This window comes from Micromonospora sp. WMMD967 (assembly GCF_029626165.1).
GTDB lineage: Bacteria > Actinomycetota > Actinomycetes > Mycobacteriales > Micromonosporaceae > Micromonospora > Micromonospora taraxaci.
This window is the reverse complement of record NZ_JARUBK010000001.1, coordinates 2,694,689-2,925,374: the sequence shown is the minus strand read 5'-3', so window position 1 is coordinate 2,925,374 and position 230,686 is coordinate 2,694,689. Positions and strand designations below refer to the sequence as shown.

The window sequence follows — 230,686 nt, the reverse complement described above, 5'->3', positions numbered from 1 at the left end:
GCCCCACGCACACGGGTCACCGGCGTCACCATCCCGACCGGCGCTCCGCTCGTCCTGAGCGGAACCACCACCGGCGGCGCCCCGCTCGCCGTGACGCCCCGGCTGCTGCTGCAGGACGCCACCGGCCTCCGCACCTCCTGCACCGGTCCCGCCGTACCGCTCGACGGCCGGGAGGTCCGGCTGCCCGCGTGCGCGACGGCTGACGGGCTGCGCCTCGTCGCGGTCGCCCTGCCGGTCACCGCCGAACCGGTCGGCGGACGCGTCGCCGTAGCCGTCACGCTCACCGTGCCGCCCGCCGGAGCGGCGGCGGAGGAGTCCACCGACGGATCGGACTGGACCGCCACGTCCGCGCCGCCGGTCCCGGGCAAGGTGACCGACCCGACCGCCCTGGTATCCGCCACGCCGACGGGAACGACGCTGCGGATGGCCGCGACAGTCGACCTCGGCGGTGCCGACGACGCCGCCCGGACCCTCGTCGCCAGTGCCTTCCCGGACCCCGGCCGGGTGCCCGTCGCCGTCTCCGAGCGCTTTGCCAGCGACGTCGGTGCCGACCGGGGCAGCCAACTCAGCCTCACGATCGGCATCACGCCCGTCCCGGTCGTCGTCGCCGAGGTCGTGCCGACCGTACCGTCCGCCCCCGGCGCCGTCGCCGTCCTGGCCGACCTGGACACGCTGTCCCGCGCACGCGTCGTCACCGGCGACCTGACGTTCCCGGTCGATGCCTGGTGGGTCGGTCACCCGGCCGGGTCCGGTGCCGCCGAGCGGGCCGCCGCCCTGCACCTGGGGACCGTCGCGACCCGCGAAGCGGAGACCGCCCGCCTCGTCGGCGGCCCGCTCCAGGCCGGGTTGCCGGCAGCGCTGCGGCTCATCGTCCCGGCCGCGGCCCTGCTGCTGCTCGCCGGCGTCGTCCTGCACGTCACCTGTGACCTACAGGTCCGCGCCGTCGAGGTGGCGCGGCTGCGCGGCCTGGGAATGTCCCGGCGCGGCATCCGGGCCGTCCTGCTCGGCCAGCACGCCGGCGTCCTGCTGCCCCTGCTCGCGGCGGGCGCGGCCGTCGGCGCGCTCGCCACCGGCGTCGTCGCCCCCCTGCTCGTTCGCTCCGACACCGGCGCCGCGCCCGTCCCGGCCGCCCAACCGCAGTGGCCGTGGCCGGCCGAGGCCGCGCTGCTCGCCGTGCTGCTGGCCGGATGCATGCTGGCGGTCGCCGTCGTGGTCACCGTCCAGGTCCGCCGGGCCGACGCCGCACACCTGCGGGTGGCGCCGTGAACCGGTGGCTGACCCGCCGGCGGCTGATCCGCCGATTGCCGGCGCTGCACTGGCCCAGCATCCGTGGCCGTGCCCGCACCGACGCCGGACCGCTGCTGCTCACCGCCGCCGTCATCGCGACCGTCGCGCTGCTCGCCGGGGCGGCACCGGCGTTGCTCCGCGCCGCCGCCGACGACGCCGTGCGGGACACGGTCCGCCGCGCCGGCCCCGCCGCGAACGTCCTCGCGCACGCCGAGTGGGAACGCGACGACGGGCCGACCGGCGGACGGGTCCGGATGCCCCGCCTCGCCGACGACGTCGACGACTTCCGCGCCCGGGTGACGTCCGCGCTCGGGCCCGACCTGGACGCCGCGCTGCTCCCACCGGTCATCGTCGTCAACGGCCCGATCCTCACCGTCACCGAGGGCAGCGCCCCGCGGACCTTCCAGTTCACCTACCTGGCCGGTGACCGCGACGGCCCGGACGTGACCTGGATCGCCGGCAGCGCGCCCGGCCCCGCCGTCGTCGACGAGTACGTGGAGACCCCCTACGACGGGCCGCCCTGGCCGGTGCAGGTGGGTCTCTCCGAGGCGGACGCCACCGCACTCGACCTCGGTCCCGGCGATCGAATCCCGGTCAAGGACAGCCAGGGCCGTGAGAAGGACGTCCGGATCAGCGGGATCTACCGACCCGCGGACAGCGACGACCCGGCCTGGCGACTTGCCCCGGCGCTCCTGCGCCCGGCGCCCGGCGTCGACGGCGTGGGGATCACCCGCTTCGGCGGCCTGCTGTCCCGCGAGTCGCTACCCGACGCCCGGCTCGCCGTGAACGAGGACCAACTGCGGCGCACCATCCACTTCGCACCCGTTCCCGACGCGCTGACCTGGGACACCACCGCCGCGCTCGCCAGTCAGGTGGTCACGCTGAAGGCCACCTCCGGCGCATCGAGCGACCGCGACCAGTCCCTGAGGTGGGAGTCGCAGCTGGAGACGGCCCTGCGCGACGCCCGTACGCAGATCAGCGCCGCCTTCGCACAGGCCGCCGTCCTGCTCGCCGGGGTGCTGTCCGCCACGGTACTGGTCCTGCTGCTCGCCGCCGATCTGCTGGTCCGCCGCCGTACCCCGGCACTGAGCGTCGCCCGGCAGCGTGGGGCGGCACTACCCGACCTCGGCGCGGAACTGGTCGTCGAGTCCACAGTGGTGTCCCTGTCGGCCACCGCCGTCGGGCTCGCGCTCGCCCGCGCGGTCGTACCGGGCGTCTCCTGGGCCTGGGCCGTGCCCGTGCTCCTGGCGGGTACCGTCGCCGGGCCGGCGTTCGGCACCCTCGCCGCCGCCCGCGCCAGCCGCGACCGACGTCAGCCCGCCAACCCGGCCGCTCGGCGCTGGATCCGGGTCACCGGCCAACTGCGCCGCGCCGCCGTGGAAGCCGCTGTCCTGATCGTCGCGGTCGCCGCCTTCGTCACACTGCACCAACGCGGGCTTCTGCCCGTCGCCTCCGACGACGACACCGGTGAGCTGACCGGCGACCTGATCCTGCCGATCAGCGCCCTCGCCCTGGGCGCGCTCGTCGGCGCGCTCGTCCTGCTCCGGCTGCTGCCCCTCGCGGCGCGGTTCACGCTCCGCCAGGCCCTGCGCTCGCGTCGCCCGCTGGCCGTGTTCGGCGCCGCCCAGGCGGCCACGACGGCCGGACGCGCGCTGCCGCTGCTCGTGCTGGTCAGCACCACGGCGCTCGCGTCGTTCGCGCTCATCCTCGGCACCACCGTCACCCGGGGTCTGGGCGACGGCGCGTGGAGCACCGTCGGTGCCGACGCCCGCCTCGACGTCGGTGCCGACGCCGCGGCCGCCACGCCCGCGCTGGCCGAGGGCGTCGCCGCCGCACCCGGGGTGGAGCAGGTCGTCGTCGCGCAGGTGACCGATTCCGCGCGCCTCTTCAGCGAATCGACACTGCTCACCCCACGACTGGTCATCGTGGACACCGCCGCGTTCCAGCGCCTGCTGGCCACCACTCCGCTGCCGGACGCGCCGGCGCTGGCCCGGCTCACCGCACCCGGTCCCGGGCCCGGGGACGTCCCGGCGCTGGTCCGATCGGGCGACGGCGCTCTGCGGACCGGCACGCGGCTGCAGCTACCCCGCGACCGCGCACCGGCGATCCGTCTCACCGCGGTCGGCACCGCTCCCTCCGTCGGCGGCGTCGCCGACGTCGTCATCGTGGACGCCGCGGCCCTCGCCGACGCCGGGCTGCCCGCCGTCCCGAACACCGTCTGGGTGACCGGTCCCGGCGCGGCGCAGGCCGTGTCGAACAGCGGCGTCGCCGCCGATGTCGTGCTGCGCGCGGACGTCCTGCGGGCGCAGCGAGTGGCTCCGCTGACCGCAGGGCTCCTCCGGCTGGCGTGGACGGCCGCCGTGGTGCTGCTGGCTCTGGGGCTGCTCGGCCTCACGCTCGCCGCCGCCGCCGGCGCGGCGCAACGGTGGCAGACACTGACCCGCCTGCGGACCCTCGGCCTGCGACCACGCGACGCCCGTTGGGTCGCCGCCGGAGAGGTGCTGCCACCGGTCGTGGTCGCCGCGGTCTGCGGTCCGCTGCTCGCGGCCCTGCTCGCCCACCTGACGCTCGGCCCGCTCGACCTGCGGCTGCTCACCGGCGAGGGCACCGACCCGGCGGCGGTCCTGCCGTGGTGGCTGCTCGCCCTGGTGAGCGCGGTGCTGCTGGTAGCGGCCACCACCGTCGTGCCTGTCGAGTCGGCGCTGCGGCGACGCGACCGGCTGAGCGAGGTGCTCCGCGCCGGTGAGTGACAGGCCGCCGCAACGGCGAGGCCCGTTACCGGATGTCCGGTAACGGGCCAGCTGATCCGCGTATGGATGGTGGGCGATACTGGGTTTGAACCAGTGACCTCTTCCGTGTCAAGGAAGCGCGCTCCCACTGCGCCAATCGCCCGTGGCGACCGCCGAACCCGGCAGTCAGGCCCCGGTGGGGCAGATCGCGAGCGGACGACGGGATTCGAACCCGCGACCCTCACCTTGGCAAGGTGATGCGCTACCAGCTGCGCTACGTCCGCACGTCCCCGACTCGCGTCGGCGACAGGTGAACTCTACCCGATGCCAAGATCGCTTGGCGCGGCACCCTGGACGGTCAGCGATTGCGCTGGTCGCCACCGGGGTACTGAGGGACTCGACAGCGCACCACACCCCCTTAAGGAGGCTGTCGTGGGTATCGGCACCAGCATCTTCCTGATCGCGCTCGGCGCGATCCTCACTTTCGCGCTGGACGCGAGCGTCGGCGGCATCAACCTCGACGTGGTCGGTTGGATCCTGATGGGCGCCGGCGTGCTCGGCCTGATCATGACCACGATGATCTGGGGTCGGCGTCGCCAGGTGGTCACGACCACCGAGCAGCCGGTGGAGTACCGCCACGTCGAGGAGCGGCGGGACATCGCCCCGCCGATGTGACAGGACGACTTCTCGTCGCCGGCGCAGCCGGCAGGTCAGGCGATCACGGACCGGCCACCTCGACGAGGGCGGCCGGTCCGTCACGCTCGGGCGGGGGAAATGCGCGCTCGCTCAGCGCATCAGAGCGTTGAGCGTGCCGTAGTCGAGGGCATCCGCCAACGCGCCGTAGGTGCCCGCGCCCAGCGCCTCGTCCGCCGCCCGGCGGGCAACCGTGTACGCGGCCTCCGCGACCGCCGAGCCGAGGCTCACCCGGGCCACCCCCAGGCCGGCCAACTCCCCGACCGACGGCGCGCCCGGTCCGGCGAGCACGTTCAGCGGCGCCGGCACCGCCTCCACCAGCGCGCGGACGGTCACCGGGTCGACCATGCCCGGTACGAAGATGCCGTCCGCGCCGGCCGCGAGGTAGGCCACGGCCCGGGCGACCGTCTCGTCGAGGCCTCCCGCCCCGGTGAGGAACGTGTCGATCCGGGCGTTGACGTAGAGCGGCAGGCCCGCCGCGTCGGCCGCCGCCCGCACCGCGCCGATCCGCGCGCACTGGTCGGACACGTCCCGCAACGGCCCGCCGTCGTCGTGACGGGCGTCCTCGACGTTCACCCCGACGGCGCCGGCGTCCAGCACCGCGCGGGTGGTCGCGCCGACCTCAGCCGGCGTCGTCCCGTACCCGGACTCGATGTCCGCGGTGACCGGCAGCGACACGGCGGCGGCGATCCGGCCGACCAGGCCGACTGCCGCGTCGCGGCCGAGGACGTCGCCGTCCGACGCGCCGAGGCTCCAGGCGACGCCGGCGCTGGTGGTGGCCACCGCGCGGGCGCCGGCAGCCGCCACGATGCGGGCGCTCGCGGCGTCCCAGGCGTTGACCAGGACCAGCGGCGACCCGGGGGTGTGCAGGGATCGGAACAGTTCAGCTCGGGTGTGGTGTTCGCTCACCCGGCAAGTGTCGGGCGCGCGCGGGCGCGGCGATATTGTTTCAGTCCCAGCTGAATCCACCGGGGGTGCCGTGGTCGCCATCAGCCTGTCGGCGGGCGCGGTCGCCCGCATCCGGTTCGCCGTCTCCTGCCTGTGGGAGGTCGTCGCGAGCGTCCGGGTGCTGCGCGACCCCGGGGACCACGCCGTGCACCTGCCCTGGGTGCGCCGGGTCCGTCAGCCACTTGTCGACGCCGGGTTGGCCGGCCCGGACGGCGGGTTGCTGTGGCAGCTCGTGCCGGCCCCGCCCGGCTACCTGGCCGACTTCCTCACCCCGCCGCCCACCGGCCTCACCCCCGACCTGGCCGCCGAACTGGCCGCGCTGCGCGCCACACCGGCCGCCACGGTCCGCGCGCACCTGGACCTGTACCCGGGAGAACGCACACCGGCGCTCGCCGCCCTGCACGCCGACCCGCCGAGCGGGCTACGCCGACTGACCGACGAGATCGAGGCATACTGGCGGCTCGCGCTGGCCCCGCACTGGTCCCGGCTGCGGCTGCTGCTCGACGCGGACGTCACCGCCCGCGCCCGCATCCTCGCCGAGGACGGCGCGGCGGTACTCCTCAACGACCTGCACCGGCAGGTCCGGTGGGAGGACGACACCCTGCTCGTCGCGCAGCGGCACTGCCTGGCGCCGGACGTCACGGACGGCCCGGGCCTCGTGCTGATCCCGTCCGTCTTCGTGTGGCCGTCGGTGCTGAGCGTGTCCGCCGGGGACGCGCCACAGCTCGCCTATCCCGCCCGTGGGCTCGGCACCCTCTGGGAACGCCCGAGCGGCGTACCGGAGGCGTTGGCCGCCGTGCTCGGTCGCGGGCGGGCCCGGCTGCTCACCGAGCTGACCTCGCCGGTCAGCACCACCGAGCTGGCCCGGCGCAGCGAGATGTCGCCCGCCGGGGTCTCCCAACACCTCACCGCACTACGCGCGGCCGGCCTGGTGGTGACCCACCGGCAGGGCCGCACGTTGCTCAGCGCCCGCACCGACCTCGCCGAGGCGCTGCTCTCCGCGACCGGATGACGCTCACCGCCGTTTTGGCTGGTCGGGCGGTGTCCGGCACCGCGTTACGATCCAGATCATGGAGTCCCTGGACACGGTGCTGGCCGCGCACCGGGCGTACCTGCTCGGTTGGAACATCGGCCCGGTCGGAGGTCCGGACCTGACGACCTACCGCAGCGACGTACCGCACCCGACCCTCAACGGCGTGCTGCGCGTGACCGGGCGCACACCGCAGGACGCGCTCCTGGAGGCCCGGCAGCGCCTGCACGGCGTACCCCGGGTGTGGTGGGTCGGCCCGGACAGCGACCCCGGCACGGCCGACGGCCTGGTCTCCCTCGGGGCTGTCGAGTTCGCCCGCCTGCCGATCATGACCGCGGTGATCGACGAGGCGGCGGAGGGTCCGGCTCCCGCCGGCCTGCACATCACCGAGACCACCGACCTGGCCTCGTTCGTCGGGGCCTACGCCCGGGTGTCGGGAATCCCGGCGGACGGCGTGGCGGCGACGATCGAGCGGGAGAAGGCGTTCTCCGGTGACGGCACGGTGATCAGACTGGCCGGCCGGCTGGACGACGGCCGGGTCGTCGGCACGGCCGTCGCCTGGCTCAGCCACGGCCTGGTCACGCTCTACTTCGTGGGTACGCAGCCCGAGCAACGGCGCCGGGGTATCGGCGCGGCGATGACCAGGGCGGCGCTGCGCCTGGCCGGCGAGCGGGGTGCCCGCACCGCCGCGCTCACCTCCTCGCCGATCGGCGAGTCGGTCTACCGCCGCCTCGGTTTCCGGCCGGTGGGCGAGTTCCGCGTGTTGACGTTCTGAGCCGTACGCGCCGACCGCGCCGGGAAGGCCCGACGTCGACGGATCCAAGTCGATCACGATGACTACCTGCCGGAAACCATTGACTATGGGGTTCAGACAGCGTTGTCTTTCACTGGCACCTGGGGAGGTACAACAGTGATCGATGGCGTGTCCCTCGTGTTCTGCGTGACGGCCGACGTGTCGGTACGCGAACGGATGGTGCGACGGCTGGACGGGCTCGGCACCCTGGTGATCTGCACCGACCTCGCCGCGTTGCAGGCGATGATCGGTCCGCCCGCGATCGGCGGACCGGCCCCGGTCGTCGGCCCGGCGACCGCACCCACCGTCGCCGCCACCCCTCCGGCCGACGTCTCCGCTCCCGCAACGGCCCCGACCCCCACCTCCGGCCGGATCACCCTCGGCGACCTGGAGATCGACCCCCTCGACCACCTGGTTACGTGGCAGGGGCAGCCGCTGGCCCTGACCCGGCTCGAACACCGCCTGCTCACCCAACTCGCCACCGCGCCGGTCGGAGTCTGGACGTACGAGAGGCTCTTCGAGTCGGTCTGGGGGTGCGCCTATCTCGGCGACTCGTCGGTCCTGCACTCGGCCGTCAAGCGGTTGCGACGCAAGCTGCGCACCGCCGGCGCCACAGTGGGCGTGCAGACCGTACGCGGAATCGGCTACCGGCTCAGCGTGGACTGATCTGCCGACGCCACATGCGAAACGGCTCGTCACCGGGTGTTCCAGTGACGAGCCGTTTTCTGTGGTGGGCGATACTGGGTTTGAACCAGTGACCTCTTCCGTGTCAAGGAAGCGCGCTCCCACTGCGCCAATCGCCCGTGCTTGTTGCCGAGGTGGGGACGGGATTTGAACCCGCGTACACGGCTTTGCAGGCCGTTGCCTCGCCTCTCGGCCACCCCACCGAGGTTGCCCCCGTCATGCGTGGCGGCAGCTCCGAGCGGACGACGGGATTCGAACCCGCGACCCTCACCTTGGCAAGGTGATGCGCTACCAGCTGCGCTACGTCCGCACGCCCCCGGACGTTCCCGGGTGACGGATGAGAACTTTAGCCGAGCCGGCGAACGACTGCCAACTCGGGGTCGTCTCGGCGCGTCTGGCCCTTCGTGGACGAGATCACCACCATCCCCCGCAGGCTTCCTAGGAGGATGGTCTGGCGCCTCGACGCGCTGGTGGCAGTCACGCTCCGACACCACCAGGCAACGATCGTCATCACCGTGTCGCAGCTCGACCGGCGGACGCCCACACGCCGCTTTCTGGCGGCAGACCTCGGTGAATGCTCCCCCCACAGAACGATCGACGGCACCCCGGGGAAGTGTCCGGCTTCCGACTGACCGAGCGCCGCTCAGCAGGCGGCCGTAACTGTTCGTGTTCACTCGGATGGGCTACGGTAACGGTCGTGACGAGACGTGCGGCCGAAATCCGCCTGGATGCCCTGCTGCGCACCGCCTGCGACGTGATCGTGGAGCGCGGTCTGGCCAACACCCGAACGGCGGACGTGGCGAACGCGGCAGGCGTGAGCCAGGCCCTGGTCTTCTACCACTTCGCCACCAAGGAACGCTTGCTCGCGCAGGCCTTCGCGTACGCGGTCGAGCAGGATCTGGCCCGACTGGACGCGGTGACCCGCTCCTCGGCCCCGCCGCTGACCAAGCTCCGCCGGATCCTCAAGCTCTACACCCCGGCCGGGCGGGCAACCTCCTGGTCGATGTGGATAGACGGCTGGTCCGAGTCCCTGCGCACACCGGAGCTGGAGAAGGTCTCCCGCCGACTCGATCTGCGCTGGCGGCAGGACCTCGCCGAGGTGATCTCCACCGGGGTGGCCGACGGCACCTTCCAGTGCGCCGACCCGGACGGGGCCGCCTGGCGGATCAGCGCCGTCATGGACGGTCTCGCCGTCCAACTGGCCGTGCACGACCGGGTGATCTCCCGCCGGCAGTTCGGCGAATGGGTCCGGCTGGTCACCGCCCGGGAACTCGGTCTGGACCCCGCCGACCTGGACTGAGCCGGGCAGACAGCACCAATCCCTAACCAGGCCGGGCAAAACGGCTCGCCCCACCTCTCCGACCCGGAACAATCGGCAGCATGGATCTGCTGGACGCGTACCGCCGGAGCCTGGCCGAGTTCGTCGACCGGGTGGACCAGGTCGAGCCCGGCCAGTGGTCCGACCCGACACCCTGCTCGGACTGGAACGTCCGCACGCTCGTCAACCACGTGGTCACCGAGGCCCGGTGGAGCGTCCCGCTGCTCGCCGGCCGGACCATCGCGGAGGTCGGCGACCGACTCGACGGCGACCAGCTCGGCAGCGACCCGATCTCGACCGCACGGGAGGCCGCCGCACAGGCCGAGATCGCCGCCACCCACCCCGGCACGATCGACCGCACCGTACACCTCTCCGGTGGCGAGACACCGGCCGCGGAATACCTCCGGCAACTCCTCGCCGAGCACCTGATCCACGGGTGGGACGTGGCCGTGGCGATCGGAGCCCAGCCTCGGCTCGACCCGGACGCGGTGCACGTGGCCGCCCAGTGGTTCGCCGGGGAGATCGACGACTACCGGCGCAACAACCTGGTCCGCACCGGGGTACGGGTGCCCGACGACGCCGACGAACAGGACCACCTCCTGGCCGCCTTCGGCCGCGACCCCGACTGGGCGCCGACCGACTGAGCACGCCGCACCCGTAGCCGGCCGACCACCGGCCCACCTCCCCACACCGATCGTCGCGACCGCCCCGGGGCACTCCGAGGGCGGCTTCGCCTTTCCGTGATCCCGCGACCTGCCGACCTACCCGGGCCTTGCCGCCACCACGATCGACTGATATCCACGTATGCGCATGCGTTACCGCGCATCGACGGTCGGCGACCGCCGGCCATCCCGCTCCCACGAGGAGGTCCCGTGCCACAACCGGAGTGGTCACCCCCGATGAGCCGGCGCCGACGCCGGCTCATCGCCGTCCTGGCGACGACGGCGACGGTCGCCGCGCTGCTCCCCACCGGCGTGAGCACCGCGGCCCCCACCGGCAACGCCGCGTCCGCCGAGCGCACGTCCGGACCATTCGCCGAGGGCCACGAGCCCGCCGACGCCGACAACCGCACCGGTACGGCGGCACCCAACTCCCGCCAGCGCGGCCTGGCCCGCACCGCAGACCCCGACGTCCGGTGGAACCGGCTCGGCACCCCGCAGGCGCTCGGCCCCGGTCGCACCCCTCTCGCCACCGGGCTGCCCGCCGACCCCGAGGCCGCCGCCCGCGCCTACCTGACCGCCAACCGCGACCTGTTCGGGCTGGACGCCGCCTCGGTGGCCGCCATGGACCGCGTGCTGGTCCGGCCCATCGGCAGCGGCGCCGTGGTCACCCTCCGGCAACGCTTCGGCGACCTGCCGGCCGGGCCGGACGGCCTCGTCACGCTCGCGGTCGCGGGCGGCACGGTGCTCTCGGTCAGCTCCTCGCTGGCCCGCGACGGCGGCACCCCCGCCCCGGCCACCCGCACCCCCGAGCAGGCGTACGCGGCCGCGCTCGTCGACGCCGGGCTGACCGCCGACGCGGTGGCCAGCCACACCATCCGGGCGGTGGCCGTACCCACCCCGGTGGACGGGCCACGGGCCGCGTACGAGGTCACCATGATCGGTGCGGACACCAAGCACCCCGCCGCGTTCACCACCTACGTGGACGGCACCACCGGGCAGGTGCTGGTCCGCGAAGATCTCGTCGACTACGACTCCGACAACCCCAGCTGGGCGGTCTTCCCGGCCACCCCGCCCCGCGACCTCGGCCCGGGGCAGGACCCCCGGGTGCGGTGGTGCGCCGACCCGGTGCCCGGCTGTGTGGCAGCCTCCCGCGACCCGGCCACCGGCCAGCCGTGGGACGTCGACGCGGCAACCGGCACGCCGACGTACACCTCGCGCGGCAACTCGGCCAACACGGTGCTCTCCTGGGGCGCGAACACCCCTGTCGTCCCGGCCCCCACCAGCCCGGAACGCCGCTACGAATACCCGTTCACCGACCAGTGGCACCAGGCGAAGTGCAACCCGGAGGTGTTCACCTCCGCCCAGCGCAACGACGCGGACGCCTCGATCGCCAACCTGTTCGCCATGCACAACCGGATGCACGACTGGTCGTACCAGTTGGGCTTCACCGAGTCGGCGTGGAACCTCCAGGCGGTCAACCTCACCCCGTCCGGCCTGGGCGGTGACGCCGAGCAAGGCCGCGCCCAGCAGGGCGCGTTGACCGGCAACCGCAACAACGCCAACCAGGGCACCCCGCGCGACGGGCTGCCGCCGACCACCAACATGTACCTGTGGCAGCCGCAGGCCGGCGGGCCGTACCCGCCGTGCGTGGACGGCGACTACGACATGACGGTGATCGGCCACGAGTACACCCACGCGATCACCAACCGGATGATCGCCGGCCCGGACAGCGGCATCAGCGGCCACCAGGGCGGGGCGATGGGTGAGTCGTGGGGCGACCTGCTCGCCGCCGAGTACCTGTTCCAGCACGGGCTGCGCGCACCCGGCGAGACGCCCTTCATCACCGGCGGCTACGTCACCGGCAACCTGGTCAGCGGCATCCGCAACTACGACCTCAGCCGCAGCCCGCTGAACTACTCCGACATCGGCTACAACACCGGCGGACCGGCCGTGCACGCCGACGGGGAGATCTGGGGCGCCACGAACTTCCGGGTCCGCTCCGCGCTGGTGAAGCGGTACGGCCTCGGCACCCCGCAGCGGCAGCTCGACTGCGCACAGGGGAAGGTCGCCGCCGACCAGTGCCCGGGCAACCGGCGCTGGTCGCAGCTGGTCTTCGACTCGTTCCTGCTCCAGGCCGCCAGCCAGGTCAGCATGCTCGACATGCGGGACAACATGCTCACCGCCGACCTGCTCCGCTTCGGCGGCGCCAACCAGGACCTGATCTGGGCCGAGTTCGCCCGCTCCGGAATGGGCCAGGACGCCGCCACCAACGGCGCCGGCGACACCGACCCGACGCCGAGCTTCGCCTCACCGCGCGGCGGCAACGCCACGCTCACCCTGCGCCCGCGCGGGGACAGCGCCGACGCGCCGATCCGGGTGTACGTCGGGGCGTACGAGGCTCGGGCCACACCGATCGCGGACACCGACCCGGCCACGCCGATCCCGGACACCGTGGACCTGGTGGCCGGCACGTACGACCTGCTGGCGGTCGCGCCCGGCTTCGGCCACCAGCGGCTCAGCGTGGTCGCCACGGCCGGCAAACAGGGCTACGTCGACCTGCGGATGAGCCGCAACCTGGCGTCCACCGCGTCCGGGGCGACGATCACCGGTGACGGGGTCAACCTGGACCGGATCGGCGACGACACCGAGGCGACGAACTGGGCCTCGCTGGACGGGGTGGCCGGCCGGCAGCTCACCGTGGCGTTGCCGGGCGACGGCCCGCACACTGTCAAGCGGGTGAACGTCAGCGCGATGCTGCGCCCGGCGATCACCGGTGACGCCGACACCGGCAGCCAGAACGCGCTCAGCGCGCTGCGCTCGTTCGCGGTGTCCGCCTGCGACGCGACGACCACCGACTGCGCGGACCCGGCGCGGTGGAAGCGCATCTACACCAGCGCGGACGACGCGTTCCCCGGCGGGGCGTACCGGGCGTACAGCAGGGACATCAACCTGCGGACGTTCGCGGTGCCCACCACCGTCGCCACCCACCTGCGGCTGGAGGTGCTGGCCAGCCAGTGCACCGGCGGCCCGCAGTACGCGGGCGAGCAGGACGCCGACCCGGCGACGACGACGGACTGCGCGACGGCCAGCCCGGCCCGTGCCCAGGTCCGGATCGCCGAGTTCCAGGCGTTCTCGAAGTGACACAGTGGGGGCCGGCGGCAGGTCGCCGGCCCCCACGTCCTCGATCAGCGGCGGGCCGGCCGCCACCTGTCGACGGTCGGGCGTTCCCACCGCCGGTCCACCGGCGGGCCGTCGGCCTCGTCCGCCTCGTCGCCCGGAGCCCGGGTCAGGTGCCGCAGCCGCAGCAGCAACCCCATGCCGAGGAAGAGCAGCAGCGCGCCGAGCAGGAAGGCGGCCTGCACCGCACCGAACCCACCGGACTGCGACACCGGGCGGCCGGCGGCCGGCGGCGCGGCGTCGACCGGGTAGTCCGCGGCCGGTTCCTCCCCGGCCGTGCTCTCCTCCTCGGCCGGCTCGCTCGGCGGGTCGGTGGGCTCCGTCGGGGTGACGCTCGGCTTCGGCTTGCTGGTCGGGGCGCCACCCGCGGCCACCACCGAACGGGTGGCGGTCTGCCGCGCCAACAGGCGCGAGTTGGCGTCGTACGCCTCGGCGGCGAGGGTGACCCGTCCCGGGGTGACGTCCTCGGCGAAGGCCACCCGGTAGCGGGCGGTGACCGTGCGGCCCGGGCAGAGGGTGCCCGGGTCGAGCTGTCGGTCGGTCAACCGGGCGACGTCGCCCTCGGTGCGGATGTCCAGGGGGAAGTCCCCGGCCTCCTCCACCCGGTCCATCTTGACCTGGTCGAGTCGAAGGCCCTGCACGCTCAGCACCATCGACCAGCGCACCTTCACGCAGCCTCCGCGCCGATCGGTGCGGGAGACGACGGCGGACACCGTGCGTACCTGCTCACCGGCGGTGAACCGGGCCGGCAGCCCACTCAGTTCGGTGGTGAACGCCGCCTGCGCCGGAGCGGCAACTGCCAGCTCCACCCCGCTCAGACAGGCCAGCACCACCCCGACCCGCACCGCGTACCGCCACACCGTCACCACCGCCGCCCTCCGTTCGGTCGCCTCCACTGGGCAACGCTAGGAGCCGCGCGAGGGGCCGACCAGACGGGTGTGTTCGCACCGGGCGGTAAGGACGGGAGGGGTTTTCACCGACCGTGGTGAACCGGTCACGACTCCCCCGCGACACGCCCGGAGCCGGGCCGCTGGGACAATCGGTGACGTGTCCGAGCTCTCCAGCACGTTCGTCCGGCTGCATGCCCGGCTCACCCCCGTCGCGTTCGTCCCCGAGGTTCGCCTGCACCAGGCGGACGAGCCGATCGGGCTGTGGGAGTTGACCGAGGGCCAGTTCTCCACCGACCGGCCGCCACCGTTCTGGGCGTTCGCCTGGGCCGGCGGGCAGGCCCTCGCCCGCTACGTGACCGACCACCCGGAGTTGGTCGCCGGCCGCCGGGTGCTCGACCTCGCCTCCGGCTCCGGTCTGGTGGCCATCGCCGCCGCCCGCGCCGGAGCGGCGTCCGTGCGGGCCGTCGAGGTCGACGAGCTGGCGGTCGCGGCCGTCGCGCTCAACGCCGAGGCCAACGGGGTACGCGTCGACGCCGAGTTCGGCGACATCCTCGACGGCGACGCGGGGGACGCCGAGGTGGTGCTGGCCGGCGACGTCTTCTACAGCGACGCGATGGCTCGCCGGTTCCTGCGGTTCCTGCTGCGCGCCACCCGGGCCGGCGCACCGGTGCTCGTCGGTGACCCCGACCGGGCGTTCCTGCCCCGGGACCGCTTCGACGAGCTGGCCGTGTACGACGTGCCGGTGCCGGAGGTGCTGGAGAGCGTCCGGGTGAAGCGCACCACCGTCTGGCGACTGCGGGCCGGGCTGCCGGGGGCCTCCGGCTAGCGTGTCCGGGTGCTGTTCCGCAGCTGGGCGCAGGTGGCCGACCCCGCGTGGCCGGACGTGGCCCGGGTGCCGGACCACGTCGGCGGCACCCACCTGGTCGTCACCCGACACGCGTTGGTCCGTCAGGTCCTCGGCGACCCGGTCACCTACCGGCCGGACAACGCGCTGGACGCGGTGACGCCGATGCCGGTGACCGCCCTGCGGGTGCTCGCCGGGCACCGGTTCCGGCTACCGCCGACCCTCGCCAACAACTCGGGCGTCAGCCATCCACGGATCCGGACGATCGTCGCGGACGCGTTGCACCCCTCCCGGGTCGCCGCGCAACGGCAGTGGCTCACCGCGCTGGTGCGGGACCGGGTCGCCCGGCTCTCCGCCGCGCTCGACGCCGACGAGTCGGTCGACCTGTACGCGGACCTCGCCGCCGACCTGCCACTGCTGGTGCTGGCCCGGCTGGTGGAGCTGCCGGACGCCCCGGTCGGCGCGGTCAAGGAGTTCGCCCGCGCCGCGCTGGAGTTGTTCTGGGCACCGCTGGACGCCGACCGGCAGGTGGCGCTCGCCGCCGAGGTGGGCCGGTTCCACCACGTACTGCGGGACTTCGCCGCCACCGGCGGCGGCCTGGCGGCCGAGTTGCGCGCGGCCGGGCACCCGCCGGACGTGGTGGTCGGCGCGCTGTTCTTCCTGCTGGTCGCCGGGCAGGAGACCACCTCCCAGTTCCTTACCCTGCTGCTGCACCGGCTGGCCGGCGAGCCGGCGGTACGGGCCGGTCTGCGCAGCGGCGAGGTCTCCGTCGCCGACGTCGTGGAGGAAGGGCTGCGGCTGGAGCCGCCGATCGTCACCTGGCGGCGGGTGGCGGCGACGGACAGCACCCTGGGTGGGACGGCAGTGCCGGCCGGCAGCAGCCTCGTGCTGTGGTTGGGTCGCGCCGGCCGGGACCCCGCGGTCGTGGAGTCGCCCGACGAGTTCCGCCCGGGCCAGCGCGGGTCACGTCGGCACCTGGCGTTCGGGGCGGGCGCGCACCGCTGTGTCGGCGACGTGCTGGCCCGGATGGAGGCGGCCGTGGTGGTGGCCGAGGCCACGCCGCTGCTGGACGGGGTGCGGGTGGTCCGTCCGCCCTGGTGCCCGGACAACCTCACCTTCCGGATGCCCGACGCCTTCGTCGTCCGGCGTTCACCGGTCACACCGGCCTGACGTCACTTCGGTAGGTTTCCGGGCGTGTCAGCGACCCCGGCTCGTCGAAGCCTCGCCGCCGTAACGCTTCTGGCCCTGCTGGTGCTGAGTGGCTGCACAACCGGCCCGGCGCACGCCCGGCGGATCTCCGCGCACCAGCCGACCCCGTCCGCCTCGCCGTTCGTGCCGTCCACCTCTCCGTCCGCCTCGCCGTCCCCGACGGCGAAGCCCGCTCCCGGCAGCCTGGACTGGTACCTGTCCCAGGTGCCAACGTTCCCCGAGGCACCGCCGCCGCAACCGGTGCCGCTGCCGCTGCCCACGACCGGCGCGGCCCCGTTCTGGCACCGCCTGCCGACCGACCAGAAGGTCGCGTTCATCACCATCGACGACGGCGGCCTGGCCCGCCCGAGCGAGGTGGCCGACTTCGTCTGGCGGGCGCACATCCCGGTCACCATGTTCCTGAACTCACCGGCGGCGGAGGAGTACCCCGAGTACTTCCGGCAGATCCAGGTCGCGGGCGGGGTCGTCGAGAACCACACCATCAACCACAACTCGCTGGCCGGCCGGTCGTACGACTACCAGAAGCGGGAGATCTGCGGAGCGGCGGACCGGCTGGAGGCGCTGTTCGGCAGACGGGCGACGCTGTTCCGCCCACCGTTCGGTGAACACGACAGCACCACGTTGAGGGCCGCCCACGACTGCGGCGCGAAGGCGGTGGTGCACTGGACCGAGACCGTCCACGAGGGGAAGGTGCGCTACCAGACCCCGGAGAAGGTGGTGCGACCCGGTGACGTGCTGCTCATGCACTTCCGGCCGGCGCTGATGGACGACCTCCTCGCGGCGCTGAAGGCGATCCACCGTGCCGGGCTCACCCCGGCGCTGCTGGAGGACTACGTGCTCTGAGCCCGCCGGGCTCGACGAAAGTCAGGGTCGGGAGGTGCCGTTCGGGCGCGGTGCGACAGCCCACCGCTCGCCTAGCGTCAACGCATGATCACATTACGTGGGTTGACGAAACGCTTCGGCGCGACGGTCGCTGTCGACGCGTTGACAGTCGACATCGCGCCCGGTCGGGTCACCGGGTTCCTCGGCCCCAACGGCGCCGGCAAGTCCACCACCATGCGGATGATCCTCGGGCTGGACCGCCCCACCGCCGGGCAGGCCCTGGTGGACGGGCACGCGTACCGGGAGTTGCGCCGCCCGCTGCACGAGGTGGGGGCACTGCTCGACGCGCGGGCCATCCACCCGACCCGATCCGGCCGGGCGCACCTGCTGGCCATGGCCCGCAGCAACGGCATCCCCACCCGCCGGGTGGACGAGGTGCTGGACACCGTCGGCCTGGACGGGCGGGCCGCCCGGAAACCCGGGCGGACCCTCTCCCTCGGCATGGGCCAGCGGCTCGGGATCGCCGGCGCGCTGCTCGGCGACCCACCGGTGCTGATGTTCGACGAGCCGGTGAACGGCCTGGACCCGGACGGGGTGCGCTGGGTACGTCACCTGATGCGTTCGCTGGCGGACGAGGGACGGACGGTCTTCGTCTCCAGCCACCTGATGAGCGAGATGCAGCTCACCGCCGACCAGCTCGTGGTGATCGGTCGGGGCCGGCTGCTCGCCGACGCGCCGACCGACGAGGTGATCGCCGGCAGCGCCGTCGCGGTCCGGGTCCGCAGCCCGCACCCGGACGGCCTGGCCGCCCTCGCCGCGCGCCTCACCGCGGCCGGCGCGACAGTCACGGCCGCCGACCGCAACGAGCTGACCGTCACCGGCGCGACAGTGGACCAGGTCGGCGACCTGGCCCACGACCTGGGAGTACGACTGCACGAGCTGAGCCCACACGGCGCGTCGCTGGAAGAGGCGTTCATGGAACTCACCGCCGACAGCGTCGAGTACGCGGGCGGACCGACCGGAGGTGGCGCGCGATGAGCACCAGTACCCGCGGTGGCATCGTGGCCGCCGAGTGGACCAAGCTCTCCTCGGTGCGGAGCACCTGGTGGACGGCTCTGGCCGGGCTGCTGGTGACGGCCGCCGGCGCCGGCCAACTGGCCATCTACGTCGCCAACGGCAACACCAACGACGATCCGGCCGACGACGCCGGTGTCGTCACCGTCGGCAGTGTGCTGATCGACTCGGTCGAGATGACCCAGTACGTGGTGCTGGCGCTCGGCCTGCTGGCGATCACCTCCGAGTTCACCAGCGGCACCATCCGGAGCACGTTGCAGTGCACCCCGTCGCGTGGTCACGTACTGCTGGGCAAGGCAGTGGTCGCCGCAGCTGTCACCTTCGCCCTCGGTCTGCTGCTCGGCGTCGTCGGCGCCCTGGTCGCCCGGCCGGTGCTCGGCGAGTGGGGCAGCGCCCCGGCCGCCGACACGATCGGCGACATCGTGGCGGTGGCGGTCTACCTGGCGTTGATCGGCGTGCTCGCGCTGGGTCTCGGCGCCGCGCTGCGAAGCGCGGTCCTGACGATCACCGTGCTCCTGGCGACACTGATGATCGTGCCGCTGTCCCTCCAGGAGCCGGACATCGACGTGCTGACCCGCATCGCCGACGTGTTCCCCGGCGTGGCCGGCGGTCACTTCATGTCCGGCGACGCCGCTCCGTATCCACGGCTGGTCGGGTTGCTCCTGCTCGCCGGGTGGGCGGGTGCCGCGCTCCTGCTGGGCCGGGCCGTCCTGCGCCGCCGCGACGCCTGACGACAGCGGCTGAGCGAGGGCTGCCCGGCCCTCGCTCAGCCGTCGACCAGCCCCGCCTCGTACGCGAGGATCGCCGCCTGCACCCGGTTGCGCACGTCCAAGCGGGTGAAGATGCTGGTCAGGTAGCTCTTCACGGTGCCCTCCACCAGGTGCAGCCGGCGGGCGATCTCGGCGTTGGACAACCCCGCCCCCACCAGGGCCAGCACCTCCCGTTCCCGCTCGGTCAATCCGGCGGTACGGTCCCGCGCCACGGGTCGGCGGGCCAACCGCCCGGCGCCCAGCTCGATCACCCGGCGGGCCACGGTCGGCGACAGGTACGCGCCACCGTCGGCGACCGCGCGCACCCCGGCGATCAACTCACGCGGGTCGCCGGCCTTGAGCAGGAAGCCGCTCGCGCCGTGCCCGAGCGCCCGCGCCACGTGGTCGTCCTCGCCGAACGTGGTCAGCATGACCGTCGCGGTCTCCGGCACGACCCGACGAATCTCGGCGGCCGCCGCGAGACCGTCCAACCGGGGCATCCGGATGTCCAACAACGCGACCCGAGGTCGGTGCGCGCGGACCAGCTCCACCGCCTCGTGCCCGTCGCCGGCCTCGGCGACCACCTCGATACCGGGATCGGCGGCGAGGATGGCCCGGACACCGGCGCGGATCATCGCCTCGTCGTCGGCCAGGACCACCCGGACCCGCTGCGCGCCGGCCGTGTCGCTGTTCACTGCGCGATCCACTCCTTGCTGGCCAACCGGCCGTCGGTGAAACAGAGCCGCCAGGTCGGCTGCGCCAGGGGGAAGTTGCCGTCGGTGTAGTACTCGCAGCCGTCCCGGTCGGCGGTCGTCGGGCGTTCCAACTGCCGGCGGGGCAGGCCGGCCAGCTCCGAGCGGGCCGTACCGAGACGCATCTGCTCGAAGGTGGCCCGGTCCAGCACCGTGCCCGCCGTCGCCACCGGGTAGTAGACGAGCGAGAGCACCAGGGCGAACCCGACCGGTGCCAGCAGAGCCACCAGCAGACTGCGCCGCACCCGTCGGCGGGCGTCGTGCAGACGCCGCTCCGCGTCCACCGGCCGCTCCGACGGGCCGGGCTCTCCCATCGAGTCGGGCAGCGCCGCGTCGAGCAGCGCCGCGTCGGGCAGCGCCGGGTCGGGCAGCGCCGGGTCGGACGGGCCCACCGGGCCCGTGCCAGTCGCGCTCTCCACCGGCCCGGTGACCGGCAACGCCGCCCGCACCGCGAAACCACCGTCGCTACGGGGGCCCGCGTGCAACGTTCCACCGGCGAGACGGACCCGCTCGGCGAGGGCGAGCAACCCGCTGCCCTGCGACGGCGGAGCCGGCAACGGCCCCGCCGGCGGCGCGTCGTTGACGACGGCCACCTCCACCCGGTCACCCGCGCGGGTCACCGACACCTCGACCGGAGCGCCGGGCGCGTACCGGGCGGCGTTGGTCAACCCCTCCCGCACGATCCGGTGGGCGGCGTGACCGGTCATCGCCGGTAGCTCCGCGACCGCCGGGATCGCCTCCATCCGTACCGCCATGCCGGCCTCCCGGGCACCCTCGACCAGCTCGGCGACGGTCTCCCCGCTCGGCCGCACCGACGCGCCCCCCTCCTCACGGAGCACCCCGATGATCTCGTGCAGACGCTCGGTGGCGGCGGAGACACTGGCCCGCAACTCCCCCGCCGCCGCCCGGTGCCGGTCGTCGAGGTCGGCGGCGACCTCCAGGGCGGCGGCCCGCAACGCGATCAGGCTGAGGTCGTGACCGAGCGAATCGTGCATCTCCCCGGCGATCCGGGCCCGCTCGCGGAGCCGGATCCGTTCGGCGGCACCGCGTTGCTCGCGGGTCGACGCCTCCACGTGCCGCCGACCGGCGTCCGCCAACTCCTGCTGCTGACGCCGGTACCGGCCGACCAACCAGGGGAACACCGCCGCGAAGAGCAGCACCGAGGCGAGCAGGAACCAGGTGGCCGCGCCGGTGCCGAGCAGCCCCAGGTTGAGCGCCGTGCCGCCGCCCACGATCAGGACGAAGACACCGGCCGCCGGCCCCACCGACGCGGCACGCCGCCCGGCGAGGTAACTGAAGACCGGAATCGCGAACACGAAGTTGCCGTCGACCACCGACCCCAGCACCACCAGCACGGGGGCGAGCAACGGCTGACGTCGACTCGCCACCACCGCCGCGCCGAGCAGCGACACCTTGGCCAGCGTCAGCGGCACCGCGTGCGGCGCGTAAGGCGGGCTGAACCCGGCGTAACCGACCGGGGCGGCCACCACCGCCCAGAGCAGCAGGTCCGACAGCAGGCGACGCCGCCGGTCCAGCCAGCCCGGCCACGAGGAGTCGAGGATCCGCACGGCGGTCAGGCTACCCACGCCCGACCTGCGCGGACACCGACGAAAGTCAGGTGTTCAGCCGCTCTCCTCGGCCCAGACCCGCCAGTCGTCGAGCACACCGTGCAGCGCCGGGGTGAGCCAACCCGGGGCGGACCGCCGGAACACCCCCGGGTCCATCGCACCGGCGCCGTCGGGCACCGCGCCGAGCAGGTTCGGCACCAGATCCGTCAGATTCGTCCAGTGCACCAGCTCCGGCCGCGCCGGCCAGGCGCCGATCACCACACCGGCCGGCACGGCACGCCGGTCCAGCGCCTCCAGGGTCAGCGCCGTGTGATTGAGCGTCCCCAACCCGGCACGGGCCACCACCACCGCCGGCGCGCCCAACGACACCGCCAGGTCGGCCATCGTCCACGGCTCCCCCGACGGACGCAGCCCCATCGGCACCAGCAGCCCACCCGCGCCCTCGACCAGCACCAGGTCGTGCTTGTCGACCTCGTCACGCACCGCGTCCACCGCCGTGTACAGCTCCAACGGCGGCAGATCGGCGACCCGGGCGGCAGCCAACGGAGCCAGCGGATCGGGATAACTGGCCAGGGTCCGCCCGGTCAGTGGGGCCGCCAGCCGGTTGACCGCGTCCACGTCGCCCGGCTCACCGCCCGCCGTACCGGTCTGACCGGGCTTGACCACCGCCACCCGCAACCCGGCGGCCTGCGCGGCGGCAGCGATCGTCGCCGTCACCACCGTCTTGCCGACCTCGGTGTCGGTCCCGGTGACCAGGACCGCCCCTTCCCACCCGGTCACTGCGCGACCTTTGTTCGCGACTGCGGGGCTCGCAAACCCGGCTCACCCCTCGCGCTCACGGGTGCAGAGTCCACGATGACCTCCAGGGCCCGCTCGAACGCCTCCCGCGGCACCCCGGCGCTGACCGTGAGTCGCAGGCGGGACCGGCTGTCCGGGGTGGACGGCGGCCGGAAGCATCCCACCGCGACACCCTGGTCCCGGCAGTCGGCGGCCCAGGCCGTCGCCGCCTCCGGGCCGGGAGCCGTCACCGAGATCACCGCCGCGTCCGGCGCGGAGACCGTCAGCCCCGCCGACCGCAGTCGGCCGACCGCCAACGCCACCCGGTCGGCCAGCTCCACGCGCAGGTCGTCGCCGGCCCGGGTCAGCCGCAGCGCCGCGTGCACACCGGCGGCGACCGCCGGGGGCAGGGCCGTGTCGAAGATGAACGTACGCCCCGTCTCGATCAGGTGCCGGACGAACTCCGCCGGGCCGGCCACCACGCCACCCGCGCCGCCGAGCGCCTTGGACAGGGTGGCGGTGACCACCACGTCCGGCTCGCCGGCCAGCTTCGCCGCCGCCACTCCACCGGCGCCGGCCGGACCTGTCACACCCAGCGCGTGCGCGTCGTCGACCAGCAGCAGCGCGCCGTGACGGCGGGCCACGGCGTGCAGCCGGGTCAGCGGGGCGAGGTCACCGTCGACGGAGAACACCGACTCGGTCACCACCACCGCCGGGCGCCCCGGGGCGGCGGCGAGCGCGGCGGCCACCGCGTCCACGTCGGCGTGCGGGGTGACCACCGTCTCCGCACCGGAGATCCGGCAGCCGTCGATCAGGGAGGCGTGGTTGTGCGCGTCCGAGACGAGCAGCGTCCGAGGTTGGACGAGGGCCCGCAGCGCACCCAGGTTCGCCAGGTAACCGGAGGAGAACACGAGAGCGCGGTCGGTGCCCAGCCACTGCGCCAGCTCGGTCTCCAACGCCTCGTGCGCGTCGGTGGAACCCCGCACCAGGCGCGACCCGGTCGCCCCCAGCCCGTACGCCGACAACGCCGCCGCGGCCGCGGCGGTGACCTCCGGGTGGGTGGCCAGGCCGAGGTAGTCGTTGCCGGCCAGATCGGTCATCCCGTCGGCGGCGGGACGCGGAAGCAGTCGCCGGGTCAGCCCAGCCTTCGCCCGCAGATCCGCGCGGCGGTCGAGCGCCGCCAGCCAGTCCGCCACGTCACCCCTTCACCGCCGTCCGTGCCGGTCAGCCCGACACCCGCCGGGCGAAATTACCACCCGCCGCCGACGTCCGACCGATCCCACTCGCCGGCAGGTATAGGGGCTGCCAGGTCATTCCGGCCGGTCGGGCCGCCTTGTAGGGTACGAGCCATGCCAGAGATCCTCGACCAGGCCCGGACCCAGGTGCTCGGTGACGGTGTCGGCCTCGACCAGGCCGGCATCCTCGCCGTGTTGAATCTGCCCGACGAGCACCTTCCCGCCGCCCTGCAACTCGCTCACGACGTGCGGATGCGCTGGTGCGGCCCGGAGGTCGAGGTCGAGGGAATCGTCTCGCTGAAGACCGGCGGCTGCCCGGAGGACTGCCACTTCTGTTCGCAGTCCGGCCTGTTCACCTCCCCGGTGCGCTCGGTGTGGCTGGACATCCCGTCGCTGGTCGAGGCGGCGAAGCAGACCGCCGCGACCGGGGCGACCGAGTTCTGCATCGTCGCGGCGGTCCGCGGTCCGGACGCCCGGCTCATGAAGCAGATGCGCGAGGGCGTCGCCGCCATCAAGGCGGCTGTCGACATCCAGGTCGCCGCGTCGCTGGGCATGCTCACCAAGGAGCAGGTCGACGACCTGGTCGACATGGGTGTGCACCGCTACAACCACAACCTGGAGACCTGCCGCTCCTACTTCCCGAACGTCGTCACCACGCACTCCTGGGAGGAGCGCTGGGAGACGCTGCGGATGGTCCGCGACTCCGGCATGGAGGTGTGCTGCGGCGGGATCCTCGGCCTCGGCGAGACCGTCGAGCAGCGGGCCGAGTTCGCCGCGCAGCTCGCCGAACTCAACCCGCACGAGGTGCCGCTCAACTTCCTCAACCCGCGCCCGGGCACCCCGCTCGGTGACCGGCCGGTGGTGGAGGGCAAGGACGCGCTGCGGGCCATCGCCGCGTTCCGGCTGGCCATGCCGCGCACCATCCTGCGGTACGCGGGCGGCCGGGAGATCACCCTCGGTGACCTGGGCACCCGCGACGGTCTGCTCGGTGGCATCAACGCGGTGATCGTCGGCAACTACCTGACCACGTTGGGTCGACCGGCGACCGCCGACCTGGAGTTGCTGGACGAGCTGAAGATGCCGGTCAAGGCCCTCTCCGCCACCCTGTGACCACGATGACGACGACCGGGCTGTGGTGTGACAGGTGCGGTGAGCCGGCGACGGCCGCCGCCCACCCGGCCTGCGCCACGGCCCGTCAGCTGGAGCCGCCCCGGTTCTGCCCCCGGTGCCGACGACGGATGAAGGTCCAGGTGCTGCCGGTGGGCTGGTCGGCGATCTGCGTCGAGCACGGCGAAGTGCGGGGCTGACGCCGATGCTGCGTGGGCGGGCGGTGACCCTGCGACCGGCGACGGCAGCGGACGTGCAGGCCCTCGCGGCGATCCGCGCCGACCCGGAGGTGCGCCGGTGGTGGCGCGGCAGCGACGACCTGACCGGGGCCGTACGCGCCGACCTCGGCGACGACGACCTGCACGTGTACGCGATCGAGCACGACGGTCGGGTGGTCGGCGCGATCCAGTGGTACGCCGAGGCCGACCCGGACTACCGCCACGCCAGCCTGGACGTCTTCCTCGACCCTGCGGTGCGCGGCGCCGGTCTGGGCGTGGACGCGATCCGCACCCTGGCCCGGCACCTCATCGACGAGTACGGCCATCACCGTTTCACCATCGACCCGGCGGCGGCGAACAGCGCCGCGATCCGCGCGTACGCCAAGGTGGGTTTCCGTCCGGTGGGGGTGCTGCGCCGCTACGAGCGGGGCGAGGACGGGCGGTGGCACGACGGTCTGCTGATGGATCTGCTCGCCGACGACCTGGTGGAGTGAGCGGGCGGGTCAACCGTCCCAGCAGAGGCGCCCGTCGGGCAGTCGGCGGGCGCCCTCGGCGGGCTGGTGGGGGCTGAGCCGCCCGTCCGGCATGAGGTGCGCCACAGGTGTTCCGCGACCGAGCGCCGCGACGTCGGCGATGAGCCGACGGTGGCAGCGCCACCACAGGCTCTCGCTGCACAGGACCGCCGTGGTCGGCCCTGCCGCGTCGGCCAGCACCTCGGTCAGCGCCGTGTCGAATTCCGACGTGCGGGTGTACGCGGCGTACGCCCGGAACGCCTCGACCTTCCACCAGGTGTCCGGCTCGGGTTCTCCGGCCGGGACGTGCCGGCGTCCGCCGAGGCGTGGCTCCCAGCGGTAGTCGATCCCGTACTCGGGTAGCCACCGTTGGAGTTCCTCGCGGCGGACGTCGGGGTTGGTACGACTGGCCGGGTACCGCCGGACGTCGACCAGCAGAGCCACCCCGCCGGCGGTCAGCAGCTCACCCAGCCGCACCCGGTCGGCTGTGCCGTGCCCGACGGTCAGCAACTCCCCCACGGGTTTGCCTTTGCCCGCAATGCCGGGAGGTTATCCCCGGGCGCCGGCGAGATCTTGGACAGTTACCGTCCAACGCGAACGGCAACTGTCCAAGATCTCGTGGAACCGGTGTCTCAGACGATGGCGCAGGTGGTGTTGTTCACTGTGAAGGCCGCCGGTTTCGGGTTGGTGCCGCTGTGCGCGCCGTTGAAGCCGAAGCTCACCGACGCTCCGGGCGCGAGCGTGCCGTTGTAGGACAGGTTCGTGGCCGTGACCGCCGCGCCGCTCTGACTGACCGCCGCCGACCAGCCCTGACTGACGGTCTGCCCGCCGGTGAAGTTGAACCGCAGGGTCCAGCCGTTGATCGCCGTGGTGCCGGTGTTGGTGATCGTCACGGTGGCGGTGAAGCCGGTGTTCCAGTCGGTCGTGGCGTACCCCACCGAGCAGGTGCCACCGACCGGCGGGGCCGCGGTGGTCACCGCGACCGGCGCGGACGCCGCGGAGGTGTTGCCGGCCGCGTCCACGGCCACCACGTAGAACTGGTACGCCGTGGAGGCGGTCAGCCCGGTCACCGCGACCGTGGTGCCGGTCGGCGAGCCGACCAGCGCGTCGGTCGCGCCGGCCTCGCGGTAGACCCGGTACCCGGTGACGCCCACGTTGTCGGTCGACGGGGTCCAGGCCAGGGTGAGCCCGGTGGCGGTGACCGCCGACGCGACAGGCGTGCCGGGCGTGGTCGGCGCCGTGGTGTCGGCGGTGCCGGCCGGCGGCGTGGTCACGGTGAGCTTCGGCGAGGCGGCCGACGTGTTGCCGGCGCCGTCGCGGGCCACGACGGTGAACTCGTACGACGTCGCTGGCAGCAGCGTCGTGATGGTCAACGTCGTGCCGGTGACCGGCCGGACCACTACCGTGTCGCTGTTGACCTGGACTTCGCGGACGTCGTAGCCGGCCAGGCCGCTGCCGCCGCTGTCGGTCGACGGCGCCCAGGTCAGGGTGACGGTGCGGGGCCCGAGGGCGGACGCCACCGGGGTGCCCGGGACGGTCGGCGCGGTGGTGTCCGGCACTACCGGCCCCGGCTCCTCGCCCCAGACGCGGGTGGTGCCGGAGTACAGCGGCACCTTGCGGTTGGGGCCGGCGGTGGCCTGGTACGACGGGTCGTTCGTCGGGTCCCAGGTGCCGCCCTCCGGCACGCCGACCTTGAACTGCACCTCCATCCGGTGCTGCGACTGACCGGCCGGGGCGATGGTGTAGCCGGTGCAGTCGACCTCGACGTACCAGATGTCACCGCTGTACTGCTTCGCGGTGGTTGGGGACGGGCAGCCCTGGGTGTAGCCGGCGGTGACCTGCACCGGGCCGGTGCCGTCGGGCCGGAAGTAGTACCGGAACTTCCCGTCGGTGAGCGCCCGGGCCGGGAACGCGGACTTGTTGTAGACCATCACCTTCAGTCCGGTGGCCCGCGGCTCGGCCTGCGCCACTGTGGTTTCCACGGTCAGCTCGTCGATGTCCGGCGTCTCGGCGACCGGGAAGTTCGCCAGCGGCGTGCCCCCGTACTCGGAGGTCAGCCGGACCAGCGCGGAGGTGAAGCCGGCGTTGTAGTCGGTGGCGACCTCGTTCATCACGTAGTCCGACCGGCTGTCGCTGTACGCGTCGTTGGCCGACGACGGGCCGCCGACCAGCGCGCCGTACAGGGTGTGCCGGGTCTCCACGGGCACGGTCTGGCTGTCCCACCAGGAGCCGTGCGCGGTGCGGTGGTGCGGGTTCTTCGGTGGGTTGGCCCCGAACCCGATCACGTAGCTGGAGTTGCGCGGGTTGTCGCCGAGTGCGTAGTTGATCTGCCGGACGGCGAAGTCGTGGTAGCGCGCCTTGCGGGTCGCGTCGGTGGTCTTGTCGCTGTAGACCAGCGCGGCGAACGAGGTGTTGGCGGCGTAGCGCAGCGCGCCCCAGGAGTCGAGTACCGCCATCCCGCCCGGCGAGTAGGGCACCCGCTGCCCGTTGACGCCGACCGTCCAGTAGTCCAGCCAGCGGTTGGCGTCGTCGACGTACTTCTGCTTGCCGGTCAGGTTGGCCAGCAGCACGTACGCGCCGAACTGCTTGTTGTCCCAGGCGATCGTCCACTTGTAGGAGCGGGTGGTGGTCTGGTTCTCGGTGCCGAGCTTGTCGTACTCGCTCTCGGCCTTGGCCAGGTAGCTGGCCTCGCCGGTGGCCCGGTGCAGCCAGATCGCGGCCCACACCAGCTCGTCCTGCCAGCCGCTCCACGACCGGTAGAAGCTCGTCGCGTCGGTGATGCACTCGTGGTACGACTTCCGTACCGTGTCGGCGAACGTGTAGAGCTGCTTGGCGTGGGTGAGCAGCTTGTCCGCGTAGGTCGCGTCGGTGGGTCGGAACACCATGGACGAGGCGGCCATCGCCGCCGCCGTCTCCCCCGCCAGGTCCGCGCCGCCACAGCTCGCATCGATCTTGTACGCGGGCCGCGCCATCGGCATCACCTCGGCCGGACCCCACCACTTATGGTCGTCGTCGCCCTTGCCGACCTGCCCGTAGAGGACGTTTGCCGACGGGTGCGCCTTGATGAAGTAGTCGTTGACGAAGCGCAGGTTGTTCAGCAGGTGCGGCAGTTGTCCGGAGGAGGCGTAGCCGCTGCGGTACTCCACCGCGCCCCAGGCGAGCATTGTCGCGCTGAACGCCATCGGGAACCCGAACTTGACGTGGTCACCGGCGTCGTACCAGCCGCCGGTGAGGTCCAGGCCCGCGCCGGCGCCGTCGGTGAGCGCGCTGTCGCCGCGCCAGGAGACCCGGTTCCAGTCCGGCAACCGGCCGGACTGCTGCGCCTCGTAGAAGAGCAGCGACTTCTGCAACGCCTCGGCGTAGTTGTAGGTCGCCGGCGCGGCCGAGGCCGGCGACGACATCGGCCCGGTGACCACGAGGGACAGACCGGTGAGCAGGGCCACCCCGGCGGCCAGTAGCCGCCGCGGCCAGGGCTGGTCTCGCACCGGCTGCACAGCAGACCGCCGGCGGATCCGTTCCGGGTAGGACATCGCGGACTCCTGTCGGTGGCGCCGCCGGGCAGCCCGACCGAGGCGGGACGGCTTCGGGTTGCTTCGGGTGCCCGGCGGCGGTGGTGGTGGAGCCGGGACGCGCTCCGGGAGCGCTCCCACAGATGAGCGTCAATCTAGCTGCCGGCCGCGACGTTGGGAAGAGCCGGCACGTGGACCGGCCCACCCCCACGGTCCGCGAGGCGGTCTCGGACTCCCCCAGGCACCCGGGGCGGCGACCCCAGAAATGGGGACACACCGTTGCCGACCTGCTACTTCGCGCGAGACAGTACGACCATCAGCGGTGCCATCGACGCCGCCGTTCCCGGTCGACCCTGAGGAGAAGCGATGGCATTACGACTCGCCGACGGCACCGCCTGGTCCGAGGTTCTGGCCCGCGCGGTGGCCGCCACACCGGAGGCGTTCGGCGCCGAGGTGGACGGTGTCACCACTCTGCACAACCTGATCGAGGGCGAATGGCGGGCGGACGGCCAGCCCGCCCCGGTCCGCACCCCAGTGGACAACACCGTCGTCGTCAACCTGTCCCGACTCGACGCCGACACCGCCCGCGCCGCGGTCTCCCACGCCGCCGCCGCACATCGGGAGTGGGCACTGACCCCGCTCGCCGACCGTAAGGCCCGCGTCGGCGAGGCGCTGGAATCACTCACCGCCCACCGCGACCTGCTCGCCATGCTGCTGGTCTGGGAGATCGGCAAGCCCTGGCGGCTGGCCTGCGCCGACGTGGACCGGGCGCTCGACGGCGTCCGCTGGTACGCGGGCGAGATCGACAGGATGCTCGCCGACGGCCGCGAGCCACTGCCCGGCCCGGTCAGCAACATCGCGTCGTGGAACTACCCGATGAGCGTCCTGGTGCACGCCGAGCTGGTGCAGCTGCTGGCCGGCAACGCCGTCATCGCCAAGACCCCGTCCCAGGGCGGCGCGGTCTGTCTGACCGTCGCGCACGCGTTGCTGCGCCGCGCCGGTCTGCCCGCCACCCTCGTCAGCGGCGGTGGCGAGGAACTGTCCGAGGTGCTGGTCCGGGCGCCCGAGATCGGTGCCGTCGCCTTCGTCGGCGGCCGCTCCAACGGTGGCAAGGTCGCCGCCGCGCTGCTCGACAGCGACAAGCGGCACTTCATCGAGCAGGAGGGCCTCAACGCCTGGGGCATCTGGAACTTCTCCCAGTGGGACGTCCTCGCCGCCCACCTCAGGAAGGGCTTCGAGTACGGCAAGCAGCGTTGCACCGCGTACCCCCGCTTCGTCGTGCAGCGCGACCTCGTCGACGAGTTCCTCGACATGTACCTGCCGGTCGTCCGCTCGGTCCGATTCGGCCACCCGCTCGCCGTCGGCGACGACTGGGCATCCGGCGACCCGCTGCCCGAGCTGGACTTCGGCCCACTGATCAGCGCGGCCAAGGCCGACGAGCTGCACCGCAAGGTCGACGAGGCGGTACGCGGCGGCGCGGTGCCCCTGCACCGGGGCAAGCTCACCGGCGCCCCGTTCCTGCCCGGGCAGGACACCTCTGCGTACGTGGCACCGTCGGTGCTGCTCGCCCCGCCCGGCCGGTCCCGGTTGATGCACGCCGAGCCCTTCGGGCCGGTCGACACGATCGTCGTGGTGGACACCACCGATGAACTGCTGGCCGCGATGAACGCGTCCAACGGCGCGCTGGTCGCGTCGCTGGCCTGCGACGACACCGAGGAGGCCGGCAAGCTCGCCGTGGACCTGCAGGCCTTCAAGGTGGGCATCAACAAGCCGCGCTCACGCGGTGACCGGGACGAACCGTTCGGCGGCCGGGGCGCCTCCTGGAAGGGCGCGTTCGTCGGCGGCGACCTCCTCGTCCAGGCCGTCACCGTCGGCGGCAGCGGTCGGCTCTACGGCAACTTCCCCGACTACAGCAGCTACCCCGCCACCTGACGCGAGGCGCGGAAGGGCCCCTGCTACCCCCTCGGGGTCAGCAGGGAGCCCTCCCTCTGCGGGATGAGCGGGACGGTCACCGTGAGCAACGGGCCGTCGCGGTCGGTCGAGTCCGGCCGGCCCAATCGGCGCAGGGTACGCAGCATCGGGGTGTTCTCGGCCTGGACGTGCAGCACCAGCGCCGCGTACCCGGCGTCGTCGGCGTGCTTGACCAACCGGCGCAGCAACGCCGACCCGAGCCCCCGCCGCTGCCAGTCGTCGCGCACCAGCAGCGCCACCTCGGCCTCGTCGCCCTCACCGAGCAGGTTCGCCAGCGCGACAACCGACTCCGCACCGCCGTCGTCGGTGGCAGTGGCGATCAGGGTCAGCCCTCGGCTCGGCTCCAGCAACCGACGCAGCCGGTCCGGCCGCGGCAGCGCCGCCCCACCCAGGTATCGCCGGTGCCGGCTGCGCGGTGAACACAGCTCGTGCAGCTCCCGTACGCCGGGCAGGTCGTCGGCGCAGGCCGGTCGCACCGCCACCTCGGCACCGTCGGGCAGCACCAGAGTGACCTGCTCGGCGGCCCGACGGACCACGGTGGCGGCCAGCTCGACCAGGGCCTGCGCCCGGGCGTACTCCGCCGGGGTGAACGCGGGCGCGGCCCGGCGCAGCGCGAACGAGCCGCCCGCCGGGTCCGCCAACGTCATGCTCGCGCCGGCGATCCCCCGGTCGACGCCGACCGACGCCGGTCGCCAGCTGACCGAGTCGGCGCCGAGCAGCGCCCGCAGCGCCTCACCGGTCGCGTCCGGGTCCCGCACCAGCCGGTTGGCCAGCCCGAGGACCCGGGTGGGCTGGTCGGCCAGGCCGCGCGCCTCGCTGCGCGCCACCCAGCAGTCCCGGCCCCGGCCTCGCTCGACGGCGGCGACCAGCTCGGCCTCGTCGAGTGCGTCCGGCGCGTCGACCAGGAAGTCGTCCACCGCGCCCTGTTCGGTGGGCTGCACCTGAACGGTGAGGATGTTGACCCCGCGCAGCGCGAGGCTGGCCGTGAGCACCGACAGGTAACCCGGCCGGTCGTCCACTGTCGCTCGGATCCGCCACAACGTCATGGTTGGCTCCCTTCCCCGGTAAGAGCCTCACCCCCGCCTGTTGCCGCCCGGTTGCTCGGCGGTGTCGAGCCGGGAACTCCTCGGCCCGTTCAGGGGCCGGCGACCACCGGGGGCGCGCCGACCAGGTCGAGCCGGTCACCGAGGATCACCGTGCTGGCCCGGACGAGCTGGGTGAGCCGGTCCACCTCGGTGCTGTGGAACGCGGCGGCGGACAGGGTCTCGGTGCGTTCGCGGGCCACGACCAGCACCAGGCCCGCCCGGCCGAACGGCGCGACCGCGTGGTGGGTGCCGTCGGGCGTGGTCATCGACCGACCGCGCAGCGGAGTCACCTCCGGCAACCGCAACGGCACCGGGGTACGCCAGCTCGCGTGCCCCACTGTCGCCCCGCCGCCCCCGGTCCGCGAGGCCCAGTCGACGGGCACCACGGCGGCGACGGCCCAGTCGGCTGCCAGCAGCCCCGGCACCGCGTCGACGAGGGTGGCGAGCCCGTCCGCCGGGTTGGCCGCGACCTGCGCCAGCAGCTCCGCGTCCTGACCGGTGGTGGTGGGCGCGCCGATCGCCCGCCACACACCGTCCACCCGCACCCCCGGAATCGCCGCCAGGCCGGCGAGCAGTCGCTCCACCCGGGCCGCGCCCGGCCAGACCACAGTGAAGTCGTCCACCGCGCGCCCGCCGAGACGTTCGAGGACCACCACCTGGACGATGTCCGCGCCGGAGACGCCCAGCGTGCGGGCGACCTGGCCGAGCGTGCCCGGACGGTCCGGCAGGGTGACCCGAACTCGCAGCAACATGTCTGTCCCTCCGCTCGGCGGGCCGGCCCAGACGCGGCCGGCAGGCTGGTCCCAGCCTGGTAGATGACCATTTCGTCCCTGTTGCAGGGCCATGTCCCGAGGGGAAAATCTGACCTTGACAACGTGAGCGGGCTGCCATCAACTAGTCGGATGAGCGATCCGGCCGTCGATGCGTCGCGGCCGGAGGCCGTTTCCACCTCCCCCGCCGGGCTGGCCCTGGACCGCCTCCGCGACTACCTCGCGGAGCACCGCCCCGAGCTGCTCGTCGGGCCGTTGCGCGCCCAGCTGATCGCCGGCGGCAAGTCCAACCTCACCTACCTGCTGCGCCTCGGTGACCGCGAGGTCGTGCTCCGCCGTCCCCCGCTGGGGCACGTGCTGGCGACCGCGCACGACATGGCCCGCGAGTTCCGGGTCATCTCGGCGCTGGCCCCCACCGACGTGCCGGTCCCGGGCGCGCTGCTGCTCTGCACCGACCCGGAGGTGATCGGGGCGCCGTTCTACCTGATGGAACGGATGCCCGGCGAGGTGTTCCGCACCCGCGCGCAGACCGACCCGCTGGGCGACGAGCGCCGTCGAGCCCTCGCCATGGCGATGATGGACACCCTCGCCGCGCTGCACAGCGTCGAACCGTCACGTGTCGGGCTGGGCGACTTCGGCCGCCCGGAGGGCTACCTGGCCCGGCAGGTCCGCCGCTGGGCCGGGCAGCTCGACCGTTCGCGCAGCCGCCCACTGCCCGGCATCGACGAGCTGCGTGACCTGCTCGCGGCGACCGCCCCGGAGGGGGCGAACGCCGGCCGGATCGTGCACGGCGACTACCGGCTGGACAATCTCCTCGCCTCGGCCGACCCGGTGGCCGTGCACGCGGTGCTCGACTGGGAGATGGCGACCCTCGGCGACCCCCTCGCCGACCTCGGGCTGCTGTTGACGTACTGGGACGTGCTGGGCGACAGCGACACCGCGGCGGGCAACCCGGTCGCCGACGGGCTCGGCCCGCGCGCCGGCTTCCCCACCGGCGCCGAGCTGATCGACAGGTACGCCGGGCGCAGCGACGTGGACGTCGGGCCACTGCACTGGCACGTGGCGCTGGGCTGTTTCAAGCTCGCGGTCATCTGTGAGGGCATCCACTACCGGCACACGCTCGGGCAGACGCTCGGCGAGGGCTTCGACCGGATCGGCGAGATGGTGGCACCGCTGGTCGCGCACGGGCTGACCGCCGCCAGGGAGCGGTGATGGACTTCTCATACGACAGCCGGACCGAAGAGCTGCGCGACGAGCTGACCCGGTTCCTGACCGAGCACGTCTACCCGGCCGAGGCCGTGCACGCCGAGCAGGTGGCCGCGGGTGACCCGTGGTCGCGTACCCCGGTGTTGGCGGAGCTGAAGGCGGAGGCCCGCAAGCGCGGTCTGTGGAACCTGTTCCTGCCCGATCCGCGCTACGGGGCCGGCCTGACCAACCTGCAGTACGCTCCGCTCGCCGAGCTGACCGGGCGCAGCCCGCACCTGGCGCCGGAGGCGGTCAACTGCGCGGCACCGGACACCGGCAACATGGAACTGCTGGCCGAGTTCGGCTCGGAGGCGCAGCGACAGCGTTGGCTCATGCCCCTGCTGGAGGGCGAGATCCGCTCCGCGTTCTGCATGACGGAGCCGGATGTCGCGTCCTCCGACGCCACCAACATCGCCACCCGGATCACCCGCGACGGCGACGAGTACGTGATCAACGGGCGCAAGTGGTGGTCGTCCGGCGCGATGGACCCGCGCTGCGAGATCTTCATCGTGATGGGCAAGACCGACCCGTCGGCCGAACGGCACCGTCAGCAGAGCATGGTGCTGGTCCCCCGGGACACGCCCGGCGTGGTCGTCCGCCGCGGTATGACCGTCTTCGGTTACACCGACGGATCCCACGGCGGCCACGCCGAGATCGACTTCACCGACGTCCGGGTGCCGGCGGAGAACCTGATCGGCGCCGAGGGCACCGGCTTCGCCATCGCCCAGGCCCGACTCGGTCCGGGCCGGATCCACCACTGCATGCGGTTGATCGGGATGGCTGAGCGGGCCTTGGAGTTGCTCTGCAAGCGGGCCAACGAGCGGGTCGCGTTCGGCCGTCCGCTCGCCGAGCAGGGCGTCGTCCGGGAGTGGATCGCCGAGTCGCGGGTGCGCATCGAGCAGTCCCGGTTGCTGGTGCTCAAGACGGCCTGGCTGATGGACACCGTCGGCAACAAGGGCGCACACACCGAGATCCAGGCCATCAAGATCGGCACCCCGGCGATGGCGGAGTGGGTGATCGACAAAGCCATCCAGGGGTACGGTGGCGCCGGCGTCAGCCAGGACACCCCACTGGCCGCCCTCTGGGCGCAGACCCGGACCCTGCGCCTGGCCGACGGCCCCGACGAGGTCCACCGCAACTCCCTGGCCAAGCGCGAACTCCGCCGCTGGGCCTCCTGACCCCCCACCCGGGCCGGGCCCGGGGCGGGCGGTCAGGCGGAGGCTCGGTGGACCAGTTGGGTGTCCAGGAGGATGTGCGAGGTGGGTAGCTCCTCGCCACGGATCCGGGCGACCAGCAGACGTGCCATCTGCCGGCCCATCTCCTCCACCGGCTGGAAGACGGTGGTCAGTGGCGGGTCCGCCTGGAGGGCGATCGTCGCGTCGTCGAAGCCGATCACCGCGACGTCCTCGGGCACGCGCCGGCCGGCCTCGCGCAGGGTACGCAACGCGCCGAACGCCATCAGGTCGGACGCGACGAAGACCGCGTCCAAATCCGGGCAGGCGTCCAGCAGTCGGCGCATGCAGGCCGTGCCGCTGCCCTCGCTGAAGTCCCCGTACGCGATCAGGTCCGGGTTGACCCCGACCCCGGTGGCCTTGACCGCCTCGGTGTAGCCGGCCAGACGGGCCAGGCCGGCACCCATGTCCTGCGGTCCGGCGATGGTGGCGATGCGCCGGCGCCCCAGCCCGGTCAGGTACTCGACCGCCTGCCGGGCCCCGCCAACGTTGTCCACGTCGACGAACCACGCCGGTTGCGCGCCCGGCTGCAACATCCGGGCGGGCCGACCACCGAGCACGGCGGGCAGCCCCCGCTCCTCCAGCAACGTCGGCAGCGGGTCGGAGTCGTGCAACGAGAGCAGCAGTACGCCGTCGACGTGCTGGTTGGTCAGGTGGTGCTCGACCCGCTCCCGCTCCACCGGCGACTGCGCCATGGCCAGCCAGAGCTGCATCGGCGTCTCCAGCAGCCCGGAGCTGATCCCCCGCACGATCGAGGCGAAGAAAGGTTCGGTGAAGACCCGCTCGCCGGACTCGGACACCACCAGCGCGACGGAGTCGGTGCGCTGGGTGACGAGCGCACGGGCGGCCCGGTTCGGCACGTACCCCAGCTCGGCGATGGCCTGTTGGACAGCGGCCCGGGCCTCCGGGCTGACCTGGGGCGAGCCGTTGACGACGCGGGAGACCGTGCCCCGGCCGACGCCGGCACGCGCCGCGACCGCGTCGAGGGTCGGGCGCCCGAGCGACCGGGTGCGCTGCGTTGTCATGGTGTGCTCCTCCGACGGCGGGCGGACCCGGCGCCACCTGCGTGAGGTGGACGCCGGGACCCGTCCTGATGGCTGGCCCGAGCCTATTGTGCGGCCAGACCGTTGCGCCGGATCACCGAGGCGTACCACTTGGCGCTGGACTTGGGGATGCGAACCTGGCTGTCGTAGTCGACGTGGATCATGCCGAACCGCTTGGTGTAACCCCAGGCCCACTCGAAATTATCCATCAACGACCAGGCGAAGTATCCCCGCAGGGGCACCCCGTCGTCGATCGCTTCGTGCGCGGCGCGCAGGTGCGCGTCGAAGTAGGCCAGCCGGTCGACGTCGTCGACCTCCCCGTCGACCACCGAGTCGACGAACGCGGAGCCGTTCTCCGTGACGTACAACGGCAGGTCGGTGTAGCCGTGCACCCGGTTCAGGGTCTCGCGCAGGCCCGGGGCGTCGATCTCCCAGCCCATGTCGGTGACCGGGACGCCCCGGGTGACGAACCGGACGTCCTCGCTGCCCGGCCAGCACGACGGGGACGGGTCAACCGGGTCGCCCTCGACCGCCGCGGCCACGACGTGCCGGCTGTAGTAGTTGACCCCGACCAGGTCCAGCGGCGCGGAGATGGTCGCCAGGTCGCCGTCCTGCACGTGGTCGAAGTCGGTCACCGTGGCGAGGTCGGCCACCAGGTCCTCCGGGTACGACCCGCGCAGCAGCGGGTCCAGGAAGAACCGGTTGGCCAGCCCGTCGATGCGCCGCGCCGCGTCCACGTCGGCGGGGGCGTCGGTGGCCGGGTCGACCGGGTAGAGGTTGACCGTCACGCCCACCTCGGCAGCCGGCCGGGCCGCCCGCAACGCCTGCACGGCCAGGCCGTGACCGAGCATCAGGTGGTGCCCGGCGCGAACCGCGTCCGCCCCGTCGGTGCGGCCCGGCGCGTGCACGCCGGAGCCGTAGCCGAGGAACGCCGAGCACCACGGCTCGTTCAGCGTGGTCCAGTAGCGCACCCGGTCGCCGAGCGCGTCGGCCATCAGGGTGGTGTAGTCGGCGAAGCGGGCCGCGGTGTCCCGGGCCGGCCAGCCGCCGGCGTCCTCCAGCGGCTGCGGCAGGTCCCAGTGGTAGAGGGTCAGCCACGGCTCGATGCCGTTGGCCAGCAACTCGTCGACGAGTCGCCGGTAGAAGTCCAACCCCTTCGGGTTGGCCGCGCCGACGCCGCCGGGCTGCACCCGGGACCACGAGACCGAGAAACGGTACGACTTGAGGCCCAGCTCGGCCATCAGCGCGACGTCGCCGCCGAGCCGGTGGTAGTGGTCGCACGCGACGTCGCCGGTGTGCCCGGCGACGACGCGACCGTCGGTGTGGCTGAAGGTGTCCCAGATCGACGGGGTGCGGCCGTCCTCGGCCGCAGCCCCCTCGATCTGGTATGCCGCGGTCGCGGCTCCCCACAGGAATCCGGGTGGGAAGGTCAGCCCGGGGCGCTCGTCGAGGACGTCGACGGCGGGCGGGCTGGCGGGGTTGCTCACGACTTGACGGCACCTTCCATGATCCCGCCGATGATCTGGCGGCCGAACACGAGAAACACGATGACCAGGGGGATGGTGCCGATCGCCGTGGCGGCGAACACCTGGGAGTAGTCGGTGTAGTAGGCGTACGAGAGGAAGGAGAGCGAGACCTGGAGGGTCGGGTTCTCCGGGGTGAGGATGGCGTACGGCCAGAGGAACGAGTTCCAGGTCTCCATGAAGGTCAGCAGACCGAGGACACCGGCGGCGGGACGCAGCGCGGGCAACACGATGTTCCAGTAGATCCGGAACGTGCTGGCCCCGTCGACCCGACCGGCCTCGATCAGCTCGTCGGAGATCGCCTGGCTGGCGTACTGCCGCATCATGAACACGCCGAAGGCGCTGACCAGGAACGGCACGGTGACCGCGTAGAGGGTGTCGTACCACCCCAGGTCCTGCATCATGCTCCAGAGCGGGATGAGCCCCATCTGGGTCGGGATCATCATGGTGACGATGATCGCCAGCAGGAGGGCGTTGCTGCCCCGGAACCGCAGCTTGGCGAAGGCGAACCCGGCCAGCGAACCGGTGAGCACCACCGAGACGGTGACCACCGAGGAGACGATGATCGAGTTCATCATGCCGGTGAAGAAGTTGGCGGCGTCGTTGTCGAGCACCCGCTGGAAGTTGTCACCGAACGCACCACCGGGCGTGGACGGCGGCGGCACGTCGTTGATCGAGTCCAGGCTGCGGGTGCCGATCACGATCATGTAGTAGAACGGGTAGATCGAGAGCAGCGCCGCCAGGACGAGCGCAACGTAGGTGAGCGGGCTGGTGCGCCACAGGCGCCGGGAAGCCGAAGTCATCGCTCGCTCCTCACTTCGCCGAACGGCGGACGAGTAGGAAGTTGAACAGCGACACCACGACAATGATCATGAAGATCGCCCAGGCGACCGCGGCCCCGTAGCCGGCGGTGCTCAGGTTCTCGATGCCCATCTCGTACATGTACATGGCCAGCGTCTGGAACTCCCGCTGGTTGCCGCCGAGGATGTTGCCGTTGGCGAAGAGCAGGGGCTCGGTGAAGAGCTGCATGCCGCCGATCGTGGACAGGATGACCACGAAGATGAAGGTGGGCTTGAGCATGGGCAGGGTGATCTGCCAGAACTGCCGCCACGGGCTCGCGCCGTCGATCTCCGCGGCCTCGTAGAGGTCCTTCGGGATCGCCTGCATGCCGGCCAGCAGGATCAGGGTGTTGTACCCGGTCCACCGCCAGTTGACCATCGAGGAGATGGCGAACCAGGAGCTCCACCGCTGTCCGTCCCAGTCGACGGCGTCGACGCCGACGAGGCTGAGCAGCCAGTTGAAGAGGCCGAACTCCCGCTGGAACAGCATTCCGAAGACGATCGCGACCGCGGCCACCGACACCACGTTCGGCACGAAGATGGCCATCCGGAAGAAGGTCTTGGCACGCAGGAAGGTCCGGTTGAGCAGGTTCGCCAGGAAGAGGGCGAGCAACAGCTGCGGGATGGTCGACAGGGCGAAGATGCCGAACGTGTTGACCAGCGCGTTCCAGAAGTACTCGTCGTTGACCAGCCGGGTGTAGTTGTCGAAGCCGATGAACGAGTGGTCGCCGATCAGGTCCCAGTCGTGCAGGGACATCCAGGCGGTACGCACCATCGGGTACAACCCGAACACGCCGAAGATCACGAAGAACGGGGCGATGTAGAGGTACGGCGAGTACTTGACGTCGAGACGGTTGAATAACCTTCCCCGATTACGTCGGGAAGAGACGTCGCGAGAAGGCGGTGCTGCTGGCGACGGCGGTGCCGTCGTGGCCGACAGGCTCATACGAATTTCCTTTTCCGGCGAGGCCCGGGGGCCCTCGCGCAGGGCGCTACGCGGAGGGGACCGGCCGGTGGCGTCCGGGAAACCCCGAACGCCACCGGCAGGGAATCACTCAGAAGGCACCCTGAGTCTTTGCGTCCTTCGTGAACTGCTCCCAGGCCTTCGCCTTGTCGAGCTGGCCGTTCTCGAAGGCCCGCATCGCCGGCTCGAACGCGTTCTCCTTCACCGCCTGGTGCTTCGGGCCCAGGTGGGTCGGCTGGATCTTGGCGACGCTCTCACCGAAGATCTTGCCGGTCGGCGCGTTGCTGAAGTACTCGTTGGTGTAGCTGAGGAACGCCTCGTTCTTCAGCGCCTCCAGGTTGGTCGGCAGCGGGCCCTTGAGCTTGAAGGCCTCCACCTGGCTCTTGGCGTTGGTGAGGTACTCGGCGAGCTTCGCCGCCTCCTTCGGGTACTTGCTCTGCTCCGGAACCGCGAGCCAGGAGCCGCCCCAGTTACCGCCGCCACCCGGCACGGACGCGACGTCCCACTTGCCCTTGTTCGCCGGGCCGGAGTTGTCCGAGACGATGCCGAGCATCCAGGACGGGCAGAAGGTGACCGCGAAGGTGCCCTGCTTGAAGCCACCCGACCACTCCGGCGACCAGGTCTGCGCCTTGGCGGAGATGTCCGCCATCGAGGTGGCGGTGTCCCAGGCGTTCTTCACCGCGGGGCTGGTGTCCGCGATGATGTTGTTCTCCTTGTCGTAGAACAGATCACCGTTGCCCTGGAACATCACACCGTTGGAGACGGCGGTGATCGAGTCGACGAACGCCTTGCCGGTGGCCTGCTTGTACTTCAGACCGGCTTCGTGGAAGCCCTTCCAGTCCGACCAGAGCGCCGACACCTGGTCGCGCTCGGTGGGCAGGCCGGCCGCCTGGAACAGGTCCTTGCGGTAGCAGACGCCGAGGCTGCCGACGTCCGTCGGCAGACCGATCAGCCGGCCGTCGGGCGCCTTGCCCAGCTCCCACTTCCAGGGCAGGTATTCCTTCGAGTGGTCGGCGATCAGCGGGTTGAGGTCGGCCCAGTTGCGCGGGTTGGCCTTGAACTCGTTGAGGATGCCCTCTTCCAGGGCGGTGACGTCCGCCGCGCCCTTGCCGGTGGCCAGGTAGCGGACCAGCTTCGGCCGGTACTCGCTGAGCTGGGCGGTCTTGCGCAGCTCGACCTTGATGCCGGTGTCCTTCTCGTACTGCTTGACGAGCTCGTCGTAGCCGAACTCGCTGAAGGTGTCGACGACCAATTTGGTCGGCTTCTCGCCGGCAGCCGGCTTGTCGTCGTCCTTGCCGCAGGCCGCGAGACCGCCGATTGCGGTGATCGCGGCCAGGGCAGCGGCCGCCAGGCGGGTACGCCGCGTGGTGACACTCATTCGCTGACCCCTCTTTCCGGTGGTGAGGCTGATGGGTGTGGTGGGGGTGTGCTCATCGCGCCAGGCCGGGGAGCGTGAGTGACCCATGCCACCTCCGGGAGCGCTCCCATGAGATTGCCGTCGGGTAACGGGAGTGTCAATAGGACGTTGGGAGCGTTCCCAGATCGTTACCGCGCGCCCCGGCAGCCCCTTCCGCCCCAGGCCACACCCACTCTGACCACCCCATAACCCAAAGTGATCAACAGATTTCGGTCGGAAATCGCCGTCTCGCTGACGCAAATCTCTTGATCGACAGGGCAGACGACGCCAGACGGTGCCCGGGGGTCGGCTCAGCAGAAGCGGCGCAGGAGCGTGGTCGCCCGGTCGGCGTCGAAGCGGGACGGGTCGAAGGTGGCACCGGCCCAGTCACGCAGCAACGCCAGGCGCGGGTCGGCGAGATCGGCCGGTGCCGCCTGGTCGTCCATGGCCACCAGGAGCGCGCGGTAACCCAGCGGCCCGCCGATGCCCTCCGGCGGGCAGGCCCGCTCCCCGGCCAGACAGACCGGGTACCGCTCGTCGGGGTCGACGGTCAGCGCGTCCTCCACGACCAGGTCGTGCTCCCACCAGTCGCCGAAGTCGTAGGTGTAGGAGAACCTGCTGCCCTTGCCGAGCACCGCGTCCAACCGCGCGTCCAACTCGTCGTGCAGCCCCAACTCGCCGTCCGGGTCGGGCTCGCCGTACTGCACGGCGTCGATCTCGAACGAGTGCAGGTGGCAGTCCCGCCACCCCATCGCGTGCTGCACCACCCGGTGCAGCCGGTCCAGCGTGTAGCCGGCCGGCACGAGGACCCGCCGCCACACCGGTGGGCGGACGCTGGCCAGGGACATCTTCAGCTGGAAGATCTGACGCGGCATGCTGTCCTGTCCTCCCGCGGCTTAGGCTGCGAGCATGATCTGCGGAGCGTGCCGGGCCCGGCGACACGACGACTGCCCGGGCCGGAACTGGTGCGACTGTCAGCACCGTACCGCCGAACCGACCCCTCCGGTCACTGGTCCGGCCGGCGAATGACCGTCGGAATTCCGATCCGACGGCTCTGGCCCGAGCCGTCGGCGCAGCCGCTCGACGATGCCGCGTTGACCGCCCTCTACGGCCGCTCCGACCAGCCCCGACTGCGGGTCAACTTCGTCTCCAGCCTGGACGGCGCGGTCACCGTGGACGGCTACTCCGCCGGGCTCTCCGGGGAGCCGGACAAACGAGTGTTCGGCCTGCTGCGGATGGTCTGCGACGCGCTGGTGGTGGCCGCCGGGACGCTTCGCCACGAGGCGTACCGGGCGGTCCGCCTGAACGAGACCCGCCGCGCCTGGCGTCGGGCCAACGGGCTCGCGGAGTATCCGACACTCGTGGTCGTCTCCGGCTCCCTCGACCTGGACCCGGGGCAGGCCGCCTTCGCCGACGCGCCGACCCGCCCGATCGTCCTCACCCACGCCGACGCCGACCCGCCGCCCGGCCTCACCGACGTCGCCGACCTGCTGCGCTGCGGCACCGACCGGGTCGACCTGGCCGCCGGCCTGGCCGCGCTGCACGGGCGCGGGCTCACCCAACTGCTCTGCGAGGGCGGCCCGCACCTGTTCGGCGCGCTCACCGCCGCCGACCTGGTGGACGAGTTGTGCCTGACCGTCTCGCCCCTGCTCGCCGGCCCCGGACCGGGCCGGATCACCGCCGGCGACACCGCCCCGCCCCGGCGCCTGCCGCTGCGCCACGTGCTCGCCGCCGACGACGGCGTCCTCATGCTCCGCCACGCCCGGCGGTAGGACCCGCTCGTCGAAGGGCGACCGACATCGACACCACCCGCCCAGCATGCCCGCACAGGCTGCGGCGCTCGGGTCGGCGAGGGCTGCGGCAGGCGTCCCGGTGTGCCGGGGCTCAGTCGTTCAGGACCGCGCCGGGAGCCCACGGGATCCGGTAGCGCTGGCCGTCCGCGGTGCTCGCCCAGACCTGCACCTCGTCGTACGGCTCGATGGCGACCACCTCCGTCACCGCGCCGCGCGGGGCCGGGCCGAGCGAGTGCGGCACGCCGTCGGCCACGACCTCGACGGTACGCCCCTGCGGGGCCTGGACCAGCACGTAGAGCCGGCCACCTGAGCGCCGGGCCACGGCCACGCCCAGCCCGCTGCCCGTGGACCGGACGGCTGCACAAACCGCGTCACCGTCGACGCACGCGAGATCGTACGAGAGGTAGTCGTGCAACCGTCGCGCACCGCCCCCGTACGGGGCGACCCACACCTCGGCCGCTTTCCCCCCGACGGACCGCTCCTCGGCACGTGGCTCCCGGTTGACCAGTACAAGCGTCTCCGACCCGGCCCGACCGACGGCGACAATCTGGGCCTCTGTCACCGCTCGACCGTCGGCACCGAGGATCCCGGTCGGGACGTCGGCAGGCGCGCCGGGCTCGGCGCCCCCGACGTCGCTGCCGCCATCGCGGCCGAGCGGGTCCACCTGCGGAAGCAGCAGTGCCCCCGCAGCGGCCATAACCGCCACCGCACCGACCGCCAGCAGGCGCCGGCGCCGACGCGCCCGGCTTCCGGCAACGACCCGTCCGGCGAGACCGGACGGCAGTTCGACAGACGCGACAGCGCTGTCGAGCAGGTCAGCCACCTCGTGTTCACGCATGGTTGTCCTCCGCAAGGTCGAGGTCGAGTGGGGTCACACCGGCAGCTTCCAGCCGAGCTCGCAAGCGGTGCAGCCCACGGGAAGCCTGGCTCTTCACCGAGCCCGTGGAACAGTCCAGTTCGGCGGCTACCTCCGCCTCGGAGAGACCCAGCCAGTACCGCAACACCACAACGGCCCGCATCCGCGGCGGAAGTTCCCGCATCGCCGCCAGAAGCACCTCCCGGTCATCGACCCGAGCCATCTCGTCCGGCTGCGCCGCCGCATCCGGCAGGTGCGCCACCCGACGTCGGTTCCACGGTGAGCGCCATCGGCTGGCCAGCCGGTTGGTCATGGCACGGCGCAGATAGGCTTCCGGCTGCCGCTGCCGGACCGCCCGCCAGCGGGGGTATGCCTGCTCCAACACCTCCTGCAGCAGATCCTCGGCATCGGCCCGCTGCCCGGTGATCAGAACGGCGAAGCGGAGCAGTCGAGGGCCGCTCGTCGCGACGAAAGTGCCGAAGTCGTCATTCATGGGTGCTCCATACCTAAGTAACGCGACCGCCGCCCGGGAAGTTGAGTCCCGGCGGTCAGCGATTGCCCTCGAACTCTCGGGCCGTGGGCCAGTTGCTCGGAGCGGCAACTGGCCCACGACGGCGGCTACCGGAACGGCAGCGAAGCGACGAGCGTCGAATCGGGGAGCACGGCGACGATGACGGTCAGAGCCCCCAGAGCAGCGATCCAACACAGCGCGACGATCGTCCTGCGATGGCTGGCGAATCGGGCATCCCACTGCGAGGCATCACCCGAACTGACGGCCGATCGGACCATGAGGGTCCGGCCGAATCCGAAGCAGGTACCCATCATCGGCGCCGCCCACCACGGCGCTATCAGGAGGGACAGAGCGACCAGCAGGTACGGCAACTGGGTCGGGACGAACGTACGGAGTCCAGTACCCATCTCGAAGCCGAACTGCAGGGCACCGCTGCCGTCCGCCCGCACCATGATCGAGCTCGGCACCTGGCGTGCATTCTGCGGAAGCCGGAAGGGCACGATCCGAACCTCACAAAGAACCGCCAGCACGACCACGATCACCAGGGAGACCTCCCGGACGACCAGCGGAAGCAGCTGCACAGCCGCGGCTGGCAGCAGCAACAACAGGCCGGACGCGGTGCCTCCCAGAAGGAGACCGTGGTTGAAGTAGTTCACATTCTTCGTTCCCCGCCAGACCGACGAGGTCAGCAACGCGGCTGAGTTGTGGCTTCAAACAGATCCGGACGTCGAGTATCCGGCCGCCACCCCAACCGCGCAGGCAGATATCAGAACAGTTCCGACGGCGAACGGCGACAGCAGCGAGGCGACCGCCAGCGCGATCGTTCCTGCCACGACGACGTACGCCATCTGCAGAGGTGATGCCAACTTGCCGAGTCCACCGAGTACCGGGGCGGTCATCGTCGCTTACACCGTCTTCTTGCAGCAGGTGGTGTAGGGGCCGCTCTTGAGGCCGGTCGCATGCACGATGGTGTAGTAGCGCCCGTCCCAACAGCGAGTCTGGACGTCGCGGTCATTGACCCAGTACCAGCCCGCATAGCCGCCGCAGGCGGCCTCCCAACTGTAGAGCCGGTCATAGGTGCCCATGTTGACGGTGTCGGTGCGGTGCCGGCCGTCCGAGCCGCAGTAGGTCCCACCAATGTACTGCCGCCCCCAACAGGGCACATCGCCACTGGTATTCGTGCCCATGCAGTGGGTCGGATGCAGCGTGACCCGGTCACCTTTCGCTGCGAAGGCGGGGATGCGCTCGCCAACCCAACCGAACATCGTCACAGCCAGCGCACCTCCCCCGACCACCACCGCGCGAAGAAAAGAGCGTCGTTCGATCGTCGAGCGGGCCGGGACGGGCTGCGACGGTGTAGCCGGTGGGCGACTGGACATCGGCGTGGCACCCGAACCCACGCCTCCTGCTTCGGCCTGAAATTCGATTGTCGGGATCCGGTCCAACAAAGAGGACATGTCGAGAGCCTTTCTTCAGGACAGCCGCGGTCAGGAGGAGACGAGCCCGAGTAGCGGTGCGCAATACTCTTGCAGCCCGAGTGCGGAACCGACGGGTTCGGCAGACACAATCGCTCCGGACTCGTCAAACAGCAGGAGAGCTGGCTGATACGCCAGCAGTAATGGCGCGGACAACTCCGAGCCCAGCATGAAGGTTTCAGCGCCGTGCTCGGCCCAACCCGTGGAGTTGTCGATGCTCAGCAGTACCGGCCGATGACCGGCGTCGGCGAGCTGGGGCACCAGCGTCAGCCATGCCGGCAACACCTCTGCACACGTTGCGCATCCAGAACCGACGACCAAGGCGACTGTCCGGCCGACGGCCGACGGCGCCGCGAGCTCCGGGTGCGAGACGCCGCCTCCGGTTGGCTGCCCGCTCTTGAGTTCCCTGATTTGCCCCAGTAGGGCGCTGTATCCGAGGAACAGCAACACAATCGCCGCCCACGCGGCCACGAGAGCCGCCGCCAGGATCGAGGTCACGACCTACGACCACTTCACGGAGAGGGAGGAGAGCAGGGCTTCCTGAGCAGCCTGCGTGATGGTCGCGGCACGACCGAAGTCGTCGTCGAGCACCGCCACGGAGCTATCGTTCGCGAGGATGTACTTGCTCTGACCCGCACTGCCGTCAGGGGAGCCCATCGTCTTACGCCAGAGGTCGCCGGCCGGCACGGAGAGCCCCGGTTGATCCGGCACCAGTCCCGTCGCTTCCTGCCGCGGATAGAAGGAAACCATCCCAGCATCGGTGAACTTAACGCCGAAAAGACCCCACATGACGGTCTCGCTCCCCGGCGCTGGGCGAAGCCGCAGGCCATCGACGCCGTCCTGCGGCCTGAGCTCGTCGAGAAGGGTGATGATGTCCTGCAGCCGGGGAGCCTGACCCGGCCCTCCGAACACCAGGCTGTGATGAGTCGACTCCCAGGTGACCAGATACCCCTCACCCTCGGGAGAGACGGAAACCGTAAGCGGATGGGCCCCGTAGCTCACCCTCTCCCTGAGCTGATAGCCACCGGCAGCGACGCTGTCAGCCGCGTACTGCGGCCGTCCGACTGCCACCGAAATCGCAAAGGTCTTACTTGTCAACCGCGCATGCCAGAACCACTCTTCCTGAAGGCGCTCTGCGCGGCAGGAGACAGTGACTCTCCGACCATCAGGTGCCACAGCGATCTGCGTTTTTACCGAAGGAGCCATCGGCCCACCCTTCGCCAGGACGAGTTATCGGAATACCGGATCGACAAGACCCCCAGCCCAAAACACTGTGATCACGGCGACCCGAGAATACGGGAGACAGACGGCCCGCCATGCCCCCAATCCCATGTCGCACTTGCCTATACGAATGCCCCGAAACGGGCTAAGATCTCGGCAGGGCGGCGCAATTGGCGACATCCGCAACGACGTGAACGAATGCAATGGATTCGCGAAGGGCGGCGGCTTCAGCCCGCGATACCCTCCGCGCGCCGATCCGATCCAACACGAGCCCACCGCCCGGATCGATTCACCGTCCGGGCATCTGCTCTCGATCGGACAAGACGCGCCGACTCAACCGGTGTGCAGCCCGGGCGTCCGGGCGCTGCTCGCCGCGCGTGGCTCGCCGACCTGACTCCCTCCACCACGCGCGTCCGATCGAACACCCAGCGTCATGAGTGTGACGGCGCATGGTGTCGTCCGCCGCGTCGCGTGGCGACCTGTCGTACTCCTCGGGCAGGATGCACAGCATGCTTCCCGACCGAGCGACCCGAGTCGCCCGATGACCGACGCCGACCTCGACAGCCCCGGCGAGGCGGTCGGGCGCGTGCTGGGCACCGCCGACGCCACCCCGCTGCAGTTCTGGACGGCCGTGGCGCCCGGCAGCTACCTCCAACTCGACGACGTGGTGGTGACCCGCCGGGAGCTACCGGACCGGGAGCCCGTCACCATCGCCGGGGTGGTCACCCAGGTCCGCGCCCGGCACGAGGGCGCCCAGTTCGACTCGGACGTCTTCGCCATCGCCGACGGCACGCTGCCCGCGCAGGTGCAGGAGGCGGCCGAGATCACCACCACGCGCGTCGACCCGGAGCTGTACGTTCCGCCGACGCCGGGCATGGTGGTGCACCGGGCCGAGGGTGACGCCCGGGCGCGCGCGTTGCACTTCGACCGGATGGAGCGGCGCATCCCGATGGGAATGGGCCGCGATGGCGTCCCGGTCTACCTCAACGCCGACTTCCTCGACGGCAGCCGCGGCGCGCACGTCTCCATCTCCGGCATCTCCGGTGTGGCGACCAAGACCAGCTTCGCCACCTTCCTGCTCTACTCGGTGTTCCGCTCCGGGGTGCTGGGGGGCGACGCGGTCAACGCCAAGGCGCTGATCTTCAACGTCAAGGGCGAGGACCTGCTCTTCCTCGACCACCCCAACACCCGCCTGGACGAGCCCACCCGCGCCGCGTACGCCAAGCTGGGGCTGAGCGCCGGCGCGTTCCCCGACGTGCGGGTGTACGCCCCGCCGCGGCCCGGCGACTCGTCGGGCACTCCCGACGTGAGCAGCCGGCTCACCGGGGTGGACAGCTTCTACTGGACGCTCGCCGAGTTCTGCACCGACCGTCTGCTGCCGTACGTCTTCGCCGACGCCGACGACGAACGCCAGCAGTACACGATGGTGGTGCACTCGGTGGCGGCGCACCTGGCCCGTTACGCCCAGCCGGCCGACGGCGGGGTGAGCATCGACGGGGTCCGACTCGGCTCCTACGGCGATCTGGTGGACCACATCGTCGACCAGCTCAACGATGACGAGACCCGCTCCGACTGGGCGGGCAGCGCGGTCGGCCTGGGCACCGTCAACGCGTTCGCCCGGCGGCTGATCGGCAGCAAGAAGGACCTCGCCCGGCTGATCCGTGGCGACCTGGCGACCCGCCGCCCGCACTCGATCAACACCAGTGAGTCCGCGCAGGTCACAGTGGTCGACCTGCACAACCTTCCGGACCGGGCGCAGCGGTTCGTGGTCGGTGTGACGTTGAAGAGCGAGTTCGAACGCAAGGAGAAGGCCGGCACCGCGAAGCCGCTGCTCTTCGTCGTCCTGGACGAGCTCAACAAGTACGCCCCCCGGGAGGGCTCCTCCCCCATCAAGGAGGTGCTGCTCGACATCGCCGAGCGGGGCCGCTCGCTCGGCGTGATCCTGATCGGCGCGCAGCAGACGGCGAGCGAGGTGGAACGGCGGATCGTCACGAACTCGGCGATCCGGGTGGTCGGCCGGCTCGACCCGGCCGAGGCGTCCCGCCCGGAGTACGGCTTCCTCCCGCCCGCCCAGCGCCAGCGGGCGCTGCTGGCCAAGCCGGGCACCATGTTCGTCAACCAGCCGGACATCCCGGTGCCGCTGTGCCTGGAGTTTCCGTTCCCGGCCTGGGCCACCCGGGTCTCCGAGGCCGGTCGGGCGCCGTCGGAGACGCTGCGCTCGATCACCCAGTCCGCCGACCCGTTCGCCGTGGTGGGCTCCGGCGGCGGCAGCTCCGACGACGACATCCCGTTCTAGCTGAGGGCCGGCACACCCATGAAGATCCTGCACACCTCCGACTGGCACGTGGGAAAGGTGCTCAAGGGGCAGTCCCGGGCCGAGGAGCACAAGGCCGTGCTGGCCGGGGTGATCGACATCGCCCGTGCCGAGCAGCCGGATCTGGTGATCGTCGCCGGTGACCTCTACGACACCGCCGCGCCCACCTCGGAGGCGACCCGGCTGGTCACCCGGGCGTTGACGGCGCTACGCCGCACCGGCGCGGACGTGGTGGCGATCGGTGGCAACCACGACAACGGGCCCGCGTTGGACGCACTGCGCCCGTGGGCCGAGGCCGCCGGCATCACGCTGCGCGGCGGGGTGCGGGAAAACCCGGACGAGCACGTCATCGACGGCACCACCGCCGGCGGCGAGCGGTGGCGGCTGGCCGCGCTGCCGTTCCTGTCCCAGCGGTACGCGGTGCGCGCGCTGGAGATGTACGAGCTGACCGCTGCGGAGACCAACCAGACGTACGCCGACCACCTGGGCCGGGTGCTGGGGCGACTGACCGAGGGTTTCACCGAACCGGACCGGGTGCACCTGGTCACCGCGCACCTGACGGTGACGGGCGCGTCCACCGGTGGCGGCGAACGCGACGCGCACACGGTGCTGGGCTACGCCGTGCCGGCCACCGTCTTCCCGGCGACCGCGCACTACGTGGCATTGGGCCACCTGCACCGGGCGCAGCGGGTGATCGGCCCCTGCCCGGTGCGCTACAGCGGCAGCCCGCTCGCTGTCGACTTCGGCGAGCAGGAGAACGTCCCGTCGGTGACGATCGTCGAGGTGACGGCCAGCACCGCCGCCCGGGTGCGGGAGGTGCCGGTGACCGCGGCGAGCGCGCTGCGGACGGTGCGGGGCACCCTGGCCCAACTCGCCGAGATCGAGGCGCCGGACGCCTGGCTGCGGGTGTACGTGCGGGAGCAACCCCGCGCCGGCCTGCGCGAGGAGGTGCAGGAGTTGCTGCCCCGGGCGCTGGAGATCCGGATCGACCCGGAGCTGTTGGCCGCGCCGGGCAGCGGCGCCCGCATCGCCCAGCGGTCGGGGCGTTCGCCCCGGGAGTTGTTCGCCGACTATCTGGACAGCCGTGGTCACGCCGACGAGGGCGTCCAGGAACTCTTCGACGAACTCTTCGAGGAGGTCGAGCACTGATGCGTCCGATGCGCTTGGACATGGCCGGCTTCACGGTCTTCCGGGACGAGACGACAGTCGACTTCACGGACGCCGACTTCTTCGCCCTGATCGGCCCGACCGGTTCGGGCAAGTCCACGGTGCTGGACGCGATCTGCTTCGCGCTCTACGGCATGGTGCCCCGCTGGGGTGGCGCACGGGGGTTGGCCAACGCCCTCGCGCCGTCGGCGACCGAGGCGCGGGTGCGGTTGGTCTTCGAGTCCGGTGGGGCCCGTTACGTCGCGACCCGGGTGGTCCGCCGGGACGGCAGGGGCAACGTCAAGACCGCGAACGCCGGGTTGCAGTTGATGCCGGCCGGCTTCGACGTCACCAAACTGGACACCGGTCTGAGCCCGGACGACCTCGGTGAGGTGGTGGCGGGCACCCCCGCCGAGATGGAGCAGGCGGTACTGGACGCGGTGGGGCTGCCGTACGAGCAGTTCACCAGCTGCGTGGTGCTGCCGCAGGGGCAGTTCGCCGATTTCCTGCACGCGAAGCCGGCGACGCGGCAGCAGATCCTGGTCAACCTGCTGGGCCTGGGCGTCTACGAGGACGTGCAGAAGCGGGCCACGGCGCGGGCCACGCAGGCGGACGCCAAACTCGACGCGGTCGACCAGGTGCTCGCCGGGCTCACCGGCGTGGACGACGAGGCGTTGGCCGCGGCCGAGGCCCGGGTCGAGCGGATGGCGGAGCTGGCGGCGGCGGTGACGGCGGCGGTGCCGGAGCTGACGGCCGCTCGGGCCGCGGCGCGGGAGGCGGCGGCGGCGCTGACCGCCCTCGACGACGAGCTGCGGGTGCTGACCGGGGTACGCGCGCCGGGCGGGGTGGCCGAGGTGGCGCGCGCGGTCACCGCGGCGCGGGCGGAGGCCGAGGCGGCGGCGACCGCCGTGTCGTTGGCGGAGGAGCGGGAGGAGAAGCTGCGAGGGGAGCTGGCCGGCGTCGGCGACGAGAGCGCGGCGCGGCTGCTCCTGCGGGCGTACGACGATCGGGACCGGTTGTCCGGCGAGGCGGACACGGTCCGCGCGGCGGTGGGCGCGGCGAACGACGAGCACGTTGCGGCGGTGGCCGCGCTGGCCGAGGCCCGGGTGGCGGCCGAGCGGGCGGACGCCGAGTTGGAGGCGGCGTTCCGGGCGCACGAGGAGGCCAAGGCCACCGATCTGGCGGTCAGCTTGCGGGTGCACCTGCACGCCGACGCGCCCTGCCCGGTCTGCGAGCAGCCGGTGACGCGGGTGCCGGACGTGCCGGCCGATTCGGCGGTGGCGGCCGCGACGGCGGCGGGCAAGGCGGCGCGGGCCGCGACCAAGGCGGCGCAGGCGACGGTGCAGCAGCGCGACGCGGCAGCGCGTGACCTGGAGCGGCTGCTGGTGCAGGCGCGGGCCCGGCAGGAGCAGGTGGATGCCCGGTTGGCCGAGTTGGACGGTCAGCTCGACGGCGCGGCGGAGCCGGCCGTGTTGCGCCGGGAGTTGGCCGAGCACGCCCGGTTGCGGGGAGCGTTGGAGGAGGCGGCGACGGCGGTTCGGGCCGGCCGTGAGGCCGCGCGCCAGGCGCGGGCGGGGGTGGACACCGCCGAGGAGCGGTTGCGGGCGGCGTGGCGGGCCTTCGACACCTCCCGCGACGGGTTGGCCCGGTTCGGCCCGCCGGCAACCGATCGGGAGGACGTTGCCGCCGCGTGGGCCGCGTTGACGGGATGGGCGACCTCGGAGGCGGACCGCCGCCGTGCCGACCGGGCCGGTCGGGCGTCGGCGGTGACGGAGGCCGAGGCGGTGGCCGGCGCCGTGCAGCGCGACATCGCCGACCGGTTCGCGGCCGTCGACGTGCCGGTCGGTGACGATCCGGTGCACGCCGCGACGGTCGCCGTGGAGCGGGCCGACGCCGACCTGCGACGGCTGCGCGAGCGGCGGGAGCAGGCCGGGGCGCTGCGCGAGCAGCGGTCCGTGCACGAGCGCGAGGCGCAGGTGGCCCGTGCGCTGGCCGGGCACCTGCGGGCCAACAACTTCGAGCGCTGGTTGCTGGCGGAGGCGTTGGACCTGCTCGTCGACGGCGCGTCGGGGATCCTGCGGGAGCTGTCGTCCGGCCAGTACGAGCTGGTGCACGACAAGGGCGAGTTCCTCGTGGTCGACCACCACGACGCGGGGTTGCGCCGGGGCGTCCGCACCCTGTCCGGCGGTGAGACGTTCCAGGCGTCGTTGGCGTTGGCGTTGGCGCTCTCCGAGCAGCTCGCCGGGATGTCGACGACGGCGGCGAGTCTGGAGTCGATCGTCCTGGACGAGGGCTTCGGCACGCTCGACGCGGCCACCCTGGACACGGTGGCCGCCACCCTGGAGAACCTGGCCGCGCGGGGCGACCGGATGGTCGGTGTGGTCACCCACGTGCCGGCGCTGGCCGAGCGGATTCCGGTCCGCTTCGAGGTGCGTAAGGATGCGCGCTCGTCGCGAATAGAGCGGACGGGCCGGTGAACGTGCGGGGCGACGCCGCGTTCTTCGTCGACTCGTGGGATCCGGCGTACGGGGCGTCGTTCGAGGCGTCCGCCGCCGGGCCTGCCGCGCCGAGCAGCGCGCAGGTCGACGCGGACGTGGAGCTGCCCGCAGTGGACTGGCGGGCGATCGGGGTCCGCCAGGGGGTCCGCGCGCCCGACGTGGTGCTGCTGGTCGACGGGGTTCGCCGGATCGACGCGAGCATCTGGACGGCGGAGGAGGACGGCGGGTCGTTTCCCGGGCTGGCCGCCTCTTACGCGGCCGGGGTGGTGCGGTGCGACCTGGGTCGGGGGGCGGCGCAGTTGGCCGGTACCCGGGTCGGCCGGGGTCTGTTCACCGCGAGCCCGTCGGCGCAGGACGTGGTGGCGGGTGCGATCCGCTATCCGGTGCACCGGGTGGGGGGCACCGGTGAGCTGGGCAAGTTACCGGCGGCGGTGCAGGGTCCGCTGACGGCGTTGGAGGTGGCGGTGTCCGACGCCGCACGGGTCGACGGTGACCTGCTGGTGGTGGACGGCCCGTTGCGGAGTCGTCGGCAGTTGCCGCGCACGTTGGGTTACATCAAGACCCAGCACAGCCAGTACCTCGACGCTCGGCTGACGGCGGTGGTGGTCGGGCTGGCGTCGGGTGAGCGTTCGCCGGTGTTCCGGCTCGGCACCGCCTGGGGTGGCTGGTCGTGGTATTTGCGGCTGCCGGTGGCGATCGGCGCGCCGTGGGCGGGCATCGTGCGGGTGGAGTGTTCGGCCGACCTGCCGGTCGAGGCGGCTATCGAGTTGGCCGACCTGTCGCTGGTCACCCTGCCGCGTTTCGCCTCCACGCCGTACAAGGATCCGCGGGCTCCGCAGAACCTGATCCCGATCGCCGGTCTGGAACGGCGGTTGCGCGCCCTGCTCGGTGACTCCCGGCTGTTGCAGCGCGCGTTGACCGCCGCGGCCCGCGCGGCGCGGTAGACGGGCACCTGTCGCGATGGGACGTAAACGGGCCGCTGACCGCGTGGTCGAGCAGGTGGACACCGGGCAGGCGGAACTCGTTCCGGACCCGGACCGGGCGGGTTCGTGGACGCTGTTACTGGACGGCGCACCGCAGTCGCATGTGGACCTGACCGATCCCACCCATCTGGAGTTCGAGTACGTCCGGCGGCTCGCCGCCGCGGTGGATCTGATCGCGCCGGCCGGTGAGCCGTTGCGGGTGCTGCACCTGGGTGGCGGGGCCCTGACCCTGCCCCGGTACGTGTCCGCCACCCGGCCGGGGTCGACCCAACGGGTGTCCGAGGTGGACGGTGCGCTGGTGGAGTTGGTGCGCCGGGCGTTGCCGTGGCCGTCCGACGGGCGGCTGCGGGTCCGGGTGCAGGACGCCCGGGACGTGCTGGCCTCCACCCGGGATGCCAGCTTCGACGTAGTGGTCGCCGACGTGTTCGCCGGTGCGCGTACCCCTGCTCATCTCACGTCGGTGGAGTACGCGGCGGAGGTGGCCCGGGTGCTCCGCCCCACGGGTTGGTATCTGGCGAACCTTGCCGACGGTCCTCCGCTGCGGCACGCGCGGGGGCAGGTCGCCACGGTCCGTTCGGTGCTGCCGCAGGCCTGTCTGGTGGGGGACGCGGCGGTGCTGCGTGGCCGGCGGTACGGCAATCTGGTGCTGGTCGCCGGGCGGACCACACCGCCGGTGCCGGAGCTGACCCGGCGCGCTGCAGGAGACTGGTTCCCGGGTCGGGTGGTGGCCGGCGACGAGTTGGACCGCTTCGCCGGCGGCGCTCAGGTTGTCCGGGACGCCGACGCGACAGGTTCCGATCCACCTCCGCCGGGGCTGTTCTCGGTACGCCGCTGACCGCCTGCCGCGCGCTGACCGCGCGCTCCGACAGCGGCGCAGAATTTTTTCCGCGGTTCGTTGATCCGTTCGGGGCGGCGGTGCGTACCACCGGGCGGCCCGCCTCGTGGGCCGACGTTGGTGACGGAAACCCCCGGAGGTCTGCATGCATGCGGTGGCGGCCGGCTGGCATGGCGACGCGGTACGCGCTGACTGGTTGTCGGCGCGGTCCTCGTCGCGGCCGACCTCGTCTGCCCGGGGGGTCGACGCGCGCGCGACGTCTCGCCAGAATGGTCCGGTGACGCCGCGACCGGCGCCCGGACGCCATCAGGCGACGACAACCGAGGCCAGCCATTCCGACCAACTGATCAAGCTGCTCTACGCGGAGCATGCTGGTCCACTACTGATGTTCGTCATGCGTCTCACCGGGGGGGACCGGCAGCGCGCGGAGGACATCGTCCAGGAGACGCTGCTGCGGGCGTGGCGCAACGCGCACCGCCTGGGCACCCAGGGGCAGGGCTCGTTGCGACCGTGGCTCGTCACGGTGGCCCGACGGATCGCCATCGACGAGCACCGCAGCCAGGAGGCCCGGCCGCCGGAGACGTACGACCGGGACCTCACCGCGTTCGCCGAGGCGGACAGCACCGACCGGGTACTACGCACCATGACGGTGGCGGACGCCCTGCGTACGCTCAGTCAGTCGCACCGGGAGATCCTGATCTCGACGTACTTCCGGGGGCGGACGGTGCCGGAGGCCGCCGAGGAGTTGGGGCTGCCGCTCGGCACGGCCAAGTCGAGGGTCTACTACGCGCTGCGCGCGCTGCGTACGGCTCTGCAGGAGCGGGGGGTGACAGAATGAGCCGGCCGGACCACATGGACGTCGCGGCGTACGCGCTCGGTGTGCTCGACGAGCAGGATACCGAGCGGTTCGAGGAGCATCTCGCTACCTGCTGGGCGTGCGCGGCGGAGTTGGAGACGATGGTTCCGGTGGTGGGGCTGCTCTCCGACATCGACGGCGAGACGATGATGGCGATGGAGCAGACCGCCACCGACCCGGCGCTGTTGAACCGTACGTTGGGCGCGGTGCGGGCCGACCGTCGGCGTACCCGGTTCCGTCAGATGTTGGCGACCGCCGCGGCGGTGGTGGTCTTCGGCGGTCTGACCGGGTACGGGTTCGTCAGCGTGACGGACAACGATCCGGCGCCGGGGGTGCTCGCCGATTCGACGCCGAGTGCGCCGAGCGACCCGCAGACGGGTGGGCCGACGGCTCCGCCGAGTGGGCCGGGTGTGGGTGGCACCGAGGAGGAGGGTGACCAGGTCGACGCGACCGACCCGACGACGGGTGTCCAGACGACCGTGTTCCTGGTGAAGCGGGAGTACGGCACCCGCATCAATTTCAGCCTGCGGAAGTTGCCCGGCCCGCGTGTCTGCCGGCTGGTGGTGGTGCGCAAGAACGCCGACCCCGAGGTGGTTTCGACCTGGTCGGTTCCGGAGGGTGGCTACGGCACCAACGCGCGCCCGCAGGGTCTTGAGTTGAGCGCCTCGACGTCTGCTGTGGTGGCTGACATCAAGCAGCTCCAGGTGCAGTCGGTCGACGCCAACGGTGTGGCGAGTCCGCTGGTCACCGTGCCCATGTAGTTTCGCGTACCGTATCGGCACCGGTCATTTCCACAATGACCGGTGCCGATCTGTCGTTGTGGGACCACCTGCGTGCAGGTGCGTACGGATTTCCCTCCGATCCGGTTCAATCAAAGAACGTGAAATTGACCACTGTTACTTCTTCAACCTTGACAGCCCAGATCCCGTACCTATGGGTGAACTGCCAAGAATGAGGAGGGCACGTGGCACAGATGAAGCGGTCCGTCATCGTCGCGAGCGCGATGGTCGCACTTACGGCCTGCGCTCCCGCAGGTTACGACCCCGCGAACTCGAGCGCGGTCGAGCCGGTCGCCGTCGCCGCGGCCGAGCCCACCGCGTCGGTCGTACCGGAGGCCTCGGCGTCCGTGGAGGCGCCGGCCGCCGACGCGCCGCCCGCGAACGTCGAACTGACCGAGAAGTTGACCGGCAAGAGCGTCGCCCGGATGGGCAAGGTGGTCACCGACGAGGACGGCTGGATCCTCTACCGCTTCGACAAGGACACCGCCGACCCGCCGTCGTCGAACTGCGTCGACAAGTGCGCCGAGGTGTGGCCCCCGGCGCTGACCGACGGCAACCCGCAGCTCACCGGCGTCTCCGACGACAAGGTCAGCAGCGTGACCCGCCAGGACGGCACCCGGCAGCTGACCATCGGCGGCTGGCCCGTCTACCGCTACATCGGCGACAAGAAGCCCGGCCAGTGGAAGGGCCAGGCCGTCGGTGGCACCTGGTTCGTGGTCCAGCCGGACGGCAAGAAGAACCTGAGCTGCCTGCCCACCTCCACGCCGAAGCCGGTCGCCCCGCCGTCGGACAGCGGTGCGAGCGACTCCGGGGGTTCGGGCTACTCGTACTAGAACCCACACCACGAGTCACGGTGGTCGGTCGTCGCCGGGGAGGGCGCGGCCGGCCACCGGTCGTACGCGGGACGTCGGCATACCGGTGGTGCCGACGTCCCGTCCGGCACATGGCAGAGTGGGCGGGTGACCGCTACCGAACCCGCCGCGACCAGGGTGTTTCACCCCCCGGTCGGATACCGGCTGGCAGCCTCGGTCCGTGCGCTCACGTTCAGCCCGTACGACCCGTGCGCCCGGGTCGCCGCCGGCACCTTCTGGTGGGCCACCCGCACTCCCGACGGCCCGGCGACCCTCGCCCTGCGGTCCGCCGGTGGCGAGTTGCTGGCGGAGGCCTACGGGCCGGGCGCCGAGCACGTGCTGGACCGCGCCGACGCGATCGCCGGGCTTCGTGACGACCTGACCGGCTTCGCCGAACTGGCCGCAGCGCATCCCCTGGTCGCCCGTCTGGCCCGCGAGCACCGGGGGCTACGGATGCCGACGACCGGGCAGGTCTTTCCCCGGCTGCTGCGCGCGATCTTCGAGCAGAAGGTCACCGGCAAGGAGGCGTACCGGGCGTACTCGGCGACCGTGCGGCACTTCCGGGAACCGGCACCGGGCCCGTTGCAGCCGCTGCTCCTGCCACCCGAGGCCGGCGCGGTGGCCGCCACCCCGTACTGGGTGTTCCACCCGTTCGGGGTCGAGCAGCGCCGGGCGGACACGCTGCGGCGCGCCGCAGCGCTCGCCGACCGGTTGGAGCGCAGCGCCGACGCCGCCGACGCCACCCGTCGGCTGACCGCCATCCCGGGCATCGGGCCGTGGACGGCCGCCGAGGTGGTCCGGATCGCGTACGGGGATCCGGACGCGGTGAGCGTCGGCGACTTCCACATCCCGAACACTGTCGCCTGGGCGCTCGCCGGGGAACCGAGGGGCGACGACGCCCGGATGGTGGCCCTGCTGGAGCCGTTCCGGGGCCACCGGGGTCGGGTGTGTCTGCTGCTGGAGGCCGCCGGCATCCAGGCCCCGAAGTACGGCCCCCGCGCGCCGATCCGCTCGTTCGCCCGCTACTGAGGCGGACACCGGGCGTCCCGGCGTGGTGCGTCAGCGGCCCGCGCAGAGGCGGCGCAGGGTGCGGCCGAGCCACCACGCGTACGTGTGCTGCACGAACCGGACGGCCGGACCCCCGGCACGGGTGAACCACCGGTCCGGCACGCTGAACGCGCGTACCTCGAACCAGACCGTGCCGTCGTCCTCGCGGCCGACCACGAACGCCTCCTCACCCCGCTCCGGGTGGCCGGGCAGCGTGCCGTAGCCGAAGCCGGCGAGCGTGGCCGAGTCCTCGCTCCAGACCACCCGGCACGGCCCCCAGAGGCGGGCCGGGCCGACGCCCAGACCGGCGGTCACCAGCACTCCCTCGGTGGCTCGCGGTGCGTCGGTACGCATCCGGACGCCGGCGGCGCGGTGCAGCCGCCAGCTCAGCACCGCGTGCGCCGCGGTCTCGAAGCAGCCGGCCGGCAACGGGCACCGGAAGCGCAGGTGGTGGTAGCCGCCAGGCAGTGGCCCGTGCCGGGTCGCTCCCACCTGCGGGTACGTCAGCTCGGCCACCACTCCCCCTCGACCTCGACCGGACACCGCCAGCGTACGGTCGGCGTGGCCGGGCCGCCGGTCGGCGGCGGTCAGCCCCGCTCGCTCCGACGCCTGAGCCCGTCGGCCTCCATCCGCACGTAGCGGCGGAGCATCCCGCCGTACAGCCAGCCGATCAGGCCGGCCAGCGGCCCGGACTGGTCGAAGGCGAGTTCGACGCGGGTGCGCCCGTCGGGCAGCGGCACCAGCCGGTGCTCCGCCGTGGTCCGCACGCCCGCCGTGTCGGAGACCCAGACGAACCCCTGCCGCTCGGTCAGCTCGGTGACCCGCCACACCGCCGGCCGCAGCTTCGGCTGCGTCAGTCGTGCGGTCGCGCCGACGGCGAGCGGTCCCGGCTCACCACGCTCGGCGCGGGACACCGAGGCCGTCCACTCCGGCCAGCGTGGCACGTCGACGAGCACCGCCCAGACCTGTTCGACGTCGGCGTCGATCTCCGTATCGGCCTCGAACCGCATCGCGTCCCCTCCCCGGCGGCGCCGCCCGGCGCCCGCCCCGCATGCAGACGAGGCTGCCGGGTGGATCGTGACGCCGGAATCCGTCGGGTGGTCGGTCATCCGCCAGGCCGTCGGACCACCGGCGGGTGGGGTCAGGCGGCTTCGCGCAGGTCGGCCAGGCTCAACGGGGTACGCCGACGCAGCAGTTCCTCCAGCTCCGGCACCGAACCGACCTCGCCGAGCACGTTGCGTCCGCCGCCGAACCGCTCCGGGTAACGGCGGGTCAGTCGGTAGCGGTAGCGGCCCCGGATCAGCTCGACGCTCACCCGCCACCGCCCGCAGCAGTCACAGACCCACTCGGACACCACGCGAAAGTAGCTCTGACCTGCGGTTATTCGATTCGGTCGGGCAGGACGAGGAGGCGCAACGGCGGACACGCCACCCCGCGACCCACGGTGATCTGCCTCACGGCTGTCGGTACCGTCTGATTGACTGGTCGCCGTGGACCTGCCGATCAACCCTCCGGTCGAGCCGATGCTGGCCAAGAGCGTTCCCAAGCTGCCCACCACGCCCGGGGTGACCTATGAGCCCAAGTGGGACGGTTTCCGGTGCATCGTGTTCCGCGACGGCGACGAGGTCGAGCTGGCCAGCCGGGGCGGCAAGTCGATGACCCGTTACTTCCCCGAGGTGGTCGAGCAGGCCCGACGGCAGCTGCCCGAGCGGTGCGCTGTCGACGGTGAGCTGATCGTGATCCGGCGCGACGGGCCGAGCGGTCAGCCCCGGCTGGATTTCGAACTGCTGGCGCAGCGCGTGCACCCGGCCGCGTCCCGGGTCAAGATGCTGGCCGAGACCACTCCGGCCGACTTCGTGGCGTTCGACCTGTTGGCGATCGGTGACGAGGCGCTGCTCGACCAGCCCTACCCGCGCCGCCGGGAGCGCTTGGTCGAGGCGCTGGCCGGGGTGCGGCCGCCGGTGCACGTCACCCAGGTCACCACCGATCCGGACACTGCCCGTCGGTGGTTCGACGTCTTCGAGGGCGCCGGGCTGGACGGGTTGATCGTCAAGCCGGCCGACCTGCCGTACGAGCCGGGCAAACGGCTCATGTTCAAGGTCAAGCACGCCCGCACCGCCGACGCCGTGGTGGCCGGTTTCCGCTGGCACAAGTCCGGCCCGGTGGTGGGCTCGCTGCTGCTCGGCCTCTACGACGACTCCGGGGTCCTGCATCACGTGGGGGTCAGCGCGTCGTTCAGCATGGCCCGCCGGGCCGAGTTGCTCGACGAGTTGGCGCCCTACCGGGACATCGACGGCGAGCACCCGTGGGTGCACGGCGATCACGAACGCGGCCAACGCATCCCGGGTGGCGTGAGCCGGTGGACCGGCACGAAGAACCTGGAGTGGGAGCCGGTGCGCCCGGAGCTGGTGGTCGAGGTGGGCTACGACGCGATGGAGGGCGAGCGGTTCCGGCACACCGCCCAGTTCGTCCGCTGGCGCCCGGACCGCGATCCCCGATCCTGCCGCTACGACCAGCTCGACCGCCCGGTCCGCTTCGATGTGGACCAGGTGCTACGCGGCGATCCGACGGCCACCGTGGACCGGGCCGCCACCGGCTCGGCGTAGCCTGGCCGTCGACCCGACCTCGGAGGATCACGTGACCCGCACCGCCGACCGCTCTCGGATGGCGTCTCGTCGCCCGGCCCGGCGCACCCTTGCCGCCTTCGTCGTCGCCGCGCTCCTCACCGCCGGCTGCACTCTGCCGGCGTTCGCGCCGCGCACCGAGGTGCAGGGCGAAGCCGCGCCGACCGGCAGCGCGCCCACCTGGCGGCCCTGCCCTGAGGTGCCCGACGAGCTGGTCGGGCGCGGCGCTCCGGACATGCGCTACGAGTGCGCCCGCATCGCGGTGCCACGCGACTGGGGCACCGGCGCCGGGGCGACCGCCGGCCCGGGTGCCGGGCAGACCTTCGAGATCGCCCTGCTGCGCGCCCGGTCCACCAAGCAGCGCGACCGGGTCGGCTCGTTGGTGGTCAACCCGGGCGGCCCGGGCGGGTCCGGCGTCGACACCGCCGTCTACCTGTCCTTCGGCACCCAGTTCGGCGGGCTGCCCACCTCGATCACCGACCGCTTCGACATCGTCGGCTTCGACCCGCGCGGGGTCTCCCGGTCCAGCCCGGTGAAGTGCATCTCCGACGCCGACCTGGACGCCAGCTTCGGCTTCGACCCGGACCCGTCCAGCCAGGCGGCGTTCGACGACTTCGTCGGTCTGAGTCAGCGGATCGGGCGCGGCTGCGGCGACCGGTACGGCGACCAGTTGCCGCTGTACGGCACCGAGCAGGCCGCCCGCGACATGGACGCGGTGCGCGCCGCGGTGGGCGACGACAAGCTCACCTACCTCGGTTACTCGTACGGCACCCTGCTCGGCGCCACGTACGCCCAGCTCTATCCGCAGCGGGTGCGGGCGTTGGTGCTCGACGGCGCGGTCGACCCGCAGCAGCGGCTGGTGGAGGGTTCGGAGAGCCAGGCCCGCGGCTTCGAACGGGCCTTCACCAACTTCAGCCGCTGGTGCACGGCGAACGCCGGCCGCTGCCCGGTCGCGCCGGACGCGCGGGCCGCGGTGACCTCGGCCATCGACAAGGCCAAGGTCTCTCCGGTACGCGGGAGCGACGGCCGGGAGGCCACCGCCGGTTGGGTGTTCTACGCGGTCATCTCGTCGCTCTACACCGAGTCCGGCTGGCAGGAGCTGGCCCAGGCGATCGACCGGCTGGGCGAGGGCGACCCGAAGGACGTGTTCCGGCTCGCCGACTCGTACGCCGGCCGGGAGGACGACGGCCACTACTCGAACCTGTTCGACGCCAACCTGGCCATCAACTGCGCCGACGAGACGGAGAAGCCGAGCCGGGAGCAGATCCGGCAGTTGCAGTCGGAGTGGCGTGGGAAATATCCGCTGTTCGGGCCGGCTCTGGCGGTAGGCATGCTGAGTTGCGTCGAGTGGCCGGGCGGGCGTGACCCGTACCCGACCGGCACGGCGAACGGCGCACCCCCGATCGTGGTGGTCGGCACCACCGGCGACCCGGCGACGCCGTACGAGCAGACCCCGCGCCTGGCCTCGATGCTGGGCGTCGGCCGCGTGCTCACCTGGGAGGGTGAGGGGCACACCGCCTACCCGCAGACCTCCTGCATCACCAACGCCGTCGACGCGTACCTGCTCGACCTGACCGTCCCCCGGGAGGGGCTGCGCTGCCCGGCGAAGTGACCGGTATGCCAAGCTCACCGGCATGACCGAGATGATCTTCCGGGAGGCGGGCCGGGCTGATCTGCCCGCCGTCATCGCCTTGCTCGCCGACGACGTCCTGGGCAAGGCCCGCGACTTCACCGCTGTCGACGAGGCCTACGAGAAGGCGTTCGCCGACATCACCGCGGACCCGCGCAACCAGCTCATCGTGGCCGAACAGCACGGTGAACTGGTCGGCTGCCTGCAGATCACCTACATCCCCGGGCTCGGCCGGCACGGCAGCGAGCGGTCGCTGATCGAGTCGGTCCGGATCCGCTCCGACCGTCGCGGCCAGGGGCTGGGTCGCGGCCTGATGGCGTGGGCGATCGACCAGGCCCGGCAGCGGGGCTGCGCCCTGGTGCAGCTCACCACCGACAAGACCCGCGCGGACGCGCACCGCTTCTACCTGGGCCTGGGCTTCGTGGCCAGCCACGAGGGCATGAAGCTCGCGCTCTGACCACCGTCACGCCCGCCCGGCGGGGGCAGCGGGCGTCGCCCCGACCGGGTTACGGTCGTTGCCATGAGCAGGCCGACGATGCCTGGCGCCGCACCGTCGCGCCCGCCACGGCGACTGACTGGCTCAGCGCTCTTGGCGGTCGGCGTCCTGTTGGTCGTCGTGTCGTTCTGGTTGCCCGCTTGGCGCAGCGTCTACCCGGGACGGACCGATGTCACCCCGGGCACCGAGGTGATCGGCTGGGCGCTGCCGTTCGCGGTGATCGCCACCGTTTTCGCGGTGCTGTCGCTGGCCAACGTCGGTCCGGCCCGCTGGGTGTGGCGGCAGGCCAGCCTGGGCATGCTCGTCTCCAACGTGCTCGCCTGCGGCAGCCTCACGGGGGTGTTCTGGTATTTCGAAGCCAACGACCCCTACGTCGAGGATGAACTCCTCGGCACCGGGCCGGGCGTCGGCACTCTGCTGGCCCTGCTGGGCTGTCTGCTGATTCCGCTCGCCGGCGCCCTCCCCGACGACAAGAAGCTGAGCACCGCCGCCGAACCCGACCATTAACCCGCACAACCAACCCGCACAACCACATATAGCGCGGCATCCGCGCCGATACCCTGCAGCTCAGGCATGGGCCGATTGAGGACGGCCTCGTCCAACCGCTGTGCCGACGCCGCTCACCGGCCCGCCGCCCATCAGCCACCGCCGGCCATCCGTGATCGCAACGACCGTCGAAACGCCCAATCGCACGACGCGCCACACGGTCGCACCTCGGGCGCCGGGCGTCGCACCTCGGGCGCCGGGCGTCGCACCTCGGGCGCCGGGCGTCGCACCTCGGGCGCCGGGCGTCGCACCTCGAGTACCTGTAGAGCTGCCCCGGATGTGGGGCAGCGAATCGCGCCTACGGCAGCGCCCACCGGCGATTCGCCACCCGCCCACCGAGCGGCCCATATCTGGGGCAGCTCTACAGGAAGCGAACACCCCTACAGCCGCCCCTGACCAAGCCCGCAGCCGACGGCCCACGGCCCACGGCCCGGGAGCGACGGCGGACTGAGGGCGCAGCGGTCAGCCGTCGACCAAACCGCCGTCGCGCAGGACGAGCACCCGGTCGGCCAGGTCGATCAGGGCCGGGTCGTGCGTGGCGACCAGCGCCGTCATGCCACGGGCGTGCACTACCGCGCGCAAGAGGTCCATGATGGACCGGCCCGTCTCCGAGTCGAGCTGACCGGTGGGTTCGTCGGCGATGAGCAGGTCCGGCTCGTTGGCCAACGCGCGGGCCACCGCGACCCGCTGCTGCTGCCCGCCGGACAGTTCGTACGGGCGTTGCGCCGCGTGTCCGCCCAGACCGACCAGCTCCAGCAGCACCGCGACGCGCTCCTCCCGCTCGGCGGCCGGCACCTGCGCGAGTCGCAACGGCACGCCCACGTTCTCGGCGGCGGAGAGGATCGGCACCAGCCCGAAGGTCTGGAAGACGAACCCGACGGTGCCTCGACGCAGTCGCAGCAGCTCCGCCTCACCGGCCGCCGTGACGTCGTGCCCGGCCACCACCACCTGACCACTGTCCGGCCGGTCCAGCCCGCCGACCATGTTCAGCAGGGTGGTCTTGCCGGCGCCGGACCGGCCCCGGACGGCGACCAGCTCGCCGCGGTTGGCCGTGAACGAGACGTCCCGCACCGCGTGCACGGCGCGTTCGCCCCGGCCGAAGGTCCGGCTCACCCCACTGACCCGGACCACCTCGCCGGGGTGCTCCGAGGGCACACCACCGAAGCCGCCCGCGCCGGTCATCACCACGTCCCGACCGCTCATGCCCGTGCCCCCCGCTCCTCCGAAGCCCGGTCACCGGGCCGTACCTGCACATGGTCCGGCTCCAGGTCGAGCCGAACCCGTTCCTTCAGCGAGAGCGCGTCGACGAACGCAGCCGGTAGCTGCATCCGGCCGTTGCGGTCCAGCACCGCGTACTCCTCGCTGACCAGCTCGGTGTTGCCGTCCGCGCCGATCCGGGCGGTCCGGCGTACCTCGGAGGCCGTCCGACCGTCGCGGATCGCGACAGTCCGGCGGACCTGCGTGGCCACGGCGTGGTCGTGGGTGACGACCACGATGGTCACGCCCAGCTCGGCGTTGATGGTGCGCAGCGCCCCGAAGACGTCCGCGCCGGTCGCCTCGTCCAACTCGCCGGTCGGCTCGTCGGCGAAGAGCACCTCCGGGTCGTTGGCCACTGCCACCGCCACCGCGACCCGCTGCTGTTCGCCGCCGCTGAGCTGCCCCGGCCGCCGGTCGGCGCAGTAGCCCACGCCGACCATGTCGAGCAGTTCGGCAGCCCGCTGCCGGCGGGCCTTCCGGCCCAGCTTGCCGGCCAACTCCATCGGCAGCTCGACGTTCTCCCGCGCGTTGAGGTACGGCAACAGGTTCCGACCGGTCTGCTGCCAGACGAACCCGACCAGCTCCCGCCGGTAGCTCAGCCGACGCTTGGCGGACAGCGAGAGCAGGTCGTAGTCGGCCACCCGGGCGATGCCGGCGGTCGGTGTGTCCAGACCGGAGAGGATGTTCAGCAGGGTCGACTTGCCCGAGCCGGACGCACCGACGATCGCCACCAGCTCACCCCGGTCGATGACCAGGTCGAGCCCCTGTAGGGCGACCACCTCCACCCCCTCGGTCTTGAAGATGCGCACCAGGCCGTCGCAGACGATGTGGCCACGCAGTCGGTCCTGCCCGCCGGCCCGCTCGGCGGCGCGAAGCGCTGCCCGTTGTTGCAGGGCGGCCAGGTCCGGCACCAGTGGAGTCTGGGCGGTAGCTGTCATCTCAGCTCTCCTCTCCGAGCCGAAGCACCTCTCCGAGGCGCAACCGGCGGTTGTTCAGGGCCTCGACGGCGACCGCGAAGCCGAGGGCGACCGCCCCGAGCGCGAGCACCGCGGCGACCAGGCTGGGCTCGAAGGCCACCTGCACCGGCACACCACTGGTGAACGCGGACAGGCCGAGCACCGGGTTGAGCAACAGGGGCAGCACCGCGCCGACCAGCGCACCGGTCAGCACCGACACCGCTACCAGCGGGGCCAACTCGACCAGCAGCAGCCCTCGCCACTGTCGGCGGGACAGGCCGAGGGTCCGCAGCCGGGACAGCACCTGGCCCCGGGCGCGCGCTCCGGCGAGCACCGTGAACGCGATGGCGAGCAGCCCGAGCACACTGCCGCCGACGGCACCGGCCACGAAGCCGAACGCCAGCACGCCGTTCGCCCCGCCGTCACCGAGATCCCGGCGGACGTCCGCCCTGGTGTTCACGGTGACCCCGATCAGCCGGTCCCGACCGCTGAAGGCACCGTTGCGCTGATAGCGCTCCTGCCCCTGGTCGCCAGCCCGGCGCAGCGCCTCCGCGTCGAGCGAGTCGCCGGCGATCAGCAGGCTGGACGGCGCGGGTGTGGTGATCCGCTCCGGAAGTGCCTGCCAGGGCAGGATCACGAAACGGTCGGCGTTGTCCGAGACCAGCGGAAAATCGTCCTCGGTGCCGGCCACCCGGAACTCGTACCGTTGCCCCTGCACCGAGATGAAGGCGGAATCGCCCAGCCCGGCCTTGGCCAGGTCGGCGGCGACCGCCGGTGAGACGATCGCGGGCAGTGGCCCCGGGCCGGGTCGGGCGGTGCGCACCGCGTCCGGCACCGGCAGGTCCACCTGGGATTCGCGGGCCACAGTGTCCAGTCCCGAACCGTCGACCAGCAGCACGTCCGTCTGGGCGAGCCGCGCGTCGGTGCCGACCTCGTCGGACGCCAGCCGCTCGTCCTCCTGGTAGACGACCCGGGTGACGGCCCGCACCCCGGGCAGGCGACCCAGCTCGTCGATCGTGTCGGGGGCGAAGCGCTCGCCGCGGATCACCGCGTCGGCCGGCACGATCCGCTCGGCGGCCCGGTCCCGACTCGCGTCGACTCCGGCGGCGACGACCGCGCAGAACGCGGCCGTGCCGATCGCCAGCACCACGACGACCAGCGGAGCGGCGACCGCCGCGCGACCGGCCCGCGCCGTGCCGAGGAAGGCGACGCTGCCCCTGGTCCGCGCGGCAAGCCGGCTGACCAGCAACAACGGCCAGGGGTACGCCCGCAGCGCGAGCACCGCGGCGGCGATCGCGAGCAGCACCGGCACCGACACCAGCAGCGGGTCCACCTCACCCAGGGTGAGGCCACGCCGGCGCAGCAGCACCGCGCCGAGTCCGGCGAGCAGCAGCAGGGAAACCTCGACGGTGAGCCGACGGGCCGACGGGCGTACCCGGATCAGGTCCCGTCGGGACGCCCCGCCGGCCGGTACGGCCAACGTCGCCAGCGGCAGTGCGAGCGTGACGAGCACTGTCGCCCCGATGATGTACGGCGCGGTCGGGTCCGGGGCACCGGGGACCAGGCTGCCCAGCCACCAGCCGAGCGCGGCGGCGATGGGCACCACCAGCACCGATTCGGCGAGGCTGCGGCGGGCGCCGGCGGTGGCCGCGCCACCACGGGCACGCAGCAGCACGAACTCGGAGCGGCGCCGGCGGATGGCGAGGCTGGCGGCGAGCACGATGAGTCCCGCCAGGGTGGCCAGTACGCCGGCCGCGATCACCGCGAGCAGGGTCCGGGCGGCGTCGATCTGGGCGGCGAACGCGCGCAACGGAACGTCGATGCCCTGGGTCAACGTGAGGTCCGCCGGCTTCTCGCGCTGCATCTGCTGCAAACCGTCGATCATCTGGTCCAGGTTCTGTGCGTCGATCTGGTCGACGCCCGGTCGGTACCGCCAGTTCGACTGGACCGGCCAGCCCTCGGCGGCGCGTTTGTTGAGGGTCGACTGCGCGACCACGCCGACGATGGTGAACGGCTGGCCGTCCCCGACCGGTTCGATGATCTGGAGCAGCTGCGGCAGACCGTCCCAGATGCCGTTCGCGCGATCGACCGGGCGGAACAGCCCGGACACCGCCAGCGGGGTGCCGTTGAGGAATCTGCCCTTGTCGTCGGTGTTGCCGATGCTCAGTTGGCTGCCGGACCGCAGGTTGAGCTTGCGGGCCACGTCGACGTCGAGCGCCACCTCGATGGGCCGGTCCGGCACGTACGTCTCGCTCGGCCACGCCCCGTCGACGAGTGTGCTGGCGTTCTGGATGTCGGGCAGGGTCCGTAGGCCCAGGTCGACCATCAGGTTGCGGGCCTTGAGGTCCGGTCCGACGATCCGGGCCGGCGTGATGTCCGCGCTGTACCACCGCTCGGACACCGTCGAACGCACCTGCGACGGCATCGTCGCGGCCAGGGCGTCGAACCGTTCCCGGGCCTTGCCCATGACCGTCGCCGTGGGGGGAGCGTCGACCACCCCGGTGCTGTACGACAGGTCCCGGCGGGCAGCCGGTTCGCTGACCAGCTGCGCCCGCAGCCCCTGTTCGGCAAGACGGTTGACCAGTCGGGGCACCCCGCTGATCAGCAGCGTGACCACCAGGGTCAGCACCGCCAGGAGCAGGAACTGCCCGCCGTACGTCCGGACCCGCCGGACGGCCGCGCCGACGCTCATCGTTCTCCCCCGATTCGCAGCTGCACCGCCGCCACCCGCTGACGGATGCCGGTGGCGATGAACGCGCTGAAGGCGAGCGCCGCCAGCAGCAGACCGACCGCGGTCAGACCGATCGGAACCCAGGGCAACACGAACGTCGCCGGGGGAATCGGTCGGCCGGCGGCCGGGGTGAGGATGACCAGTGGGGCCATGGTCGCGCCGACCCCGGCACCGAGGAGCAACCCGACTCCCACGCCGATTCCGGCGAGGAAGGTCTGTTCGGCCAGCAGCGCCCGGGCCATCAGCCGGGGCGTCGCGCCGAGGGTGTGCAGCACCGCGAACTCGCCGAGCCGCCGACGGGCGGTGGCCCACACGTCCACCATCAGGCCGACGAGGGCGAGCAGCACCGCGCCGAGCGCGGCGGCGAGCATGCCGGTACGCGAGCCCTGCCAGTACGGGTCGTCGGCGGCCGCCTCCATGACCGCCTCCCGGTTGAGCACCGTGACGCCCGGCAGTTCGCTGGCCGCCCGGGCGGCGGCCGTCGGGTCGGTGGCCCCGATCCACCACTCCGGCACCTGTCGCACCGTCCCGTCGGTACGGATCAGCGTGTCGACCGCCGCGGGCAGGTCCAGCAGAACACCGGCCGCGGTGGTGGTCGGCACGGCGCTCAGCTCACCGATCAGGCGCACCGGCAACGTCGCCCCGGAGAGCGTGAGGTCGACGGTGTCGCCGACGCGCAGGCTCAGCGCCTCGCGTACCTGGGGGGTCATCAGCACCGGTACGGCCGCCTTCGGGGCCGGCACGACCACGAACCGGGTCGATTCCTGGTCCATGCGCCCCCACTCCGGCTGCCGTTCCACCGGACGGGCGGCCACGAATCCGCTGCCGCTCACCGTCACCGGAAGGCGCGGTCCACGGGCCCAGGTCGCCGCCCACTCACCGGTGAGCTCGGCAGGACGAGCCGTACCGGCCGCGTCGACCACCTTCAGGTCGGTCAGCTGCAACCCGTACGAGTCGCCGGCCACCCGCCCGCCGTCGGCTTCGAACCCGGCGACCCGGAGCCGTGCTCCCCCGACGTCGGGTAGCTGGACCGTGAAGCGGGTGGCCCGCCCGTCGCTGGGGGCGGCGACCGCCGGCAGCCGGAAGGCGAGGCCCTCCGTGCTGGTGACCAGCAGCGCCACCGCGATCTGGTGCGGTTCGTACGCGTTACCCACCGGCGTACGGACGGTGCCGGTGATCGTGCGGGTGCCTTCGGGTAGCTCGACGCCCCCGGCTGCTGCCCGCGCGTCGACCATCCGCTGGTACTGCTCCGAGACCGGCCCGTCGGCGAGGCGGTCGGCGAGGCGGACTGTCCCGGGCGCGCTCGCCGGGTCGACACCGATCACTGTCGCCGGCAGGTTCTGCCGGCCGACCCGCACCTCGTCCCGCCAGGCCGGCAGCACCCGGTCCACGCTCGGCAGCGCGGCGAGCTGCGCGGCCCTGTTCGGCGGGGCGACACCGGCCCGTTCGGTGATCCGGACGTCGGCGCCGACCGTGTATCCGGCCTGCTCGACCTGGGACCGCTCGCCGGTGCTGATCAGTGACCAGGCCAGGGTGCTGCCACCCACGGCGAGGGCGAGCAGCAGGACCGGGCCGGCGTGCGGACGCCGACCGGCCTGCCACATGCCGAACATGGTGGCCGTCCAGGGACGTCGGTCGACGAAACGCTCCGCGAACCGGGTGAGTGGCGGGAGCACCCGCAGCGCCAGCACGGCACCGGCCAGTACGCCGAGCGTCGGGGCGGCGACCAGCAGCGGGTCGAGCCCGAGCTGGCCGCCAGATCCGGCCAGCGGCGAGGCGTACCGGCGGAGCTGCACCCAGGCGAGGACGGCGAGCGCCACGAGCACCAGGTCGACGCTGGCGCGTTGGACGCTCGCCGACCGGTTCGGTCGGGACCGGGACGCCATGTCGGCCACGTACGTGCCGGCGCCCCGCAGCGTCGGGAGGACCATGACGACGAGGCAGCCGGCCGCGGTGGCCGCCGCTGCCGCCCAGAGGAGTGTGGTGTTGCCGCCGGCGGTGTAGAGGGACGCTGACCCGCCGGGTCGGATGTACCGCAGCGCCTCACCGGCGATCAGCGGACCGAGGACGGCGGCCGGGGCGACCACCAGGGTCGCCTCCCGGGCCGCCAGGCCGGCCAGCTGCCGGCGGGCGGCGCCACGGGCGCGCAGGAGCGCGGTCTGCGGGCGGCGGTCCTCGTTCAGCAGCGCGGCTACCAGCACCAGCGCGTACCCACCGAGCACCAGGATCAGCAGCAACGGGGTGGCCAGCGAGGAACGACCCACCAGGTCGGCGCGGCCGATCCGGTCCAGCAGCGTCTCCATCTTCGTCGCCACCTGCGCGGAGCTGCCGAGCTGAGCTGCCTCGGGCACCGCGGTCGTCGCCTCGGTGAGGGCCTTCCGCACGGCAGGGAGGTCGGCGGTGTCGACGGCACCGAGGTCCGGTTGGGCCAGCCAGGACGCCGACACCGAGCCCGGGAACGTGGTGACGAAGTCAGCCGGGTCGAGCGTGAACGGCCCGTACGAGGTGCCGGAACCGGCGCTGCCCGCTCCGACTCCGGGGGCCAGCAGCCAGTACGTGTCGGTCGGGTCGCGGGGCCGCCAGGTGCCGGCGAGCACCATTTCACCGCGTCGTTCGGTGGCCCGGTCGCGCACCGGGATGCGTTCGCCGACGGTGAGGCCGAGCGTCCCGGCGACCCGCTCCGGCAGGCTCACCTCGACGGGGTTCGCGCCGGGGCGGGGCCAGGCGCCGGCGGTCAACTCCGCGTGGGCGGCGAGGTCCTCGAGCGTGGCCAGGTTCGCGAAGACCGGCTCGTCGTCCGGGCGGGGAACCTGCCCGAGGTCGCCGGTCAGCTCCCGGCCGGTGCCGTACCTGCCGGCGGCGACGGTGACCGGGGCACCGGCGAGCCCGTCGGCGAACTCCGCGCGGACCGCCCTGTCCCGGTTGGCGAACTCCGCCGCGTCACGTCCACCGGACCCACTGACCAGCAGCCCGCGCTCCTCGGCCGGCGAGGCGGCGACGAGGGCCCGCTGCCCGGCGTCCACCGCCCGCCGGTTGTAGTCAGACAGCCCGGTGACCAACGCGACGGCGACGAGGGCGGCGATCACCGCGGCAACCAGCAGCCCTCGCGCCTCGCGGGCCCGCCTCCACACCAGCTTCATCCGACGCCTCCCCTGGCCCTGGCGGGCCGACGACCATCAAGACAGGCCACCCACCGGGAAAGGTTCGCGCCCGTTACTTGATCGTTATTACGGGAGGGTCGGGCGGCTACCTGCCGCTTCGAACGGTGCGGATGCCGAACACCACAGAGCCGATCACCAGCACGACGCCGATGCCCTGCAGGCCTGGGGAGTCGTCGGCCCCCCCGAGCACGACGGCGGCGATGCCGAGCGCCACCCCGACAAGCGCGACGGCGGTCATTGCGTACCTCATGGGGTTTCCTCCTCCACCCATTCGAGCAGGTCTCCGGGCTGGCATTCGAGCACCCGACACATCGCCTCCAGGGTGCTGAAGCGGACCGCCTTGGCGCGGCCGTTCTTGAGCACCGCCACGTTGGCCGGCGTGAGCCCGACGCGCTCGGCGAACTCTCCGACGCTCATCTTGCGCTTGGCCAACTCGACGTCGATGCGGACGACGATGGGCATCAGATCACCGCTTCCATGTCGGTCCGCAGGGTGGTGGCCTGCCGCAGCAGCGCACGCATCACCACCATGAGGAGCCCCAGCACGGTGACGCCCACCGTCAGGAGGAACAGGAGGAGGGGCAATCCCGGGTCGTCCGCGTTGAAGCCGACCCAGAGGAAGACCCCCACGAGCACCACCCAGGCGGCGGCGATCGCCCAGACGATGGCGTCCACCCACTTGAGGGACGCCTCGGTGAAGATGCGGTCGTTCTTGACCAGGCTGAGCAACTGCCACGTCGCGACGATGACCACCTGGACGCACAACACCCAGAACACCGTCACGGCGGTCGCCGGCCAGCGCAGGTGTGCGTCCTCCGGCGACTGTTCGGCCATGTACGCGAACTGACCGGGCAGCGAGAGGGTCTGGAACACGACCAGGACCCCGAACAGCACCACGAGAAAGACTCTGAGAGCGGCTACCGCTCGATGCTCTGTAACCATGCATCGAGTTTCGCTCGTTACCTATCGAAAGTCAATCGGTTCGTTCGCCGACGCTCCCTGACGCGACGACGTCATCCGCCGGCGACGGTTTCGCTTTCTGCGGGTAGAACGTCTCGTGCCGGGCCAGCATGGCAACGAACTCCACGATCTTCCGCTCGCGGGTCTCCACCCGCTTCACCGCGTTGAGGCGGTGGATGAGGGCGAACCGGTTGGCCTTGGTGAGCACGTCGAGCATCGCCTGCGCGGCGGGCTCGGCGGCGATGGCGGCGAGGAGGTCGGCCGGCACCTCCGCCTCCGACGGCGGGGCGTAGGCCGCCTCCCACCGACCGTCCGCCTTCGCCGCCTCCACGGCGGCACGCCCCGCCGGTGTCATCCGCCCCTGCTCCTCCAGCCGGGCCACGTTCGCCACGTTGCGTTGCGACCAGGAGCTGCGCGGCCGGCGCGGGGTGAACCGGATCCACGAGGACCCCTCGTCCCGCTTGCGGGCCTGCCCGTCGATCCAGCCGAAGCACAGGCCCTCGTCGACCGCCTGCTGCCAGGTCAACGACGTGACCGTGCCGCCCTTCTTGGTCAGGGCCAACCAGACCCCGGGCGACGAGGTGTGGTTGGCCGACAACCAGGTGCGCAACCCGTCGGCATCCGCCACGACCAACTCAGCCAGCTCGGCGCTCGTCATGCCGGCAGGCTATCCCCCGGGTCCGACAGCCGGCGGCCACCGTGCGACGCGACCAACGCGTCCGCCACCGCGTCGGCGTCGGCGTCGGCCACGTCCGACGGGTACTCCGGCAGCAGGTCGTCCCAGGCGACCAGCCACGACCCGAACAACTGGGCCTGCCCCTCCGGCCGGGCGAAGAACCAGATGTGCAGGTGCGCGCCGCCGTCACCGAAGCGGTAGACGTGGGCCCGCGAGATGTGCGGCAGCGCCTGCACGTGCCGAGCGATGCGGGTGCTCAACAACCCCAGCTCGGCGGCCAGTTCGTCGGGCAGATCCTCCATGTCGTGGTGCTCGAGCGGCATCAGCATGAGCACCAGCGGGACGCCGACGCCCTTGATCCGGATCAGCCGCCAGCGCTCGTTGAACCAGATCCCCTCGTTCCGGTTGCGGCAGGCATCGCAGTCCGACGGGTCTTCGCCGTGCCGGGCCGGTTCCGGCAGCACCGGCGGCCGCAACGGCGACACCCGAAGCCCGTCCGCCTCGAACGGGCTGATGTCCCAACCCGTCATCCGTGCCAACGGAAGCCGCTGCTCGCCGTCGGCGGCAGCGAGCGCGTGGTCGTAGAACTCGTCCGGTCGCAAGGCCATGCGGCAGACAGTAGTACGGGATGATCCACATTGGCGGGCCCGAAGGACACATCCAGGCCGGCCACCACGGCGACGGGAGGAGGCTGCGCGTGACCGTCGACCCGATCGGGCGCAAATGCAGGGACCTGGTCTTCTCCGACAGCACCGATCGTTGGATCGGACGGCTGCTCCTGCTGTTCCTGGTGGTGGCCCTGCCGAGGGAGATGTCCGGGCCGAGCCTGGCCGGGTTGCCGTTCGACGTCGGAGCGGCGGCCTTCTTCGCGATCCTGGGCTGGCTCTGTTTCCGGATGGGTTTCCGCGTGCGGCTGATGGCCCGGCGCGATCACTTCGAGGTGGTCAACCCGCTGAGCGACGAGCGCATCGCCTACCGCGACGTGGCGTCGATCGACCGCGATCTGCTCTCGGTCCGCATCACAGTGGCCTCCGGGGAGCGCGTCCGTGTGTGGGGTCTGTCCGACTCGCTGCTGGGCACCCGAGGATCGAGAGGTCAGCACCTGGTCGACCGCCTCGGCGCGATCGCCGACGAGCGGCAGACCGCCGACGGCCCGCCTCGCTCGCGCAGCCGTCTCCCCGACTGGTGGGTGGCGCTCGCCCTGTTCGCGCTCTTCTCGGGGGCGATCGTCTACCGCCTGATGACGCAGTGACCCGGCGTACCGCACCCTGTTCGTGGCGGCGGCCGGTCACGGGCGGGCCGACGCCCTCGGGTTTCGACCCGGGTCGTTGATCTGCCGCCGGAAGGCGAGGTACCCGCTCAGGTTCACCAGCAGCATCACCACCCCGATCACCGAGGCCAGGAGCCCCACATCGAGGCTCGGTAGTGCCACGAACGTCAGTGCGGCGAGCACGATGGAGAAGATGTTGAGGAAGGTGAAACCCAGCACCAGCTCGTTGAGCAGGCGGGAACGACGGTCCTGGAGTCGACCGACCAACTGCTGGTGCAGCGTTCGCACGAAGTCGAGCCGCTCGTCCAACGTGGTGAGGACGAGCCGGAACTTCCACTGCTGCTCCAGCGCGTTCCAGACGGTGCCGCCGGCCGCGTCGAGATGCGCCTCCACCGACGAATAGCCGAGCCGGAACAGACGGATGCGGTGGTAGCCGCGCAGGATGCGCTTGGCCTGGTCTTCGAGAGCACTCATCGACAGGTCCGCCCGCCCCGGGTCGATCTGGGACAGCTCGGCCGAGAGCACCGCGTCGTAGCGCAGGGCCGCAGCCCAGCAGACGTGGTGCACACCGGTCAACCGCGCCAACAGCAGGGCCGGGCGCGACCCGAAGTCGTTGACCACGGCGGTGGTGTGCGAGCCGACCCGCAGCACGCCACCCCGGGCTCCGTCGGGCGTGCAGTCCACACCGTCCGGGGTGAACTCCTCGGCGATGGCGCGCCGCCGCGCCGGATCGCAGTCCGGGTCCACCCGGACGGCGAAGGTGGTGTTGGCCCAGAGCACGAACACCTCGTCCGCACCGGCCGGCGCGGGCAGGATGGCGCGCAGGAGCCGGGTCACCGCGGGCACCATCCGCTGCACCGGCGGGGCGACCTCGTCGACCACGTCCCCGGTGCCACTGACGATGCCGTCCGGCAGCTGGTACGTGACGCACAGGAGACCGCAGTCGACGTTCCAGAGGCTCACCCGCGCGGCGAGCACCTGCCACGCACCAGAGGCCGTCGTGGGCAGCAGAGACGCGTCGATCTCCTCCTCGGCGACCCGCAGGATCTCGTGGCCGCCGCTGATCTCCATGGTTGGCCGTGGCATGCTGCCGAGCAGTTCGTCGAGGAGCCGTTGACCGTAGGGCTGCAACGCCAGGTCGTCGAGGCCGTCAGTGACGTTCCACCCGACCGGCACGTCACGTTCGGATCCGGTCTCCGTGGACAGCTGACACGGGAAGTAGGCGACCACACGTACCGACGTGACGTCCTTGAGCATCAGCGACCTCTCCCCGACCGACCCCCGCAGGGTATCGAGGAAGTCAACAACGTCGATCACCGCGAGCGCCACATCGACACGGCCCCGGGCCAACCAGCGCAACCAGCGCGGTCCGCCCCACCAGCGCTGCGCGGCGGCGGCGCGACGACTCGGCATGCACCGTGGCGGCGTCTCACGGGCGGGCCTTCCAGCCCTGCAGCGCGCGACGCGACGGCGCGCGGCTCGGCAGCGCGCGACCCAGCAGCGCGCGACCCGACGTCCAGGTCTGGTAGCGGCTGGCCTCCGAGTGGCGGGAAACCGAGGCGCACGCGAAGGCCACGGCCACGACGTGATTGGCGGCCAGCCCGTGCCGAGCAACCCTCACCAGTTGGCTACGTTCGCCGGTGGTAGTGGTTGCGGCGCGGGAGCTGGTTCGGATCGAGCCAGGCCGGTGGCACGAACTCGGGTCGCCCGTCGTCGCCGAGCCGGATCACCCAATCGCTGTGGTGAACGTGTCGGTGGTGGTGGCCGCAGAGCAGGACGGCGTTGTCGAGGCTGGTGAGGCCGCCGTCGGCCCAGTGGCGGATGTGGTGAGCGGCGCACCAGCGTGGCGGCCGGTCGCAGCCCGGGAACGCGCAGCCGCCGTCACGCAGCACCAGCGCCCGCCGCAGGGTGCCGGTGAAGAGCCGGCGTTGTCGACCCACGTCGAGGACCTGGCCGGCGCCGCCGAGGACGGCGGGCAGGATGGCCGCGTCGCAGGCGAGCCGGCGCACCGTGTCAGGGGTGAGGTGGAGGCCGATGTCGAGCGCCCCGGCACAGAGTTGCTGGGTGAGGGTGTCGTAGTCGGTGGTGACGACGATCTGGGCGGCCTCGCCGCCGCTGTCGGGCAGCTCGCCGGTGCGGAGGGCGAGTCGGCAGACGTCGGTGAGGGCGTCGTGGCGGCGTTGCCCCGGGCTGCGGGTGTCGTCCGGGCCGGTGGGTGCGCTGAGTGGGTCGATGGCGGCGCGCAGCAGACCGGCGGCCTCCGCGTCGAGGATGCCGGTGAGCCGCAGGCGGCCGTCGGTTTGCGTGGAGAGGGTGAGGTGTCGGTCGCGGGTGGCGCGGGCGTCGTCGGCGGCCAGGGCTGCTGCTGCGGCGGCGTCGGCGAGGTCGGGGGCGACGTGGTCGAGGATCCGGGTGCCCATGCGACGTAGCAGGGTCGGGTCGAACTGCCCGGCCCACTCGACCAGCACGCCAACCGCTTTGTCGGCCACCTCGACGCCCGCCGACGCCGTCACCGTGGCTGCCGTGTCGGCGATGACCCGCGCCTGCTCCGCACTGACCATCCCGCCCGCCAACGCCTCCCGCACCGCAGGTGGGGCGACGTCGACCGAGGCCGCGAGCCCGACCAGCCGACGCGCGGCGGCGACGTCGAGCCGCAGGCGATGACGCAGCCACACCGTCGTCGAGGACGCGCCCTGCGCGACTGCGGTGCCCCGCCCGTCCAACTCCCGGACGACCGCCAACTGCACCGCCGCCAGCCGCTGCTGCAAGCGATGGGTGGCGTCGAGCGCCGCGATCAGCTCACGCTCGGAGAGGGCCCAGGCAGCGGCGTCGGCGCAGCTCGCCACCGCACTGTCCGCCCGCGTCAACTCATCGATCACAAGCAAATCTTAGAACAGGTGTACGACAAAAATCGGCCGCGCGAAAAGCAGAAACCGAAGCGACGGCCCACCGAAAGCAACCACCGCCAAGATCTGCACAACATCAGCGATGTTGCTGCCTCCCAGGCGTCGGAGGCAGCAACATGCGGGAAGTTGCACGAATCTTGGGCGCGGCATCGGGTCGAGGCGGACGCACAGCAGGGCCGGCGGGCGAGCTGTGCACGCGTCGCCTAACGAGTGATCAGCCAGCACCGCCGCAGCAGGACGAGCCACCCCTGGAAGACCTTGTCAATCTTCCGCCAGCTCCGGGCGGTACTCCCGGATCCAGGCCACCACGTCCGACTTCCGCCAGACCTTGCCCTGCACCAGATCGGCCACCGGGTCCGGGAAGTTCCGGTGGCTGGTGATCACGTAGACCCGCTGCTTGCTGATGCCACCGAGCATCACGCGAATCTCCGCAGCACCTACCAGCTCCATATGGCGGACCGTAGACAGTTGACCTGACTCCTTGACCCGGGGCAACTTACCGGTCACCGTAAAGGGCATGTCGAAGTCGAACGGAAACAGCGCCGATCGCGCGCCCTTGAGCGACCTGCACCCCGTGCATCAGCATCTGCCGCGTCGGCCGTCATGGCTGTGCCGCGTATGCGCGGCGACCTGGCCGTGCGCGTGCGCGCGGATGTTGCTGCGGGTGGAGTACGGGACCGACCGGGTGGCGTTGTCGATCTACACGGCCAGCCAACTGTTCGATGCGACGGCCGACCTGCTCGCGCTCAACCCCGAGCCCGCGCCCGACCCACGGGAGCTGTTCGACAGGTTTCTGGCGTGGACCGCCCAGCCGCGCCCGTGACGGCGTGCACGGCCCAGCAGCGCCCGTGACAGCGTGCACGGCCCAGCCGCGCTCGTGAACGCGGAAGGTCGGTCAGGGACCGTCAGGCGTGCGCTTGGCGCGACTGGGCTGCACCCGCTTGGGTTCGCCGGGCATCTTCGGGTGGTCCGGGGGGTACGGCAGGTCGCCCTGGCCGGCGGCGGCGTCGCGTTCGGCCCATTCGAGCAGCGGGGTGATGTCCCACGGGGAGTCGTCGATGCCCGCGTGCGGGTCGCCGCGCTCGGCGAGCCGGGCCGGGACGCTGCGCAGGTCGAAGTCGTCCGGGTCGACGGTGGGCAGTTCGTCCCAGGTGACCGGGGTGGAGACGGTGGCCCGCGCGTTGGCCCGCAACGAGTATGTGCAGGCGATCGTGCGGTCCCGGGCCATCTGGTTGAAGTCGACGAAGACCCGGCGGCCGCGTTCCTCCTTCCACCAGGCGGTGGTGACCAGGTCGGGGTGGCGGCGTTCCAGCTCCCGGGCGAGCGCGATGGTGGCCCGACGCACCTCGGTGAACGTCCAGCGGGGTTGGATGCGCAGGTAGACGTGCACCCCCCGACCGCCGGAGGTCTTCGGCCAACCGGGGACGCCCAGCTCGTCGAGGAGCGCCCGGAGCTCACCGGCGGCCCGGGCCGCGTCGGCGAAGTCGGTGCCGGGCTGCGGGTCGAGGTCGATGCGCAGCTCGTCGGGTCGGTCGGCGTCGGTGGCGCGCACCGGCCAGGGGTGGAAGACGATGGTGCCCATCTGCGCCGCCCAGGCCACGTGCGCCAGGTCGGCCGGGCACAGCTCGGCCGCGTTCCGACCGCTCGGGAAGGTGATCTCGGCGGTGGTGACCCAGGGCGGCACCCCCCGGGTGGGCACCCGCTTCTGGAAGAACGCCTCACCACCGATGCCCTCGGGGAAGCGTTGCAGCGTGGTGGGCCGGTCCCGCAGGGCGCGCATGATGCCGTCGCCGACCGCGAGGTAGTAGTGGAAGACGTCCGCCTTGGTGAACCCCCGCTCGGGGAAGATCACCCGGTCCGGACTGCTCAGCCGTACGCTGTGCCCGGCCACCTCGACCTCGGTGACCGCCGCCTTGGTGCCCGCCATCTCGCGACCATATGCCACGCCCCCGACGTTCGACGTACCGTTGACAGGTGAGTCTTGACGACAACGACCTGCCGAAGACCGAGGACGAGTGGCGCGTCCGCCTGACCCCCGAGGAGTTCCACGTCCTGCGGGAGGCCGGCACCGAACGACCCTGGACGGGCGAGTACGTGGACACGAAGACCCAGGGGGTCTACCACTGTCGCGCCTGCGGTCTGGAGCTGTTCTCCAGCGACACCAAGTTCGACTCGCACTGCGGGTGGCCGAGCTTCGACGACGCCATCCCGGGCCGGGTCAAGGAAATCGAGGACCGCAGCCTCGGCATGGCGCGTACGGAGATCCGGTGCGCCCGCTGCGACAGTCACCTCGGGCACGTCTTCCACGGTGAGGGCTTCACCCCGAAGGACACCCGGCACTGCGTCAACTCCATCTCGGTCCGCCTCGAACCCCGCTGAGCACGAGCGAGCACCACGGAGCCGAGCGAGCACCACGGAGCCGAGCGAGCACCACGGAGCCGGAGAGCCACTCAGGGCGTACCCCCGAGTAGGTCGACCTCGGCGGTCCGGGACTGCTCGATCCGCCGGGCCAGGTCGCGGACCCGCTCGTTGCGGCCGACGCCGATCTGCGCCCGGGCCAGGTCGGCGGCCGACCGCTGGTGGTCGCCGAGTACCTCGCGCAGCACCCGGTCGACGTCCGGGGCTGGCGCGTTTCGCAGCCGGTCGAGCGCCGCGTCGTCGCCGTGCCCCTCGTGATGGTGCGCGGCGGCGCTGGCGCCCGGCCCGGTGGTGGGCAACCAGCCCCGCATGGCGACCAGTTCGTCGGCCTCGGTGGCCTCGATGGCGGCGGCCAGGGTGCGCAGCGCGTCGTCGCGCACCCGGTCCCGGGACATCCGCACGATCTGCAGGGTGCGTTCGCTGTGCCCGACCATCGTGCTGAGGAACACCACGTCGATGCCGCTCAGCTCACCCAGGGAGGCCGAACCCACGGAGCCCGAACCCACGGCGGCCGAACCCACGGCGGCCGAACCGGCGACCGTGGAGCCGGCCGGGGGCGCCGGCGCCGGTTGCGGCCCGCCCGGGTCGGGTGACCCGGCGCAGGCGCTGGTGAGCAGCAGGGCCGCGAGCACTGACACCAGAGGGGTACGGGGCATGCCGGTGCTCCGTTCACGCGGGGGGCGGCGACGGGTGCGACCCGAGGGCCGCACCCGCACGGTCAGACCTGTTGCCAGAGCGCCGGTACGTTCGGCGGCTCCCAGCCGGGAATGGCGGTGTGCGCCTGCCGGCAGCGGTAGGTGGCTCCGCCGTAGGTGACCTGGTCGCCGACCTGGTACGCCCGGCCACTCGCCCAGGTGCCGCCCTGCGCGGGCGGAGTCGTCGGCGTGGGGGTCGGGGTGGGTCGTGGGGTGGCCGTCGGGGTCGGCGTGGGGGTCGGGTTCGAGCCGCCACCGCCGATCTGCACGTCGATGCAGGAGTAGAAGGCGTTCGCCGTGTCGGAGATGTTCCACACCGCGAGGATCTTCTGCCGACCGGAGAAGCCACCGAGGTTGACGGTGTGCGAGACGGTGGCGCCCGGCTGCTGGCCGTTGCCGTTCACCACGCCGACGCGGGTGTTGCCGATCCAGTACTCCCAGTTGGCGGTGGCGTGCCGGGCGGTGTTCACCCAGGTGAAGGTCAGCGAGCTGCCGACCGAGGTGGCCGGCCAGCCCCGACTGTCGTCGTTGAGGACGGCGAAGCCGGAGATTCCGGCGTTGCAGCTGCGCAGGCCCTTGGGGCCTTCGACGCTCTGCGGCTCGTACTTGATCTGCCCGCAGTCGGGGACCCGACCCTGCGCGCAGAGCGCCTGCCGGCTCGGCGGGGCGGAGACGTAGCCGTGGGCCTGCGCGGGGGCGGCGACGGTGAGGGTGGCGGCGACGGCACCTGCCGCCACCAGCGGGACGGTGATTCTTCGACGCATGGGGCAGCTCCTTCTCCGGGGTCCGGTGGGTGCCCTCAAGGTAATTTAAACATTGTTAACAGTAAAGACTCCCATCGATAAATGCATCGATGGCGGCAGTTTTCTCTGTCAGAGGCGGAGCAGGCTGCCCCGATCGTCGACCTGGTCGGCAGTCTCGTCGTCCAGCCAGACGCCACCGGTGGCGAGATAGCGGAACCGGTACTCCCCCGGCGGCAACTTCACGGTCACCGTCCGGGTGCCGTCGCGGCGGGCCACCAGCTCGTGCCGGCCGGGCTCCCAGCCGTTGAAGCAGCCGACGACGCTCACCGGCCCGGGCGGGGCATTCCGAGGCAGGCAGAAGGTCACCCGGGTCTGGTTGCCGAAGAGTTTGTTGCGCTTGATCACGTGATCCTCCGGGGGTCGCGGCGGTTCACCCGGCACAACGGACAACACGCCGAGACCGACACGCCGCCCATCGACCTGAACATCGACAATTCGCCACCCATCGCACCGACTGAGGAGCAACCTGTAGGCACGTGTCCTGATATGGGGGTTTTCTCGTGGCAACCTGCGAGGTCTGCGGCAACGACTACTGGATGGCGTTCGAGGTGCGCACCGTCAGCGGCGACGTGCACACCTTCGACTCGTTCGAATGCGCGATCCACCGGATGGCACCGATCTGCGAGCACTGCCAGATCAAGATCGTCGGACACGGCGTCGAGGTCAACGGCCGCTTCTTCTGCTGCGGCCACTGCGCCCGCGCCGTCGAGGGCGAGGTCGGCGCCGAGATCCGCGACGCCGTCGGGGCACGCCCGGCCTGACCGCGCCAACCAGTCCCGGCCGCCCTCCTGCGGTACGGTCGTCGCCATGCGGCCACTGCTGGGCGTCCTCCCCCCGCCGCGCTCCTGAACGGAGCGCCGCGCTCTCGCCGACCGGGTGACTGACCCCGTCGGCCGTCCCGCCGTACGCGCTCCGTCGACGTCGTCCCCGTCAACGGCTCACCCTCGGAGCGCCCTCGTGTCCCTTTCCCGAACCGCGCGCCCGGCCGCCCCGGCGCCGGTCGTCCACCAGGCCCGCACCGGCCTGATCCAGATCACCGTCACCGGCGTGCTGTGGGGCACCACCGGCGTGGCGGTGCAACTCCTGCGCGACAGCACCGGACTCAGCCCGGTGAGCATCGGCTTCCACCGCCTCGCCATCGCCGCGCTCGTCCTCCTGGCGTGCACCGCCGGTCGACTCCGCACGACCCTGGCCGCCCTGCGCGCGGCACCCGTACCGCTGCTGCTCACCGGCGTCGGCCTCGGCCTGTACCAGGCGCTCTACTTCGCCTCCGTGGCGTGGGCCGGCGTCAGCGTGGCCACCGTCGTCAGCCTGGGCGTGGCCCCGGTGCTCGCCGCCGCCTGGGAGTCGGCACGCGCGCGCCAGATGCCCGGCCCGGTGCGACTCGGCACGCTGGTCGCGGCCGTCACCGGTCTCGTCCTGATCACCACCGCCACGGCGGACCCCGGCGCGGCGACACCCGCACCGCTGCTCGGCCTGCTCGCGGCGGCGGGCTCCGGCCTCGGGTACGCGGTGACCACCCTGATCAGCCGGCACGCGTCGCAGCACACCACGCCGATGACGTTGACCACCATCTCCACGGTGGTCGGGGCGCTCACCCTGGCACCGTTCGCCCTGGTGTCCGGAATCGGCGTGCCGGTACGCCCCGACACCGTGGCGCTGCTGCTGCACCTCGGCGTGATCACCACAGCGGTGGCGTACGCGTTGTTCTACGCCGGGCTGCGCACCACAGCGGGGAGCGTGGCCGCCGTCCTGACCCTGCTCGAACCGCTCACCGCCGCGGTGCTGGCGGTGACACTGCTGCACGAGCCGCTGCCGCTTCCGGTGGTCGTCGGCGGCGTCCTGCTGCTCAGCGCCGTGGCCGCCACCTACCTGGCACCTCGGACGGGCACCGGATGACGCGGCCTAGGATCGTCGGGTGCCCTCGCAGACCACCGACATCCGGACGGCCACCTTCGCCGACCTGGACACCCGCACCTTCCACGACCTGCTCAAGCTGCGCATCGACGTGTTTGTGGTGGAGCAGAACTGCCCGTATCCGGAACTCGACGGTCGCGACGTCGAGCCGGGCACCCGGCATCTCTGGCTGACCGACGGCGGCGCGCCTCTGGCGTACCTGCGGATCCTGGCCGACCCGGACGGCACCGCCCGGATCGGTCGGGTGGTGGTGGCACCGGAGGCGCGCGGCGGCGGATACGCCGGCCGGCTGATGACCGCTGCCCTGGAGGCGGTGGGCGACCGGCCCAGCGTGCTGGAAGCCCAGTCGCACCTGGTCGGGTTCTACGGCCGGCACGGCTTCACGGTCAGCGGCCCGGAGTACGTCGAGGACGGCATCCCGCACACGCCGATGCGGCGTGGCGCGGGCACCGCGCCGACGACCTCAACCATTGACGCCTGACGATCGAGCTGGCATGGTGCCGGGTAGAGCCATCGCAGGAGCCAGCGAGTAGGCACGGGAGTGGGCAACTCCCGTCGGTCCGGGTGTCGTCGTCCGACCTCATCCCCCCGGGGGCTCCATGTCCACTTTCATCCGATCACGGCGCGTGTTCTTGTTGTTCGCCGTCGTGACGGCCGCCGTGCTCCTGTTGACCACAGCGCTGACCACGATCGTGGCTCAGCCCGCCTCCGCGCACGGCTCGGTCGTCGACCCGGCCTCGCGCAACTACAGCTGCTGGCAGCGCTGGGGTGGCGACTTCCAGAACCCTCGGATGGCCACCGAGGACCCGATGTGCTGGCAGGCCTGGCAGGCCGACCCGGCCGCCATGTGGAACTGGAACGGCCTGTTCCGGGAGGGCGTGGGCGGCAACCACCAAGCCGCCGTCCCCGACGGCCAACTGTGCAGCGGCGGTCGCACCCAGAGCCCCCGCTACAACTCGCTGGACACGGTCGGCGCCTGGAAGACCACAGCGGTGTCGAACAACTTCCGGCTCCGCTTCTTCGACCAGGCCAGTCACGGCGCCGACTACATCCGGGTGTACGTGACCAAGCAGGGCTTCAACGCGGCCACCCAACCGCTCGGCTGGGGCAACCTGGAGCTGGCCGGCCAGATCGGCAACACCCCGGCCTCGCAGTGGGACAAGGACACCGGCGGCGTCTCGATCCAGATCCCGGTCAGCGCGCCCGGACGCACCGGACGACACATCGTCTACACCGTCTGGCAGGCCAGCCACTTCGACCAGTCGTACTACCTGTGCAGCGACGTCGACTTCGGCGGGGGAACGAGCACTCCGCCGCCGACCACGCCGCCGCCGACCACCCCACCGCCCACGACTCCCCCGCCCACCACCCCGCCCCCGACGACGCCGCCGCCGGCCGGGGCGTGCACGGCTACCTACCAGGTCACCGGCCAGTGGTCCGGCGGCTTCCAGGGTGAGGTGAAGGTGACCGCTGGTGGTTCACCGATCCAGGGCTGGTCGGTGGGCTGGAACTACGGCAACGGCCAACAGGTCACGTCTTCCTGGAACGCCACCGTCAGCACCAGCGGCACGCAGGTCACGGCACGTAACGTCAACCACAACGGCAGTCTTGCCGCCGGAGCGAGCGCCACCTTCGGGTTCCTCGGCTCGTGGAACGGCAGCAACCCGGTTCCACTGGTCACCTGCACGACGACCAGTTGATCCCCGGCCGGCGCCGCACCCGGGCGGGGGTGCGGCGCCGGACGGCGGGACTCGGACGAGACGGTCGACTCAGACCAGGCAGTTGACGATCTCCGCCACCGAGCGGCGGCGGCCCGTGTAGAACGGGACCTCTTCACGGACGTGCCGGCGGGCGCCGGAGGCGCGCAGGTCCCGCATCAGGTCCACGATCCGGTGCAGCTCGTCGGCCTCGAAGGCGAGCATCCACTCGTAGTCGCCCAACGCGAACGAGGCCACCGTGTTGGCCCGTACGTCGGGGTAGCCCCGGGCCATCTTCCCATGCTCGGCGAGCATCTCGCGCCGCTCGGCGTCGGGCAGCAGGTACCACTCGTACGAGCGGACGAACGGGTACACGCAGATGTAGGGGCGGGCCTCCTCGCCGGCCAGGAACGCCGGGATGTGGCTCTTGTTGAACTCCGCCGGCCGGTGCAACGCCATCTGCGACCAGACCGGGGTCATCGCCCGACCCAGCGTGGTGCGACGGAACCGCAGGTACGCGTCCTGCAACGCGTCGCTGGACGCCGAGTGCCACCAGATCATCAGGTCCGCGTCGGCGCGCAGACCGGAGAGGTCGTACACGCCCCGGACCACCACGTCCTTGCCGGCCAGCTCGTCGAAGAGGGAGACGACCTCACCGGTGACGTTGTCCCGCAGCGACGGCAGCGGGGAGCTGGCCCGGAACACCGACCACATGGTGTAGCGGATGCTGTCGTTCAGCTCCCGCAACCGGGCCGCGTTGGTCTGCTCGGTCATCTCGCCGATCCTCCCAGTGCTGTGATGATCTCCTCGGCCGCGGTCTCGCCGGAGCGGACGCAGACCGGGATGCCGACGCCGTCGTAACCGGCGCCCGCGAGGGTCACTGTGGGGTGCGCGGCCCGCAACGCCGCGCGTGCGGCGCCGACCCGGCCGGCGTGCCCCGGGGCGTACTGGGGCAGCGCCCCGCCCCACCGCTGCACGTGCCCGTCGACCGGGGCGGGCAGCGGGGTGCCGAGCACCGCCGACAACTCCCGGTGCACGGTGGCCGCGAGGTCCGCGTCGGGGCGTTGCAGGTGCGCCTCCTCGCCGTACCGGCCGACCGACGCGCGCAGCAACGCCACACCGTCCGGCCGGCGCAGGTGCCCCCACTTAGTGGTGAAGAACGTGGCGGCCTTGGTCAGCAGACCCTCGGTGCTGGGCACCAGGAAGCCGGACAGCTCGGGCAGTCGGGGTTGCGGCACCGCCAGGGTCACCAACGCGACGCTCGCGTAGTCGAGTTTCCCGACGGCCGCGGCGGCCTCCGGGGCGGGGCCGGCGAGCAACCGCGCCGCCGGCCGGGCCGGCACCGCCAACACGACGGCGTCCACGTCCACGAACTCGGGGTCTCGCGTCGGGCCGACGGTGAGCCGCCAGCCGGAGCCGGTCGCTGTCACCTCGCGCACCGCCGCGTCGCGCCGGATCGTCGCGCTGCTGGCCGTCACCGCCGCCTCGACGAGGGTGCTCAGCCCACCGACCAGGGTGCCGAAGACGGGAGCGCCGGGTGCCCGTGGCGCAGCGGCCTGGGCGGCCCGGACCGCGCCGGTCAGGGTGTGCTCCACCCGGGCCGTGCGCGCCAGCGCCGGCATGGTGGTGACCAGGGACAGGTCGTCGGCGCGGCCCGCGTACACACCGCCGAGCATCGGGTCGACCAGCCGCTCGACCACCTCGTCGCCGAAGCGGGACCGGACCAGCGCACCCACCGACACGTCCGCGTCGGGCCCGATCAGCGGCCGGCCACCGTCGGTGTCGGCGTCCGCGAGCGGGCGGGCGACAGTCGTCACCCGATCCAGATCCCCGGGTACGCCCACCAGCGTGCCGCCCGGGATGGGGCGCAGCCCCCCGTCGACCACGAGCGCCGCCTGCCCCACGGTGGGGTGCACGATCTTCTCGGCCAGCCCGAGCCGGCGGATCAGGGCCACCGCCGCGCTCTCGGCGCCCGTAGGGTCGCGCATCAGGAACGACTCGGCGCCGAACTCCACCGGCTGGCCGGCCAACGCACCGGTGCGCAGCTTGCCGCCCAACGCGCCGGACTGCTCGTACACAGTGATCTCGGTGTCGGCCGGCGCGCCGTCGCGCAGGCGGACCGCGGCGGCCAGCCCGGCGATCCCGCCGCCGACCACCGCCACCCGCCAGGGCCGCCGCATCGCCTTCTCAGCCCTGGTCGGCCCGGCGGCTGGACACCTCGTGCACCAGCGCGACCACCCGGGTCAGCACCTCCGGGTCGGTCTCCGGCAGCACCCCGTGGCCGAGGTTGAACACGTGCCCGGGGGCCGCCTTGCCCTGCTCCAGGATCCGGCGCACCTCGGCCTCGACCACCGGCCACGGCGCGAGCAGCACGGTCGGGTCCAGGTTGCCCTGCACCGCCTTGTCCGGGCCGATCCGACCGGTGGCCACGTCCAGCGGGGTACGCCAGTCGACGCCGACCACGTCCGCGCCGGCCTCGCCCATCGCGCCGAGCAGCTCGGCGGTGCCCACCCCGAAGTGGATGCGCGGCACACCGGCGCTGGCCAGCCCGCTCAGCACGGCGGTCGAGTGCGGCAGCACGAAACGGCGGTAGTCGGCCTCGGAGAGGGCACCCGCCCACGAGTCGAAGAGCTGCACGGCCGACACGCCCGCGTCGATCTGCACCCGCAGGAAGGCCAGTGTCACCTCGGCCAGCCGGCCGCAGAGCGCGTGCCACAGGTCCGGGTCGCCGTACATCAGGGCCTTGGTCTTCGCGTGGGTGCGCGACGGACCACCCTCGACCAGGTAGCTGGCCAGGGTGAACGGCGCGCCGGCGAAACCGATCAGCGGGGTGTCGCCCAACTCGACCACCAACTGCCGGACGGCCTCGTCGACGTACGACACGTCCTCGCGGGTGATCAGGCGGATCCGCTGCACGTCGGCGGCGCTGCGGATCGGCTCGGCGACGACCGGGCCGGTGCCCGGCACGATGTCCAGGTCGACCCCGGCGGCGGCCACCGGCACCACGATGTCGCTGAACAGGATCGCCGCGTCCACGCCGTGCCGACGCACCGGCTGGAGGGTGATCTCGGTGACCAGGTCCGGACGGCGGCACGACTCCAGCATCGGCACTGTCGCCCGGATCTCCCGGTACTCCGGAAGGGAGCGGCCGGCCTGGCGCATGAACCAGACCGGGGTGTGCGGCCCCGGTTGGCGTCGGCAGGCCCTGATGAAGGGCGAGTCGGCCGGTCCGCCGGGGCGGGATTCTCCGTCTCGGGCGACAGTGCCCGTGGTGTCCGTGGTCATCGCCGCAATCGTGCCACGCCCACCACCGGAAACCGGGTGGGGGTGAGAGGAAGGGCACCGTTCCTTACCCCCGGTGCCCTTCATGAGCGTCGGCGCGCCGTCGAAGCGGGCGACGGACGGCGGCATAGGCTGCCGACATGGCCCCCCCGATCGCGCTCCCGGAAGCGTTCGCCCGCGCGGTCGCCGGGCTGCGATCGGCGACGCCCCGCCCGGAGATCACTCTTGAGGAGGTCGGGGCGCCCCAACGACTCGCCCCGTACGCGTTCGCGCTCGCCGCGACGGTGCTGCGCGACGGCGACGAGGTGGCGACCGGGCGGCTGATCCTGCTGCACGACCCGGCCGGGCACGAGGCGTGGCAGGGCACCCTGCGGTTGGTCACCTACGTGACCGCCGAGTTGGAGGTCGACCTGGCCGCCGACCCGTTGCTGCCCGGGGTCGGCTGGACGTGGCTGACCGACGCGTTGGACGCCCAGGACGCCGGCCACCGGGCTATCGGTGGCACCGTCACGCAGACCATGTCGACCCGGTTCGGCGACCTCGCCGGCCCGCCGACCGTCGGTGACATCGAGATCCGCGCCTCCTGGACGCCGGTCGACGACGACCTCACCGCGCACCTGCTCGGCTGGTGCGCCCTCCTGGCCGACACCGCCGGCCTCCCCCCACCCGGTGTGACTGCCCTGTCCGACCGCCGCCCCGCCGGCGCCGCCTAGCTCCTCCCGCCCCCTCCTTGGGGGTCGATCATGGAGTTGTGGTGGGTGGATTACCCCTCGGCGCGGCTTTTGTGAGGCACCACAACACCATGATCGACCGCGCCGGGGCGGGTGCGCTCGTACATCCTTTGGACACGTGATCGACACACGCCGGACCGGCTGCACCCGCTCGATCTCCACGCGCACTAGGGTTGGCAGGTGACCGACGAACCACCCCTGCGCCGTCGGCCCGCCGAAGACCTTCCGGGAAACGCACCCGAGCACCCGCCGTCGGCCCCGCCGCAGCTGGTGGGCGAGGGCGCCGACCCGGCCGACGGTGGGCCCGTTCCGCTGACCGCCCCGCGTGACGGCACTCCCGAACCGGTGGCCACCCCGGCCGAGCTCGCCGAGGTGGTGGCCCGCTTCGCGGCCGGCACCGGCCCGGTCGCCCTGGACGCCGAGCGGGCCTCCGGTTACCGCTACAGCCAACGCGCGTACCTGGTGCAGCTCCGCCGCGCCGGTGCGGGCACCGCGCTGATCGACCCGCTGCCGTTGCCGGACCTCAGCACGCTGGACGCCGCGATCGGCGAGGCCGAGTGGGTGCTCCACGCGGCCAGCCAGGACCTGCCCTGCCTGGCCGAGGTGGGGCTGCGCCCACGCCGGCTGTTCGACACCGAGCTGGCCGCCCGGCTGGCCGGGTTCGAGCGGGTCGGGCTGGCCGCGCTCACCGAGCAGTTGCTCGGGTTCACGCTGGAGAAGCACCATTCGGCCGCCGATTGGTCGAGCCGGCCGCTGCCCGAGTCGTGGTTGACGTACGCCGCTCTCGACGTGGAGCTGCTCACCGATCTACGCGACGCTCTCGACGCCGAGTTGACCCGGCAGGGCAAGTCGGCCTGGGCCGCGGAGGAGTTCGCCGCGCTGGTCCGCACCGGGGCGCGCCCGCCGCGGGTGCGCGCGGAGCCGTGGCGGCGTACGTCCGGCATCCACCGACTGCGCGGGGCGCGGGCCCAGGCCCGGGTGCGTTCGATGTGGTACGCCCGGGACCAGATCGCGGCCCGGCGGGATGCCGCCCCCGGTCGGGTGTTGCCCGACTCGGCGATCATCGCCGCCGCCGAATTGGATCCGAAGGACGAGAAGACCCTGCTGACCCTGCCCGGTTTCGGCGGGCGGTCGGTGCGGCGGCTGGCCCGCACCTGGCTCGCCGCTCTCGACGACGCCCGGCAGCTCGCGGAGGATTTACTGCCGGTCTCCCCCACCGTCGAGGGCCCGCCCCCACCGCACCGGTGGGCCGAGCGGGACCCGGTGGCCGCCGGGCGACTGGCCCGGTGCCGGGAGGTGGTCATTCGCATCGCCGGCGAGCACAACCTGCCGCCGGAAAACCTGATCACGCCGGATTCGGTTCGCCGGTTGGCCTGGACCCCGCCGGAGGAGATGACCGAGGCGTCGGTGGCGGAGACCCTGCGCGGTCTCAACGCCCGGGAGTGGCAGATCGGTCTGCTCGTCCGTGACCTGACCGAGGCCCTGGACCCCACCCCGTAGGGGGCGCGGGCTCCAGCGGGTCGCGGTGTGGGGTGGGCCACAGCGGGGGGCCGGGACGGGTTGGTTACTGGCGAGTAGCATTCGGGGGAACGTGCCCGTGTTGGCCGACCCTCGTTCAGTCCGGAGCGCCGCCCCAGCGGCGCGGGGGCCGATTGGTGGTCGAGAAGGAGGCTCAAGTGCCCCGTGAAGTTCGGGATGTCGTTTTCGTCGACGGCGTCCGTACCCCGTTCGGCAAGGCGGGTGGCATGTACGCCAACACCCGCGCCGACGACCTGGTGATCCGCTGCATCCGTGAGCTGCTGCGGCGCAACCCGCAGCTGCCCCCGGAGCGCGTCGAGGAGGTCGCCGTCGCGGCCACCACCCAGATCGGCGACCAGGGCCTCACCATCGGCCGCACCGCAGCGCTACTGGCCGGCCTGCCCAAGACCGTTCCCGGCTTCGCCATCGACCGCATGTGCGCCGGAGCGATGACGGCGGTGACCACTGTGGCCAGCGGCATCGCGATGGGCGCGTACGACGTCGCCATCGCCGGGGGCGTCGAGCACATGGGCCGTCACCCGATGGGTGAGGGTGTCGACCCCAACCCGCGCATCATCGCGGAGAAGCTGGTCGACCCGTCCGCGCTGGTCATGGGCGCCACCGCGGAGAACCTGCACGACCTGGTCCCGCACATCACCAAGGCACGCACCGACGCGTTCGCGCTCGCCTCGCAGCAGAAGACCGCCAAGGCGTACGCCAACGGCAAGCTCCAGGACGACCTGGTGCCGATGTCGATCCGCGACGCGGAGGGCGGCTGGGGCCTGGCCACCGTGGACGAGGCCCCGCGGGACACCTCGCTTGCGAAGCTCGGCACCCTCAAGACCCCGTTCCGCCCGCACGGCAAGGTGACCGCTGGCAACGCCGCCGGCCTGAACGACGGCGCCACCGCGAGCCTGCTCGCCGACGAGGCCACCGCCCGCGAACTGGGGCTGCCGATCGCCATGCGGCTGGTGTCGTTCGGGTTCGTCGGGGTGGAGCCGGAAGTGATGGGTGTCGGCCCGATCCCGTCCACCGAGAAGGCGCTCCGTCTCGCCGGGCTCACCATCGACGACATCGGCCTGTTCGAGTTGAACGAGGCGTTCGCCGTGCAGGTGCTCGCGTTCCTCGACCACTTCGGCATCGCCGACGACGACGCGCGGGTCAACCGGTGGGGCGGCGCGATCGCCATCGGTCACCCCCTCGCCTCCTCCGGCGTGCGGCTGATGACGCAGTTGGCCCGCCAGTTCGCCGAGCACCCCGAGGTCCGCTACGGCCTCACCGCGATGTGCATCGGCATCGGCATGGGCGGCACTGTCATCTGGGAGAACCCGAACTGGGAAGGTGGCGACAAGTGAGCGCGAGGAGTGAGCCGGGCCTGCGAGCCCCGCAGTCGCGAACCGAAGATGGCACTGTGAAGGCACCGAACGAGGTCGTCACCCGGGCGCTGCTGCGTCAGGTGAACGTGCCCGGCCTGGACCGGCCCGCTGCCCTGATCACCCTGGACAACGGCTTCGACCACACCAAGCCGAACACCTTCGGCCCCGGCGGGTTGGCCAGCCTCGACGAGGCGATCACCGCCGCGCTCGCCGCCGACCCGGCGTTCATCGCGGTGACCGGCAAGCCGTACATCTTCTGTGTGGGCGCGGACATCGTCGGCCTGCCGCAGCTGGCCGACCGGGAGCAGGCGCTGGAGATCGGTCGGCTCGGCCACCGGGTCTTCGCCCGGCTCAAGGACAGCACCGTGCCCACGTTCGCGTTCGTCAACGGCGCGGCGATGGGCGGCGGCCTGGAGTTGGCCCTGCACTGCCACTACCGGACGCTGTCCGGTGGGGCTGCGGCGCTGGCCCTGCCCGAGGTCTCCCTCGGCCTGGTGCCGGGCTGGGGCGGCACGCAGCTGCTGCCGAACCTGATCGGCATCCCCGCCGCCACTCAGGTGATCATCCAGAACCCGCTGATGCAGAACAAGATGCTCAAGCCGAAGCAGGCCGCCGAGCTGGGCATCGCGGACATCCTGTTGGAGCCGGCCGACTTCCTGGAGCGGTCTCTCGAATGGGCCGCCGCGGTGGTCCGGGGTCAGGTCACGGTGACCCGGCCGGAGGTCGACAAGGACATGTGGGCGGGCGTGCTCTACTTCGCCCGGGAGACCCTCAACCAGCGGTTGCACGGCGCGGTTCCGGCCGCGTACAAGGCTCTGGACCTGCTGGAGACGGCCAAGGACGGCGACTTCGCCGCCGGCACCGCCGCCGAGGACGAGGCCCTCGCGGACCTGGTCTTCTCCGAGGAGCTGCGCAGCGGCCTGTACGCGTTCGACCTGGTGCAGCGGCGGGCCAAGCGGCCGGCCGGCGCGCCGGACAAGGGCCTCGCCCGCACGATCACCAAGGTCGGCATCGTCGGCGCGGGCCTGATGGCCAGCCAGTTGGCGCTGCTGTTCGCCCGCCGCCTCCAGGTGCCGGTGGTGATGACCGACCTCGACCAGTCCCGGGTGGACAAGGGCGTCGGCTACGTGCACACCCAGATCGAGAAGGCCGTCACCAAGGGCCGGATGGACAAGAACACCGCCGCCAAGCTGTACGGGCTGGTCAGCGGCTCGGTCGACAAGGCCGCCTTCGCGGACGCCGACTTCGTCATCGAGGCGGTTTTCGAGGACCTGGGCGTCAAGAAGCAGGTCTGGGCCGAGTTGGAGAAGATCGTCTCCCCGGAGGCGGTGCTGGCCACCAACACCAGCTCGCTGTCGATCACGGAGATGGCCGCCGAGCTGGAGCACCCGGAGCGGGTGGTCGGCTTCCACTTCTTCAACCCGGTGGCGGTGCTGCCGCTGTTGGAGATCGTCCGGGGTGAGCGCACCGACGACGTCACCCTCGCGACCGCGTTCGCGGTGGGCAAGCAGCTCAAGAAGTCGAGCGTGCTGGTGAAGGACGCTCCGGCGTTCGTGGTGAACCGCCTGCTCACCCGGTTCCTGGGCACCGTCTTCGCCGCCGTCGACCAGGGCACCCCGCTGGACGTGGCGAACAGCGCCCTGGACCCGCTGGGTCTGCCGATGCGCCCGCTCGCTCTGCTCCAGCTGGTCGGGCCGGCCGTCGCGTACCACGTGGGCGGCACCCTGCACGCCGCGTACCCGGACCGGTTCGGGGTCAGCGAGAACCTCAAGCGGATCGCCGACTCGGGGCAGCCGATCGTGGTCGACGACCAGGTCAACGACGAGGTGGCCAAGCTGCTCGTCGTCGGTGACCAGCCGTTGACCGCCGAGCAGGTACGACAGAACGCGCTGGACGCGCTCGCCCAGGAGATCCGGCTGATGCTGGACGAGGGTGTGGTCGCCGAGGCGCAGGACATCGACCTGTGCATGATTCTGGGCGCCGGTTGGCCGTTCCATCTGGGTGGTGTGACGCCGTACCTGGACCGCACCGGCACGTCCGAGCGGGTCACCGGTCAGCGGTTCCTGCCGCGCGGGGCGGCGAGCCTGCCGGCCTGACGATCGCCGTACCACCGGTCGCGGTGGTCGGACCGTCCAATCCGGGCGGGCCGGCCACCGCGACCGTTTGTGATCAATCACGGCTGCGGGTGCCTCCAGCAGGGACAACACCGTGTTCCTCAGCGGGTTAGGATCACGCGCTTTTGCACCCCCATCTTGGAGCTGACTGAATGTCCCAGCCGCCGGCCAGTCCCTACGGCCCGCCGCACGATTCCTCCAATCCGCCGCAGCAGCCGGGCCAGCAGCCCGGTGGTTGGCCGCCCCCGCAGCAGCAGGGTTTCCCGCCCGCGCAGCCGGGTCAGCAGCCGTACGGCGACCCCCACCAGTTCGCGGGCCCGCCGCCGGCTAAGAAGAAGTCGAACGTCGGCAAGATCGTCCTGATCGTGCTGGCCGTGCTGCTGGTGTGCTGCCTCGGCGGAGCGGTGGCCATCTGGTTCACGGTCAAGGACGACGTGGGCGAGGTCGTCGACGCCACCAAGACCCGGCTCGTCGCGCCGGCCACCCTCGCCGGCCGGCCGAAGATCACGGAGCCGGAGTTGCAGGCGGCCGCCGACCAGATGATCACCGAGATGAAGGCGGAGGTGCAGAACGAGACCAGCACCGTCGGCGCCTTCTACGGCGACCCCGACAAGCAGGACCTCGTGATGATCGTTGGGGCTTCCGGCCTGTTGACGGACCCGAAGAAGGAGTTGGACGACGCAATCAACGGGCTCTCCACCGAGCTGACGCTGACCAACCTGGCGACCGTCGATCCTGGTCCGCTCGGCGGTGACGCGAAGTGCGGCGACGGCAAGGCCGAGAGCGTGCCGCTGGGGGTCTGCGTGTGGGCCGACCGGGGCAGCCTGGGCATGGTGGTCATCTACTACAAGACCGCCGAGCAGACGAAGGCCGAGTTCGTCACGATCCGGGGCCAGGTCGAGCAGCGTTCCTGACCGTCCACGACCGAGGCCCCGACCACCCGAGGGTGGCCGGGGCCTCGTGCTCTACACCGACGATCAGGCCGAGTCGTGGCCCTGCGCCGCGGCCCGTGCCGCCGCGGCCGCCGCCCGCTCGGCCTTGTTACCGAGTACGCAGAACTCGTTGCCCTCCGGGTCGGCGAGCACCACCCACCCGCCACCGGTCGGGCTGACCCGGTCGTCCACGAGGGTCGCGCCGATGCCGAGCAGCCGGTCGACCTCCTCGGCCCGGGTACGGTCGGCGGGTTGCAGGTCGAGGTGCAGGCGGTTCTTCACCGTCTTGCCCTCGGGCACCGCGATGAACAGCACCTCCGGGCCGCCCGGCGGCAGGAGCATCGCCTCCGGGTCGCCGGGGAAGTCGTCGGGCTGCCGGGGGCAGTCGAAGACCTGCGCCCAGAAGCCGGCGAGGGCGTACGTGTCGTGGCAGTCGATGCTGATGTTGTGAATGATCGAACTCACTGGTGGTCCTCCACAGTGGTGGTGGCGACACGTTCCCCGGCGCTGCGGAGCACGCAGCGCCCGACGAGCACCGCCGACCGGAAGCCGGCCAGGGTGTACGTGTCGTGGCAGTCGAAACTGATGGTGCGGATCCGTGGATACACGGGTGGTCCATCCATCGTCGGATGGGGACGCTCCGCCGCCCGGGGTCAGCCTGCGAAGACCCGGGGTGCGGAGCCCTGACTGGTGGACATCGACGCACCCCCCTTCACTCTCCGAGCTGACCCGGTGATCTTGCCATCGGCTGGACGCCGCCCGCAACCCCGATCAGCCTGCTGTCGACACCGACCCGGACACCGCCGGGGCGTCCGCCGACGGCAGGGTGACGGTCACCTCCAGACCACCCCCGGGCTGCGCGATCACCCGTACCGTCCCGCCGTGCGCCGTGCAGACCGCCCGGACGATGGACAGACCCAGCCCGGAGCCGCGGGCACCGGTGCGTTCCCGGCCACCGCGCCGGAACGGCTCGAACAGCCCCGGCACGTCGGCCTGGTCCACCTCGAAGCCCGTGTTGCCCACCACCAACCAGGACCGGACGCCGTCGGTGCCGGTCCGCACCCAGAGCCGGCCGTGCAGGTGGTTGTAGCGGACCGCGTTCTCGATGAGGTTCCCGGCCAGCCGGTCGAGCAACCCCGGATCACCGACGACCGGCGCGGACTCCAGTGACGTCTGCACCCGCAGGCCGATCCGTTCCACCTCGCGGCGCATCGCCGACAACGCGTTGACGGTGCCGGCGGCGAGGTCACACTCGGTCCGCCGACCCAGTTGCCGCCCGGCCTGCGCCTCGCTGCGGGCCAGCACCAGCAGCGCGTCCACCAGGCCGTTGGCTCGTTCCGAGGCGTCCCGGACCACTGTCGCCATCCGACGGTACTCGGCGGCGTCCGCGTCGTCGTCGCTGAGCGTCACGTCGATCTCGGTCCGCATCACGGCGAGCGGGGTACGCAGCTCGTGCGAGGCGTTCGCCACGAAACGTTTCTGCGCCTCGAAGGCGGACGCGATCCGGTCCAACATGGCGTCGAACGTCTTGGCCAGCTCGGCCACCTCGTCGTCGGCGCCGGAGTAGCCGATCCGCTGGTCCAGTGTCGCCTCACCGAGCCGCTGCGCGGTCGCGGTGACCTGGTGCAACGGGCGCAGCGCCCGACCGGCCACGGCGTACGCGCCGGCCACCCCGACGACGCTCACCGCCAACAGCGCGACCAGGCCCTTCGCCAGCAGCTCCCCGGAGGCGGCGTCGACCAGTTGCCGCTGCCACTGGGCGGCGTCCATCGACGTCCCGTCGGCGAGCACCACCGTCGTGCCGGGCAGCAACTCGTCGGTGGGGCGCAGCGCGTCCCGGACCAGCAGCCACGCCAGCAGCACCAGGATCGCCCCCGCGCCGACCAGCAGCACCCCGTTGAGCAGTGTCAGCCGCAGTCGCAGCGTGGGCCGCAACCGGCGGCTCACAGTGCGCCCTCGATTCTCGACTGCGGGGCTCGCAGACCCGGCTCACTCCTCGCGCTCATGCGCTCACCTCGGCGGTGCGGTAACCCGCGCCGACCACCGTCTCGATCAGCGGTGGGTCCCCGAGTTTCTTGCGCAGCGTCATCACCGTGACCCGGACGATCGTAGTGAACGGGTCGGTGTTGGCGTCCCACACCCGTTCCAGCAGCTCCTCGCTGGAGACCACCGCGCCGCGGGCCTTGAGCAGCTCGCTGAGCACCCCGAACTCCTTGTTGGTGAGGTCGACGGGCACGCCGGCGCGGGTGGCCACCCGCCGGGCCGGGTCGAGCACCAGGTCGGCCAGTTCGAGCACCGGCGGCGCGGCCGGGGTGGCCCGCCGGCCCAACGCCTGCACCCGGGCGACCAACTCGTCGAAGGCGAACGGTTTGGGCAGGTAGTCGTCCGCACCGAGCTGCAACCCCTCCACCCGGTCCGCCACCGTGCCACTCGCGGTGAGCATCAGCACCCGGGTCAGCGCGCCGGAGGCGGCCAGGTCGGCGCAGATCTGGTCACCGTGCACGCCCGGCAGGTCGCGGTCGAGCACCACCACGTCGTACCGCGTGACGAACGCCGCCTCGTGGCCGGCGTCGCCGTCGTACGCCACGTCGACGGCCATCCCCCGCTTGCGCAACCCGCGCGCGATCGCGTCGGCGAGGTTGCGCTCGTCCTCGACCACCAGTACCCGCATCCCGGCCTCCTCGCTGCTGACCACCGACAACCTAGTGCCGGCCGGCAACCATCGTCCCTCGCCGCACGCGCCGGTCGGCGTTGCGGGCCCGGCCGGCGTACGCGATGCTGTCCGCCGGCACCGAGCGACGGACGGACCTGCAATGACCATCGCGGCACCACCCACCCGCCGGGACATCGCCTACCGGGGTTTCCACCGGTCGACCGACGGCGCGCTCGACAGCGACGAGGGCGGTGTCGACGGGCGGAGCACCTGGACGTCACCTCCGGTGCCGGTGGGCTTCACCGTCGCCGAGGTGGTGCCGTCCTGGACCGCCGACACTCCCGACGGCACGTGGATCGAGGTCGAGCTGCGCGGCTGGCACGACGACGCCCCCGCCACCGAGTGGTACCGGCTGGCCCGCTGGGCGGCCGACGACCGGGCGGTACGACGCACCTCGTTACCTGGGCAGCGCGACGGCTACGCGGCCGTCGACACCGACACCCTGATCGTGAACGGGGCGACCGTCACCGGCTGGCAGGCGCGGGTGATCCTGTGCCGACCGGCCGGCAGCCCGAGCGGCCCGATGCTGCGCAGCTTCGGCGCTGTCGCCACCGGCCCCGCGCTGACCGGCCCGACCGACGCGCCGGCGCCCGCCTCGTCCACTGCCCGTGGGCGGGTGCTGGACGTCCCCCGCTATTCGCAGCGGCTGCACGCCGGCCAGTACCCGCAGTGGGGCGGGGGCGGCGACTCCTGGTGCAGCCCCACCTGCACCTCGATGGTGCTCGCCTACTGGGGCCTCGGGCCGACGGAGGAGCATTACGCCTGGGTGGAGCCGCCCGGCCCGCGCCCGGTGGTGGTGCACGCCGCCCGGCACTGCTACGACCACGCGTACGCCGGGGCCGGCAACTGGCCGTTCAACACCGCGTACGCCGGTCGGTTCGGGGTGGACGCGTTCGTCACCCGGCTCCGGTCGCTGGCCGAGGCGGAGGCGTTCGTCGCGGCCGGCATCCCGCTGATCGTGTCCGCCGCGTTCCGCGCCGACGAGGTGCCGGGGCTCCCCTACGACACCAAGGGGCACCTGATGGTGCTGGTCGGCTTCACCGCCGACGGCGACCCGGTGCTCAACGATCCGTACGCCCCGGACGACGACGCGGTCCGCCGTACCGTGCCCCGGCAGCCGTTCGAGGCGGTCTGGCAGCGCGGCAGTGGCGGCGTGGCGTACGTGCTGCGACCCCCGTCGGTGCCGCTGCCCCCGCCGCCGCCTCAGGCGAACTGGTAGTCAGCGGCGCAACTGCCACAGCCGGTAGGTGTCGGGGGTCACGCACAGCAGGTGGAAGTCGACCACCTGACACTCCCCGGTGGCATCGCGCACCGCGTCGAGGACGCGTACCGTCCCGGCTCGCATGTCCACCTCACCGACGACCACCCCGCCGTCGGGGTGCTTGCGGATGGCCGTCAGCGGATCGCCCTGATCCCGCCGGTACAGCTCCCACTGACCCAGGACGGCCACCTCCTGCCCGGTGAGCGCGTCCAGCACGACGAAGCGCTCCGGCGAGGCCCCGCCGCTCAACACGTTGGCCAGCAGCCGGTCCTCGACCCCCCACGCCCACCCCCAACGATTGCTGCTCCAGCGCACCTCGCCGGTGGCCCGGTCGAGAGCCTGCAGTTGGTTGGCACCGGTGCGCAGACACAGGACGGGGCCGCAGTTCATCGCGAAGTCGACTGTCACGTTGGGGCGGATCCAGCGCCGGTCGAGCTGGTCCAGGCCGTACGCGGTGACGGTGCCCGAGCCTCGGTCGATGACCAGCAGGAGGTCGTCCAGCACCTCCAGTCCGAATCGCCCGCCGTCGTCCGGTAGCAGGTCGGCGCGCGCCAGCACCGCACCGGTGGTCGCGTCGCGTACCTCGACCGGCCCGTCCGGCGGGTTGAGGATCAGCCGATCCAGCCCGCGCTCAGTCTCGCGCGGGATGATTCCGGCGGTGGTGGCGGGCAACTGCCAGCGGACGGTGCCGCAGCAGGGGTCGACCACCCGCAGCACGCTCGGCTCGCTCTCGCCGCCGGAGCGCAGCAGCAGGTTGCCGTCGACCAGCCTGTCGGCGCTCCCCGGTTGCTGCCACCGGTACGCGCCGGTGGCCCGGTCCACCGCGATGGTCGTCATGTCCCGGCCCTGCGGGCCGATCTCGTAGCCGGTGAGGATCAGCAGCTCGCCCAGCGGGAAGACCCCCCAGTACCGGGCCTCCGCCGACAGCGGCGCCTGCCAGGCCGGCTCGCCGCCGGGCAGTCGATACGCCGCCAGGCGTCGCTGTTGCGGATTGGACGTGCTGGTCGGTTCGATGACCACGGCGAGGTCACCGTCGACGAGCACGTCGGCGCCGGACCGCACCGGCAGCGTCACCACGGTCCGCCGGGGCGGCGGCGCGCCGGCGGCGGCGAGGGTGAGCAGCGCGAGCAGCGCGACCAGCGCGGCGCGCAGTTGCCGACCATTCGCGCGGGGTGGGCGGGGCAACGGGTCCGGGTCCGGGCCGTGCCGCAGCACACCGAGGTCGATCACCGAGTCGCTCACCGGGTCAACCGCCACAGCGCGGTGGTGCCGTCGAGGCGCTGACAGAGCAGCATCGGCAACGCCGCCTGACAGCTGCCGGCGATGCCCGGCAACACGTCGACGATCCGCGTCCGACGGGCGACGAGATCCAACTCGGCGACGACCCTCCGGCCGTCGTCACCCGACCGCGTCCCGACCAGGGGGCCGCCCGGGCCGACCACCTGCATCAGAGCCCACCCACCCAACTCGGTACGCACCTGACCGGTCGCCGCATCCCACACCTCGTACCCTCGGCCGGGTTTGGCCATCAGCAACTGACCGTGCCGGACGTCCGCCACATTGTCCGGACCGGAGTCCGACCACCGTACGACGCCGGTGGCCGGATCGAGCACCTGGAGGCCACCGGTCTGCGGCACCGCGCAGAGCAGGCCGGCGCAGCTGACCACGTAGGAGATCAACGGCACCTCCGCCGTCCACAGTGGCTTCAACTCGGTCAGCCCGTAGCCCACCAGCCGGGTGCTGCCGGGTGGGACGACCAGCAGCAGGTCGTCGACGACCTGCACCCGCTGGTACGCCTCCCGGTCACCGGGCAGCGTGTCGACGCTGCGCAGCAGGCGGCCCGTGCCGACGTCGTACACCTGCACCTCGCCGGTCGGCAGGAGCAGCACGAACCCGTCGACCCGGCCTTCCCGAAGGTGGTAGGAGGGATTGGCGGCCGGGGGAATCGGCACCGACCAGAGCACCCGGCCGGTGTCGGGCTCGATCCGGTTCAGCGTGCCCGACCCGTCGTCCCGGACGTCGGTCAGCAGCAGACCGTCGTCGGCGGTCGGTTGGGGCGCGCCGGGAAGCTGCCACCGTCGCTCGCCCGAATCGATGTCGAAAGCGATGGTCTGGAACACCCGGCCCGGAGCGTCGACAGTCATCGCCAGCACCAGCCCCCGCTCGACCCGGACGTCGAGGAAGTCACCGAGGCGGGCCAGCGGGGCCTGCCACCGTCGGCGCACACCGGCGCCGCTCGGGGACGGCTGGGCGTACGCGGTGAGGAACCGGTCCCCCTCGGGTGCCGGCGGGTCGACCACGAAGACGCTGTCCCCGCCGAGGTAGGCGGTTGCGGTCCGCAACGCCGGCACCACGCTCACCGCCCGCTGCGGCTGCGGTGCCGCGGCGCTCAGCACCACCAGGGCGAGGACGAGCACCACCGCGCTGCGCAGGGGTCGGCCGGCGGCGCTCGGTCGGCGAGCCGCAGGCGTCGACGCGGGCTCGTCCCGAACCTCGCCCAGCTCGATGATCGACAACGATCGTCCTTCCGTCACCGCTGGTCACCGTCCGGCAAACCGGCCGTGTGTGCACCGGGCCGGCAAAAGCGACGGAACCGCGCCTGTACGATGGCCCGTCGTGGCCGTGCCGGTGGTAGACCCCTCGCTGAATTCCCTGACCGACGCCGACCCGGCCGAGGCCGAGTCGACTCGACGGCCTCGACGCCGTCCGGCCCGAGCCGACCTGTTGGCCCTCGGAGCCTATGTGCTGCTGGGCGTATTCGTCTGCCTCAACTACTGGGGTGACATCAACGGCCGGGTCTCCTCGCACCTGCCCACCGACCACAGCTGGTTCGAATGGCTGTTCGCGCACGGCGCGTACTCGGTGCGGCACCTGGAGAACCCGCTGTTCACGGCCCGGCAGAACGCCCCGGACGGGGTGAACATGATCGCCAACACCTCGCTGCTCGGGGTGACCCTGCCGCTCGCCCCGCTGACCATGGTGCTCGGCCCCCAGGTGATGTACGCGCTCTACCTGGGTGGAGCGTTGGCCGCGACCGCCGGCACCGGCTACTGGATGCTCTCCCGCCACCTGGTGCGTTCCCGCGCGGCGGCCTTCGTCGGCGGCGCGTTCCTCGGCTTCGCGCCGGGAATCATCCACCACGCCAACGGTCAACCGAACTTCGTGTCCAACTTCCTGCTGCCGCTGATCGTGGTGCGGGTGCTGCGCCTCGGTGAGCCGGGCCGGTGGCTGCGCAACGGGCTGGTGCTCGGCGCGCTGGTGACGTACCAGATCTTCATCAACGAGGAGATGCTGCTCCTCACCGCCCTGGCCTGCCTGGTCGTCGTGCTGGCGTACGCCGTGCAGCGCCCGGCCGCCACCCGGGCCGCCGCCGGCACGTTCCTGGCCGGGCTCGGCGTCGCCGGCGGGCTGGCCCTGGCGCTCGCGGCGTACCCGATCTGGTTCCAGTTCAACGGTCCGCAGTCCTACCGGGGCCTACAGGGTGGCGTCTTCCACAACTGGGGCGAGGACCTGGTCGCCTTCGTCACCTTCGCCCGCGACACCTGGGCCGGTGACCCGGCGGTGGAGAAGACGATCGGGCTGACCGAGCAGAACACCTGGTTCGGCTGGCCACTGGTGCTGCTCTCGGTGGTCGCCCTGGTGCTGCTCGTCCGGCGCTCGCTTCCCGCCCGGATCGCCGCGGTGCTGATCGTCGTCTTCACCGTGGCGTCGATCGGGCCACTGGTCCGCTTCAACGGCGTGGAGACGGGCGTGCGCGGCCCGTGGTCGTACGTGCCGGACGACCTGCCGCTGGTCGAGATGATGATGCCGACCCGGTTGACGCTGGTGGTGGGCGCCGCGGTGGGCGTACTCCTCGCGCTCGCCTGGGACGCCGCGCACCGTCAGGGACGGCCGGTGGTCGACCAGCCGCGGGTGCCGGCGCAACGCACCGGCGACGCGGCCCCGGCGGTCGCCGACGAGCCTGCGGCGTCGGACCAGCCCGCGCCCGTCGCGGCGCGTCGCCGGTGGCTGCGCCCGGTGGGGTACGCGGCGGTCGCCCTCGCCGTGCTGCCGCTCTTCCCCCGGCCGCTGCCCGCCCAGCAGATCGACCCGCCACCGCACTTCATCACCGCGGGTGGCTGGCGGCCGTACGTGCCGGCGGGCCGGACCCTGGTGCCGGTGCCGATCCCGAGCAACGTGCACGGTCTTCCGACGTTGCGCTGGAGCGCGCTGACCGGGCAGGAGTTCCCCATCCCGGGCGGCTACTTCATCGGCCCGAACGAGGTCGGCGAGGGCGTCTTCGGCGCGCCGAACCGGCCCACCAGCACCCTCATCTACTCCACGATGGACAAGGACGCCGTCCCGGCGCTCACCGACGAGAACCGCCGGCAAGCCGTCGAGGACCTGCGGTTCTGGCGGGCGTCGGTGGTGGTGCTCGGTGCGAACCCCGACGAGGCGGTGCTGCGCGAGCTGGTCACCGGCCTGATCGGGCCGCCGCAGCGGGTCGACGACGTCTGGGTCTGGGACGTCCGCGCCCTGGTGGGCTGATCAGCCGACCTGGTCCCGGACGTCCCACACCCAACCGCCGTCCACCGGGCGGCCCGGACCGAGCAGGTCGTCGACAGTGCGACGGACCGGGTCGCCGTTCGTCAGCGGGCCGAGCACCACCACGGCGGCCCGCCAGTGCCGCAGGTCCTCGACGGCGCTACGGCGGTCGGCGTCGGTGAGCACCGGCACCGCACCGGTCTCCGCCACCCGCCGCAGCAGGACGGACGTGGGGCGGTCCGGCGCGCCCCAGCGGGCGGCCGGGTCGTCCGGGCCGCTCGGACCGATGAAGTAGCCGCCCGGCGCGGTGAACGCCATTCCCGTGCGGGCGGACCAGAGCATCACCGGGCTCCGCGCCGCGCCGGTGACCGGGGGTACGGCGACCACCGTCCGGCCCGGCGGCACCAGTGACCGCCACCCGCCGTCCGCGACGAACCCCGGCACCGGCATGACCGGCACCACCCGGATCGGCGTCGGCACCAGCGGCAGCAACGCGGCGGCCACCGCTCCGGCCCACAGCAACCGCACCGGCACCCCGGCGACGGCCGACAGCGTGCGCGCCGCCCACACCCGGTCCACGGAGAGCGCCACCAGCACCCCCAGCACCGGTACGCAGACCAGCGCGAACCGGGCCGGCACCGCGAGGTCGAGCAGGGGCAGCCCGGCGACCAGCCGGTACGGCCCGGGGATACCGGTGGCGGTGCCGTCGACCCGCAGCTCGGTGCCGAGGGACAGCAGCGCGAACACCAGCCCACAGCCGGCCAGCGCGCGGACCAACGGTCGCCGCCACAGCCAGACCACGATCACCACGGCGAGCACCAGCAACCCCGGGCCGAAGAACGAGTTCTCCTCGGTCGGGTTCGGCGAGAGCAGTCCCGGGAGCCAGTCGTCACCGAGGACGGTCTGCCTCGCCGACGCGGTGAACGACGCGGCGTCCAACTGGAACGCGTGCGCGGCGAACGCCATCCCGGAGTAGCGCTGCGGGCCGAAGAACTGGAACCACAGGGGGTACGCCAGCAGCACGCCCGCCACTCCGGCGGCCACCGCCAGCCGGCCGAACAGGGCCGGCGCGAGCCGCCGGGCGGCCCCCCGGTCGGCGAGCGCGTAGCCGAGCGCGAACACGCCGGCCGCGAGCGCCAGGAAGACCAACACCTCCTCGCCGATGAAGACCTGCCAGACGAGCAGCAGCCCGAGGACGACGCCGGGTCGCCACACTCCGGCGAGTCGGTGCGCCGCCTCCGGGGCTGGCCGGAACACCAGGGCGAGGATCGCGGGCACCAGGAACTGCGCGGCGATGTGCAGGTGCGCGCCCGCCTGGGCGATCATGCCCGGGGCGAAACCGCAGATCAGGCCACCGACAGCGGCTGCCGACCGGGTGGCGACCAGGCGGCGGCGCAGCAACGCGTACCAGGCCGTGGCCGTGCCGGCGAGGCAGCACACGACCGCCACGCAGAACGCGACCTGCGAGCCGAAGAGCAGAGTCACCGGGGTCAACGGGACGCCCAGGCCGAGCACCGAGGTGTTCGCCATCAGGTTCACCCCGTCGGGGGCGTTCAACCCGGCGCTGAAGAGCGGGTTCTCCCCGTCGGCGACGGCGTGCGCCGCATGCGCCAGCATCCACTCGAAGAGGATCTGGTCGCCCGCCTGGTGGAACAGCCGCCACGGGTGCCCCCACTGGGCACTGGTCAGCACGGCCGCCAGGGCCAGGTAACCGGCCACCACCAGCAGGTCCCGGAGCCGGCCCGAACGGGATGGGCGGACCGTCGCCGGAGGCGACGTGGTCGGGGACGTCGTCCCGACGGTCATCAGACCGAACGGTCGGTCAGCGCCCGCACGTCCCACACCCAGACGTCCAACTCCTGGCGGCCGGGGCCGACCAGGTCCTCGACGGCACGTCGCAGCGGTTCGGAGTTCTGCTGACGGACCGGGAGCACCAGGATCGCGGCCCGCCAGTGGCGCAGTTCGTCGCTGAAGCGGCGGCGCTGCCGGTCGTCGAGCTTCGGCGTACGCCCGGTGGTCGCCACCTCCTCCAGCATCTGACCCACACCGCTGGGTCGGCCGCCGAACCGGCCCGCGTCACCGGTGTTGCCGTTGCGGGGCGCGAGGAAGTAACCGCCGGGGATCTTGAAGTCGAGGTTCGTGGCCGCCGCCCAGCGCATGCCGTGCGTGTTGCCCATACTGGGCACCGGGATCGGCACCAGCGTCTGGTCCGGCCCGACGTACGCCCGCCAGCGGGCGGCCGTGATGAAGTCCGGCACCGGCGGTCGGGAGACCATCCGCAGCGGCATCGGAGCGACCGGCAGCAGCGCGAACGCCAGCCCCGCGGCGGTGAGCGTCCGTACGGTGCGCCGGTCGGCCGGGCGCAGCGCCCAGGCACGCTCGACGGCGAGCGCGAGCAGCAGCCCGATCACCACGCTGGTGATGAGACCGAACCGGGTGGGCACCACCGCGTCCAGCAGGGGCAGGTGGACCAGCCACTGCCACGGCCCGGTGAACAACTCCCGGTCCCACCAGGAGACCCGCTCGCCGAGGGAGAGCACGGCGAAGAACACGCCGGTGGCCGCGAGCGCCCGCACGATCAACTCCCGGCGCAGCCAGACCACGATGCCGATGGCGATCAGCGACAGGCTCCAGCCGAAGAAGGCGTTCTCCTCGGAGTAGTTCGGCGCCAGGTTGATGTTGGCCCGCTGGTTGCCGCCGAGCGTGGGCGAGCCCTGGGCGAAGAAGGCCGCGATGTCGTTGCCGTAGTCCCGCACCGCGTCGCTGAGGCCGTGGTACGCCATCGGCCCGGCGAACTGCACATACAGGGGGTACGCCAGCAGCGCCCCGGCCAGCAGCGCGCAGGTCAGCACGCCGGCGCCGAGCGGTCGCCACGCCGCCCGCCAGCGGGCCGGCTCCTGAGCGAGCACCGCCAGCAGGAACACCCCGCAGGCCAGGGCCGTGAAGAGCAGGATCTCCTCGTTGATGAACGCCTGCGCGGTGACCAGCAGGGCGAGCAACGCCCCGTCCCGGACCGGGCGACGGGACCGGGTGAGGACCAGGACGCGCCATACGATGAACGGCAGCAGGAACTGGCTGATGATGTTCGGGTGCCAACTCGCGTGCGACAGCATCGCGGGCGAGAAACCGCAGAACCAGCCGCCCACGGCCGCCGCGAGCGGGGTACGCACCAGATGGCGGGAGAGCATGAGGTACCAGGCCATCGCGGTGCCGGCGAGGCCGAGCGTCACCAGCACCACGAAGGAGACCGCCGGCCCGAAGAGCAGCGTCACCGGGACCATCGGAATGCCCAGCGCCAGCACGGCCGTGTTGGCCATCAGGTTGACGCCGTCCGGGTAGTTGAACTGCTCGGTGTAGAACGGGTACTCCCCGTGCAGCACCACGCGTACCGAGTGGGCGAGGAAGAACTGCACCTGGGCCGGGTCACCGGTGTAGAGGGAGGCCACCCGGCCGGACGGGTCCAGCCAGATACGGCTGGTGACCCAGAGCGCGGCGAGCAGGAACAATCCGCCCACCGCGAGGTGCTGCCTCCGCCGGGGCAGACGATGCCACCACCGCTTGGTCGGTGCCGCCTCCGCGTCGTCGGCAGCCGTCTCGGGCTCGACCGGCGCCGCGTCCTGAGCCGGCGCGTCCGGCGCGTCCGGCCCAGCGGGTTCGACCGGCACGTCCGGCTCGGTTGGCGCATCCGGCTCGGTTGGCGTCTTGGTGGGGGCCGGTGCGGTGGCGTCGGCTGGGGCGGCGGGTGCGCCGCCGGCGGTGTTCTGGGAGTCGGCCGGGGCGGTCGACCTTCCGGTCAGGGCGGCGGGGCCGGCGAGGATGCCGACCGGTGTGCGGTAGCTCACCAGTTCGTCGGGGCCGGCTGCGGCCTCCGGGCGCGGCGCGGGCAGGGCGCGGGACTCGGCAGGCGTCACAGTCGGCGGAGTCTACCGGAGCAACGAAAACGCACTAAAGCCCCGGTGTGGTCCAATGTGGTGAGAACAGCGGCGGGCAACTGGGGCCTCGCGTCGGACATCTCGTACTATGGCGCTTTCCGACAGCGACGGCGAGGCGATCGGGGGCGGGCCAGGTGACTCCAGGCCGTCGGTACGGCAGGGCGCTCCCCGTCCTGCTCAGCGCACTGCTGGCCAGCACGGCCTGCGGTCCGGTGGCCGAGAGGAAGTCGCAGGACCTGCGGGTCGGGTACGACAGTCTGGACGGGTCGTTGGCCGTGTGGCCGCCCCGGGGTGACCTGTCGACCGACGCCACGGCGACGGCAGCTGTCACCCGGGCCGTCCGCGACTGGCGCTCACCGGACGACGACCGGGCGCACCTGCCCTCGTCCGGCATCCTCTTCTCCGGTCGGGTCGACGGCGCCCCGGTTGCTCTCGTCGCCGCCGACGTGCCCGGCGAGAGTGCCTCCTGGCTGCTGCAACTCACCCGCGACGGCGACCGCTACGCGGTGACCCGCGCCGCCGAGTACACCGACCCGGGTTACCTCGTCTACTCCGACGTGCTGCCCGTGCAGACCGCCGCCGGCCGGCGCTACCTGGTCTCCGCCCGGGTGCAGACGCTGGTCGGGCCCAAGGATCGGACGTTGACCGTCGCGGACGGCCTCAGCGCGCCGGTGGACGTGCCGTCGTGCACGGCGGTCGGGGTGACGGCGACCCTGCGCACCACCGAGTCACTCCCCCGGGGGCGGGCCGCGGACCGACTGCTCGACCTGGGCACCGGCACCGTCGATCCGCGCTACCCGCTGGTCCGCGACGAGTCGGGCACGGGGCGGCGGGCACTCACCGGCCTGGACACCTGCGTCCTGGCCGGCGACAGAGGTCCGTTCGGCAGCATCCCCCGCCGGATCGGCGACCGGGACGCCCCGCGTTCGGTGCCGACGTCCTGGCCGATGGCGAAACTCACCGTCCGCTCGCTCGGCGAGGTCGCCCTCGGAGGCGGCGAGGCGGCCGAGTTGCAGCAGCTCAGCTGGGACACCGACGCCGGCGCGATGACCGCCGTGGTCTACCGGCCCGCCGACGGGAGCGCGCCCGTCGTCTCGCCCGCCGACCGGGCCACCCCGTTGCAGGCGTACCAACTGCCGGTGCCCGGCCAACCGCTTGTGGTGCTCAGTTGGCGGCCCACCCGGGACAGCTCCCTGTCCGTGCCACCGGGCACTCCCCTGCTGGTCGAACGACCCGGTCTGGCGGTCGTCCCCAGCCCGTCCCGTTCCCAGACCTACAGCCTCGCCAACACCGACAAGACCCACTACCGCTCGGTGCAACCAGCCGACTGACCCCACCTCGACCCGCACAACGCGACGGCGGGCGTCCCCGGGAGGGGGCGCCCGCCGTTCGTTGTCGGGTCAGTTCTGGGCGGCCGCGTCGCTCGGCGTGAGGCGGTCCGGCGTGGCGTCCAGGCCGGAGATCCAACCGGTGACGTCGCGGGCCACGTCCTGCGCGGTCAGGCCCAGGTCGGCGAGGATCTGCGCCCGCGTGCCGTGCGGGTGCCAGTCGGCCGGTACGCCCAGGTCCTTGAGCGGCACCCGGACGTCGGCGTCGCGCATCGCCTGTGCGAGCGCGTCGCCCACCCCGCCGACCCGTACGCCGTCCTCCACGCTGACCACGAGCCGGTGCCGGGCGGCCAGGTCGACCAGCTCCGCCGGGACCGGACGCACCCAGCGCGGGTCGACGACCGTGACTCCGTAGCCCTGCTCGGCGACCCGGGCGGCCACCTCCATGCCGAGTTGGCCGAACGAGCCGACGGCGACCAGCAGCACGTCGGTACGCGCCGACTCGGCCAGCACGTCGACGGTGCCGACCCGGCGCAGCGCCGGCAGGTCCGCGGCGACGGTGCCGGTCGGGAAGCGCACGACGGTCGGGCCGTCGTCGACGGCGAGCGCCTCGCGCAGCTCCTCGCGCAGCGTGGCGGCGTCCCGGGGGGCGGCGATCCGCAGCCCGGGCACCACCCCGAAGACCGACATGTCCCAGATGCCGTAGTGGCTGGGGCCGTCCGGGCCGGTGATGCCGGCCCGGTCCAGCACGAAGGTCACCGGCAGCTTGTGCATCGCCACGTCCAGCAGGACCTGGTCGAAGGCGCGATTGAGGAAGGTGGCGTAGACAGCGACCACCGGGTGCAGGCCGCCGAGCGCCAGCCCGGCCGCCGAGGTGGCGGCGTGCTGCTCGGCGATGCCCACGTCGTACACCCGCTCGGGGTACTTGCGGGCCAGCTTCGCGATGCCGGTCGGCTCGGCCATGGCGGCGGTGATGCCCACCACGTCCGGGCGCTCGTCGGCGACGGCCAGCAGCTCGTCGGCGAAGACGTGCGTCCACTTCACGGCCGGGGCGGCCAACAGCGCGCCGGTTTCCACGTCGAAGGCGCCGCCGGGGCCGTGCAGGCAGTCGGCCTCGTCCTCCTCGGCGGGACGGTAGCCGTAGCCCTTGCGGGTGACCGCGTGCACGATCACCGGGCCGCCGAAGTTCTTCGCCGCGCGCAGCGCCGCCTCGACGGCCGCCACGTCGTGCCCGTCCACCGGGCCGACGTACTTGATGCCGAGGTCCTCGAACATCGCCTGCGGGGCGACGGCGTCCTTGATGCCCTTCTTGACCGCGTGCAGCACCTCGTACATCGGCTTGCCGACCAGCGGGGTGGAGCCGAGCGCGTCCTTGACCGTGTCGAGGACCTTCTCGTAGCCCGGGTTGAGCCGCAGCGAGGAGAGGTGGTCGGCCAGCCCGCCGATGGTGGGCGAGTAGGAACGGCCGTTGTCGTTGACCACGATCACCAGCGAGTTGCCGGCGGTGGCGATGTTGTTCAGCGCCTCCCAGCACATACCGCCGGTGAGCGCGCCGTCGCCGACCACGGCCACGACGCTGCGCTGCTCACCGCGCAGGGCGTACGCCTTGGCCAGGCCGTCTGCGTAGGAGAGCGCGGTGGAGGCGTGCGAGTTCTCGATGAGGTCGTGCTCACTCTCGGCCTGGCTGGGGTAGCCGGAGAGGCCACCGCGCTGGCGGAGCTTGTCGAAGCCGGCCTGACGCCCAGTGAGGATCTTGTGCACGTACGCCTGGTGGCCGGTGTCGAACAGGAGCCGGTCCCGGGGCGAGTCGAAGACGCGGTGCATGGCCAGCGTCAGCTCGACCACACCGAGGTTGGGCCCGACGTGCCCACCGGTGCGGGAGACCTTGGCGATCAGGAAGTCCCGGATCTCGGCGGCGAGGACGTCCAGCTCCTCGCCGGACATCCGCTTGACGTCCTGCGGACCGCGTACCGTCCCCAGCAGCCGGCCGTGGTTGGCCGTGTCCTCTTCAACACTCATGACCGGAGAGTCTATCGGCCCTGTGGTACTCCGCAGCCCGGGCCGAGCCCGTCACACCAACCCCCGCGAGTTGAGTGCCTGATCAGGGGCGGATCCGCAGCCGGCGGGGCGGCTCGGTCGGGCGGCCCGAATACGCGGGTCCGGCGGGTGTCCACGACCCGAGCACCGCGCCGCGGGTGGCGCCGGTCACCGACGGAATCGATCCGGGCACCCCGTGCCAGGACAGCCACCCCAGCAGCGCGACGGCGTACGCCTCCTTGGCCTGCGCCGGCACGCCCAACTCGTCGGTGCCGCGCAGCCGCCACCGGCCCTCGCCCAGGGCGGCGAGCCGCCGCAGCAGGGTGGGGTTGCGCACACCACCGCCGGCGGCGATCACCTCGGCCACGCCGTGCCTGTCGCACTCGGCGGCCACCACCCGTGCGGTCAGCTCGGTCAGCGTGGCCAGCAGGTCGTCCACCGGCACCGGCGTACCCAGCGCGGTCAGGTGCCGGTCCAGGTAACCGGCGTGGAACAGCTCCTTGCCGGTGGACTTGGGCGGGGCCGCCGCGTAGTACGGCTCGGCCAGCAGCGCGGCGAGCAGCCCGGTGTGCACCCGACCGGCCGCCGCCCGCGCGCCGTCGACGTCGCACGGCTGGTCCAGGAAGCGGCGGGCGGCAGCGTCCAGCAGGGCGTTGGCGGGGCCCACGTCGTACCCGAGGACCGGCGCCCCCGGGGCGACCACGGTGAGGTTGGCGATGCCGCCGAGGTTCAGCGCCGCGCGCGGCCCGGCGGCGGCGTCGAGCAGCAACGCGTCGAAGGCCGGCACCAGCGGCGCGCCCTGCCCGCCGACGGCGATGTCCGCCGAACGCAGGTCACTGAGCACGGGTACGCCGACCCGGGCGGCCACCCGGGCCACCGCGCCCAGTTGCAGGGTGCCCAGGGCCACCCCGTCGGCGACCCAGTGGAACACCGTCTGACCGGGCGAGACCACCGCGTCGGCCCGCCCACCGGCCAGCTCCAGGCCGACCGCCGCCGCGTCGGCGAACACCTCGCCGAGGCGGTTGTCGAGCCGGCAGACGGCCTCGACGGTCGTGGCCGCCGGGGGCAGCAGCGCCGCGATCTCGGCGCGCAGCTCCTCGTCGTAGTCCAGGCCACGGTGCCCCAACGGCCGCAGCCAGAGGGTGTCCCCCTCGACCTCGAACTCCGCCGCGACGACGTCCACCCCGTCGTACGACGTCCCGGACATCAACCCGACGATCTTCATCGGGCCAGGTTAGTCAGGAGGTCGGCGGGAGCAGCAACCCCACCTGTTCGACGTGCTGCGTCATCGGGAACAGGTCGAAGCCCCGCAACGCGGCCAACCGCCACCCCAGGTCGGTGAAGGTGCGGACGTCCCGGGCGAAGGCCGCCGGGTCGCACGCCACGTACGCGACCGCCCGCGGGCCGGCAGCGGCCAGCGCGCGCACCACCGGGGCGCCGGCGCCGGAGCGCGGCGGGTCGAGCACCACCACGTCGACCGGGCCGGTGATCCGTCGACGGGCCAGCGCGGTCTCCACCCGGGCCGACACGACCTCGACGCTGGGCAGGTCGGCGAGGTTCTCCCGGGCCGCGGCGACGCCCTGCCCCGCCGCCTCGACCAGTGTCACCCGGCCGGTCGCACCGACCCGCTCGGCCAACCCGGCGGCGAACAGCCCCGCGCCGCCGTACAGGTCCCACGCGATCTCGCCGGGCTGCGGGTCCAGCAGCTCCAGCACCGCGGTGGAGAGGGTGCTCGCCGCGGCCGGGTGCACCTGCCAGAACGCGGACGCGGGCAGCGTCCAGTCCCGTCCGGCGGCCACCTCGCGGACTTCGGCCGGCCCGCTCACCGGGGCGGGTACGCCCGCGCGGATCTCCGTGACGGTCACGTCGCCGCCGGTGCTGGCGACGGTCTCCACCGCCTCGGCGGCCGACCAGCGCGCGCCGGTAGGTGTGAGCACCGGCAGCTCCTGGATGGCCGGGTGGGCGATGCGGCAGCGGTCGATGGGCACCACCTCGTGCGAACGGTGCTTGAGCAGACCGGCGCGGTCCGCGGCGTCCACCGCGTAGCGGACCCGGGAGCGCCAGCCGAGCAGCCCGCCGGGCAACGCCCGGACCCGGACGTCGAGCCGGTCCAGCTCGACGTCGGTCAGCCCGCCGAGGCGGACCAGCTGTTCGCGCACCACTGCGGTCTTCCAGGCCAGTTGTGCGTCCGGGGCGACGTGTTGCAGGTCGCAGCCACCACAGGCACCCGGTTTCGCGTACGGGCAGGGTGGCTCGACCCGATCCGGTGAGGGGTCCAACACCGTCACCGCGTCGGCCCGGACGAACCCGCGGTGCACCTCGGTCACCTCGGCGATCACCCGTTCACCGGGCAGCGCGTGCCGGACGAAGACCACCTGCCCGTCCACCCGGGCCACGCAGTGCCCGCCGGGGGCGACCGCGTCGACGGTCAGCTCGACCCGCTCCGCCTCGGCCAGTCCACGCTCGCTGGGCTCAGTCACGGCCGCCGTCTCCCGTCCCGCCGCCCGCCGGGCCGCCCGCCGGGCCGCCCGCGCCGGGCGGGGCGGAGACCGGTGCCGCCGAGACCGGCGGCGGGTCGGAGACCGGCGGCACCGTGCCGCGTGGCCCGCGTGCCGGGGTCCGCGACAGCGTGGCGTCGAGCCGGTCCAGGTTCTTGCTCGCCGTCGACGCGAGCTGCCACGGCACGCTGACCACCATCACCCCCGGCTCGAAGAGCAGCCGGCCCTTGAGGCGCAGGGCGCTCTGGTTGTGCAGCAGGTTCTCCCACCAGCGGCCGACCACGTACTCGGGGATGAAGACGGTGACCACGTCCCGGGGTGACTTGCGGCGGGTGGACGCCACGAAGTCCAGGATCGGCCGGGTGATCTCCCGGTACGGCGAGTCGATCACGGTGAGCGGGATGGCCATCTCCCGCCGCTCCCAGTCGGCCTGCAGGTCCCGGGTGTCGTTCTCGTCCACGTTCACGGTGACGGCGGTCAGCGTGTCCGGCCGGGTGGCCCGGGCGTAGGCGATCGCCCGCAGCGTCGGCTGGTGCAGCTTGCTGACCAGCACGATCGCGTGGTTGCGGGCGGGCAGCACGGCCCGGCCCTCGTCCGGCGGGGTCAACTCGACGGCGATCCGGTCGTAGTGCCGGCGGATGGCGAGCATCAGCACGTAGATCACCGCCATCGCGGCGATCGCGATCCACGCGCCGAGCAGGAACTTCGTGATCAGGACGATCACCAGCACCGTACCGGTCAGACCCGCGCCGAAGGTGTTGATCGCCCGGGAGCGGAACATCCGGCGGCGCGCCTCCGGGTCCCGCTCGGTACGCAGGCGCCGGTTCCAGTGCCGGATCATGCCGGCCTGGGAAACGGTGAACGAGACGAAGACCCCGACGATGTAGAGCTGGATCAGCTTCGTCACCTCGGCCTGGAAGCCGACGATCAGCACGATCGCGAAGAGGGCGAGGAAGCTGATGCCGTTGGAGAACGCCAGCCGGTCACCCCGGGTGTGGAACTGGCGGGGCAGGTAACGGTCCTGGGCGAGGATCGAGCCGAGCACCGGGAAACCGTTGAACGCGGTGTTCGCGGCCAGGAAGAGGATCAGGGCGGTCATTCCGGCCACCACGTAGAGCAGGATCGAGCCGGAGCCGAAGACCGTCTCGCCGAGCTGGGTGGTGACCGTCTTCTGCACGTACCCGTCGGGGCCGGAGATGATCTGAAGACCCGGGTCCTCGACGAACTGCAGGTGGGTCAGCCGGGCCAGCCAGATGATCCCGACCAGCATGCTCACCGAGATGGTGCCGAGCAGCAGCAGGGTGGTGGCGGCGTTGCGGCTCTTCGGCGCCTTGAACGCCGGCACTCCGTTGGAGATCGCCTCCACACCGGTGAGCGCGGCGGCACCCGAGCTGAACGTTCGCAGCAGCAGGAAGACGAGCGCGAAACCGGTCACGCTGTGCTCGGCCTGGATCACCAGGTCGGCGCTCGGCGCGCGGAGCTCGTCGCCCAGCACGAACACCCGGAACAGCCCGGTGAACAGCATCCCACCCATCACGATCACGAAGCCGTAGGTGGGGATGGCGAACGCGGTACCCGACTCGCGCAGACCGCGCAGGTTGACGGCGGTCAACAGCACCACAGCGCTCACCGCGATCAGGACCTTGTGGGTGGCCACGAACGGCACCACCGAGCCGAGGTTGGCCACCCCGGAGGAGACCGACACCGCCACCGTGAGCACGTAGTCGACAAGCAGCGCGCTGGCCACCCCGACGCCGAACTTCGGACCCAGGTTGACGGTGGCCACCTCGTAGTCGCCGCCACCGGAGGGGTAGGCGTAGACGTTCTGCCGGTAGCTCGCCACCACGGTGAGCATCACCACGACCACCGCGAGGGCGATCCACGGGGAGAACACGTAGGCGGAGGCCCCGGCGATGGAGAGGGTCAGCAGGATCTCGTCGGGCGCGTACGCGACGCTGGACAGCGCGTCGGAGGCGAACACGGGCAGCGCGATGCGCTTCGGCAGGAGGGTGTGCTGCAGCCGGTCGGACCGGAACGGTCGACCGAGGAGAAGTCGCTTCACCAGCGAGGTGGGACTGGCCACGAACGCCAAGGGTACGACCACCACGGCGGGAACGCGGGGGTGGGCGATCACCGCTGCCCGCGACGACGGGGTACGGTCGGTCCCCGCTCCCCACCGGAACGTGGCAGGCTCGCACTCGGAAGGCCACCGGCAGCGGGGGCGGTACGCACCTTGGGAGGGACAGCGTGCACGTCGTGATCATGGGATGTGGCCGGGTCGGGTCGACCCTCGCCCACAGCCTGGAGTCCCGAGGGCACTCGGTGGCGGTGATCGACCAGGACGCCGACGCCTTCCGTCGGCTCGGCCCCGACTTCGCCGGGATCACGGTGACCGGGGCGGGCTTCGACGGCGAGGTGCTCCGACAGGCCGGCATCGAGCGCGCGGACGCCTTCGCGGCCGTGTCCAGCGGCGACAACTCCAACATCATCTCGGCCCGGTTGGCGCGCGAGACGTTCGGCGTGTCCCGGGTCGCCGCCCGCATCTACGACCAGCGCCGGGCGCAGGTCTACGAGCGGCTGGGCATCCCCACCGTCGCGACGGTGCGCTGGACGGCCGACCGGATGCTCCGGCACCTCGTGCCGGAGGGCAACGTGGAGATCTTCCGCGACCCCACCAGCACCGTGTCGATCGTCGAGGTGCCGGTGCACAAGGACTGGATCGGCCGGTCGGTGCGCAACCTGGAGGACGCGGCCGGCGCCCGGGTGGCCTACCTGATCCGCTTCGGTATCGGCACGCTGCCCACCGGCTCCACCGTCGTGCAGGAGGGCGACCAGGTGTTCATGCTGGTCAGCGATGACATCGTGGCGACTGTCACGTCGGTGGCGGCGGCGCCGCCGGAAGGGGGGCACTGAGCCATGCGGGTCGCCATCGCGGGCGCGGGCAACGTGGGCCGCTCGATCGCCCAGGAGCTGATCGACAACGGCCACCAGGTGATGCTGATCGAACGCCAACCCAAGATGCTGCGCCCGGACCGGGTGCCGGCCGCCGAGTGGGTCCTCGCCGACGCGTGCGAGGTGGCGAGCCTGGAAGAGGCCAACGTCGCCGGCTGCGACGTGGTGGTCGCGGCGACCGGCGACGACAAGACCAACCTGGTGCTGTCGTTGTTGGCCAAGACCGAGTTCGCGGTGCCCCGCGTGGTCGCCCGGGTCAACCGGGCGGAGAACGAGTGGCTTTTCACCGAGCAGTGGGGCGTCGACGTCGCGGTGAGCAAGCCACGGGTGATGGCCGCGCTGGTCGAGGAGGCGGTGACCGTCGGCGACCTGGTCCGGCTGATGACCTTCCGTCAGGGTGAGGCCAACCTGGTCGAGATCACCCTGCCGCCGACCGCGCCGTACGTCGGTCAGCCCATCCACGCCGTGCCACTGCCCCGCGACGCCGCCCTGGTGGCGATCCTGCGCGGCAAGCGGGTCCTGGTGCCCAGCCCGGACGACCCGATCGAGGCCGGCGACGAACTGATCTTCGTCTGCACCGCCGAGGTGGAGGACCAGGTCCGCGTGGTGATCCTCGGGCCGGACAGCGTCGAACGGACCCGCAGCTCCCGCTGACCCGACAGGCAGCCGCCGCGCTCAGGCGCCGGGCACCGGGGTCGGCGGAGCCTCCCGGGTGACCCGGCGCACCGTCCAGACCGTGATCAGCAGCAGCAGCGCGTACGGCGGGTAGCCCAGCACCAGCCGGGCCACGCCCAGCGCGGTGTCCTGGTGGGCCAGGTAGAGCCCGGCCTGCACGCCAACCTTGGCCAGCCAGACCACGCCCCACAGCACGGTGAGCTGGGTGAAGGTGCGCACCAGCTTCGGGTCGTCGCGCCACTCCGAGCGGCCCTTCGCGACCAGCACCGACCAGATCCAGCCGACCAGGGGCTGCCGGATCGCCGCCGAGATCAACAGGGCGACGCCGTACCCGATGCCGTACAGGATGCCGGGAAGGTAGAAGTCACGCTCGTCCCCGGTGCGCCACGCGATGGCCGCGCCCACACCGACGCCGAACAGGCCGTTGACGGCGTGCCGGATCGGCCGACGCTGGGCCAGCCGCACCCCCGCGATCAGCAGCGCGACCGAAACCGAGGCGATCACCGCCGGCCGCAACTCGCCGATGATGTTGGCGAGGACGAAGACCACGACCGGGATGCTCGACTCGACCAGGCCCCGCCAGCCGCCGAGCTGGTCGGCCATCTGCTCGGCGATCGTCGGCAGCGACTCGTCGTCCTGCGGATCGATCTCCGGCTGCGCCGCCCGGTCCTGTCCCGTCGTCATCGCCGGCCTTCCGTCCGCAGCGCCGTCACTTCGGCGAGTCCAGCTCGTAGTAGGGGTTGTAGATGACCTTGCGGTCGTCGCGGACGGCCACCCGACCACGGGCGGTCAGGTGCCGACCCGGCTCGATCCCGGCGATGTGCCGTCGACCCAACCAGACCAGGGTCACCACGTCGCTGCCGTCGTACAGGTCGGCTTCGAGGGTGGGCAGATTGGTGCGCGGCGTGTAGACCACGGTGCGCAGCCGGCCGGCGACCGACACCAACTGGCCCCGGGAGCACATCTGGGCCGGGATGCCGCCGCACTCGGCGCTCTCCCGACGCAGCTCCTGCGCGTCGATCTCGGCCTCGCTGGCGGTGAACCGTTGCAGAAGTCGCCGCAGCGACACCCTGCCCTCGTCGGTCATCATGACCTCCGCGCCACCCTCTCCACGCTCGCCGTCCCCGGCTGCGCCGGAACCGTGCCGCCAGCGTACGCCGACGGGGCCGGTTCCGGCGGGCCGGTGGGCGCGGGTCAGACCTGGCGCGGCTCGGCGGCAGCGTCGCCCGCCTGGTCGGCGACCTCCTTGGGCAGGCGCAGCGGCAGCGGCTCGCGGACCGGCTTCGCCTCCTGGCCACGGTCGACCACCAGGCCGTCGAGGCACTCCACGAGCGGCCCGGCCAGGGCCGGGTCGGTGGCCACCGGACCCTGGAACACGCCGCGGACCATCCAGCGCGGTCCGTCGACGCCGACGAACCGCAGGTTCGTCGGGCCATCCGGGGTACGCACCTGGGCGTGCAGCTCCGGGCCGTACTCGCCGTCGACCTCCTGCGCGCTCGCGCCGTCGCGCAGCAGCGACTGGCGGATCTCCTCGCGCACCTCGTCCCAGATCCCCTCGGACCGGGGGGCGGCGAACACGCCCAACTGGAGGGCGTTGTCGCCGTGCACCAGCACGACCTGCTGGATCACACCCTGCGGGTCGGCCTGCACCCGCACCTCGACGTCGGCGATCGCCGGGATGTGCAGGCTGCCCAGGTCGAGCCGCTGCACGTCGTCGTAGCTCTCGGAGATGTCGTACGGGCCGCGCTCCAACGACGGCGCCGCGTCGCCCTGGTCCGGGACCTGGGTGGCCCGCTCGTCACGGGTCTGCCGCTCGGCATCGGCCCGCTTTCGGGAGAAGATCACTGCGCCCACCCTCCGCTGTTCACACTCACCCTGCCATCTCTTCCGTCTGCCCGCGGCCCGGCTCGTCCGGCCGTCGATCGGCCCGGTCCTGGCCCGTCGGCGACGGCACCAGCCCGGCGTGCCCGCCGGTGGAACCGTGCCCGCCGGTGCCACGCCGGGACGCGGACAACTCGACCACCGGCTCGAACCGCGCCCGCGCGACCTGTTGGACCACGAGCTGTGCGATCCGGTCGCCGCGGGAGATCTTCGCCGGCACATCCCGATCATGGTTGATCAGGTTGACCATGATCTCACCCCGGTAGCCGGCGTCGACCGTACCGGGCGCGTTGAGCACCGTCACGCCGAGCCTGGCCGCCAAACCGGAACGGGGGTGGACGAGGCCCACGTACCCCTCCGGCAACGCGATGGCCACTCCGGTGGGCACCAGGGCGCGTCCGCCGGGTGGCAGCTCCACGTCCGCGGCCGCCACCAGGTCGGCCCCGGCGTCGCCGGGATGGGCGTACGTGGGCAGCGGCAGCTCGGAGTCGAGCAGCTGCACGGGCACGGGTACGACGTCGGTCACTGGTCCCCTCTTCCGTCCGGTTCGCGGGGTGACCCTGCCATCCTGCCGGTTCGACCGGCCGCCGTGCGCCGTACCCTCGCAGGAGTGAGCATGTCGCCCTCTCCGTCCGCCGATCAGCCGCCGGTCGACGCCCGCACGGCGTACACCGAACGGCTGGACCTGCCCTGGTGGTTGTGGCTGGCCGGGCTGGTGGCCGCCGCGCTGCTGGCCGTCGAGATCTGGATGGGCGCGCCCGGTGTCCGCTCCTGGCTGCCGTTCGCCGTGCTACTGCCGCTCACCGCCGTCGGGTTGTGGTGGCTGGGCCGGATCCGGGTCGGTGTGGTCGGCTCCGAGCTGCGGGTGGACGACGCACGCCTGCCGGTCCGCTTCGTGGCCGACGTGGTGCCGTTGGACGTGGCCGGCCGCCGTGAGGTGCTCGGGGTCGGCGCGGACCCGCTCGCGTTCGTGGTGCAACGCCCGTGGGTCGGCGGCGCCGTGCAGGTGGTGCTCGACGATCCGGCCGACCCGACCCCGTTCTGGGTGGTGAGCACGCGGCACCCCGTCGAGTTGGCCGAGGCCGTGCTGGCCGCGCGGGACGCGCTGACGCTCTCCGGCCCCGTCAACGAGCAGGGCTGACCCGACCCCGCTCAGGTGCCCGTCGGTGGGCCCGGCAGGGCGGTCGGTGGCGCGGGCCGGGCGATGCCCCGCCGCCGCAGGTCCACCTGAAGCTGCTCGGCCATCTGCTGGGTCGCCCGCCGGTTGAGGAAGCTGGCCACCGCCGCGCCGGTCAGGAACGGACCGAGTGTGGTGAGGTTGCGCCCGAACCGCCGCAGCAGCATCTCGCGCAGTTCCTTGCGCGCCGCGGTGCCGAGCACCGCGCCCACTCCGACGCCGGGCACCATCGGGTTGACCCCCCGCTGGGTGGCCCAGGAGTGCACCAGGGCGACCGCCCGCTGGCTGCCGGCGGCCGGCAGCGCGACCCCGTGGATCTCGTGCAGCTCGCCGACCAGTTTCAGCTCCACCGCCACCACCGCGACGGTCTCGGCGGCGAGCAGCACCGGCGCGGAGAGCAGGGTCGGTGCGACAGTCCACTCGACGGCGGCGACTCCCCCTCCGGCCGCGCCGATCGCGGCGGTGGTCCGGGACGCGTTACGGACGAGCCGGTCGGCCAGGGCCGCGTCGTCCAGACCGGGAAAGTGCCGACGCAGGGTGTCCAGGTCGCGTACCGGGACGTGTGGGGCGATCTCGGCGACGGTGTCGACCATCCAGCGCACGGCGGCACGCGGCTTGAACAGGTCGGAGATGCCCCGCGCGCGGGCCTGCCCGACCATCCGGGTCAGCAGTTGACGGCGTCGGGCCGGCGCGATGTCGTCGGCGGTCAACGCCGCGACGGTGGCACCGAGGTCGTCCGCGCTGGCGGCAGCGGGGTTGCCCGCGCCGTCGGGCTCGCCCACGCCACTCGCCGCGCCGAGGTCACCCGCGCCGCCGTCGGTGGTGCCGCCTCGATCGCTCATCGGACCTCCCGGTGCTGTGGCTACCCGCTACGAGTCAAGCAGGTACCCACCCGTGGCGCATGCCTACACCGGCAGCGGCGGCCCCGTTCAGGAGGCCGCCGCCGATGTCGTGATTGTCAGACGCACTCGCGGCAGATCAACTCGCCGTTTCGCTCGACTGCCAGCTGGCTACGGTGGTGGACCAGGAAGCAGCGGGCGCACCGGAACTCGTCCTGCTGCATCGGAAGCACCTTGACCGTGAGCTCCTCGTCGGCCAGATCGGCACCGGGCAGCTCGAAGCTCTCGGCGACCTCGGCCTCGTCGACGTCCACCGCGCCCGACTGTGAGTCGACGCGCCGTGCCTTGAGCTCTTCCAGGCTGTCCTCGCCGAGGTCGACCTCGTCGCGACGCGGGGCGTCGTAGTCGGTGGCCATCGGTTTCACTCTCCCATATCGATGTTGTCGCTTCCGGTTGTAACGCCGGACGACGCTGTTTCGGTTCCGCTGGCCGGCCACCACTTGTGTCGGGCACCCGACCCGAGGACCGAACGGGTCGAGCTCGCTGGGGCGACTCCCCTGCGAGCGCGGAACCTTACCCCCCCTTGGGCGAGGCATGTATACCGCCCTTGCGGCTGAGTTGTACGCCCCCGCACGCGAAGTTGTTCCCAATGTGATTCAGGCGACACGAAGATAGGGGTAGTAGTACCCGGTTCGCCGTCGGCGCGCCGGCATGTCGGGCTGTTTCCACGCGACGGCCGGACAACCGTTAACCTCAGCGGCGTATTCGACGGCCGGCGGCCAGTCCGATCGCTGCCGGCCGCCGTCATCCACCTGAGGTCCCGGGAGTGCTCAGATGAGTTTTGCGCGGGTGCGAGCACTCGTCGTCGTCGGCCTGCTGGGGGTGCTGGCCCTGGCATTCGTGGTGACCGCGATCATCCGGGACACCCAGGGCAAGGCCGGCACTGCCGAGGGCTGCCCGGAGGGTTGGCCGCTGGCCGACGTGACTCTGCACGAGCCCAAGGACGTCAAGATCAACGTGTTCAACGCGACCGACGAGCCCGGCCGGGCCGGCAGCGTCGCCGACGACTTCCGCAACCGCAAGTTCCAGGTGCAGAAGGTCGGCAACGAGCGCAAGGGGATCGACGACGTCGCGGTGCTGCGGTATGGCCCGAAGGGGGTCGGCTCCGCGCATCTGCTCCAGGCGTACTTCCTGAACAACGCCGAACCGGGTTACGACCCGAAGCGCACCGACGACACCGTGGACGTGGTGCTGGGCAGCGGCTTCCAGCAGCTCGCCACCACCACCGAGGTCAACCAGTCCCTGGGCGACATCGGCGCACCCCAGGCTCCCAAGGGCTCCTGCCCCTCCCCGGTCGCCAAGTGACGGCCGGGTCGGTCTGACCGGCCGGTCAGGGGCCACCCGCGGCGTCCAGCTTCGCGAGCCGGTCGTGCAGCGGCCCGAAGAGCGCCGGCGGGGCCGCGACCACCAGGTCCGGCCCCGGCGGCGCACCGGCCAGGCCGCCGACCCGCACCCCCGCCTCCGCGGCCACCAGCCCACCCGCCGCCAGGTCCCAGGCCGCGAGACCCTTCTCGAAGTACGCGTCGAGCCGGCCCTCCGCGACCAGACACAGGTCCAGGGCGGCGGCACCCAGGCGGCGGATGTCCCGTACGTGAGCGATCAGCCCGGCGACCACCTGGCCCTGGTGCGCGCGACGACCCGCGTCGTAACCGAAACCGGTGCCGACCAGCGCCTGCCCCAGGTCGACCTCGCCGGAGCACCGCAACCGGACGCCGTCGCGCCAGGCCCCACCCCCGACCGTGGCTGTCCACTCCTCGCCGGTGTGCACGTTGCGCACCACCCCGGCGACCACCACCCCGTCCACCTCCGCCGCCAACGAGACCGCGCTGTGCGCCAGCCCGTAGAGGTAGTTGACGGTCCCGTCGATCGGGTCGACGATCCACCGCACACCGCCCGGGGCGACCGGCCCGGTGTCGCGGGTACCGTATTCCTCGCCGAGCACCGCGTCGTCGGGTCGCAACTCCCGCAGCGCGTCCAGCACCTGACGCTCGACCGCCCGGTCGGCCGCAGTGACCACGTCGGTGACGGTGCTCTTGGTCGCCGCCACGGAAACACCCTCGACCCGCATCCGGTACGCGGTGGCCGCCGCGTCCCGGGCGACGCCGAGCGCGACCGCCAGAAGTTCCCGAGGTGACGGCGCCGAACGGTGCATCCCCACGTCCCCTTCCCGCACGACCGGGGCGTTCGGGGCCCCGCGCGAGTATCATCCTTACAAAGTCCACATCAGCGCCGAATCGGCGGTCCCACGCCGTTACGCAGTGCGGCGCAGGATGATCGCCGCAGACGGCGTTACAATTCACCCTGCCCACGCGCCACGGACCGCCGACCACCGGCCGATCCGAGACACGAGGGTCCCTCAACCACATCGCCCGGCCCGGTTGCCCCTCGCTGTGCCGGACGACCCGGCCGTGCCCGCTCTTCGCCTCCGGAAGGTCATTCGTGACAGAACCCCGCCAGACCGGCGCCGACGTTCGCTCGCTCACCGACACCCTGATCGCCCACGCGCAGAGCGCCGGCGGTCAGCTCACGTCGGCCCAGCTCGCGCGCACCGTCGAGTCCGCCGAGGTGACTCCGGCCCAGGCCAAGAAGATTCTGCGGGCACTCTCCGAGGCGGGAGTGACGGTGGTGGTGGACGGCTCGGCGAGCACCCGCCGCCGCGTCGCCGCGGCCCGCTCGACCACGCCGGCGTCCCGGGCCACCACCGCCAAGACCACCAAGAAGGCCGCCGCGCCCGCCCCGAAGCAGGCGCCCGCCTCCGACGACACGCCGTCCGCGCCGGCCCCCCGCAAGGTCGCCGCACGCAAGGCCACCGGCACCCCCGCCGATGGCGCTGCCGCACCGGCGAAGGCCACCAAGTCGACCCGCGCCACCAAGGCGACGGTCGCCGCCGCCGGCGCCAAGGCCGGCACCAAGGCCAAGGGTGAGGGCGCCGAGGGCGAGATCGACCCGGAGGAGCTGGCCGCGGCCATCGAGGACGTGGTGGTCGAGGAGCCGGCCGAGCTGACCCAGGCTGCCGAGACCGACGCGGCCGCCTCGGCGACCGACAACGACTTCGAGTGGGACGACGAGGAGTCCGAGGCCCTCAAGCAGGCCCGGCGCGACGCCGAGCTCACCGCCTCCGCCGACTCGGTCCGTGCGTACCTGAAGCAGATCGGTAAGGTTCCGCTGCTCAACGCCGAGCAGGAGGTGGAGCTGGCCAAGCGCATCGAGGCCGGGCTCTACGCCGCCGAGCGACTGCGGGCCGCCGACGAGGGCGAGGAGAAGCTCGTCCGGGAGATGGTCCGTGACCTGGGCTGGATCTCCCGCGACGGCGAGCGGGCCAAGAACCACCTCCTGGAGGCGAACCTCCGACTGGTGGTGTCCCTCGCGAAGAGGTACACGGGTCGCGGCATGGCGTTCCTGGACCTCATCCAGGAGGGCAACCTCGGTCTGATCCGCGCGGTGGAGAAGTTCGACTACACCAAGGGCTACAAGTTCTCCACGTACGCGACCTGGTGGATCCGGCAGGCGATCACCCGCGCGATGGCCGACCAGGCCCGCACCATCCGCATCCCGGTGCACATGGTCGAGGTCATCAACAAGCTCGGCCGCATACAGCGCGAGCTGCTTCAGGACCTGGGCCGTGAGCCCACCCCGGAGGAGCTGGCGAAGGAGATGGACATCACACCCGAGAAGGTGCTGGAGATCCAGCAGTACGCTCGGGAGCCCATCTCGCTGGACCAGACCATCGGCGACGAGGGCGACAGCCAGCTCGGTGACTTCATCGAGGACTCCGAGGCCGTGGTCGCGGTGGACGCGGTCTCGTTCTCGCTCCTGCAGGACCAGCTCCAGCAGGTGCTGCAGACGCTCTCCGAGCGTGAGGCGGGTGTGGTACGGCTGCGCTTCGGCCTGACCGACGGCCAGCCACGGACGTTGGACGAGATCGGCCAGGTCTACGGGGTGACCCGGGAACGGATCCGGCAGATCGAGTCCAAGACGATGTCCAAGCTGCGCCACCCGTCACGCTCGCAGGTCCTCAGGGATTACCTGGACTGACCGGGTTTCGTCAACCGAACGTGTCGTTTTGACCACCTGGTGTGCAACACCAGATGGTGATCGTCCGGATGCACGAATGTGATCGTTGACGTGGCACCCTGGGTGCACGGCACACTGTCCCTGCCAGGTGTGACCTCGGTCCCCCGCGGGCACACAGGGAAGGCAGTGCCTAGTAAGGGTGTTGCACCATAGGTGAGCAACGACCGAAGAGATTGTTCATCGGTGACGACCAGAGGAGGAAGGCGATGACCCCGACCCTCACGCCGCCGCCCGAGACGGTGGCGCCCCCAGCCGCCGATGAACGGTGCGACCGCTGCAATGCTGCCGGGAAGCTCCGGATCACTCTGGCGGGTGGGAGCGAGCTGGTGTTCTGCGGGCACCATGCGAACAAGTACGCGGAGGATCTCGTGAAGATCACCGAGCGGTTCGCGACGGAGCCCGATTTCAGCTGGCGTGGCGCCGATCTGATGGCGAACTAGATCCGCAAACCGACATAGCCGGCCGGAGGCACCCCGAGGGTGTCTCCGGCCGGCTTCTTCGTACCCAGACCCGCACGGTCCCGGGCGACCGAACGCCTGGCCGTTTCACGCTCCGCGCCCACACGCCTCGCCCTGCCCCGGCATGCCACGCGCCCTCAGGCCCACGCTCTCAAGTCCTTCGCTCTCAGGCTCTTCGCTCTCAAGCCGCCGCCGTGCGCCCCCGCGCGCTCTCGCCCTCCGGCGCCGCGCTCCCTACCCGGGGCGCGGCGCGGCGCTGCGCGGCGCCGGAACGGCGCATCCCGGGCCAAGGCCGGAACGTCCGTCAAGATCCGCGCATTTCCCGGATGTTGCTGCCTCCCGGGCCTCCGAGGCAGCAACATCCCCGACGTTGTGCGGATCTTGGGCGCGAGGCCCCAAGATCGCGCTCGAACCAGGAAGTAGTGGCCTCGCAGGCGTGCCGACACCACTACAACCACGTTCGAGCACGATCTTGGGCCGGGGCCGGGGCCGGGGCCGGGGCCGGGCCGGGGCCGGGCCAGACCAAGCCCGGGCCAGGCCAGACCAATCCCGGGCCAGACCAAGCCCGGGCCGGGCCAGACCGAGCCGGGGCCGAGCGCGTGTCGGGCCGGGGCGGACGGTGTCGGTGCGGTTGGTGGGTCTAGAGGGTCTGGACGGTGGCGATGCGTTCCTCGAGCTGCTCGATGGTGGCCTGGGCGCTGGGTGGGCCGCCGCAGAGACGGCGCAACTCGGCATGGATCTTGCCGTGCGGTTGGCCGGTGCGGTGGTGTCGTGCCGCCACAAGAGCGTTCAGTTGCCGCCGTAGCGCCACGCGCCGCTGGGCGGCGCTCATGGGTGCCGGCGGCGCTGCGGTGGGCGCAGCGGCCGTCTGAGCGGGCCCGTCGGCGGTACGGCGGCGTTGGGCGGCGAGTTGCGCGGCTTGCCTCTTGGTCAGCAGCAGCGACACCTGATCGGCGGTGAGCAGACCGGGCAGGCCGAGATATTCCTCTTCCTCGGGTGTGCCGGCCTGCGCCGCAGTGCCGAACGACGCGCCGTCGAAGATCACCTGGTCCAGTTCGGCGGTGGCCGAGAGCGCGGCGAAGCGCTTCTCCAACTCGCCGCTTGCCTGGTCGTCGCGCTGCGCTCGTTCCAGCAGGTCGTCGTCGAAGCCGTCGGATTCCTTGGGTTTGCCGAGTACGTGGTCCCGCTCGGTCTCCATCTCGCTGGCCAGCCCGAGCAGGTGCGGCACGCTGGGCAGGAACACCGACGCGGTCTCTCCGGGCCGGCGGGCCCGGACGAACCGGCCGATCGCCTGGGCGAAGTAGAGCGGCGTGCTGGCACTTGTGGCGTAGACACCAACCGCGAGTCGCGGAATGTCGACCCCTTCGGACACCATCCGCACCGCGACCAGCCACCGCTGGTCGGACGCCGCGAACGTCGCGATCCGCGCGGATGCGCCCTGATCGTCGGAGAGCACCACGGCGGCCTTCTCGCCCGTTACCTGCTCGATCAGCTTGGCGTACGAGCGGGCGGTCTGTTGGTCGGTGGCGATGATCAGCCCGCCGGCGTCGGCCATGCCGGCGTTGCGCAGCACTGTGAGTCGGGCGTCGGCGGCCCGCAGGACCTGCGGCATCCAGTCGCCGGCGGGGTCCAGGGCGGTACGCCAGGCCTGCGCCACCAGATCCTGCGTCATGGGTTCACCGAGGCGGGCGGCCAGCTCCTCCCCCGCGTTGGTCCGCCAGCGGGTCTCCCCGGAGTACGCCAGGAAGAGCACCGGCCGGACCACGCCGTCGCGGAGGGCGTCGGAGTAGCCGTACACCGAGTCGGCGCGGGAGCGCAGCAGCCCGTCCCCGCCCCGCTCGTAGCTGACGAACGGGATCGGGTTGTCGTCGGAGCGGAACGGGGTCCCGGTGAGCATCAGCCGGCGTACGGCGGGTTCGAAGGCCGCCTTCACCCCGTCTCCCCAGGACCGGGAGTCGCCCGCGTGGTGGATCTCGTCGAGGATGACGAGGGTGCGTCGGGTCATGGTGCGCCGTCGGTGCACCTGCGGGGCCATTCCCACCTGGGCGTAGGTGATCACCGCGCCGTGGAAGTCGGCCGCGGAGTGCACGTCGGCGTTGCGGAACGCCGCGTCGAGTTGGATGCCCACCCGGGCCGCCGCGTCGGCCCACTGGCTCTTCAGGTGTTCGGTCGGCGCGACGACGGTGACCGCCTCGACGGTGCCGTCGGCGAGCAGCTCGGCGGCGATCCGAAGGGCGAAGGTGGTCTTACCGGCGCCGGGGGTGGCGACCGCGGTGAAGTCCTCGGTACGCCGGCGCAGGTATTCGACCAGGGCTTTACGCTGCCAGGCGCGTAGCGCCGGGAACGTCTCGAGCACCGGCGTCCGGGCTGCCACGCGAAGCTCCTCTCCGACCGCACGACGGCGGATCCGGGGCGAGGGCCACGGTGACCGCCGCCCATGAAAACGCCTCCGCGCAGAAGCTGCCGCGAAGGCCGACTCAGCATAACCAGCGTCGGCCCGACGTCCCAGGCGACGCCACGCTGGTCACATCTGTCACCCCGGCGGAGGGGGCCTCACCACTCGGGGTCACCGGTGCGTGGGGGACGCAGTGTCGCCACCGGGGCGGACCACCGTCGTCGCAGTGCGATCAGGCGTAGACCGAACACCAGGACGGCGGCGGCGGTGAGCGGCACCGGCCCGGTCTGGTCGCTGGCGTACAGGACCACCACCAGGATCGAGCCGGCCAGTGCGGCCACCGCGTAGATCTCCCGGCGCAGCACCACCGGGATCTCGGCGGTGAGCAGGTCGCGGCCGAGCCCGCCGCCGATCGCGGTGAGCATGCCGATCAGGCAGGCGCCGACTGCCGGCACCTGGGCGTCGAGCGCCTTGAGCGTGCCGGTGACGGTGAACAGCGCCAGGCCGGCCGCGTCCAACACCAGGACGGTGGTGCGCAGTCGGGCCAGTTGGGGGTGCAGCCAGAAGACGGCGAGCGCGGTGATCGCGGCGGTGGCCGCGTAGCGCCAGTCGGCGAAGGCCAGCGGCGGAACCTCGTCGATGACCAGGTCCCGGAGGATCCCGCCACCGAGGGCGGCGACGAAACCGACGAAGGCGACGCCGAACAGGTCCAGTCGCTTCGCCACCGCCGCCGAGGCCCCGGATGCGGCGAAGACCGCCACCCCGGCCAGGTCGGCGAGGAGCAGAGGGGTGGAGGTGGTCACCGCCGCAGGCTACGTCGCCGGCCGGGATGCCGGCCCGCGTTCACTCGCGGTACGAGTCGTAGATCTCCTTGCACTTCGGGCAGACCGGCGAACCGGGCTTGGCCGCCTTGGTGACCGGGAACGTCTCGCCGCAGAGCGCGACGACGAAGGTGCCCATGACGGCACTCTCGGCGATCTTCTCCTTGCGGACGTAGTGGAACATCTCGGGACCGGTGTCGGCGTCCTTCAGCTCCGGACGCTCGAGAACCTCTGTGCTCACGTCTGCACCTCCGACCGTCAAGTTTGGCAGGTCATCACGGCCGGGTCCACTTGAGCCCGGCGGACACCCGACCCCGTACGGTGCCAATGTGACTGACTTTCGCATCAGCTACGGGACCGAGGTCGCCGAAGCCCTGCGCGACGGCCGACCCGTCGTCGCCCTGGAGAGCACCATCGTCTCGCACGGCCTCCCCCGGCCGGAGAACCTCCGGGTGGCCAGGGAGATCGAGCAGGCGGTTCGGCACGCCGGGGCCGTTCCGGCCACGATCGGGATGATCCGTGGCGGGGTGGTGGTCGGCCTCGACGACGCGCAGCTGACCCGCCTCGCCACCGTCGACGGAGTGACGAAGCTCTCCGTCCGCGACCTGGCGGTGGCGGCGGCGACGGGCGCGGACGGCGCGACGACAGTGGCCGCGACCAGCGCGGTGGCCGCCGCGGCCGGGATCGGGGTGTTCGCCACCGGCGGGCTGGGTGGGGTGCACCGGGAGGCGGCGCACACCTTCGACGAGTCGGCGGACCTGACCACCCTGGCCCAGACCCCGATCGCTGTGGTCTGCGCCGGGGTCAAGTCGATCCTCGACGTGGGCGCGACGCTGGAGCGCCTGGAGACCCTCGGCGTCGCCGTGGTCGGTTACCGCACGCGCCGGTTCCCCGGTTTCTACCTCACCGACGCCGGTTTCGACCTGGACTGGTCGGTGGACTCGCCGGAGCAGGTCGCCGCCGTGCTCGCCGCGCGGGACGAGCACGCCGTACACACCGGCGGGCTGCTCGTCGCCAACCCGCTGCCGGTCGACGAGCAGCTCGACCCGGAACTGCACGACCGGACCCTCGCCGAGGGCCTGGCCCTGCTGGATCGGGACGGCATCACCGGAAAGGCCGTCACGCCGTACCTGCTGGCGCACTTCCACTCGGCCACCGAGGGCGCGAGCCTGGCGGTGAACGTCCGGATCATCCTGCGCAACGCCGACCTGGCCGCGCGGATCGCGGTCGCCGCGGCGGCCCGCAGCACCACCGCCCCGGCGTGACGCGACCGGCCCGGGTGGTCGTCGTCGGCGACGTGATCACCGACGTGGTCGCCGTGCTGTCCGGGCCCCTCGCGGCCGGCTCGGACACCGGGGCGGAGATCAGTCTCGGCGGTGGCGGTCAGGCGGCCAACACCGCTGCCTGGGTCGCCGCGCAACGGGTGGACGTCACGCTCGTCGGCGCGGTCGGTGACGACGACGAGGGGCGGGACCGGGTTGCCGAACTGACCCGGGCGGGCGTCGACTGCGCCGTCGAGCGGATCGAGGGCGTACCCACCGGCACGGTGATCGTGTTGGCGGCCGACGACGAGCGGACCATGGTCAGCCAGCGGGGCGCGAACCTGCGGCTGAGCGGCGCGCACGTCGAGCGGGCCGTCGCGGCGGCGCCCGACGCCGGGCATCTGCATCTGTCCGCGTACACCCTGCTGGACGCCGGGTCGCGCGGTGCGGGGCTGCGGGCGTTGGCCGCGGCGCGCGAGCGTGGGCTCACCATCAGCGTCGACGCGGCGTCCGCGGCGCCGCTGCGGCGGGTCGGCCCGGCGGTGTTCCTGAGTTGGGTACGCGACATCGACCTGCTGCTGGTCAACGCGGACGAGGCGACGGCGCTGGCCGGCGGGCTGGACCCGGCGGCGCAGGGGCGGGTGTTGTCGGCGACGGCGCGGCGGGTGGTGGTCAAGCGCGGGGCGGCCGGCGCGGTCTGGGTGGACCGCACCGGGGCGGTCCATGTGGCCTCAGCCCGCCGGACGGCGGTGGTGGATGTCACGGGAGCCGGCGACGCCTTCGCGGCCGGCCTGCTCACCGCGTGGCTCGCGGGCGCCACCCCGGCCGCGGCGCTGGCCCGCGCCACCGACCTGGGGGCGATGGCCGTCTCCACCGCGGGCGCGCGTCCGCAGTCGTGACGGTACGAACCCTGGCCCGTTCGCGGGTCAGGGTTCGGCGTCGATGACCTTGTGCGGGCGCTCCTCGGCGGTGAGGCTCATCGGCGGCGTGTCGTCCTGCCGGCGGGGGTGGAACCGGTTGGCGAGCCGGTGCTCTTCCTTGGGCGGCCGGTCATTGGCCAGCAGCACGGCCAGCCAGGGGATGAGCACCATGCCGAGGCCGCACAGCGGCAACCAGAGCCAGAGCAGTGGGGCGTTCGCACCGACCAGGATCGCGCCGACGACGATGCACAGCACCCGGATGCCCATCATCAGGACATAGCGGCGCTGGCGACTGTTGAGCTGATCGTCCTGGCTGCGCGAGGCGTCGGTGATGAGAATCGGCTGGTACGCCTGACGCTTCACCATGGACCTCCTACGAGGGGATTACCCCTCATCCTGTCACCGTGAGGCCGTGATCAGCGAACTTCGAGTCATCCCGGCACGTGTTACGTGCGTGGTACGCTCCGGGCGTGGGCAGCAGGTTCAGCTTCACCGACGAGGCGTTGGCCAACCTGAGGGTCTACGACGTCACGCCCGGGGAAGTCTGGGAGGCGCTGCACAGCGCCCGACGGGTCATCCGCCATCTGGGCGACGACGTGATGGTGGTCTACGCCGCCGCCCGTCGGGGCCGCCGACTGGCGGTGCTGCTCGCCGAGGCCGATGGCACCGACAACGACTGGGACATCCTCTCCGCTCGTGAGCTGAGCGACGCCGAGTCCAAGCGCTACGACGAGGCCGTGCGGAGATCTCGCCGATGAGGAGGCCGTGACGATGCACCGGAACGACGCGACCAAGCAGTTCCACAGCGGCGACGACCGGATCGCCGAGCTGATCGACGAGAGCCCGGCGGTGGACCTCCCCACCCCCGACACCGACGTGCCGATGGTCAGCAGGTCGGTCCGGCTGCCGCTGGAGACCTACGAGCGGGTGCGCTCCGCCGCCGACGCCCGGGGCATCGGGGTCACCACCCTGATGCGCCAGTGGATCGAGGCCGGCCTGGCCGACCTGGACGACTCGGCGACCGTCTCGCTCGCCGACGTCCGGCGCGCGCTGGCCTCCCTGGCGCACCCCACCGCCGCCTGAGCGTCAGCCCTCCGCGGCCTTGGCCGCGGCCTTCATCTGCTGCTTGTACTCCCGCACCTGACGCAGCGAATCCACGTCGGTGACGTCGGCCACGGACCGGTACGCGCCCGGGTCGCCGTAGCCGCCGGCAGCCTGCCGCCAGTCCTGCGGGGTCACCCCGAACCGCTTGCCGAGCAGGGCCACGAAGATCTGCGCCTTCTGCTTGCCGAAGCCGGGCAGCCCGGACACCCGGCTCAGCAGCTCCGGCCCGTCAGCGACGTCGGACCAGAGCAACGCCGCGTCACCGTCGTAGCGCTCCACCAGCACCCGACAGACCTCCTGCACCCGGGCCGCCATCGCCTTCGGGAACCGGTGCAACGCGGGCGGCTGGGCGAAGAGCGCGACGAGCGCCTCCGGGTCGTACCCGGCCAGCTCCGCCGCGTCCAGGTCGTGACCGAGCCGCTGGGTCAGCACGTACGGCGAGGAGAACGCCTTCTCCATCGGCACCTGCTGGTCGAGGACCATGCCGAGGAGCAGGGCCAGCGGGCTGCGCTCCAGCAGCCGGTTGGCCTCGGGGTCGATGGGGAGTACGAGCGTCATGGCACCATCCTGCCCGGCCGCCGGTTGCGGACGACCACCGACGCTCCGGGTTCGATCCGGCGGGTGGCCGCGCCCGGCGGCGCGGCGGAAGGCAGGATGGCTGCGTGGACGAACACGACATGCTGCTCTCCCCCGCCGGTGTCGACGCGCTGCGGACCGCACTGACCCGGACCGGGTTCACCAGCCACGGCATCGCCGAGAGGCTGGGCGCGCAGGCAACAGCCGCGGTCGCCCGCAACGACTATCGCGCCGCGTTGCGCGCCACCGAGGACGGCGACCCGCTCGGCACCCTGATCCGGGTGTTCATCTGCGACCAGACCGAGTCGGAGGCAGCGGTTGCCGCCGCGCTGACGCCGCTGAGCCTGGAGGATGCGCTGGCCGGCGGGCTGGTCGAGCGGTACGGCGGCGGCCTGCGTGCCGGCGTGGACCTGGAACCGTACGGTGACGACTGGTGGGTGCTCGCCGACGTGCCGTCCAGCGCCCGCCCGGGTCGCCCGTTGCACGCCGAGCACGTGCTCGGCATCGGCGGGGCGACCCACACCCTGATCGGCGCCACCATGCGCCGGCCGGTCGGCACCGCACTGGACCTGGGTACCGGCTCCGGCGTCCAGGCCCTGCACCTGGCCACCCACGCCGACTCGGTCACCGCCACCGACCTCTCCGAGCGGGCCCTGCGCTTCGCCGCGACGACCGCCGCCCTCAACGGTCAGGACTGGGAACTGCTGCGCGGCGACCTGGTCGCCCCGGTGGCGGGCCGGCGCTTCGACCTGGTGGTGAGCAACCCGCCGTTCGTGGTCGGCCCGGGTACCACCACGCACGTCTACCGCGACTCCGGCCGGGTCGGTGACGCGATCGGTGCCGAGCTGGCCGCCGCCGCCCCGGGTCTGCTCACCGAGGGCGGCACCATGCAGTACCTGGCGAACTGGGTGCACGTCGCCGGTGAGGAGTGGGACGAGCGGGTGGCCGGCTGGTTCGCCGGTACCGGCCTGGACGCCTGGGTCATCCAGCGGGAGGTGGCCGACCCCATGGCGTACGTCGACCTGTGGCTCACCGACGTGGGCGAGACCGCCGACCCGCAGCGGATGGCCGCCTGGCTGGACTGGTTCGACGCGCACAAGGTGGAGGGGGTCGGCTTCGGCATCGTGTCGCTGCGCCGGGGCGGTCACGCCGACCCGGTGGTCCGGGTGGAGGACCTGCGCCAGCGGGTGCAGCCACCGCTGGGCGACCAGATCGCGGCGTGGTTCGACCGCCAGGACTTTCTCCGGGTACGCGACACGGAGGCGCTGCTCGCCGAGCGCTACCGGGCCGCCGAGGGCCTCCAGCTGCGGCAGGAGGCCACCATGGGCGATGAGGGTTGGGGGGTGGACCGGCAGGTCCTCGCGATGCCGAACGGCCTGCGCTGGACCGAGGAGATCGACCCGCTGGTGCTGGCGCTGGTCGGTGGCGCCGACGGCCGTTTACCCCTGCGTGACCAGCTCGCCCTGCTCGCAGCCGCGCACGACGTCGAGCCCGACGAGATGGCCGAGGCCGCCGGCCCGATCGTGGCGCACCTGGTGGAGCGTGGCTTCATCGAGCGGGTGCCCGCCTGATGCGGGCCGTGGTGCAGACCGTCGGGCGGGCCAGCGTGACAGTTAACGACGAGGTCGTCGGCGCGATCGAGAACGGCCTGCTCGTGCTGCTCGGGGTAACCCACACCGACACCGCCCAGACCGCTCAGACGATGGCCCGCAAGGTGCACGAGCTGCGCATCCTCGACGGCGAGCGGTCCGCCGCCGACACCGGAGCGCCGATCCTGGTGGTCAGTCAGTTCACCCTCTACGGCGACGCCCGCAAGGGTCGCCGTCCGAGCTGGACGGCGGCCGCCCCCGCCGAGGTGGCCGAACCCCTGGTGACAGCCGTGGTCGACGCCCTGCGCGAACGAGGAGCGAAGGTGGAGACCGGCCGCTTCCGCGCCCACATGCTCGTGGAAAGCGTCAACATAGGCCCCCAAACCCTCATCCTGGACCTCTAACTCCACCCCTCTGCCCCCAACCCCACCGCACCCGCCCACCCCGGTGCGGTGATCAAGAGGTTTGCGTCAGATTTCACCCGGCGGGTTCGACCGGTCCGTGCAAGTGATCGTTGATCACGGTACGGACCGGTCGAAGGAGTTTGGGTGGCGCGAGCGCATGTGTTGACTGCGGGTCATCGGCAGGTGATCGAGCATCTGTGGGGTCAGGGGTCGACGTTGACGCAGATCGCAGCGGCGATCGGGGTGGGACTGTCGTCGGTGTGGCGGGAGGTGCAGCGGGGGAACTCGTCGCGGCATGGGGTGAAGAACCCGCTCGGTGCGGTGCGTGGTGGCTTGTATCGGTGGGGGTATCAGGCTGACTGGGCGCAGCGTAAGGCCGATGCGCGGCGGCGCCGGCCGAAGCCGCGGGTGTTGAGTCAGCCTGGGCCGTTGCGCTCGACGGTGGTGCAATGGCTGGGTGAGCGCTGGTCGCCGCGGCAGATTGTCGCGCGGTTGCGGCGTGAGTTCCCGGACCAGCCGGAGATGAGGGTGTCCCACGAGACGATCTATCAGTCGATCTACCTGCGGGCGCGGGGCAGCCTGCGGGAACTGGTCGATGACGCGTTGCGCAGCCGACGGCAGCAACGTCGTTCACAGTCGCGCGCGGCGCAGGCCGCCCGCCGGGCGATCCGGGGGCGGCCGTGGGTCACCGAGGACGTTCACATCAGTGCCCGGCCTGCCGAGGTGCAGGACCGGGCGGTGCCGGGCCATTGGGAGGGCGACCTGCTGATCGGCCGTAACGGCACCTCAGCGATCGTCACTCTGGTCGAACGCACGACCCGTTACGCGCTGCTCGGTGCCCTGCCCGTGGACCGGACCAGCCCTGAAGTACTGGCCGTGGTCCGCGCCCAGCTCGCCCAGCTGCCCCGACACCTGGCCCGCTCGCTGACCTGGGACCAGGGCGCCGAACTGGCCGAGCACACCACCTTCACGCTGGCCACCGGCTGCGCCGTCTACCTGTGCGATCCGCACAGCCCGTGGCAACGGGGCAGCAACGAGAACACCAACGGCCTGCTCCGTCAATACTTCCCCAAAGGCAAGACCGATTTCCGCACCATCAGCCAGAGCGACCTCGACACCGTCGCAATCCAACTCAACCGCCGCCCCCGCCAGACCCTGGGATGGGACACTCCCGCAGAAGCCCTTGATCGGCTACTGCTTGCACCGACCCCCTGAACCCGCCCCCGATGTTTGACGCAAACCTCTTGATCACCGGGGCGAAGAGGGGCGTGGGTGGGGCGGGGGTTGGGTGGGTTAGGAGAAGAGGCCTCGGCGGGACAGGGACTGGCGCAGCCAGTTGTCGAGTTCAGCGGTCCAGTCGGTGCGGTCAGCGGTGGCGTGGTCCACCGTGAAGCGACCGAAGGCGTCCCGGCCCTCACTGAAGACGCCGCCGCGCTTGTCGACTTCCAGGATCACCTGCATCTGCTGCGCGTCGGCCACGAAGGTGACCTCCAGCTGGTTGATCGAGCGGGCGTACTGCGGCGCCGGGTTGAACTCGATCTCCTGGTAGAACGGCAACGTCTGCCGTACGCCGTAGATGTGCCCACGTTCCACATCGGCGCGGGCGAACCGGAAGCCCAGTCGCAGCAACGCGTCGAGCAGTCGCTCCTGCGCCGGCAGTGGGTGCACCGACACGGCGTCGAGGTCACCCTTGTCGACCGCGCGGGCGACCTCCAACTCGGTACGCAGACCCATCGTCATGCCGTGCAGGTGCTGCCCGTACAGCTCGGTGACCGGTGTCTCCCACGGCACGGCGAAGCGGAACGGGATCTCGTGGCGTTGCCCCGGCTCCAGCCGGAACGCGCCGGTGATCTGCTGGCGGTGGAACTCCTGGGTGGTGTCGTAGTCGGCGTCGCCGCTCTCCACCTCGACCCGGGTGACCAGGCCGAGGCTCACCTGGTCGATGTCGACCTGGTGGTCGCCGCCGACCACCTGGATGCGCCCCTCCAACTGGCCGCCCGGGCGGCAGTTCGGGTCCGCCAACACCGTCTCCACCGACGGACCGCCGACGCCCATCGCCTGCATGAGCCGCTTGAAGACCACGCCGTCCTCCATCTGTCGTCCGCGCCGACCCGAGCCGGCCGGCCGTCCAACCGTCCGTCCGTCCGTCCGCAACGTAACCGTGGCGGGCAACCGCACACCCGGACGACACACCGCACCAGCGACCCGACCTGATTCCTGTCGGGTGCCCGATCGCCTCACTCCCGTTTTACGCCCCGCCCGCCAAGCTGTGTCTCACACCGGCACCGCTGGGCCGGAGACACGGCACAGACGTGGAAACGGGGAGAGACAGAGATGGTCCTGCAGATGACGGAACACCGGACGCGTCCGGCCACCACGACCGACACCGACGGGACCTCCGAGGTCCTCACCGACCTGGACGCCACCGACGAGCGTGGCATCTCCACCGACCTGGTCCGGGCGTACCTCAACGGGATCGGTCGGACGAAGCTGCTGACCGCCGCTCAGGAGGTCGACCTGGCCCGGCGTATCGAGGCCGGGTTGTTCGCCGACGAGAAGCTCGCGACCTGCACCCCGGTCTCCGCCGAGCTGCGGGCCGACCTGGAGCTGATCGTCGCGGAGGGCCGGGCCGCGAAGGACCACCTGCTTGAGGCGAACCTGCGGCTGGTGGTCAGCATCGCGAAGCGCTACACCGGTCGCGGTATGGCGTTCCTGGACCTCATCCAGGAGGGCAACCTCGGTCTGATCCGCGCGGTGGAGAAGTTCGACTACGCCAAGGGCTACAAGTTCTCCACGTACGCGACATGGTGGATCCGGCAGGCGATCACCCGCGCGATGGCCGACCAGGCCCGCACCATCCGCATCCCGGTGCACATGGTCGAGCAGGTCAACCGGATGGTCCGTGCCCGCCGCGAGCTGGCGGTGACGCTGGGTCGCGAGCCCACTGTCGCCGAGGTCGCCCGCGCCCTGGAGATCCCCGAGATCCAGGTCATCGAGCTGATCTCCTACGACCGGGAGCCGGTCAGCCTGGACCAGGCCGTCGGCGACGACGGCGAGAGCGCCCTCGGTGACTTCGTGGCCTCGGTGGACCCGCGTACCGAGCCGGGTGACGCCGCCGCCCAGGGCGAACTGCGCAACGAGGTCAGCATCGTGCTGGCCACCCTGTCCCAGCGGGAGCAGGCGGTCATCCGGCTCCGGTTCGGTCTGGACGACGGCCGGCAGCGCACCCTGGACGAGGTCGGCCGGGAGTTCGGCCTGTCCCGGGAGCGGATCCGGCAGATCGAGAAGGTGACGCTGCTGAAGCTGCGCGCACCGGAGCGGGCCCAGCGCCTGGAGGCGTACGCCTGCTGACGCACCCGCATCGACAGGAAGGCCTCGGCGGTTCGCCGGGGCCTTCCCCGCTGCGCGGGTGTTGACTGGGGAACCGTTGGGCGACGCGAGGAGAACGACGATGAACTGGACGCTGGAAGTGGTGATCGTGCCGGTCACCGACCTGGACCGGGCCAAGGCGTTCTACGCCGACCAGCTCGGCTTCACCGTCGATCACGACACCGTGATCAGCGACGAGGCGCGCATCGTCCAGTTGACTCCGCCCGGCTCGGGCTGCTCGATCGTGATCGGCAAGGGTGCCGTCCCGGAGATGCCGCCGGGGTCGCTCAAGGGCCTGCAACTGGTGGTGCCCGACATCGAGCAGGCCCACGCGGAGTTGGTCGACCGTGGCGTGCAGGTCAGCGACGTCCAGGTGTTGGGCGTCAACCCGCGACCCGTACCGCACCCGCTGGACAACGTCGGCTTCGTCTTCTTCAGTGACCCGGACGGCAACTCGTGGGCCGTCCAACAGATCTCCAGCCGGGCCTGACCGGCCGCGTTCAGAGGCGGCGGGGGCCGGTGTCCGGGCGTGCGGCGACGCCGCCCACCCGCACCTGGGCGTGCAGGACGGAGATGCCGCCCGGGCGGGCCAGCACCGGGTTGAGGGTCAACGAGCGCACCCGGGGCTGCTCGTCGGCGAGCTGACCCACCCGCAACAGCAGGTCCGCCAGGGCGGCCCGGTCGACCGGTGCGGCACCCCGGTGCCCGCTTAGCAACGGCGCCGCCCGGGGCTCGTCGACCAGTTCGGCCGCGTCGGTGTCGGTCAGTGGAACCGCCCGCCAGGCCCGATCGCCCAGCAACTCGGTGGCGACCCCGCCGAGGCCGAAGCCGACCACCGGCCCGAACGCCGGATCCTCCACCAACTCCACCACGCAGGCCACGCCGGGCGGCACCATCGGCTGGACCAGCGCCTCCGCGCCGAAGGTCCCCGCCAGCTCGGCGTACGCGCGGCGCAGAGTCGGCTCGTCGGGCAGGTCGAGCCGGACCGCGCCGAGGTCGAGCCGGTGCCGCAGCCCGGGGGCGGCCGCCTTGAGCGCCACCGGGAAACCCAGCCGCGCCGCCGCGTCGACAGCCGCGTCGGCCGAGTCGACGGTCGCCGAGGCCACCACGTCGATGCCGTACGCGGCCAGCAGGGCACCCGGGTCGGCGCCGTCGGCGCGGAGCGCGGCCTGCGCGGCGGCCCGGTCGACCGCGGGCAGCTCGGGCGCGATCCCGGGCGTACGGCGTAACCACTCGGCGTACCGGTGCACCCGGGCGAGGGCGCGCACCGCCTCCTCCACACCGCCGTACGCGGGCACGCCCGGTGGCAGTCGTCCGACCAGGAACGTCGCCACTGTCGGCTTGCCCAGTGCCAGAGCGGCCGGTAGCGCGGCGCCCACGTCGGCGTCCACAGCGGTCAGTTGCCCGGGCAGCGGCGGGGCGAAGACCACCACCAGGGCGTCCACCCCCTCGTCGCCGGCCGTCTCGGCGAGAGCGGCGGCGAACTCGGCGGCACCGGCGCTCGGCCCGACGTCGCGGGGATAACCGTCGGCAACGGTGAGACCCTGCCCGACGCAGGCGGTGGCGGCGAGGCCGGTCAGGGCCGAGGAGTTGCCGACCACGCCGACCCGCCCGCCCGCCGGCAGCGGCTGGTTGGCCAACAGCACACCCACGTCGAGCAGCTCCGGCACGGTGTCCACCCGGATCACCCCGGACTGGGCGAAGAGGGCGGCCACCGCCACCTCGTCCGGCCCGGCGGTGTCACCGACCCCGACCGGGCGGGCCGGCGAGGCGAGCGCGACGACCGGTTTGGCGCGACCGATCCGCCGGGCCAGCCGGGCGAACTTGCGGGGGTTACCGAACGTCTCCAGGTACAACATGATCACGTCGGTGCCGCTGTCGTCCTGCCAGTACTGGAGGAGGTCGTTGCCGGAGACGTCGGCCCGGTTGCCGGCCGACACGAAACTCGACAGCCCGAGGCCACGCCGGTCCGCCTCGGCGAGCAACGCCACCCCGAACGCGCCGGACTGACTGAAGATGCCCACCCGGCCGGCCGGCGGCAGCGCCGGGGAGAGGGTGGCGTTGAGGCGTACCGTCGGGTCGGTGTTGGCCACGCCCAGGCAGTTCGGGCCGATCACCCGCATGCCCGCGGCGTGCGCCGCGCGGACCAGCGCCCGTTGCGTGGCCGCGCCCTCCGCCCCGGCCTCGGCGAAGCCGGCCGAGATGACCACCAGGCCGTGCGCCCCCGCCGCGGCCGCATCGGCGACCACAGCGGTCGCCGCCTCCGGCGGCACCGCCACCACCGCCAGGTCAACGGGCGTGCCGGCGTCGACAGCCGAGGGGTACGCGGGCAGGCCCGCCACTGTCGACGCACTCGGGTGCACGGGCACCACCGAGCCGGTGAAACCGCCGTCGCGCAGGTGCCCGAGGACCGCCGCGCCGACGCCCTGACCGGTGGCGCTGGCACCGTAGACGGCGATGCCCCGAGGGGCGAGCAGCCGGGCGATCGAGCGGGCCTCGGTGCGGTGTTCCCGACCGCGCTGCACCTCCAGGGTCGCCTCGGTGGGCGCGATCGGGAAGCTCAGGTGCACCACGCCGTCGGCGTACTCGCGCTGGACCTGGTAGCCGAAGTCGGCGAAGACGCGCAGCATCGTCCCGTTGGCGGGCAACACCTCGGCGACGAAGCTCATGATGTCGTTGCGGCGGGCCGCGTCCGCCAGGTGCTCCATCAGCACCGAGCCGATGCCCCGGCCCTGGTAGGCGTCCTCCACCACGAAGGCCACCTCCGCCTCCGGGGCCTGCGGGCCCAGCCGCTCGTACCGGCCGACCGCGACGATCTGCCCGGCCGCCAGCACCACGAACGCCTCCCGGTCGCGGTGGTCGACGGTGACGAAACGGATCAGATCCCGTTCCGGGATGCGCGGGTACGGCGAGAAGTAGCGCAGGTAGCGGGTGCGCTCGGAGAAGCGGCTGTGCATCGCCACGATGCCCGGCGCGTCGGCCGGGTCGATCGGTCGCAACTGGACCGTGCTGCCGTCGCTGAGCAGCACGTCCACCGGCTGGTCCACGGTCGTCACCGGAACGGCCCGGCTCAGTCCCGCGGATCGTGCGGGTCGAGCCCGAGCAACGGAAAGACCGTCTTGCGGGTGGCCGCGATCGCCCGGTCCACCGCGTTGGGCTCGCCGGTCGGCTGCCACGGCTCGTACGACGGGTCGGCGTCGTCGGTCATCCGCAACGGCACCTCCCGGCCCAGACGGCGGGAGGCGACCAGGTCCCGCCACCCGGGCGGGGTGAGCGTGGCCGGATCGATCGGGGCGCCGGTGGCCACGGCCAGCAGGTGGCTCCAGGCCCGGGGCACCACCTCGACCAGCGCGTACCCGCCGCCGCCGGTGGCCACCCACCGGCCGTCGCACAGCTCGTCGGCGAGCGCCCGCATCGCCAGGTAGGTGGCCCGCTGCCCGTCCACCGTCAGGTTCAGGTCGGCGAGCGGGTCCAGTCGGTGCCCGTCCGCGCCGCACTGGCTGACCAGCACCTGCGGCCGGAACGCACGCAACACCGACGGCACGATCGCGTGGAAGGCCCGCTGCCAGGCGGTGTCGTCGACACCCGGGGGCAGCGGCATGTTGACGGCGGTGCCCTGCGCACCCGGCCCACCCGTCTCGTCGGGGAAACCGGTGCCCGGGAAGAGCGCCAGCGGGGTCTCGTGCAGGCTGACCGTCAGCACCCTGGGGTCGTCCCAGAAGATCTGCTGCACCCCGTCGCCGTGGTGCACGTCGACATCCACGTACGCGATCCGCTCGGCACCGAGGTCGAGCAGACGGGCGATGGCCACCGCGGGGTCGTTGTAGACACAGAAGCCGGAGGCCCGGGCGGGCATCGCGTGGTGCAGGCCGCCGGCCACGTTCACCGCCCGCCGCGCGTCCCCGCGCCAGACCGCCTCGGCGGCGGCCACCGTCGCCCCGGCGATCAACGCGCTGGACTCGTGCATCCCCTCGAACACCGGGTTGTCCGAGGTGCCCAGCCCGTAACCGGCGAAGAGCGGGTCACGGGGCGCGGCCCGCACCGCGGCCAGGTAGGCACTGTCGTGCACCCGGGTGAGCACCGAGTCGTCGGCGATGATCTCCGGCTTGACCACGCGCACCCCGGGACGGTCCAGGACGCCCAGCTCACGGGCGAGCGCGAACGTCAACTCCACCCGGACCGGGTCGAGCGGATGGTCACCCATGTCGTAGGCGAGCAGCGACTCGTCCCACACCACCACCGTGTCGTCGGACATGAGCCCATCGTCGCACGGGGACCGCCGCCGGCCCACCGCACGCGCTGGTCAACGGCCAGGTGTCTCCCCGACGGCGACCGGACGAGCCGGATCGGCCACCCAGTTGCTCCACGATCCAACGTAGAGCGCCGCGTCCGTGCGGCCCGCCAGGTGCAGCGCCAGCACCGCCTGCGCGGCGGTCACCCCGGAGCCGCAGTACGCCCCGACGGCACCCGCTCCGATCACCCCGGCGGCGGCGAACCGCTCGCTCAACACGTCGGCGGCCGGGAAGCGCCCGTCCGGACCGACGTACTCCCCGGCGGGCAGGTTGACCGCGCCCGGCACGTGCCCGGCGACCGGATCGATCGGCTCCACCTCGCCCCGGTAGCGGGGAGCAGTCCGTACGTCGAGCAGCACGGCGTCGTCCATGGCGGCGACGGTGGCGGCCTGCGCCGCGTCGAGGACCGGAAGCCCACCGGGCCGCACCACGACGTCGCCGGTGGTCGGGGACTGCGCGTCGGTGGAGACGGGCAGACCGGCGGCGACCCAGGCCGGGTAACCGCCGTGCAGCACACGCACCGACCGGTGCCCCGCCCAGCGCAACGTCCACCAGGCCCGCGCGGCGGCCATGCCGTCGCCGCCGTCGTACACCACCACGGGGTGATCGGCGCGGACGCCGGCAGCCCGGAGCGCGGCCTGCAACGCCGCCGGGTCGGGCAGCGGGTGTCGCCCTCCGGCACCCGGCGCGCCGCAGAGCGCGGTGTCAAGGTCGACGAAGACCGCGCCGGGCAGGTGGCCGGCGAGGTAGTCGTCACGACCGGGCGCGCCGACGAGCCGCCAGCGAACGTCGAGCAGGGTGGGCGGATCGACGTCGTCGAGCGCCGCGGCGAGCCGGTCGACCTCGACCAACGGCTCCTGGGGACCGGACATGGCGACCATCAAACACCATCCGTGTCGACGGCACGCGGTTCGGCGGCGGTCGTCAGTCGTTCACCGAGGTACCATCGTGCATCGGAGGGCCGCTGACGTTATGAAGTCTCACGACCTGGTCGACACGACCGAAATGTACCTGCGCACCATCCTCGAACTCGAAGAGGAGGGGGTGCCGCCGCTGCGTGCCCGTATCGCCGAGCGGCTACGGCAGAGCGGTCCCACAGTGAGCCAGACCGTCGCCCGGATGGAGCGCGACGGCCTGCTCACCGTCGAAGGTGACCGACACCTCACCCTCACCGCGCTGGGTCGCGGCACGGCGGTGTCCGTGATGCGCAAGCACCGCCTCGCCGAGTTGCTGCTGGTCAACGTCATCGGGATGCCCTACGAGGAGGCCCACGAGGAGGCCTGCCGCTGGGAGCACGTGATGAGCGACGCCGTGGAGAAGCGGGTCTACGACCTGCTCAACCGCCCGACCCGCTCGCCGTACGGCAACCCGATCCCGGGTCTGGAAGAGCTGGGCTCACCGGAGGCGGAAGCCACCGAGGTCGCCGAGGGTGAGCGCAACCTGGCCTTCCCGGGCCTCTCCGGGCCGGTCGTGGTCCGCCGGATCTGCGAGAGCGTGCAGACCGACGGTGACGTGCTGCGTCAACTGCACGCCGCCGGTGTCGACCCGGGCGCGACGGTGACAGTGGCGCAGGAGCGCGACGGGGTGTCCATCGACCGCTCTGGGGACCGGGTCCGACTGCCCCGCGAGGTCGCCTCGCGGGTCTTCGTCGCCGCCAACTGACCGAGCAGGCGCCCGGGCGTCACAACGCCCGGGTGTCCACCTTCTTCGCCAGTGTGGTGAGGTCGCCGGTCAGCTCCTCCACGGCAGAGCGTTCGCTGCCCCGGGCCGAGGTCCAGCTCACCGTGGCCAAGCGCCCGTCGGCGGCCAGCCAGCCCACCTCGGCGACCGGTCCGCGTCCGCTCCCGGCGGCGAGGGTACGCCGGTACGCCTGCTGGCCCAGCCCGGTGACCTTCGCCGCCTTGTCGGGCACCACCTCCGCGCCGAAGGTGGTCTTGTCGACAGTGGTCTTGGACACACTCAACGTCAGATCCGGTAGGGCCGCGCCCGCCGACCGGACCACACAGGTGTGCGTGTCGCCCTGTTGGCTGGCCGCGGCCACGTCGAAGCGCACCTTGAACAGCTGTTCGATCACCGCGAAGTCCAGCAGTCGGCAGGCCCCACCGGAAGAGGCGGCCGCCACGTCGACAGCGATCGGCACCGGAGGCGGCACCGCCACCGGCTCGGCCTCGGCGGCGCACCCGCTCACCAGCAGCCCCGCCATCCCGGTGACCACGATCAGCCCGCGCACGTTCCACCCTCTCGCCGACCGACGGCGGAAGGCGCCCCGCCGGATGTCCGTCGGAAACCGTACGGGGTGTCCGGGTCGGGCGGAAGCCCTCGTTCCCGCCTATCCGGACGGTGGATCGTCCACGTACGGGCAGTGTCGGCAACCCCGCCCGCAGCACGTGCCCCGACGGGCCAGGAAGCCGGCGCTGAGCACGAACAACCCGCTCGCCGGGTCGAGGTAGCCGGCCTGGTCGGCGACGAGCGCGGCGTTGTGCGCGGCGAGGATCCGGGCCCGGTCGGGGTGCTCCGGCGACAGCCGGGACGGGTGCGGCTCGGTGAGCGGCCGGCCGGCCAGTGGTTTCCGCTCTCCGGTCACCGCCGCAGTCTAGGGAACCGCAGCACCCGCCACGAGCGGCCCGTCGACCCACCTCGAAGGGCCGGCTCCACACGTGCCAACAGCTTTGGCAGGCTGTTCTCATGGCCACCTTCGCCGCGTCCGACGGCACCACACTCGCGTACCGGAGCATCGGCGCAGGCGACCCGCTGGTCTGTCTGCCGGGCGGGCCGATGCGGGACTCGGCGTACCTCGGTGATCTCGGCGGTCTGGGCGCGTACCGGACACTGGTCGTCCTCGACCTGCGGGGCACCGGTCGGTCGGCCGTGCCGGCCGACGTCTCCACCTACCGTTGCGACCAGATGGTCGACGACGTCGAGGCGCTGCGCCGACACCTGGGCCTCGACCGACTTGACGTGCTCGCGCACTCCGCCGGCGCCAACCTGGCCCTGGGGTACGCGACCCGACATCCCGAGCGGATCGGCCGGCTCGCGCTGATCACACCGAGCACGCGGGCTCTCGGACTGGAGGCGACCGCCACGCTGCGCCGGGAGGTCACCCGGGCCCGAGCCGGCGAGCCGTGGTACCCGGCGGCAGTGGCCGCGTTGGACTCGATGGTGTCTGGTCGAGCGACCCCGGATGCCTGGCAGGCGATCACACCGTTCTTCTACGGACGGTGGGACGCGGCCGCCCGCGCGCACCAGGCGGCGGAGCCGGGCCAGCGCAACCAGGACGCGGCCCGGGTCTTCGGTGCCGAGGGCGCCTTCGATCCGCCGGCGACCCGCGCTGCGCTCGCCGCACACCGGGGTCCGGTGCTGCTGCTGGCCGGTGAGACCGACCTCGGTGCCCCGCCCGGCCTGGTCGCCCAAATCGCGGAGCTGGCACCGGGCGCCGAGCTGGCCGTGCAGCCGGGCGCGGGGCACTACCCGTGGCTTGACGACGCCGACAAGTTCACTGCCACGGTCTCGACGTTCCTGCGCTTTCAGCCTCGGTAGCTGTTCTGCTGCGGGGGCGCGCCGTACGAACCCGGGAACCCGCCCTCCGGCACGGCGCGCAGTACTGCGGTCGGAGCGTCGGCCATGCTCCCCCCGGCCGGCACCAACAGCTGAGGCGTCGAGGGACCAGCCGCCTCCGGTGTGTTCTTCAGGCGCATCACCACCAGTGCGAGCGCGCCCAGGCCGACGGCGACCAGCAGACCTCCCAGAAGGAACGGCATCGAACTGCCTCCCTCGTCGCTGACGGCCTTGAGGCTGGGCGGTGCTGCCTCGGCGGTGCCCTCGTCCGCCGCGGCGACAGGTTCCGCCTCTTCGGTGGGCGACGCCGACGCCGTGGTGGGCGCTGCCACAGCAGTCAGGGTCAGCCCCACTGTCGCGACGTCACCGGCGGCCCCTCGTACCGTCGTGCGGGCGGTGCCGTAGCCGTCCTTGGACGCGCGGACGGTGATGACACCCGCCGCGATCGTCTTAGCGGCGCTCGACGTGATCGAGAACTGGCCGGTGCGGCTACTGGTCGTCCGGTATTCGTGGCCGGCGCTGTCCTGGATGGTCAGGTTCGCGCCGCTGATCGCCTTTCCGCCCGCATCGCGGATCCGACCGGAGACCCCCTTCACCCCGGAAGCCGGCTTGTCCCCGCCCGGCGACGGCGCGCCCGGGCCGTGGACGTAGACACTCTTGTGGGCATAACTGTTCTCCTCAGCGAGCCGCACGCCGATCGAGATGTTGAGGCCGGTGATCTCACCCGGGCGAGCGTCGGGGGCGACGAGCGTCGTGTCGAAGGTCTGGCTCCGGCCCGGCCCGAGCTTCGGCTCCACCCGGCATCCGGAGGTGCAGCGCAGGCCGCCGCCGACCACCACGATGGCCGTTTCGGCCTTCCGTCCGTTGTTGGTGACGGTGTACCGCACGCGTACCGTCTCGTTGGGCTTGACGTTCTCCGCCGACACGCTCAGGATGCGGACGGTCTCCGGGGCGGCCGCCGCGGGTGTCGCCGACACAGCGAGCGCACCCATTGCGAGCGTGATGAGTGCGGCCGCTCGCGTCCACCGAACACCAAAGCGCGTCGTCACTTCCCACCACCTTCGGCAAGCGCAGGCAACATCGATCGATGACGCCGCGAGCCACTATGCCCTGTCCGGACGGGTTGCGCGACCCGCCTTCAATGTCCGCCTGCCGCTGAGGTGGGGTTGAGTCTCCAGCGGGGGGAGACGGCAGGGTGGGGACATGGATGACGAGACGCTCTCCACGATCGGCGACCTGGCCCGGCGGACCGGCCTGAGCGTCAAGACCATCAGGTACTACGCCGACAGCGGGATCGTCCCGCCGACCGACCGGAGCCCGGCCGGCTACCGCCTGTTCGGCACCGAGGCGGTTGCCCGGCTGGAGCTGGTCCGGACGTTGCGTGACCTGGGCCTGGACCTGGCCACCATCCGGCGGGTCGTGGACCACGAGGTGCCCCTGCACGAGGTGGCCGCCGCGCACGCCGAGGCGTTGGCCGTGCAGATCAGGGTGCTGCGGTTGCGCCAGGCGGTGCTCGGCGTGGCGGCGAGGCGCGGGTCGGGCCCGTCCGAGGTGGACGAGCTGCACCGGTTGGCCCAGCTCACCACGCGTGAACGCGGGCAGTTGGTGGACGACTTCCTGAACAGCGTCTTCGCCGGCCTCGGCGACCAGCCCGGGTACCCGGGTGTGATCGTCTCGATGACACCGGAACTGCCCGACGACCCCAGCACCGAGCAGGTCGAGGCGTGGCTGGAGCTGGCCGAGTTGTCCCGGGAACCGGAGTTCCGGGCCCGGATGCGGCGGCTGGTGCGGCAACACGCCGCCGACCACGACGTCCCGGGGCTGCCCCGCCCGGACGCCGTCGCGGTGGTCCGGGACGCGGTGGCCCCCGCCCTCGCCGCGGGTCTCGACCCGACCAGCCCGGATGCCGAGCCGGTGGTCGCGGCCGTCACCAGCCGGTACGCGAGCCTGCACGGTCACTCCGACGAGGCCGACCTGCGTCGGCGGTTGCTCGACCGGCTGGTTCCGGCCAACGACCCCCGTCGGGACCGCTACCTCGACCTGCTGGCGGTGCTCAACGGCTGGTCGACCGGCGACGCGACGGCACCGGCGGTGGACTGGTTCATCAGAGCCCTGCGCGCACGCATGCCCGAGCCGGTCGGTTGAGCCGCCTCAGCCGAACCAGGTCATCGCCTGGCCGTGGCCCCTGGTCCAAGCCAGCGGGCGGCCGTCCAGGGCGAGGACGTTGTGCAGCGCGTCGGTCGGCGGGTCGGGCAACCCGTCGTACCGCAGCACCTCCGGCGCCTCGTTCGCGATCCAGTGGCCGGGCAGCTCACCGACCAGCCGGACGAACGCGTCCCGGCGCGGTGACGGCACCTGGTACAGCACTGACGTGTGGAAGACCACGAGCGTCGCGTCGGCGGGAGCGCGGGCCGCCAGCGCCGGCAGGTCGTCCACCAGATCGCCACGGACCAGCAGCGGCGGATCGGCCGCGGCGACCGCAGCCGCCGCACGCAGCCGGGCCCGCCGGTGCGCGTGCTCCGGCCAGATCAACGCATCGAGCCACGACACGTCGGCGGGGTCGGTCACGTCGAGCGGGTTCAGGTCGAGGCCGGCCCGCCACACCACCCGGGGTACGTCCGCCGGCGGCACCAACCCGCTGGCCGCGCACTCCAGGACCGGCTCACCGGCACCGACCTGGTGCTCCCCGTAGCGGTACGCGTACCGGTCGGGGTAGAGGCCGAGCCCGGCGGACGCGCCGACCTCCAGCAGGGCGAGGGGCTGTGGCAGCGCGGCAAGCACCGGCAGCAGCACCGCGCACCGGCCGGTCTCGTTCGTCTGGGTGGCCCGGGTGAGCAGCTCCGCCTTGACGGCGGGCCAGTGCGTCAGCACGTAGTCGTGGAACGCGGCCGGGTCGCCGACCGGACCGCCGAGCCAACGGACGACACCGAACAACAGGTTCGGCTGCCGCTTGGCCGGCGGAACCTCGTCCAGCAGATCGAGCAGGGACTCGTCGCGGGCGACGGCAGCCGACAGACGCTCGTAGGTGAGTGACACCCCGCGCGCCTCACGGCTGCCGAACTCGACGTACGCCTCGGCGGTCGTCATGCGGTCATCGTCGCAGCCCATACCTCGGAATTTCAGCCCCCGTACCCGTGGGCTGGCTCACCCGCCTTCTAGAGTTCTGCGGCGGCCGGATCGTTGAGCAGCAGCTCAGCCGGCCTGAGCTACGGGAAGGAACGTGTCGTGCGGGGTGACAATGTCCGGGTACTCATCGTCGGCGGGGGCATCGCCGGGCTGGCGACTGTCGCCGCGTTGCGCGAGTGGGGCGCTGACGTCGACGTGACCGAGCGGGCACCGGGGCCGACCGACTCCGGCACCGGCATCTACCTCACCGGTAACGCGACCCGCATGCTCGACGTCCTCGGTCTGCGGGAGCCGGTCGCCGACGTCGCCGTGGAGATCACCCGCCAGCGCAGCGCGAACCAGCGCGGGCGCCGCCTCTTCGACATCGACGTGACAGCGCTGTGGCAGGGCGTCGGCCCGTGCGTGTCGCTGCCCCGGGCACAGCTGCACCGGGCCCTGTTGGCCGGCGTCGGAGACGCCCCGATCCGTTGGGGACACCACCCGGTCGTCCTCTCTCAGGAGGGCGACCGGGTCGCCGTCGAGTTCGACGACGCCAGCACCGAACGGTACGACCTGGTGATCGGCGCGGACGGGGTGAACTCGACGGTGCGCCGGCTCGCCTTCGACGGTCAGGCGGCCCGCGACCTGGGCCAGTACGCGTACCGCTGGGTTGCTCCCCGCATCGACGACGAGCCGTTCTGGTCGGTGCAGTTGGGGCGCGGAAGGCAGTTCCTGACGATTCCGATCAGCGCCGAGCAGACGTACTGCTACTACAACGACGGCCCGGTGGTCGACCGGCCGGGCTGGCGCGACGACGTGGCCGCGTCGTTCACCGAGCCGGCGACCATCATGCTCAAGGCCCTCGACCACGACGACAGCTCCCTGCACGCCGGCCCGAATCAGGAGGTCGTGCTCGACTCCTGGTCCCGAGGGCCGGTGCTGCTGATCGGGGACGCCGCCCACGCCACCTCACCGAACATGGCCCAGGGCGCGGCCATGGCCCTGGAGGACGCGGTCGTGCTCGCGTCGTCGTTGACCGCCGCCGACTCCGTCGCCGAGGCGCTGCGGGCTTACGAGGCGCGGCGACGCCCGCGTACCAACTGGGTGCTCAGCCAGACGCACCGCCGGGACAAGGCCACCGGGCTTCCGCCCGCCCTGCGCGACCTGGTGATGCGCCGCCTCGGCGAGCAGATGTTCCGGTCGAACTACGGGCCGTTGTTCGCCCAACCCTGACCGGGTTGCCTTCCGCCGTGATCGACACCAGGTCGGGAATGTGGGGGTATCCGAGCTGACGGACAACCCCATTTCGGCGACCTGGTGTCGACCATGGAGCCCGGCGCCGGTCGTAGGGTGGGGTCATGATCACGTGCGTCGTGCACTACACGATCGACCCCGCGCAGATCGCGGCGTTCGAAGACTTCGCGAGAGCATGGATGCGGCTCGTGGCCGAGCACGGCGGGGTGCACCACGGCTACTTCCTGCCCGCCGAGGGTGCCAGCGACAAGGCCGAGGCGCTGTTCAGCTTCGAAAGCCTGGCAGCCTACGAGCGTTACCGCGCACGGTTCGGCCACGACCCGGAGTTCGTCGCGGCGGACCGCATCCGCGACGAATCGGGTTGTGTCGTGCGGTACGAGCGGACGTTCATGCGCCCGCTCCTGCCGACTGACTGAGCCCTCCTGGCTCCGGCCCCGACGATCCCTCCGTCGTTGGAGCATCAGCCGAGGCAGTGACGGGAACGACAAGCACCTGGCCGTCGAGAGTGCCGATCGCCAGGCGGCCGTCACCCACCCGGGCCAGCGATAGTGGAACAACAGGACGACCTGCGATCCGTAGCTCCTGTCGAGCGTGCACAACGCCGTCCTCGGCCCTCAGGACGATCAGCTCTCCTGAGGTGGACACGACGTAGACGAAGGTGTCGTCGGCGTCCAGGGCGGCCGCCGCACGGTCGGAGGTGAAGATCCACTGCGGCTCACCGATCGGATATCTGCGGCGGACCACGAAAGCGTTTCCCGGCAGCGGTCCCGCTCCGGAGTGAACCGCGCCGCTGTGCACGAGCGCCGGCCCGGCTCCGTCGTCCAGGTACGCACCGCTGCCGCCGAACAGTCGACGACCTCTCGGCGCGTCCCATTCCAGCGGGAAGAGCCGCCGGACCCGACCCGTCGGCGTGTCGACGGCGACCACCCATTTGTCGCGCCAGGGCTCGTCTCTCTGGCCCTGGAGGAACAGCAGCTCCGGCGCGTACCTGATGTCGAAGAAGTGATTGAAGAGATCGTATGGGCCGAGCGGAATGGTGGTCGCACCGTCAGCGGGCGGCCCGAAGGCGACTTCTCCGGCCGTGCTGCTGCGCCTGTTGTAGTCGGTGTCGCGAAGCGCCCACGAGCCATCGGTCCTGCTGACCAGTACTGCGGGAGAGGACGATCGGTGGGTTTTCCGGACCGCGCCGTCGTCCAGGTCGACCTCCAGCACGACACTCGGGTCCTGGGTCCACCACCCATCCCGGTACCGGGGCGACACCTGCGTCAACACCAGGGCTGTCCGACCGCCCGGCAGCACCCGGATCTGATAGCCCGTGCCGTCGACCGGCACCTGCCAGAGCAATCTCCCAGTGGAACCCGACCAACATTCCAGGCCGACACCCTCCAACGCGGTGAGGATCCGCCCATCCGCGAGCCCTTCGACCGCCCACACGCCCCGCCGTGCTACCCACACCTGGCCGCGCTGCCGGCAGAGCTGCGAGACGGCAGCGACTGCCGCAGCCGCATCGGGCGGAGGTTCGTCCGGGACTGGGGTTTCGCCGTACGGCATCCGCAGCATCCCGACGACGGCTCGGTCCCAGTCATCCCGGCTGATGGAACATGCCAGGGAGGTCGTGCCGAACCGCTGCTCGTCCTCGTCACACGGAATGGCCAACACCAGGTCGAGCGTCTGAGGGCTACGCCAGGTGATCTGTCGTATTTCGCGGGGGTAGTCCAGCAACGAGACGGCGGTGCCGGTCGTCAGGTCCAGCAGGAGCAACTCGCCGTCGTAGGACCACCCGCCGTCGTACGAGCCGGTGCCGATCGCCACCAGGGGCAGAGTCGGGTGGAAGGCGACGCACTGAACGGGCCAACTAACGGCGATCTGGTGGACGCAGGTGAGGTCGTCGGTCCGGTACACCGCCAGTGTGTGCGACCCGGTGCCGCGAGAGACGTCGCGGCCGTGCCACTGCAATGGGCCGAGATTGCCACCGACCGCGATCAGATCACCGTGGGGAGAGGTGGCGGTGACGCGAGGCTGGCCGATCTCTCGGAAGGGCCCGGCACCCAGCACCCACATTTCGGGGTGCTTCACCAGGTGATGGCGGGTTCGATTCTTTTGATCATTTCGGCATCCTCCCGGGACAGCCGACTCAGGGGCAAGGTGGTTTCCATCAGGTGCGGAGACGACTCCCGCCACCCCGCACAAAGCGGTTCATTGGCGTCCCCTGGCCGCATACCTGAGCCGGGTCACCGACGAACTCCCATGATCAAGTGATGAGAAGTAGGCCTCAGAGCCATCTCTGAGCTACTTTTCATCACTTGATCTTGCCCAGGCGCTGTGGACCGGCCACAGGCGCCGCGGATCGGCCGGTCGCGCCGGACGAGCCGCCTCGGCGCTCTCACAAACGGCGCTGCCCCGGCCTCCGCGAGGGAGGCCGGGGCAGCGCTGTGTTGCGCGTACGTCAGCTGCAGCCGCTGGTGGAGCCGCAGCCCTCGCAGACGTAGCAGCTACCGGCCGGGCGCATCTTCGTACCGCAGGTGAAGCAGAGCGGTGCGTCGGCGGCCTTGCCGATCACGGCCTCCAGCAACTCGGTGCTGGAACCCACGCTCGGTGCCGGCTTGGCGGCGGCCACGTCGGCCATCTCCTGCGCCGGCTGGGCGACCGCCTCGGTCTTGGCGGGAGCCTCGACCGGCGCGGAGGACGCCATGGCGGTGAGGTCCGCACCGGTCGCGGCGGCCTCCGCGTCGGCCTCGGCCCGCAGCTGGGCGGCCCGCTCGGACGCGGTGAAGATGCCCAACTCGGCGCGGCGCTCGTACGGCAGGAAGTCCAGTGCCAGGCGACGGAAGATGTAGTCCATCACCGAGGCGGCCATCCGCACGTCCGGGTCGTCGGTCATACCGGCCGGCTCGAAGCGCATGTTGGTGAACTTGCTGACGAACGTCTCCAGCGGCACGCCGTACTGGAGGCCGATGCTGATGGCCACCGAGAAGGCGTCCATCACGCCGGCCAGGGTCGAGCCCTGCTTGGACATCTTCAGGAAGACCTCGCCGAGGCCGTCGTCCGGGTAGGACGACGCGGTGAGGTAGCCCTCGGCACCGCCGACGGAGAAGCTGACCGTCTCGGACGGGCGCTTCTTCGGCAGGCGCTTACGCACCGGCCGGTACTCGATGACCTTCTCCACGGCGGCCGGCTCGGCGGCTGCGGTCTCGACGGCGGCCTTGTTGCTCTTGGCCACCGAGAGCGGCTGGCCGACCTTGCAGTTGTCCCGGTAGATCGCCAGCGCCTTGAGGCCGAGCTTCCAGCCCTCGAAGTAGATCTTCTCGACGTCCTCGACGGTGGCCGCCTCCGGCATGTTGACCGTCTTGGAGATGGCGCCGGAGACGAACGGCTGGATGGCCGCCATCATCCGCACGTGACCCATCGGAGCGATCGTCCGCTCCCCCATCGCGCAGTCGAACACCGCGTAGTGCTCCGGCTTGAGGCCCGGGGCGTCCACCACGTGACCGTGGTCGGCGATGTGCTCGACGATCGCCTCGACCTGCTCCTCGGGGTAACCGAGGCTGCGCAGGGCGCGCGGCACCGTCTGGTTGACGATCTGCATCGAGCCGCCGCCGACCAGCTTCTTGAACTTGACCAGCGCCAGGTCCGGCTCCACGCCGGTCGTGTCGCAGTCCATCATGAAGCCGATGGTGCCGGTCGGGGCGAGGACGCTCGCCTGCGCGTTGCGCCACCCGAACTTGTCACCGATCTTGTTGCCCTGGGTCCACTGCTTGGTCGCCTCGCGGACGATCGCGGTGGCCACCGGGCTGGTCGGCTTGATCTCGTCGTTGGCGGCGGCGTGCTTGCGCATGACCCGCTTGTGCGGCTCCGCGTTACGGGCGTAGCCGTCGTACGGGCCGACGACGCCGGCCAGCTCGGCGGAGCGGCGGTACGCGGTGCCGGTCATCAGGGACGTGATCGCCGCGGCGACCGAGCGGCCCTGCTCCGAGTCGTACGGCAGGCCGGAGGCCATCAGCAGGGCGCCCAGGTTGGCGTAGCCGATGCCGAGCTGCCGGTAGGCGCGGGAGGTCTCACCGATCTTCTCGGTCGGGAAGTCCGCGAAGCAGATCGAGATGTCCATCGCGGTGATGACGAACTCGACGGACTTGACGAACTTCTCGACGTCGAAGCCACCGTCGGCGCGGAGGAACTTCATCAGGTTGAGCGAGGCCAGGTTGCACGAGGAGTTGTCCAGGTGCAGGTACTCCGAGCACGGGTTCGACGCGGTGATCCGCCCGGTCTCCGGGCAGGTGTGCCAGTCGTTGATCGTGTCGTCGTACTGCAGGCCCGGGTCGGCGCACTCCCAGGCGGCCTGCGAGATCGTCCGGAACAGCTTCTTGGCGTCGACGGTGTCGATGACCGAGCCGTCCAGCCGGCCGCGCAGGTCGAAGCCCTTGCCGTTCTCGACCGCCGACATGAACTCGTCGGAGACCCGGACCGAGTTGTTGGCGTTCTGGTACTGCACGCTGACGATGTCGGAGCCGCCCAGGTCCATGTCGAACCCGGCGTCCCGCAGCGCGCGGATCTTGTCCTCCTCGCGCGCCTTCGTGACCACGAACTCCTCGATGTCCGGGTGGTCCACGTCGATGATGACCATCTTGGCCGCCCGACGGGTCGCGCCACCGGACTTGATGGTGCCGGCCGAGGCGTCCGCGCCGCGCATGAAGCTGACCGGGCCGGAGGCGGTGCCACCGGAGGAGAGCAGCTCCTTCGACGAACGGATCCGCGACAGGTTGACGCCGGAGCCGGAGCCGCCCTTGAAGATCAGCCCCTCTTCCTTGTACCAGTCGAGGATGGAGTCCATCGAGTCGTCGACCGCCAGGATGAAGCAGGCGCTGACCTGCTGCGGCGACGGCGTACCGACGTTGAACCAGACCGGCGAGTTGAAGCTGAACACCTGGTGCAGCAGCATCCAGGTCAGCTCGTGATCGAAGATCTCGGCGTCGGCCGGGCTGGCGAAGTAGCCGTACTCCTCACCCGCGGTGCGGTAGGTGGTGACCACCCGGTCGATCAACTGCTTGAGCGACCACTCCCGCTCCGGGGTCCCCACCGCTCCCCGGAAGTACTTGGTGGTCACGATGTTGGCCGCGTTGACGCTCCACGCCTGGGGGAACTCGACCCCCCGCTGCTCGAAGTTGATCGAGCCGTCCCGCCAGTTCGTCATCACGACGTCGCGGCGCTCCCAGCTGACCTCGTCGTACGGGTGGACCCCCTCGGTCGTCCACACCCGCTCGATCTTCAGCCCCGCGCCTGCCTTGTTCCGTGAACGGCTAGTTGTCACGCCGTCGCCCCCCTCGTCTGCGCGGTCACCCACCGCGCGTCCCAATCGCTCGAAAAACAGTGAAGATTCAGCTGGTACGGCCGGCGGCCTCGACCGCGTCGGCCCCGCCCTGCTCCCGGGCCCGCGCTGCGGCCCGCAACGTCTCGATCTCGCGCTCGAAGTCGGCGAGCGAGTCGAAGGAGCGGTAGACACTGGCGAACCGCAGGTAGGCGATCTCGTCCAGGTCGCGCAACGGGCCCAGGATCGCCAGGCCCACCTCGTGGCTGGGGATCTCGGCGGCCCCCTTGGCCCGGACGGACTCCTCCACCCGCTGCGCGAGCAGCGCGAGCGAGTCGTCGTCGACCGGCCGGCCCTGGCACGCCTTGCGCACCCCGCCGATGATCTTCGTGCGGCTGAACGGCTCGGTCACCCCGCTGCGCTTGACGACCGCGAGGACCGCCTCCTCGACGGTGGTGAACCGCTTGCCGCACTCCGGGCAGGACCGCCGCCGTCGAATGAGTTGGCCGTCGTCGGCCTCCCGCGAGTCGACCACTCGGGAGTCAGCGTGCCGGCAGTACGGACACCGCATCGCCCACCTCCAAAAAATGATCAACTGCGCCCACACCGGACACCCCCGGACACGGCTCACCGCGACGGTGCCGTCCTCGGACGACGCCCGCCGTGGTCGACCTTACGGGAGTGCGGTCGGTAGTCGGACCCAACCTGTGGGCAACTTACGCCCGTGTCACTACTACATCTAGGGGTTGACCGTATGTCGCTGGGGAGGCCGGGTCAAGTTGACAGGCGTGTCCGGCGCGTCACGGACCATCCGGTCATCCGCGACCATCAGCACACCCGAAGACCCAACGCCGAGCGCTCGCCCGAGTTACCGGCCGACAGGCCGGACCGACCGGGAAAACGGCCGAGGATCGAACACCAGTGCTACCTGACGTACCATTTATCAGAACATCCGTACGACCGGAGTGGTTTTTCACCCCGACACGCCGGTGAGAGGTCGTACAGATGTTTGAAAATGACTGATCTCACCTATACGGTCATGAACAACGTGGCACCCCCGCACGCACCACGAGCCGACGAGGCACCCAGCGCCGACCAGGGAGGACGGACGTGACCGAGGACCGGGCCAGCCGGCCGAAGAGCCCGCAGCAGATCACCGAGGCGGGCCCGCCGGCCACCCGACGCCGCAGCGCCGCGCGCAGCCGGACGGGCCAGCCCGCCGTGCGCCCGGTCACCCCGGTGGTCAGCGCCTTCCCCGACCCGGCAGCTGTCGACCTGACGGCCCGCCAGCGTCGCATCCTGGAGTTCATCCGCACCTGGGTCGAGCGGCACGGTTACCCGCCGAGCGTCCGCGAGATCGGCGAGGCTGTCGGCCTGGTGTCGCCGTCCAGCGTCGCCTACCAGCTCAAGGAGTTGGAGAAGAAGGGCTTCCTGCGTCGCGACCCCAACCGGCCGCGCGCGGTCGACGTTCGCGCTCCCAGTGAGGCGATCGACGACGAGTTGTCCCGGGCACAGCGGCCGACGCCGGCGTACGTGCCGATGCTCGGCCGGATCGCCGCCGGTGGCCCCATCCTCGCCGAGCAGGCCGTGGAGGACATCTTCCCGCTCCCGCGCGAGCTGGTGGGCGAGGGCGAGGTCTTCATGCTCCAGGTCAAGGGTGACTCGATGCTCGACGCGGCGATCTGCGACGGCGACTGGGTCGTCGTCCGGCAACAGCCGACCGCCGACTCCGGCGAGATCGTGGCCGCCATGCTCGACGGCGAGGCGACAGTGAAGACCTACCGTCGACGCGACGGGCATGTCTGGCTGATGCCACAGAACCCGGCCTTCGACCCCATCCCCGGTGACGACGCCACCATCATGGGTCGCGTCGTGGCGGTGCTCCGCCGGATCTGACCGATCGGCGGGTGGGCGCACCTGGTGCCCACCCGCATCAGTCCGTCAGGGGCGGGTGGGCACCGACAGAGCCTTCAGTAACGGTCGCCCCGATAGCCGCGACCGCCCCCGGGATACTGCCCGTACGGATCGACAGGCGCGTCGTCGTCGCGCCGACGGCCGGGCCGCTGACCCCGCTGGTCGGGCTCCTGGCCGCCACGCCGGGGCGGCTCCGCACGGCCGGTGCCAGGCTGGCCGCCACCATCGCCGTACACGCCGCCGCCAGGCCGACCGCCTCCGCCCTGCGGGCGACCGCTCCCACCCTGTGCACGACCGCCGGTACCCTGGGGGCGACCACCGCCACCGGCACCCTGCGGACGACCACCTGCACCGGCACCCTGCGGTCGACCGCCACCACCAGCGCCCTGCGGGCGACCACCGGGGCCCTGTGGTCGACCGCCGCCACCCGCCGGAGGCCGTCCGCCCCCGTAGACGCCGTTGCCGCCATCCGACCGTGCCCCGCCGTAGCCGCCATCCGTTGCTGCCGGGCGGGCACCTCCGTACACGGCACCACCTGCCGGGGCGACGCCACCGCGCCCCGGCGCACCACCTGCCGGCGCCGGGCCGCCACGACCTGGGGCACCGCCACGACCCGGGGCACCGCCGTAGACCGCACCGCCCGCCGCCGCGCCGCCACCGTAGACACCGCCCTTACGGTCGGCGGACGCTCGGGGATCATCGGCGGAACGGCCACCGCGCGGGCCGAACGGCTCACCTTCCGGGTCCGACGAGTCGGAGTCATCAGCCGGCGGCCGTTTACGGGCCCGGACGATGCCGACGATGCCGGCGGCGACCAGCAGCAGACCGAGCAACCCGACCGCGCCGACCAGGTACGTGATGTCGTCGAAGCTCAGCCCGGCCGTCCACGACTTCGAGGCGGCCGGCTTGGCGGCAGCCCCGCCGCCCGGTGCCTGTGGCGCCGCGGTCGAGCTGGACGGTGTGTAGCTGAGGATGTCGAGGGGCTCGTCCTCGCCGAACCGGGTGGCGTCGGAGACCGTGAGGAACGACTTCCCGTCCGGGGTGTAGCTGATGGCCTCGCCGAACGGGTCGGCCAACGCCGTCACCCGGGGCTTGCCGGTGGTGAGCGCGCCGACGATGTCACCGCCGCTCACGTCGAACTCGAACGCGTCCGCGTACGTGCGCAGAACCACCCGGGAACCGTCCGGCGACCGGGCCGCGCCGGTGATGGCGATCCGGCCGAACGTGTTGAGTGGGTTCTCCGTCTGCGTCTTCGGCAGGGCGATGTCGCCGGCCTTACTCATCGGCACCGGCTCGGTGTCGCCGCTCTTCAGAGCCGCCGTGGGGGTGTAGATCTCGGCCTTACCGCTGGTCACCTTCGTGATGATCAACGGCTTGCCGTCGTCGCCGATGAGCAGGGCCTCGGCGTCGTGCGGTTTCGCCTCGGGATAGGCGAGCCGGTGCAACGTTGGTTGCTTGTTGCCACTGACCGGCATCGACCAGAGCGCGACGCGTGTGCGGCGGGTCTTCGAGTCCGCGTTGTCGCCGATGTCGGCGATCCACAGGGTGTTGCCGTCCTTGGAGAGAGCAAGGTCCTCGGTGTCGGCCGGGCCCTGCCCCGAGTAGCGGACCGGCTCCTTCGAGATCTTGCACTTGCTGTCGAGGAAGAAGACCCGCTTACGTGCCGCGTTCTCGGTGCCGTCGTTGACGACGATGTAGCCACTCTTGGTCGCGACCAGCCCGGACAGCTCCCGCAGGCGCTCGTCGGTGATCGTGCACCGCTTCTGCCCGGAGGCGGCGGCGGACATCCCGGGGGCGGGAGCCGCCACTGCGACTCCGGAGAGCGCCACGGTTGCCCCGAGCAGGCCGAGGGCAACCGTGACCGAGGAAACAACGCGGCGCATTCGGCCAGTGTCGCATGCCGCGCGTTTCCGGTGGATGACGCCGTGGTCGCTCAGGAGCGGACGCCGGCCACCTGACTCTCCCGCTGAACCTCGAAGGGCGCCAGCTCCGCAGCCAGCTCCGCGCCGACCCGGACGTGCAGCAGCGTGCCCTCCGGCAGGTGCGACGTGCTGAGCACGTCACCCGTGCGGTGCACCCGTGCCACCAGGTCGCCCCGGTCGTACGGAAGCACGGCCCGGACCTCCACGGCCGGACGCGGCAGCCGCTCCTCGATCGCCGCGCGCAGCCCGTCGATGCCCCGACCCGAGTGCGCGGACACGAAGATCGCGTCCGGCCAGAGCCGCTTGAGTCGCAACAGGGTGTCCTCGTCGGCCGCGTCGGTCTTGTTGACCACCAACAGCTCGGGGAGCCGGTCGGCGCTGACCTCGGCGAGCACCGCGTGGACCGCCCGGACCTGCTCCTCCGGATCCGGGTGGGTGCCGTCGACGACGTGCACCACCAGATCCGCCTCCGCGACCTCCTCGAGCGTCGAGCGGAACGCCTCGACGATCTGGTGCGGCAGGTGCCGGACGAAGCCGACGGTGTCGGAGAGGGTGTAGAGCCGCCCGTCCGAGGCGGTCGCCTTGCGGGTGGTCGGGTCCAACGTCGCGAACAGCGCGTTCTCCACCAGCACACCCGCACCGGTCAGCCGGTTGAGCAGGCTGGACTTGCCGGCGTTGGTGTAACCGGCGATGGCCACGGCGGGGACCGAGTTGCGTGTGCGTCGGGCGCGCTTGGTGACGCGTACCGTGCGCATGCTCTTGATCTCGCGCCGCAGTCGGGAGATGCGGTGGCGGATACGCCGCCGGTCGGTCTCCAGCTTGGTTTCACCGGGACCACGAACACCCACACCGCCACCGGCGCCGCCACCCCGGCCGGAACCACCGGTCTGCCGGGAGAGCGTCTCACCCCAACCACGCAGCCGGGGCAGCAGGTATTCGAGCTGTGCCAGCTCGACCTGCGCCTTACCTTCCTTGCTCTTGGCGTGCTGGGCGAAGATGTCGAGGATCAGCGCCGTCCGGTCGACGACCTTGACCTTGGTGCGCTGTTCCAGGTTGCGAAGCTGCGACGGCGACAGCTCACCGTCGCAGATGACGGTGTCGGCGCCGCTGGCCAGCACCACCGAGCTGAGGTCGTCGACCTTGCCGCGGCCGATGTAGGTGGCCGGGTCGGGGCGGGTACGGCGCTGGATGAGCCCTTCGAGCACCTGCGAACCGGCGGTCTCGGCCAGCGCGGCAAGCTCGGTCAGGGAGTTTTCCGCGTCGGTCACCGTGCCCTCGGTCCACACACCCACCAGGACCACCCGCTCCAGCCGCAGCTGGCGGTATTCCACCTCGGTGACGTCGCTGAGCTCGGTAGAGAGGCCTGGGACGCGCCGGAGAGACTGCCGCTCCGACAGGTCCAGCTCGCCGGTGGTGACGTCGTCGAACTCGTCCTCGACGGGGACGAAGCTCTCCTGGTTCCGCAAGCGGTTCTCCTGTCCGTTTTGATAAGTAGAACGTAATCCTGACATGACACAACGCCGAACGCACCTGCTATATGCCCATGGTGAAGGTCGCCAAAAGTGGGGCCGAATGCTGGTCGGGGTCGACAACCCGGTAGAAATGCGGGCGGCGGCCGAACGGCCGCACAGCCGTTACGGAGGGATCCCGTGGCCATCACCCGACTGCCCAGCGCCGGATTTTCGATCACCATCCGGATCGCGGTAACCGCGGACGCCTCCTCGATCGGCCGGCTCACCACCTCCGTCGGCGAGGCCGGGGCGATCGTCACGGCGCTGGACGTGGTGGACTCCGACCCCACCAACGTGATCGTCGACCTGACCTGCGACACCGCCGACGCCGGTCACGCCGACCAGGTCGTCGAGGCGCTGACCGCGCTGGACGGCGTGGACGTGCGCAAGGTGTCGGACCGGACGTTCCTCCTGCACCTCGGCGGCAAGATCGAGGTGACGTCGAAGGTCGCGCTGCGCAACCGCGACGAGCTGTCCCGGGCGTACACCCCGGGGGTTGCCCGGGTCTGCATGGCGATCGCCGAGAACCCGGCGGACGCCCGGCGGCTGACCATCAAGCGGAACACCGTCGCGGTGGTCAGTGACGGTTCCGCGGTGCTGGGCCTGGGCAACCTGGGCCCGGCCGCGTCGCTGCCGGTGATGGAGGGCAAGGCGGCGCTGTTCAAGCGCTTCGGCGGGGTGGACGCCTGGCCCGTGGTGTTGGACACCCAGGACACCGACGAGATCGTGCAGATCGTCAAGGCGATCGCGCCCGCGTACGGCGGGATCAACCTGGAGGACATCGCCGCGCCGCGCTGCTTCGAGATCGAGGCCCGGCTGCGCGAGGCGCTGGACATCCCGGTCTTCCACGACGACCAGCACGGCACCGCGATCTGCGTGCTGGCCGCGCTGACCAACGCGCTGCGGGTCGTGGGCAAGGAACTCAAGGACGTGCGGGTGGTCGTCTCCGGCGCCGGCGCCGCCGGCACCGCGATCATGAAGCTGCTGCTGCGTCAGGGCGTCGGCGACATCATCGCGTACGACCGGCAGGGCGCCCTGCACCGCGGGCTGACCGGGCTCAACTCGGCGTGGCAGTGGCTGGCGGAGAACACCAACAAGGAGAACTACTCGGGTGACCTGCCCGGTGCGATCCGGGGTGCCGACGTGTTCATCGGCGTGAGCGCGCCGAACCTGCTCACCGGGGACGACATCGCCCAGATGGCGAAGGACGCGATCGTCTTCGCCCTCGCCAACCCCGACCCGGAGGTCGACCCGCGGGAGGCGCGCAAGTACGCCGCGGTGGTCGCCACCGGCCGTTCGGACCAGCCGAACCAGATCAACAACGTGCTCGCCTTCCCCGGGGTGTTCCGCGGCATGCTGGACGCGCACGCCGAGGAGTTCACCGAGGAGATGGCGATCGCGGCCGCCCAGGCCATCGCCGACGTGGTGGGCGAAGACAAGATCAACCCGACGGTGATCGTGCCGAGCGTCTTCGACTCCCGGGTCGCACCGGCCGTCGCCGCCGCCGTCCGCGCCGCCGCGCACAACCCGAGCCCGCGGCCGGCCGCCGACCCCGGCCCGGCAGACCTCCCGGAGATCGCCGCCACCGCCAGCGCAACCCCGTAACGCGCCAAGCCCTCGTCGATCAAGAGGTTCGCGTCAGGAAGATAGCGGAACCTGACGCGAACCTCTTGATCAACACTGGTGGGGCGGCGGGCCCACGTCAGCGGAGCAGGGCGGCCGGGTCGATCTCGCCGGTCGTCACCAGGACGGCCGGGCCGGACAGCCAGCAGGAATCCGCCGTCACGGTGACCGTCAGGCGACCACCAGGCACGTCGACCGCTACCACTCCGGTGTCCCGGCCGAGGTCGCGCAGGGCCACCGCACCCACCGCGCAGGCGCCGGTGCCACAGGACAGGGTTTCGGCGCTGCCGCGCTCGTACACCCGCATCACTGTGTGCCCGTCGGTGGCGTCGACCGGGTCGCCCGCCACGATGAACTCGACGTTCACCCCGCTCGGGAAGACCTCCGGGTCGTACCCGGGAGCCTTCGTCAGATCCAGCTCGGACAACTCCACACCGGCGGGCAGGACGCAGACCAGGTGCGGGTTGCCGATGTCCACCGCCGTGCCGGTCAGTGTCAGTTCGCCGAGGGTGGCGGCCGACTCGTCGTACACCCGGGGGCGGCGCATCTCGACGGACACGGCGTCACCCTCGACCAGCGCGCGCACGACGCCGGCCCGGGTCGCCACCGGCAACGCCGCGCCGGCGGGCGTCGCCAAGCCGGTGTCGAGCAGGTAGCGCACGAAGACCCGGGCGCCGTTGCCGCACATCTCGGCGAACGAACCGTCGGCGTTCCAGTAGTCCATGAACCACTCGGCCTCGCCGGCCAACCCCGCGCCGTCCGGGTGCTTGGCCGCGCGGACCACCCGCAGCACGCCGTCCGCGCCGATGCCCCTCCGCCGGTCGCAGAGCGCCGCGACCAGCTCCGGGGTCAGGTCGAGCTGACCGTCCGCGTCGGGGAGGATGACGAAGTCGTTGCCGGTGCCGTGGCCCTTGGTGAACTCCACGCCCCCATTATCGCGTCTCGGCCGGCACCAGACGCAGGGCGGCCCCGATCACGTCCGGTTCCGCCGAGTCCAGCCAGTGGATCCGGGAGTCCCGCCGGAACCAGGACCGCTGCCGGCGGACGAAGCGGCGGGTCGCCCGGACCGTCTCGTCGTGCGCCTGCGCCTCGGTCAGCTCACCGGCGAGCATCCGCAACACCTGCTGGTAGCCGAGCGCCCGACTCGCCGTCCGCCCCTCGGGCAACCCGCGGCCGACCAACTCGCGGGTCTCGGCCACCAGGCCGTCGGCCCACATCCGGTCGACCCGCAGCGCGATCCGCTCGTCCAGCACGCCGGTGTCCAGGTCGACGCCGAGCTGCACCGACGGGTAGTACGGCGTGGGCTGCGGCAGCGAGGCCGTGAACGGCGCTCCGGTGAGCTCGATCACCTCCAGGGCCCGGACGATCCGCCGGCCGTTGGCCGGCAGGATGCTGTCGGCGGCGACCGGGTCGGCGGCACGCAGCCGCGCGTACAGCGGGGCCGGGCCGACCTCGGCCAACTCGCGTTCCAGTCGCTCCCGCAGCGCCGCGTCGGTGCCCGGGAACTCGAAGCGCTCCAACACCGCCCGCACGTACAGCCCCGACCCGCCGACCAGCAGCGGCACCCGCCCCCGGGACAGGATGTCGTCCACCGCCGCCCGGGCCAGCCGCTGGTATTCCGCGACGCTCGCCGGCTCGGTGACCTCCCAGATGTCCAGCAGGTGGTGCGGCACCCCGTCGCGCTCGGCGACTGTCAGCTTGGCGGTGCCGATGTCCATGCCCCGGTAGAGCTGCATCGAGTCGGCGTTCACCACCTCCCCGCCCAGGGCGTGCGCCAACGCGATGCTCAGCGCCGACTTACCCGCCGCGGTCGGGCCGACCACCGCAACGACCGTACCGCCCGTCACACCCGCTCCCAGGACGCCACGAAGTAGGCGACACCGTAGGGGGCCGCATGGTGCAACAACTCTCCGCGCCACCCGCCGCCAGCCCTCCGGGCCGCGCCGGCCAGCACCTGCCAGGGCGCACGACCAGCGGCCTTCAGCTCCGCCGACACCACCGGGTCCAGGTCGAGCAGGACGTCCAGGTCCGCGTCGGCCAGCGCCGCCGCAACCCTCTGGTCGTACGGGAGGGCGCGCGGGTCGTCGTACCCGGGTGACTTCACTCCCCGGCACGCCGACCCGTCCCCGAGGACCAGCAACGCCACCCGGTCACCAGTGGCGGCGACCTCGTCGGCGAGCACCGCCAGCTCGGCCGGGCCCGCGTCGGCGGCCACCTGCATGGCGGTGACCGCCGGCACGCCGGCCGAGGTCGGGCTGGTCGGCGTTGCGCCGCCCGAGGTCGCGCCAGCCGGCGTTGCGCCGACCGGTGGTGTGCTGCTCGAGGTGGCGCTGGCCGACGGTGTGCCGACCGGCGGCGTGCTGGTCGGCACCGTGCTGGCCGGCGGCGTCTCGTGACGGGTCAGCAGCCACGCGCCGATGGTCAGGCTCAACGGCAGAACCGCACCCCGGTCGGGCTGCCCGGGAACCAGCGGCACGTCCAGGTCGACACCCCAGGGCTGTAGAGAGCCCGTGGCCGGAGTCCGGATCAGCCCGGTCGCCGGGCCGGTCCCGAGCAGCACCACGCTGTCCGGACCGACGGCCAGCAATCGGCGCACGGCGGTGTCGCAGGCCGCCCGAAGGTCGTCCAACTCCGGGGCCGCGGAGCCCGCCACCTCCGGCACGAGCAGGGGCGGATGCGGGCAGACGGCGGCGGCGACCAGTGGCACCCGTTCACCGTAGCGGGAATCCCCGGTGCGTCTCCGCGCCGATCCGGTCATTCGGCCCCTAGGACACCGTATGGTCACGGTCGGCGATAGGCGCTCGACGCGGACCGGGTGAGACCTGTGACAATGCCGGAAGTAACTTGGCTGCGCCGTGGCGGCGACGGGGGTTCGTTCCCTCGACGCCGGGAGAACGAGGATGGGCACATGAGCGACTGGACTGCCTTCGGACGGGTGGACGCGGACGGCACCGTGTACGTCAAGACCACCGAGGGCGAGCGGGTGGTCGGATCCTGGCAGGCGGGTGCGCCGGAGGAAGGGCTGGCACACTTCGCGCGCCGCTTCGCCGATCTGGTCACCGAGGTGGACCTGACCGAAGCACGGCTCAAGTCGGGTGCGGCGGATGCCGGGCACTCGTTGAGCACGATCCGGCGGATCCGCACCACGCTGCCCGAGGCCAACGTGGTCGGCGACATCGACGCCCTGACCGCTCGTCTGGACAAGCTGGCGACCCTCGCCGAGGAGAAGGCCGGCGAGGCGCGCGCCGCCCGGGACGCCGCTCGCGGCGAAGCCCTGGCCCGCAAGACCGCGCTGGTCGAGGAGGCCGAAAAGCTCGCCGCCGAATCCACCGGTTGGAAGACCGCCGGCGACCGGCTCAAGGAGATCCTCGACGAGTGGAAGACCATCCGCGGGGTCGACAAGAAGGCCGACGGTGAGCTGTGGAAGCGGTTCGCCGCCGCCCGGGACGGCTTCACCCGACGTCGTGGTGCCCACTTCGCCTCCCTGGACTCGCAGCGCAAGCAGGCGCAGACCGCCAAGGAGGAGCTGGTCGCCCAGGCGGAGAAGCTCCAGGAGTCCACCGACTGGGCCGCCACCGCCAACCAGCTCAAGGACCTGATGACCCAGTGGAAGGCCGCGCCGCGCGCCTCCAAGGAGGCCGAGCAGAAGCTGTGGGAACGATTCCGGGGTGCGCAGGACGCCTTCTTCAGCCGACGCAGTGAGGTCTTCTCCGCCCGGGACAACGAGCAGCGCGGCAATCTGGAGCGCAAGCAGGCCCTGCTCGCCGAAGCCGAGGCGCTGGACATCGACGCCGACCCGAAGGGCGCCCAGGCCAAGCTGCGCGAGATCCAGGCGCAGTGGCACGAGGCCGGCCGGGTCCCCCGCGAGGCGGCGGCCGGGCTGGAGCGCCGGCTGCGCGCCATCGACGACAAGGTCCGCGACGTGATGGACTCGGCGTGGCGCCGCACCACCAAGGAGGACAACCCGCTGCTCGCCCAGATGCGGGCACAGGTGGCGGAAGCCGAGGACCGGCTGGCCCGGGCGCAGAGCGCCGGGGACGCACGCCGGATCAAGGAAGCCGAGCAGGCGCTCGCCTCCAAGCGGCAGTTCCTCCAGCTCGCCGAGCAGGCCGGCTGAGCTGACGTCTCCCGGAGCCCCCGGCCCCCTCACGGGGACCGGGGGCTCCCACGTATCCAGGCGCACCGGCACCCCGGCGCTCGCCCCGCCGCACCCAGCGACGGCGCGTCCCCGAGGTCGGCTTGGGGCTGGCGGGGCTGGTTGACGCATTGACGTGGGGTGATCAGAATGAGCCACGGAGTCAGGTAGGGCCACCGGGACGAGGGCGACGAAGGCGGAACAACCGCCGTCGTGGGTCGCCGGTGAGCTTCCGCGAGTGACACGTCCGCGTGACATGGGCCGTCGCGCACTGTCCGCGTACCCCTTGGGGAGCGTGACGTGCGGACGGCCACCTGGCCTCCGAAGTGGAGCTCGAATGTTCCGTCCTAAAGCTTTCGGCGGCGCGGTCACCGCGCTCGCCACCGTCGCGGCCGGCGTGTTCCTCGCCGCCGCCGTCAGCAGCAGTCCGGCCGTGGCCGCCGGCACCGGTACGGGTTACCTGCACACCAACGGCAACCAGATCGTGGACAGCACCGGTGCCACTGTCCGGTTGACCGGTATCAACTGGTTCGGCATGGAGACCGACAACAAGACCTTCCACGGGCTGTGGTCGAACAACCCGTGGCGGGGGCAGCTCGACACGATGGCGCGGTTGGGTTACAACACGTTGCGGGTGCCGTACTCGAACGACGCGCTGAAGCCGGGCGCGGCGGCCACCGGGATCAACGACTTCGTCAACCCGGACCTGGTGGGGCTGTCGCCGTTGCAGATCCTGGACAAGGTGATCGACTACGCCGGCAGCAAGGGGATGCGGATCATCCTGGACCGGCACCGGCCGACGTCGGCCGGGCAGTCGCCGTTGTGGTACACGTCGACGGTCTCCGAGGCGACCTGGATCAACGACTGGAAGATGCTGGCCCAGCGGTACGCGGGCAACCCCACGGTGATCGGCGCGGACCTGCACAACGAGCCGCACGCCGAGGGCACCAACCCGGCGGCGACCGGCGCGTGTTGGGGGTGTGGTGACACCGCCCGGGACTGGCGGCTGGCCGCCGAGCGGGCCGGCAACGCCATCCTCGGTGTCCAGCCCAACTGGTTGATCTTCGTGGAGGGGGTGAGCTGCCCCAGTGGTGGCCTCTCCAACGTGTGGGACAACGATCCCAGCAACGACGAGGACTGCGGTTGGTGGGGTGGCAACCTGTCGAAGGCCGGTCAGTTCCCGGTACGGCTGAGCGTGCCGAACCGGCTGGTCTACTCGCCGCACGAGTACGCCACGTCGGTGTACCGGCAGACCTGGTTCGACGCTCCGGACTACCCGGCGAACATGCCGGCGATCTGGGACAAGTACTGGGGTTACCTGTACAAGCAGAACATCGCCCCGATCATGATGGGTGAGTTCGGCAGCACCCTGGCCGACCCGAAGGACCGGGTGTGGTTGGAGAGGCTGATGGCGTACACCGGCACCGGCGTGACGGGCATGTCCTTCACCTACTGGTCGTGGAACCCCAACTCGGGTGACACCGGCGGCATCGCGCTGGACGACTGGACGAACGTCAACACCACCAAGCAGGCGATCCTCCAGCCGTACCTGATCCCGCCGACCGGCGGCGGCACCACCCCACCGACGACGGGTGGGCCGACGGACCCGCCGCCCGGCGCCTGCACGGCCACCTACCGGCAGGTCAACGCCTGGCAGGGTGGCTTCCAGGGTGAGCTGACGGTGAAGAACACCGGCTCGGCCGCCGTGAACCCGTGGTCGGTCACCTGGACGTGGCCGTCCGGGGTGACGCTGGGCAGTGGTTGGAACGCCACAGTCACGCAGTCCGGCACGACGGTCACCGCCACCGCTCCGAGTCACGCCCCGTCCCTGCCGGCGGGCGGGTCGGTCACCGTCGGCTTCACCGCCAACGGCACCGCCAGCGCACCGGGCACCGTGAAGCTCGGCGGCGCGAGCTGCTGAGTAGGGAACTGGGCGGCGCACGCTGCTGAGCTGTCGGGACGGCCGGTGCGCGACGCATCGGCCGTCCCGGCCATTTACATGGATGCCCTTCTATGCTTTCATCGGGAAAGCGCTTGCCTCACACTGTCGGCGGGCGTAAGCGCGGGAGCCGCTTTCCTTCACGAACCTGCACTGGCGGGCCCGAGGACCACCGGTCCCGGCCGACCTCGCCGTCCACGGGCATGGGCGACGCGACGGTCCGTCCGCCTCATCGAAAGGGAGCAGCATGCGCACAGGACGGCGTCGAACGACGCTGATCGCCACCACCGCCGCAGCCACCGCGACCCTGGTCACCGCCGGTCTGCTGACCTCCGTGTCCGCGCAGGCCGCCGCCGGATGCCAGGTGGCCTACTCGGTCGCCAGCCAGTGGCCGGGCGGGTTCACCGGCAACGTCACAGTCACCAACCTCGGCGACCCGGTCTCCGGGTGGACGCTGCGCTGGTCGTACGGGGCCGGTCAGCAGACCAGCCAGGCGTGGGGCGCCACCGTCGCACAGAGCGGCAGCCAGGTCTCCGCGACGAACGTCGACTACAACGGCAACCTGGCGACCAACGGCACCGCCTCGTTCGGCTTCAACGCGAGCTGGAACAACTCCAGCAACCCGGCTCCGACCAGCTTCACCCTGAACAACGTCGCCTGCACCGGCAGCACCACGCCGACCACCCCGCCGACCAGCACCCCACCGCCGAGCAACCCGCCACCGTCGAGCACTCCCCCGCCCGGCCAGCAGCCGTCGAACCTGGTCGGCTGGGCCACCCAGAACGGCGGCACCACCGGCGGCGGCAACGCCGGCACCACCACCGTCAGCAACGCCTCGGGCCTGACCAGCGCACTGAACGCGACCGGCGCCGCGGTGATCCGGGTGACCGGGACCATCACCTGCTCGGGCATGCTGCGGGTCCGGTCCAACAAGACCATCATCGGCAACTACGGTGCGACGATCGTCGGCTGCGGTCTCAACATCAACGGCGACCGCAACGTGATCATCCGCAACCTGACGTTCCGCAACTGGGACGACGACGCGATCAACGTGCAGGAGTCGGCCACCAACATCTGGATCGACCACAACACCTTCAGCAACGGGTACGACGGCGCTGTCGACATCAAGCGCGGCTCGGACTTCGTCACCGTCTCGTGGAACCGGGTCTTCAGCCACGACAAGACCATGCTGCTCGGCCACAGCGACGACAACGCCGGTCAGGACGTCGGTCACCTGCGGGTGAGCTACCACCACAACTACTTCGACGGCAGCAACCAGCGCAACCCCCGGGTGCGCTTCGGCAACCCGGTGCACGTCTACAACAACTACTACCGGGCCAACGGCGGCTACGGCGTCGCGTCAACGGAGAACGCCGGCGTGCTGGTCGAGGGCAACTACTTCGAGAACGTCGACGACCCGTACCACCGTGGTGAGGGCGACTCCGGGCCCGGCGGCCTGGTCGCCCGCAACAACCACTTCGTCAACTCGCCCACCGGCCAGGCCGGCGGCAGCGTGGCGAGCATCCCGTACTCGTACCAGTTGGACACCGCGAGCACCGTCAAGTCCATCGTGACGGCGGGCGCGGGCGCCGGCAAGATCACCGTCTGACCGGGGAAGGGTCCCTCGACGAGGGGCCCTTCCGTGCGGTCAGTGCGCGGCGCAGCCCGCGGTGGGCGCGGGCGCGACCGGCGGCGCGCCGACCGTCGGCAGACCGAGCAACACACCGGGGGTACGCGGAGAGCGCCCCGCCTCGGCCGCGTCGCCGGCCCGGGTACGCCGGTGTGCCACCAGCGCCCCGTCGGCATTGAGATGGTGCGGTGCCGCGTACGTGACGGTGGTGTGCACGATGTCGCCCGGGCGGATCTGGCCGGCGAGCGACTCCCCGCCGGGGCCCTCGGTCGCGAAGTGCACCAGCCGCCCGTCGCGGGCCCGACCGGACATCCGGCCGGTGCGCTCGTCCTTGCGGCCCTCGCCGACGGCGACCAGCACCTCGACGGTCTCGCCCACCAGGCGCTTGTTCTCCGCCCAGGTGATCTCCTCGACGGTTGCGACCAGCCGCTCGTAGCGCTCCTGCACGACCTGCTTGGGCAACTGGTCGTCCATCGTCGCGGCCGGGGTGCCGGGCCGCTTCGAGTATTGGAACGTGAAGGCCGAGGAGAACCGCGCCTCGCGGACCACGTCCAGGGTGCGCTGGAAGTCGGCCTCGGTCTCGCCGGGGAAGCCGACGATGATGTCGGTGGTGATCGCCGCGTCCGGCATCGCCGCCCGCACCTTCTCGATGATCCCCAGGTAGCGCTCGGAGCGGTAGGACCGGCGCATCGCCTTCAGCACGTCGTCGGAGCCGGACTGCAACGGCATGTGCAGCGAGTGGCAGACGTTGGGCGTCTCGGCCATCGCGGCGATCACGTCGTCGGTGAAGTCCTTCGGGTGAGGGCTGGTGAATCGCACCCGCTCCAACCCGTCGATGTCGCCGCAGGCACGCAGCAGCTTGCCGAACGCGTACCGGTCGCCGAACTCGACGCCGTAGGAGTTGACGTTCTGGCCGAGCAGCGTCACCTCCAGCACACCCTCGTCGACCAGGGCGCGCACCTCGGAGAGGATGTCGCCGGGCCGCCGGTCCTTCTCCTTGCCGCGCAGCGCCGGCACGATGCAGAAGGTGCAGTTGTTGTTGCACCCCACCGAGATCGACACCCAACCGGCGTACGTGGACTCGCGGCGGGTGGGCAGCGTGGAGGGGAAGACGTCGAGGGATTCGAGGATCTCCACCTCGGCGGCGGCGTTGTGCCGGGCCCGCTCCAGCAGCACCGGCAGCGCGCCGATGTTGTGGGTGCCGAAGACCACGTCGACCCAGGGCGCCTTGCGGACGATGTCGCCCCGGTCCTTCTGGGCCAGGCAGCCGCCGACCGCGATCTGCATCCCGGGGTGCTTGTCCTTCACCGGGCGTAGGCGACCGAGGTTGCCGTAGAGCCGGTTGTCCGCGTTCTCCCGCACCGCGCAGGTGTTGAAGACGACGATGTCCGGGGTGTCGTCGGTGGGCACCGCGCGCACGTAGCCGGCCTGTTCGAGCAGCCCGGAGATGCGCTCAGAATCGTGCACGTTCATCTGGCAGCCGTACGTCACGACGTTGTAGGTCCTAGCCACCCTCTTGGTGCCCCTTCCCCTCGGGCTACCAGGGTAGCGACCCGTTCGGCGGCACCTACCCACCGGCATTGACCCGGCGGCCCATAGCGGGCATCCACGACGGGCAGTACGCTGCACAACAAGAATGTGTTCTGGGCGATTTCGGGGGCTTTGCACTCGGCGCCGACGATGCGCGGCTCCGTTCACGGGGGAGCACATGACGACCCGCGGGAGGCCAACCGTGACGCGACAAGATGCGGCACAGCGCACCGTCACCACCCCGGACGGGCGGCACCTCGCGGTGGAGACCTCCGGCTCCCCGGACGGGCCCGCGGTCTTCCTGCTGCACGGCACCCCGGGCAGTCGCAGCGGCCCCCGTCCACGGGGCATCGTCGTCTACCGCCTCGGCGTACACCTCGTCTGCTACGACCGGCCCGGTTACGGCGACTCCGACCGGCACGAGGGTCGGCGGGTGGCCGACGCGGCGGCCGACGTGGCGGCGATCGCCGACGACCTCGGCATCGAACGGTTCGCGGTGGTGGGTCGATCAGGTGGCGGCCCACACGCCCTGGCCTGCGCGGCGCTGCTGCCCGACCGGGTCACCCGGGCCGCCGTGCTGGTGGGGCTCGCCCCGGCCGGCGCACCCGACCTGGACTGGTACGCCGGCATGGCGGAATCGAACGTGGAGGACTACGGGCAGGCCGACGAGGACCTGGCCGAGCTGACCCTCAACCTGAAGGTGCGCGCCGAAGAAGCCCGCCGGGACCCGATGACGTTGCTGGAGTTCCTCCGCCCCCAGTTGCCGGAGGCGGACATCCGGGTCGTCGACGACGTCGCGATCCGCCGGCTCCTGACCGACATGTACTCCGAGGCGCTGCGGCACGGCCCCGAGGGCTGGATCGACGACGTGCTGGCCATCCGCCGCGGCTGGGGTTTCGACCTGGGTGCCATCCGTGCCGAGGTCCGGCTCTGGCACGGCGAGCAGGACCGCTTCTCCCCGGTGGAGCACTCCCACTGGCTCGCCTCGCGGATCTCCCGCGCCGAGGTCCAGGTGCAGCCCGGCGCCGCGCACTTCGGTGCGGTGGAGATCCTTCCGCAGACCCTGAGCTGGCTGGCCCGACCGGACCTGGCGACCAGCCCTCGACTCTGACCGGCGGGCCGGGCCGACAACCCGACCCGGCCGCCGACCAGCCCGTCAGATCGTGTGCGGGTCGATCACCCGGACCACGAACCGCCGCTCCCGCAGGGTCTGCACGGTCGGGTGCTCCGGGCCGATCACCTCCGCCAGCCGGTCCGCCACGTCGCCGACGTCCTCGCCCGCCGCCTCACCACCGACCCGCCTCGACACCAGGGCGAGATCACCGAGGCAGCGCAGCGTGTCCGGGTGCTCCGCGCCGATCACCGCGGCCAGACGACCGGCGGTCTCCCGCAGGCGGTCGCGGGCCATCTCCCACTCCCCCTCCTCGGCGAGGCACACGGCGTGGTTCACCTCCGCCGCGAGGGTGTGCGGGTGGTCGGGGCCGAGTACCTTGCGCAGTTCACCGGCCGCGAGGGCCGCCGACGCGAGCGCGTCCGACCTGCGCCCGACCGAGCGCTCGGCGGCGGAGATGTTGCTCAACGTCGCCAACGTGTGCGGGTGCTCCGCACCGAGGTGCAGTTGCTCGTCGTACGACTGCCGGACCGCTGTCATCTCGGTCAGCGCCCGGGCACCGTCGCCGACGGCCAGCAGGTTCGCCGCCCGACTCGAACGGCACGCCACGGTGTCCGGGTTGTCCGGGCCGAACCGTTCGTCGAGTTCCCGGTAGGCCGTCTCGAACATCGGCGCGGCCTCCGCTCCCCGGCCCGCGCTGCGCAGTGACACCGCCAGGTTGACCTGCGCGGCGAGACTCTGGCCGTCGTCCGGCCCGAGCACCTCGCAGTACGTCTCGTAGACGGTGCGCAGCAGGGTCGCCGACCTCTCGTACTCGCCGGCCTCCCGCAGGTCGCTGCCCAGCCGCACGGCGGAGACGAGGGTGTACGGGTGGGTGGGGCCGAGCACCAGCCGCCGCCGCTGGTGCACCTCGTCGTCCCACCGGCGGGCGGCCCGATAGTCGCCGACCAGGCGGTACGAGACGGCAAGGTTGTTGGCGGCGCTCAACGTCCGGGGATGGTCCTCGCCGAACACCTGGAGCCAGGAGGCGTAGGTGGACCTGTCCCGTTCCAGGGCCTCGGCGTAGCGGCCGAGCGCGCGCAGGTCACCGCCGAGGCTGCCGGCGGTCATCAGACTGTGCGGGTGCATAGCGCCCAGCAACCGGCGTTGCTCGGCCAGCACCGCCTCGTCCAGGTCCCGGGCCTCCTCGAACCGGCCCAGGCTGCGCAGGATGTTCGCCCGGTTGAACCTCAGGTGCAGCAACTGCCGGCCCAACGCCGACGCCTCGGCCTCGTCCCGCGTGTCGGCGAGCCGCGCCGCCCAGGTGCCGTCGACCTCCTGGCTGAACACGTCGGCCTGGTCCAGACCGCCGCGCTGCCACAGATAGCGAACCCGGTCGATCAGCAGCTGGCACACCGACTCGTCCGGGCAGGTCAGCGCCTCGGACACCTCCAGATGCGGCCAGAGCATGCGTAGCCGGGCCCAGGTGGTCGGGTCGTCCACGTCACCACGCGGCCGGGACGCGGCAAGCACCAGGTGCACCTGGTGCCGGGCGGCGTCGATCTCGTCCTCGGTCATCCGGTCGCGGACCACCGCCTGCAACAACCGGTGCACCTGGACCCGGCCGCCCTGGACGTCGAGTTTGAGCAGCGCCAGCCGGTTGATCTGCTGGACCAGCGCACCGCGCACGAGCCGCTCCGACACCGACGGGTCGAACGGCACGAGGGCCGCCGCCATCTCGTCGCTGTAGATGAGTTCCAGCGAGATTTCGGGGGCCAGCACCGAGCAGAGCTGCAACAGCCGGTACGCGGCGGGCGCCTGGTCGTGCAGCCGGTTCAGCGACAGGTCCCAGGTGGCCTCGACGGAGAGGGCGCTCGGGCCGTGCCGCTCGATCTGCCGCAGGTAGTCGCCGACCGACGTGCCAGTGTCGGCGAGCCAGGCGCCCGCCGCGGCCACCGCGATCGGCAGGTCGCCGAGCGCCTCGGCCACCCGGTCGGCCTCCTCGGCGCTGATCGTGGGCACCCGCTGGGCGAGGTGCGTGACGCTCTCGGTGCGGTCGAAGACGTCCACCTGGATCGGGTTCGCCCGGTCACCCCAGGCGCGGTTGCGGGAGGTCAGCAGGACGTGCCCGGGGCCCTGCGGCAGGAAGGGCTCGATCTGGTCGAGTTCCTCGGCGTTGTCGAGCACGACGAGCCACCGCTCGTACGGCTCGCCCCGGCCGAGGACCTGCAGCACGGACCGGACCGTGTCCGGCAGGGTGGGCCCGGCCAGGATGCCGAGGCGACTGGCGAGGTCGGCGAGGGCGGTGTCGACGAACTGCGGCGGGTCCGCCACGATCCACCACACCACGTCGTACGCGGCCTTGAACCGGTGCACGTATTCCAAAGCCACCTGGGTCTTGCCGACGCCGCCCATGCCCTGCAGGGCGACCGGCAGCACCACAGCGCTCCCGCCGCTCTGCAGTTGCGAGCGCAACCGGGCCAGGTCGTCCTCCCGGCCGGTGAACCGGGCGTTCCGGTTGGGCGCGTTGAAGATCAGCGGCTCGGCGCCGGGGAACCGGGCGCTGCCGCCCGCCGGCCCGTCCGCCGACGACGGCACCGGTCTGCCGACCAGCCGCAACACCCGCTCCACGGCGGTCGCCGCACTCACGTTGACCAGGTTGGTGGAACTCTGCGAGGGGAATTCCGTCAGCGGACGCAGGTCGGCGACGTACACCGCGAGCGCCGTCGAGCCGGTGCTCGTGTCGCGATCGGGCAGACCACCGGACGGCGTCGCCACATAGGCGGGTGAGACCACCGTCAACGTGCGCGGCGCCGGCGTACCGGCGGACCCGACGGCGGTCGTCGGGTCGACCACCCGCAGCCCGGCCGAGCTGAGCACCCGTTCCAGCCACTCCGCCCAGATGGCGTCCTCCGGCGCGCAGCGCAGCACGATCTGGTCGTCGATCGCCTCGGTGCGCCGGCGGAAACGGGCCTTGCCCCGCTCCCGTACCGACTCGTCCATCACCGGCAGTGCGGTCACCGCGCCGTCGGTGAGGATCCCCGTCAACGTCTCGAACGCGGCCAGCAGTGACGTCGGCGAGCCGGGCGGGTCGCCGAACGTGGCAAGCGTCTCCTCGTACGCGTAGAACGGCCGGTACGGGACCTCGACCGCCGCCCAGTACCGCCGCCGTTCGGCCTCGGTCATGCCGGCGGGCAACCCGGCGAACCGGCGCATGGCCAGCAGACGTCCCGCCTCGGCCCGCTCCTTCTCGGCCTGGTCGACCCGCATCGGGACCGGCAGGACCCGGATGTCACGCCGCCGGTACCGGTCCCGTACCGAGTGCGCCACCCTCGCCGCGCCGTCGATGCCCTGGTCACTGAGGGTGAAGCAGTCGACCAGGGTGTCCGGCAGGTGCAGGGTGCAGATGTCGGCGACGTCGCTCAACCCCGTCCGACTGTCGATCAGGGTGAAGTCGTACTGACGTTTCATGTCCGCGCGCAACGCCTCGAAGAACTGCGCGCCGCCCAGCCGGTTGTAGAAGTTGTCCCAGTCCAACCCGCTCACCGAGACCGCGTAGTCGCTGTTCTGCCGGCCCGCGGAGAGGAAGTCGAGGCCACCGCCGTTGGGAAAGTTCCAGCGCAGCGAGAACGCGTGTCGACCGACCCGGGCGAACTGCTCCATCCAGCGGTCTGGTCGGTCGTCGACCCGGGTGGTCTCCCACTCGTAGTCGCGGATCATGTCGATCACACCGCTGGTGCCCTGGATCGCCTCGGCGTCGAGAAACGGGTGGAAGAAGCGGTGCAGGCCGGGCGATTCCAGGTCCCAGTCGGCCACCAGCACCCGCCGGCCGCTGGCCGCCAGGATCCAGGCCACGTTGGCCAGCGCCATCGTCCGGCCCGTCCCACCCTTGAACGAGTAGAAGGTGACGACCTGGCCTTCGCGATCGTTGTTCATCGGTTATCTCCGTGGGGACGCAATGGGGCCGGTTCATCGGGCGGGGACGCGGGGTCGGTGGGAGCGGCCGGGCCGGTGGCGGACAGGCCGTCACGCAGGCTGGGCACCGGCTCCGGCGGTGGTTCGAAGGGGACCACCGGGCCGTACTTGAGGAACTGACGGCGGGCCTCGGTGACCAGCGCAGGCATCAACTCGACGAACTCCGGCACTGTGCACGCGCGCTTGACCTGGGGCAGACCGGCGTCGTGCAGCAGCTGGGTGACCTCGGTCGCCCACCGGCTGGCGTCCTGGGTGTCGTCGTCGTCAGTGACCACCAACGGAACGACCCACTCGCGCAGACCGTGCAGCATCCGGGCGAGGACTTCCGCCCCGTCCGGCGCCGCCGCGATCCACGGGTCGACCAGCAGGACGGCGGGCCGGCGGCCGAGCAGCCCGGCGGCCTGCGCGAAGTCGGCCGTACGGGCGGACAGCCCGAGCCGCTCGGCGGTGCTGGCCGCGTACTCGGCGGCGGGCAGCTCCTGGCGACGCCCGTACGGCCGCCAGAGCCGGCCGCTGGCCGCATAGCCGGCGGGGTCGCGGTCGGACGGCAGATGGTCCCGGGTCGGGGCCAGGACGGCGACGACGAAGTCCGGGTCGGTCGTCCCCGGCCGCACGACCTCGTCGAGGCCCGGCGCGCGGGACGGGCCCAGCGGCCGCCGCTCGGCGGTGTGCACGATCCGGCTGGCCAGGCGACTCAGCAGAAGCTCGTACTGCTCCCGGTACGGGGCCAGCATGCAGAACGCGCGCAGGCCGTCCTCGGCGTACTCCGGGACGTCACGGCCCAGGTCCAGGGCGCCGTCCAGCTCCGGATGGGCCTCCCACGGGGGGAACGGAATCCACAGCACCGGAACGAGGTGGCCGGTGGCGACCCGGGCCGACCCGGCGGCGGCCAGCCGGGCCCGGAAGGACTCCTGCTCCCCCAACGCCCACGGTCGGCTGAAGTAGCCGGGCGAGTAGAGCGGCACGAAGACCTCGGCGTCGCCGAGCGCCTCGGCGAGAGCGGCCTTCCAGTCGGCCCCCAGCGGGATCTGCTGGTCGAAGAAACCGATCCGCATCCCCGCCACCGGTCGCGCCTGCCGACGCACCTCGGCGGTCAGGTCGGCGAAGAACTTGCCGACCCAGACGTCGGCGTCGGCGCGGGCACCCGGCGGTGGCGCCGAGTGCGCGTAGCTGAGGAAGAAGTACGTCCCTCGCGACGCCTGGCGACGCCGGTCCGCCGGCGGGCTCATCCCGGCTCCTCGGCGAACCTGTTGCACAGCTCGTCCACGCTCGTCGGCACCCAGGGCTCCACCAGGTACGACCGGTGGATGGCCACGATCCGCTGTGCGAGCCGCCAGACCACCGCCCGGTACGCGTTCTCCCACTGCATGGTCAGCAAGCCGTAGACCCCATCCCGCTGGTAGTGCACCGCGATGTCGGGATCCGGCATGGCGGTCGGGGTGAATCGTTGGATGTCGCGCAGCACCCGGGGCAGTGCCGTGCCGTTCGTCGGTGACCAGGTGACCGGCACGATCGCCGTCTCGTGCGGCGAGGCGGAGCTGTGCCGGGGGACGATCCGTCGGCGGGAGAACGCGTCCCACTCGCGACCACACCACTCGCTGCCGAGCAGCGCGCTGGACACCAGCGGGACGAACACCTGGCAGGTGCCCGCGGCCTGGAGCAGCTCGGGGCTCCACCGTTCGCCACCGGCGATGGAGGTGTCCAGGAAGCCGGCGTCCACACCGGTCACCGGGCCGACCAACTCGCTGACGTGGACGGAGACGTCCTCGAAGAACCGGGAGACGTACTCGGCGGGTTTGCCGGTGGCCCGGCCGATGGGCGCCCGCGAATAGCTGATGAAGAAGAGCGGGGCGCGCGTCCTGGAGGGTGCGTCCACTGTGCTCACCGCAACCCCTCCGCCCTCCCCACGCGGCCGGACCATCAGCGTAGTCCCCGCGTCAACGCCGCGCTGCCAAGCGGTTCGCGGCGAACCAGCCGACGGCGAAGTCCACAACGGCCCGTGCCGGCAGTAGGCGAGCCTCGGCCCGGCCGACCCGACCGCGTTGGACGAAGGGCATCTCGTCGAGTGCGGCGCCGACCTTGGGGAAGTCGGTGTCGTCCAGGTCGAGCGCGTGGAAGTCGAGACGGACCCGCCGCCCGTTGACGAGCCGGAAGCAGTGGTAGTCGCGTTCCGGCGGCGGCACCGGCAGCCGGTACTCGGCCAGGTGCAGGGCGCTGCACGCCTCGTAGCCCGCGCCGAGCAGCAGGACCTGCCCGTCGGCCGCGTACAGGTTGCCCACCGGTGACCGTTCCCCCAGGTGGCAGGTGAGGTCGTGGCCGTCGGTGAGCTGACGGGCCCGAGGGCCGAGCGCGGCGAACGAGGTCTGCGGGTGGTCGCTGCGCACCGCGCCCGGCGCGCAGCGGACGTACTCGGCGAGGGCGCCCATCCGCTGCGAGGGGGTGTGGCGGTCCCAGCCCGGCAGCGTCGCCTCGTAGCGGTCGCGCTGCGCCCCGTCCATGCCGGCGACGGCCGCCAGGTGGGCCCGGGAGGTCGTCGAGTTGCCGTCGTTGTGGGTGGGCACCAGCAGCGTGCCGGCGGGACCGAGAACGTCCCGCAGGGCCCCGGCGAGCGTCGCCGGGCCGTGCTCGAGCGGGCCCACCCGTCGCAGCCCGCAGTGCACCACCAGGCACACACCCGGCCGGACCCCCAGCGCCCGCAGGTCGTCGGCCAGGCGGGGCCGCCCCAGAATCGGCCAGGGCCGCTCATCGGGACCCGACACGGGGCTCCTCCAGCGCGTGGCGCAACCCGTCGACGAACCGCTCACCAGCGGCGGTGAGCGATCGGCTGGCCAGCAGGGCGTCGACGCCGGCCCGGGTCCACGCGAGGTAGCGGGCGGCGTGCGCCGACGCGTCCCCGCCCTCGGTCGCCGCCCGGGACCGCCACACCTGGGTGACGGCCAGGTGGGCGTACACCCCCTGGAGGACGCCCTCGGGTGGCCGCGGGTCGGGACGCCAGGGCACCCGGATCGCCGCGCCCTGACCCGGCGCGACCAGGTCGTACCGGTCGAGCACCGCGCCGAGCTTCGCGTGCTGCCACTCGTGCACGAGCAACACCGCCATCGTCTCCGCGTCGGTGTAGGGGGTGACGGCGACCGCGCCGAACGCGTGCCGGGCGGTCGCGCTCCGCAGGGGGCGCTCCGGATCAGGCATCAGCGGCACGACGGCCCGCAGGTTGCCGTCCAGCACCGCCCCGTGTGCCGGCACATCGCGGTGCACGACCTTCCATGCCTCCGCGAGGGTACGCCCCAACGCCCGCACCGCCGCGGTCGTGAGGCCGGGCGCGACCGACTGGCCGTAGCAGTCCCGGTACGGGTCGTCGTCCTCGATGAGCAGCCGCCCACCGGGCACCAGCACGTCGCGTGTCGGTCGCCAACCGGCCGACGGCTGACCCGAGTCGAGGTGGACCGTCCGGGCCGCCGAACCACCCCGGACCCGGAAACCCCCGGGCTGGACGGTCACCTCGGCGCTCTCCCCCAGACCGGGCAGCACCAGACTGCCGAGCGTGGGCACCGTGATCACGTCAGGCCGCACCGGAACGTCCACTGTGACGGGTACGCCCGCCCGGACGGCAGCGGCGACGGCGATGGCCGGCAGCGGGTCGACGGCCTGGCGGACATCGGATCGGGTCGACGGGTCGAGACGACGCACCAGCCGCGGACGGATGAACGGGTGTTCCAGGACCGCTCGGACCACCGCCGGCGCCGTCACCTCGAGGTCGGCGAGCACCTCCCATGCGGCCGTGGGGCCGAACATCTCCCGGCAGGCGGTCACCAACATCCGGGTGATGGCCACCTGGTCGTCGGCGAGCCGTCTGACGGTCTGCGGCGACCCGTGCCCGGTCGCCAGGTCGTCCAGCATCTCGTCGGCCGGTGCGGGACTGGCCCACTCGTGGGCGGGCGTCGTGTACGCGTCCACACCCTCGATCAGGCGGAGCAGGTCGGCGCAGTAGACCGAGGGGTTGTCGAAGCCGGAGCCGGTGCGCCAGCGATGGGCGTACAGACCGCCACCACACCGGTCGACCACCGGGCAGGCCCGGCACGTCGCACAGAGCCCCTGCACGCCCTCCTGGCGGACGGCGACACCGGGGTGCCGGGCGGCCTCGTCCACCGAGTGCGCGAACACGTCGAACCCGGTGCCGGCCGCGCCGTGGTACGCCGTCTTCAACGAGTCGACCTGCTCCCAACTGCCGTCCGCCTCGATGACCAGCACGTCGGCCGGCGCGAGGCCGAACGCCTCGGTGCCCCCGCCGCCCGGCCGCAGCGCCTCGAACAGCCGGAAGGACCCGGGGCGCCCGTCGTCCACCCACCTGCTGTGGACGCGGAGAAGCCAGTCCGCGTACGGGGTGGCACCACCGGGCCGCTGCGGCGGATCGTCCCAGGTGGCGTGTGGCAACAGCAGGTCGACCCGGGGCGGGCTCTCGGCAACCAACGCCTCGTACACCCGGTCGGGGTCGTTGCGGACGTCGACGGTGCACAGGATGCCGGCGTAGCTGCCGCGGAACCCGGGCTGCCGGAGCAGGGCCAGGGCCCGCCGAACGTGGTCGTAGCTGCTGCCGCCGTGGGCGAAGACCCGGTGCCTGTCGTTCGCCGTGCGATCACCGTCGAACGACACGCCGACCCGTACGCCGTACTCGACGAACAGCCGGCACAGGTCCTCGTCGAGCAGTACGCCGTTGGTCTGCATGCGCAGGTCGAGTCGCGTCCACGGGCTGATCGCCGTGCGCAGCTCGGCCAGCACCTCGCGCAGCCCGGCGGCACCGAGAAGCAGGGGTTCACCCCCGTGCAGCACCACGTGCACGGTCGGCAACCCGTGCTCGCGGGCGTGCTCGGCGATGCGCCGCGCGGCGGAACGGGCCGTGGCCGCCGACATCCGCAGCGGTCGGTCCCGCCAGGTCTGGTCGGCGTGCTGGTAGACGTAGCAGTGGTCGCAGCTGAGGTCGCACCGGCTGTGCACCTTCAGCACGAACTGGCTGATCCGCCGGCAGGATCCATCCGCTCCGGGTGCACCGCACCGGCAGGTCATCTGTCAGATGGACGAGTTGAAGGCGGCGACGGCGACACTGCCGGATGCCACGGACTGGCCCGCGACGACGCGCCTGCGGACCGCCTCGACCAGATCGGCGTGCTCGACGGCAATCCGCTCCAGCGGAGTGTGCAGGCTGCGGGTGAGGTCATCCAGGTCGGGACGGGGTGATCGGGTGGGGGCGTGGTCCACAATGAGTCTCCGGGGGCCCGGGGCGCTGGGAGCGCGAGCGACGACAATGGCTCGAAAGGCTCTGGTCCGTGACCAGGATAGACAAATATCGACCAAGTGTCACCGTCGGTACAGTCGCCGGCACCACGGGTGGCAGACCGCCGGGCCCGACAGAGGAGGAGCGCACATGTGCCGGAGCATCAAGACGCTGCGCGAGCCGTTCACCCCGCAGGTGACGGACGCGGACGTCGAGGCGGCGGCGTTGCAGTACGTCCGGAAGATCTCTGGCTTCCGGGCGCCCGCCGCGCACAACGCCGCCGCGTTCGACGCCGCGGTGGCCGCCGTGGCCGAGGCGACGCGCACGCTGCTCGACCAGCTGGTGGTGCGGGGTGCCGGCTCGGGCACCCCGGACCGGCCGGCCGCCGCGTCCCACTGACCATCGGGTCGCCCGGCCCGACCTCTCTACGAGGTCAGGCCGCGGCGCGTTTACGCGGTCAGGCCGCGGCGAGCGCCGGGGCGATGGTGTCGGGCGCCCAGCGCGAGCGGTGACACTGCGACCATCCCCGGCAACCCGGGTCGCCCAACGTGCAGAGCCGCTTCCGGGTGAGCACCTCACCGTCGTCGGTGTCCCGCACGTCGAAGTGCACCGGACGCACCGTGCCGTCCGGGGCCACCAGCAGGTGCCGGCCCGCGTCGAGCGTGTCGTCGCGCAACAGGCAGTTGCGGCCGAGCAGTCGAGCGAGCGCGGCGATGCTGGCGTGCTCGGGGAGCCGCTCGGGCACCCCGTAGATGTCCACCACCGTCGCGAACTCGCCCGGCGCCTCCCAGACGTCGCACACCACCGCGTACGCCGGCAGCCGGGCCGGATCGGCCACCGCCAACGGCATCACCACCCGACCAATGGCCTCGGCCAGCGCCGGGTAGACCTGGACGGGTTGAGCCCCGTCGATTCTCCAGTTCCACAGCTCGGTCATTTCGCCTCCTCGCTGCGTTCGTCCCCACCGGCCTCCGGATCGGGCCTTACTGACGATGGTGGAGGGCATTTGACCCCAGCCGGGCGCAAGTTACCGGTCTGTGACCATTCCGGGCAAAATTTCCCTGAGCGGCATTGCTCGGAGTAGCGGGAAGGTGACAGTTTATCGGGTACGGTGCGCCCGCCGCACCACCGCCACCGCGTGTCCTCACGTTCCTCGCGGGCCCCGGCCAGGTGTTACGGATCATTCAGCGCAGGACGACCAGGTGCTCGCCACGCGGCAGCAACTCGCCCACCACCGGCGCGCCGGGCACCTCACCGGCCACCAGCAGGCCGCCGGAGGTCTGCGCGTCGGCCAGCAGCAACCGCTCGTCCGCCCCGGCAGAGCCGAAATCGGTCCACGGCGTCACCCACGCCAGGTTGCGCTGGCTGCCGCCGCTGACGTAGCCGTCGCGCAACGCCTCCCGGGCGCCCTCCAGGTACGGCACCCGCGCCGTGTCGATGGCCACCGTGAGCTGACTGGCCCGCGCCAACTTCGAGGCGTGCCCGAGCAGACCGAACCCGGTCACGTCGGTGCCGCACCGGATGCCGGCGGCGACCGCCGCGCGGGCGGCGTCCCGGTTGAGCGCGCTCATCGACGCCACCGCCTGCGGGAAGCTCTCACCGGTGTTCTTGTGCCGGGTGTTCAACACACCCACCCCGAGCGGCTTCGTCAGCGACAACGGCAAGCCGGCCCGCCCGGCGTCCAGGGTGATCATCTCTTCGGGCCGGACCGTGCCGGTGACCGCCAGCCCGTACTTCGGGCCGTCGTCGTCCACGCTGTGCCCGCCCGCCAGGTGGCAGCCGGCCTCCCGGGCCACGTCCTGCCCACCGCGCAGGACCTCGCCCGCCAACTCCATCGGCAGCACGTCGCGCGGCCAGCAGAGCAGGTTGAGCGCCACCAGCGGGGTGCCGCCCATCGCGTACACGTCGGAGAGCGCGTTGGCCGCGGCGATCCGACCCCAGTCGTACGCGTCGTCGACCACCGGAGTGAAGAAGTCGGCGGTGCTGACCAGGCCGGTCCGCTCGTCGAGGCGTACCACCGCCGCGTCGTCGCCGTGGTCCAGCCCGACCAGCAACTCGGCGGTGCCGGTCGCCGGGCCGAGACCGGCCACCATGATCTCCAACTCGCCCGGAGGGATCTTGCAGGCGCAGCCACCGCCGCGGGCGTAACGAGTCAGCCGTACCGGTTCGGTCATTCCCTCATGATCTCGACAACGCGCCACGATCGCTACCGCGGCCGCCCAGACGGTGACCGAAATCGGACCCGCGACGACGATCGTGACCGGTGTTACCGCTCCGTGACCCGCTGAGTTGCGTTCCGCCACATCAGGCCGCCTACAGTGGCCGCACCGGGGGTCAACCGACCCCGATCCGGGAGACGACAGGGGACGGTGGACGACGTGACGACGGGCGAACCGCTCATCGTGCTGGACGCGGTCAACAAGTGGTTCGGGCCGCTGCACGTGCTGGACGACGTCTCGCTGTCGGTGGGTCGGGGCGAGGTGGTCGTGGTGATCGGCCCGTCCGGCTCCGGCAAGTCGACGCTGTGCCGCACCATCAACCGACTGGAGCCGATCAACTCCGGCACCATCACCTTCGACGGCCAGCCGCTGCCGGCCGAGGGCAAGCCCCTCGCGAAGCTGCGCAGCGAGGTGGGGATGGTCTTCCAGTCCTTCAACCTCTTCGCGCACAAGACCATCCTGGAGAACGTCACCCTCGGCCCGATCAAGGTCCGCAAGGAGAAGCCGGCCGCCGCCCGTGAGCGCGGCCTGGCCCTGCTCGACCGGGTCGGCATCGCCAACCAGGCGGACAAGTTCCCGGCCCAACTCTCCGGCGGCCAGCAGCAGCGGGTGGCCATCGCCCGGGCGCTGGCCATGCAGCCCAAGGCGATGCTCTTCGACGAGCCCACCAGCGCCCTGGACCCGGAGATGGTGGGCGAGGTGCTGGACGTGATGACCTCGCTGGCCAGCGACGGCATGACGATGGTCGTGGTCACGCACGAGATGGGGTTCGCGCGGCACGCCGCCAACCGGGTCATCTTCATGGCCGACGGGCAACTGGTAGAGGACGCCCCGCCCGCGGAGTTCTTCGCGAACCCGCGCAGCGAGCGGGCCCGAGACTTCCTCTCCAAGATCCTCACGCACTAGGCGTCCGTAGTGGAGCGCGCCGCACTCGGTGGGCTCCGTCGAAGAAGGAGAAGAGTATGCGTATCACGCGCGTTGCGGCAGTCGCCGCGGTCGCCGCTCTGGTGCTCGGCCTCACCGCCTGCGGTGGCGACGACGGCGGGGAGGGCACCGGCGCTGGCAGCAAGTCCTTCGCCGCCGGCAGCACCATGGAGAAGCTGAACAAGGCTCAGAAGATCAAGGTCGGCACCAAGTTCGACCAGCCCGGCTTCGGCCTGAAGGGCCTCTCCGGCAAGCCGGAGGGCTTCGACGTCGAGATCGCCAAGATCATCGTCAAGGAGCTCGGCATCCCCGAGGACAAGATCGAGTGGGTCGAGGCCCCCTCGAAGGTCCGCGAGGACGTCATCGTCAACGGCACCGTCGACCTGGTCGCGGCGACGTACACGATCAACGACAAGCGCAAGGAGCGGATCGCCTTCGCGGGCCCGTACTACGAGGCCGGCCAGAACATCCTGGTCAAGAAGGACGACACCACGATCACCGGTCCGGACTCGTTCAAGGACGGCACCAAGAAGGTCTGCTCGGTCACCGGCTCCACCCCGGCCGAGACGATCAAGCAGTACGTCAAGGACGTCGGCACCCAGCTGGTGCTCTTCGACACCTACGACAAGTGCCGGGACGCCCTCAAGGGCGGCCAGGTCAACGCCGTGACCACTGACAACGTCATCCTGCTCGGCTACATCGCCAAGGACGAGGCCTCCTTCAAGCTGGCCGGCAGCAACTTCACCAAGGAGCCGTACGGCATCGGCGTGAAGAAGGACGACGCGGACTTCCGCAGCTTCATCAACGACACGCTGGACAAGGCGGTCGCCGACGGCAGCTGGAAGAAGGCCTGGGACGAGACCGCCGGCAAGTTCGGCGCGGAACTGGGCTCGGCGCCCACCATCAACCGCTACTGATCTGATCCTTCGATCTGGAGGGTGGGGAGGAACACCGACCCGTGAACGTGCTCATCGACAAGTTCGACGTCTTTGCGGGTGGTTTCTGGCTCACCCTCCAGATCTGCGTCCTCGCCGCGATCGGCGCCCTCATCCTGGGCGCCATCGTGGCGGTGCTCCGCATCTCGCCGGTGCCGCCGCTACGCGCTCTCGGCACCGCCTACGTGAACGTCTTCCGCAACATGCCGCTGACCGTGGTGATGTTCTTCGCCGCGTTCGGCCTGCCGGCGCTCGGCTCCAACGCGGACTTCCTCCGCATCCCGGTGGTCGACTCGTTGTTCACCCGGCTCGGCACCGATCTGCCGTACTTCCGGTTCGCGCTGATCGCCCTCGTGCTGTACACGGCCGCGTTCGTCTGTGAGGCGCTGCGGTCCGGGGTCAATGCGGTGCCCGCCGGCCAGGCGGAGGCTGCGCGCTCCCTGGGCCTGACGTTCGGGCAGAACCTGCGGTACGTGGTGTTGCCGCAGTCGTGGAAGGCCTCCATCGTGCCGCTCGGCTCGGTGATCATCGCGATGATCAAGAACTCGGCGCTGGCCGGCTTCTTCGGAGTCGTCGGTGACCTGTCCGCCACGGCCGATCAGCTCACCGGCGCTGAGGGGTACGCCTTCATCCCGGTCGCCATCGGCATCTCGATCGGCTACCTGATCATGACGGTGCCGCTCGGCGCACTGCTGGACCGGATCGAGAAGCGACAGGCGGTGGCCCGATGAGTCAGCAGACCAGCGTCCTCTACGACGTTCCCGGGCCGCGGCAGCGGCGGATCACCCTGCTCAGCAGCATCGTCGCCGGGGTGGTCCTGCTCGTCGGGGCGTACTTCCTCATCTACCGACCGCTGGACGAGAAGGGCCAGTTGTCGATGGAGCTGTGGGGGCCGCTCGTCGACCCCTCCAACGAGAACTTCTCCCTGGTGTGGGAACGGATCGGCCTCGGCTTCAAGAACACCCTGATCGCGGCGGCGATGGCCATCGTGGCCTCGCTGGTGGTCGGCACGCTCCTGGCGGTGCTGCGGATCCAGCTCAAGAGCCTGACCGGTCGCAGGTTCACCGGCCTCGCCACGCCGCTGGCGTACCTGCTGCGCGGGCTGAGCACGCTGCTGTCGGCCATCACCCGGGTCTGCGTCGAGGTGTTCCGCGGCCTGCCGGTGGTGATCACCATCTTCTTCGTGGCCCGCGGCTTTCCCGAGTTCGGCCTCTACTTCGACAACCTCTGGTATCTGGTCATCGGCCTCACCATCTACAACTCGGTGGTGATCGGCGAGATCCTCCGCTCCGGCATGGAAGGGCTGCCGGGGGGTCAACGGGAGGCAGCCTCCGCCATCGGGCTCTCCCCGCTCCAGACCACCTGGATGATCCTGCTGCCGCAGTCCTTCCGGATCATGCTGCCGGCCCTGATCAGCCAACTGGTCGTGGTGCTCAAGGACACCTCGCTCGGGTTCATCATCAGCTACGAGGAGACCCTGAACATCGGCAAGCAGATCATCGGCGCGCTGAGCAACCCGATCCAGGTCTACGTCGTGATCGCCGTGCTCTTCATCGTGGTGAACTACTCGCTGTCGAAGCTCGCCCAGTACGTCCAGCACCGGCTCGCCAAGGGCCGCAAGACCGCTGGCACCCCGGCACAGAACCCGCCGCCTGCGGCGCTGATGTCCCAGGCAGAGAGCCACGGCACGGGCATCTGACACCCAGGCACTCTGACGCTCAGCACGCACGAAAGGGGCCAGCCCGGAAAACCGGGCTGGCCCCTTTCCCTATTGCGACTACCGGGCGATCTCGGTGACCCGGGACTCGCGGACCACCGTGACCCGGATCTGACCCGGGTAGGTCAGCTCCTCCTCGATCTGCTTGGCCACGTCGCGGGCCAGCACGGCAGCCCCGATGTCGTCCACGTCGTCCGGCTTGACCATCACCCGGATCTCCCGGCCGGCCTGCATGGCGAAGACCTTGTCCACGCCGAGCTTGCCGGCCGCGATCTCCTCGATCCGCTCCAGCCGCTTGACGTACGCCTCCAGGCTCTCCCGACGCGCGCCCGGCCGACCGCCGGAGCAGGCGTCGGACGCCTGGGTGAGGACGGCCTCGATGGTCTGCGGGGGCACCTCGTTGTGGTGCGCCTCGATGGCGTGCACCACGTCCTCGTGCTCGCCGTACTTACGGGCCAGGTCCGCGCCGATGATGGCGTGGCTGCCCTCCACCTCGTGGGTGAGCGCCTTGCCGATGTCGTGCAGGAACGCCGACCGCTTGATGATGGGCACGTCCAACCGCAGCTCGGCCGCCATGATGCCGGCGATGTGGGCGGTCTCGACCAGGTGCTTGAGCACGTTCTGCCCGTACGAGGTGCGGTAGCGCAGGCGGCCGAGCAGGGTCACCAGCTCCGGGTGGATCTCGGTGATGCCGACCTCGACCAGGGCGTCCTCGGCGGCGCGGAGGCAGAGCTCCTCCACCTCCTGCCGGGCCAGGTCGTAGACCTCCTCGATCCGGTGCGGGTGGATCCGCCCGTCCAGCACCAGCTTTTCCAGCGTCAGCCGGCCCACCTCCCGGCGGACCGGGTCGAAGCAGGAGAGCAACACCGCCTCGGGGGTGTCGTCGATGATCAGGTTGACGCCGGTCACCGACTCGAAGGCGCGGATGTTGCGCCCCTCCCGGCCGATGATCCGCCCCTTCATCTCGTCACCGGGGAGGTGCAGGACGCTGACCACGCTCTCCGCGGTCTGCTCGCTGGCGACCCGCTGGATCGCGTCCACCACGATGTGTCGGGCCCGCTGCTCGGCGGTGTTGCGCGCGTCGGACTCGATGTCCCGGACGAGCAGTGCCGCCTCCCGCTTGGCGGACGTCTCGATCGCCTCGACCAGCTCCAGTCGGGCCGACTCGGCGGTGAGCCCGGCGACCCGCTCCAACTCCCGGCGCCGGAGTTCCTCCGACTCGGCCAGCTCGACCTCCCGCTGGGCGAGCGCTGACTCCCGGGCGGCGAGGTCGGCCTTCGCGGCGGTGAGCTGCCGCTCCCGCTCGGCGAACCGCTCCACCTCCTCGGTGTGCATCCGCTCCCGCTCGTCCATCCGGGCGGCCCGGCGTTCCACCTCGGCGGCCTGCTCCCGGGTGGTGGCGGCCAGCACCGCGACCTCCCGCTCGCCGCTGCGCCGCGCTGCCGTCCGCAGCTGCTCGGCGTCCGCCTCGGCCTGCTTGTGGGCGCGCTCCAGGACGGTGTCCGCCTCGGCGCGGGCGTCGTCGAGCACCCGACGCGCCTCGGCGCGGGCCGCCTTCGCCTCCGCCTTCGCCGCCGCCGCCTCGGTACGGGCTGCCGCAGCCGCGGACTTCGCCACGTCGATCGTGCTGTTCGCCTCGTCGGCCGCCGTTCGCAGGGCAGCGAGCGACTGCTCCTGACGATCCTTCTCGGCGATGAAGGCGGGATCCTCCGGAGCCGGCCCGGCACCCATCCGGCGCATCGTCCGGATGCCCACCAGCACGGCCCCGATCACGACCACCGCGAGGACGAGGACGGCCGCGAGGAGCACGACATCGAAGGCGTTCATGCCGGGACCCCGTCGGGTCTACCGGTGAACCTGTGCCGCCGCCCCGCCATGGCCGCCTCCCCTAACGTCGAGACCGCAGCGACCGTGCCGGGGCACACTCCTGCGGCTGTGGACGCCCGACCGGAGCGGCTGGCCGTGGGTAGCTCTCTCCGCCGGCGGTGCCCGCGGGCAACGTCGGCGACCGGGTGCAGTTGTCGCGGCGTCCCGGACCGGCCAGTCCGGAGCTGCCGCCAAAGGCCGCGGAGTCGGCCAAAGTGATGCTGTCTTGTTACGCGATCTATGTTGTGCGCTTAGCCTGCAATGGTCGGGCAATGTGAGCCTGTATGGCGAGGCTAGGTCTCCGGGGGTGCTCTGGTCAAGGACTCATGATCAAACCCCCCGAACGGAGAGAAGTTGAATCGTCACCCAAAGCTGATGTCGTTGCGGACACAGGGTGACAAAAACGGCGACCTGGCAGGCGCGATTGACATGTCGTACCTGTTCAGGCACGACGACCCAGTGAGCAGAGCCGACTTTGTGACAACCATGACGTCGCCACCGAGCCGCCGCCCGCCGTCACCGTCGAGCCCCGTCAGCCCTGCGGGCCGGTCACTCCACCGCGCGGGTGTCGCGGTCCAGATCACCCTCGACGTCGGCCAGCGCGTCGGCGTCGATCTGCTCGGCGAACTCGGCCGCCTCGGCGCTCTGCGCCGCCAGCGCGTCCTTTACCGCCCGGATCGCGACCCCCGGCGGGTAGCCCTTGCGGGCCAGCATGCCCACCAGCCGGCGGAAGACCGCATCGGGCTCGCCTCGGGCCGTACGCAGCTTGCGCTCCACGAGACCACGGGCGGTGTCCGCCTCGGTCTCCTCGTCCAACTCACCCAACGCCTCGGTGGCCACGTCACCGTCGACGCCCTTACGGCGCAACTCGTTGGCGAGGGCACGGCGAGCCAGCCCGCGACCGGTGTGCCGACTGGACACCCACGCCCGGGCGAACGCGGCGTCGTCGATGATGCCGACCTCGTCGTACCGGTCGAGCACCTCGGCCGACACCTGCTCGGAGATGCCCCGCTTGGCCAACGCCCCGGCCAGCTCGGCCCGGGTGCGTGGCCGGACGGCGAGCTGGCGCAGGCAGATCTCGCGCGCCACCTCGGACTCGTCGCGCGGTGGGGGCGCCGGTTCGTCCGCCGACGACTCGGCCCGGCGTCCCCGACGGGGACGCGGTGGGTCAGCGGCGTCGCCCGTACGGGGCGGACTGGCATCCCAGCCCCGCCCCGTACGGGCGCGTCGTCCTGCCATGGGTCAGCGACCGGTCAGAAGTCGACCGGCGGCAGCTCCGGGCCACCGGCGGCGTCACCCGCGCCGACACCGACACCGAGCTTCTCCAGGATCTTCTTCTCGATCTCGGCGGCCACGTCCGGGTTTTCCTTCAGGAACTCCCGAGCCTTCTCCTTGCCCTGACCGAGCTGGTCGCCGTCGTACGTGTACCACGCTCCGGACTTGCGGATGATCGCCTGCTCCACGCCGACGTCGATCAGCGAGCCCTCACGCGAGATGCCCTTGCCGTACATGATGTCGAACTCGGCCTGCTTGAACGGCGCGGCGACCTTGTTCTTCACGACCTTGACCCGGGTGCGGTTGCCGACCACGTCGGTGCCGTCCTTGAGGCTCTCGATGCGTCGCACGTCGAGCCGGACCGAGGCGTAGAACTTCAGCGCCCGACCACCGGTGGTGGTCTCCGGGCTGCCGAACATGACACCGATCTTTTCCCGCAGCTGGTTGATGAAGATCGCCGTGGTGCCGGTGTTGCTGAGCACACCGGTGATCTTCCGGAGGGCCTGGCTCATCAGCCGGGCCTGGAGACCCACGTGGCTGTCGCCCATCTCGCCCTCGATCTCGGCGCGCGGCACCAGGGCCGCCACCGAGTCGATCACGATGATGTCGAGCGCGCCGGAGCGGATCAGCATGTCCGCGATCTCCAGCGCCTGCTCGCCGGTGTCCGGCTGGGAGACCAGCATCGCGTCGGTGTCGACACCGAGGGCCTTCGCGTACTCCGGGTCGAGCGCGTGCTCGGCGTCGATGAAGGCGGCGATGCCGCCATTGCGCTGGGCGTTGGCCACCGCGTGCAGGGCCACCGTGGTCTTACCGCTGGACTCGGGGCCGTAGACCTCGATCACCCGACCCCGCGGCAGACCACCCACACCGAGCGCCACGTCGAGCGCGATGGAGCCGGTCGGGATCACGGCGGTCTGGACGACGGGCCGCTCCCCCAGCCGCATCACCGAGCCCTTGCCGAATTGCTTGTCGATCTGAGCGAGAGCAAGGTCGAGTGCCTTCTCCCGGTCAGGCCCTGCTGCCATGGTTGCCACCCCTGCCTTCGCCGGCGTCTTTGCTGAGCTTCGCGTCACGCGGACACGCTAGGCGCTAGGTCCGACAGAAAACCAGCCGACGGGCCGCGAGCTGTGGACGAGCACCCCGCTGTGGACAATAGCCGAACAGGTGTACGACTCGACAAGCGACACGCGGAAGTGACGAAAAGGCTGCTCAGCGTAGTCGGGCGGGCACTCGGTCGGGGTACGCGGCACAGACCGCCCGCCACACCACGTTCGTCCGCTCACCCGCCGCCAACGCCTGCTCGATGGTCCGTCCGTCGAGCTGGGACAGCACCTGGTCGCGGGCGATGCTCGCCGCGTAGCCCGGCCCGAACGCCTCCTCCAAGCGCGCCCAGAAGTCGGTCAGCCGCACGTGATCAGCCCTCCTCGTCCGGTGCCCCGGTCGGCACCGGGCGCAACGCTAGCGCCACCAGGGGCGCCGCCGCGACCGCCGCGAGCAGGGTGAGCACGGGATAACCGGCGAACTGCATGACAAACCCGCTGACCACGGCGGCGGCGGCCCCGGCCAACCCCATGACCAGGTCGGAGAACCCCTGGACGCTCGGCCGCACCCCGGTCGGCACCGACTCGGACAGCAGCGTCGAGCCGGCCACCATCGTCCCCGACCAGCCCAGCCCGAGCAGGACGAGACCCACCGAGAGTCGGGGGGTGTGGTGCCCGGCGGTGCCGGCGACCGCGCAGGCGGCCAGTAGGAACCCGACCCCACCGAGGATCACGGCCCGCCGACCGAGCCGGTCGGTGAGCCACCCCACCACCGGGGAGAACGCGTACATGCCCGCGATGTGCAGGCTCAGCACGATGCCGACCAGGCGCAGCACGTCGGCGTCGGCGTGCGACTCGCCGAGCCGGACCGGGGTCATCGCCATCACCGCCACCATGACCAGGTGACCGACGGCCACGGCGGCGATGCCGAGCCGGGCGGCGGGCCGTTCGCGTACCACCGCCCAGGCCGCCCGCATCCCCGCGCCGCGCGGCGCGCGCACCGCTACCGGCGCGGCGGCCGGTGCCTCCGCCACCGCGGCCGTGGGCGCGGCGTCGGTCGGCGGCACGACTGGCGTGTCGGCCGCCGCGAGCCGCCGCGCGGTGAGCAGCGGGTCGGGCCGGAGCAACCCGAGGAGTACGACGGCAGCCAGCACGAACGCTGCCGAGCTGAACGCGAACGGGCCGGCGAGTGGGGGCAACCCCCAGCCGGTGGTGACCCGGTCGGCCAGGGCGGCGAAGTTCGGCGCGGCCACCGCACCGATGGTGGTCGCCCAGACGATCAGGGAGAGCTGCCGCCCCCGACGGGCCGGCTCGGCGAGGTCCACGGCCGTGTAGCGGGCCTGGAGGTTAGCGGCGGTGCCCCCGCCGAAGAGCAACATGCCGAGGAAGAGCAGCGGGATCCAGTGGGTCATCGCGGACAGCACCACGAGCACGCCGCCGACGGCACCGATCGCGTACGCCACCACCAGCCCTGGTCGCCGGCCGTGCCGCGCCATGATCCGGGTGACCGGGACGGCGAGCAACGCCGCGCCGACCACCCCGGCGCTCTGTGCCACACCGGCCACCGCGGTGCCGGCGATCCGCGCGGCGAGCAGCGCGCCCACCGCGATGCCGATGGTGACGCCGACACCGCCGACGATCTGGGTGGTGAAGAGCAGCCGCAGGGTACGGCGCTGGATCGACGCGATGTCGGGGGGAGCGGCGGTGCCCGGCGCGGTCAGGTCGGTGGCCATCGACGCTCCTTACGAAGTGGGTGTCCCCATCCTCGCGCACCCAACCCGCCGCCCGCCGCCCCGCACCACGCGCCACCGCGTCCCGCACCCGCCGCGCCCCGCGCCGCGCCCGATCGCCCCGCGCCCGGCGCCGCCCCGCCCTCGCCCTCGCCCTCGCCCTCGCTTGATCCGCGCAACATCAGGGATGTTGCTGTCTCAAGGTGCCCGGAGGCAGCACTTTCCCCGAAGTTGCGCAGATCTTGGTCGGGCGCGGGGCGGTCGGGCGCGGGGCGGTCGGGCGCGGGGCGGTCGGGCGCGGGGCGGGGCGCGGGGCGCGGGGCGGATACGCCCGGCCGGCCGGGTCGGTCAGCCGGCCATCACGCGCTGGTGCAGCGACGACACCGCCGAGCGGGCCGCCACGAACGCGCCGTGCTGCCAGGCCACCTCGTGGCTCAGCCAGTCCCCGGCGAAGTAGACCCGCCCGGCCGGCTGGAGCAGCAGGTTGTACCCGGCCGTGCCGTAGCGAGGTGAGGTCCAGGCGCCCTCGATGAAAGGCGTCCGGTCCCAGGCGTGGGAGTACGAGGTGACCAGCTCGCTGCGGTACTTGTCACCGTGGATCTTCACACCCTGGGCGACCGCACGCTCCCTGCGCTGCTCGGGTGTGAGCCCGCTGTACGTCCGGGCGTTCGCACCGGTGTTGTAGTAGCCGACGACCAGGCCGCGCTTGCCGTGGAAGCCGTGCGACGGGTACCAGATGTGCGACAGGTCCAGGTCGGTCTCGGTGATGCCGCCGTAGATCCGCTGGTCGGCCTCCCACCAGCGGCTGCGGTACTCCAGACCGATCTTGCCGGCGGCGGTGACCGGGAAGTCGGCCAGGGCGGCGGTCACCGCCGTGCCGAGATTGTGCGGTACGCGGGCCATCAGGTGCGGCGGCAGCGTGGCCACGCAGTAGTCGGCGGTGATCTGCGCCTGCCGGGAGCCCTGCCGATAGGTCACCTCGACGGCGCCGCCCCGGTCGGTCACCCCGGTCACCTCGGCGTCGAGCCGGATCCGGTGCGGCCCCACCGCCTTGGCCAGGGCCCGGGGGATCTGGTCCATGCCGCCGACCGGCTGGAACATCAGCATGGCCTGGTCGTAGCCGAACTCGAAGGAGAAGTACCGGCCGACGTTGCTGGCGAAGACGTCGGAGAGCGCCGGGGGCGCACCGAGAGGACTGCCCACGTCGTTGCCCGCCCCCGGATAGGCGGCGAAGCCCCGACGGCTGGTCCCGGTGTACGCCCATCCGTTGGTGCGTCCGCCGATCGCACCGAAGCTCTGCAGGAACGACAGGAGCCGGGTCCGGTCCTCGGCGGTGAGCTGGGCGTCCAGCGCGCCCTGGTCGGTGGCCTTCGCCAGCAGTTCCGAGACGTAGCCGTACACGTCGGCCTTGGCCGTGCGGTACCGGACCGGCTCGGTCATACCGGCGGACTCGTTGTAGATCCAGGCGTCGGCGTTCTGGTTGGTGAAGACCTCGACGGGCACTCCGAGTTCCCGGCAGTAGTCCATGGTCACCATCCACTGCGCGATCCGGCCCGGCCCGGCGTTGAAGTAGACCCCGTCGGAGAAGCCCGCCCGCTGCGTCCGTCCATCGAGGTCGGTTTCGACGTCGCCGCCACGGATGGTCAGGTTGCGCCCGCCGACCCGGTGCCGCGCCTCGAGGATCGTGCAGCGGTAACCCGCCTTGCCCAACTCGTAGGCGGCGGTGAGACCGGCGATGCCGCCTCCGAGGATGACCACACTGGCACCCGGCCGCCCGGTCAGCGTGAAGTCGGACCGCTCGGGCGGCCGGAATGCGGGGGTGACCGCCGCTTCCGCACTGGGTGCGAGGCCCATCGCGCCCATCGTGGCGAGCATCGCGCCGGCACCACCGCTGACTCCCACCGCCCGCAGGAACCCACGCCGGCTCACCGTCGACTGTGTCTGACCGCTCATCGCGCCTCCCCTACAAGATCGACTTGCATGAGTTTGCAGAGAGGCTGTTTCGTGAATCGCGCGATGCCGTTTCCGGTAGGTATCGGCTCGTCCGCGGCCGCCGGGCACGCCGACGGCGGGAACGGGGACGTTCAGCAAGATCACAATGAGGCGCTGAGCGCGGTGTCTATCGGGGCGACCTCGGTGGGTCGGCCACCAGCAGGGATGCGAGCCGGCGAATTCGGGTCAGCGTCAGCACGGCGACGGCCACACTGACGACGGCTACCGCCCCGGAGAGGACCACGGAGCCCTCGTTGTCGGCGGCGAGCAGAGCCAGCAGGAACAGGCCGAGACAGATCGTGAGGATGACCAGCAGCGCCGCCCAGGTGGCCCGCCGCTGTCCGGCCAGGTAGCCGGGCAGTGCGGCCCGGGTGGCCTCATCCTCGGGCACCGTGCCGGTGCGCAGTGCCTCGCGCAGCGCGTACCCCTCGGGGTCCCGCCGCGCGGCCTGCTCGCCGGCGGCCAGCCGGCCGATGTAGATCGCGGGACCGATGCAGACGGCGTTCCAGGCACCGCCCAGCACGGCATCGACCAGCGACTCCTGCCGGTCGAAGAGCCAGCGAACCGGCAGCCCGACGAACACCGTGACCGGCACCCAGTAGACGGCAATGAGCTGGAGACCGGGCGCCCGTTCGAGGAACCGCCGCCGCCCCTCCCCGCCCCCGGCAGGCGCATCGGCACGACGTGCGTCGCTGTCAAGGTCCATCGACTCTCGTTACCCACCCACGACCGCGGCGCAATCCCTCGGCGCACTGTCGATCGTGGACGATTCGGCGTCAGTCGGGCAGGGCGCGGGTGACGACGGTGAGGTCGGCGACCAGGCCCTCGTACGCCTTGTCCTGGTCGTCGGCGCGCAGCACCGCGGACGGGTGGATGGTGGCCAGCAGGCGAGCCTGCGGCGCGTCGGCCCGCTTACCGGCGTTGTCCACCGGCACGCGTTGGAAGTCCTCCGGGTGCTGGGCCGAGGCGGGCCAGGGCAGCAACTCGCCCCGCTGCCGGGTGACCCGGAAGGACGGCCCGAGCAGCGCCTTGGCGGCGGTCGCGCCGAGCACCACCACGATCTCCGGGCGCAGCCGGGCGAACTCGGCGACCAACCAGGGTCGGCAGGCGGTGATGTGCACCTGGTCGGGGGTCTGGTGGATCCGCCGCTTGCCGCGCAGCTCGAAACGGAAGTGCTTCACGGCGTTCGTCAGGTAGAGGTGGCGCGGGTCCAGCCCGGCGTCGTCGACGGCGCGACGCAGCAGCCGACCGGCGGGGCCGACGAAGGGCAGCCCTTTCTGGTCCTCCATGTCGCCCGGCTGCTCGCCGACCAGCACCACCCGGGCGCTCTCGTCGCCTCGGCCGAAGACCGTCTGCGAGGCGTCCCGGTACAGCTCGCAGCCCCGACAGCCGCCGGCGGCGGTGCGCAGGGCGTCGATGGTGTCGGCGTCGGGCGGGATGAACCGCTGGGCGCCCGGGGCGTTCCCGGTCTGCTCGGCCATGCCGACTGTTATATACCCGTTCGATGCCTGGTGCCGGGTACGCCCGCCGGTCGAACCACGTCAGTAACCGTTTCCGCCACCGTCACCACCGGACGCGATAGCGATCAGCACGATGACGATGATGATGATCACCAGCGCCACCACGATCCAGATTCCCTTGCGTGCTCCGGGAGAAGCCATGGTCCCACCTCCGGCGGCCCGCATACCCTGCCCTTTAACCCCGAATCCTCGCAACCTCCTACTTTCTGCGCGAACCGTAAGTCCCGCCGACACCGGGCGCACGGCGGCGGAGCGCTGCCGGTCAGGTGGGGAACCCCGGGGGCGGGGTGGGGTTGGCGGCGTGGGCCAGGGCGGCGGCCAACGGGGCCAGGTCGTCGGTGTGCAGCGAACTGACCGTGACGCGCACGGCGGGCGCGGCGGCGATCCGGTAGAGAGCGCCGGGGGCCACCGCCCATCCGGCGTCGCGCAACGCGGTGACCGCGCTGGTCTCGTCCGGGACCGGCAACCAGACGTTGATGCCGCTGCGGCCGTGCCCCCGCAGGCCGTGCTCGGCCAGCGCGGTCAGCAGCCCGTCGCGTCGCTGCTCGTAGCTCTGCGCGGCCCGCCGCACCAGCTCGTCCACCGCCGGGTCGCTCCAGAGGGCGAGGACCAGCCGTTGCAGCACCGTGGAGACCCAGCCGGCCCCGACCCGGGTCCGACCGGCCACCCGGGCCACAGTCGTCTCGTCGCCGACCAGCACCGCGAGCCGCAGGTCCGGGCCGAAGGGTTTGCTCACCGACCGCAGGAAGGCCCAGCTCGCCGTCGCCCCGGCCAGGGGATGCAGGGGTACGCGGGCCAGCTCGGCGGCATGGTCGTCCTCGACCAGCAGCAGGTCTCGCCGGCCGTCGAGCAGCGTGCGCAGCGCCTCGGCGCGCTCGGCGGAGACGGCCGAGCCGGTCGGGTTCTGGGCTCGGCTGGTGACCACCAGCGCCCGCGCTCCGGCCGCGAGCGCGGCGGCCACCCCGGCCACCATCGGCCCCTCGTCGTCCACCGGTACGCCGATCGGGCGAAGCCCCAGCGCGGCCACCAGGTCGAGCAGGTTGGCCCAGCCCGGGTCCTCCACAGCGACCGCGTCGCCGGGGCGCAGGTGGGCGCCGAGCAGCCGCTCGATGCCGTCCAGCGCGCCGCCGGTGATGGTCAGCTCCTCGGCCGGCACGCCGTCGGCGTCCAGTCGGGCCCGGGCGGCCTCGGCCAGCTCGGGCAGCACGCCGGCCTCGGAGTAGCTGACCGACGGGCCGGTGCCGGCGGCGAGCGCCGCCAGGTGCGGGCCGAGTGGCGGGAGCAGCCGGCGGTCGGGTTCGCCCCGGGACAGGTCCCGGGCCCCGGGCAGTGATGGCGGGCGTAGCGCGGAGCGGCGGGCGGCCACCGGGGGGCGAGGGCGGACCCGGGTGCCGTGTCGTCCGGCGGTGACGAGTAGGCCACGTTGGCGCAGCTCCTGGTAGGCGCGGGCGACGGTGGCGGGGCTGACACCCAGGTCGGCGGCGAGCGCCCGCACCGGTGGCAGCGCGGCCCCCGGAGACAGCGCGCCGGTACGGATGCCCGACTCGATGCCGGCCGAAATCTCGACGGCCGTCGTACCACTGAGCTGATAGCGTGCTGACACAAATAAGAAATTGTACTAGAACAAAGGGGCGCGCGCATGTATCCACCCACCGCCCGGACCACACCCCACCGCTCCCGCGACAGGATGAGCTACGACGAGGCCGCCGCCCACGCCGTGCTCGACGAGGCGTACGACTGCGCGCTCGGGTTCACCGTCGACGGCCAGCCACGGGTGCTGCCCACCCTGCACGTACGCATCGGCGACACCCTCTACCTGCACGGATCCACGGGGAGCCGGCCGCTGCTGGCCGCCCGGGGCGACGGGCTGCCGGTCTGCGTCGTGGTGACGGTGCTCGACGGGCTGGTCTTCGCCCGTTCCCAGTTCCACCACAGCGCCAACTACCGCTCGGTCGTCGCGCACGGCACCGCCCGACTGGTCACCGACGAGCGGGAGAAGCTCGCCATGCTCACCGCGCTGGTGGAGAAGGTCGGCCCGGGACGCAGCACCGACACCCGCCCGCCCAGCCGACGGGAGCTGGCCGAGACCGCCGTGCTGGCGCTGCCCCTGCGCGAGGTGTCCGTCCGGGCCCGCAGCGGTGGGGTACGCGAGGACGAGGATGACCTGCACCTGCCGCACTGGGCCGGCGTGCTGCCGCTGCGGTTGACCGCCGGACAACCCGAGCCGGACGCCGGGGTCACCGCACCACTGCCGGCGTTCCTGCGCACGGCCCGCACTCGGTGGCACGACCCGGTGCCCCTGCACGGCGAACACGTCCGGCTGGAGCCGCTGGACCTGGCCCACACCGACGAGTTGCACACCGCCACCGCAGACCCGGAGGTGTGGCGGCACCTGAGCGTCGCACCGCCCCGCACGCCCGCCGAGACCGCCGAGGTGATCGGCACCGCCCTGACCGCCCACCACCGGGGCGAACGGGTGGCCTGGGTGCAGCGGTGCGCGGCCACCGGGGCGGTCGTCGGCAGCACGTCCTACTACGAGATCGACCCGGAGCGGCGGGCGGTGGCGATCGGGCACACCTTCCTCGGCCGGCCCTGGTGGCGCACCGGAATCAACACCGAGGCGAAGCTGCTGCTGCTCGGCCGTGCCTTCGACGACCTGGGCGCGGTCCGGGTGGCCTGGCACACCGACATCCGCAACGTCCGCTCCCAGGCGGCCATCGAACGGCTCGGCGCGACCCGGGAAGGCGTCCTGCGGATGCACCGGCAACGCCCGGACGGCTCCTGGCGGGACACCGTCCAGTACGCGATGACCGTCGACGAGTGGCCGAACGCACAGGCCAGGCTGCGGGAAAGACTTCGCCGTACGGCACCGGTGGCGTGATGATGGCGGGCGTGCTGGGGATCACCGACATCTGGACGTACGTGCTGGGCACCGTGGCCATCATCCTGCTGCCTGGGCCGAACTCGCTCTTCGTGCTCTCGACCGCTGCCAAACGAGGGGTGGCGGTCGGCTACCGGGCCGCCGCGGGCGTGTTCGTCGGCGACGGGGTGCTGATGTTCCTCTCCGCCGCCGGGGTGGCGTCGTTGCTCAAGGCGTACCCGCCGCTGTTCCTGGTGATCAAGTACGCCGGTGCCGCGTACCTCGGTTATGTCGGGGTGACCATGCTGCTCGGCGCGGTGCGGCGCTGGCGCGACCGCAACGACCCGAACACGCCGCGGCTCATCGACGCCGCGGAGCCGGCGGCGATGCGCAGCCCGTTCCGCAAGGCGCTGGTGATCAGCCTGCTGAACCCGAAGGCGATCCTGTTCTTCATCTCGTTCTTCATCCAGTTCGTCGACCCCGGCTACGCCTGGCCGGCGCTGTCGTTCCTGCTCCTCGGCCTGATCGCCCAGGTGACCAGCGCGCTCTACCTGACCGCGTTGATCTTCGCGGGCACCTTCCTGGCCGCCCAGTTCCGGCAACGTCGCCGCCTGGCCGCCGGCGGCACCACCGCCGTGGCCGCCCTGTTCCTGGCCTTCAGCCTCAAGCTGGCCACCGCGACCGCCGGCTGACCCCGGCCGTCAGGTGCCGTCGCCGCCACCGGATCCTCCGCCGCCGACGCCAGCGCCGCCGGCGGTGCCGCCCAGCCCGAAGCCCGGGCGGATCGGCTCGTCGGGGTGTCGGCTGACATGGGCGGACCCGCCGATCTGCGCGGACCAGTCGGCGTGGGCGGCAGCGGCGGCGTGCCGGTTGATCGCCTGACGGAGCCAGCCGTCCACGGTGGCGACCCAGTCCCGCCGGTCGGCGTCCTCGTGCCAGATCCGGAACCTGCTGATGCTCTGGTGGGTGATGCCGGCCAGCGCCAGCCGGCGATCCATCCAGAGGATCGCCTCCAGGCCCGCCGAGTTGGTCACGAAGATCACCTCAAGCTCCGTGATCGGGCCGGCGTAGAGCGGCCCCACCCAGAAACCCCAGCGTTGGTGCAGCGGCAGGGTCTGCTCCACCCCGGGCAGCTCACCCTGCTGCAAACCCGCCTGGCGGATCGCGAAGCCGAGCGTGTCCAACGCCGCGAACACGTGCTGCTGGGTGGGGAGCGGATGCACGAAGACGGGCACCATCGCCCCCTGGTCGAGGTCGGGGTCGACGGACACCTCGGTCCGCAGACCCATCCGCAGGCTCAGCAGCGGCACCCCACCGAAGGTCGTCACCGGGGTCTCCCAGGGCAACGGCATGGCGAAGTCGACGGCTCTGCGCCGCCCGGCCGGTACGACGAACCGACCGGCGATCGGCACCTGGTGGAACTGCACGAGTCGCCGGGCGGCGGACGGGTCGTCCGGTTCGACAGTGGTGACCAGACCGAGCCGGATGTGCCGCACCAGCACGTCCTCGGGCCCGGCCGCGACCGTCACCCGTCCCGGCAGGCGCAGACCCGGCCGGGTGCTCGGGTTGGGGAGCGTGGTCTGCACGGACAGGCCGGTCCAACCGGACTCCCGGGACACTCCCGTCAGCCGCACCGCGCGCCCCCTCCCGGCAGGGCCCCGTCGGCCCCACCCGGCGCGCCTACCCGGTCGGCGTGACCTCAAGCCCGCAGCGCCGCCCCGGCCGCGCACATCGGCGCGGCCGGGTCGGCGGGTCAGCGCAGGCGGCGTCCGCGCGGGACCGTGTCGGTCTCGTCGTCGAACTCCCCGATGACCTCCTCCAGGAGGTCCTCCAGGGCGACGAATCCGATCGGTCGAGCCGGGCCGCCGCCGTTGCGCACCAACGCGAGCTGCGACTGCCGGGCCCGCATCGCCGCCACCGCCTCGGTGACCGAGGACGTCGCGGGCAGGGTGAACGCGGGAGTCATCAACTCCCCGGCGGTCGCGGCGCGGCCGGTGGTGACCACCCGTACCGCCTCGCGGACGTGCACCAGGCCACAGACGTCGCCCTGCTCGTCCAGCACCGCCAGGCGGGATCGGCCGCTGTCCCGGCTGACCTCCTCGATCCGGCCGGCCGGATCGTTGCGGCGGACGGTGACCATGGTGGCGAACGGTTCCATCACCTGCGCCACCGACGTGCCCTGCAACTCCAGCATGCTGGTCAGCAGCTGGTGCTGCTCCGCGCCGAGCAGCCCGTGCTCGCGGGACTGCTCCAGCAGGATCCGCAGCTCGTCCGGGCCGTGCACCTGGGCGAGCTGATCCTGCTGGTTGACCCCGAACAGCCGCAGGATCGCGTTGGCCAGCGCGTTGAGCGCGGACAGCACCGGCCGCGACACCCGGGCGAAGGCCCGGAACGGCAACGCGAGCAGCGTCGCCGAGCGCTCCGCGTCGGTGATCGCCCACGACTTCGGCGCCATCTCCCCCACCACCAGGTGCAGGAAGGTCACCACCCCGAGGGCGAAGACCAGAGCGATCAGGTGGCTGGCCGCGTCCGGCAGGCCCACAGCGTGCAGCAGTGGGCTGAGCAGGTGCTCGATCGCCGGCTCGGCCAGCGCGCCGAGACCCAGGGTGCACAGCGTGATGCCGAGCTGCGCGCCGGCCAGCATCAGCGACAGCTCGCGGACGCCGTCCAACGCGGCGCGTGCCGCCCGGCCGCCGTTCGCCGCCGCCTGCTCCAGGCGGTACCGCTTGCTGGCCACCAGGGCGAACTCGGCGGCCACGAAGAACCCGTTCAGCGCCAGCAGGATCACCGAACTGAACAACGCGATTCCGGGGCTCATGCCGTCACCTCGGGTTTGGTCAGCTGCAACCGCACCGAGTCGGCCACGTGCCGGTCCACGGCCAGCACCTCGACCAACGCGCGGGGCTCCGCGTCGTTGACCTCGCCGTCCGCGCCCTCCGGCAGCAGGCTGATCTCCAGCCGGTCACCGACCTCCGGCACCCGGCCCAGCTCCCGCATCACCAAACCGGACAGGGTGTCGTACTCCGGCGCCTCGGGCAGGGCGATTCCGGTGCTGTCGGCGACCTCGTCGATCCGCCAGCGCGCCGGCACCACCCAGGACCCGTCGTCCTGTCGGGCGGGTGCCCGCTCCGGTGGGTCGTCCTCGTCCCGGATCGGGCCGACCAACTCCTCGGCGATGTCCTCCAGGGTGATGACACCGGCGAAGCCGCCGTACTCGTCGACCACGCAGGCCATCTGCCGGTGACCGGACCGCAGGCGGTCCAGCACCGTGGGCAGGGGCAACGTCTCCGGTACGAGCAACGGCGGCCCCGCCACCGCGCTCACCGGGGTGGTCGCCCGCTCCCCCGGGGGTACGCCGAGCACGTCGGCGATGCCGACGACGCCGATCAGGTCGTCGACGCCCTCCGCACCGCGCACCGGGAAGCGGGAGTGGCCGGTGTCCAGCAGCTCGACCACCCGGCTGACCGGCTCGTGCGCCCGTACGGTGTGCACGTCGACCCGGGGCACCATGGCCTCCCCGGCGGTCAGCTCGCGGAAGTCCAGACCTCGGTCGAGCAGCGTGGACATCTCCGCGTCCAGGCTGCCCTCCTCGCGGGACTCGGCGATGATCTGCTCCAGGTCGGCAGGGGTGGCACCACTGGGCAGCTCCTCGATGGGTTCGATGCCCACCCGCCGGAGCAGCCGGATCGACGCCCGGTCGAAGAGCCGGATCAGCGGCCCGGCGACGGCCAGGTAGATGAGGGTGGACCGGCTCAGCGCGCGGGCCAACTGTTCGGCGCGCGCGATGGCCAGGTTCTTCGGCGCCAGCTCACCGAGCACCATCTGCACGATGGTGGCGATGACCAGGGCCAACGCCACCGAGAGCGGCAGGCTGACCGCCTCGCTGACGCCGGCCACGCCGAGCAGGTCGGCCAGGCCACCACCCAGGTACGGCTCGGCGACGTAACCGACCAGCAGGGCGGTGACGGTGATGCCGAGTTGGGCACCGGAGAGCATGAAGGAGAGCCGGCTGGTGACGGTCAGGGCCCGGGCAGCGGCCTGGTCGCCGTCATCAGCGAGCTGACGCAGCTTGCCCCGGTCCACGGCGACGTAGCCGAACTCCTGCGCCACGAAGTAGCCGGTGGCGGCAGTGAGAACAATGATCAAGAGGAGACCAACGACGATCAACACGGGTCGCTCAGGGCTCCCGGGGTCGTCGGTACGGGAATATGCCGGGCACGACCCGGCTGGCTACTGCTGCCCTCCTGGGCAGAAGAGTCGATCATGCCGCCATTTTATCGGCGCTGGCTGGAACTCCGCTGAGGGTGGGCCGAAGGAGCGGATAGTCCGTTTCACCGGGCCTGCCCGGGGCCGTCACGCCTGGCCTCCCGACCCGCCGCCCGGTCCGCGGTCGGCCAGCTCATCGGCGTCGAGCAGGCTCCGGTCGAGGCGCCCCGATCGGTACGCGGCCCGCCCGATCATCTGGGCCGCCACCGGCGCGGTGGCGAGCTGGAACACAGCCACGAGCAGGAGCATGCCGAGGTCCGATCCGGAACGCAGACGCAGCGCGATGCCGATCAGCAGCAGGAGCACTCCGAGCACCTGCGGCTTGGTGGCGGCGTGCATCCGGGACAGGGCGTCGGGGAAACGGAGTACGCCGATCGCGGCGGCCAGTGCGAGCAGCGCGCCGGCGATCAGGCAGGCCGCGCCGAGCCAGTCAGCGACGGTGCTGATCACACCTGCTCCCGGACGGCGAAGCGGACCAGCGACACCGAACCGATGAACCCCAGCAGGGAGAGCACCACGAGCACCGGCAGCGTGGTGGCGTGCCGGTTCACCGCCGCCTCCGCGCCGACCGCGCCGACCATGGTGGCGAGCAGCATGTCCGCGGCAATCACCCGGTCGATCAGGGACGGGCCCCGGTAGAGGCGGGCCAGTGCCAGCAGCGCGGTCACCGACAGCAGGACGGTGAGAACGGCGGCCAGAAAGGTGCTCATGGTTCGGTTTCCTCCTCGACGGGTCGGGACTCGACAAGCCGCAGTTCGGCGGCGGAACCCACGGAGCGGATGATCCGGCGCTCGACGGCGAGCGTGCGCTTCCGGGCCGTGGCCAGGTCCGACGGCCGATGAGTGTCCAGCACGTGCACGTAGAGGGTCGCGGACTGCCGGTCCACCTCGATGATCAGCGTGCCCGGAACCAGCGAGACCGCCTCCGCGGTGAGCGCCAGGTTCAGGTCGCTGGGAACCCGCAGCCGAACCCCGATGATCGCCCCACGCGGTCGGTAGCCGGGCTGCACGGCGATCCGGGCGATGTGCAGGCTCGCGGTGACCAGCTCGACGGCGAACCGGCCGGCGAACACCAGCAGCGCCCCCGGCCGCAGCCGGCCACCGAAGCTCACCGCCGGCAGCGGGTAGAAGACCAGCACCGCGCCGCCCACGAGCAGGCCGCCGACCAGGTTCGCCCAGTTGACGTCCCCCCAGAGCAGGTTCCAGACCAGCACCAGCCACCCGAGCGCCACCACCTGGTCCCGCCAGCGCCCGAGCCGGCCGCGTCCGGACACCTCGCGGCCGGAGGCGTCCGGACCGGCCCCGGACGAGCCGGTCACGGCTCACCGCCCGGAAACACGGCATGCACGTACGGGGTACGCAGGCGCAGGTCGGCCGCCGCGTCGGCGGTGACGTCGAAGAGCGGACCGGCCAGCACCGTCAACGCCAGCCCGAGCGCGACCAGGGCCACGGTGGCCCCGACCATCAGCTTCGGCAGTTGGACGACGGGCTCACCGGTGGCCAGCCGGGGCGCACGCCAGAAGGCGATGTTCCATACCCGGGACGCCACGTAGAGGGTGAGCAGGCTGGTCATCGTGCCGGCGGCCACCAGCACCCCGGGCAGCGGCCCACCAGCCGCCACCCCGGCCTGGAGCAGGCCGAGCTTGCCGAGGAACCCGGAAAACGGTGGCACCCCGGCCAGGTTCATGGCCGGGACGAAGAAAAGCACACCGAGCAGCGGAGCCACCCGGGCCAGCCCGCCGATCCGGCGCAGGTCGGTGCTGCCGGCGCGCTCCTCGACCAGACCGGCGACCAGGAACAGCGTGGTCTGGATGGTGATGTGGTGCACCACGTAGAAGATCGCGCCGGAGAGCCCGGCGGCGGTGCTCAACGCCACCCCGAAGATCATGTAACCGATGTGGCTGACCAGGGTGAACGAGAAGAGCCGCTTCAGATCGGACTGGGCCACCGCACCGAGGATGCCGACCACCATGGTCAGCCCGGCGACCACCATCAGCAGCGTGTCCGCCTGCCCACCGGGAAACAGCAACGTCTCGGTGCGAATGATCGCGTAGACGCCCACCTTGGTGAGCAGACCCGCGAAGACGGCGGTGACCGGGGCCGGTGCGGTGGGGTAGCTGTCCGGCAGCCAGGCCGACAACGGGAAGACCGCCGCCTTGATCGCGAAGGCCAGCAGCAACGTCAACTCCAGGGCCAGCCGGACCCCGTCCGGCAGGTCGTCGAGGCGTTGGGCGAGCTGGGCGAGGTTGAGCGTGCCGGTGGCCGCGTACACCAGGCCCACCGCCGTCAGGAACATCATCGAGGAGAGGATGCTGACCACCACGTACGTCGACCCGGTCCGGATCCGGGTCTCGGTGCCGCCCAACGTGATCAACACGAAGCTCGCGGCCAGCAGGATCTCGAAACCGACGAAGAGGTTGAACAGGTCACCGGCCAGGAACGCGTTGGTCACGCCCGCCGTGAGCACCAGATACGTCGGGTGGAAGATCGACACCGGCGTGGACTCGCTCGTCTCACTGCGACCCTGACCGATCGAGTACAGCAGCACGCAGAGGGTCACCGCCGACGACACCACCACCATCAGCGCTGCCAACTGGTCGGCCACCAGCACGATGCCGACCGGCGCCGGCCAACCGCCGACCGCCACCACCACCGGCCCGTGCCGGTACGCCTGCACCAGCAGCACCAACGCCACCACGAGCGTGCCGCCCAGGCAGAGCACACTGATCGCCCGCTGAAGTCGGGGCCACCCGGCCAGCAGCAGGGTCAACGCCGCACCGAACAGCGGCACCACCACCGGCAACGGCACCAACGCGCCCATCACGCCTCGTCCCCGCGCCGCAGCCGACGACGGGCAGGCTCCGGATCGACCTGCTCCGGGTCACCGTTCGGCCCCTCGCCGCCGTGGTCGACGGCACCCACCTCGTTGCGCCCGGCCCGGCGGATGATCTGCCGGTCCTCCAGGTCGTCGGGCACCTCGTCGTCACCGGAGAGATACCAGCTGCGGTACGCCACAGCGAGCAGGAACGCGGTGAACCCGAAGGTGATCACGATGGAGGTCAACACCATCGCCTGCGGCAGCGGGTCGCTCATCCGATCCACCGGACCGGTGCCGACGATCGGCGCCCCGCCCGACCGCCCACCCAGCAGGATCAACAGGTTCACCCCGTTGCCGAGCAGGATCACACCCAGCAGGACCCGGGTCAGGCTGCGCTCCAACAGCAGGATCACCCCGCACCCGAACAGCACCGCGACCGCCAGCACCTGCACCAACGTCGGCCCAGCGTCGCTCGCGGTCACGGCCGGTCCCCCTTTGTTCGCGACTGCGGGGCTCGCAAAACCGGCTCACTCCTCGCGCTCACGGCCGGTCCCCCTTGTCGACGGCCAGGCCACCAGGTGCCTCCCCGGTGGCCTCGATGTGCCGGTCCACCTCCGCGCCGAGGCTGCGCAGGATGTCCAGCACCAACCCGATCACGACCAGGTACACGCCGATGTCGAAGAAGAGAGACGTCACCAGGTGGAGGTCGCCGACCAGCGGCAGGGTCTGGTCGAGCTTGGCGCTCTCCAGCACCGCGCCACCGGCCAGCAACGCCACCACCCCAGTGCCCGCCGAAACGGCCAGCCCGGCACCGAGGATCGGGCCGGCGCCGATCGGAGCAGCCTCGGTCAGCTCGTACCGGCCACCCGCCAGATAGCGCACCACCAGGGCGAGACCCGCCACCAGGCCGCCCGCGAAACCACCGCCCGGCGCGTTGTGTCCGGAGAAGAGCAGGAAGAGGGAGAACAGCACAACGGTGTGGAAGATCAGCCGGGTGACCACCTCCAACACGATCGAGCGGCGCTCCGCGTAGAGAGTGGGGCCACCGCGCAGCCACACCGACCGACCGGACTCGCTCAGCCGCTGGTCCGACTCCGGACGGCGCGGACGCGGCCCGGTGCGGGACCGCTCGAAGATCAGGCTGGCCACCCCGGTCGCCGCCACCACCAGCACCGCCAACTCCCCCATGGTGTCCCAGGCCCGGATGTCGACGAGGGTCACGTTGACGACGTTGCGGCCGTACCCCTGGACCACCGCCAGGTCCGGGAAGACGGCGGAGATGTCCGGTGCCCGGCGGGCACCGGCGGCCGTGAGGGCCAGCCCGGCGGCCACCACACCCACCGCCACCCCGATCACCCGACGAATCCAGCGGGTGCGGCGCAGCGGGCGGGCCGAGAACCGCTCCGGCAGCCGACGCAGCACCAGCACGAAGATCGCGATCGTCGCGGTCTCCACCAGGAACTGGGTGAGCGCCAGGTCTGGTGCCCCGTGCAGGACGAACAGCATCGCGGTGCCGTAGCCGGTCATTCCCACCAGCAGCATCGCGGTCAGGCGCCGACGGGCGCCGACCGCCAGCACCGCGGCGACCGCGATCACCACGACGACCACCGGTTGCAGCGGGCTGTCCCAGAGCGGGAGCCGAGCCCGCCACGGGCCGGCGGAGAGCATCGCCGTGCCGGGCACCAGCACCAGGGCGACCAGGATGATGCCCAGATACTGCGGCAGGGAGCCACGCTGGGTCGCGCCGGTGACCTCGATGGCCAGCCGGTCGAACCGGCCGACGATCCACTCGTACCCCTGGTTGCCGGTAACCGGCGCGCGCAGCCGGGCCACCACCGGGGCGAACGGCCCGCGCAGGGCGAAGAGCAGGCCACCGCCGACGAGCGCCACCACCGACAGACCGAGCGCCGGCGTCGGCCCGGACCAGAGCGCCAGGTGCGCGTCCACCCCACCGAGCAGATCGGCGTACGGACGCAGCAGGTCGTCCAGCACGCTCGCGGCCGGACCGGCGAGCAGGCCTACCCCGGCGAGCACCGCCGGCGGGACCAGCATCGACGCGGCGACCGGTCCCGGTCGGACCGGCTCCACGCCCGGCCGGTCGGCGAACGCGCCCCAGAGGAAGCGTGCGCTGTACGCGACGGTGAGCACCGTCCCGGCGACCAGACCGGTGAGGAGCACCGGCTGGTCGGTGAACGCCGCGAACACCGCCTCCTTGGACACGAAGCCGACCAGCGGCGGCACACCGGCCATCGACGCCGCAGCCAGCACCGCCACCACGAACAGCGGCCGGGACCAGCGCCGCAGCCCGGTCAACTCGCGCAGGTCACGGGTGCCGGCGCTGTGGTCGATGATGCCGACGACCAGGAACAGCGCCGCCTTGAACAGCGCGTGCGCCAGCAGCATCGCCACGCCGGCCAGGGCCGCGTCCGGGGTACCCGAGCCGGTGACCGCGATCAGCAGACCGAGCTGGCTGACCGTCCCGTACGCCAGCAGCAGCTTCAGATCGGTCTGCCGCAGCGCCGCCCAACCGCCGACGAGCATCGTCGCCACGCCGGCGACCTGCACCACCGGCCGCCACGGGCCGACCGTTGCGAGCACCGGCGCGAGCAGCCCGACCAGGTAGACGCCGCCCTTGACCATCGCGGCGGCGTGCAGGTACGCGCTGACCGGCGTGGGGGCCGCCATCGCGACCGGTAGCCAGGAGTTGAACGGCAGTACCGCCGACTTGGACAGCGCGCCGGCCAGGATCAGCAGCACGGCCCCGACGAGGTACCCGCCGCCGGGCAGTTCCTGGGAGGTGATCTCCGACCACCGGTAGGTGCCGGCGTGCTCGCCCAGCATGATGAACCCGACCAGCATGGCGAGCCCGCCCAGCGTGGTGACCGTCAACGCCTGCGCCGCCGCCCACCGGCTGGACCGCCGTTCGGTGCTGTGCCCGATCAGCAGGTACGAGAAGATCGTGGTCAGCTCCCAACCGACGTAGAGCAGCAGCAGGTCGTCGGCGAAGACCAGGACGAGCATCGCGCCGGCGAAGGCCACCAGGACCCCGGCGAACTGCGCCATCCCGGTGGAGCCGGTGCTGAAGTAGCGGGCGCTGTAGACCAGGATCAGCGCGCCGACGCCGCCGATCAGCAGTGTCATCAGCCAGGACAGCGTGGTGAGCCGTAGCGCGATGTCCAGACCCAACTGCTGGATCCACGGGTACGTCTCGACCACCGCCCCGCCGTCGGCGACGTCCGGGGTGCGGGCAACCGCCCAGCAGAACGCGGCGGCCGGCGCCAGCGCCAGCGGGTAGCACGCGCTGGAACCCCACCACCGGACGAGCAGCGGTGCGGCGAGAGCCGCCGCGAGGTGGAGGACTAGTAGTACCAGCACCTGCGCTCCCGATCGAGGTGGCCGACGCCCGTGCAGCGGTGGCGCCTAGCAGCGATCAGACGACAGTTCATCGCCCTCCGGGCGGTTTTGCCGGAATTCGTCCGCAGTCCACCGCCCAGCACCAGGCCCGAGGCCACGCTGGAAGGCGTCCTGCGGGCGGCTCGGCCAGGTCGATCATGGAGTTGTGGTGACCGTTTCGGTCACGAAAGGGGCCTTTGTCACCCACCACAACTCCATGATCGACCCGACGGAGGGGTGGGGCCGAGGGTGGGGCGGGGGGGGTGGGGCCGAGGGTGGGGCGGGGGGGGTGGGGCCGAGGGTGGGGCGGGGGGTGGGGCCGAGGGTGGGGCGGGGGGGGTGGGTGGGGGTGGGCGGGGGGTGGGCGGGGGTGGGCGGGGGTGGGCGGGGGGGTGGGCGGGGGTTAGTGCAGGAGGGCGTTGTTGAGCGGGTTGGTGTCGTCCGGGGCGGGGCGGTCGCGGTGGAGCTCGGCCAGGAGATCCAGCCGGCCGAGTTGACGGGCGACCCGGTCGACGACCCTCTCGGCGGCTGCCAGCGACCGCACCGAGAGCAGCCGGCCACGGCTCTCGCGACGCAGCACGAAGTAGTGGACGGCGACGCGGACCTGGCCGCGATCGGCAGCGCTCGCCTGGGCGGTGCAGCGGACCAGCTCCCGCAGGCAGCGCGCGAGGCGTTCGGCGAGTTCGAGCTCGGGGCCGTGCAGACCGCCACGGAGGGCGGCAAGATGGCTGTCAACCTTGCGAATCAGCACGTCGGTGCCCGGTTCGACGGTGCGCTGCTCGCCGGCCATCAAATCCCCTCACCCCGGTTCGCGTTGCGAGTGAAGTTACTTTATGTTGCTCCTCAGAAGCAAGCAGTTAAGTGAGACTTAACGTATTAAGCGCACGTTCCACGCTTTTTGCTTTAGTCGGGCACATTCCGCGTCGGCTCGCTCGTGGATGTCGTACCGACGGGGCACGATGGACCGGTGACCGGGGCAGACGCAGACGCCGGCGCGGTGCTCGCCGGGTTCGGCGCGGCAACCCGCGCCTGGTTCGACGCCGCCTTCGCCGCGCCCACCGCCGCCCAGACCGGCGCCTGGCGGTCCGTCGCGGCCGGCCGTAACGCCCTCGTGGTGGCCCCCACCGGCTCGGGCAAGACGCTCGCCGCCTTCCTCTGGTCACTGGACCGGCTGGCCCGTGAGCCGGCGCCGGCCGAGGCCCGCCAGCGGTGCCGCGTGCTCTACGTCAGCCCGCTCAAGGCCCTCGCCGTCGACGTGGAACGCAACCTGCGCGCCCCCCTGGCCGGCATCCGCCAGGCGGCCACCCGTCTGGGTGTCGCACCGCCCGACATCACCGTCGGCATGCGCACCGGCGACACACCGGCCGACGAGCGACGGGCCTTCGCCCGCACCCCACCGGACATCCTCATCACCACACCCGAGTCGCTGTTCCTGCTGCTCACGTCCGCGGCCCGTGACTCGCTGCGCGGCGTCCAGACGGTGATCGTCGACGAGGTGCACGCGGTGGCCGGCAGCAAACGTGGCGCCCACCTCGCCCTCTCCCTCGAACGCCTCGACGAGCTGCTTCCCGCCCCGGCGCAACGCATCGGCCTCTCCGCCACCGTCCGGCCGATCGACGCCTGCGCGCAGTTCCTCGGCGGTGCCCGCCCGGTCGACGTGGTGCAGCCGGCCACCCCGAAGACCATCGAGGTGAGCGTCCAGGTCCCGGTGGAGGACATGACCCGCCTCGACGAGCAGGAGCAGCCACCGGAGGACGACCTCGGCGGCCCCGGGCCACGACGTGCCTCGATCTGGCCGGCCGTCGAGGAACGGGTCTTCACCCTCATCGGGCAGCACCGCTCGACGATCGTGTTCACCAACTCCCGCCGCAGCGCCGAGCGCCTCTGCGCCCGGCTCAACGAGCTGGCCGCCGAAGAGGCGGCCGAGGGCGCCAACGGCGTACCGGAAGGGTTGTCGGCCGACGACGACCTGGCGGGCGACCGCGATCCGGCGTCCGGGGCGCAGCGGTGGGGTGGCCCCGCGGGTCCGCTGCGCAACCGGCCACCGGCCGAGGTGATGGCCCAGCCCGGCGAGGCCAGCGGCGCGGCGCCGGTGATCGCCCGCGCCCACCACGGCAGCGTCTCCCGCGAGGAGCGCAAGCACATCGAGGAGGCGCTCAAGTCCGGCCAGTTGCCGGCGGTGGTGGCCACCTCCAGCCTGGAGCTGGGCATCGACATGGGCGCGGTCGACCTGGTGGTGCAGATCGAGGCGCCACCGAGCGTGGCCGCCGGTCTGCAACGGGTCGGCCGGGCCGGGCACCAGGTGGGGGCGGTCTCCCGTGGGGTGGTCTTCCCGAAGCACCGCGGCGACCTGCTGTCCTGCGCGGTGGTCGCCGAGCGGATGACCGACGGCGCGATCGAGGAGCTGCACTACCCGCGCAATCCCCTGGACGTGCTGGCCCAGCAGATCGTCGCGATGGTGGCACTGGAGCCGTGGCCGCTCGGCGACCTGGCCGTGCTGGTCCGCCGGGCCGCGCCCTTCGCCGAGCTGCCCGACTCGGCGTTGCACGCCGTTCTGGACATGCTCTCCGGCCGCTACCCGTCCACCGCGTTCGCCGAACTCCGTCCCCGACTGGTGTGGGACCGGGCCACCGACCTGCTCACCGGCCGTCCCGGCGCGCAGCGACTCGCGGTGACCAGCGGCGGCACGATTCCCGACCGGGGCCTGTTCGGGGTCTTCCTGGCCGGTGCGGAGCGGGCCGCCCGCGTCGGTGAGCTGGACGAGGAGATGGTCTACGAGTCGCGGGTCGGCGACGTCTTCCTGCTCGGCTCCTCCTCCTGGCGCATCGAGGAGATCACCCCGGACCGGGTGCTGGTGTCGCCCGCCCCCGGTCAGGCGGCGCGGATGCCGTTCTGGAAGGGCGACCAGCTGGGCCGGCCGGTGGAGCTGGGCCGGGCCATCGGCGCCCGGGTGCGCACCCTGCTGCGGCAGAGCGACGAGGCGGCGCTGGCCGCGCTGCGCGACGGCGGCCTGGACGACTGGGCCGCCGGCAACCTGATGGCCTATCTGCGCGACCAGCGCGAGGCCACTCGCTCGCTGCCCGACGACCGGACGATCGTGGTCGAACGGTTCCGCGACGAGCTGGGCGACTGGCGGCTCGCCGTGCACAGTGTCCTCGGTGCCCGGGTCAACGGGCCCTGGGCGCTCGCGGTCGGTCGTCGGCTGGCCGAGCGGTACGGGGTGGACGCCCAGGTGATGCCCTCCGACGACGGCATCGTGGTGCGCCTGCCGGACACCGCCGACGAGCCACCCGGCGCCGACGTGGTGGTCTTCGAGCCGGACGAGATCGCCCAGCTCGTCGAGGAGTCGGTCGGCACCTCGGCGCTCTTCGCCGCCCGCTTCCGGGAGTGCGCCGCCCGGTCGCTGCTGCTGCCCCGCCGCGACCCGCGCCGCCGCCAACCGCTCTGGCAGCAGCGGCAGCGTGCTGCCCAACTGCTCGACGTCGCCCGCGAGTACGCCGACTTCCCGGTCACCCTGGAGGCCGCTCGGGAGTGCCTCCAGGACGTCTTCGACCAGCCCGCGCTGGCCGGGTTGATGCGGGACCTGGCCAACCGCAAGGTGCGGCTCGTCGAGGTCGAGACCAGCGCGCCGTCCCCGTTCGCCCGGTCGCTGCTCTTCGGTTACGTCGGCGCGTTCCTCTACGAGGGCGACGCGCCGCTCGCCGAGCGTCGCGCCGCCGCGCTCGCCCTGGACTCCACGCTCCTCGGTGAGCTGCTCGGCCGGGTCGACCTGCGCGAGCTGCTCGACCCGGCGGTGCTCACCGAGACCGATCGGCAGCTGCGGTGGCTGACCGAGCAACGTCACCCCCGCGACGCCGAGGACGTCGTCGAGTTGCTGCGGGTTCTCGGTGACCTGAGCGACGCCGAGTTGACCGAGCGGGGGGTGCCGGAGGCCTGGCTGACCGAGCTGGAGGCCACCCGCCGGGTGCTGCGGGTCCGGATCGCCGGTGAGCAGCGCTGGGTGGGTGTCGAGGACGCCGCCCGGCTGCGCGACGCTCTCGGCGTGGCGTTGCCGGTCGGGGTGGCCGAGGCGTACCTCGCCCCGGTGGCCGATCCGCTCGGTGATCTGGTGGCCCGCTACGCCCGCACCCACGGGCCCTTCGCGGCAGCCAGCTGCGCGGCCCGCTTCGGGCTCGGCGTGTTCGTCGTCGAGCAGGCGTTGCGCCGGCTCGGCGCGACCGGACGGGTGGTCTCCGGGGAGTTCACCCCGGACTCGGCCGGCGCCCAGTGGTGCGACGCCGAGGTGCTGCGGATGCTGCGCCGCCGCTCGCTCGCGGCGCTACGCCGGGAGATCGAGCCGGTGCCGCCCCGGGCGCTCGCCACGTTCCTGCCCCGCTGGCAGCAGGTCGGCTCCTCCGCCCGAGGTGTGGAGGTGCTCGCCGCGACGGTGGAGCAGTTGCAGGGCGCGGCGGTGCCGGCGTCCGCCCTGGAGCGGCTGGTGCTGCCCGGTCGGGTCGCCGACTACTCCCCCGCCCAGCTCGACGAGCTGTGCGCCAGCGGGGAGGTGCTGTGGGCGGGTTCCGGCGCGATCTCCGGAGGTGACGGCTGGGTGACCCTCGCGTACGCGGATGCCGCACCGCTGCTGCTCCCGCCGCCGGACGAGGCGTTGACCCGTACCCCGTTGCATGACGCGGTCCTCGACGCGCTCGGTGACGGGCAGGCGCTGTTCTTCCGGGCGTTGGCCGACCGGGTCGGGTCGACCGACGACGCCGCGCTGACCACTGTGATCTGGGACCTGGTCTGGGCCGGGCACCTCACCAACGACACCCTCGCTCCGCTGCGCGCGGTGCTCGGCGCCGGCGGTGCCCACCGCTCGCGGCCGTCCGCGCCGCGCACCCGTTACCGACGGCCGGGTCGGGTGGCACTGCCCAGCCGGAGTGGTCCGCCGACCGTCGCCGGTCGGTGGTCGCGCCTGCCGGAGCGCGACGTCGACCCGACCCGACGGGCCGCAGCGCTCGCCGACGTCCTGCTCGAACGACACGGCGTGGTCACCCGCGGCGCGGTGATGGCCGAGCAGGTGGTCGGCGGTTTCTCGGCGGTATACCCGGTCCTGTCGGCCTTGGAGGAGCGCGGCGCGGCCCGCCGGGGTTACTTCGTCGAAGGGCTGGGCGCGGCGCAGTTCGCGGTGCCGGGCGCAGTGGACCGGCTCCGCGCGTTGGCCGACCCCACCGACGGCGCACGGGGCCGGGGCACACCGGCCACCGTGCTCGCCGCCACCGACCCTGCCAACCCGTACGGCGCGGCGCTGCCCTGGCCGGACCGGGTGCTCGACTCCGGTGACGGGGCCGCCCCGGCGACCGGGCACCGGGCCGGCCGCAAGGCCGGTGCGCTGGTGGTGCAGGTCGGCGGTGACCTCGTCCTCTACGTGGAACGTGGCGGCCGGACGCTGCTCTCCTTCAGCGACGACGCCGACGCCCTCGCCGCGGCCGGCAAGGCGCTCGCGGATGCCGTCCACTCGGGCGCGTTGGGTGCGATGTCGGTGGAGCGGGCCGACGGCGAGGCGGTGCACTCCTCGCCGCTGCGCGACGCGCTGACCGCCGCCGGTTTCCGGGCCACCCCCCGTGGTCTGCGCCTGCGCGGCTGACCGCGCTCAGCCGAGGCCGTTGAGCACCTTCTCGTATCGCAGCCGGTCGGCTGACGGGGTCTTCGCCGCCAGGTAGTTGAGCACCACCGCTCCCCGTCGGTACGACTGGCCGCCCCAGGTCTCCGCGATGTCGCTGGCGCTGGTCTCGTCCGGGAACACGTACACCGTGACGGCGTCGGTGGCGACGATCTCGGAGCAGCCCAGGCCCAGCCCGTCCGGTCCACAGTCGACCGAGCGGTCCTTCTGGTTCGACACCTTCAGGCCCGCGGCCTTGAACGCGGCAACCACCTGCGTGGCGCCCGGAGCCCCGGCCGGCCGCTGCGGCAGCACCACCGGCGGCGGGCTGGTCGGCCGGCGCTGCGTGGGCCCCTGCGGCGGGACGGACGGCGCGCCGGATCCTGGGGTTGTCGGCGGTGCGACCCCGTCGGTGCTGGGCGGGGCAGCCGAGGGTGTCGGCGCACCCGGGAGACCGGTGGCCGCCGGGGCCGAGAAGGACGAGACGCTGGGGGCCGCGCTCGACGGGCCCGCGTCGTCGTCACCGCCGCAACCAGCGGTGACGGCGACGACGACCAGCAGGGCTCCGACGGCGGGCAGGCTCCGAAGTGTCACCACCGCAGTCTGCCCAACCGCGCGGGACGGCGCGAGGGGCCGGTCGGTCACCGCGCTGTCCCGTTTCCGCCAACCGCCCTCCGCCCGAAGATCCGCACAACATCCGGGATGCTGCTGCCTCGAACGCGTCGGAGGCAGCACGATCAGGGATATTGCGCGGATCTTGGCGCGGGGCGCGGGGCGCGGGGTGCGGAGCGCGGGGCGCGGGGCACGGGGCACGGGGCACGGGGCACGGGGCACGGGGCGCGCTGGGCGCTGGGCGCAGGGCGCAGGGCGCAGGGCGTGGGACGCGGGGCGCGGGACGCGGTTAACCTGCGGGCATGGCCGCTACGCCCTGGATCTCCCTGACCACCGACTACGGTCTCACCGACGGCTTCGTGGGCGCCTGCCACGGGGTGATCGCCCGGCTCGCGCCGGCCGTCCGGGTCATCGACGTGACCCACCTGGTGCCACCGGCGGACGTCCGTCGGGGCGCGGCGGTGCTGGCGCAGACGGTGCCGCACCTGCCCGTTGGCGTGCACGTGGCGGTGGTCGACCCGGGGGTGGGTACCGCCCGACGGGGAGTCGCGCTGGCCACCCCCGGTGGGTTACTGGTCGGCCCGGACAACGGGTTGCTGCCGGACGCCGCCGCCGCTCTCGGTGGGGTGACCGCCGCAGTGCAGCTGACCGAACCGCGCTGGCTGGCCGATCAGGTGTCCAGCACGTTCCACGGGCGGGACCTCTTCGCACCGGCGGCGGCCCGGCTGGCCCTCGGCGTGCCGCTGGCCGAGGCGGGGCCGCCGGTCGATCCGGCGGACCTGGTCCGGCTGCCGGCGCCGACGCTGACTGTGGACGACGAGGGCTTCACCGCCGAGGTGTCGACAGTGGACCATTTCGGCAACGTCCAGCTGGCCGCACCAGCGCGGCTGCTCGATCCGCTTCCGGCGGCGCTGCGGGTCGGGCCGCCCGGTGCGGAGCCGACCCGACCGGCCGTGCGGGGCCGAACGTTCGCCGACGCACCGGCCGATGGTCTGGTGGTGTACGTCGACTCGGCCGATCTGGTGGCGGTCGCGGTCAACGGCGGGCGGGCGGTGGACCTCCTCCGGGTTGCCCCGGGTGACGTCCTGCGGGTTTCCCGCTGATATTCGACTGTGGAATGCTGCCCCGGTGGGTGAACAAGTGGTTCCCGTGGGTTGTCCCTGCTGCGCCTCACGGACCGGCGGGGGGACCTGCCCGGTCTGTTTCTGGACCGACGACGGCCAGACCGACGCCGACGCCGACGCGGTTCGGGGTGGCCCCAACGGCGACCTGAGCCTTTCGCACGCCCGACTCAACTACGCCGTCTACGGTGCCAGCCACCCGCGCTACCAGGACATGGTGCGGCAGGCCCGCCCCGACGAGCGCCCCTGACTCAGCACTCGACGGGGCGGTGTGCGGTTCAGCAGACCGGCACGCTGCCGCCATACACGCTGGAGATGTAGGCGTGGCTGACGTACTGCCCGGTCGCCAGGCGGTTCCAGCGGGTGGTGGTGCGGTAGGGCCCGGCCACCCGTTGTCCGGTGACGTAGCACTGGATCGGCACGTGGGCCAGCCGGGCGGCGAGGCCCCGCACGGCGTACGAGGTGCCGGCCCCGGAACGGATGTTGAGTGGGCCGTCACCGACCACGCCCCGCGGTCCGCCACCGGTCCACAGGTAGGCGACGTCCACCCAGGCGTTCGTGGTCAGCTGGAGGCCGTCCCAGAAGGTGCCGTCGGCGAGGTCGATGCCGGCCGGGTTGAGCACGGTACGCCCGAACTGGTCCCGCCCACCGTTGTAACCGGACTGGTACGCGGCCTGCGCCTCGGGCCGGCCCTGCGGCAGGTCCTTCCAGTTCTCCCGTACCGATGACGGGTTCCAGTAGTCGTCGCGGGTGTTCCACGGCCCGACGTCCCAGACCGGCGCGTACTCGCAGCGGGCGCCGTTGGTCGTGCAGACCCGCACCGTGTAGTCACCGGTGTTGAGCGGGGACAGGCCGCGCCGCGACGGCAGCGCCACGAAGTGGTCCCGGGGTTGCACGGTACGGCCGTTGGCGGTCAGCTCACCGACCAGTCCGACGCGGGTGGCGTACACCCGGTAGGTGCGGCCGGGCGTGGCGGCGGACACGGCGGCTGTCGCGTCGGCGGTGAGCCGCACCCCGCGTACCGTCGCGGTGGCACCGCCGTTGGTCGCGGTGAGCACCACGCGGGTCTGCACCCGGGTGACCGACCTGTCGAAGACGGCGCCGGCGGTCGCGGTCCGCCACTCCGTCCAGCCGAGGGTCCGCCAGCCGCGGACCTGCGCCTCCACTGTCGCGCCGCTGGGGACCGACGCGTCGATCTCGGCGCGGACCCGGGTGGCCGGCCGGGCGAGGGTGCGGGAGGTGGTCAGCAGCATCCCTTCGGCGACGGCGCTGTGCGGGCTTCGCGCGCGGTGTCCGGTGGCCCGGGTCTCGCGCAGCCGTAGCCCGGCTGCGGTTCGTCGGACGTTGACGTCGTCGCGGTCCACGACGGAGAGGTCGGCGTCCCACAGTTCGCCGCTCGGGGCGGCGGCGAGGACGAGCGGACTGTCCGGTGCGGCGTCAGCGACGCCGCCGACGGTGGGTAGGAGCGCTGCGGTGAGCAGGAGGGAGGACGTGGCGACGAGGGCGGCGGACGGGATACGACAACGAGGTCGCGTCATGGGCATTCTCCTCAGAACCCCTTGACCCTCGCATGTCGGGAGATCATGAGGAACCTGACTACAAATAGCGAAACATGCGAATTCTGCTCGAAAGAGGGAGGATGGCAGGGTGCCCGAAGGAGACACCGTCTGGAACACCGCGCGCGTGCTGCACCGCGCGCTCGCCGGTGCGCGGATCACCAGCAGTGACTTCCGCGTGCCGCAGCTCGCGACCACCGACCTCGGCGGCTGGACCGTGCGCGAATCGGCCAGCCGGGGCAAGCACCTGCTGCTGCGCCTCGGCGCCCCCGACGAGTCTCCCTGGACCCTGCACTCGCACCTGAGGATGGACGGCGCCTGGCGGGCGTACGCACCGGGGGAACGCTGGAGCGGGCGGCCCGCCCACCTGATCCGGGTGGTGCTGCGCAGCCCCGGCGCCGTCGCGGTCGGCTACCACCTGCACGAGATCGCCCTGGTGCCGACCGCCGAGGAGGACCGGCTGGTCGGTCACCTCGGGCCCGATCTGCTCGGCCCGGACTGGGATCCGGCCGAGGCCGTCCGCCGGCTCGCCGACCACCCGGAGCAGACCATCGGCGAGGCGCTGCTCGACCAACGCAACCTGGCCGGGGTGGGCAACCTCTACAAGTGCGAGGTGCTGTTCCTGCGGGGCGTGTCGCCGTGGACGCCGGTCGACGCGGTGCCGGACCTGCCCGGCATGGTGACCCTGGCGCAGCGGCTGCTCGCCGCCAACCGTGGCCGGTGGACGCAGAGCAGCACCGGTTCGCTGCACCGGGGGCAGACCAGCTACGTGTACGGTCGCCGCGCCCAGCCCTGCCGCCGCTGTGGCACCGCGATCCGCAAGGAGGAGCTGGGTGACCGGGTCACCTACTGGTGCCCGGTGTGCCAACCCGAACACCCCGGCCCACCCGCACCGGGCTGACCAGCGCGATGTTCTCCCAGAAACGGACGATTGGGTAATTCCTATCCGGCCGCCGGAGTCGCATGCTGCGGTTGAACCCTCACCGACCGTCAGCAGAGTGCCGAGGTCCGCCACGTCGGGGTGGCGGACGTCGTGCCCCGACCCCGGGGAGAGTCATGGCGATGTTCCGCAGACTCCGCTCCACCTTCTTCGAGCGGCCGACCCGCGACACGGGCGACACCGCCAGCGGACGGACGGCGTCCGTGCCAGCCGCGCGTACCGCCGAGGAGAGCGCTCCGGCCCCGAGCCTGGACCCGGCCGTGGTGCCGCGATGCTTCGGCCCGGTGCCCAACTTCGCCCACAGCCCCCGCCCGAGGCGTGATCCCGACGGGCGGGTGGTGCCCGGCACCGGGCTGCGCAAGTTCGTCGACCCGTTGCCCGCTCCGGGCCGGCACTGCCGCACCGACCTCGGCAGCCACCTGCCGGTGGCAGCGCCGGACACGATCAGCTACCCGGGCTGCGACTACTACGAGATCGGCCTACAGGAGTACGCGCAGCGGCTGCACCGGGACCTGCCGGCCACCCGGCTGCGCGGCTACCGGCAGCTGAACCTGGGCACCGATCCGACGGGCCACAACACGGTGGCGCCCCCCGACCGGCCGTGGCACCTCGGCCCGATGATCCTCGCCCGCCGGGGCCGACCGGTCCGGGTGAAGTTCATCAACCAGCTCCCCACCGGCCGGGCCGGCGAGCTGTTCCTGCCAGTGGACGACACCATCGCCGGCGCCGGTCTCGGCCCGCTGGACGGACCGGCGCCGTACCCGCAGAACCGGGCGGTGCTGCACCTGGCCGGGGCGCAGACCGGCTGGACCAGCGCCGGCAACCCCGGGCAGTGGATCACCCCGGCCGGGGAGATCACCCCGTACCCGACCGGGGTGGGTGTGACCCACGTGCCGGACATGCCGGCGCCGGGCGCGGGTGCCACCACGCTGTACTACCCGAACGACCAGAGCGGCCGGCTGCTGTGGTGGCACGACAACACCGCCGGTCTGGCCCGGCTCACCGTCTACGGTGGGCAGCTCGCCCTCTACCTGCTCACCGACCCGGCCGAGGACCAGCTCGTCGCCGACGGGGTACTCCCGGCCGACCAGCTCCCCCTCGTGATCGAGGACAAGACGTTCGTACCGGACGACACCCAACTCGCCGCCGAGGACCCGACCTGGGACCGGGAACGCTGGGGCGCCCGGGGCAGCCTCTGGCACCCACACGTGTACCAGCCCCGGCAGAACCCGTACCGGTCCGGCGGACGCAACCCGACCGGCCGGTGGGACTACGGCCCCTGGTCGCACAACCCCACACCGGACAGCGTCCACACCGACGGCTGGCCCCCGAACCCCCACCACGACCCGGTCGACGCGCCGGACGAACCACCGCTGAGCCCCGACCTGCCGCACCCGTCCGCGGTCCCCGAGGCGTACGGCGACACCCCTCTCGTCAACGGCGTCGCCTACCCGTACCTGGAGGTCCGACCGCGCGCGTACCGGTTCCGGATCCTCAACGCCTGCCTGGACCGCAACCTGAACCTCCAGCTCTACCGGGCCCGCTCCGACGGGGCGATGTGGACCGCCGACGGCGCGCTCGCCGACGAGGACGCCGGTGAGGTCCCGATGGTGCCCGCCGTGCGGGCGGCGGACCGTCCGCCGGGCTGGCCGACCGACGGACGCGACGGCGGGGTGCCCGACCCCCGCGCGGCCGGGCCCGAGTTCGTCCAGATCGGCAACGAGGCCGGGCTGTTGCCCGCGCCGGTGGTGCTGCCGAACCGACCGATCGGTTACCGCTACGACCGGCTCGACCCGACAGTGCTGAACGTCGACGGGCACACCCTGCTGCTCGCCCCGGGCGAGCGGGCCGACGTACTCGTCGACTTCTCCGCCGTACCGCCGGGCAGCACCCTGATCCTGTACAACGACGCGCCGGCACCGCTGCCCGGCTACGACCCCCGCTACGACCAGCACACCGACGCGCCGGACCGCACCGCCGAGGGTGGCCCGCCTCCCACCGAACCGGGGTACGGCCCGAACACCCGCACCCTGCTCCAGTTCCGGGTGAGCGGGGAGCCGGTGCAGCCGTACGACCTGGAACGGCTGCGCGAGCGGCTGCCAGTGGCGTACGCGGCCAGCCAACGCCCGCCGATCGTGCCGCAGCCGGCCTACGACGCGGCGTTCGGCACGCGTACCGGGTCGCCGACGACGGTGCCGGTGCACGCCAGCACCGTGACGTTCACCCCGACGGGCAGCGCCGGCCCGGTCACACTGCCGATCACGGTCAAGGCCGCCCAGCAGGTGTTCGAGCCGGACCACGGCCGGCTGGCCGGGCGGCTCGGCGTCGGGCACCCGCACGCCGGGCCGCTCAACCCGACGACGCTGCCGCTGGGCCCCACCGACCCGGTCACCGAGGTGCTCTTCGCCACCGACGCCGCCGTGCCGGTGGGCGGGCCGGGCGACGGCACCCAACTCTGGCGGATCAGTGGCAACGTCCGGCAGACCGAGCCGCTGCACTTCGGTGGCTGCGACGTGCAGGTGGTCAACCGGGTCGGCTGGGACGGCACGGTGCGGCCACCGCACGGCAACGAGCTGGGCTGGAAGGACACCGTCCGGGTCAACCCCCGGGAGGACGTCGTGGTGGCGTTGCGTCCGGTCGCCCCGGCGCTGCCGTTCAAGTTGGGCGACAGCGTCCGACTGCTCGACCACTGTCGCCCGGCCGGGGCCCGTACCGGGTCGACCCCGGTCAGCCCGGCGGACGGGCGACCCGCCATGGTGGTCAACCAACTGGTCAACCTGGGCTGGGAGTACCGCTGGCACAGCCAGCTCGCCGGCCACCGCGACGCGGGGATGACCCGGCCACTGGTGCTGCGGGTGGCGCCGAAGGCACCGACCGGGCTGACCGCCACGCCGGTGTCCGGCTCGGCCACCGCGCTACCCGCTATCGCCCTGGCCTGGACCGGCAACGGCGGACGTCCACCGGCGACCAGCCACCTGCTGCAACGGGCCACCGACGCGACGTTCGGCGGCGAGGTCACCACGATCACCGTCGCGGCCACCGCCACCCGGTACACCGACGCGACGGTCACCCCCGGCGTCACGTACCACTACCGGATCCGGGCGGAGAACGCCGTCGGCTACTCGTCCTGGTCGAACGGGGTTCCGGCCTCCGTGCACCTGGCCGCGCCGAGCGGCCTGGTCGCGGCGCTCCCGCCGGCCGCACCGCTGCGGGTGGCACTGCGCTGGTCGAACCGCTCGTTCGCCACCGGCATCGACGTGCAGCGGGCCACCAACCCCACGTTCACCAGCGGCCCCGGCACCACTGCCATCGGGGTCGCCGACAACCACCTGGACGTCACCGTCGCGCCGGACACCACGTACTACTACCGGGTGCGGACCACGTACCTGGGCGCCGCCTCGGCCTGGTCGACGGTCGCCACGGTGACCTCACCGCCCGCGCCGGGCACCCCCACCGAGGTGAGCGCCACCGCCAACGCGCCCGGCCCGGACACCGCGACGGTGATCCTGGCCTGGGCGGCGAGCACACCCACCGGGCAGGGGGCCGGGTTCATCGTGCAGCGGGCCCTCGACCCGGCGTTCGACCGGGAGGTCGCCACCTTCACGGTGACCGGTAGAGGTTTCACCAACACCGGGCTGGCCCGGGGCGTGACGTACCACTACCGGATCCGGTCGTTCAACGTCGTGGGCAGCTCGCCGTACACCGGCCCGGTGGTGGTCACGACCCCACCGTGACCGGCCGGCGCGGCCCGGCTCAGCGGGTGGGCGCGCGCAGAGGTGTGCCGACGGCGCGCAGCTCGGCGAGCGCCCCGGCAACACCGTGCAGCAGGTCGGTCGCCTCGGTGAGCCGGTCGGCGGCCGGGTGGGCGGTCTCCGGGCGGGCATCCTCGGCCAGGTAACCGGCGGCGGCGACCACCAACCGTTCGTAGGCGGCGACCCCGCCCTCCAGTTGGGCGGTCAGCACGGCGTGCGCCTCGGCCAGCGGTGCCCGCGCGTCGGCCGGGGCCAGCCGCAGCGCCCGTTCGACACTGGCCACCCGCGACGCCAGGTCGCGCAATGAACCGTCAGCGGCGGCGGCCTCCTGCACCGCGGGCTCGGCCAGCCCGGTGAGCCGGGGAGCCATCCCGGCCAGGGTGAGGGCCGCTCGGTCCAGGCGGGCCCACTGCTCGCCCGCGCTGGTGCCGCGTAGGGCGATCCGGGAGCGGACCCGGCGAACCTCGGCCAGCACACCAGGGCCGACCGGCAGCCGCTCGACGGCGGCGACCAACCGGGCCCGCGACCGGGCCGCGGCCTCGGCCGGGTCGAGCGCGGGGGGTGCCGGCTGGGCGGCCAGGGCACGCACGTCGATCCAACGCCAGGCGGCGAGCGCCACCGCACTGCCCGCGGCGCCGGCCCAGGCCGCGTCGGGCAGACCGAGGCCGGCGTACGGGGTCAGCACCGCGGCGGCACCGCCGAGCCCACCGGCCAGCACACTCCATCGTCGGGCGGACCGGCGCAGCCGACCCAGCCTCCGGAAGTATCGCGCCCGCTCGTCTGCCACCCTGACCCCCTCGGTCCGCTCGTTCAGCCGGCGGCGGTTGGGTCGCCGGTGCCCCGCTCGCGAGCCATGCTGGCGCGCAGCTCGTCCAACCGGGCGGCGGCCGCCGGATCGTTGACCGGGCCGGCCTTCTCGGCCTGCGGCACGGCCTGTCGCTGCGACGCGCCGCCGAGCTGCTCCCCCGCCATGCTGGACCGGATCTGCTCCAGTCTCGCGGAACCCGCCGAGTCGATGGTGGCCTTCTGAATCTCCAACATCCGGCCTTCGACGGAGTTGCCGGCCAGCTCGGCGCGACCCATCGCGTTGGCGTAGCGCCGCTCGATGCGGTCGCGCACCTCGTCCAGCGACGGGGTGTTGGTGGGCGCGGTCAGCGACGACATCGACTCCAGCGAACGGGCCACCGACTCCTGCATCTTGGCCTGCTCCAGCTGGCTGAGCAGCTTGGTGCGCTCGGCGAGCTTCTGCTGGAGGATCATGGAGTTGTTCTCGACCGCCCGGCGGGCCTGGGCTGCGGCACCCAGCGCCTGGTCGTGCAGGGTCTTCAGGTCCTCGGTGGCCTGTTCAGCGGAGACCAGCTGGGTGGCCAGGGTCTGCGCCGACTGCTCGAACCGCGTCGCCTCGGCCTCGTCACCCTTGGCCCGGGCCTGGTCGGACAGCACCAGGGCCTGTCGGGCGTTGCCCTGCAGCCGCTCGACCTCGGACATCTGCCGGGAGAGCTTCATCTCCAGCTGACGCTGGTTGCCGATCACGGCGGCGGCCTGCTGGACCAGCGCCTGGTGCTGCCGCTGGGCATCCTCGATGGCCTGCTGGATCTGCACCTTGGGGTCGGCGTGCTCGTCGATCTTGGCACCGAAGAGCGCCATCAGATAGTTCCAACCCTTGACGAACGGGTTCGCCATCTCCGCGGTATCCCCTCAGTCGCGTCGCTCCACCACGGTCGGGTCGGACAGGCCGACCACGACCGGCCGGTCTCCATCGTCCCAGTCGAACGCCAACGAAGGCACCCTTACCGTTGGTCGACTGCACCGGCAGCTCCTGCCGGCCACCCTACGCGGCCGGGGCCAACCCGCCCACGGCCAAACCGGAAGGATGGGGTCAGGCCGCGCAGACCACGTCCCGGTCGCGCTCCGTCGGGCGTACGCGCGCGCTGCGCAGCGTGGCCTTGAGCGGCGAATCCTGGCGGACCGACACGGCGACCTTGCCATCGGAGGTGACCTGGCGGACGCCCCGGCTGGTGCTCTTGGCGGCAGCGGCGCCGTCGGCCGGCTCCTCCTGCATCGAGACGAGCACACCCGGCATCTGCTCGGCGAGCGCCACCGTGTCGCTCACCTCGCGCAGCAGCTCGGACAGGCGGGCGCCGAGGGCGTCGCAGATCGCGGCGAGCAGCTCGCTGGACGGCTCCTTGTGCCCCCGCTCGATCTCGGAGAGGTAGCCGAGGCTGACGTTGGCGGCGGTGGAGACCTCACGCAGCGTGCGCTGCTGCCCCTGACGGCGCGCTCGTAGTGCGTCACCGATCACCCGGCGTAGCAGGATCATCGCACCTCCCCCTGAGGGATACCTCGCGCTCGCCGCTGGCAGCCGGTCGCGGTGGGACCGCGCCGACCCCGAACGTCGGAGCCTTCCCGCAACCGTACCCGTTGCGAGCCCGGGCGACATCCCGCCCCGCCCGTCGGTTCGTCGGCGCGGGGGTCACCGGTGGCCGGCACCGGCCGTTCCCGCCCTGCCCCGGGTGGTCCCGTCCGGGGTGGGCGAGGTTTCCGCCGGGGGTACGACTTCTGGGGTGTCGGGGTTGGCGGCTGGTGCGCCGGGGATCGCCGCCTGGGCGTCGGCGTCGTAGATCCGCTCGGCGAGCAGCCGGAGGGCCTCGATCACCGCCCTCGTGCGGACGTGGTCCCGGCCGCCGTCGAGGTCGAGTTGACGGACCTCCGCGCCGTTCGCCCCGGCGACCGCCACGTAGACCAGGCCGACGGGTTTGCCGTCCTGGGGTTCCGGGCCGGCGACGCCGGTGGTGGCGACCCCCCAGTCCGCGCCGCAGCGCTCGCGCCCGCCCTCGGCCAGCGCCGCCGCCACGTCGGGGTCCACCGGTCCCCGCTCGGACAGCAGGTCGGCGGGTACGCCGGCCAGGCTGTCCTTCAGGTCGGTGGCGTAGACCACGAGCCCACCCCGGTAGATCGCGCTCACCCCGGCGACGTCCACGATCGAGGCCGCCAGCAGACCGCCGGTGAGCGACTCGACGGTGGCCAGGGTCTCGTGTCGCTGCGCCAGCCGGTGCACCACCGCCGCCGCCGCACTGCCCGCCACCGCGTCGTCCGAGACACCGACCTCGTGGCGTCCGAAACCAGCGTCCCGCTGCGTCGACCCGTCCGTTCCCACGCACCAATCCTTCCCCACCGACCGATCCCCAACCCTGCCGGCCCGAACGCGTAGATCATGAGGTTGACCTGCCGACACGCCAGCCCGGAGAGCAACGGGTGGGGTCAGCGGGGGCGACGGAGGCGAAGCGCCTGGGCTATGTAGTCGAAACCGGTGGCGACCGTGACCAGGACGGCAGCGCCCATGATCCACGGGCCGACGGCGGCGAGGGCGGCCGGCATCGGCCAGAGGTACCACGCGATGGCGAGGATCTGGAGCGCCGTCTTGACCTTGCCGCCGCGGCTGGCGGCGATAACGCCGTGCCGGATCACCCAGAACCGCAGCCCGGTGATGCCCAACTCGCGGACCAGGATCACGGCGGTCACCCACCAGGGCAGTTGGTCGTACCAGGAGAGCAGCACCAGGGCCGCTCCGGTGAGCGCCTTGTCGGCGATCGGGTCGGCCACCTTGCCGACGGAGGTGACCAGCCCGAAGCGGCGGGCGATCCAGCCGTCCACCAGGTCCGTCGCCGAGGCCACCGCGAAGATCAGGCAGGCCGCCATCCGCCAGCCCGCGTGGGTCATCCCGGACACGATCACCGACGCGGCGAAGACCGGCACGAGAACCAGCCGTAGGGCGGTCAGCGCGTTGGCCGCGTTGAGGACGGGCACCACGGCCGCCACCGCCGGGCCGGGCGTCGACTCCGTCGCCCCGGTCACCGCGGCACTCCGCTCGGGCTGCCGCGGCGTTCCCGGCACCGCACCACGTGGCTCCCCCGCTCCGCTCGGGCCCGCCGTCACCGTGCCGCGCCGGGCGCCGCCGAGATCATCTCATCCGGCACGGCGAGCAGGTCCACCCCTTCGGTGCCGGTCACCGTTGCGCGCACCAGATCACCAGGACGCAGCGCGGCCAGGTCGACCCCGCCGTCAGCCGGCGCGACCAGGGTGGTCGAGCCGTCGACCTCCGGCGCCTGGTGCGCCGCCCGTCCCTCCACCACGCCGTCCGTGATCGAGTCGACGAGCACCTCCACGGTCGAGCCGAGCCGGTCCTCGGCCCGCTGCGAGCACAGCTCGTCGGCGAGCGCGCTGAGCCGGTCGTACCGGCGCTTGATCGTCGCGGCGGAGACCTTGCCGGGCAGCCCGGCGGCTTCGGTGCCGTCCTCGTCGCTGTAGTCGAACATGCCGATCGCGTCGAGCCGGGCCTCGGTCAGGAACCGCACCAGCTCGTCGACGTCGGCGCGGGTCTCGCCGGGAAAGCCGACGATGAAGTTGCTCCGGGCACCCGCGTCCGGGGCCAGCGCACGCGCACCCGCCAACAGCTCCAGGAACCGGTCGGTGGAGCCGAAACGCCGCATCCGGCGCAGCACTGGCTCGCTGGAGTGCTGGAACGACAGGTCGAAGTACGCGGCCACACCCGGGGTGTTGGCGATCGCCTCGACCAGCCCGGGGCGGGTCTCGGCCGGCTGGAGGTAACTCGCCCGCACCCGGACGATGCCACTCACCGCGGCGAGCTGCGGCAGCAGCTTCTCCAGGGCGCGGGGGTCACCCAAGTCCTTGCCGTACGAGGTGGAGTTCTCGCTGACCAGCACCAGCTCGCGTACGCCGGTCTTGGCAAGCCACTCCGCCTCGGCGAGCAGCTCGTCCGGCGTACGCGACACGAACGCCCCACGGAAGGCCGGGATGGCGCAGAAGGCGCACCGCCGGTCGCAGCCGCTGGCGAGCTTCAGCGAGGCCACCGGGCCGGTGTCCAGCCGGCGGCGCAGCACCTGCCGCAGGTGCGCCGGGGTGTGCTCGTCGGTGTCGACAGCGGTGCGGGTGACGGTGCCGTGCCCGGGCAGGGACACCGCGCTGTCGCGCCGCTTCACCGGGGTCAACGGCAGCAGCTCACGCCGGTCCCGGGGGGTGTGTGCGGTGACCTGCTCACCGGCGACGACGGCGTTCAGCCGGGCGGCGATGTCCGGGTAGTCGTCGAAGCTCAACACCGCCTGGGCCTCGGGCAGGCTGTCCGCGAGCTCCCGGCCGTACCGCTCGGCCATGCAGCCGGCCGCGACGACCTTGGCACCGGTGCCGGCGGCGGCGAGCAGGGTCTGGATGGAATCCTGCTTGGCCTTCTCCACGAAACCGCAGGTGTTGACGACCACCACGTCGGCGCCCTCGCCGTCGGTGCTCACCTGCCAGCCGTCGGCGTGCAGCCGGGCGGCCAGCTCCTCCGAGTCGACCTCGTTACGGGCACAGCCGAGGGTCAGCAGGGCGACGCGGCGGCCCTCGGCGTTGTCGGAAGGCGAAGGAGCGGTGGCAGACACCATCCGAGGGTACCGGGCCAGTCGGGGCGGCCCACGCACGCGGGCGGCCGGGCCTCAACCCACCTCGGTGTGCTGAGTCACTGGGCAGGTCTGCCGGTCGGCCGGTCAGCGTGCTGCGGCGCCCACCCGGGTCAGCGCGTCGAGCAGGAAGACCTCGGTCCCGGCCAGGCCGGTGCAGCAGAAGACCGAGACCTGGTCCGCGGTGGTCCGACCCGGGACCGCGGCGGCCAGGACGCCACCCAGGTCGACCAACCGCCCCGCGTACGGGGGTGTGGCCGCGAGCATCGGCGGCTGGTAGTCCGCCGCCTGGGTCGGCGAGTCGGTGACCAGCAGGTCCGCGACGTCGAGCAGGTCGGTGCCGAACTCGCTGCGGTCGAGCTGCTTGAAGCCGACAGCGTTGACGTGCGTGCCGGGGCTGAGGTCGGCGGCGCGGAGCACCGGGGTCGGGCTGGTGGTCGCGAGCACCACCACGTCCCGCCCGGCCACTGCCGATCCCGGGGTGGTCACCGCGCGGGCCGGCACACCCAGCTCGGCGCGGACCCGGGCGGCGAAGGCGTCCCTCCGGGCGGCGGAGCGGCTGTGCACGACGACCTCCCGCAACGGGCGGACCGCGGCGGCGGCCCACACCTGCGTCCAGGCCTGCCGGCCGGAGCCGATCACCCCGAGGCTGGCCGCGTCCGGGCGGGCCAGCGCGTCGATCGCGACACCCCCCAATCCACCGGTACGACGGGAACCCAGCTCCTCGCCCACCGCCACCGCCCGGACCGCCCCGGTTCGGCCGTCGTGCAGCACCACCAGCTGCTCCCCCTCCGGGTGGCCGAAGGTGTCGTACGAGCGGAAGCCGTACCACTCGCCGACCAGGTGCCCGGCGGTGAGCACCATCCGCCCACCGCCCAGCGGGGCGGCGGTCCGGGGCGGGGCGATCAGACGTCCCTCGTACGCGGCCAGGAGGGCGGCGCGCATGGCGTCGACCGTGGTGGCGGCGTCCAGCGCGGCGGCGACCTCAGGATCGGCGTAGAGCAGGGTCATGATTGCCATCCTGCAAGTTGAAGTCAGGTACAGGTCAACACGTGGTGGTGATCGTCACCACCCCGCCCCCGGACGCCGGTGCTAGCGTCGGCAGCGGTGGCCCCGGATGCTCGTGGCCGCTCCGGACGAGTGGTGGGCGTACCCGGTCAGGCCAAGACGCCCCGCGTGAGATGAAGACTCGACTCGTCCCGGCGCGGCAGCCCCGGGTGCCTACCGTGAGGTGAACGATGGCCTGGCTCGTACTCGTGATCTCGGGACTGCTGGAGACGGCCTGGGCGATCGCCCTGGACCGCAGCGCCGGCCTCAGCCGGTTGGTCCCGTCCGCGATCTTCGTGGTGACCCTGGTCCTGAGCATGGCCGGGCTGGCGTACGCGCTCCGGGAGATCCCGGTCGGCACCGGCTACGCGGTCTGGGTCGGCATCGGTGCGGTCGGCACCGCCCTGATCGGGATGCTGGCGCTCGGCGAGTCGGCGAGCCTGCCCCGGATCCTCTGCCTCGTGCTGGTGGTCGCGGGCGTGATCGGGTTGAAGATCTTCCACTGAGGCATTCGTCGGCAGGAGTGGCGGCCACCCACAGTGGGTAGTGATCGATCCGTCACGACAGGCTCTCATTTGGAGGACGACATGACCGACATGC

211 protein-coding genes, 5 tRNA genes, 1 pseudogene and 1 riboswitch (2 of these 218 cut by a window edge) are annotated in these 230,686 nt (G+C 72.2%); of the genes and pseudogenes, 89 read left to right on the top strand and 128 right to left on the bottom strand.

What is annotated here, in order from left to right; genetic code table 11:
- Window positions 1-1,266, top strand: the final stretch of a protein-coding gene (locus tag O7631_RS13735) for a permease (RefSeq protein WP_278144564.1). It extends 1,905 nt beyond the left edge of the window; the window shows 1,266 of its 3,171 coding nt (coding positions 1,906-3,171); the start codon falls outside the window, past its left edge; the stop codon is at window positions 1,264-1,266.
- Window positions 1,263-4,037 carry an FtsX-like permease family protein gene (locus O7631_RS13730; RefSeq protein ID WP_278144563.1) on the top strand — a complete coding sequence of 925 codons (2,775 nt, stop codon included), beginning with the start codon at window positions 1,263-1,265 and terminating at the stop codon, window positions 4,035-4,037. The genes O7631_RS13735 and O7631_RS13730 overlap by 4 nt, the downstream gene beginning before the upstream one ends.
- Before the next feature lie 67 nt (window positions 4,038-4,104).
- Here O7631_RS13730 and O7631_RS13725 read toward each other — a convergent pair.
- Window positions 4,105-4,179: transfer RNA gene (locus O7631_RS13725), tRNA-Val, on the bottom strand.
- A 48-nt stretch (window positions 4,180-4,227) separates the two neighbouring features.
- Window positions 4,228-4,300, bottom strand: a tRNA-Gly gene (locus tag O7631_RS13720).
- 148 nt (window positions 4,301-4,448) lie between these two features.
- Between O7631_RS13720 and O7631_RS13715 the strand changes: the two genes are divergently transcribed.
- Window positions 4,449-4,691 carry a DUF6458 family protein gene (locus O7631_RS13715; RefSeq protein WP_088990783.1) on the top strand — a complete coding sequence of 81 codons (243 nt, stop codon included), beginning with the start codon at window positions 4,449-4,451 and terminating at the stop codon, window positions 4,689-4,691.
- A 111-nt stretch (window positions 4,692-4,802) separates the two neighbouring features.
- Here the strand turns inward: O7631_RS13715 and O7631_RS13710 are convergent, their stop codons facing one another.
- Entirely contained in the window at window positions 4,803-5,618 is an 816-nt protein-coding gene (locus O7631_RS13710) for an isocitrate lyase/phosphoenolpyruvate mutase family protein (RefSeq protein ID WP_278144562.1), read from the bottom strand.
- Between the two features lie 70 nt (window positions 5,619-5,688).
- Between O7631_RS13710 and O7631_RS13705 the strand changes: the two genes are divergently transcribed.
- From O7631_RS13705 to O7631_RS13695, 3 genes are all read left to right on the top strand, one after another.
- Window positions 5,689-6,669, top strand: a complete 981-nt coding sequence (locus tag O7631_RS13705) for a DUF5937 family protein (protein ID WP_278144561.1) — start codon at window positions 5,689-5,691, stop codon at window positions 6,667-6,669.
- Between the two features lie 58 nt (window positions 6,670-6,727).
- Window positions 6,728-7,462 carry a GNAT family N-acetyltransferase gene (locus O7631_RS13700; protein WP_278144560.1) on the top strand — a complete coding sequence of 245 codons (735 nt, stop codon included), beginning with the start codon at window positions 6,728-6,730 and terminating at the stop codon, window positions 7,460-7,462.
- A gap of 177 nt (window positions 7,463-7,639) precedes the next feature.
- Window positions 7,640-8,146, top strand: a complete 507-nt coding sequence (locus tag O7631_RS13695) for a winged helix-turn-helix domain-containing protein (protein WP_278147930.1) — start codon at window positions 7,640-7,642, stop codon at window positions 8,144-8,146.
- Window positions 8,147-8,208: 62 nt separating this feature from the next.
- Here the strand turns inward: O7631_RS13695 and O7631_RS13690 are convergent.
- The 3 genes from O7631_RS13690 to O7631_RS13680 form a co-directional block, all read right to left on the bottom strand.
- Window positions 8,209-8,283, bottom strand: a tRNA-Val gene (locus O7631_RS13690).
- Window positions 8,284-8,296: 13 nt separating this feature from the next.
- Window positions 8,297-8,367: transfer RNA gene (locus tag O7631_RS13685), tRNA-Cys, on the bottom strand.
- 34 nt (window positions 8,368-8,401) lie between these two features.
- A tRNA-Gly gene (locus O7631_RS13680) sits at window positions 8,402-8,474 on the bottom strand.
- Window positions 8,475-8,861: 387 nt separating this feature from the next.
- On the opposite strand from O7631_RS13680, the gene O7631_RS13675 reads away from it, so the two are divergent.
- From O7631_RS13675 to O7631_RS13665, 3 genes are all read left to right on the top strand, one after another.
- Window positions 8,862-9,464, top strand: coding sequence for a TetR/AcrR family transcriptional regulator (locus tag O7631_RS13675; protein ID WP_278144559.1), 603 nt, complete (start codon window positions 8,862-8,864; stop codon window positions 9,462-9,464).
- An 80-nt stretch (window positions 9,465-9,544) separates the two neighbouring features.
- On the top strand, window positions 9,545-10,126 hold the full coding sequence (locus tag O7631_RS13670; RefSeq protein WP_278144558.1) for a TIGR03086 family metal-binding protein: 582 nt from the start codon (window positions 9,545-9,547) through the stop codon (window positions 10,124-10,126).
- Window positions 10,127-10,354: 228 nt separating this feature from the next.
- On the top strand, window positions 10,355-13,285 hold the full coding sequence (locus tag O7631_RS13665; RefSeq protein ID WP_278144557.1) for a M36 family metallopeptidase: 2,931 nt from the start codon (window positions 10,355-10,357) through the stop codon (window positions 13,283-13,285).
- Window positions 13,286-13,329: 44 nt separating this feature from the next.
- Here the strand turns inward: O7631_RS13665 and O7631_RS13660 are convergent, their stop codons facing one another.
- On the bottom strand, window positions 13,330-14,217 hold the full coding sequence (locus tag O7631_RS13660) for a hypothetical protein (RefSeq protein WP_278144556.1): 888 nt from the start codon (window positions 14,215-14,217) through the stop codon (window positions 13,330-13,332).
- Window positions 14,218-14,368: 151 nt separating this feature from the next.
- Between O7631_RS13660 and O7631_RS13655 the strand changes: the two genes are divergently transcribed.
- The 5 genes from O7631_RS13655 (at window position 14,369) to O7631_RS13635 (ending at window position 18,891) form a co-directional block, all read left to right on the top strand.
- Window positions 14,369-15,037 (top strand): 50S ribosomal protein L11 methyltransferase, encoded by a 669-nt coding sequence (locus tag O7631_RS13655; RefSeq protein ID WP_278144555.1) that lies wholly within the window; start codon window positions 14,369-14,371, stop codon window positions 15,035-15,037.
- Between the two features lie 9 nt (window positions 15,038-15,046).
- On the top strand, window positions 15,047-16,225 hold the full coding sequence (locus O7631_RS13650; RefSeq protein ID WP_278144554.1) for a cytochrome P450: 1,179 nt from the start codon (window positions 15,047-15,049) through the stop codon (window positions 16,223-16,225).
- Window positions 16,226-16,249: 24 nt separating this feature from the next.
- Window positions 16,250-17,107 carry a polysaccharide deacetylase family protein gene (locus O7631_RS13645; RefSeq protein ID WP_278144553.1) on the top strand — a complete coding sequence of 286 codons (858 nt, stop codon included), beginning with the start codon at window positions 16,250-16,252 and terminating at the stop codon, window positions 17,105-17,107.
- Between the two features lie 84 nt (window positions 17,108-17,191).
- Window positions 17,192-18,124 carry an ATP-binding cassette domain-containing protein gene (locus tag O7631_RS13640; RefSeq protein ID WP_278144552.1) on the top strand — a complete coding sequence of 311 codons (933 nt, stop codon included), beginning with the start codon at window positions 17,192-17,194 and terminating at the stop codon, window positions 18,122-18,124.
- Entirely contained in the window at window positions 18,121-18,891 is a 771-nt protein-coding gene (locus O7631_RS13635) for an ABC transporter permease subunit (RefSeq protein WP_278144551.1), read from the top strand. The genes O7631_RS13640 and O7631_RS13635 overlap by 4 nt, the downstream gene beginning before the upstream one ends.
- A gap of 35 nt (window positions 18,892-18,926) precedes the next feature.
- Here O7631_RS13635 and O7631_RS13630 read toward each other — a convergent pair whose 3' ends face one another.
- From O7631_RS13630 to O7631_RS13615, 4 genes are read right to left on the bottom strand one after another with little or no spacing between them, the layout of a single operon-like run.
- Window positions 18,927-19,604, bottom strand: a complete 678-nt coding sequence (locus tag O7631_RS13630; RefSeq protein WP_278144550.1) for a response regulator transcription factor — start codon at window positions 19,602-19,604, stop codon at window positions 18,927-18,929.
- Window positions 19,601-21,247 (bottom strand): histidine kinase, encoded by a 1,647-nt coding sequence (locus O7631_RS13625; protein WP_278144549.1) that lies wholly within the window; start codon window positions 21,245-21,247, stop codon window positions 19,601-19,603. Before O7631_RS13625 ends, O7631_RS13630 begins: the two co-directional genes overlap by 4 nt.
- A 36-nt stretch (window positions 21,248-21,283) precedes the next feature.
- A complete protein-coding gene (gene bioD / locus O7631_RS13620) occupies window positions 21,284-22,009 on the bottom strand; it encodes a dethiobiotin synthase (protein WP_278144548.1) in 726 nt (241 codons plus the stop codon).
- Window positions 22,006-23,202, bottom strand: coding sequence for an 8-amino-7-oxononanoate synthase (locus O7631_RS13615; protein WP_278144547.1), 1,197 nt, complete (start codon window positions 23,200-23,202; stop codon window positions 22,006-22,008). The genes bioD and O7631_RS13615 overlap by 4 nt, the downstream gene beginning before the upstream one ends.
- Before the next feature lie 153 nt (window positions 23,203-23,355).
- Between O7631_RS13615 and bioB the strand changes: the two genes are divergently transcribed.
- Genes bioB through O7631_RS13600 form a run of 3 tightly spaced genes read left to right on the top strand, consistent with a single transcriptional unit; the run spans window position 23,356 to window position 25,060 of the window.
- Window positions 23,356-24,351 (top strand): biotin synthase BioB, encoded by a 996-nt coding sequence (gene bioB / locus O7631_RS13610; protein ID WP_269680392.1) that lies wholly within the window; start codon window positions 23,356-23,358, stop codon window positions 24,349-24,351.
- A gap of 5 nt (window positions 24,352-24,356) precedes the next feature.
- On the top strand, window positions 24,357-24,548 hold the full coding sequence (locus O7631_RS13605) for a hypothetical protein (protein ID WP_269680393.1): 192 nt from the start codon (window positions 24,357-24,359) through the stop codon (window positions 24,546-24,548).
- Window positions 24,549-24,553: 5 nt separating this feature from the next.
- Window positions 24,554-25,060: a GNAT family protein gene (locus O7631_RS13600; protein ID WP_278144546.1), complete on the top strand. Its 507-nt coding sequence runs from the start codon at window positions 24,554-24,556 to the stop codon at window positions 25,058-25,060.
- 9 nt (window positions 25,061-25,069) lie between these two features.
- Here O7631_RS13600 and O7631_RS13595 read toward each other — a convergent pair whose 3' ends face one another.
- Window positions 25,070-25,597, bottom strand: a complete 528-nt coding sequence (locus tag O7631_RS13595; protein WP_278144545.1) for a DUF488 domain-containing protein — start codon at window positions 25,595-25,597, stop codon at window positions 25,070-25,072.
- A 113-nt stretch (window positions 25,598-25,710) separates the two neighbouring features.
- The gene (locus O7631_RS13590; RefSeq protein ID WP_278144544.1) at window positions 25,711-28,608 is read right to left on the bottom strand and encodes a glycoside hydrolase family 9 protein; all 2,898 of its coding nucleotides are present in this window, start codon (window positions 28,606-28,608) and stop codon (window positions 25,711-25,713) included.
- 345 nt (window positions 28,609-28,953) lie between these two features.
- On the opposite strand from O7631_RS13590, the gene O7631_RS13585 reads away from it, so the two are divergent.
- Complete coding sequence (locus tag O7631_RS13585) at window positions 28,954-30,519, top strand: aldehyde dehydrogenase family protein (RefSeq protein WP_278144543.1); 1,566 nt, start codon at window positions 28,954-28,956, stop codon at window positions 30,517-30,519.
- Window positions 30,520-30,542: 23 nt separating this feature from the next.
- Here O7631_RS13585 and O7631_RS13580 read toward each other — a convergent pair whose 3' ends face one another.
- Together O7631_RS13580 and O7631_RS13575 are read right to left on the bottom strand one after the other, a co-directional pair.
- Window positions 30,543-31,604, bottom strand: coding sequence for a GNAT family N-acetyltransferase (locus tag O7631_RS13580; protein ID WP_278144542.1), 1,062 nt, complete (start codon window positions 31,602-31,604; stop codon window positions 30,543-30,545).
- An 89-nt stretch (window positions 31,605-31,693) separates the two neighbouring features.
- The gene (locus O7631_RS13575) at window positions 31,694-32,395 is read right to left on the bottom strand and encodes an amino acid-binding protein (RefSeq protein ID WP_278144541.1); all 702 of its coding nucleotides are present in this window, start codon (window positions 32,393-32,395) and stop codon (window positions 31,694-31,696) included.
- 150 nt (window positions 32,396-32,545) lie between these two features.
- Between O7631_RS13575 and O7631_RS13570 the strand changes: the two genes are divergently transcribed.
- Together O7631_RS13570 and O7631_RS13565 are read left to right on the top strand one after the other, a co-directional pair.
- Window positions 32,546-33,625, top strand: coding sequence for a phosphotransferase family protein (locus O7631_RS13570; RefSeq protein ID WP_278144540.1), 1,080 nt, complete (start codon window positions 32,546-32,548; stop codon window positions 33,623-33,625).
- Complete coding sequence (locus tag O7631_RS13565; RefSeq protein WP_278144539.1) at window positions 33,625-34,836, top strand: acyl-CoA dehydrogenase family protein; 1,212 nt, start codon at window positions 33,625-33,627, stop codon at window positions 34,834-34,836. The genes O7631_RS13570 and O7631_RS13565 overlap by 1 nt, the downstream gene beginning before the upstream one ends.
- Window positions 34,837-34,868: 32 nt before the next feature.
- On the opposite strand, the gene O7631_RS13560 is transcribed toward O7631_RS13565, so the two are convergent.
- From O7631_RS13560 to O7631_RS13535, 6 genes are all read right to left on the bottom strand, one after another.
- Window positions 34,869-35,915, bottom strand: a complete 1,047-nt coding sequence (locus tag O7631_RS13560) for a LacI family DNA-binding transcriptional regulator (RefSeq protein ID WP_278144538.1) — start codon at window positions 35,913-35,915, stop codon at window positions 34,869-34,871.
- A gap of 83 nt (window positions 35,916-35,998) precedes the next feature.
- Window positions 35,999-37,420, bottom strand: a complete 1,422-nt coding sequence (locus O7631_RS13555) for a GH1 family beta-glucosidase (protein ID WP_278144537.1) — start codon at window positions 37,418-37,420, stop codon at window positions 35,999-36,001.
- Window positions 37,417-38,259 carry a carbohydrate ABC transporter permease gene (locus O7631_RS13550; protein WP_278144536.1) on the bottom strand — a complete coding sequence of 281 codons (843 nt, stop codon included), beginning with the start codon at window positions 38,257-38,259 and terminating at the stop codon, window positions 37,417-37,419. The genes O7631_RS13555 and O7631_RS13550 overlap by 4 nt, the downstream gene beginning before the upstream one ends.
- A gap of 10 nt (window positions 38,260-38,269) precedes the next feature.
- The gene (locus tag O7631_RS13545) at window positions 38,270-39,241 is read right to left on the bottom strand and encodes a sugar ABC transporter permease (protein WP_278144535.1); all 972 of its coding nucleotides are present in this window, start codon (window positions 39,239-39,241) and stop codon (window positions 38,270-38,272) included.
- 109 nt (window positions 39,242-39,350) lie between these two features.
- Window positions 39,351-40,637 carry an extracellular solute-binding protein gene (locus O7631_RS13540; protein ID WP_278144534.1) on the bottom strand — a complete coding sequence of 429 codons (1,287 nt, stop codon included), beginning with the start codon at window positions 40,635-40,637 and terminating at the stop codon, window positions 39,351-39,353.
- Window positions 40,638-40,966: 329 nt separating this feature from the next.
- Window positions 40,967-41,530 (bottom strand): plasmid pRiA4b ORF-3 family protein, encoded by a 564-nt coding sequence (locus tag O7631_RS13535; protein ID WP_278144533.1) that lies wholly within the window; start codon window positions 41,528-41,530, stop codon window positions 40,967-40,969.
- A gap of 150 nt (window positions 41,531-41,680) precedes the next feature.
- Here O7631_RS13535 and O7631_RS13530 point away from each other — a divergent pair, with 150 nt between their 5' ends.
- Entirely contained in the window at window positions 41,681-42,427 is a 747-nt protein-coding gene (locus O7631_RS13530) for a pyrimidine reductase family protein (protein WP_278144532.1), read from the top strand.
- 112 nt (window positions 42,428-42,539) lie between these two features.
- Here the strand turns inward: O7631_RS13530 and O7631_RS13525 are convergent, their stop codons facing one another.
- From O7631_RS13525 to O7631_RS13495, 7 genes are all read right to left on the bottom strand, one after another.
- The gene (locus O7631_RS13525) at window positions 42,540-43,286 is read right to left on the bottom strand and encodes a hypothetical protein (protein ID WP_278144531.1); all 747 of its coding nucleotides are present in this window, start codon (window positions 43,284-43,286) and stop codon (window positions 42,540-42,542) included.
- Entirely contained in the window at window positions 43,279-43,797 is a 519-nt protein-coding gene (locus tag O7631_RS13520) for a SigE family RNA polymerase sigma factor (protein WP_269680410.1), read from the bottom strand. The genes O7631_RS13525 and O7631_RS13520 overlap by 8 nt, the downstream gene beginning before the upstream one ends.
- 125 nt (window positions 43,798-43,922) lie before the next feature.
- On the bottom strand, window positions 43,923-44,471 hold the full coding sequence (locus O7631_RS13515; protein WP_278144530.1) for a hypothetical protein: 549 nt from the start codon (window positions 44,469-44,471) through the stop codon (window positions 43,923-43,925).
- A gap of 54 nt (window positions 44,472-44,525) precedes the next feature.
- On the bottom strand, window positions 44,526-44,663 hold the full coding sequence (locus O7631_RS13510; RefSeq protein ID WP_278144529.1) for a hypothetical protein: 138 nt from the start codon (window positions 44,661-44,663) through the stop codon (window positions 44,526-44,528).
- 57 nt (window positions 44,664-44,720) lie between these two features.
- Window positions 44,721-45,272 carry a hypothetical protein gene (locus tag O7631_RS13505; protein ID WP_278144528.1) on the bottom strand — a complete coding sequence of 184 codons (552 nt, stop codon included), beginning with the start codon at window positions 45,270-45,272 and terminating at the stop codon, window positions 44,721-44,723.
- Window positions 45,273-45,302: 30 nt separating this feature from the next.
- Window positions 45,303-45,788, bottom strand: coding sequence for a hypothetical protein (locus O7631_RS13500; RefSeq protein ID WP_278144527.1), 486 nt, complete (start codon window positions 45,786-45,788; stop codon window positions 45,303-45,305).
- 3 nt (window positions 45,789-45,791) lie between these two features.
- Window positions 45,792-46,496 (bottom strand): hypothetical protein, encoded by a 705-nt coding sequence (locus O7631_RS13495; protein ID WP_278144526.1) that lies wholly within the window; start codon window positions 46,494-46,496, stop codon window positions 45,792-45,794.
- Window positions 46,497-47,052: 556 nt separating this feature from the next.
- Here O7631_RS13495 and O7631_RS13490 point away from each other — a divergent pair.
- The 9 genes from O7631_RS13490 to O7631_RS13450 all read left to right on the top strand — a co-directional run bounded on the left by O7631_RS13490 (window position 47,053) and on the right by O7631_RS13450 (window position 57,802).
- Complete coding sequence (locus tag O7631_RS13490; protein ID WP_278144525.1) at window positions 47,053-48,807, top strand: ATP-binding protein; 1,755 nt, start codon at window positions 47,053-47,055, stop codon at window positions 48,805-48,807.
- A gap of 18 nt (window positions 48,808-48,825) precedes the next feature.
- Window positions 48,826-49,974 (top strand): exonuclease SbcCD subunit D, encoded by a 1,149-nt coding sequence (locus O7631_RS13485; RefSeq protein ID WP_088990813.1) that lies wholly within the window; start codon window positions 48,826-48,828, stop codon window positions 49,972-49,974.
- Complete coding sequence (locus tag O7631_RS13480; protein WP_278144524.1) at window positions 49,974-52,448, top strand: SMC family ATPase; 2,475 nt, start codon at window positions 49,974-49,976, stop codon at window positions 52,446-52,448. The genes O7631_RS13485 and O7631_RS13480 overlap by 1 nt, the downstream gene beginning before the upstream one ends.
- The gene (locus O7631_RS13475; protein ID WP_278144523.1) at window positions 52,445-53,413 is read left to right on the top strand and encodes a hypothetical protein; all 969 of its coding nucleotides are present in this window, start codon (window positions 52,445-52,447) and stop codon (window positions 53,411-53,413) included. The genes O7631_RS13480 and O7631_RS13475 overlap by 4 nt, the downstream gene beginning before the upstream one ends.
- Window positions 53,414-53,429: 16 nt before the next feature.
- Window positions 53,430-54,287 carry a fused MFS/spermidine synthase gene (locus O7631_RS13470; RefSeq protein WP_278144522.1) on the top strand — a complete coding sequence of 286 codons (858 nt, stop codon included), beginning with the start codon at window positions 53,430-53,432 and terminating at the stop codon, window positions 54,285-54,287.
- Window positions 54,288-54,432: 145 nt separating this feature from the next.
- Entirely contained in the window at window positions 54,433-55,125 is a 693-nt protein-coding gene (locus O7631_RS13465) for a sigma-70 family RNA polymerase sigma factor (protein ID WP_088990817.1), read from the top strand.
- On the top strand, window positions 55,122-55,904 hold the full coding sequence (locus O7631_RS13460; protein WP_278144521.1) for a zf-HC2 domain-containing protein: 783 nt from the start codon (window positions 55,122-55,124) through the stop codon (window positions 55,902-55,904). The genes O7631_RS13465 and O7631_RS13460 overlap by 4 nt, the downstream gene beginning before the upstream one ends.
- A 203-nt stretch (window positions 55,905-56,107) precedes the next feature.
- Window positions 56,108-56,755, top strand: a complete 648-nt coding sequence (locus tag O7631_RS13455; protein WP_278144520.1) for a hypothetical protein — start codon at window positions 56,108-56,110, stop codon at window positions 56,753-56,755.
- Between the two features lie 126 nt (window positions 56,756-56,881).
- The gene (locus O7631_RS13450; protein WP_278144519.1) at window positions 56,882-57,802 is read left to right on the top strand and encodes a DNA-3-methyladenine glycosylase 2 family protein; all 921 of its coding nucleotides are present in this window, start codon (window positions 56,882-56,884) and stop codon (window positions 57,800-57,802) included.
- 30 nt (window positions 57,803-57,832) lie between these two features.
- Here O7631_RS13450 and O7631_RS13445 read toward each other — a convergent pair whose 3' ends face one another.
- The 3 genes from O7631_RS13445 to O7631_RS13435 all read right to left on the bottom strand — a co-directional run bounded on the left by O7631_RS13445 (window position 57,833) and on the right by O7631_RS13435 (window position 59,174).
- Window positions 57,833-58,336, bottom strand: coding sequence for a DUF1990 domain-containing protein (locus O7631_RS13445; RefSeq protein WP_278144518.1), 504 nt, complete (start codon window positions 58,334-58,336; stop codon window positions 57,833-57,835).
- A 71-nt stretch (window positions 58,337-58,407) separates the two neighbouring features.
- Entirely contained in the window at window positions 58,408-58,830 is a 423-nt protein-coding gene (locus O7631_RS13440; RefSeq protein ID WP_278144517.1) for an SRPBCC family protein, read from the bottom strand.
- A 131-nt stretch (window positions 58,831-58,961) separates the two neighbouring features.
- A complete protein-coding gene (locus O7631_RS13435; RefSeq protein ID WP_099851492.1) occupies window positions 58,962-59,174 on the bottom strand; it encodes a hypothetical protein in 213 nt (70 codons plus the stop codon).
- A gap of 136 nt (window positions 59,175-59,310) precedes the next feature.
- Here O7631_RS13435 and O7631_RS13430 point away from each other — a divergent pair, with 136 nt between their 5' ends.
- From O7631_RS13430 to O7631_RS13415, 4 genes are all read left to right on the top strand, one after another.
- Entirely contained in the window at window positions 59,311-60,426 is a 1,116-nt protein-coding gene (locus O7631_RS13430; protein WP_278144516.1) for an ATP-dependent DNA ligase, read from the top strand.
- Window positions 60,427-60,484: 58 nt separating this feature from the next.
- The gene (locus O7631_RS13425) at window positions 60,485-62,056 is read left to right on the top strand and encodes an alpha/beta hydrolase (protein ID WP_278147929.1); all 1,572 of its coding nucleotides are present in this window, start codon (window positions 60,485-60,487) and stop codon (window positions 62,054-62,056) included.
- Between the two features lie 22 nt (window positions 62,057-62,078).
- On the top strand, window positions 62,079-62,531 hold the full coding sequence (locus O7631_RS13420; protein ID WP_278144514.1) for a GNAT family N-acetyltransferase: 453 nt from the start codon (window positions 62,079-62,081) through the stop codon (window positions 62,529-62,531).
- 63 nt (window positions 62,532-62,594) lie between these two features.
- Window positions 62,595-63,077, top strand: a complete 483-nt coding sequence (locus O7631_RS13415; RefSeq protein ID WP_278144513.1) for a hypothetical protein — start codon at window positions 62,595-62,597, stop codon at window positions 63,075-63,077.
- A gap of 501 nt (window positions 63,078-63,578) precedes the next feature.
- On the opposite strand, the gene O7631_RS13410 is transcribed toward O7631_RS13415, so the two are convergent.
- The 9 genes from O7631_RS13410 to O7631_RS13370 form a co-directional block, all read right to left on the bottom strand.
- Window positions 63,579-64,298: an ABC transporter ATP-binding protein gene (locus O7631_RS13410; protein WP_278147928.1), complete on the bottom strand. Its 720-nt coding sequence runs from the start codon at window positions 64,296-64,298 to the stop codon at window positions 63,579-63,581.
- 17 nt (window positions 64,299-64,315) lie between these two features.
- On the bottom strand, window positions 64,316-65,311 hold the full coding sequence (locus O7631_RS13405; RefSeq protein ID WP_278144512.1) for an ABC transporter ATP-binding protein: 996 nt from the start codon (window positions 65,309-65,311) through the stop codon (window positions 64,316-64,318).
- A gap of 1 nt (window position 65,312) precedes the next feature.
- The gene (locus O7631_RS13400) at window positions 65,313-68,021 is read right to left on the bottom strand and encodes an ABC transporter permease (protein WP_278144511.1); all 2,709 of its coding nucleotides are present in this window, start codon (window positions 68,019-68,021) and stop codon (window positions 65,313-65,315) included.
- A complete protein-coding gene (locus O7631_RS13395; RefSeq protein WP_278144510.1) occupies window positions 68,018-71,200 on the bottom strand; it encodes an ABC transporter permease in 3,183 nt (1,060 codons plus the stop codon). The genes O7631_RS13400 and O7631_RS13395 overlap by 4 nt, the downstream gene beginning before the upstream one ends.
- Window positions 71,201-71,306: 106 nt before the next feature.
- A complete protein-coding gene (locus tag O7631_RS13390; RefSeq protein WP_278144509.1) occupies window positions 71,307-71,471 on the bottom strand; it encodes a hypothetical protein in 165 nt (54 codons plus the stop codon).
- A complete protein-coding gene (locus O7631_RS13385) occupies window positions 71,468-71,683 on the bottom strand; it encodes a helix-turn-helix transcriptional regulator (RefSeq protein ID WP_030488645.1) in 216 nt (71 codons plus the stop codon). Before O7631_RS13385 ends, O7631_RS13390 begins: the two co-directional genes overlap by 4 nt.
- Window positions 71,683-72,117, bottom strand: coding sequence for a DUF2975 domain-containing protein (locus O7631_RS13380; RefSeq protein WP_278144508.1), 435 nt, complete (start codon window positions 72,115-72,117; stop codon window positions 71,683-71,685). The genes O7631_RS13385 and O7631_RS13380 overlap by 1 nt, the downstream gene beginning before the upstream one ends.
- A 76-nt stretch (window positions 72,118-72,193) precedes the next feature.
- The gene (locus tag O7631_RS13375; RefSeq protein ID WP_278144507.1) at window positions 72,194-72,838 is read right to left on the bottom strand and encodes a YdeI/OmpD-associated family protein; all 645 of its coding nucleotides are present in this window, start codon (window positions 72,836-72,838) and stop codon (window positions 72,194-72,196) included.
- Window positions 72,835-73,464, bottom strand: coding sequence for a hypothetical protein (locus O7631_RS13370; protein ID WP_278144506.1), 630 nt, complete (start codon window positions 73,462-73,464; stop codon window positions 72,835-72,837). Before O7631_RS13370 ends, O7631_RS13375 begins: the two co-directional genes overlap by 4 nt.
- Before the next feature lie 89 nt (window positions 73,465-73,553).
- Here O7631_RS13370 and O7631_RS13365 point away from each other — a divergent pair, with 89 nt between their 5' ends.
- Window positions 73,554-74,108, top strand: coding sequence for a hypothetical protein (locus O7631_RS13365; RefSeq protein ID WP_278144505.1), 555 nt, complete (start codon window positions 73,554-73,556; stop codon window positions 74,106-74,108).
- 36 nt (window positions 74,109-74,144) lie between these two features.
- Here O7631_RS13365 and O7631_RS13360 read toward each other — a convergent pair whose 3' ends face one another.
- The 4 genes from O7631_RS13360 to O7631_RS13345 form a co-directional block, all read right to left on the bottom strand.
- Window positions 74,145-75,539 carry a hypothetical protein gene (locus O7631_RS13360; protein ID WP_278144504.1) on the bottom strand — a complete coding sequence of 465 codons (1,395 nt, stop codon included), beginning with the start codon at window positions 75,537-75,539 and terminating at the stop codon, window positions 74,145-74,147.
- A gap of 16 nt (window positions 75,540-75,555) precedes the next feature.
- Window positions 75,556-75,747 (bottom strand): hypothetical protein, encoded by a 192-nt coding sequence (locus O7631_RS13355; RefSeq protein WP_157742639.1) that lies wholly within the window; start codon window positions 75,745-75,747, stop codon window positions 75,556-75,558.
- 7 nt (window positions 75,748-75,754) lie between these two features.
- Window positions 75,755-77,005 (bottom strand): HNH endonuclease signature motif containing protein, encoded by a 1,251-nt coding sequence (locus O7631_RS13350; protein WP_278144503.1) that lies wholly within the window; start codon window positions 77,003-77,005, stop codon window positions 75,755-75,757.
- Between the two features lie 288 nt (window positions 77,006-77,293).
- Entirely contained in the window at window positions 77,294-77,482 is a 189-nt protein-coding gene (locus O7631_RS13345) for a hypothetical protein (RefSeq protein ID WP_088990833.1), read from the bottom strand.
- A gap of 67 nt (window positions 77,483-77,549) precedes the next feature.
- Between O7631_RS13345 and O7631_RS13340 the strand changes: the two genes are divergently transcribed.
- Window positions 77,550-77,855 (top strand): hypothetical protein, encoded by a 306-nt coding sequence (locus tag O7631_RS13340; RefSeq protein WP_278144502.1) that lies wholly within the window; start codon window positions 77,550-77,552, stop codon window positions 77,853-77,855.
- Window positions 77,856-77,927: 72 nt separating this feature from the next.
- Here O7631_RS13340 and ligD read toward each other — a convergent pair whose 3' ends face one another.
- Window positions 77,928-78,959 carry a non-homologous end-joining DNA ligase gene (gene ligD / locus O7631_RS13335; RefSeq protein WP_278144501.1) on the bottom strand — a complete coding sequence of 344 codons (1,032 nt, stop codon included), beginning with the start codon at window positions 78,957-78,959 and terminating at the stop codon, window positions 77,928-77,930.
- A 47-nt stretch (window positions 78,960-79,006) separates the two neighbouring features.
- Here ligD and msrB point away from each other — a divergent pair, with 47 nt between their 5' ends.
- Window positions 79,007-79,411, top strand: a complete 405-nt coding sequence (msrB, locus tag O7631_RS13330; RefSeq protein WP_278144500.1) for a peptide-methionine (R)-S-oxide reductase MsrB — start codon at window positions 79,007-79,009, stop codon at window positions 79,409-79,411.
- Between the two features lie 71 nt (window positions 79,412-79,482).
- On the opposite strand, the gene O7631_RS13325 is transcribed toward msrB, so the two are convergent.
- From O7631_RS13325 to O7631_RS13315, 3 genes are all read right to left on the bottom strand, one after another.
- Entirely contained in the window at window positions 79,483-80,106 is a 624-nt protein-coding gene (locus O7631_RS13325; protein ID WP_278144499.1) for a DUF305 domain-containing protein, read from the bottom strand.
- A 62-nt stretch (window positions 80,107-80,168) separates the two neighbouring features.
- Entirely contained in the window at window positions 80,169-80,909 is a 741-nt protein-coding gene (locus O7631_RS13320) for a lytic polysaccharide monooxygenase (RefSeq protein WP_278144498.1), read from the bottom strand.
- A 108-nt stretch (window positions 80,910-81,017) separates the two neighbouring features.
- On the bottom strand, window positions 81,018-81,293 hold the full coding sequence (locus tag O7631_RS13315) for an isoamylase early set domain-containing protein (RefSeq protein ID WP_278144497.1): 276 nt from the start codon (window positions 81,291-81,293) through the stop codon (window positions 81,018-81,020).
- Between the two features lie 155 nt (window positions 81,294-81,448).
- Here O7631_RS13315 and O7631_RS13310 point away from each other — a divergent pair, with 155 nt between their 5' ends.
- From O7631_RS13310 to O7631_RS13295, 4 genes are all read left to right on the top strand, one after another.
- Window positions 81,449-81,709, top strand: coding sequence for a Prokaryotic metallothionein (locus O7631_RS13310; RefSeq protein ID WP_088990838.1), 261 nt, complete (start codon window positions 81,449-81,451; stop codon window positions 81,707-81,709).
- 196 nt (window positions 81,710-81,905) lie between these two features.
- Window positions 81,906-82,847 carry a DMT family transporter gene (locus O7631_RS13305; protein ID WP_278144496.1) on the top strand — a complete coding sequence of 314 codons (942 nt, stop codon included), beginning with the start codon at window positions 81,906-81,908 and terminating at the stop codon, window positions 82,845-82,847.
- A 19-nt stretch (window positions 82,848-82,866) separates the two neighbouring features.
- Entirely contained in the window at window positions 82,867-83,346 is a 480-nt protein-coding gene (locus tag O7631_RS13300) for a GNAT family N-acetyltransferase (RefSeq protein ID WP_278144495.1), read from the top strand.
- Between the two features lie 118 nt (window positions 83,347-83,464).
- On the top strand, window positions 83,465-84,565 hold the full coding sequence (locus tag O7631_RS13295; protein WP_278144494.1) for a lytic polysaccharide monooxygenase: 1,101 nt from the start codon (window positions 83,465-83,467) through the stop codon (window positions 84,563-84,565).
- Between the two features lie 69 nt (window positions 84,566-84,634).
- Here O7631_RS13295 and hemQ read toward each other — a convergent pair whose 3' ends face one another.
- From hemQ to hemE, 3 genes are read right to left on the bottom strand one after another with little or no spacing between them, the layout of a single operon-like run.
- On the bottom strand, window positions 84,635-85,336 hold the full coding sequence (hemQ, locus tag O7631_RS13290) for a hydrogen peroxide-dependent heme synthase (protein ID WP_278144493.1): 702 nt from the start codon (window positions 85,334-85,336) through the stop codon (window positions 84,635-84,637).
- Complete coding sequence (gene hemG / locus O7631_RS13285; RefSeq protein ID WP_278144492.1) at window positions 85,333-86,742, bottom strand: protoporphyrinogen oxidase; 1,410 nt, start codon at window positions 86,740-86,742, stop codon at window positions 85,333-85,335. Before hemG ends, hemQ begins: the two co-directional genes overlap by 4 nt.
- Before the next feature lie 7 nt (window positions 86,743-86,749).
- Window positions 86,750-87,847, bottom strand: coding sequence for a uroporphyrinogen decarboxylase (hemE, locus tag O7631_RS13280; protein WP_278144491.1), 1,098 nt, complete (start codon window positions 87,845-87,847; stop codon window positions 86,750-86,752).
- Window positions 87,848-87,984: 137 nt separating this feature from the next.
- Between hemE and O7631_RS13275 the strand changes: the two genes are divergently transcribed.
- The 5 genes from O7631_RS13275 (at window position 87,985) to O7631_RS13255 (ending at window position 94,497) form a co-directional block, all read left to right on the top strand.
- Complete coding sequence (locus tag O7631_RS13275) at window positions 87,985-88,557, top strand: DUF3000 domain-containing protein (RefSeq protein WP_088990845.1); 573 nt, start codon at window positions 87,985-87,987, stop codon at window positions 88,555-88,557.
- Window positions 88,558-88,755: 198 nt separating this feature from the next.
- Complete coding sequence (locus tag O7631_RS13270) at window positions 88,756-90,075, top strand: ribonuclease D (RefSeq protein WP_278144490.1); 1,320 nt, start codon at window positions 88,756-88,758, stop codon at window positions 90,073-90,075.
- A 176-nt stretch (window positions 90,076-90,251) separates the two neighbouring features.
- On the top strand, window positions 90,252-91,448 hold the full coding sequence (locus tag O7631_RS13265; RefSeq protein ID WP_278144489.1) for a thiolase family protein: 1,197 nt from the start codon (window positions 90,252-90,254) through the stop codon (window positions 91,446-91,448).
- Between the two features lie 20 nt (window positions 91,449-91,468).
- Window positions 91,469-93,565, top strand: coding sequence for a 3-hydroxyacyl-CoA dehydrogenase NAD-binding domain-containing protein (locus O7631_RS13260; protein WP_278147927.1), 2,097 nt, complete (start codon window positions 91,469-91,471; stop codon window positions 93,563-93,565).
- Window positions 93,566-93,735: 170 nt separating this feature from the next.
- Window positions 93,736-94,497, top strand: coding sequence for a hypothetical protein (locus tag O7631_RS13255; RefSeq protein WP_278144488.1), 762 nt, complete (start codon window positions 93,736-93,738; stop codon window positions 94,495-94,497).
- Window positions 94,498-94,560: 63 nt separating this feature from the next.
- Here O7631_RS13255 and O7631_RS13250 read toward each other — a convergent pair whose 3' ends face one another.
- The 4 genes from O7631_RS13250 to O7631_RS13235 all read right to left on the bottom strand — a co-directional run bounded on the left by O7631_RS13250 (window position 94,561) and on the right by O7631_RS13235 (window position 97,186).
- Entirely contained in the window at window positions 94,561-94,980 is a 420-nt protein-coding gene (locus O7631_RS13250; protein ID WP_278144487.1) for a VOC family protein, read from the bottom strand.
- Window positions 94,977-95,138, bottom strand: a complete 162-nt coding sequence (locus O7631_RS13245; RefSeq protein ID WP_278144486.1) for a hypothetical protein — start codon at window positions 95,136-95,138, stop codon at window positions 94,977-94,979. Before O7631_RS13245 ends, O7631_RS13250 begins: the two co-directional genes overlap by 4 nt.
- Before the next feature lie 148 nt (window positions 95,139-95,286).
- On the bottom strand, window positions 95,287-96,462 hold the full coding sequence (locus O7631_RS13240) for a HAMP domain-containing sensor histidine kinase (protein WP_278144485.1): 1,176 nt from the start codon (window positions 96,460-96,462) through the stop codon (window positions 95,287-95,289).
- A gap of 55 nt (window positions 96,463-96,517) precedes the next feature.
- A complete protein-coding gene (locus O7631_RS13235) occupies window positions 96,518-97,186 on the bottom strand; it encodes a response regulator transcription factor (RefSeq protein WP_139586209.1) in 669 nt (222 codons plus the stop codon).
- 142 nt (window positions 97,187-97,328) lie between these two features.
- Between O7631_RS13235 and O7631_RS13230 the strand changes: the two genes are divergently transcribed.
- Complete coding sequence (locus O7631_RS13230) at window positions 97,329-98,447, top strand: peptidase C39 family protein (RefSeq protein ID WP_278144484.1); 1,119 nt, start codon at window positions 97,329-97,331, stop codon at window positions 98,445-98,447.
- On the opposite strand, the gene O7631_RS13225 is transcribed toward O7631_RS13230, so the two are convergent.
- Together O7631_RS13225 and O7631_RS13220 are read right to left on the bottom strand one after the other, a co-directional pair.
- Entirely contained in the window at window positions 98,448-99,731 is a 1,284-nt protein-coding gene (locus O7631_RS13225; protein WP_278144483.1) for a PQQ-binding-like beta-propeller repeat protein, read from the bottom strand.
- Complete coding sequence (locus O7631_RS13220; RefSeq protein WP_278144482.1) at window positions 99,728-101,023, bottom strand: PQQ-binding-like beta-propeller repeat protein; 1,296 nt, start codon at window positions 101,021-101,023, stop codon at window positions 99,728-99,730. The genes O7631_RS13225 and O7631_RS13220 overlap by 4 nt, the downstream gene beginning before the upstream one ends.
- Before the next feature lie 82 nt (window positions 101,024-101,105).
- Between O7631_RS13220 and O7631_RS13215 the strand changes: the two genes are divergently transcribed.
- Window positions 101,106-103,016 (top strand): hypothetical protein, encoded by a 1,911-nt coding sequence (locus O7631_RS13215; RefSeq protein WP_278144481.1) that lies wholly within the window; start codon window positions 101,106-101,108, stop codon window positions 103,014-103,016.
- Here O7631_RS13215 and O7631_RS13210 read toward each other — a convergent pair whose 3' ends face one another.
- Both O7631_RS13210 and O7631_RS13205 read right to left on the bottom strand, forming a co-directional pair.
- Window positions 103,017-104,819 (bottom strand): hypothetical protein, encoded by a 1,803-nt coding sequence (locus tag O7631_RS13210; protein WP_278144480.1) that lies wholly within the window; start codon window positions 104,817-104,819, stop codon window positions 103,017-103,019. It abuts the gene before it with no gap.
- Complete coding sequence (locus O7631_RS13205) at window positions 104,819-106,555, bottom strand: hypothetical protein (RefSeq protein WP_278147926.1); 1,737 nt, start codon at window positions 106,553-106,555, stop codon at window positions 104,819-104,821. Before O7631_RS13205 ends, O7631_RS13210 begins: the two co-directional genes overlap by 1 nt.
- Before the next feature lie 563 nt (window positions 106,556-107,118).
- On the opposite strand from O7631_RS13205, the gene O7631_RS13200 reads away from it, so the two are divergent.
- Entirely contained in the window at window positions 107,119-108,276 is a 1,158-nt protein-coding gene (locus tag O7631_RS13200) for a hypothetical protein (RefSeq protein ID WP_278147925.1), read from the top strand.
- A gap of 69 nt (window positions 108,277-108,345) precedes the next feature.
- Here the strand turns inward: O7631_RS13200 and dxs are convergent, their stop codons facing one another.
- The 4 genes from dxs to O7631_RS13180 all read right to left on the bottom strand — a co-directional run bounded on the left by dxs (window position 108,346) and on the right by O7631_RS13180 (window position 114,891).
- Complete coding sequence (gene dxs, locus O7631_RS13195) at window positions 108,346-110,292, bottom strand: 1-deoxy-D-xylulose-5-phosphate synthase (protein ID WP_269680462.1); 1,947 nt, start codon at window positions 110,290-110,292, stop codon at window positions 108,346-108,348.
- Window positions 110,293-110,374: 82 nt separating this feature from the next.
- Complete coding sequence (locus O7631_RS13190; RefSeq protein WP_278144479.1) at window positions 110,375-111,535, bottom strand: anhydro-N-acetylmuramic acid kinase; 1,161 nt, start codon at window positions 111,533-111,535, stop codon at window positions 110,375-110,377.
- 13 nt (window positions 111,536-111,548) lie between these two features.
- Complete coding sequence (locus O7631_RS13185; protein ID WP_278144478.1) at window positions 111,549-112,790, bottom strand: class I SAM-dependent RNA methyltransferase; 1,242 nt, start codon at window positions 112,788-112,790, stop codon at window positions 111,549-111,551.
- On the bottom strand, window positions 112,783-114,891 hold the full coding sequence (locus O7631_RS13180; protein ID WP_278144477.1) for an APC family permease: 2,109 nt from the start codon (window positions 114,889-114,891) through the stop codon (window positions 112,783-112,785). Before O7631_RS13180 ends, O7631_RS13185 begins: the two co-directional genes overlap by 8 nt.
- 164 nt (window positions 114,892-115,055) lie before the next feature.
- On the opposite strand from O7631_RS13180, the gene O7631_RS13175 reads away from it, so the two are divergent.
- A complete protein-coding gene (locus O7631_RS13175) occupies window positions 115,056-115,721 on the top strand; it encodes a TrkA family potassium uptake protein (protein ID WP_145784891.1) in 666 nt (221 codons plus the stop codon).
- A gap of 3 nt (window positions 115,722-115,724) precedes the next feature.
- Entirely contained in the window at window positions 115,725-116,414 is a 690-nt protein-coding gene (locus tag O7631_RS13170) for a TrkA family potassium uptake protein (RefSeq protein WP_088990863.1), read from the top strand.
- A gap of 21 nt (window positions 116,415-116,435) precedes the next feature.
- On the opposite strand, the gene O7631_RS13165 is transcribed toward O7631_RS13170, so the two are convergent.
- The 4 genes from O7631_RS13165 to dut all read right to left on the bottom strand — a co-directional run bounded on the left by O7631_RS13165 (window position 116,436) and on the right by dut (window position 118,842).
- Window positions 116,436-117,119: a DUF3159 domain-containing protein gene (locus tag O7631_RS13165; protein ID WP_278144476.1), complete on the bottom strand. Its 684-nt coding sequence runs from the start codon at window positions 117,117-117,119 to the stop codon at window positions 116,436-116,438.
- 25 nt (window positions 117,120-117,144) lie between these two features.
- The gene (locus tag O7631_RS13160; protein WP_269680468.1) at window positions 117,145-117,525 is read right to left on the bottom strand and encodes an OB-fold nucleic acid binding domain-containing protein; all 381 of its coding nucleotides are present in this window, start codon (window positions 117,523-117,525) and stop codon (window positions 117,145-117,147) included.
- Between the two features lie 104 nt (window positions 117,526-117,629).
- Complete coding sequence (locus tag O7631_RS13155) at window positions 117,630-118,280, bottom strand: DUF3710 domain-containing protein (protein WP_278144475.1); 651 nt, start codon at window positions 118,278-118,280, stop codon at window positions 117,630-117,632.
- 25 nt (window positions 118,281-118,305) lie between these two features.
- Window positions 118,306-118,842 (bottom strand): dUTP diphosphatase, encoded by a 537-nt coding sequence (gene dut / locus O7631_RS13150; protein WP_278144474.1) that lies wholly within the window; start codon window positions 118,840-118,842, stop codon window positions 118,306-118,308.
- A 90-nt stretch (window positions 118,843-118,932) separates the two neighbouring features.
- Here dut and O7631_RS13145 point away from each other — a divergent pair, with 90 nt between their 5' ends.
- The gene (locus O7631_RS13145) at window positions 118,933-119,457 is read left to right on the top strand and encodes a DUF3093 domain-containing protein (RefSeq protein ID WP_278144473.1); all 525 of its coding nucleotides are present in this window, start codon (window positions 118,933-118,935) and stop codon (window positions 119,455-119,457) included.
- A gap of 11 nt (window positions 119,458-119,468) precedes the next feature.
- On the opposite strand, the gene O7631_RS13140 is transcribed toward O7631_RS13145, so the two are convergent.
- Complete coding sequence (locus tag O7631_RS13140; protein WP_278144472.1) at window positions 119,469-120,335, bottom strand: hypothetical protein; 867 nt, start codon at window positions 120,333-120,335, stop codon at window positions 119,469-119,471.
- A 116-nt stretch (window positions 120,336-120,451) separates the two neighbouring features.
- Window positions 120,452-120,748 carry a DUF4193 domain-containing protein gene (locus tag O7631_RS13135; RefSeq protein ID WP_007075406.1) on the bottom strand — a complete coding sequence of 99 codons (297 nt, stop codon included), beginning with the start codon at window positions 120,746-120,748 and terminating at the stop codon, window positions 120,452-120,454.
- 433 nt (window positions 120,749-121,181) lie between these two features.
- Between O7631_RS13135 and O7631_RS13130 the strand changes: the two genes are divergently transcribed.
- Complete coding sequence (locus tag O7631_RS13130) at window positions 121,182-121,697, top strand: LytR C-terminal domain-containing protein (protein ID WP_269683648.1); 516 nt, start codon at window positions 121,182-121,184, stop codon at window positions 121,695-121,697.
- 25 nt (window positions 121,698-121,722) lie between these two features.
- On the opposite strand, the gene O7631_RS13125 is transcribed toward O7631_RS13130, so the two are convergent.
- Window positions 121,723-122,544, bottom strand: a complete 822-nt coding sequence (locus O7631_RS13125) for an inositol monophosphatase family protein (protein WP_278144471.1) — start codon at window positions 122,542-122,544, stop codon at window positions 121,723-121,725.
- Between the two features lie 287 nt (window positions 122,545-122,831).
- Here O7631_RS13125 and O7631_RS13120 point away from each other — a divergent pair, with 287 nt between their 5' ends.
- Window positions 122,832-124,427, top strand: coding sequence for an RNA polymerase sigma factor (locus tag O7631_RS13120; protein WP_278144470.1), 1,596 nt, complete (start codon window positions 122,832-122,834; stop codon window positions 124,425-124,427).
- Between the two features lie 245 nt (window positions 124,428-124,672).
- Window positions 124,673-124,906: a hypothetical protein gene (locus O7631_RS13115; RefSeq protein ID WP_030337431.1), complete on the top strand. Its 234-nt coding sequence runs from the start codon at window positions 124,673-124,675 to the stop codon at window positions 124,904-124,906.
- Between the two features lie 658 nt (window positions 124,907-125,564).
- Here the strand turns inward: O7631_RS13115 and O7631_RS13110 are convergent.
- From O7631_RS13110 to O7631_RS13100, 3 genes are all read right to left on the bottom strand, one after another.
- Window positions 125,565-127,298, bottom strand: coding sequence for a DEAD/DEAH box helicase (locus tag O7631_RS13110; RefSeq protein WP_278144469.1), 1,734 nt, complete (start codon window positions 127,296-127,298; stop codon window positions 125,565-125,567).
- A gap of 179 nt (window positions 127,299-127,477) precedes the next feature.
- Entirely contained in the window at window positions 127,478-128,122 is a 645-nt protein-coding gene (locus O7631_RS13105) for a trimeric intracellular cation channel family protein (protein WP_278144468.1), read from the bottom strand.
- A gap of 40 nt (window positions 128,123-128,162) precedes the next feature.
- Complete coding sequence (locus O7631_RS13100) at window positions 128,163-128,381, bottom strand: DUF3039 domain-containing protein (RefSeq protein WP_007456912.1); 219 nt, start codon at window positions 128,379-128,381, stop codon at window positions 128,163-128,165.
- Window positions 128,382-128,469: 88 nt separating this feature from the next.
- Between O7631_RS13100 and O7631_RS13095 the strand changes: the two genes are divergently transcribed.
- Together O7631_RS13095 and O7631_RS13090 are read left to right on the top strand one after the other, a co-directional pair.
- Window positions 128,470-129,405 (top strand): pseudouridine-5'-phosphate glycosidase, encoded by a 936-nt coding sequence (locus O7631_RS13095; RefSeq protein ID WP_278144467.1) that lies wholly within the window; start codon window positions 128,470-128,472, stop codon window positions 129,403-129,405.
- A complete protein-coding gene (locus tag O7631_RS13090) occupies window positions 129,402-130,301 on the top strand; it encodes a PfkB family carbohydrate kinase (RefSeq protein ID WP_278144466.1) in 900 nt (299 codons plus the stop codon). The genes O7631_RS13095 and O7631_RS13090 overlap by 4 nt, the downstream gene beginning before the upstream one ends.
- Before the next feature lie 27 nt (window positions 130,302-130,328).
- Here O7631_RS13090 and O7631_RS13085 read toward each other — a convergent pair whose 3' ends face one another.
- The gene (locus O7631_RS13085; RefSeq protein ID WP_269680479.1) at window positions 130,329-130,688 is read right to left on the bottom strand and encodes a DUF3099 domain-containing protein; all 360 of its coding nucleotides are present in this window, start codon (window positions 130,686-130,688) and stop codon (window positions 130,329-130,331) included.
- 104 nt (window positions 130,689-130,792) lie between these two features.
- Here O7631_RS13085 and O7631_RS13080 point away from each other — a divergent pair, with 104 nt between their 5' ends.
- Entirely contained in the window at window positions 130,793-131,080 is a 288-nt protein-coding gene (locus tag O7631_RS13080; RefSeq protein WP_088946797.1) for a hypothetical protein, read from the top strand.
- Window positions 131,081-131,093: 13 nt separating this feature from the next.
- Window positions 131,094-131,405 (top strand): hypothetical protein, encoded by a 312-nt coding sequence (locus O7631_RS13075; protein WP_145785813.1) that lies wholly within the window; start codon window positions 131,094-131,096, stop codon window positions 131,403-131,405.
- A gap of 3 nt (window positions 131,406-131,408) precedes the next feature.
- On the opposite strand, the gene O7631_RS13070 is transcribed toward O7631_RS13075, so the two are convergent.
- The gene (locus O7631_RS13070; RefSeq protein ID WP_278144465.1) at window positions 131,409-131,984 is read right to left on the bottom strand and encodes an HhH-GPD-type base excision DNA repair protein; all 576 of its coding nucleotides are present in this window, start codon (window positions 131,982-131,984) and stop codon (window positions 131,409-131,411) included.
- Window positions 131,985-132,088: 104 nt separating this feature from the next.
- On the opposite strand from O7631_RS13070, the gene O7631_RS13065 reads away from it, so the two are divergent.
- The 3 genes from O7631_RS13065 to O7631_RS13055 all read left to right on the top strand — a co-directional run bounded on the left by O7631_RS13065 (window position 132,089) and on the right by O7631_RS13055 (window position 135,210).
- Entirely contained in the window at window positions 132,089-133,573 is a 1,485-nt protein-coding gene (locus tag O7631_RS13065; protein ID WP_278144464.1) for a methyltransferase, read from the top strand.
- Window positions 133,573-133,995: a D-aminoacyl-tRNA deacylase gene (gene dtd / locus O7631_RS13060; protein WP_278144463.1), complete on the top strand. Its 423-nt coding sequence runs from the start codon at window positions 133,573-133,575 to the stop codon at window positions 133,993-133,995. Before O7631_RS13065 ends, dtd begins: the two co-directional genes overlap by 1 nt.
- 144 nt (window positions 133,996-134,139) lie before the next feature.
- A complete protein-coding gene (locus O7631_RS13055) occupies window positions 134,140-135,210 on the top strand; it encodes an IS30 family transposase (protein WP_347403504.1) in 1,071 nt (356 codons plus the stop codon).
- Window positions 135,211-135,288: 78 nt separating this feature from the next.
- On the opposite strand, the gene O7631_RS13050 is transcribed toward O7631_RS13055, so the two are convergent.
- Complete coding sequence (locus tag O7631_RS13050; protein WP_278147924.1) at window positions 135,289-136,077, bottom strand: sporulation protein; 789 nt, start codon at window positions 136,075-136,077, stop codon at window positions 135,289-135,291.
- Window positions 136,078-136,341: 264 nt separating this feature from the next.
- Between O7631_RS13050 and sigB the strand changes: the two genes are divergently transcribed.
- Window positions 136,342-137,346 (top strand): RNA polymerase sigma factor SigB, encoded by a 1,005-nt coding sequence (gene sigB, locus O7631_RS13045; RefSeq protein ID WP_278144462.1) that lies wholly within the window; start codon window positions 136,342-136,344, stop codon window positions 137,344-137,346.
- 100 nt (window positions 137,347-137,446) lie between these two features.
- A complete protein-coding gene (locus O7631_RS13040) occupies window positions 137,447-137,854 on the top strand; it encodes a VOC family protein (RefSeq protein WP_278144461.1) in 408 nt (135 codons plus the stop codon).
- Window positions 137,855-137,864: 10 nt separating this feature from the next.
- On the opposite strand, the gene O7631_RS13035 is transcribed toward O7631_RS13040, so the two are convergent.
- From O7631_RS13035 to O7631_RS13025, 3 genes are read right to left on the bottom strand one after another with little or no spacing between them, the layout of a single operon-like run.
- Window positions 137,865-140,420, bottom strand: a complete 2,556-nt coding sequence (locus O7631_RS13035) for a bifunctional GNAT family N-acetyltransferase/acetate--CoA ligase family protein (protein WP_278144460.1) — start codon at window positions 140,418-140,420, stop codon at window positions 137,865-137,867.
- Window positions 140,421-140,434: 14 nt separating this feature from the next.
- Window positions 140,435-141,619 (bottom strand): acetoin utilization protein AcuC, encoded by a 1,185-nt coding sequence (locus tag O7631_RS13030; RefSeq protein WP_278144459.1) that lies wholly within the window; start codon window positions 141,617-141,619, stop codon window positions 140,435-140,437.
- A 48-nt stretch (window positions 141,620-141,667) separates the two neighbouring features.
- On the bottom strand, window positions 141,668-142,528 hold the full coding sequence (locus O7631_RS13025) for a sulfurtransferase (protein WP_278144458.1): 861 nt from the start codon (window positions 142,526-142,528) through the stop codon (window positions 141,668-141,670).
- 100 nt (window positions 142,529-142,628) lie between these two features.
- Here O7631_RS13025 and O7631_RS13020 point away from each other — a divergent pair, with 100 nt between their 5' ends.
- Entirely contained in the window at window positions 142,629-143,318 is a 690-nt protein-coding gene (locus O7631_RS13020) for a metal-dependent transcriptional regulator (protein ID WP_145784915.1), read from the top strand.
- A 19-nt stretch (window positions 143,319-143,337) separates the two neighbouring features.
- On the opposite strand, the gene O7631_RS13015 is transcribed toward O7631_RS13020, so the two are convergent.
- Both O7631_RS13015 and O7631_RS13010 read right to left on the bottom strand, forming a co-directional pair.
- Complete coding sequence (locus O7631_RS13015) at window positions 143,338-143,886, bottom strand: hypothetical protein (protein ID WP_278144457.1); 549 nt, start codon at window positions 143,884-143,886, stop codon at window positions 143,338-143,340.
- Window positions 143,887-143,985: 99 nt separating this feature from the next.
- On the bottom strand, window positions 143,986-144,240 hold the full coding sequence (locus O7631_RS13010) for a DUF5522 domain-containing protein (RefSeq protein WP_278144456.1): 255 nt from the start codon (window positions 144,238-144,240) through the stop codon (window positions 143,986-143,988).
- A gap of 101 nt (window positions 144,241-144,341) precedes the next feature.
- Between O7631_RS13010 and O7631_RS13005 the strand changes: the two genes are divergently transcribed.
- A complete protein-coding gene (locus O7631_RS13005) occupies window positions 144,342-145,193 on the top strand; it encodes an alpha/beta hydrolase (RefSeq protein ID WP_278144455.1) in 852 nt (283 codons plus the stop codon).
- On the opposite strand, the gene O7631_RS13000 is transcribed toward O7631_RS13005, so the two are convergent.
- A complete protein-coding gene (locus O7631_RS13000) occupies window positions 145,181-146,188 on the bottom strand; it encodes a carboxypeptidase-like regulatory domain-containing protein (RefSeq protein WP_278144454.1) in 1,008 nt (335 codons plus the stop codon). The two genes, O7631_RS13005 and O7631_RS13000, sit on opposite strands and share 13 nt — an antisense overlap.
- 226 nt (window positions 146,189-146,414) lie before the next feature.
- On the opposite strand from O7631_RS13000, the gene O7631_RS12995 reads away from it, so the two are divergent.
- Entirely contained in the window at window positions 146,415-147,356 is a 942-nt protein-coding gene (locus O7631_RS12995; protein WP_278144453.1) for a MerR family transcriptional regulator, read from the top strand.
- Between the two features lie 6 nt (window positions 147,357-147,362).
- Here the strand turns inward: O7631_RS12995 and O7631_RS12990 are convergent, their stop codons facing one another.
- Complete coding sequence (locus tag O7631_RS12990; RefSeq protein WP_278144452.1) at window positions 147,363-148,298, bottom strand: DUF2332 domain-containing protein; 936 nt, start codon at window positions 148,296-148,298, stop codon at window positions 147,363-147,365.
- Between the two features lie 138 nt (window positions 148,299-148,436).
- Between O7631_RS12990 and O7631_RS12985 the strand changes: the two genes are divergently transcribed.
- Both O7631_RS12985 and O7631_RS12980 read left to right on the top strand, forming a co-directional pair.
- Entirely contained in the window at window positions 148,437-149,549 is a 1,113-nt protein-coding gene (locus O7631_RS12985; RefSeq protein WP_278144451.1) for an FAD-dependent monooxygenase, read from the top strand.
- Between the two features lie 125 nt (window positions 149,550-149,674).
- The gene (locus O7631_RS12980) at window positions 149,675-149,986 is read left to right on the top strand and encodes an NIPSNAP family protein (protein WP_278144450.1); all 312 of its coding nucleotides are present in this window, start codon (window positions 149,675-149,677) and stop codon (window positions 149,984-149,986) included.
- Here O7631_RS12980 and O7631_RS12975 read toward each other — a convergent pair.
- The 3 genes from O7631_RS12975 to nrdR form a co-directional block, all read right to left on the bottom strand.
- Window positions 149,958-151,646 carry a hypothetical protein gene (locus O7631_RS12975; RefSeq protein WP_278144449.1) on the bottom strand — a complete coding sequence of 563 codons (1,689 nt, stop codon included), beginning with the start codon at window positions 151,644-151,646 and terminating at the stop codon, window positions 149,958-149,960. The two genes, O7631_RS12980 and O7631_RS12975, sit on opposite strands and share 29 nt — an antisense overlap.
- A 370-nt stretch (window positions 151,647-152,016) precedes the next feature.
- A complete protein-coding gene (locus O7631_RS12970; RefSeq protein ID WP_278144448.1) occupies window positions 152,017-154,908 on the bottom strand; it encodes a vitamin B12-dependent ribonucleotide reductase in 2,892 nt (963 codons plus the stop codon).
- 34 nt (window positions 154,909-154,942) lie between these two features.
- Window positions 154,943-155,443, bottom strand: a complete 501-nt coding sequence (gene nrdR, locus O7631_RS12965) for a transcriptional regulator NrdR (RefSeq protein WP_278144447.1) — start codon at window positions 155,441-155,443, stop codon at window positions 154,943-154,945.
- A gap of 539 nt (window positions 155,444-155,982) precedes the next feature.
- Between nrdR and lexA the strand changes: the two genes are divergently transcribed.
- Window positions 155,983-156,768 carry a transcriptional repressor LexA gene (lexA, locus tag O7631_RS12960; RefSeq protein WP_278144446.1) on the top strand — a complete coding sequence of 262 codons (786 nt, stop codon included), beginning with the start codon at window positions 155,983-155,985 and terminating at the stop codon, window positions 156,766-156,768.
- A gap of 74 nt (window positions 156,769-156,842) precedes the next feature.
- Here the strand turns inward: lexA and O7631_RS12955 are convergent, their stop codons facing one another.
- The gene (locus O7631_RS12955) at window positions 156,843-158,669 is read right to left on the bottom strand and encodes a hypothetical protein (RefSeq protein WP_278144445.1); all 1,827 of its coding nucleotides are present in this window, start codon (window positions 158,667-158,669) and stop codon (window positions 156,843-156,845) included.
- Window positions 158,670-158,719: 50 nt separating this feature from the next.
- Entirely contained in the window at window positions 158,720-160,174 is a 1,455-nt protein-coding gene (gene hflX / locus O7631_RS12950) for a GTPase HflX (RefSeq protein ID WP_269680503.1), read from the bottom strand.
- 183 nt (window positions 160,175-160,357) lie between these two features.
- On the opposite strand from hflX, the gene O7631_RS12945 reads away from it, so the two are divergent.
- Window positions 160,358-161,824, top strand: coding sequence for an NAD-dependent malic enzyme (locus tag O7631_RS12945; protein ID WP_278144444.1), 1,467 nt, complete (start codon window positions 160,358-160,360; stop codon window positions 161,822-161,824).
- Window positions 161,825-161,921: 97 nt separating this feature from the next.
- Here O7631_RS12945 and dapF read toward each other — a convergent pair whose 3' ends face one another.
- The 3 genes from dapF to O7631_RS12930 are packed head-to-tail and all read right to left on the bottom strand — an operon-like array spanning window position 161,922 to window position 164,600.
- A complete protein-coding gene (gene dapF, locus O7631_RS12940; RefSeq protein ID WP_278144443.1) occupies window positions 161,922-162,767 on the bottom strand; it encodes a diaminopimelate epimerase in 846 nt (281 codons plus the stop codon).
- 7 nt (window positions 162,768-162,774) lie between these two features.
- Window positions 162,775-163,689: a tRNA (adenosine(37)-N6)-dimethylallyltransferase MiaA gene (miaA, locus tag O7631_RS12935; protein WP_278144442.1), complete on the bottom strand. Its 915-nt coding sequence runs from the start codon at window positions 163,687-163,689 to the stop codon at window positions 162,775-162,777.
- The gene (locus O7631_RS12930; protein WP_278144441.1) at window positions 163,686-164,600 is read right to left on the bottom strand and encodes a hypothetical protein; all 915 of its coding nucleotides are present in this window, start codon (window positions 164,598-164,600) and stop codon (window positions 163,686-163,688) included. Before O7631_RS12930 ends, miaA begins: the two co-directional genes overlap by 4 nt.
- 150 nt (window positions 164,601-164,750) lie before the next feature.
- On the opposite strand from O7631_RS12930, the gene O7631_RS12925 reads away from it, so the two are divergent.
- The 3 genes from O7631_RS12925 (at window position 164,751) to O7631_RS12915 (ending at window position 169,525) form a co-directional block, all read left to right on the top strand.
- The gene (locus tag O7631_RS12925; RefSeq protein ID WP_269680508.1) at window positions 164,751-165,959 is read left to right on the top strand and encodes a DUF349 domain-containing protein; all 1,209 of its coding nucleotides are present in this window, start codon (window positions 164,751-164,753) and stop codon (window positions 165,957-165,959) included.
- A 355-nt stretch (window positions 165,960-166,314) separates the two neighbouring features.
- Complete coding sequence (locus tag O7631_RS12920) at window positions 166,315-167,898, top strand: cellulase family glycosylhydrolase (protein WP_278144440.1); 1,584 nt, start codon at window positions 166,315-166,317, stop codon at window positions 167,896-167,898.
- Window positions 167,899-168,163: 265 nt separating this feature from the next.
- Window positions 168,164-169,525 carry a cellulose binding domain-containing protein gene (locus tag O7631_RS12915; protein ID WP_278144439.1) on the top strand — a complete coding sequence of 454 codons (1,362 nt, stop codon included), beginning with the start codon at window positions 168,164-168,166 and terminating at the stop codon, window positions 169,523-169,525.
- 39 nt (window positions 169,526-169,564) lie between these two features.
- Here O7631_RS12915 and miaB read toward each other — a convergent pair whose 3' ends face one another.
- On the bottom strand, window positions 169,565-171,058 hold the full coding sequence (miaB, locus tag O7631_RS12910) for a tRNA (N6-isopentenyl adenosine(37)-C2)-methylthiotransferase MiaB (protein WP_278144438.1): 1,494 nt from the start codon (window positions 171,056-171,058) through the stop codon (window positions 169,565-169,567).
- Window positions 171,059-171,278: 220 nt separating this feature from the next.
- Here miaB and O7631_RS12905 point away from each other — a divergent pair, with 220 nt between their 5' ends.
- Window positions 171,279-172,187: an alpha/beta hydrolase gene (locus O7631_RS12905; RefSeq protein ID WP_269680512.1), complete on the top strand. Its 909-nt coding sequence runs from the start codon at window positions 171,279-171,281 to the stop codon at window positions 172,185-172,187.
- A 45-nt stretch (window positions 172,188-172,232) separates the two neighbouring features.
- Here O7631_RS12905 and fxsT read toward each other — a convergent pair whose 3' ends face one another.
- The 6 genes from fxsT to O7631_RS12875 form a co-directional block, all read right to left on the bottom strand.
- A complete protein-coding gene (gene fxsT / locus O7631_RS12900; RefSeq protein ID WP_278144437.1) occupies window positions 172,233-176,102 on the bottom strand; it encodes an FxSxx-COOH system tetratricopeptide repeat protein in 3,870 nt (1,289 codons plus the stop codon).
- Window positions 176,099-177,370, bottom strand: a complete 1,272-nt coding sequence (locus O7631_RS12895) for a TIR-like protein FxsC (RefSeq protein WP_278144435.1) — start codon at window positions 177,368-177,370, stop codon at window positions 176,099-176,101. Before O7631_RS12895 ends, fxsT begins: the two co-directional genes overlap by 4 nt.
- Window positions 177,367-178,026, bottom strand: coding sequence for a TIR-like protein FxsC (locus O7631_RS12890; RefSeq protein ID WP_269680515.1), 660 nt, complete (start codon window positions 178,024-178,026; stop codon window positions 177,367-177,369). Before O7631_RS12890 ends, O7631_RS12895 begins: the two co-directional genes overlap by 4 nt.
- 52 nt (window positions 178,027-178,078) lie before the next feature.
- A complete protein-coding gene (locus O7631_RS12885) occupies window positions 178,079-178,900 on the bottom strand; it encodes an AAC(3) family N-acetyltransferase (RefSeq protein WP_278144434.1) in 822 nt (273 codons plus the stop codon).
- Window positions 178,884-181,142, bottom strand: coding sequence for an FxsB family cyclophane-forming radical SAM/SPASM peptide maturase (locus tag O7631_RS12880; protein ID WP_278144433.1), 2,259 nt, complete (start codon window positions 181,140-181,142; stop codon window positions 178,884-178,886). Before O7631_RS12880 ends, O7631_RS12885 begins: the two co-directional genes overlap by 17 nt.
- A 63-nt stretch (window positions 181,143-181,205) precedes the next feature.
- Window positions 181,206-181,394: a hypothetical protein gene (locus tag O7631_RS12875; RefSeq protein WP_278144432.1), complete on the bottom strand. Its 189-nt coding sequence runs from the start codon at window positions 181,392-181,394 to the stop codon at window positions 181,206-181,208.
- Window positions 181,395-181,560: 166 nt separating this feature from the next.
- Between O7631_RS12875 and O7631_RS12870 the strand changes: the two genes are divergently transcribed.
- Complete coding sequence (locus O7631_RS12870) at window positions 181,561-181,809, top strand: DUF2277 family protein (protein WP_269680518.1); 249 nt, start codon at window positions 181,561-181,563, stop codon at window positions 181,807-181,809.
- 58 nt (window positions 181,810-181,867) lie between these two features.
- Here O7631_RS12870 and O7631_RS12865 read toward each other — a convergent pair whose 3' ends face one another.
- A complete protein-coding gene (locus tag O7631_RS12865) occupies window positions 181,868-182,347 on the bottom strand; it encodes a hypothetical protein (protein WP_088990907.1) in 480 nt (159 codons plus the stop codon).
- A 247-nt stretch (window positions 182,348-182,594) separates the two neighbouring features.
- Entirely contained in the window at window positions 182,595-183,584 is a 990-nt protein-coding gene (gene selD, locus O7631_RS12860) for a selenide, water dikinase SelD (protein WP_278144431.1), read from the bottom strand.
- A gap of 195 nt (window positions 183,585-183,779) precedes the next feature.
- Between selD and O7631_RS12855 the strand changes: the two genes are divergently transcribed.
- From O7631_RS12855 to O7631_RS12840, 4 genes are read left to right on the top strand one after another with little or no spacing between them, the layout of a single operon-like run.
- Window positions 183,780-184,535: an amino acid ABC transporter ATP-binding protein gene (locus tag O7631_RS12855; protein ID WP_278144430.1), complete on the top strand. Its 756-nt coding sequence runs from the start codon at window positions 183,780-183,782 to the stop codon at window positions 184,533-184,535.
- Window positions 184,536-184,591: 56 nt separating this feature from the next.
- A complete protein-coding gene (locus tag O7631_RS12850) occupies window positions 184,592-185,470 on the top strand; it encodes a glutamate ABC transporter substrate-binding protein (protein WP_278144429.1) in 879 nt (292 codons plus the stop codon).
- A gap of 41 nt (window positions 185,471-185,511) precedes the next feature.
- Window positions 185,512-186,219, top strand: a complete 708-nt coding sequence (locus O7631_RS12845) for an amino acid ABC transporter permease (RefSeq protein ID WP_278144428.1) — start codon at window positions 185,512-185,514, stop codon at window positions 186,217-186,219.
- Entirely contained in the window at window positions 186,216-187,187 is a 972-nt protein-coding gene (locus tag O7631_RS12840) for an amino acid ABC transporter permease (protein ID WP_278144427.1), read from the top strand. Before O7631_RS12845 ends, O7631_RS12840 begins: the two co-directional genes overlap by 4 nt.
- A gap of 78 nt (window positions 187,188-187,265) precedes the next feature.
- On the opposite strand, the gene rny is transcribed toward O7631_RS12840, so the two are convergent.
- The 9 genes from rny to O7631_RS12795 form a co-directional block, all read right to left on the bottom strand.
- Entirely contained in the window at window positions 187,266-189,032 is a 1,767-nt protein-coding gene (gene rny, locus O7631_RS12835; RefSeq protein WP_269680524.1) for a ribonuclease Y, read from the bottom strand.
- Window positions 189,033-189,620: 588 nt separating this feature from the next.
- On the bottom strand, window positions 189,621-190,310 hold the full coding sequence (locus O7631_RS12830) for a regulatory protein RecX (RefSeq protein WP_278144426.1): 690 nt from the start codon (window positions 190,308-190,310) through the stop codon (window positions 189,621-189,623).
- A 14-nt stretch (window positions 190,311-190,324) separates the two neighbouring features.
- Window positions 190,325-191,371, bottom strand: a complete 1,047-nt coding sequence (gene recA / locus O7631_RS12825; RefSeq protein WP_088990914.1) for a recombinase RecA — start codon at window positions 191,369-191,371, stop codon at window positions 190,325-190,327.
- 184 nt (window positions 191,372-191,555) lie between these two features.
- The gene (locus tag O7631_RS12820) at window positions 191,556-191,756 is read right to left on the bottom strand and encodes a DUF3046 domain-containing protein (protein WP_088990915.1); all 201 of its coding nucleotides are present in this window, start codon (window positions 191,754-191,756) and stop codon (window positions 191,556-191,558) included.
- A gap of 4 nt (window positions 191,757-191,760) precedes the next feature.
- Window positions 191,761-193,119 carry an MFS transporter gene (locus O7631_RS12815; RefSeq protein ID WP_278144424.1) on the bottom strand — a complete coding sequence of 453 codons (1,359 nt, stop codon included), beginning with the start codon at window positions 193,117-193,119 and terminating at the stop codon, window positions 191,761-191,763.
- A gap of 345 nt (window positions 193,120-193,464) precedes the next feature.
- The gene (locus tag O7631_RS12810) at window positions 193,465-195,069 is read right to left on the bottom strand and encodes an FAD-dependent oxidoreductase (protein ID WP_278144423.1); all 1,605 of its coding nucleotides are present in this window, start codon (window positions 195,067-195,069) and stop codon (window positions 193,465-193,467) included.
- 166 nt (window positions 195,070-195,235) lie between these two features.
- Entirely contained in the window at window positions 195,236-195,814 is a 579-nt protein-coding gene (locus tag O7631_RS12805; RefSeq protein WP_278144422.1) for a hypothetical protein, read from the bottom strand.
- 70 nt (window positions 195,815-195,884) lie between these two features.
- Window positions 195,885-196,589, bottom strand: a complete 705-nt coding sequence (locus O7631_RS12800; protein ID WP_278144421.1) for a UdgX family uracil-DNA binding protein — start codon at window positions 196,587-196,589, stop codon at window positions 195,885-195,887.
- A 301-nt stretch (window positions 196,590-196,890) separates the two neighbouring features.
- Window positions 196,891-198,231, bottom strand: a complete 1,341-nt coding sequence (locus O7631_RS12795) for an aminotransferase class I/II-fold pyridoxal phosphate-dependent enzyme (RefSeq protein WP_278144420.1) — start codon at window positions 198,229-198,231, stop codon at window positions 196,891-196,893.
- Between the two features lie 36 nt (window positions 198,232-198,267).
- Between O7631_RS12795 and O7631_RS12790 the strand changes: the two genes are divergently transcribed.
- Both O7631_RS12790 and leuE read left to right on the top strand, forming a co-directional pair.
- The gene (locus tag O7631_RS12790) at window positions 198,268-199,509 is read left to right on the top strand and encodes a bifunctional pyridoxamine 5'-phosphate oxidase family protein/GNAT family N-acetyltransferase (protein ID WP_278144419.1); all 1,242 of its coding nucleotides are present in this window, start codon (window positions 198,268-198,270) and stop codon (window positions 199,507-199,509) included.
- Window positions 199,509-200,180: a leucine efflux protein LeuE gene (gene leuE / locus O7631_RS12785; protein WP_278147923.1), complete on the top strand. Its 672-nt coding sequence runs from the start codon at window positions 199,509-199,511 to the stop codon at window positions 200,178-200,180. The genes O7631_RS12790 and leuE overlap by 1 nt, the downstream gene beginning before the upstream one ends.
- A 9-nt stretch (window positions 200,181-200,189) precedes the next feature.
- On the opposite strand, the gene O7631_RS12780 is transcribed toward leuE, so the two are convergent.
- From O7631_RS12780 to O7631_RS12735, 10 genes are all read right to left on the bottom strand, one after another.
- Window positions 200,190-201,122, bottom strand: coding sequence for a sporulation protein (locus O7631_RS12780; RefSeq protein ID WP_269680532.1), 933 nt, complete (start codon window positions 201,120-201,122; stop codon window positions 200,190-200,192).
- Window positions 201,123-201,241: 119 nt separating this feature from the next.
- Window positions 201,242-202,306, bottom strand: a complete 1,065-nt coding sequence (locus tag O7631_RS12775) for a hemolysin family protein (RefSeq protein WP_145784960.1) — start codon at window positions 202,304-202,306, stop codon at window positions 201,242-201,244.
- Window positions 202,303-203,658, bottom strand: coding sequence for a hemolysin family protein (locus O7631_RS12770; RefSeq protein WP_278144418.1), 1,356 nt, complete (start codon window positions 203,656-203,658; stop codon window positions 202,303-202,305). Before O7631_RS12770 ends, O7631_RS12775 begins: the two co-directional genes overlap by 4 nt.
- 183 nt (window positions 203,659-203,841) lie before the next feature.
- Entirely contained in the window at window positions 203,842-204,201 is a 360-nt protein-coding gene (gene mnhG / locus O7631_RS12765) for a monovalent cation/H(+) antiporter subunit G (protein ID WP_278147922.1), read from the bottom strand.
- A complete protein-coding gene (locus O7631_RS12760; protein ID WP_278144417.1) occupies window positions 204,201-204,464 on the bottom strand; it encodes a monovalent cation/H+ antiporter complex subunit F in 264 nt (87 codons plus the stop codon). The genes mnhG and O7631_RS12760 overlap by 1 nt, the downstream gene beginning before the upstream one ends.
- Window positions 204,461-205,072 (bottom strand): Na+/H+ antiporter subunit E, encoded by a 612-nt coding sequence (locus O7631_RS12755; RefSeq protein WP_278144416.1) that lies wholly within the window; start codon window positions 205,070-205,072, stop codon window positions 204,461-204,463. The genes O7631_RS12760 and O7631_RS12755 overlap by 4 nt, the downstream gene beginning before the upstream one ends.
- The gene (locus tag O7631_RS12750) at window positions 205,069-206,574 is read right to left on the bottom strand and encodes a Na+/H+ antiporter subunit D (protein WP_278144415.1); all 1,506 of its coding nucleotides are present in this window, start codon (window positions 206,572-206,574) and stop codon (window positions 205,069-205,071) included. The genes O7631_RS12755 and O7631_RS12750 overlap by 4 nt, the downstream gene beginning before the upstream one ends.
- Window positions 206,574-207,053 (bottom strand): Na(+)/H(+) antiporter subunit C, encoded by a 480-nt coding sequence (locus tag O7631_RS12745; RefSeq protein ID WP_278144414.1) that lies wholly within the window; start codon window positions 207,051-207,053, stop codon window positions 206,574-206,576. The genes O7631_RS12750 and O7631_RS12745 overlap by 1 nt, the downstream gene beginning before the upstream one ends.
- A gap of 58 nt (window positions 207,054-207,111) precedes the next feature.
- The gene (locus O7631_RS12740; protein ID WP_278144413.1) at window positions 207,112-209,946 is read right to left on the bottom strand and encodes a Na+/H+ antiporter subunit A; all 2,835 of its coding nucleotides are present in this window, start codon (window positions 209,944-209,946) and stop codon (window positions 207,112-207,114) included.
- 421 nt (window positions 209,947-210,367) lie between these two features.
- On the bottom strand, window positions 210,368-210,754 hold the full coding sequence (locus O7631_RS12735) for a hypothetical protein (RefSeq protein WP_278144412.1): 387 nt from the start codon (window positions 210,752-210,754) through the stop codon (window positions 210,368-210,370).
- Between the two features lie 177 nt (window positions 210,755-210,931).
- Here O7631_RS12735 and O7631_RS12730 point away from each other — a divergent pair, with 177 nt between their 5' ends.
- On the top strand, window positions 210,932-215,587 hold the full coding sequence (locus O7631_RS12730) for an ATP-dependent helicase (RefSeq protein WP_278144411.1): 4,656 nt from the start codon (window positions 210,932-210,934) through the stop codon (window positions 215,585-215,587).
- 6 nt (window positions 215,588-215,593) lie between these two features.
- On the opposite strand, the gene O7631_RS12725 is transcribed toward O7631_RS12730, so the two are convergent.
- On the bottom strand, window positions 215,594-216,196 hold the full coding sequence (locus O7631_RS12725) for a hypothetical protein (RefSeq protein ID WP_278144410.1): 603 nt from the start codon (window positions 216,194-216,196) through the stop codon (window positions 215,594-215,596).
- Between the two features lie 320 nt (window positions 216,197-216,516).
- Here O7631_RS12725 and O7631_RS12720 point away from each other — a divergent pair, with 320 nt between their 5' ends.
- Window positions 216,517-217,317: an SAM-dependent chlorinase/fluorinase gene (locus O7631_RS12720; RefSeq protein WP_278144409.1), complete on the top strand. Its 801-nt coding sequence runs from the start codon at window positions 216,517-216,519 to the stop codon at window positions 217,315-217,317.
- Between the two features lie 25 nt (window positions 217,318-217,342).
- Window positions 217,343-217,585, top strand: a complete 243-nt coding sequence (locus O7631_RS12715) for a CPCC family cysteine-rich protein (protein WP_088946738.1) — start codon at window positions 217,343-217,345, stop codon at window positions 217,583-217,585.
- Between the two features lie 28 nt (window positions 217,586-217,613).
- On the opposite strand, the gene O7631_RS12710 is transcribed toward O7631_RS12715, so the two are convergent.
- Window positions 217,614-218,873, bottom strand: a complete 1,260-nt coding sequence (locus O7631_RS12710) for a hypothetical protein (RefSeq protein WP_278144408.1) — start codon at window positions 218,871-218,873, stop codon at window positions 217,614-217,616.
- A 109-nt stretch (window positions 218,874-218,982) separates the two neighbouring features.
- Between O7631_RS12710 and O7631_RS12705 the strand changes: the two genes are divergently transcribed.
- Together O7631_RS12705 and O7631_RS12700 are read left to right on the top strand one after the other, a co-directional pair.
- The gene (locus tag O7631_RS12705) at window positions 218,983-219,792 is read left to right on the top strand and encodes a DNA-formamidopyrimidine glycosylase family protein (RefSeq protein ID WP_278144407.1); all 810 of its coding nucleotides are present in this window, start codon (window positions 218,983-218,985) and stop codon (window positions 219,790-219,792) included.
- A gap of 155 nt (window positions 219,793-219,947) precedes the next feature.
- Window positions 219,948-223,565: a hypothetical protein gene (locus tag O7631_RS12700; protein ID WP_278144406.1), complete on the top strand. Its 3,618-nt coding sequence runs from the start codon at window positions 219,948-219,950 to the stop codon at window positions 223,563-223,565.
- A gap of 19 nt (window positions 223,566-223,584) precedes the next feature.
- Here O7631_RS12700 and O7631_RS12695 read toward each other — a convergent pair whose 3' ends face one another.
- The 7 genes and pseudogenes from O7631_RS12695 to O7631_RS12665 form a co-directional block, all read right to left on the bottom strand.
- A complete protein-coding gene (locus O7631_RS12695; RefSeq protein WP_269680547.1) occupies window positions 223,585-224,370 on the bottom strand; it encodes a hypothetical protein in 786 nt (261 codons plus the stop codon).
- Window positions 224,371-224,393: 23 nt separating this feature from the next.
- On the bottom strand, window positions 224,394-225,266 hold the full coding sequence (locus O7631_RS12690) for a PspA/IM30 family protein (protein ID WP_278144405.1): 873 nt from the start codon (window positions 225,264-225,266) through the stop codon (window positions 224,394-224,396).
- 196 nt (window positions 225,267-225,462) lie between these two features.
- Window positions 225,463-225,903: a helix-turn-helix transcriptional regulator gene (locus tag O7631_RS12685; protein ID WP_088990938.1), complete on the bottom strand. Its 441-nt coding sequence runs from the start codon at window positions 225,901-225,903 to the stop codon at window positions 225,463-225,465.
- Window positions 225,904-226,203: 300 nt separating this feature from the next.
- Window positions 226,204-226,668 (bottom strand): annotated as a pseudogene (locus O7631_RS12680) (CinA family protein); the annotation flags it as partial.
- 176 nt (window positions 226,669-226,844) lie between these two features.
- Window positions 226,845-227,438, bottom strand: coding sequence for a CDP-diacylglycerol--glycerol-3-phosphate 3-phosphatidyltransferase (gene pgsA, locus O7631_RS12675; protein WP_269680549.1), 594 nt, complete (start codon window positions 227,436-227,438; stop codon window positions 226,845-226,847).
- A 77-nt stretch (window positions 227,439-227,515) separates the two neighbouring features.
- The gene (rimO, locus tag O7631_RS12670) at window positions 227,516-229,024 is read right to left on the bottom strand and encodes a 30S ribosomal protein S12 methylthiotransferase RimO (RefSeq protein ID WP_145784980.1); all 1,509 of its coding nucleotides are present in this window, start codon (window positions 229,022-229,024) and stop codon (window positions 227,516-227,518) included.
- A 102-nt stretch (window positions 229,025-229,126) separates the two neighbouring features.
- On the bottom strand, window positions 229,127-230,050 hold the full coding sequence (locus O7631_RS12665) for an ornithine cyclodeaminase family protein (RefSeq protein WP_278147921.1): 924 nt from the start codon (window positions 230,048-230,050) through the stop codon (window positions 229,127-229,129).
- 93 nt (window positions 230,051-230,143) lie between these two features.
- A riboswitch (guanidine-III (ykkC-III) riboswitch) is annotated at window positions 230,144-230,216 on the top strand.
- A gap of 61 nt (window positions 230,217-230,277) precedes the next feature.
- On the opposite strand from O7631_RS12665, the gene O7631_RS12660 reads away from it, so the two are divergent.
- The gene (locus O7631_RS12660; RefSeq protein WP_278144404.1) at window positions 230,278-230,592 is read left to right on the top strand and encodes an SMR family transporter; all 315 of its coding nucleotides are present in this window, start codon (window positions 230,278-230,280) and stop codon (window positions 230,590-230,592) included.
- Between the two features lie 81 nt (window positions 230,593-230,673).
- On the top strand, window positions 230,674-230,686 hold the start of the coding sequence (locus O7631_RS12655; protein ID WP_269680551.1) for a hypothetical protein. It continues 233 nt past the right edge of the window; 13 of the gene's 246 nt are visible here — the first part of the coding sequence; its start codon is at window positions 230,674-230,676; its stop codon lies off the right edge, out of view.

Bases quoted from the DNA above. Each gene is read 5' to 3' on its own strand.
- O7631_RS13465 (WP_088990817.1), top strand. From the start codon at position 54,433: ATGCATGCGGTGGCGGCCGGCTGGCATGGCGACGCGGTACGCGCTGAC.
- O7631_RS12660 (WP_278144404.1), top strand. From the start codon at position 230,278: ATGGCCTGGCTCGTACTCGTGATCTCGGGACTGCTGGAGACGGCCTGG.
- O7631_RS13140 (WP_278144472.1), bottom strand. From the start codon at position 120,335: ATGAGCGATCGAGGCGGCACCACCGACGGCGGCGCGGGTGACCTCGGC.
- O7631_RS13255 (WP_278144488.1), top strand. From the start codon at position 93,736: ATGTCCCAGCCGCCGGCCAGTCCCTACGGCCCGCCGCACGATTCCTCC.
- O7631_RS13190 (WP_278144479.1), bottom strand. From the start codon at position 111,535: ATGAAGATCGTCGGGTTGATGTCCGGGACGTCGTACGACGGGGTGGAC.
- rimO (WP_145784980.1), bottom strand. From the start codon at position 229,024: ATGGTGTCTGCCACCGCTCCTTCGCCTTCCGACAACGCCGAGGGCCGC.
- O7631_RS12760 (WP_278144417.1), bottom strand. From the start codon at position 204,464: ATGAGCACCTTTCTGGCCGCCGTTCTCACCGTCCTGCTGTCGGTGACC.
- O7631_RS12995 (WP_278144453.1), top strand. From the start codon at position 146,415: ATGGATGACGAGACGCTCTCCACGATCGGCGACCTGGCCCGGCGGACC.
- O7631_RS13115 (WP_030337431.1), top strand. From the start codon at position 124,673: ATGACCCCGACCCTCACGCCGCCGCCCGAGACGGTGGCGCCCCCAGCC.
- O7631_RS13005 (WP_278144455.1), top strand. From the start codon at position 144,342: ATGGCCACCTTCGCCGCGTCCGACGGCACCACACTCGCGTACCGGAGC.
- O7631_RS12800 (WP_278144421.1), bottom strand. From the start codon at position 196,589: ATGGCCGAGCAGACCGGGAACGCCCCGGGCGCCCAGCGGTTCATCCCG.
- O7631_RS13210 (WP_278144480.1), bottom strand. From the start codon at position 104,819: ATGACCGTCGGGACGACGTCCCCGACCACGTCGCCTCCGGCGACGGTC.
- O7631_RS13550 (WP_278144536.1), bottom strand. From the start codon at position 38,259: ATGACTTCGGCTTCCCGGCGCCTGTGGCGCACCAGCCCGCTCACCTAC.
- dtd (WP_278144463.1), top strand. From the start codon at position 133,573: ATGCGGGCCGTGGTGCAGACCGTCGGGCGGGCCAGCGTGACAGTTAAC.
- O7631_RS13360 (WP_278144504.1), bottom strand. From the start codon at position 75,539: ATGCCGAGTCGTCGCGCCGCCGCCGCGCAGCGCTGGTGGGGCGGACCG.
- O7631_RS13405 (WP_278144512.1), bottom strand. From the start codon at position 65,311: ATGACAGCTACCGCCCAGACTCCACTGGTGCCGGACCTGGCCGCCCTG.
- O7631_RS13495 (WP_278144526.1), bottom strand. From the start codon at position 46,496: ATGGCTCCTTCGGTAAAAACGCAGATCGCTGTGGCACCTGATGGTCGG.
- O7631_RS12955 (WP_278144445.1), bottom strand. From the start codon at position 158,669: ATGCGCCGCGTTGTTTCCTCGGTCACGGTTGCCCTCGGCCTGCTCGGG.
- O7631_RS13460 (WP_278144521.1), top strand. From the start codon at position 55,122: ATGAGCCGGCCGGACCACATGGACGTCGCGGCGTACGCGCTCGGTGTG.
- O7631_RS13275 (WP_088990845.1), top strand. From the start codon at position 87,985: ATGGCCCCCCCGATCGCGCTCCCGGAAGCGTTCGCCCGCGCGGTCGCC.
- O7631_RS12915 (WP_278144439.1), top strand. From the start codon at position 168,164: ATGCGCACAGGACGGCGTCGAACGACGCTGATCGCCACCACCGCCGCA.
- O7631_RS12790 (WP_278144419.1), top strand. From the start codon at position 198,268: ATGTATCCACCCACCGCCCGGACCACACCCCACCGCTCCCGCGACAGG.
- nrdR (WP_278144447.1), bottom strand. From the start codon at position 155,443: ATGCGGTGTCCGTACTGCCGGCACGCTGACTCCCGAGTGGTCGACTCG.
- O7631_RS13510 (WP_278144529.1), bottom strand. From the start codon at position 44,663: ATGGCGTACGTCGTCGTGGCAGGAACGATCGCGCTGGCGGTCGCCTCG.
- O7631_RS13470 (WP_278144522.1), top strand. From the start codon at position 53,430: ATGGGACGTAAACGGGCCGCTGACCGCGTGGTCGAGCAGGTGGACACC.
- O7631_RS13390 (WP_278144509.1), bottom strand. From the start codon at position 71,471: ATGAGGTACGCAATGACCGCCGTCGCGCTTGTCGGGGTGGCGCTCGGC.
- O7631_RS13245 (WP_278144486.1), bottom strand. From the start codon at position 95,138: ATGGATGGACCACCCGTGTATCCACGGATCCGCACCATCAGTTTCGAC.
- O7631_RS12865 (WP_088990907.1), bottom strand. From the start codon at position 182,347: ATGACCGAGCTGTGGAACTGGAGAATCGACGGGGCTCAACCCGTCCAG.
- O7631_RS13505 (WP_278144528.1), bottom strand. From the start codon at position 45,272: ATGTCCTCTTTGTTGGACCGGATCCCGACAATCGAATTTCAGGCCGAA.
- O7631_RS12850 (WP_278144429.1), top strand. From the start codon at position 184,592: ATGCGTATCACGCGCGTTGCGGCAGTCGCCGCGGTCGCCGCTCTGGTG.
- selD (WP_278144431.1), bottom strand. From the start codon at position 183,584: ATGACCGAACCGGTACGGCTGACTCGTTACGCCCGCGGCGGTGGCTGC.
- fxsT (WP_278144437.1), bottom strand. From the start codon at position 176,102: ATGAACAACGATCGCGAAGGCCAGGTCGTCACCTTCTACTCGTTCAAG.
- hemG (WP_278144492.1), bottom strand. From the start codon at position 86,742: ATGCGGCGGCCCTGGCGGGTGGCGGTGGTCGGCGGCGGGATCGCCGGG.
- O7631_RS12920 (WP_278144440.1), top strand. From the start codon at position 166,315: ATGTTCCGTCCTAAAGCTTTCGGCGGCGCGGTCACCGCGCTCGCCACC.
- O7631_RS13040 (WP_278144461.1), top strand. From the start codon at position 137,447: ATGAACTGGACGCTGGAAGTGGTGATCGTGCCGGTCACCGACCTGGAC.
- O7631_RS12830 (WP_278144426.1), bottom strand. From the start codon at position 190,310: ATGGCAGGACGACGCGCCCGTACGGGGCGGGGCTGGGATGCCAGTCCG.
- O7631_RS13600 (WP_278144546.1), top strand. From the start codon at position 24,554: ATGCTGCGTGGGCGGGCGGTGACCCTGCGACCGGCGACGGCAGCGGAC.
- O7631_RS12775 (WP_145784960.1), bottom strand. From the start codon at position 202,306: ATGAGCCCCGGAATCGCGTTGTTCAGTTCGGTGATCCTGCTGGCGCTG.
- O7631_RS13570 (WP_278144540.1), top strand. From the start codon at position 32,546: ATGAGCGATCCGGCCGTCGATGCGTCGCGGCCGGAGGCCGTTTCCACC.
- O7631_RS13525 (WP_278144531.1), bottom strand. From the start codon at position 43,286: ATGCGTGAACACGAGGTGGCTGACCTGCTCGACAGCGCTGTCGCGTCT.
- O7631_RS12735 (WP_278144412.1), bottom strand. From the start codon at position 210,754: ATGGCCGGCGAGCAGCGCACCGTCGAACCGGGCACCGACGTGCTGATT.
- sigB (WP_278144462.1), top strand. From the start codon at position 136,342: ATGACGGAACACCGGACGCGTCCGGCCACCACGACCGACACCGACGGG.
- O7631_RS13375 (WP_278144507.1), bottom strand. From the start codon at position 72,838: ATGACGAGCGCCGAGCTGGCTGAGTTGGTCGTGGCGGATGCCGACGGG.
- O7631_RS13020 (WP_145784915.1), top strand. From the start codon at position 142,629: ATGAAGTCTCACGACCTGGTCGACACGACCGAAATGTACCTGCGCACC.
- O7631_RS13420 (WP_278144514.1), top strand. From the start codon at position 62,079: ATGACCGAGATGATCTTCCGGGAGGCGGGCCGGGCTGATCTGCCCGCC.
- O7631_RS13535 (WP_278144533.1), bottom strand. From the start codon at position 41,530: ATGCCGCGTCAGATCTTCCAGCTGAAGATGTCCCTGGCCAGCGTCCGC.
- O7631_RS12895 (WP_278144435.1), bottom strand. From the start codon at position 177,370: ATGAGCCCGCCGGCGGACCGGCGTCGCCAGGCGTCGCGAGGGACGTAC.
- O7631_RS13235 (WP_139586209.1), bottom strand. From the start codon at position 97,186: ATGCGGGTACTGGTGGTCGAGGACGAGCGCAACCTCGCCGACGCGATC.
- O7631_RS13605 (WP_269680393.1), top strand. From the start codon at position 24,357: ATGACGACGACCGGGCTGTGGTGTGACAGGTGCGGTGAGCCGGCGACG.
- O7631_RS13485 (WP_088990813.1), top strand. From the start codon at position 48,826: ATGAAGATCCTGCACACCTCCGACTGGCACGTGGGAAAGGTGCTCAAG.
- O7631_RS13480 (WP_278144524.1), top strand. From the start codon at position 49,974: ATGCGTCCGATGCGCTTGGACATGGCCGGCTTCACGGTCTTCCGGGAC.
- O7631_RS13165 (WP_278144476.1), bottom strand. From the start codon at position 117,119: ATGACGACGGGACAGGACCGGGCGGCGCAGCCGGAGATCGATCCGCAG.
- bioB (WP_269680392.1), top strand. From the start codon at position 23,356: ATGCCAGAGATCCTCGACCAGGCCCGGACCCAGGTGCTCGGTGACGGT.
- O7631_RS12710 (WP_278144408.1), bottom strand. From the start codon at position 218,873: ATGACGCGACCTCGTTGTCGTATCCCGTCCGCCGCCCTCGTCGCCACG.
- O7631_RS13345 (WP_088990833.1), bottom strand. From the start codon at position 77,482: ATGGAGCTGGTAGGTGCTGCGGAGATTCGCGTGATGCTCGGTGGCATC.
- O7631_RS13385 (WP_030488645.1), bottom strand. From the start codon at position 71,683: ATGCCCATCGTCGTCCGCATCGACGTCGAGTTGGCCAAGCGCAAGATG.
- rny (WP_269680524.1), bottom strand. From the start codon at position 189,032: ATGAACGCCTTCGATGTCGTGCTCCTCGCGGCCGTCCTCGTCCTCGCG.
- O7631_RS12720 (WP_278144409.1), top strand. From the start codon at position 216,517: ATGGCCGCTACGCCCTGGATCTCCCTGACCACCGACTACGGTCTCACC.
- O7631_RS12840 (WP_278144427.1), top strand. From the start codon at position 186,216: ATGAGTCAGCAGACCAGCGTCCTCTACGACGTTCCCGGGCCGCGGCAG.
- O7631_RS13540 (WP_278144534.1), bottom strand. From the start codon at position 40,637: ATGAGTGTCACCACGCGGCGTACCCGCCTGGCGGCCGCTGCCCTGGCC.
- O7631_RS13085 (WP_269680479.1), bottom strand. From the start codon at position 130,688: ATGGTGAAGCGTCAGGCGTACCAGCCGATTCTCATCACCGACGCCTCG.
- O7631_RS12980 (WP_278144450.1), top strand. From the start codon at position 149,675: ATGATCACGTGCGTCGTGCACTACACGATCGACCCCGCGCAGATCGCG.
- O7631_RS13490 (WP_278144525.1), top strand. From the start codon at position 47,053: ATGACCGACGCCGACCTCGACAGCCCCGGCGAGGCGGTCGGGCGCGTG.
- O7631_RS13580 (WP_278144542.1), bottom strand. From the start codon at position 31,604: ATGACGTTGTGGCGGATCCGAGCGACAGTGGACGACCGGCCGGGTTAC.
- O7631_RS13325 (WP_278144499.1), bottom strand. From the start codon at position 80,106: ATGCCCCGTACCCCTCTGGTGTCAGTGCTCGCGGCCCTGCTGCTCACC.
- O7631_RS12750 (WP_278144415.1), bottom strand. From the start codon at position 206,574: ATGGGCGCGTTGGTGCCGTTGCCGGTGGTGGTGCCGCTGTTCGGTGCG.
- O7631_RS13585 (WP_278144543.1), top strand. From the start codon at position 28,954: ATGGCATTACGACTCGCCGACGGCACCGCCTGGTCCGAGGTTCTGGCC.
- O7631_RS13635 (WP_278144551.1), top strand. From the start codon at position 18,121: ATGAGCACCAGTACCCGCGGTGGCATCGTGGCCGCCGAGTGGACCAAG.
- leuE (WP_278147923.1), top strand. From the start codon at position 199,509: ATGATGGCGGGCGTGCTGGGGATCACCGACATCTGGACGTACGTGCTG.
- O7631_RS13565 (WP_278144539.1), top strand. From the start codon at position 33,625: ATGGACTTCTCATACGACAGCCGGACCGAAGAGCTGCGCGACGAGCTG.
- hemE (WP_278144491.1), bottom strand. From the start codon at position 87,847: ATGACCACGGACACCACGGGCACTGTCGCCCGAGACGGAGAATCCCGC.
- O7631_RS13070 (WP_278144465.1), bottom strand. From the start codon at position 131,984: ATGACGCTCGTACTCCCCATCGACCCCGAGGCCAACCGGCTGCTGGAG.
- O7631_RS12665 (WP_278147921.1), bottom strand. From the start codon at position 230,050: ATGACCCTGCTCTACGCCGATCCTGAGGTCGCCGCCGCGCTGGACGCC.
- O7631_RS12990 (WP_278144452.1), bottom strand. From the start codon at position 148,298: ATGACGACCGCCGAGGCGTACGTCGAGTTCGGCAGCCGTGAGGCGCGC.
- O7631_RS12925 (WP_269680508.1), top strand. From the start codon at position 164,751: ATGAGCGACTGGACTGCCTTCGGACGGGTGGACGCGGACGGCACCGTG.
- O7631_RS13135 (WP_007075406.1), bottom strand. From the start codon at position 120,748: ATGGCCACCGACTACGACGCCCCGCGTCGCGACGAGGTCGACCTCGGC.
- O7631_RS13145 (WP_278144473.1), top strand. From the start codon at position 118,933: ATGTCGCCCTCTCCGTCCGCCGATCAGCCGCCGGTCGACGCCCGCACG.
- O7631_RS12870 (WP_269680518.1), top strand. From the start codon at position 181,561: ATGTGCCGGAGCATCAAGACGCTGCGCGAGCCGTTCACCCCGCAGGTG.
- O7631_RS13030 (WP_278144459.1), bottom strand. From the start codon at position 141,619: ATGTCCGACGACACGGTGGTGGTGTGGGACGAGTCGCTGCTCGCCTAC.
- O7631_RS12930 (WP_278144441.1), bottom strand. From the start codon at position 164,600: ATGACCGGATCGGCGCGGAGACGCACCGGGGATTCCCGCTACGGTGAA.
- O7631_RS13560 (WP_278144538.1), bottom strand. From the start codon at position 35,915: ATGACAACGCAGCGCACCCGGTCGCTCGGGCGCCCGACCCTCGACGCG.
- O7631_RS13320 (WP_278144498.1), bottom strand. From the start codon at position 80,909: ATGCGTCGAAGAATCACCGTCCCGCTGGTGGCGGCAGGTGCCGTCGCC.
- O7631_RS12700 (WP_278144406.1), top strand. From the start codon at position 219,948: ATGGCGATGTTCCGCAGACTCCGCTCCACCTTCTTCGAGCGGCCGACC.
- O7631_RS13575 (WP_278144541.1), bottom strand. From the start codon at position 32,395: ATGTTGCTGCGAGTTCGGGTCACCCTGCCGGACCGTCCGGGCACGCTC.
- dxs (WP_269680462.1), bottom strand. From the start codon at position 110,292: ATGAGTGTTGAAGAGGACACGGCCAACCACGGCCGGCTGCTGGGGACG.
- O7631_RS13395 (WP_278144510.1), bottom strand. From the start codon at position 71,200: ATGAAGCTGGTGTGGAGGCGGGCCCGCGAGGCGCGAGGGCTGCTGGTT.
- O7631_RS13425 (WP_278147929.1), top strand. From the start codon at position 60,485: ATGGCGTCTCGTCGCCCGGCCCGGCGCACCCTTGCCGCCTTCGTCGTC.
- O7631_RS13530 (WP_278144532.1), top strand. From the start codon at position 41,681: ATGACCGTCGGAATTCCGATCCGACGGCTCTGGCCCGAGCCGTCGGCG.
- O7631_RS13370 (WP_278144506.1), bottom strand. From the start codon at position 73,464: ATGGCCTTGCGACCGGACGAGTTCTACGACCACGCGCTCGCTGCCGCC.
- O7631_RS13640 (WP_278144552.1), top strand. From the start codon at position 17,192: ATGATCACATTACGTGGGTTGACGAAACGCTTCGGCGCGACGGTCGCT.
- O7631_RS13415 (WP_278144513.1), top strand. From the start codon at position 62,595: ATGAGCAGGCCGACGATGCCTGGCGCCGCACCGTCGCGCCCGCCACGG.
- O7631_RS13075 (WP_145785813.1), top strand. From the start codon at position 131,094: ATGCACCGGAACGACGCGACCAAGCAGTTCCACAGCGGCGACGACCGG.
- O7631_RS13670 (WP_278144558.1), top strand. From the start codon at position 9,545: ATGGATCTGCTGGACGCGTACCGCCGGAGCCTGGCCGAGTTCGTCGAC.
- O7631_RS13545 (WP_278144535.1), bottom strand. From the start codon at position 39,241: ATGAGCCTGTCGGCCACGACGGCACCGCCGTCGCCAGCAGCACCGCCT.
- O7631_RS12810 (WP_278144423.1), bottom strand. From the start codon at position 195,069: ATGAGCGGTCAGACACAGTCGACGGTGAGCCGGCGTGGGTTCCTGCGG.
- O7631_RS12685 (WP_088990938.1), bottom strand. From the start codon at position 225,903: ATGATCCTGCTACGCCGGGTGATCGGTGACGCACTACGAGCGCGCCGT.
- O7631_RS13295 (WP_278144494.1), top strand. From the start codon at position 83,465: ATGTCCACTTTCATCCGATCACGGCGCGTGTTCTTGTTGTTCGCCGTC.
- O7631_RS13400 (WP_278144511.1), bottom strand. From the start codon at position 68,021: ATGAGCGTCGGCGCGGCCGTCCGGCGGGTCCGGACGTACGGCGGGCAG.
- O7631_RS13440 (WP_278144517.1), bottom strand. From the start codon at position 58,830: ATGCGGTTCGAGGCCGATACGGAGATCGACGCCGACGTCGAACAGGTC.
- hemQ (WP_278144493.1), bottom strand. From the start codon at position 85,336: ATGACCGAGCAGACCAACGCGGCCCGGTTGCGGGAGCTGAACGACAGC.
- O7631_RS13340 (WP_278144502.1), top strand. From the start codon at position 77,550: ATGTCGAAGTCGAACGGAAACAGCGCCGATCGCGCGCCCTTGAGCGAC.
- recA (WP_088990914.1), bottom strand. From the start codon at position 191,371: ATGGCAGCAGGGCCTGACCGGGAGAAGGCACTCGACCTTGCTCTCGCT.
- O7631_RS13025 (WP_278144458.1), bottom strand. From the start codon at position 142,528: ATGTCCGGTCCCCAGGAGCCGTTGGTCGAGGTCGACCGGCTCGCCGCG.
- O7631_RS13700 (WP_278144560.1), top strand. From the start codon at position 6,728: ATGGAGTCCCTGGACACGGTGCTGGCCGCGCACCGGGCGTACCTGCTC.
- ligD (WP_278144501.1), bottom strand. From the start codon at position 78,959: ATGGCGGGCACCAAGGCGGCGGTCACCGAGGTCGAGGTGGCCGGGCAC.
- O7631_RS13160 (WP_269680468.1), bottom strand. From the start codon at position 117,525: ATGATGACCGACGAGGGCAGGGTGTCGCTGCGGCGACTTCTGCAACGG.
- O7631_RS13520 (WP_269680410.1), bottom strand. From the start codon at position 43,797: ATGAATGACGACTTCGGCACTTTCGTCGCGACGAGCGGCCCTCGACTG.
- O7631_RS13410 (WP_278147928.1), bottom strand. From the start codon at position 64,298: ATGACCGGCGCGGGCGGCTTCGGTGGTGTGCCCTCGGAGCACCCCGGC.
- O7631_RS12690 (WP_278144405.1), bottom strand. From the start codon at position 225,266: ATGGCGAACCCGTTCGTCAAGGGTTGGAACTATCTGATGGCGCTCTTC.
- O7631_RS13125 (WP_278144471.1), bottom strand. From the start codon at position 122,544: ATGCACCGTTCGGCGCCGTCACCTCGGGAACTTCTGGCGGTCGCGCTC.
- O7631_RS13170 (WP_088990863.1), top strand. From the start codon at position 115,725: ATGCGGGTCGCCATCGCGGGCGCGGGCAACGTGGGCCGCTCGATCGCC.
- O7631_RS13230 (WP_278144484.1), top strand. From the start codon at position 97,329: ATGACCATCGCGGCACCACCCACCCGCCGGGACATCGCCTACCGGGGT.
- O7631_RS13590 (WP_278144544.1), bottom strand. From the start codon at position 28,608: ATGTCCTACCCGGAACGGATCCGCCGGCGGTCTGCTGTGCAGCCGGTG.
- O7631_RS12815 (WP_278144424.1), bottom strand. From the start codon at position 193,119: ATGGCCACCGACCTGACCGCGCCGGGCACCGCCGCTCCCCCCGACATC.
- O7631_RS12805 (WP_278144422.1), bottom strand. From the start codon at position 195,814: ATGGACCTTGACAGCGACGCACGTCGTGCCGATGCGCCTGCCGGGGGC.